Annotated in this window: 199 protein-coding genes, 6 pseudogenes, 1 riboswitch and 1 other annotated feature (1 of these 207 cut by a window edge); of the genes and pseudogenes, 92 read left to right on the top strand and 113 right to left on the bottom strand. The window is 45.1% G+C overall.

The window, feature by feature from the left end; all coding sequences use genetic code 11:
- The 10 genes from A8140_RS07115 to thrS all read right to left on the bottom strand — a co-directional run.
- On the bottom strand, positions 1–279 hold the 5' portion of the coding sequence (locus A8140_RS07115) for a helix-turn-helix domain-containing protein (RefSeq protein WP_005536649.1). Its footprint begins 531 nt before the window's first position; only the first 279 of its 810 coding nucleotides appear in the window; its start codon is at positions 277–279; its stop codon lies beyond the left edge, outside the window.
- A gap of 550 nt (positions 280–829) precedes the next feature.
- Positions 830–1,144 (bottom strand): heavy metal-binding domain-containing protein, encoded by a 315-nt coding sequence (locus A8140_RS07110; RefSeq protein WP_005443150.1) that lies wholly within the window; start codon positions 1,142–1,144, stop codon positions 830–832.
- A 1-nt stretch (position 1,145) separates the two neighbouring features.
- Entirely contained in the window at positions 1,146–1,535 is a 390-nt protein-coding gene (locus tag A8140_RS07105; protein WP_038863289.1) for a VOC family protein, read from the bottom strand.
- A 10-nt stretch (positions 1,536–1,545) separates the two neighbouring features.
- On the bottom strand, positions 1,546–1,926 hold the full coding sequence (locus A8140_RS07100; protein ID WP_005536676.1) for a RidA family protein: 381 nt from the start codon (positions 1,924–1,926) through the stop codon (positions 1,546–1,548).
- A gap of 15 nt (positions 1,927–1,941) precedes the next feature.
- Complete coding sequence (locus A8140_RS07095) at positions 1,942–2,226, bottom strand: MazG nucleotide pyrophosphohydrolase domain-containing protein (protein ID WP_005536675.1); 285 nt, start codon at positions 2,224–2,226, stop codon at positions 1,942–1,944.
- A gap of 61 nt (positions 2,227–2,287) precedes the next feature.
- Complete coding sequence (locus A8140_RS07090) at positions 2,288–2,833, bottom strand: GNAT family N-acetyltransferase (protein WP_005536673.1); 546 nt, start codon at positions 2,831–2,833, stop codon at positions 2,288–2,290.
- A 185-nt stretch (positions 2,834–3,018) separates the two neighbouring features.
- Positions 3,019–3,372 (bottom strand): 50S ribosomal protein L20, encoded by a 354-nt coding sequence (gene rplT, locus A8140_RS07085; protein WP_004727974.1) that lies wholly within the window; start codon positions 3,370–3,372, stop codon positions 3,019–3,021.
- A 40-nt stretch (positions 3,373–3,412) separates the two neighbouring features.
- Positions 3,413–3,607: a 50S ribosomal protein L35 gene (rpmI, locus tag A8140_RS07080; RefSeq protein ID WP_005428085.1), complete on the bottom strand. Its 195-nt coding sequence runs from the start codon at positions 3,605–3,607 to the stop codon at positions 3,413–3,415.
- Between the two features lie 117 nt (positions 3,608–3,724).
- Entirely contained in the window at positions 3,725–4,276 is a 552-nt protein-coding gene (gene infC, locus A8140_RS07075; protein WP_074050532.1) for a translation initiation factor IF-3, read from the bottom strand.
- Between the two features lie 3 nt (positions 4,277–4,279).
- Complete coding sequence (gene thrS, locus A8140_RS07070) at positions 4,280–6,208, bottom strand: threonine--tRNA ligase (protein ID WP_005536668.1); 1,929 nt, start codon at positions 6,206–6,208, stop codon at positions 4,280–4,282.
- Between the two features lie 295 nt (positions 6,209–6,503).
- On the opposite strand from thrS, the gene A8140_RS07065 reads away from it, so the two are divergent.
- A complete protein-coding gene (locus A8140_RS07065) occupies positions 6,504–7,493 on the top strand; it encodes a DUF3187 family protein (RefSeq protein ID WP_033000711.1) in 990 nt (329 codons plus the stop codon).
- 5 nt (positions 7,494–7,498) lie between these two features.
- Here A8140_RS07065 and A8140_RS07060 read toward each other — a convergent pair whose 3' ends face one another.
- Positions 7,499–8,242, bottom strand: a complete 744-nt coding sequence (locus tag A8140_RS07060) for a sporulation protein (RefSeq protein ID WP_038863293.1) — start codon at positions 8,240–8,242, stop codon at positions 7,499–7,501.
- Positions 8,243–8,435: 193 nt separating this feature from the next.
- On the opposite strand from A8140_RS07060, the gene hutC reads away from it, so the two are divergent.
- The 5 genes from hutC (at position 8,436) to hutH (ending at position 14,886) form a co-directional block, all read left to right on the top strand.
- Entirely contained in the window at positions 8,436–9,143 is a 708-nt protein-coding gene (gene hutC, locus A8140_RS07055; protein WP_005536165.1) for a histidine utilization repressor, read from the top strand.
- Between the two features lie 120 nt (positions 9,144–9,263).
- Positions 9,264–10,514, top strand: coding sequence for an imidazolonepropionase (hutI, locus tag A8140_RS07050; protein ID WP_005536168.1), 1,251 nt, complete (start codon positions 9,264–9,266; stop codon positions 10,512–10,514).
- A gap of 1 nt (position 10,515) precedes the next feature.
- A complete protein-coding gene (hutG, locus tag A8140_RS07045; protein ID WP_005536170.1) occupies positions 10,516–11,529 on the top strand; it encodes a formimidoylglutamase in 1,014 nt (337 codons plus the stop codon).
- A 112-nt stretch (positions 11,530–11,641) separates the two neighbouring features.
- On the top strand, positions 11,642–13,339 hold the full coding sequence (hutU, locus tag A8140_RS07040; protein WP_005536171.1) for a urocanate hydratase: 1,698 nt from the start codon (positions 11,642–11,644) through the stop codon (positions 13,337–13,339).
- Positions 13,340–13,350: 11 nt separating this feature from the next.
- Positions 13,351–14,886 (top strand): histidine ammonia-lyase, encoded by a 1,536-nt coding sequence (gene hutH / locus A8140_RS07035; RefSeq protein ID WP_005536173.1) that lies wholly within the window; start codon positions 13,351–13,353, stop codon positions 14,884–14,886.
- 98 nt (positions 14,887–14,984) lie between these two features.
- Here the strand turns inward: hutH and A8140_RS07030 are convergent, their stop codons facing one another.
- The 6 genes from A8140_RS07030 to A8140_RS07005 form a co-directional block, all read right to left on the bottom strand.
- The gene (locus A8140_RS07030) at positions 14,985–16,601 is read right to left on the bottom strand and encodes a M91 family zinc metallopeptidase (protein ID WP_005536175.1); all 1,617 of its coding nucleotides are present in this window, start codon (positions 16,599–16,601) and stop codon (positions 14,985–14,987) included.
- A gap of 5 nt (positions 16,602–16,606) precedes the next feature.
- On the bottom strand, positions 16,607–18,898 hold the full coding sequence (locus tag A8140_RS07025) for a hypothetical protein (RefSeq protein WP_005536177.1): 2,292 nt from the start codon (positions 18,896–18,898) through the stop codon (positions 16,607–16,609).
- Positions 18,899–18,948: 50 nt separating this feature from the next.
- Positions 18,949–19,689, bottom strand: coding sequence for an ADP-ribosyltransferase (locus A8140_RS07020; RefSeq protein WP_005536179.1), 741 nt, complete (start codon positions 19,687–19,689; stop codon positions 18,949–18,951).
- Between the two features lie 109 nt (positions 19,690–19,798).
- Positions 19,799–20,572 (bottom strand): ADP-ribosyltransferase, encoded by a 774-nt coding sequence (locus A8140_RS07015; RefSeq protein ID WP_038863296.1) that lies wholly within the window; start codon positions 20,570–20,572, stop codon positions 19,799–19,801.
- A gap of 13 nt (positions 20,573–20,585) precedes the next feature.
- Positions 20,586–21,335 (bottom strand): ADP-ribosyltransferase, encoded by a 750-nt coding sequence (locus A8140_RS07010; protein WP_005533482.1) that lies wholly within the window; start codon positions 21,333–21,335, stop codon positions 20,586–20,588.
- 15 nt (positions 21,336–21,350) lie between these two features.
- A complete protein-coding gene (locus A8140_RS07005; RefSeq protein ID WP_005533481.1) occupies positions 21,351–23,993 on the bottom strand; it encodes a hypothetical protein in 2,643 nt (880 codons plus the stop codon).
- A gap of 924 nt (positions 23,994–24,917) precedes the next feature.
- Between A8140_RS07005 and A8140_RS07000 the strand changes: the two genes are divergently transcribed.
- Positions 24,918–25,643, top strand: a complete 726-nt coding sequence (locus tag A8140_RS07000) for a DUF3581 domain-containing protein (protein WP_005533480.1) — start codon at positions 24,918–24,920, stop codon at positions 25,641–25,643.
- A 148-nt stretch (positions 25,644–25,791) separates the two neighbouring features.
- Here the strand turns inward: A8140_RS07000 and A8140_RS06995 are convergent, their stop codons facing one another.
- Both A8140_RS06995 and ydiJ read right to left on the bottom strand, forming a co-directional pair.
- The gene (locus A8140_RS06995; RefSeq protein WP_005533479.1) at positions 25,792–26,253 is read right to left on the bottom strand and encodes a methyltransferase family protein; all 462 of its coding nucleotides are present in this window, start codon (positions 26,251–26,253) and stop codon (positions 25,792–25,794) included.
- A 92-nt stretch (positions 26,254–26,345) separates the two neighbouring features.
- Positions 26,346–29,381: a D-2-hydroxyglutarate dehydrogenase YdiJ gene (ydiJ, locus tag A8140_RS06990; protein ID WP_005533478.1), complete on the bottom strand. Its 3,036-nt coding sequence runs from the start codon at positions 29,379–29,381 to the stop codon at positions 26,346–26,348.
- A 257-nt stretch (positions 29,382–29,638) separates the two neighbouring features.
- On the opposite strand from ydiJ, the gene A8140_RS06985 reads away from it, so the two are divergent.
- The 8 genes from A8140_RS06985 to A8140_RS06950 all read left to right on the top strand — a co-directional run bounded on the left by A8140_RS06985 (position 29,639) and on the right by A8140_RS06950 (position 36,141).
- Positions 29,639–30,322 (top strand): DUF3334 family protein, encoded by a 684-nt coding sequence (locus A8140_RS06985; RefSeq protein ID WP_005533477.1) that lies wholly within the window; start codon positions 29,639–29,641, stop codon positions 30,320–30,322.
- A gap of 154 nt (positions 30,323–30,476) precedes the next feature.
- A complete protein-coding gene (locus A8140_RS06980; protein WP_005533476.1) occupies positions 30,477–31,172 on the top strand; it encodes a DUF2786 domain-containing protein in 696 nt (231 codons plus the stop codon).
- Between the two features lie 156 nt (positions 31,173–31,328).
- Entirely contained in the window at positions 31,329–31,997 is a 669-nt protein-coding gene (locus A8140_RS06975) for a YiaD family glycine zipper/OmpA-like lipoprotein (RefSeq protein ID WP_005533475.1), read from the top strand.
- A gap of 76 nt (positions 31,998–32,073) precedes the next feature.
- A complete protein-coding gene (locus A8140_RS06970; protein WP_005533474.1) occupies positions 32,074–33,054 on the top strand; it encodes a hypothetical protein in 981 nt (326 codons plus the stop codon).
- A 178-nt stretch (positions 33,055–33,232) separates the two neighbouring features.
- Positions 33,233–33,418, top strand: coding sequence for a hypothetical protein (locus A8140_RS06965; RefSeq protein ID WP_005533473.1), 186 nt, complete (start codon positions 33,233–33,235; stop codon positions 33,416–33,418).
- Positions 33,419–33,683: 265 nt separating this feature from the next.
- A complete protein-coding gene (locus A8140_RS06960; RefSeq protein WP_005533472.1) occupies positions 33,684–33,971 on the top strand; it encodes a hypothetical protein in 288 nt (95 codons plus the stop codon).
- A 469-nt stretch (positions 33,972–34,440) separates the two neighbouring features.
- On the top strand, positions 34,441–34,833 hold the full coding sequence (locus A8140_RS06955) for a SulA-like leucine-rich domain-containing protein (protein ID WP_005533471.1): 393 nt from the start codon (positions 34,441–34,443) through the stop codon (positions 34,831–34,833).
- 204 nt (positions 34,834–35,037) lie between these two features.
- Positions 35,038–36,141 (top strand): phosphoribosylaminoimidazolesuccinocarboxamide synthase, encoded by a 1,104-nt coding sequence (locus tag A8140_RS06950; RefSeq protein WP_005533470.1) that lies wholly within the window; start codon positions 35,038–35,040, stop codon positions 36,139–36,141.
- Positions 36,142–36,235: 94 nt separating this feature from the next.
- Here A8140_RS06950 and A8140_RS06945 read toward each other — a convergent pair whose 3' ends face one another.
- From A8140_RS06945 to A8140_RS06930, 4 genes are all read right to left on the bottom strand, one after another.
- Complete coding sequence (locus A8140_RS06945; RefSeq protein ID WP_005533469.1) at positions 36,236–37,909, bottom strand: alkaline phosphatase D family protein; 1,674 nt, start codon at positions 37,907–37,909, stop codon at positions 36,236–36,238.
- Positions 37,910–38,198: 289 nt separating this feature from the next.
- Positions 38,199–38,576 carry a hypothetical protein gene (locus A8140_RS06940; protein ID WP_005533468.1) on the bottom strand — a complete coding sequence of 126 codons (378 nt, stop codon included), beginning with the start codon at positions 38,574–38,576 and terminating at the stop codon, positions 38,199–38,201.
- Positions 38,577–38,811: 235 nt separating this feature from the next.
- On the bottom strand, positions 38,812–39,570 hold the full coding sequence (locus A8140_RS06935; RefSeq protein WP_005533467.1) for a phospholipase A: 759 nt from the start codon (positions 39,568–39,570) through the stop codon (positions 38,812–38,814).
- 119 nt (positions 39,571–39,689) lie between these two features.
- The gene (locus tag A8140_RS06930; RefSeq protein WP_005533466.1) at positions 39,690–42,044 is read right to left on the bottom strand and encodes a helicase-related protein; all 2,355 of its coding nucleotides are present in this window, start codon (positions 42,042–42,044) and stop codon (positions 39,690–39,692) included.
- Between the two features lie 236 nt (positions 42,045–42,280).
- Between A8140_RS06930 and A8140_RS06925 the strand changes: the two genes are divergently transcribed.
- From A8140_RS06925 to A8140_RS06915, 3 genes are all read left to right on the top strand, one after another.
- The gene (locus A8140_RS06925; RefSeq protein WP_005533465.1) at positions 42,281–43,969 is read left to right on the top strand and encodes an NAD-dependent malic enzyme; all 1,689 of its coding nucleotides are present in this window, start codon (positions 42,281–42,283) and stop codon (positions 43,967–43,969) included.
- A gap of 164 nt (positions 43,970–44,133) precedes the next feature.
- Entirely contained in the window at positions 44,134–44,868 is a 735-nt protein-coding gene (locus tag A8140_RS06920) for a SanA/YdcF family protein (protein WP_005533464.1), read from the top strand.
- Between the two features lie 246 nt (positions 44,869–45,114).
- On the top strand, positions 45,115–46,485 hold the full coding sequence (locus A8140_RS06915) for an SLC13 family permease (protein WP_005533463.1): 1,371 nt from the start codon (positions 45,115–45,117) through the stop codon (positions 46,483–46,485).
- 177 nt (positions 46,486–46,662) lie between these two features.
- Here A8140_RS06915 and A8140_RS06910 read toward each other — a convergent pair whose 3' ends face one another.
- Positions 46,663–48,009 carry a GGDEF domain-containing protein gene (locus A8140_RS06910; protein ID WP_005533461.1) on the bottom strand — a complete coding sequence of 449 codons (1,347 nt, stop codon included), beginning with the start codon at positions 48,007–48,009 and terminating at the stop codon, positions 46,663–46,665.
- 338 nt (positions 48,010–48,347) lie between these two features.
- Here A8140_RS06910 and A8140_RS06905 point away from each other — a divergent pair, with 338 nt between their 5' ends.
- The 6 genes from A8140_RS06905 (at position 48,348) to cydC (ending at position 56,192) form a co-directional block, all read left to right on the top strand.
- Positions 48,348–49,184, top strand: coding sequence for a DUF2797 domain-containing protein (locus A8140_RS06905; protein ID WP_005533459.1), 837 nt, complete (start codon positions 48,348–48,350; stop codon positions 49,182–49,184).
- A gap of 307 nt (positions 49,185–49,491) precedes the next feature.
- Positions 49,492–50,130, top strand: a complete 639-nt coding sequence (locus A8140_RS06900; protein WP_005533457.1) for a 2OG-Fe dioxygenase family protein — start codon at positions 49,492–49,494, stop codon at positions 50,128–50,130.
- Positions 50,108–51,346: a cysteine desulfurase-like protein gene (locus A8140_RS06895; protein WP_005533456.1), complete on the top strand. Its 1,239-nt coding sequence runs from the start codon at positions 50,108–50,110 to the stop codon at positions 51,344–51,346. The genes A8140_RS06900 and A8140_RS06895 overlap by 23 nt, the downstream gene beginning before the upstream one ends.
- Before the next feature lie 281 nt (positions 51,347–51,627).
- A complete protein-coding gene (trxB, locus tag A8140_RS06890) occupies positions 51,628–52,587 on the top strand; it encodes a thioredoxin-disulfide reductase (RefSeq protein ID WP_005533453.1) in 960 nt (319 codons plus the stop codon).
- A gap of 103 nt (positions 52,588–52,690) precedes the next feature.
- Entirely contained in the window at positions 52,691–54,478 is a 1,788-nt protein-coding gene (gene cydD / locus A8140_RS06885; RefSeq protein WP_005533451.1) for a heme ABC transporter permease/ATP-binding protein CydD, read from the top strand.
- On the top strand, positions 54,471–56,192 hold the full coding sequence (gene cydC / locus A8140_RS06880) for a heme ABC transporter ATP-binding protein/permease CydC (protein ID WP_038863301.1): 1,722 nt from the start codon (positions 54,471–54,473) through the stop codon (positions 56,190–56,192). The genes cydD and cydC overlap by 8 nt, the downstream gene beginning before the upstream one ends.
- Positions 56,193–56,278: 86 nt before the next feature.
- Here the strand turns inward: cydC and A8140_RS06875 are convergent, their stop codons facing one another.
- The gene (locus tag A8140_RS06875; protein WP_005529166.1) at positions 56,279–57,610 is read right to left on the bottom strand and encodes a D-serine ammonia-lyase; all 1,332 of its coding nucleotides are present in this window, start codon (positions 57,608–57,610) and stop codon (positions 56,279–56,281) included.
- A gap of 133 nt (positions 57,611–57,743) precedes the next feature.
- Here A8140_RS06875 and A8140_RS06870 point away from each other — a divergent pair, with 133 nt between their 5' ends.
- From A8140_RS06870 to A8140_RS06860, 3 genes and pseudogenes are all read left to right on the top strand, one after another.
- Positions 57,744–57,998 (top strand): hypothetical protein, encoded by a 255-nt coding sequence (locus A8140_RS06870; protein WP_005529168.1) that lies wholly within the window; start codon positions 57,744–57,746, stop codon positions 57,996–57,998.
- A gap of 81 nt (positions 57,999–58,079) precedes the next feature.
- Positions 58,080–58,735: pseudogene (locus A8140_RS06865) on the top strand (helix-turn-helix domain-containing protein).
- A gap of 572 nt (positions 58,736–59,307) precedes the next feature.
- Positions 59,308–60,321 (top strand): helix-turn-helix domain-containing protein, encoded by a 1,014-nt coding sequence (locus tag A8140_RS06860; protein ID WP_005529172.1) that lies wholly within the window; start codon positions 59,308–59,310, stop codon positions 60,319–60,321.
- A gap of 382 nt (positions 60,322–60,703) precedes the next feature.
- Here A8140_RS06860 and A8140_RS06855 read toward each other — a convergent pair.
- The 3 genes and pseudogenes from A8140_RS06855 to A8140_RS06840 all read right to left on the bottom strand — a co-directional run.
- Positions 60,704–61,303, bottom strand: a pseudogene (locus tag A8140_RS06855) (extracellular solute-binding protein); the annotation flags it as partial.
- A gap of 237 nt (positions 61,304–61,540) precedes the next feature.
- Positions 61,541–62,635: a 3-phosphoserine/phosphohydroxythreonine transaminase gene (gene serC, locus A8140_RS06845; protein ID WP_005529176.1), complete on the bottom strand. Its 1,095-nt coding sequence runs from the start codon at positions 62,633–62,635 to the stop codon at positions 61,541–61,543.
- Between the two features lie 131 nt (positions 62,636–62,766).
- Positions 62,767–64,029: a DUF945 family protein gene (locus A8140_RS06840; RefSeq protein WP_032999924.1), complete on the bottom strand. Its 1,263-nt coding sequence runs from the start codon at positions 64,027–64,029 to the stop codon at positions 62,767–62,769.
- Positions 64,030–64,214: 185 nt separating this feature from the next.
- Between A8140_RS06840 and A8140_RS06835 the strand changes: the two genes are divergently transcribed.
- The 3 genes from A8140_RS06835 (at position 64,215) to A8140_RS06825 (ending at position 67,405) form a co-directional block, all read left to right on the top strand.
- On the top strand, positions 64,215–66,155 hold the full coding sequence (locus tag A8140_RS06835; RefSeq protein WP_005529181.1) for an ATP-binding protein: 1,941 nt from the start codon (positions 64,215–64,217) through the stop codon (positions 66,153–66,155).
- Positions 66,152–66,649, top strand: coding sequence for a response regulator (locus A8140_RS06830; RefSeq protein ID WP_005529183.1), 498 nt, complete (start codon positions 66,152–66,154; stop codon positions 66,647–66,649). Before A8140_RS06835 ends, A8140_RS06830 begins: the two co-directional genes overlap by 4 nt.
- 207 nt (positions 66,650–66,856) lie before the next feature.
- Entirely contained in the window at positions 66,857–67,405 is a 549-nt protein-coding gene (locus tag A8140_RS06825; protein ID WP_005529185.1) for a hypothetical protein, read from the top strand.
- Between the two features lie 214 nt (positions 67,406–67,619).
- Here the strand turns inward: A8140_RS06825 and A8140_RS06820 are convergent, their stop codons facing one another.
- On the bottom strand, positions 67,620–68,207 hold the full coding sequence (locus A8140_RS06820; RefSeq protein WP_005529187.1) for a TfoX/Sxy family DNA transformation protein: 588 nt from the start codon (positions 68,205–68,207) through the stop codon (positions 67,620–67,622).
- Between the two features lie 370 nt (positions 68,208–68,577).
- On the opposite strand from A8140_RS06820, the gene A8140_RS06810 reads away from it, so the two are divergent.
- From A8140_RS06810 to A8140_RS06790, 5 genes are all read left to right on the top strand, one after another.
- The gene (locus A8140_RS06810; RefSeq protein WP_005529189.1) at positions 68,578–69,498 is read left to right on the top strand and encodes an HDOD domain-containing protein; all 921 of its coding nucleotides are present in this window, start codon (positions 68,578–68,580) and stop codon (positions 69,496–69,498) included.
- A 104-nt stretch (positions 69,499–69,602) separates the two neighbouring features.
- Positions 69,603–70,508 (top strand): LysO family transporter, encoded by a 906-nt coding sequence (locus A8140_RS06805; RefSeq protein ID WP_005529191.1) that lies wholly within the window; start codon positions 69,603–69,605, stop codon positions 70,506–70,508.
- 209 nt (positions 70,509–70,717) lie between these two features.
- Positions 70,718–71,230, top strand: a complete 513-nt coding sequence (locus tag A8140_RS06800) for a hypothetical protein (protein ID WP_005529193.1) — start codon at positions 70,718–70,720, stop codon at positions 71,228–71,230.
- Positions 71,231–71,351: 121 nt separating this feature from the next.
- The gene (gene panP / locus A8140_RS06795; protein ID WP_005529195.1) at positions 71,352–72,998 is read left to right on the top strand and encodes a pyridoxal-dependent aspartate 1-decarboxylase PanP; all 1,647 of its coding nucleotides are present in this window, start codon (positions 71,352–71,354) and stop codon (positions 72,996–72,998) included.
- 311 nt (positions 72,999–73,309) lie between these two features.
- Positions 73,310–74,164, top strand: a complete 855-nt coding sequence (locus A8140_RS06790) for a MurR/RpiR family transcriptional regulator (protein WP_005444542.1) — start codon at positions 73,310–73,312, stop codon at positions 74,162–74,164.
- A 78-nt stretch (positions 74,165–74,242) separates the two neighbouring features.
- On the opposite strand, the gene A8140_RS06785 is transcribed toward A8140_RS06790, so the two are convergent.
- Entirely contained in the window at positions 74,243–75,487 is a 1,245-nt protein-coding gene (locus A8140_RS06785) for an iron-containing alcohol dehydrogenase (protein WP_005529198.1), read from the bottom strand.
- Between the two features lie 358 nt (positions 75,488–75,845).
- On the opposite strand from A8140_RS06785, the gene A8140_RS06780 reads away from it, so the two are divergent.
- Both A8140_RS06780 and A8140_RS06775 read left to right on the top strand, forming a co-directional pair.
- A complete protein-coding gene (locus A8140_RS06780) occupies positions 75,846–76,112 on the top strand; it encodes a GrxA family glutaredoxin (RefSeq protein ID WP_005428550.1) in 267 nt (88 codons plus the stop codon).
- A gap of 182 nt (positions 76,113–76,294) precedes the next feature.
- On the top strand, positions 76,295–77,977 hold the full coding sequence (locus tag A8140_RS06775; RefSeq protein ID WP_005428548.1) for an aspartate:alanine antiporter: 1,683 nt from the start codon (positions 76,295–76,297) through the stop codon (positions 77,975–77,977).
- Between the two features lie 116 nt (positions 77,978–78,093).
- On the opposite strand, the gene fabV is transcribed toward A8140_RS06775, so the two are convergent.
- From fabV to A8140_RS06735, 8 genes are all read right to left on the bottom strand, one after another.
- Complete coding sequence (fabV, locus tag A8140_RS06770) at positions 78,094–79,296, bottom strand: enoyl-ACP reductase FabV (protein ID WP_005529200.1); 1,203 nt, start codon at positions 79,294–79,296, stop codon at positions 78,094–78,096.
- Between the two features lie 179 nt (positions 79,297–79,475).
- The gene (locus A8140_RS06765; protein WP_005529201.1) at positions 79,476–81,761 is read right to left on the bottom strand and encodes an acyl-CoA dehydrogenase; all 2,286 of its coding nucleotides are present in this window, start codon (positions 81,759–81,761) and stop codon (positions 79,476–79,478) included.
- Between the two features lie 69 nt (positions 81,762–81,830).
- A complete protein-coding gene (gene psrA / locus A8140_RS06760) occupies positions 81,831–82,457 on the bottom strand; it encodes a TetR family transcriptional repressor PsrA (RefSeq protein ID WP_005529203.1) in 627 nt (208 codons plus the stop codon).
- A gap of 450 nt (positions 82,458–82,907) precedes the next feature.
- On the bottom strand, positions 82,908–84,083 hold the full coding sequence (nhaA, locus tag A8140_RS06755) for a Na+/H+ antiporter NhaA (RefSeq protein WP_005529205.1): 1,176 nt from the start codon (positions 84,081–84,083) through the stop codon (positions 82,908–82,910).
- 331 nt (positions 84,084–84,414) lie between these two features.
- A complete protein-coding gene (locus A8140_RS06750) occupies positions 84,415–85,530 on the bottom strand; it encodes a lipocalin-like domain-containing protein (RefSeq protein ID WP_086015921.1) in 1,116 nt (371 codons plus the stop codon).
- A gap of 8 nt (positions 85,531–85,538) precedes the next feature.
- On the bottom strand, positions 85,539–87,992 hold the full coding sequence (locus tag A8140_RS06745; RefSeq protein ID WP_005529210.1) for an ABC transporter permease: 2,454 nt from the start codon (positions 87,990–87,992) through the stop codon (positions 85,539–85,541).
- A complete protein-coding gene (locus tag A8140_RS06740) occupies positions 87,973–88,644 on the bottom strand; it encodes an ABC transporter ATP-binding protein (protein ID WP_005529212.1) in 672 nt (223 codons plus the stop codon). Before A8140_RS06740 ends, A8140_RS06745 begins: the two co-directional genes overlap by 20 nt.
- 128 nt (positions 88,645–88,772) lie before the next feature.
- Positions 88,773–90,149: an MATE family efflux transporter gene (locus A8140_RS06735; RefSeq protein WP_005529214.1), complete on the bottom strand. Its 1,377-nt coding sequence runs from the start codon at positions 90,147–90,149 to the stop codon at positions 88,773–88,775.
- Between the two features lie 95 nt (positions 90,150–90,244).
- Between A8140_RS06735 and A8140_RS06730 the strand changes: the two genes are divergently transcribed.
- On the top strand, positions 90,245–91,690 hold the full coding sequence (locus A8140_RS06730; RefSeq protein ID WP_005529217.1) for a DUF2867 domain-containing protein: 1,446 nt from the start codon (positions 90,245–90,247) through the stop codon (positions 91,688–91,690).
- 207 nt (positions 91,691–91,897) lie between these two features.
- Entirely contained in the window at positions 91,898–93,799 is a 1,902-nt protein-coding gene (locus tag A8140_RS06725) for an alpha/beta fold hydrolase (protein ID WP_005529219.1), read from the top strand.
- Between the two features lie 103 nt (positions 93,800–93,902).
- Here the strand turns inward: A8140_RS06725 and A8140_RS06720 are convergent, their stop codons facing one another.
- From A8140_RS06720 to rsuA, 3 genes are all read right to left on the bottom strand, one after another.
- Positions 93,903–94,565 carry a DUF2913 family protein gene (locus tag A8140_RS06720; protein ID WP_005529221.1) on the bottom strand — a complete coding sequence of 221 codons (663 nt, stop codon included), beginning with the start codon at positions 94,563–94,565 and terminating at the stop codon, positions 93,903–93,905.
- Positions 94,565–95,767, bottom strand: coding sequence for a Bcr/CflA family multidrug efflux MFS transporter (locus tag A8140_RS06715; RefSeq protein ID WP_005529223.1), 1,203 nt, complete (start codon positions 95,765–95,767; stop codon positions 94,565–94,567). Before A8140_RS06715 ends, A8140_RS06720 begins: the two co-directional genes overlap by 1 nt.
- A 467-nt stretch (positions 95,768–96,234) precedes the next feature.
- Positions 96,235–96,936: a 16S rRNA pseudouridine(516) synthase RsuA gene (gene rsuA, locus A8140_RS06710; RefSeq protein ID WP_005529225.1), complete on the bottom strand. Its 702-nt coding sequence runs from the start codon at positions 96,934–96,936 to the stop codon at positions 96,235–96,237.
- Positions 96,937–97,010: 74 nt separating this feature from the next.
- Between rsuA and A8140_RS06705 the strand changes: the two genes are divergently transcribed.
- The 4 genes from A8140_RS06705 (at position 97,011) to A8140_RS06690 (ending at position 101,299) form a co-directional block, all read left to right on the top strand.
- Positions 97,011–98,762 carry a DNA repair helicase RadD gene (locus tag A8140_RS06705; RefSeq protein WP_005529228.1) on the top strand — a complete coding sequence of 584 codons (1,752 nt, stop codon included), beginning with the start codon at positions 97,011–97,013 and terminating at the stop codon, positions 98,760–98,762.
- Between the two features lie 77 nt (positions 98,763–98,839).
- A complete protein-coding gene (locus A8140_RS06700) occupies positions 98,840–99,259 on the top strand; it encodes a PepSY domain-containing protein (protein WP_005431952.1) in 420 nt (139 codons plus the stop codon).
- Between the two features lie 41 nt (positions 99,260–99,300).
- Positions 99,301–99,960, top strand: coding sequence for a response regulator transcription factor (locus tag A8140_RS06695; RefSeq protein ID WP_005442273.1), 660 nt, complete (start codon positions 99,301–99,303; stop codon positions 99,958–99,960).
- Positions 99,950–101,299, top strand: a complete 1,350-nt coding sequence (locus A8140_RS06690; RefSeq protein ID WP_032999929.1) for an ATP-binding protein — start codon at positions 99,950–99,952, stop codon at positions 101,297–101,299. The genes A8140_RS06695 and A8140_RS06690 overlap by 11 nt, the downstream gene beginning before the upstream one ends.
- A 90-nt stretch (positions 101,300–101,389) precedes the next feature.
- Here A8140_RS06690 and A8140_RS06685 read toward each other — a convergent pair whose 3' ends face one another.
- Positions 101,390–102,685, bottom strand: a complete 1,296-nt coding sequence (locus tag A8140_RS06685) for an LssY C-terminal domain-containing protein (RefSeq protein ID WP_005529236.1) — start codon at positions 102,683–102,685, stop codon at positions 101,390–101,392.
- A 14-nt stretch (positions 102,686–102,699) separates the two neighbouring features.
- Entirely contained in the window at positions 102,700–103,434 is a 735-nt protein-coding gene (locus tag A8140_RS06680) for a glycosyltransferase family 2 protein (protein WP_005529238.1), read from the bottom strand.
- Between the two features lie 422 nt (positions 103,435–103,856).
- On the opposite strand from A8140_RS06680, the gene rplY reads away from it, so the two are divergent.
- Positions 103,857–104,135: a 50S ribosomal protein L25 gene (rplY, locus tag A8140_RS06675; protein WP_005529240.1), complete on the top strand. Its 279-nt coding sequence runs from the start codon at positions 103,857–103,859 to the stop codon at positions 104,133–104,135.
- Positions 104,136–104,367: 232 nt separating this feature from the next.
- On the opposite strand, the gene A8140_RS06670 is transcribed toward rplY, so the two are convergent.
- Together A8140_RS06670 and A8140_RS06665 are read right to left on the bottom strand one after the other, a co-directional pair.
- A complete protein-coding gene (locus tag A8140_RS06670; RefSeq protein ID WP_005529242.1) occupies positions 104,368–104,883 on the bottom strand; it encodes a GNAT family N-acetyltransferase in 516 nt (171 codons plus the stop codon).
- A gap of 15 nt (positions 104,884–104,898) precedes the next feature.
- Positions 104,899–105,603 (bottom strand): GNAT family N-acetyltransferase, encoded by a 705-nt coding sequence (locus tag A8140_RS06665; RefSeq protein WP_005529244.1) that lies wholly within the window; start codon positions 105,601–105,603, stop codon positions 104,899–104,901.
- A gap of 349 nt (positions 105,604–105,952) precedes the next feature.
- On the opposite strand from A8140_RS06665, the gene ushA reads away from it, so the two are divergent.
- The gene (gene ushA, locus A8140_RS06660) at positions 105,953–107,656 is read left to right on the top strand and encodes a bifunctional UDP-sugar hydrolase/5'-nucleotidase UshA (RefSeq protein ID WP_005529245.1); all 1,704 of its coding nucleotides are present in this window, start codon (positions 105,953–105,955) and stop codon (positions 107,654–107,656) included.
- Positions 107,657–108,101: 445 nt separating this feature from the next.
- Positions 108,102–108,323 carry a hypothetical protein gene (locus A8140_RS06650; protein WP_005529248.1) on the top strand — a complete coding sequence of 74 codons (222 nt, stop codon included), beginning with the start codon at positions 108,102–108,104 and terminating at the stop codon, positions 108,321–108,323.
- Positions 108,324–108,441: 118 nt separating this feature from the next.
- On the opposite strand, the gene A8140_RS06645 is transcribed toward A8140_RS06650, so the two are convergent.
- A complete protein-coding gene (locus tag A8140_RS06645) occupies positions 108,442–108,690 on the bottom strand; it encodes a DUF1289 domain-containing protein (RefSeq protein ID WP_005529250.1) in 249 nt (82 codons plus the stop codon).
- A 220-nt stretch (positions 108,691–108,910) separates the two neighbouring features.
- On the opposite strand from A8140_RS06645, the gene A8140_RS06640 reads away from it, so the two are divergent.
- Positions 108,911–109,354: an META domain-containing protein gene (locus A8140_RS06640; protein WP_005529252.1), complete on the top strand. Its 444-nt coding sequence runs from the start codon at positions 108,911–108,913 to the stop codon at positions 109,352–109,354.
- Positions 109,355–109,433: 79 nt separating this feature from the next.
- Here the strand turns inward: A8140_RS06640 and A8140_RS06635 are convergent, their stop codons facing one another.
- Together A8140_RS06635 and A8140_RS06630 are read right to left on the bottom strand one after the other, a co-directional pair.
- The gene (locus A8140_RS06635; protein WP_005529254.1) at positions 109,434–110,924 is read right to left on the bottom strand and encodes a SulP family inorganic anion transporter; all 1,491 of its coding nucleotides are present in this window, start codon (positions 110,922–110,924) and stop codon (positions 109,434–109,436) included.
- 356 nt (positions 110,925–111,280) lie between these two features.
- The gene (locus A8140_RS06630; RefSeq protein ID WP_005529256.1) at positions 111,281–111,949 is read right to left on the bottom strand and encodes a hypothetical protein; all 669 of its coding nucleotides are present in this window, start codon (positions 111,947–111,949) and stop codon (positions 111,281–111,283) included.
- Positions 111,950–112,187: 238 nt separating this feature from the next.
- Between A8140_RS06630 and A8140_RS06625 the strand changes: the two are divergent.
- From A8140_RS06625 to A8140_RS06575, 10 genes and pseudogenes are all read left to right on the top strand, one after another.
- Positions 112,188–112,277: pseudogene (locus A8140_RS06625) on the top strand (TVP38/TMEM64 family protein); the annotation flags it as partial.
- Positions 112,278–112,626: 349 nt separating this feature from the next.
- Complete coding sequence (locus A8140_RS06620) at positions 112,627–113,784, top strand: ABC transporter substrate-binding protein (RefSeq protein WP_005529260.1); 1,158 nt, start codon at positions 112,627–112,629, stop codon at positions 113,782–113,784.
- Between the two features lie 9 nt (positions 113,785–113,793).
- Positions 113,794–115,503: an ABC transporter permease gene (locus tag A8140_RS06615; RefSeq protein WP_005529262.1), complete on the top strand. Its 1,710-nt coding sequence runs from the start codon at positions 113,794–113,796 to the stop codon at positions 115,501–115,503.
- A complete protein-coding gene (locus tag A8140_RS06610) occupies positions 115,469–116,116 on the top strand; it encodes an ATP-binding cassette domain-containing protein (RefSeq protein ID WP_005529265.1) in 648 nt (215 codons plus the stop codon). Before A8140_RS06615 ends, A8140_RS06610 begins: the two co-directional genes overlap by 35 nt.
- Positions 116,109–116,717, top strand: coding sequence for a CDP-alcohol phosphatidyltransferase family protein (locus A8140_RS06605; RefSeq protein WP_005529267.1), 609 nt, complete (start codon positions 116,109–116,111; stop codon positions 116,715–116,717). Before A8140_RS06610 ends, A8140_RS06605 begins: the two co-directional genes overlap by 8 nt.
- A gap of 431 nt (positions 116,718–117,148) precedes the next feature.
- Positions 117,149–117,598, top strand: coding sequence for a helix-turn-helix domain-containing protein (locus tag A8140_RS06600; protein ID WP_005529269.1), 450 nt, complete (start codon positions 117,149–117,151; stop codon positions 117,596–117,598).
- 397 nt (positions 117,599–117,995) lie between these two features.
- The gene (locus A8140_RS06590) at positions 117,996–119,201 is read left to right on the top strand and encodes an MFS transporter (protein WP_005529272.1); all 1,206 of its coding nucleotides are present in this window, start codon (positions 117,996–117,998) and stop codon (positions 119,199–119,201) included.
- Between the two features lie 519 nt (positions 119,202–119,720).
- Entirely contained in the window at positions 119,721–121,250 is a 1,530-nt protein-coding gene (gene norR / locus A8140_RS06585) for a nitric oxide reductase transcriptional regulator NorR (RefSeq protein WP_005529277.1), read from the top strand.
- Between the two features lie 411 nt (positions 121,251–121,661).
- Positions 121,662–123,323: a hydroxylamine reductase gene (gene hcp / locus A8140_RS06580; protein ID WP_005529279.1), complete on the top strand. Its 1,662-nt coding sequence runs from the start codon at positions 121,662–121,664 to the stop codon at positions 123,321–123,323.
- Between the two features lie 76 nt (positions 123,324–123,399).
- Positions 123,400–124,443, top strand: coding sequence for an FAD-binding oxidoreductase (locus A8140_RS06575; protein WP_038862800.1), 1,044 nt, complete (start codon positions 123,400–123,402; stop codon positions 124,441–124,443).
- Between the two features lie 93 nt (positions 124,444–124,536).
- Here A8140_RS06575 and A8140_RS06570 read toward each other — a convergent pair whose 3' ends face one another.
- The 3 genes from A8140_RS06570 to A8140_RS06560 all read right to left on the bottom strand — a co-directional run bounded on the left by A8140_RS06570 (position 124,537) and on the right by A8140_RS06560 (position 127,859).
- Positions 124,537–125,469 (bottom strand): class I SAM-dependent methyltransferase, encoded by a 933-nt coding sequence (locus A8140_RS06570; protein ID WP_038862802.1) that lies wholly within the window; start codon positions 125,467–125,469, stop codon positions 124,537–124,539.
- Positions 125,470–125,500: 31 nt separating this feature from the next.
- Entirely contained in the window at positions 125,501–126,193 is a 693-nt protein-coding gene (locus A8140_RS06565) for a TIGR01621 family pseudouridine synthase (protein ID WP_005529283.1), read from the bottom strand.
- Positions 126,194–126,431: 238 nt separating this feature from the next.
- A complete protein-coding gene (locus A8140_RS06560; RefSeq protein ID WP_005529286.1) occupies positions 126,432–127,859 on the bottom strand; it encodes a sodium-dependent transporter in 1,428 nt (475 codons plus the stop codon).
- A 372-nt stretch (positions 127,860–128,231) separates the two neighbouring features.
- On the opposite strand from A8140_RS06560, the gene cls reads away from it, so the two are divergent.
- The 6 genes from cls (at position 128,232) to A8140_RS06530 (ending at position 135,111) form a co-directional block, all read left to right on the top strand.
- Positions 128,232–129,686, top strand: coding sequence for a cardiolipin synthase (gene cls, locus A8140_RS06555; RefSeq protein WP_005529288.1), 1,455 nt, complete (start codon positions 128,232–128,234; stop codon positions 129,684–129,686).
- A gap of 190 nt (positions 129,687–129,876) precedes the next feature.
- A complete protein-coding gene (locus A8140_RS06550) occupies positions 129,877–131,082 on the top strand; it encodes a cystathionine beta-lyase (RefSeq protein ID WP_005529290.1) in 1,206 nt (401 codons plus the stop codon).
- A gap of 256 nt (positions 131,083–131,338) precedes the next feature.
- Complete coding sequence (locus A8140_RS06545) at positions 131,339–132,265, top strand: esterase/lipase family protein (protein ID WP_005529292.1); 927 nt, start codon at positions 131,339–131,341, stop codon at positions 132,263–132,265.
- Positions 132,266–132,278: 13 nt separating this feature from the next.
- Positions 132,279–133,133: a lipase secretion chaperone gene (locus tag A8140_RS06540; protein WP_005529294.1), complete on the top strand. Its 855-nt coding sequence runs from the start codon at positions 132,279–132,281 to the stop codon at positions 133,131–133,133.
- 173 nt (positions 133,134–133,306) lie between these two features.
- Complete coding sequence (locus A8140_RS06535; RefSeq protein WP_005529295.1) at positions 133,307–133,522, top strand: cupredoxin domain-containing protein; 216 nt, start codon at positions 133,307–133,309, stop codon at positions 133,520–133,522.
- A 5-nt stretch (positions 133,523–133,527) separates the two neighbouring features.
- Complete coding sequence (locus tag A8140_RS06530; protein WP_005529298.1) at positions 133,528–135,111, top strand: SgrR family transcriptional regulator; 1,584 nt, start codon at positions 133,528–133,530, stop codon at positions 135,109–135,111.
- 105 nt (positions 135,112–135,216) lie between these two features.
- Here A8140_RS06530 and A8140_RS06525 read toward each other — a convergent pair whose 3' ends face one another.
- From A8140_RS06525 to pspA, 7 genes are all read right to left on the bottom strand, one after another.
- Complete coding sequence (locus A8140_RS06525) at positions 135,217–135,777, bottom strand: DNA-3-methyladenine glycosylase I (RefSeq protein ID WP_005529300.1); 561 nt, start codon at positions 135,775–135,777, stop codon at positions 135,217–135,219.
- 69 nt (positions 135,778–135,846) lie between these two features.
- Positions 135,847–138,957 carry an efflux RND transporter permease subunit VmeI gene (gene vmeI / locus A8140_RS06520; protein WP_005529302.1) on the bottom strand — a complete coding sequence of 1,037 codons (3,111 nt, stop codon included), beginning with the start codon at positions 138,955–138,957 and terminating at the stop codon, positions 135,847–135,849.
- Positions 138,954–140,039: an efflux RND transporter periplasmic adaptor subunit gene (locus A8140_RS06515; protein ID WP_005529305.1), complete on the bottom strand. Its 1,086-nt coding sequence runs from the start codon at positions 140,037–140,039 to the stop codon at positions 138,954–138,956. The genes vmeI and A8140_RS06515 overlap by 4 nt, the downstream gene beginning before the upstream one ends.
- 1 nt (position 140,040) lies before the next feature.
- Complete coding sequence (locus A8140_RS06510; RefSeq protein WP_005529306.1) at positions 140,041–141,072, bottom strand: efflux RND transporter periplasmic adaptor subunit; 1,032 nt, start codon at positions 141,070–141,072, stop codon at positions 140,041–140,043.
- Positions 141,073–141,228: 156 nt separating this feature from the next.
- Positions 141,229–141,618: an envelope stress response membrane protein PspC gene (gene pspC / locus A8140_RS06505; RefSeq protein WP_005425740.1), complete on the bottom strand. Its 390-nt coding sequence runs from the start codon at positions 141,616–141,618 to the stop codon at positions 141,229–141,231.
- Positions 141,611–141,844: an envelope stress response membrane protein PspB gene (gene pspB, locus A8140_RS06500; protein WP_038862805.1), complete on the bottom strand. Its 234-nt coding sequence runs from the start codon at positions 141,842–141,844 to the stop codon at positions 141,611–141,613. The genes pspC and pspB overlap by 8 nt, the downstream gene beginning before the upstream one ends.
- A gap of 14 nt (positions 141,845–141,858) precedes the next feature.
- Complete coding sequence (gene pspA, locus A8140_RS06495) at positions 141,859–142,530, bottom strand: phage shock protein PspA (RefSeq protein ID WP_005425704.1); 672 nt, start codon at positions 142,528–142,530, stop codon at positions 141,859–141,861.
- A gap of 233 nt (positions 142,531–142,763) precedes the next feature.
- Here pspA and pspF point away from each other — a divergent pair, with 233 nt between their 5' ends.
- The 6 genes from pspF (at position 142,764) to A8140_RS06465 (ending at position 149,287) form a co-directional block, all read left to right on the top strand.
- On the top strand, positions 142,764–143,774 hold the full coding sequence (pspF, locus tag A8140_RS06490; RefSeq protein ID WP_005425749.1) for a phage shock protein operon transcriptional activator: 1,011 nt from the start codon (positions 142,764–142,766) through the stop codon (positions 143,772–143,774).
- 283 nt (positions 143,775–144,057) lie between these two features.
- Positions 144,058–145,677, top strand: a complete 1,620-nt coding sequence (sapA, locus tag A8140_RS06485; protein ID WP_005529312.1) for an ABC transporter substrate-binding protein SapA — start codon at positions 144,058–144,060, stop codon at positions 145,675–145,677.
- Complete coding sequence (locus A8140_RS06480) at positions 145,677–146,639, top strand: ABC transporter permease (protein WP_005529314.1); 963 nt, start codon at positions 145,677–145,679, stop codon at positions 146,637–146,639. The genes sapA and A8140_RS06480 overlap by 1 nt, the downstream gene beginning before the upstream one ends.
- Entirely contained in the window at positions 146,626–147,513 is an 888-nt protein-coding gene (locus A8140_RS06475; RefSeq protein ID WP_005529315.1) for an ABC transporter permease subunit, read from the top strand. Before A8140_RS06480 ends, A8140_RS06475 begins: the two co-directional genes overlap by 14 nt.
- The gene (locus A8140_RS06470) at positions 147,513–148,508 is read left to right on the top strand and encodes a peptide ABC transporter ATP-binding protein (RefSeq protein ID WP_005529316.1); all 996 of its coding nucleotides are present in this window, start codon (positions 147,513–147,515) and stop codon (positions 148,506–148,508) included. Before A8140_RS06475 ends, A8140_RS06470 begins: the two co-directional genes overlap by 1 nt.
- The gene (locus A8140_RS06465) at positions 148,505–149,287 is read left to right on the top strand and encodes a peptide ABC transporter ATP-binding protein (RefSeq protein WP_005425767.1); all 783 of its coding nucleotides are present in this window, start codon (positions 148,505–148,507) and stop codon (positions 149,285–149,287) included. Before A8140_RS06470 ends, A8140_RS06465 begins: the two co-directional genes overlap by 4 nt.
- Positions 149,288–149,409: 122 nt before the next feature.
- On the opposite strand, the gene A8140_RS06460 is transcribed toward A8140_RS06465, so the two are convergent.
- The 10 genes from A8140_RS06460 to torE form a co-directional block, all read right to left on the bottom strand.
- A complete protein-coding gene (locus A8140_RS06460; RefSeq protein WP_005533702.1) occupies positions 149,410–149,799 on the bottom strand; it encodes a DUF2750 domain-containing protein in 390 nt (129 codons plus the stop codon).
- Between the two features lie 74 nt (positions 149,800–149,873).
- Positions 149,874–150,779 carry a manganese-dependent inorganic pyrophosphatase gene (locus A8140_RS06455; protein WP_005533700.1) on the bottom strand — a complete coding sequence of 302 codons (906 nt, stop codon included), beginning with the start codon at positions 150,777–150,779 and terminating at the stop codon, positions 149,874–149,876.
- Between the two features lie 262 nt (positions 150,780–151,041).
- Positions 151,042–151,896, bottom strand: coding sequence for a metal ABC transporter permease (locus A8140_RS06450; RefSeq protein ID WP_005533699.1), 855 nt, complete (start codon positions 151,894–151,896; stop codon positions 151,042–151,044).
- The gene (locus A8140_RS06445; RefSeq protein ID WP_005533697.1) at positions 151,889–152,797 is read right to left on the bottom strand and encodes a metal ABC transporter permease; all 909 of its coding nucleotides are present in this window, start codon (positions 152,795–152,797) and stop codon (positions 151,889–151,891) included. The genes A8140_RS06450 and A8140_RS06445 overlap by 8 nt, the downstream gene beginning before the upstream one ends.
- A 14-nt stretch (positions 152,798–152,811) precedes the next feature.
- The gene (locus A8140_RS06440; protein ID WP_005533696.1) at positions 152,812–153,666 is read right to left on the bottom strand and encodes a manganese/iron ABC transporter ATP-binding protein; all 855 of its coding nucleotides are present in this window, start codon (positions 153,664–153,666) and stop codon (positions 152,812–152,814) included.
- On the bottom strand, positions 153,666–154,574 hold the full coding sequence (locus tag A8140_RS06435) for a metal ABC transporter substrate-binding protein (protein ID WP_005533694.1): 909 nt from the start codon (positions 154,572–154,574) through the stop codon (positions 153,666–153,668). The genes A8140_RS06440 and A8140_RS06435 overlap by 1 nt, the downstream gene beginning before the upstream one ends.
- A gap of 148 nt (positions 154,575–154,722) precedes the next feature.
- Entirely contained in the window at positions 154,723–156,465 is a 1,743-nt protein-coding gene (locus tag A8140_RS06430; protein WP_005533693.1) for a glycoside hydrolase family 36 protein, read from the bottom strand.
- Positions 156,466–156,663: 198 nt separating this feature from the next.
- Complete coding sequence (torA, locus tag A8140_RS06425; protein WP_005533692.1) at positions 156,664–159,126, bottom strand: trimethylamine-N-oxide reductase TorA; 2,463 nt, start codon at positions 159,124–159,126, stop codon at positions 156,664–156,666.
- A 26-nt stretch (positions 159,127–159,152) separates the two neighbouring features.
- Entirely contained in the window at positions 159,153–160,337 is a 1,185-nt protein-coding gene (torC, locus tag A8140_RS06420; protein WP_005533691.1) for a pentaheme c-type cytochrome TorC, read from the bottom strand.
- A 50-nt stretch (positions 160,338–160,387) separates the two neighbouring features.
- A complete protein-coding gene (torE, locus tag A8140_RS06415; protein WP_005450728.1) occupies positions 160,388–160,567 on the bottom strand; it encodes a trimethylamine N-oxide reductase system protein TorE in 180 nt (59 codons plus the stop codon).
- A 460-nt stretch (positions 160,568–161,027) separates the two neighbouring features.
- On the opposite strand from torE, the gene A8140_RS06410 reads away from it, so the two are divergent.
- On the top strand, positions 161,028–161,828 hold the full coding sequence (locus A8140_RS06410) for an ABC transporter permease (protein ID WP_005533690.1): 801 nt from the start codon (positions 161,028–161,030) through the stop codon (positions 161,826–161,828).
- A 251-nt stretch (positions 161,829–162,079) separates the two neighbouring features.
- Positions 162,080–162,217 (top strand): hypothetical protein, encoded by a 138-nt coding sequence (locus A8140_RS25355; RefSeq protein ID WP_005430270.1) that lies wholly within the window; start codon positions 162,080–162,082, stop codon positions 162,215–162,217.
- A 61-nt stretch (positions 162,218–162,278) separates the two neighbouring features.
- Here A8140_RS25355 and focA read toward each other — a convergent pair whose 3' ends face one another.
- A complete protein-coding gene (gene focA / locus A8140_RS06400; RefSeq protein WP_005533689.1) occupies positions 162,279–163,139 on the bottom strand; it encodes a formate transporter FocA in 861 nt (286 codons plus the stop codon).
- Between the two features lie 299 nt (positions 163,140–163,438).
- On the opposite strand from focA, the gene A8140_RS06395 reads away from it, so the two are divergent.
- Positions 163,439–163,675: a TIGR02647 family protein gene (locus A8140_RS06395; protein WP_005430269.1), complete on the top strand. Its 237-nt coding sequence runs from the start codon at positions 163,439–163,441 to the stop codon at positions 163,673–163,675.
- 87 nt (positions 163,676–163,762) lie between these two features.
- Here A8140_RS06395 and A8140_RS26100 read toward each other — a convergent pair.
- Positions 163,763–163,866, bottom strand: a pseudogene (locus A8140_RS26100) (PACE efflux transporter); the annotation flags it as partial.
- 4 nt (positions 163,867–163,870) lie between these two features.
- Here A8140_RS26100 and A8140_RS25515 point away from each other — a divergent pair.
- The 3 genes and pseudogenes from A8140_RS25515 to A8140_RS06380 all read left to right on the top strand — a co-directional run.
- Positions 163,871–164,131: pseudogene (locus A8140_RS25515) on the top strand (LysR family transcriptional regulator); the annotation flags it as partial.
- A 29-nt stretch (positions 164,132–164,160) separates the two neighbouring features.
- Positions 164,161–164,988 (top strand): NAD(P)H-binding protein, encoded by an 828-nt coding sequence (locus tag A8140_RS06385; RefSeq protein ID WP_005533688.1) that lies wholly within the window; start codon positions 164,161–164,163, stop codon positions 164,986–164,988.
- On the top strand, positions 164,985–165,623 hold the full coding sequence (locus A8140_RS06380; RefSeq protein ID WP_005533687.1) for a YdcF family protein: 639 nt from the start codon (positions 164,985–164,987) through the stop codon (positions 165,621–165,623). The genes A8140_RS06385 and A8140_RS06380 overlap by 4 nt, the downstream gene beginning before the upstream one ends.
- Before the next feature lie 74 nt (positions 165,624–165,697).
- Here the strand turns inward: A8140_RS06380 and A8140_RS06375 are convergent, their stop codons facing one another.
- Positions 165,698–166,276, bottom strand: coding sequence for a thymidine kinase (locus tag A8140_RS06375; RefSeq protein ID WP_005430256.1), 579 nt, complete (start codon positions 166,274–166,276; stop codon positions 165,698–165,700).
- A gap of 84 nt (positions 166,277–166,360) precedes the next feature.
- Complete coding sequence (gene cysS, locus A8140_RS06370) at positions 166,361–167,743, bottom strand: cysteine--tRNA ligase (protein ID WP_005533686.1); 1,383 nt, start codon at positions 167,741–167,743, stop codon at positions 166,361–166,363.
- A 204-nt stretch (positions 167,744–167,947) separates the two neighbouring features.
- On the opposite strand from cysS, the gene A8140_RS06365 reads away from it, so the two are divergent.
- From A8140_RS06365 to A8140_RS06350, 4 genes are all read left to right on the top strand, one after another.
- The gene (locus A8140_RS06365; protein ID WP_005533685.1) at positions 167,948–168,442 is read left to right on the top strand and encodes a peptidylprolyl isomerase; all 495 of its coding nucleotides are present in this window, start codon (positions 167,948–167,950) and stop codon (positions 168,440–168,442) included.
- A 60-nt stretch (positions 168,443–168,502) separates the two neighbouring features.
- Positions 168,503–169,240, top strand: coding sequence for a UDP-2,3-diacylglucosamine diphosphatase (lpxH, locus tag A8140_RS06360; RefSeq protein ID WP_005533684.1), 738 nt, complete (start codon positions 168,503–168,505; stop codon positions 169,238–169,240).
- A 99-nt stretch (positions 169,241–169,339) separates the two neighbouring features.
- Positions 169,340–170,554: an EAL and HDOD domain-containing protein gene (locus tag A8140_RS06355; RefSeq protein ID WP_005533683.1), complete on the top strand. Its 1,215-nt coding sequence runs from the start codon at positions 169,340–169,342 to the stop codon at positions 170,552–170,554.
- A gap of 87 nt (positions 170,555–170,641) precedes the next feature.
- Positions 170,642–171,145: a YchJ family protein gene (locus tag A8140_RS06350; protein WP_005533682.1), complete on the top strand. Its 504-nt coding sequence runs from the start codon at positions 170,642–170,644 to the stop codon at positions 171,143–171,145.
- 278 nt (positions 171,146–171,423) lie between these two features.
- Here A8140_RS06350 and hisIE read toward each other — a convergent pair whose 3' ends face one another.
- The 9 genes from hisIE to tet(35) form a co-directional block, all read right to left on the bottom strand.
- Positions 171,424–172,059 (bottom strand): bifunctional phosphoribosyl-AMP cyclohydrolase/phosphoribosyl-ATP diphosphatase HisIE, encoded by a 636-nt coding sequence (gene hisIE / locus A8140_RS06345; protein ID WP_005533681.1) that lies wholly within the window; start codon positions 172,057–172,059, stop codon positions 171,424–171,426.
- Positions 172,056–172,829 (bottom strand): imidazole glycerol phosphate synthase subunit HisF, encoded by a 774-nt coding sequence (gene hisF / locus A8140_RS06340; protein ID WP_004749837.1) that lies wholly within the window; start codon positions 172,827–172,829, stop codon positions 172,056–172,058. The genes hisIE and hisF overlap by 4 nt, the downstream gene beginning before the upstream one ends.
- Positions 172,811–173,548: a 1-(5-phosphoribosyl)-5-[(5-phosphoribosylamino)methylideneamino]imidazole-4-carboxamide isomerase gene (hisA, locus tag A8140_RS06335; protein ID WP_005390889.1), complete on the bottom strand. Its 738-nt coding sequence runs from the start codon at positions 173,546–173,548 to the stop codon at positions 172,811–172,813. The genes hisF and hisA overlap by 19 nt, the downstream gene beginning before the upstream one ends.
- Positions 173,549–173,560: 12 nt before the next feature.
- On the bottom strand, positions 173,561–174,175 hold the full coding sequence (gene hisH, locus A8140_RS06330; RefSeq protein ID WP_005533680.1) for an imidazole glycerol phosphate synthase subunit HisH: 615 nt from the start codon (positions 174,173–174,175) through the stop codon (positions 173,561–173,563).
- Positions 174,176–174,201: 26 nt separating this feature from the next.
- Positions 174,202–175,275: a bifunctional histidinol-phosphatase/imidazoleglycerol-phosphate dehydratase HisB gene (gene hisB, locus A8140_RS06325; RefSeq protein ID WP_005533679.1), complete on the bottom strand. Its 1,074-nt coding sequence runs from the start codon at positions 175,273–175,275 to the stop codon at positions 174,202–174,204.
- Positions 175,276–175,343: 68 nt separating this feature from the next.
- Positions 175,344–176,384 carry a histidinol-phosphate transaminase gene (gene hisC / locus A8140_RS06320; RefSeq protein WP_005533677.1) on the bottom strand — a complete coding sequence of 347 codons (1,041 nt, stop codon included), beginning with the start codon at positions 176,382–176,384 and terminating at the stop codon, positions 175,344–175,346.
- 12 nt (positions 176,385–176,396) lie between these two features.
- The gene (hisD, locus tag A8140_RS06315) at positions 176,397–177,707 is read right to left on the bottom strand and encodes a histidinol dehydrogenase (RefSeq protein ID WP_005533676.1); all 1,311 of its coding nucleotides are present in this window, start codon (positions 177,705–177,707) and stop codon (positions 176,397–176,399) included.
- Positions 177,708–177,712: 5 nt separating this feature from the next.
- Positions 177,713–178,609, bottom strand: coding sequence for an ATP phosphoribosyltransferase (hisG, locus tag A8140_RS06310; RefSeq protein ID WP_005533675.1), 897 nt, complete (start codon positions 178,607–178,609; stop codon positions 177,713–177,715).
- A 53-nt stretch (positions 178,610–178,662) separates the two neighbouring features.
- Positions 178,663–178,801: a sequence feature (His leader region), on the bottom strand.
- A 180-nt stretch (positions 178,802–178,981) separates the two neighbouring features.
- Positions 178,982–180,583: a tetracycline efflux Na+/H+ antiporter family transporter Tet(35) gene (gene tet(35) / locus A8140_RS06305; RefSeq protein WP_005533674.1), complete on the bottom strand. Its 1,602-nt coding sequence runs from the start codon at positions 180,581–180,583 to the stop codon at positions 178,982–178,984.
- A gap of 109 nt (positions 180,584–180,692) precedes the next feature.
- A riboswitch (Lysine riboswitch) is annotated at positions 180,693–180,873 on the bottom strand.
- A gap of 601 nt (positions 180,874–181,474) precedes the next feature.
- Here tet(35) and A8140_RS06300 point away from each other — a divergent pair.
- The gene (locus tag A8140_RS06300; protein WP_005427520.1) at positions 181,475–181,882 is read left to right on the top strand and encodes an H-NS family histone-like protein; all 408 of its coding nucleotides are present in this window, start codon (positions 181,475–181,477) and stop codon (positions 181,880–181,882) included.
- A gap of 128 nt (positions 181,883–182,010) precedes the next feature.
- Here A8140_RS06300 and A8140_RS06295 read toward each other — a convergent pair whose 3' ends face one another.
- Positions 182,011–183,315 (bottom strand): inosine/guanosine kinase, encoded by a 1,305-nt coding sequence (locus tag A8140_RS06295; protein ID WP_005427518.1) that lies wholly within the window; start codon positions 183,313–183,315, stop codon positions 182,011–182,013.
- A gap of 116 nt (positions 183,316–183,431) precedes the next feature.
- On the bottom strand, positions 183,432–183,701 hold the full coding sequence (locus tag A8140_RS06290; protein WP_005528818.1) for a hypothetical protein: 270 nt from the start codon (positions 183,699–183,701) through the stop codon (positions 183,432–183,434).
- 190 nt (positions 183,702–183,891) lie between these two features.
- On the opposite strand from A8140_RS06290, the gene mnmA reads away from it, so the two are divergent.
- From mnmA to purB, 3 genes are all read left to right on the top strand, one after another.
- Positions 183,892–185,016: a tRNA 2-thiouridine(34) synthase MnmA gene (gene mnmA / locus A8140_RS06285; protein WP_005528820.1), complete on the top strand. Its 1,125-nt coding sequence runs from the start codon at positions 183,892–183,894 to the stop codon at positions 185,014–185,016.
- 10 nt (positions 185,017–185,026) lie between these two features.
- A complete protein-coding gene (gene hflD, locus A8140_RS06280) occupies positions 185,027–185,644 on the top strand; it encodes a high frequency lysogenization protein HflD (protein ID WP_005427511.1) in 618 nt (205 codons plus the stop codon).
- A gap of 153 nt (positions 185,645–185,797) precedes the next feature.
- Positions 185,798–187,168 (top strand): adenylosuccinate lyase, encoded by a 1,371-nt coding sequence (gene purB / locus A8140_RS06275; protein WP_005378198.1) that lies wholly within the window; start codon positions 185,798–185,800, stop codon positions 187,166–187,168.
- A 304-nt stretch (positions 187,169–187,472) separates the two neighbouring features.
- Here the strand turns inward: purB and A8140_RS06270 are convergent, their stop codons facing one another.
- From A8140_RS06270 to htpX, 9 genes are all read right to left on the bottom strand, one after another.
- The gene (locus tag A8140_RS06270; protein WP_005528823.1) at positions 187,473–187,991 is read right to left on the bottom strand and encodes a DUF3833 domain-containing protein; all 519 of its coding nucleotides are present in this window, start codon (positions 187,989–187,991) and stop codon (positions 187,473–187,475) included.
- A 17-nt stretch (positions 187,992–188,008) separates the two neighbouring features.
- Complete coding sequence (locus A8140_RS06265; protein WP_005528825.1) at positions 188,009–188,602, bottom strand: chalcone isomerase family protein; 594 nt, start codon at positions 188,600–188,602, stop codon at positions 188,009–188,011.
- Positions 188,559–189,074: a DUF2878 domain-containing protein gene (locus A8140_RS06260; RefSeq protein ID WP_005528827.1), complete on the bottom strand. Its 516-nt coding sequence runs from the start codon at positions 189,072–189,074 to the stop codon at positions 188,559–188,561. The genes A8140_RS06265 and A8140_RS06260 overlap by 44 nt, the downstream gene beginning before the upstream one ends.
- Positions 189,075–189,080: 6 nt before the next feature.
- Entirely contained in the window at positions 189,081–190,337 is a 1,257-nt protein-coding gene (locus A8140_RS06255; RefSeq protein ID WP_005528829.1) for an SAM-dependent methyltransferase, read from the bottom strand.
- Entirely contained in the window at positions 190,331–191,152 is an 822-nt protein-coding gene (locus A8140_RS06250; protein WP_005528830.1) for a DUF1365 domain-containing protein, read from the bottom strand. Before A8140_RS06250 ends, A8140_RS06255 begins: the two co-directional genes overlap by 7 nt.
- A gap of 1 nt (position 191,153) precedes the next feature.
- Positions 191,154–192,464 carry an NAD(P)/FAD-dependent oxidoreductase gene (locus A8140_RS06245; protein ID WP_005528832.1) on the bottom strand — a complete coding sequence of 437 codons (1,311 nt, stop codon included), beginning with the start codon at positions 192,462–192,464 and terminating at the stop codon, positions 191,154–191,156.
- 12 nt (positions 192,465–192,476) lie between these two features.
- A complete protein-coding gene (locus A8140_RS06240; RefSeq protein WP_005528835.1) occupies positions 192,477–193,202 on the bottom strand; it encodes an SDR family oxidoreductase in 726 nt (241 codons plus the stop codon).
- Positions 193,199–193,618, bottom strand: a complete 420-nt coding sequence (locus A8140_RS06235) for a nuclear transport factor 2 family protein (RefSeq protein ID WP_005528838.1) — start codon at positions 193,616–193,618, stop codon at positions 193,199–193,201. The genes A8140_RS06240 and A8140_RS06235 overlap by 4 nt, the downstream gene beginning before the upstream one ends.
- 231 nt (positions 193,619–193,849) lie before the next feature.
- On the bottom strand, positions 193,850–194,719 hold the full coding sequence (gene htpX / locus A8140_RS06230; protein WP_005528841.1) for a protease HtpX: 870 nt from the start codon (positions 194,717–194,719) through the stop codon (positions 193,850–193,852).
- 359 nt (positions 194,720–195,078) lie between these two features.
- Here htpX and A8140_RS06225 point away from each other — a divergent pair, with 359 nt between their 5' ends.
- The gene (locus A8140_RS06225; RefSeq protein WP_005528842.1) at positions 195,079–195,246 is read left to right on the top strand and encodes a hypothetical protein; all 168 of its coding nucleotides are present in this window, start codon (positions 195,079–195,081) and stop codon (positions 195,244–195,246) included.
- A 94-nt stretch (positions 195,247–195,340) separates the two neighbouring features.
- On the opposite strand, the gene bioD is transcribed toward A8140_RS06225, so the two are convergent.
- Genes bioD through bioB form a run of 4 tightly spaced genes read right to left on the bottom strand, consistent with a single transcriptional unit; the run spans position 195,341 to position 199,017 of the window.
- On the bottom strand, positions 195,341–196,024 hold the full coding sequence (gene bioD, locus A8140_RS06220) for a dethiobiotin synthase (protein ID WP_005528844.1): 684 nt from the start codon (positions 196,022–196,024) through the stop codon (positions 195,341–195,343).
- Entirely contained in the window at positions 196,021–196,827 is an 807-nt protein-coding gene (bioC, locus tag A8140_RS06215) for a malonyl-ACP O-methyltransferase BioC (protein WP_005528846.1), read from the bottom strand. The genes bioD and bioC overlap by 4 nt, the downstream gene beginning before the upstream one ends.
- Positions 196,827–197,978 carry an 8-amino-7-oxononanoate synthase gene (gene bioF, locus A8140_RS06210; RefSeq protein ID WP_005528848.1) on the bottom strand — a complete coding sequence of 384 codons (1,152 nt, stop codon included), beginning with the start codon at positions 197,976–197,978 and terminating at the stop codon, positions 196,827–196,829. Before bioF ends, bioC begins: the two co-directional genes overlap by 1 nt.
- Positions 197,965–199,017, bottom strand: coding sequence for a biotin synthase BioB (gene bioB, locus A8140_RS06205; RefSeq protein ID WP_005378222.1), 1,053 nt, complete (start codon positions 199,015–199,017; stop codon positions 197,965–197,967). The genes bioF and bioB overlap by 14 nt, the downstream gene beginning before the upstream one ends.
- Before the next feature lie 130 nt (positions 199,018–199,147).
- On the opposite strand from bioB, the gene bioA reads away from it, so the two are divergent.
- Complete coding sequence (bioA, locus tag A8140_RS06200) at positions 199,148–200,425, top strand: adenosylmethionine--8-amino-7-oxononanoate transaminase (protein ID WP_005528850.1); 1,278 nt, start codon at positions 199,148–199,150, stop codon at positions 200,423–200,425.
- Positions 200,426–200,564: 139 nt separating this feature from the next.
- Here bioA and A8140_RS06195 read toward each other — a convergent pair whose 3' ends face one another.
- The 6 genes from A8140_RS06195 to lrp all read right to left on the bottom strand — a co-directional run bounded on the left by A8140_RS06195 (position 200,565) and on the right by lrp (position 208,442).
- The gene (locus tag A8140_RS06195; RefSeq protein ID WP_005528852.1) at positions 200,565–200,831 is read right to left on the bottom strand and encodes a DksA/TraR family C4-type zinc finger protein; all 267 of its coding nucleotides are present in this window, start codon (positions 200,829–200,831) and stop codon (positions 200,565–200,567) included.
- A gap of 196 nt (positions 200,832–201,027) precedes the next feature.
- Positions 201,028–202,335: a serine--tRNA ligase gene (gene serS / locus A8140_RS06190; RefSeq protein WP_005528854.1), complete on the bottom strand. Its 1,308-nt coding sequence runs from the start codon at positions 202,333–202,335 to the stop codon at positions 201,028–201,030.
- 92 nt (positions 202,336–202,427) lie between these two features.
- Positions 202,428–203,783, bottom strand: coding sequence for a replication-associated recombination protein A (locus A8140_RS06185; RefSeq protein WP_032999896.1), 1,356 nt, complete (start codon positions 203,781–203,783; stop codon positions 202,428–202,430).
- Positions 203,784–204,410 carry an outer membrane lipoprotein periplasmic chaperone LolA gene (gene lolA, locus A8140_RS06180; protein ID WP_005528858.1) on the bottom strand — a complete coding sequence of 209 codons (627 nt, stop codon included), beginning with the start codon at positions 204,408–204,410 and terminating at the stop codon, positions 203,784–203,786.
- A gap of 61 nt (positions 204,411–204,471) precedes the next feature.
- Positions 204,472–207,795, bottom strand: coding sequence for a DNA translocase FtsK 4TM domain-containing protein (locus A8140_RS06175; RefSeq protein WP_005528860.1), 3,324 nt, complete (start codon positions 207,793–207,795; stop codon positions 204,472–204,474).
- A gap of 152 nt (positions 207,796–207,947) precedes the next feature.
- The gene (lrp, locus tag A8140_RS06170; protein WP_005528862.1) at positions 207,948–208,442 is read right to left on the bottom strand and encodes a leucine-responsive transcriptional regulator Lrp; all 495 of its coding nucleotides are present in this window, start codon (positions 208,440–208,442) and stop codon (positions 207,948–207,950) included.
- A 156-nt stretch (positions 208,443–208,598) separates the two neighbouring features.
- Between lrp and ald the strand changes: the two genes are divergently transcribed.
- Positions 208,599–209,723, top strand: a complete 1,125-nt coding sequence (gene ald, locus A8140_RS06165) for an alanine dehydrogenase (protein ID WP_005528864.1) — start codon at positions 208,599–208,601, stop codon at positions 209,721–209,723.
- 93 nt (positions 209,724–209,816) lie between these two features.
- Here ald and A8140_RS06160 read toward each other — a convergent pair whose 3' ends face one another.
- Together A8140_RS06160 and cysB are read right to left on the bottom strand one after the other, a co-directional pair.
- Positions 209,817–211,013: a methyltransferase gene (locus A8140_RS06160; RefSeq protein ID WP_005528865.1), complete on the bottom strand. Its 1,197-nt coding sequence runs from the start codon at positions 211,011–211,013 to the stop codon at positions 209,817–209,819.
- Between the two features lie 53 nt (positions 211,014–211,066).
- Positions 211,067–212,041 (bottom strand): HTH-type transcriptional regulator CysB, encoded by a 975-nt coding sequence (cysB, locus tag A8140_RS06155; protein WP_005425353.1) that lies wholly within the window; start codon positions 212,039–212,041, stop codon positions 211,067–211,069.
- Between the two features lie 338 nt (positions 212,042–212,379).
- Here cysB and A8140_RS06150 point away from each other — a divergent pair, with 338 nt between their 5' ends.
- A complete protein-coding gene (locus tag A8140_RS06150) occupies positions 212,380–213,144 on the top strand; it encodes a hypothetical protein (RefSeq protein WP_005528868.1) in 765 nt (254 codons plus the stop codon).
- A gap of 125 nt (positions 213,145–213,269) precedes the next feature.
- Positions 213,270–214,049 carry a tRNA isopentenyl-2-thiomethyl-A-37 hydroxylase MiaE gene (gene miaE, locus A8140_RS06145; RefSeq protein WP_005528870.1) on the top strand — a complete coding sequence of 260 codons (780 nt, stop codon included), beginning with the start codon at positions 213,270–213,272 and terminating at the stop codon, positions 214,047–214,049.
- A 237-nt stretch (positions 214,050–214,286) separates the two neighbouring features.
- On the opposite strand, the gene A8140_RS06140 is transcribed toward miaE, so the two are convergent.
- Complete coding sequence (locus A8140_RS06140) at positions 214,287–215,315, bottom strand: metal-dependent hydrolase (RefSeq protein WP_005528872.1); 1,029 nt, start codon at positions 215,313–215,315, stop codon at positions 214,287–214,289.
- Between the two features lie 157 nt (positions 215,316–215,472).
- Entirely contained in the window at positions 215,473–215,730 is a 258-nt protein-coding gene (locus tag A8140_RS06135; RefSeq protein ID WP_005528874.1) for a hypothetical protein, read from the bottom strand.
- Positions 215,731–216,124: 394 nt separating this feature from the next.
- Between A8140_RS06135 and guaD the strand changes: the two genes are divergently transcribed.
- Positions 216,125–217,543: a guanine deaminase gene (gene guaD, locus A8140_RS06130; RefSeq protein ID WP_005528877.1), complete on the top strand. Its 1,419-nt coding sequence runs from the start codon at positions 216,125–216,127 to the stop codon at positions 217,541–217,543.
- 94 nt (positions 217,544–217,637) lie between these two features.
- Here guaD and A8140_RS06125 read toward each other — a convergent pair whose 3' ends face one another.
- The 3 genes from A8140_RS06125 to A8140_RS06115 all read right to left on the bottom strand — a co-directional run bounded on the left by A8140_RS06125 (position 217,638) and on the right by A8140_RS06115 (position 222,363).
- Positions 217,638–220,076 (bottom strand): M9 family metallopeptidase, encoded by a 2,439-nt coding sequence (locus tag A8140_RS06125; protein WP_005528879.1) that lies wholly within the window; start codon positions 220,074–220,076, stop codon positions 217,638–217,640.
- A 256-nt stretch (positions 220,077–220,332) separates the two neighbouring features.
- Complete coding sequence (locus A8140_RS06120) at positions 220,333–221,181, bottom strand: Cfr10I/Bse634I family restriction endonuclease (RefSeq protein ID WP_005528882.1); 849 nt, start codon at positions 221,179–221,181, stop codon at positions 220,333–220,335.
- A gap of 54 nt (positions 221,182–221,235) precedes the next feature.
- Complete coding sequence (locus A8140_RS06115; protein WP_038862812.1) at positions 221,236–222,363, bottom strand: DNA cytosine methyltransferase; 1,128 nt, start codon at positions 222,361–222,363, stop codon at positions 221,236–221,238.
- Positions 222,364–222,757: 394 nt separating this feature from the next.
- On the opposite strand from A8140_RS06115, the gene A8140_RS06110 reads away from it, so the two are divergent.
- Together A8140_RS06110 and A8140_RS06105 are read left to right on the top strand one after the other, a co-directional pair.
- Entirely contained in the window at positions 222,758–224,086 is a 1,329-nt protein-coding gene (locus A8140_RS06110) for a sphingomyelin phosphodiesterase (RefSeq protein WP_005528886.1), read from the top strand.
- The gene (locus A8140_RS06105) at positions 224,083–225,042 is read left to right on the top strand and encodes a hypothetical protein (protein WP_005528889.1); all 960 of its coding nucleotides are present in this window, start codon (positions 224,083–224,085) and stop codon (positions 225,040–225,042) included. Before A8140_RS06110 ends, A8140_RS06105 begins: the two co-directional genes overlap by 4 nt.
- A gap of 436 nt (positions 225,043–225,478) precedes the next feature.
- Here the strand turns inward: A8140_RS06105 and A8140_RS06100 are convergent, their stop codons facing one another.
- From A8140_RS06100 to A8140_RS06090, 3 genes are all read right to left on the bottom strand, one after another.
- Positions 225,479–226,033, bottom strand: coding sequence for a hypothetical protein (locus A8140_RS06100; protein ID WP_005528891.1), 555 nt, complete (start codon positions 226,031–226,033; stop codon positions 225,479–225,481).
- 194 nt (positions 226,034–226,227) lie between these two features.
- Positions 226,228–227,250, bottom strand: coding sequence for a tryptophan--tRNA ligase (trpS, locus tag A8140_RS06095; protein ID WP_005528893.1), 1,023 nt, complete (start codon positions 227,248–227,250; stop codon positions 226,228–226,230).
- Between the two features lie 539 nt (positions 227,251–227,789).
- Positions 227,790–229,238: an MltF family protein gene (locus A8140_RS06090; RefSeq protein WP_005528895.1), complete on the bottom strand. Its 1,449-nt coding sequence runs from the start codon at positions 229,236–229,238 to the stop codon at positions 227,790–227,792.
- A gap of 252 nt (positions 229,239–229,490) precedes the next feature.
- On the opposite strand from A8140_RS06090, the gene A8140_RS06085 reads away from it, so the two are divergent.
- Positions 229,491–230,447 carry an AEC family transporter gene (locus tag A8140_RS06085; RefSeq protein ID WP_005528897.1) on the top strand — a complete coding sequence of 319 codons (957 nt, stop codon included), beginning with the start codon at positions 229,491–229,493 and terminating at the stop codon, positions 230,445–230,447.
- Positions 230,448–230,484: 37 nt separating this feature from the next.
- On the opposite strand, the pseudogene A8140_RS25510 reads toward A8140_RS06085, so the two are convergent.
- Positions 230,485–230,571 (bottom strand): annotated as a pseudogene (locus A8140_RS25510) (MarR family transcriptional regulator); the annotation flags it as partial.
- Positions 230,572–230,686: the final 115 nt, after the last annotated feature.

The following is a 230,686-nucleotide window of genomic DNA, read 5'->3' as shown; positions in this document are numbered from 1 at the left end:
AGGAAATTGGAAAAAGACTTCGTCTTGTGTGTGGCTAAAGTAATCTTGATCCTCAGCTTGAAGTTGATTTGCCAGCTTCTGCAATTCATCGAGGGTGCAGTCAATCGCGCGGCAATACTCGAGTAGCTTATCTAGAGCAAGGTTAGTACTAGTTAAATGACGTTTAAAAGTGGACAACGGCATGCCCATTTTCTCAGATAACTCTCGATATGTTAGCCCTTTAGTTTTTATCGCTTGTCGTAATGCGGCTAACAAGTACTCGGGAGTGAGTTCTCTCATCTACAATTCCTTATGGCAATGTTACAGCTGTCTAGTATTTGTAACAATTTAGAATCACTTCGCAAGGCATAAGATCATATTTTTATAAGAAAACTTTGAATTAATATACCTCAATTCACATTTGTGATGTTAATAATGGCATTTAAAGTGCATTCAGTTTCATTATGAGTTGTTATTAGAATAGATTATAAACATGTTAATCAGCATGCTATTCGTCGCATTAACTGCTAACTCGAGTGATTTTGCAGAGTATTTCCAACGTAAAGCATTACAAATAATTAGGATATTTACCCTATAAAAAATGCGAACAAAAATGAATACTTATTCAACCTAGATTTACTAATCTCTAATCTGTTATTTTTTGCGAACACTACGATCAGGATCAATAAGTTGAGTACGTAGGAGAGAGGTATTAGGCAGGCGGCAGAAATACAAACGCAGAACATTACGGTCGAGATTCTGCGTCTCACTTAAAATGGATCGTCTCGTTGGAACTTACCTAGCCGTTCTTTTAATCAAGTTTGCACCACATCGTGCTGGCCTGTCGCTCTTAAACAAGCTTTACGGCAGTGCCAAATGCAAGAATCTCTGAAGAACCATCAACGATCGAACTGGTGGTGAAACGAATACCGACAACGGCATCGGCTCCTAGGTTCGCGGCATCCTCTACCATTCGTTGAATAGCAATATTTCGGGCTTCCGTCATCATTTCGGTGTAGCCACGAATCTCACCACCAACAATGCTTTTTAAGCCAGCCATGAAATCACGACCAATGTGCTTTGACTGAACCACATTTCCCGTCACAACACCTTTTATCTCTGCAATCTCTCGTCCAGGAATCGTCTCAGTTGTTGAATAAATCATGTTATACCTCAGTAAGATAGTTAGATAACTCAATTAAGTTACCATCTGGGTCTCTAATGTAAACCGATAGGATGTTACCAATTGCACCTGTCCGTTGAACGGGGCCATCAATAACCTCGATAGAATGGGAGTCTAAATGGGAGAGCACGTTTACAATTGGCGTATCACACACAAAACACAAATCGGCACTCCCAGAGGCCACCTGACTCGCTTTAGGTTCAAATTCATTACCAAGCTGATGAAGGTTGATTTTCTGTCGCCCATATACCAAAGCAACACGCCCTTCCCCAAACGTAACACTTTCCATACCGAGAACCTGTGTATAGAAATCCAGTGTGGTTTGAATGTCTTTAACTGTCAGTACAAGGTGATCCAAGCGGTTTATTTTCATTAAAGCCTCTCTACAATGCCTCAGATGAGATGACTGCCTCAATCTCAACAGATAAGTCGGGGTGAATCAAACGGCTCACCTCGACTAAAGAACAAGCAGGTAAATACCCCTCATAGAAGTCGAATAATACCGACCGGATCTCTGGCAGCTGGTTCATGTCGGTTACAAATATCGTCAGCTTGACGAGATCGCGTTTCTCTCTTTGTTCTTCGGCGAGTATTTGTGCCAAGTAAGACAGAATCGTTTTTGTTTGCTCGATTAGGCTTTCACTTTGACTTGCTGACCCCATAGCTGTCAGCCCTGACACATACAAGGTCTCACAATGCCTTGTCGCATGAATATAAGGACCAGAAATTTGCGGCAAAAATTCGTAACTGATTCGTTGAACCATGTAGTTTCCCCTTCCCTAGCGGTTGTATTTTCGTTTGTTCAGTATCTCTTTCACTTGGTGCGTTTTTTCTAAATCTATCTCATAAACATTGGCTAAAGCACAAATATAATAGAGTGTGTCATAGAGCTCTTCAGCGATGGTTCCTTTAATTGTGTCCTCTGTCGGTTGTCCAGTGGCGTTTTTCCTAATCGATTCAGACAACTCACCCACTTCTTCAATCAGTTTGAGAAAATAATGGTGCTTTTGTTCCGGGTCATGATCAAACTCTTTTATATGCGCTTGTAGTTGTCGAATGTCCATTTCTAATCCTTTTTTGTTTGCAGCTCTAGTAAACCCTACCATCAATAGATAACAGAATGATTTAACGTGATAGTGCTTTGCTTAAGACAATGCAGTGATAGTCGCGCCCTAACTCATGCTCAGTATCATCAAACTGCTCTATCTGATTGAAGCCTTGCTTAAACCAAAAGCGAAAAGCGTCGGTATTCTCAACGTACACATTTAGCATGGCTTTATCGAAAGGAGCATACTCAAGAACGATGTCCAATACACTATCGACGATTTCCTTTCCTAAGCCTCTACTTTGGTAGTCAGGAATAAGACACAGCATAGGGATCCATAAACACCCTTTGTACGGAAAATTCAGTTCGAGTTGGATATAACCTATCGCATCCCCCTCCTGTGTCGATATTTTTCTGAGGTAAAAAGCTTCGAGGTCATCAGGATGTTTTGGTAAAGCGCTCTTTGAAATCAGCGCTTGATATTCTGCAATTGGCCAATCACGAAAAGTGTGGTCATAAGCCACTTTTTGATGATTAGAATCGAATAGAGATTTGGCTAACTCAGCCTGTGCTGCATCAAAAATAGAAAAGATTAAACGCTTTGATTCCCAATAGCTCGGTAACACAGATGCTCCTTATCCATGACGTGGCGAGTAGAAGCAAAATAACAAATGCTGCCAATAGAGCAACTGATTTAGTCAGAGTTGGGATATGAACGGGAAACGGGAAACGGGAAATTTTAAAGCAGGAAAAACATGGGCAATAAAAAAGGAGAACTAATGCTCTCCTTCTCTTAATCCTAAACTGCTAATTAAAGAGCAGCTTTCGCTTTTTCAACTAGAACAGCAAATGCTGCTTTGTCGAATACTGCGATGTCCGCTAGGATCTTACGGTCGATCTCGATAGATGCCTTCTTAAGACCGTTGATGAAACGGCTGTAAGATAGACCATTTTGACGAGATGCTGCGTTGATACGTGCAATCCATAGTTGACGGAATTGACGTTTCTTAGCGCGACGGTCACGGTAAGCGTATTGACCAGCTTTAGTAACTGCTTGGAAAGCTACGCGGTAAACACGTGAACGTGCACCGTAGTAACCTTTAGCTTGTTTTAGAACTTTCTTATGACGTGCACGAGCTTGTACACCACGTTTTACGCGAGGCATTATGCTTCTCCTAAACTAAACGATTGATAACTATAAAGAATTAAGCGTATGGCAACATACGAACAACTGCTGCAACTTCACAACGTGGAAGAAGTGCATTTGGACGTAGCTGACGCTTGTTCTTAGTAGTACGCTTAGTCAGGATGTGACGTTTTGTAGCGTGCTTGTACTTAATACCACCAGCAGTTTTCTTGAAACGCTTAGCAGCACCTTTGTTGGTTTTCATCTTAGGCATGATGAATAACTCCGCATTGAGTAGGTTTAATAAACAACGTAATTAGGGCGAACAAAACCCTGCCGTTTACCTTTAAAAGGGAAACGGCTGGGTCTTAATTACTTGATGAGCCGTTAATTACTTCTTTTTAGGGGCAAGAACCATGATCATCTGACGACCTTCGATCTTACTTGGGAAAGATTCCACTACAGCAAAATCTACAGTGTCTTCTTTCAAGCGATGAAGAACGTCAACACCGATGTCTTGGTGTGCCATTTCTCGGCCACGGAAGCGAATTGTTACCTTCACTTTGTTGCCTTCTTCAAGGAAACGCGTCAGGTTGCGTAGTTTTACCTGATAGTCTCCAATATCAGTTCCAGGACGGAATTTTACTTCCTTAATCTGAACCTGCTTTTGCTTTTTCTTCTGCTCTTTAGCAGATTTGCTCTTTTCAAAGAGGAATTTGCCGTAGTCCATAACACGACAGACTGGCGGCTCAGCGTTAGGACTGATTTCCACAAGATCCATGCCTGCTTCTTCAGCAGCTGCGATCGCTTCTTGAATAGATACAACACCAACTGATTCACCGTCAGCGCCAGTTAATCGAACTTCGCGAACGCCACGAATTTCACCGTTCATACGGTGTGGGTTTTGTTTTACCGGCTGTTGGCCGCGTCTTCCGCCTTTAATAGCTTATTCCTCCAGATTGAGCTTACGGCTAGAGATCTCGTCTTGGATGTATGCAATAAAGTCATCCACTTTAAACTTACCGAGATCTTTACCTTTACGAGTACGTACTGCAATTTCGCCAGCTTCCATCTCTTGGTCACCAACAACAAGCATATACGGTACACGCTTCAAAGTGTGTTCGCGGATTTTAAAGCCAATCTTCTCATTTCTCAAGTCCGCTTTAGCTCTAATTCCACTTTTTTGTAGTTTTTGTACTACTTCCTGAACATAATCTGACTGTTTATCAGTAATGTTCATAAGAATTGCCTGTTCTGGTGCCAACCAAGTTGGGAAGAAACCAGCATATTCTTCGATAAGGATGCCAATGAAACGCTCTAGTGAACCTAGAATCGCACGGTGAATCATTACCGGTACAAGACGTTCATTGTTTTCACCTACATAAGTTGCACCTAGGCGACCTGGTAGGTTGAAGTCTAGCTGAACAGTACCACACTGCCACGCACGGTCTAGACAGTCGTATAGCGTGAATTCAATCTTAGGACCGTAGAATGCACCCTCACCCTCTTGAATCTCGTATGGAATTTCCATTGATTCTAGAGACTGTTTCAATGCTTCTTCAGATTGATCCCAGATTTCGTCTGAACCTACACGTTTTTCTGGACGAGTAGACAGTTTCACTACGATGTTGTCGAAACCAAATGTTTGGTACGTACCGTACACCATCTTGATACAATTTGTTACTTCTTCTTGAATTTGGCTCTCAGTACAGAAAATGTGAGCGTCATCCTGAGTAAAGCCCCGTACACGCATAATGCCGTGTAATGCACCAGATGGTTCGTTACGGTGACATGAGCCGAACTCTGCCATACGTAACGGTAGATCACGGTACGATTTTAGACCTTGGTTGAAGATCTGTACGTGACCTGGACAGTTCATTGGCTTCAGTGCGTACTCACGGTTCTCAGAAGAAGTTGTGAACATCGCATCTGCGTATTTGTCCCAGTGACCAGAACGTTCCCAAAGAACGCGATCCATAATTAGTGGACCTTTTACTTCTTGGTAACCGTATTCATCTAGCTTAGAGCGTACGAATACTTCAAGGTCACGGAAGATAGACCAACCATTGTGATGCCAGAACACCATACCCGGTGCTTCTTGTTGCATGTGGAATAGGTCTAGTTGCTTACCAAGCTTACGGTGGTCACGCTTTGCCGCTTCTTCCAAGCGAGTTAGGTGCGCCTTAAGTGCTTTCTTATCGTGGAAAGCAGTACCGTAGATACGTTGAAGCATTTTATTGTCGCTGTTACCACGCCAATAAGCACCCGCAACATTCATTAGAGTGAAGTGTTGGCAGAAGCCCATGTTAGGAACGTGAGGACCGCGACACATGTCGATGTATTCTTCATGGTGGTAAAGACCTGGACGATCATCACGAGATACGTTTTCGTCTAGGATTTCCACTTTGTATGGTTCGCCACGTGATTCAAACGTATCACGTGCTTCCTGCCAGCTTACTTTTTTCTTAACAACTTCGTACTTGGTTTTCGCTAGCTCTTTCATGCGCTTTTCAATCTTTTCAAGATCGTCTTGCGTTAGAGACTCGTCTAGGTCGATGTCGTAGTAGAAGCCATTGTCGATGGTTGGACCGATCGCCATTTTAGCTTGAGGGTAAAGCTGCTTAAGAGCGTGACCAAGAAGGTGAGCACAAGAGTGACGAACGATTTCTAGACCGTCTACTTCATCTTTTACTGTGATGATCTCAAGGCTTGCGTCTTCTTCAATTAGATCGCACGCATCAACGCGGTTACCGTTTACACGACCAGCGATAGTTGCTTTTGCAAGACCAGGACCGATCGATTGCGCAACTTCCATAGTAGAAACTGGGTTGTCAAATTGACGCTGACTGCCGTCAGGAAGAGTAATAATAGGCATGCTATGTCCTTTACAGTGGTGTTGCACACCAAGCAACACATGTTATTCAAATTAGAAGATATTTCGAGAGTCGATGACGGTCGCTCAGTAACACGAATACCGGACCTTCATCGGAACAAGGATTGTACATAGCTCACATTTAGAATGCAAAGTGCGATTTCAAAATGTCATTGAAACTTCATCACAACAAATTCATCGATAAGTAAAGATTGAGGAATTAATACAATTGAACGGCATTCAAAACATGATAAGACTATAGTTAATCTATTGAGTAATCTCACTTTAGGCTCTCATCATGATGGATTTAAGATGGCAACCTACGCTCATGAGTTGCACCATACTCCTATCTGCGCCGGCAATCTGCGCTTCAGATTTGTATGGCCCACTGCGTTCCTATGCTCAATCGCCAGTGCAAGTTGTCAGCCACACGAACATACTTCGCTACGGATATGCCCTCCCCTCAGGTTATGTTGAAGCGTATGGTTCGGGCACAATTGCGAGTGTCTGGGCACATACCAGCGACTATTCACTCGACTATTACCACAACCAACTTGAGCTCGGTGGAAAATGGCAAATCAACGACCAGTGGCAATGGGAACTGAACTATCGTTGGGTCTTTGCTGCGGATAACCATTTAGATGGATTGACCGAAAGCTTTCACGACCTGTTTGGTATTGGACAAAATGGACGTGATGAAGTCGACAAGAACCGCTTTTATATGTCGATGCCTGACTACGACATCTTAATAGAGGATTTTGAAGGTGAAACGCTAGCAAACAACCTCTCAACGTATATCCAATACCAAATAGTACAAAATGAACATCATGGTTTGTCTGTTGGTGGAAGTCTCTACTATGACGATGTTGCTCATGGCTCTTTCAAAGACAACAGTTTTGAGCAAGGTGTACAAATCAACTACACCTATCGATTCAATGCAGAAAATGTATTCTATTCGATAGCGGGGATGACGTTTCGAAATATTGATCGAGCGCTTGTTGACTTCCCATACCGGCACAACACGGCAGCGCTTGCAGGCGGATATCGTTATGCGTTAAACAACAATCACCACTTTATCCTTGAATATCATTGGTATCAGGGCTCCACTGAAGGTCCAAGCGAGTTTGCCGACGCATCGAATGAGTTCGTGATCGGGTATCGTTATTTAATGGAGAACTCTGCCATAGAGGTCATGGCGATTGAGAATGCGAGGAATATGGATAACAGTACCGATATCGCCTTTACATTTGGATATCGGTACTTGTTCGCTCCAGATAATGAGAGCTAGAAATATTACAGGTTCAATGTTGGCGCAATGGCTGCCGCAACTTGTGAATCAGAAGCCCCGATCGGTAATGAGAACGAACGGTATTGGTCACCCGACATACTAAACGAGCGGTCAATCTCTGCTAAACAATGGATAGTCCCACCATCTAAGATAAAGGAAAGCTCTATCTCTTTCGTAGAAACGAAGCCGTTATTGCGGAATTCTAATTCTTGGTAAATACCCGAACGTGAAGAGAAGGTATTCCCACGCAAGAAGCCTTTTTCAACGTCGGCTTTTACCATTGTAAAACCGGCTTGCTCGATCGCTTGAATCACACGAGCAGCAACAGGCAAAGGTTTAACCTCAATGTAATCACGATCACGAGGGTCTATCGCAAAACCGATGTCCAGTGTGGTCTCTACCCAAACATGGCATTGATTTTTCTGTGCACTCACAGCTGTGATTGGTGTTTCGTCATGAAGTTTGAGCTCGAATGGCACTTGTTTTTCTTCATTCGGTTGAATGACAAACGGTTCGACCGCTTTAAGTTGGTCTATCGTGAAAGTTTGGTAACTGATACTGTCATCCACTTCCACTTTCATTTCGGTGTTGAGCTTGATGGTGATGGCATCAATTTGTTGTTCGACATCACCACCTTTGATTTGAACGTGACCACGTAAAGTTGCGCCTTGATATACGCTCATTTCATCTAAAATCGTATCCACTTTTGCTGAGCCGATACCAAGTGACGCTTTTAGTTTCTTAAACATACGATTCCTTTGTGACTGTCTGTTTTCGTTATTTTGATAAGTCTCTGTTTACACAACTGATCAGACTCCTGCAAGTAATAGACGATAATAATGCGGAGTAATTCCTTTTATCAGCGCACAAAATGACTCTATCTGTTTGCAATTTGTGCATAGATTACGCACTATTTGTATAGTCAATTAAAAGGAAGTCATTATGTCTGCGCCCCTCTACATGCAAATCAAACGGTTTATCCTCGATAAAATTGATTCGGGTGAGTGGATGGTTGGACACCGTATCGCAACTGAAATCGAATTGACGGAACAGTTTGGTGTAAGCCGAATGACCGTTAACAAAGCGATTCGAGACTTAGTTAATGAAGGCAAACTGCAACGCCGCCCTCGCCTCGGCACCTTTGTTTGTGATCCGGCTGAGAAGTCTGAATCTCCCCTATTAGACATTCGCAACATTGCCGATGAAATCAGCAATCGCGGACGAGAGCATCACAGTGAAGTACTGCAACAAATCTCCATCAAAGCGGATGACAGTATTGCGACTAAACTTGGCGTCATGCTTGGCACCACAGTGTTTTACAGTGAGATTGTCCATTTTGAAGATCACACTCCGATCCAACTAGAACTGCGTTGGGTCAACAGCCAATATGCGCCAAACTACTTGCAACAAGATTTCACTTGTATGACGCCAAACCAGTACTTGTCGGGCAACTGTCCACTCAGTGCCATCGAACATACTGTCGAAGCGATTATCCCCGACGCTCGTGTAAAACAAGACCTAAAAATGCAAGCCAACGAGCCGTGTTTGCTGCTGAATCGTCGTACATGGAGTCAAGATAAACTGGTCAGCACAGCTCTACTTTATCATCCGGGTAATAAGTACAAATTAAGCTCTAAGATCCTGCTATAAACTAGGCGTTACTTCTTCGTTTTGATCACATTTCAGCAACATTAGCCTTGCCAGTGATGCTTTTTTCTCCTATTTATTTGTATATACATTTAAAGGTACAAATCAAAAGGAAGTATCAGAATGGATTTGCTGATTGAAAATGCACGCTTCGTCACTATGCAAGAAGGAGAGCAAGGCTACCTACCCTCTCCCCTTGCTCGCGTCGGCATTCGGTCAGGAAAAATTGTCGCACTCAGTACCACAGCAAAAGGCGAGGGCAGCGCAGAAACCGAATCCATCCTGAATCCAGACCACTACGAACAGACCATTGACCTTCAAAGCAAGCTATTGCTACCAGGTTTGATTGATTGCCACACTCATCTCGTGTACGCCGGAAATCGTGCCAACGAGTTTGAAATGCGCCTTAACGGTGTACCTTATGAAGAGATCGCCAAGCAAGGCGGTGGTATTCTTTCTACCGTTCGTGCAACCCGCGAAGCAAGCGAAGAGCAACTTATTGAACTCGCTCTACCACGTTTAGATGGATTGCTTGCAAGCGGTGTTACCTCAGTCGAAGTTAAGTCTGGTTACGGACTGACACTGCAAGATGAAATCAAGATGCTGCGCGCAGCGAAAGCCTTAGAGCAAGAACGCAAAGTAAAAATCACCACAACCCTACTCGCCGCTCATGCACTTCCACCAGAATTTAAAGACCGAGCTGACGATTATATCCAGCACATTTGTGACGACATCATTCCCCTCGTGGCAGAGGAAAAGCTCGCCACCAGCGTCGATGTGTTTTGTGAATCGATAGGTTTTAACTTAGCTCAAACCGAGCGTGTCTTTGAGGCAGCAAAAAAACACGGTTTACATGTCAAAGGGCATACTGAACAGCTTTCTGATTTAGGCGGCACTACGCTAACGGCAAAATACAATGGCCTTTCTGCCGATCATATTGAATATCTCGATGAAATTGGCGTACGTGCCCTTGCCAACTCTTCTACCGTGGCAACCTTGCTCCCTGGTGCATTTTATTTCTTACGTGAAACCCAATTGCCTCCTATCGAATTACTCAGAGCACACAAGGTGCCAATGGCGATAGCAACAGACATCAACCCAGGGACATCGCCATTTGCTGATTTAACTTTGATGCTTAACATGGCTTGCACTCTTTTCCGTTTAACCCCTCAAGAAGCACTGCGTGGCGTCACTCAAAACGCAGCAAAAGCACTGGGGTATGGGGAGTCTCGTGGCGTGATTGAAGTCGGTTATGACGCAGATTTCTCAATTTGGGATATCGAACACCCAGCAGACCTCAGTTACCAAGTCGGAGCGAAACGTTTAGTAGGTCGTATAGTCAATGGTGAATATGTCTCTCACGGAGGACTGTAACATGGCTCAATCAGATCCAAATACCGCTCCATTTCACTGGCAAGGTCGCCACGATGCAGAAGATGGAGAACTGGGTAAGCGCGTTCACCACGTGATTAAAAATATTTCGGTTGAAGAGTTACCGAGCAGAAGCGAAGGCGTCTCTATCCTTGGTTTTGCGACCGATGCGGGTGTTGCTAGAAATAAAGGCCGTATTGGTGCGAAAAAGTCACCGGATTTAATCCGTCGTGCCCTAGCCAATCTCGCTTGGCACCAAGATGCACCACTTTACGATCTCGGCACCGTCGTTTGCGAAGACGACCTACTAGAGAGCAGCCAATCGCAATGCGCAGCTACAATTACTCAAGCGCTACCCCATTCACCTGTCGTGGTATTAGGAGGCGGACACGAGATCGCATGGGCGTCATTTTCAGGGTTGGCCGAATATTTCAAAACTCATCACCCAGACAAGCAGCCGAAGATTGGCATTATCAACTTCGATGCACATTTCGACCTGCGCGCTTTTGAAAGTTCGCTGGCAGATGTAAAACCGAGCTCAGGAACACCATTTAATCAGATTCATCACTTCTGCCAACGCAATGATTGGAAGTTTCATTACGCTTGCATTGGCGTCAGTCGCAGCAGCAATACCAAAGCGCTATTCCAGAAAGCGGACGAACTCAATGTTTGGTATGTGGAAGACAAACAGCTTTGCTACATGAACCACAGCTACCACTTAACGCAACTACAGCACTTTATCGATGACTGCGATTACCTGTATCTAACGATTGATTTGGACGTGTTCCCTGCGGCGACAGCTCCGGGTGTAAGCGCTCCAGCAGCAAGAGGGGTCAGCTACGACATCATTTCGCCGTTTCTCGACCGAATCCTACATGACAAAAACAAGCTCATGCTGGCAGACATTGCCGAGTATAACCCCACTTATGACGTCGATAGCCAAACCGCTCGATTGGCAGCCCGCCTATGTTGGGACATCGCCAATGCTATGGCAGAGAAAGACCATAAGCCAAAATAACCTAACCCAATAACAATCACCTCGAAAAAGACACAGCTCAAACAGCACTTTACTCGAGTAGAAATAGCCAAGCACAGACTTGGTACACACGTGAAACTAAAGGAGTCTTAAAATGACACAGCGCCAGGGACAAAATCCACGACTTGATACAAGCAGAACAATTCGTGCTCCACACGGTACACAACTGCGCGCCAAATCTTGGCTGACGGAAGCCCCGCTTCGTATGCTGATGAACAACCTTGACCCAGATGTAGCCGAGCACCCTCACTCGCTCGTTGTATACGGTGGTATTGGTCGAGCAGCACGAAATTGGGAATGCTTCGATAAGATTGTTGAAGTGTTAGAAAGGCTCGACGATGACCAAACTCTTCTCGTCCAATCAGGCAAACCAGTGGGCGTTTTCCCGACTCATAAAAACGCGCCACGCGTTCTGATTGCGAACTCAAACCTCGTACCACATTGGGCCAATTGGGAGCACTTTAATGAGCTCGATAAAGAAGGCCTAATGATGTACGGACAGATGACTGCAGGTAGCTGGATTTACATCGGCTCACAAGGCATTGTTCAAGGCACTTACGAAACCTTTGTGTCAGTAGCTAAAAAGCACTTCAACGGCGACGCAAAAGGTCGTTGGATTTTAACTGGCGGCCTTGGCGGTATGGGTGGCGCTCAACCTCTAGCTGGCACAATGGCGGGTTTCTCAATGATTGCTGTTGAATGTGACGAGTCACGTATCGATTACCGCTTACGCACAGGCTACGTCGACAAGAAAGCCACATCGTTAGATGAAGCTCTGGCGATGATCAAAGAATCCGACACTCCAATTTCTGTCGGTCTACTAGGCAACGCAGCAGACATTTTCCCTGAGCTTGTGGAGCGCAACATCACGCCAGACGTAGTAACAGACCAAACCTCCGCACACGACCCATTGAACGGCTACTTGCCTCAAGGTTGGAGTATGTCTCACGCAGCAGAAATGCGCTTACAAGACGAAGCGGACGTGGTGAAAACAGCGAAAAAATCGATGGCAGTTCAAGTAAAAGCGATGCTAGAGCTTCAAAAACGCGGTGCGGCAACACTGGATTACGGTAACAACATCCGTCAAATGGCGTTGGAGGAAGGTATCGAAAACGCGTTTGATTTCCCAGGTTTCGTACCGGCTTACATTCGTCCTTTATTCTGTGAAGGTATTGGACCATTCCGTTGGGCCGCATTGTCTGGTGACCCAGAGGACATCTACAAAACCGATCAGAAAGTAAAAGAGCTGATCCCAGATAACCCTCATCTACACAACTGGCTAGACATGGCACGTGAACGCATTCAGTTTCAAGGTCTACCTGCACGTATCTGTTGGGTAGGTCTGAAAGACCGTGAGCGACTTGGCCAAGCCTTTAATGAAATGGTGAAAAACGGTGAACTGAAAGCACCGGTTGTGATTGGCCGTGACCACTTAGACTCTGGCTCGGTAGCCAGCCCGAACCGTGAAACTGAAGGCATGATTGATGGCTCTGATGCGGTATCGGATTGGCCACTACTTAATGCCCTATTGAATACCGCAGGTGGTGCAACTTGGGTATCACTTCACCATGGTGGCGGCGTTGGTATGGGTTTCTCTCAACACTCAGGTATGGTGATTTGTTGTGACGGCAGTGATGATGCGTCTGAGCGTATTGCTCGTGTACTTCACAATGACCCAGCGACGGGTGTCATGCGTCATGCCGATGCGGGATATGACATCGCAAAACAATGTGCAGCTGAGCAAAAACTGGATTTGCCAATGCTCAATGAAGAACTGAAAAAGCTGAAGTAAGGATGAAAGACATGCTCAATTTAACGCTAAAGCCGGGCCATATTAGCTTAAACGAACTGCGTCAGGTGAGCCGCTCACCTGTCAACCTTACTCTAGACCCAGAAGCCATTCCGGCCATTGAGGAAAGTACTCAAGTTGTCGACCGCGTAATAGCAGAAGATCGCACTGTATACGGCATCAATACGGGTTTCGGTCTACTCGCAAACACACGTATTGCGCCGGAAGATCTAGAAACGCTGCAACGCAGTATTGTTCTTTCACACGCTGCGGGCATCGGTAAATTCATGTCAGACGAGACCGTGCGTTTGATGATGGTGCTGAAAATCAACAGTCTTGCGCGTGGCTTCTCAGGTTTGCGTTTAAAAGTCATCAACATGCTGATTGATTTGGTGAACGCGCAGGTGTACCCATGCGTGCCACAAAAGGGCTCAGTAGGCGCATCGGGTGATTTAGCGCCGCTGGCTCACATGAGTACGGTGCTTCTTGGTGAAGGTCAAGCGCGTCACAATGGCAAAGTCATTTCTGGCTTAGAAGCTCTGCAAATTGCTGGTCTAGAGCCAATAACACTAGCACCAAAAGAGGGCCTCGCACTGCTTAACGGTACTCAAGCGTCAACGGCGTTTGCTCTCGAAGGTTTATTCATTGCCGAAGATCTCTTCTCCTCTGCTACCGTTTGTGGTGCGATGTCGGTAGAAGCTGCACTGGGCAGCCGTCGTCCATTTGACCCACGTATCCACCGTGTTCGTGGTCACCGCAGCCAAATGGATGCGGCGTTGGCGTATCGACATCTATTAGAAGCGACCAGTGAGATTGGTGAGTCGCACACTAACTGTGAGAAAGTTCAAGACCCTTACTCACTGCGCTGTCAGCCTCAAGTCATGGGGGCTTGTTTACAGCAAATTCGCAATGCGGCAGACACTCTGAAAGTAGAGGCCAACTCGGTATCAGATAACCCGCTTGTGTTTGCTGAAGACGACGACATCATCTCTGGCGGTAACTTCCACGCTGAGCCCGTTGCTATGGCGGCGGATAATCTTGCGCTTGCGATTGCAGAGATTGGTAGCTTGTCAGAGCGTCGCATGGCACTCCTCATTGATAGCGCCTTATCTAAGCTTCCTCCATTTTTGGTCGACAATGGCGGCGTCAACTCGGGCTTTATGATTGCGCAGGTAACGTCAGCAGCGCTTGCGAGTGAAAACAAAACACTGGCTCACCCTGCTTCTGTCGATAGCTTGCCTACGTCCGCAAACCAAGAAGATCATGTATCGATGGCGACCTTCGCTGCTCGTCGCCTGAAAGAGATGGGTGAAAACACGCGTGGTATTTTGGCGGTTGAATACTTATCTGCCGCGCAAGGCTTGGATTTCCGCGCGCCAAACAAATCTTCTGAACGTATCGAGATTGCAAAACAAATGCTGCGTGAAAAAGTCTCGTTCTACGATAAAGATCGCTACTTCGCACCAGATATCGAGCAAGCCAACGCACTACTCAAGCTTGCTCTTCATAACGCATTGATGCCAGAAAACTTGCTCCCTAGCGTGCACTAATAAACTTCTGGTAAAGAAAAGCCGATTGAGCTGCTCACTCAATCGGCTTTAATTTTTGAACCTCCCGGTGTAATCCTTATTGCAAGTTCACAGGGAGATTACTGAACACTGCAAATGTTGAAACGGCTACGACTGCCAGAACCGAGCATTTTCACATTCTGTTTTTCTCGAATATTTAACCAAGCATTGCTCTCTTCTGAGCTCAAATTTGCAGGTTGATAATCTAGGTTTGAATGTCGTGACACCAGCACTTGTTTATTGAGATCGTCTGATAAGCTATCAACAATATTAGTTGTCATTTGCCCGTCCGAATAAGCCATAACAAGAACGGTATCTTGTCCTTCCAACTCTCTAGAAAGCGCGGATTCGTCACCAATGCTATACTGGACATCCTTAAATGCATCAGGGCTGGCTTGCTGTCCAGAAATTGCACGATAAAGTCTGCTTCGCTGTCTTTTTTTCAAACTAGCAAGCGGTGTATCATTTGTACTACTGTACGCATTAACCACTTTGATATTATTTTTTGCCGCATAGTTTAAAATTTCTCTCTGATTGCCCAAGCCTCTTCTGGTCAAAACAGGAGAGTTCTGCAAGCTTTGTGAAAGTTTTTGCTCGGTTGCATCGATAATTACTATCGCTGTGTCCCTTCCCTCACTCAAAGATTGATTCAATGCTCGGCGAACTTCAACGTGGGCTTGCTTCCCTTCAACCGTATCCCACTTTGGGGACATTGACCCAGTTGCAGCAGGCCTTACCTCTACAGTGTATGGGTGATATTGATATTCACCAGCAGGCCAATAAGTATTTCGTTTATGTGCACCAAGTTCATCTGCTAAATGATATTCACTGACAACCTTTTCATTCTTCAAATAAGCTTTCGGAGCTTCTTGACCAAGTTTCTTCCATTGAAAGTACATCTGTTCACGTCTCGCGATGTTATTGCTGCGAAACGTACTTATTTCAGTCTCTGCTTCTCTACCACTTTCAGCATTATTGAAATGCGTTATTCCTGTGGTTTGGTACTCTGCATTATCAATCGTATATTCAGTGACTTGCCCAGAATCTGGATGACGGTGCCTTAAAAGTACACTACCAGATGGCATTGCCCCTGAAGCATAGTCACGCGCATGAATTAGCTCATGTCCTAGGGCAACAGATTGGTCGAACTGTTTGCTTGTACCCGGAATATTGACGACCTCTTTGGTAGAAAAGAAGACGGTGTTGGATACGCCCTTACCATCAAACTGTCTCGGATAAATGAGCTCTGCTTTATTTCTATCTACAAAAGTAGAAGGCACTGTTTCAAAAAGACGGCCTGAACTTTCCGGCTCTCGGATTACAGTAACAACTTTTGCTTTGGTAACATCAACCCCCTCGATATGCTCAATGAGGGGACCAACGGAGTCTTCAGGCGCATTTACTGGGGTATAAGTGGCAATTTGGCGTAGAATTTCTCGTCCAGTCGGAGACATCCTAAGTTTGAGAATGAGTAGTTTAATGTCAGCCAAGTACGCGTCATCTTTTGTTTGCACATAGAGGTTAGTTGAGACTCGATACAGATTTCCAAGTTGCTGCGAGTTATAACCATGTATAACTCTTACCCCATCGGGAGCTGAATAAAACTGCCCCATTAAGGCACCTCCACCAGCCAAAGCAATCTCTGTTGATACCAACAAAACAGACATAATACCAAATACGTATTTGAAGAAGTTCATAATAATTATCCCTCTACTGCAATTTGTAGTTCGATGAGATCTTCTAGTTCATGTAGAAGTATTTCGTTAATAAAAGGTAGAGTGATCGCATTATTCGTTCTTATTGCGGATCCAAGTTGATCAATAGCCGAGTTAAAATCCCCCATCGAAAGAAAACGACCAACCGCGTTTAATTCCACCCTAATTTGGTGCTGAGCTAGGTCTCCAACCTGATCTAGTAGCAATTGGTAATGTGTTTCATTTAAATATTGCATGTGTACAGGTGATAAGCCTGCGTTAAATAGTTGAAGTATATTTCCATTACTTTCAACTTGAACATTTACCTCTGACTGCTGATGTTGAGCAATTTGAGCATAAACAGCCAAGTCACCAAGAAGATATTGCAGTTCATTTGCGGTATTTAGGTGCTTGATGCGACCCAAAATATTATTTACGGCTTCAACTAAATTTTCATCCAGCGTTTCATTAGTTGATTTTTCAATAGCTTGGTCAAATTCATCAGCTAAAATTGGTGAATAAAAACGAAGGTCTTTTGAGGAGTACATGTGAGGATAAGGGATTGAGTAGTACACATCACTCAAATAAGCAGCCGTTATAGCTTGCTCGAAAAGAGGCTTTATGAAGGCTCGGAAAACTTCATACTGCTTAATATTACTTATGATCCCTCCAGAAGGTTTTTCAGTTAAAATTAGTTCGTACCAACGACTGATTTGATACCAATCCTTCCTTTCTCGAATGTCTGATCCATCTAGCCCTTTACTGTTGAGGTAATCTATGAAAGATGTCTGATATGGGAGCACTTGAGTTGTCGCTAGCTGCTCAATCAGTCTCTCGAAGGTTTGGTGAGCGACTTTACCAATCGCATAGGAAGAGGCAACATTAAGCAACTTTGAACGAAGAAGTCCAGCTTTCCACCCTTGAAATACTCGCGCTGAAACATACGTTTCAACATCAAAAACAGCTTGCTCACCTATCACTTCCACGAGTTCAGGATCCTTAGAAACATGATATGTATCATAAAGAGCGCCGCTGTCTTTGCACGCATCAATAGAAGCTTGAATTCCACCCGGATATACTGAAGGTACGCCCCAACAAACCCTAGCTGGCTTTACAAGAAAGGTAGCTGTGTTTAATTGCTCTTCAGAGAGGTATTCCAGCCCCCAATTTGCCGCTGCATACTCACGTAACCCACTCATTCGTGCCCTTTCCTCGAGTAAGCGACGATTGTTTCTGGTGTTGTTATGTATCACACCTACATGAAGTTTTGCTCTCTCGACCAGATTATTTAAAATCGTATTCTTGTGGCTCTCAAGATTGGCCATCGCAGTTTGAACCAAACTCTGCTTAGCTTGATACACTTTCTTGTGCAGTTCTCCAAACTCTGCTGAAGTAAGCCTATTGGCGATGTCGTCAAAACGAGCTTGACCGGTAGTTCGGATACAACTTAGTAACTGAGAAGGATCTTGCGCTACATCTGCACAAAGGGGGTGGTTTAGATTAGACTGGTCAGATATATGGCCATACGCTTTCAAAACTTCTAGGTCAATCCTAGCCATTTGCCTGGCCAGTTGTCGGTCGTAGCCTGACGCGATGCGGCGAAACTCGGTATCTGCGACCAATAGGAGCTGATCAAGGTAAATCATGGTTGATGATTTTACATGATTATCGTACTGCCGAATCAGGCGTATCGCATCCTCTTTTTTGTGATGAAATTTTTTGAAATCAGCAAAGTGGTTATTGAATACATAGTGAGTTTGAGACTCAAACTCGCTGATTTTCTCCTTAGCCGCAAAGTACTTAATATCATTAGATAACATATTAAGTTCATCACCCACCAATGGGACAATCGAAAAAACTGCAGCTGTTTTATCTAAGCGAGTTGCAGACTCTTGAGAGAAGGTTGCTGCCATGTTTTCAACCCAAGCGCCAACTGCAATTGCATCACCCACAGGGCCAAGTACTTCGAGCGTGGAGCTACCAAAACGCCCTACGCGACTTAAGATAGCCTGACCACTTATTGCGCTATCCACCGTTGCAGGTACTGCCGCCAATGACTCCTCTGATAGAGGCCAAGCTTCAGAGAATAATTGGTTTTGAGAAGAATGCTCCAACTCACCAAATGTAGAGCTGAATTGTGGCTCTGAGTAAAATTCACTTTGAACGTATCCCTCCAATCTCTGACTATTAAGCATATCGATGTTCTGAGTATCTGGAATATCATCAATAAAACACATGGCTATCGATGTGGGGCTGAATACAACCGACGTTAATAAAGTTGGTATGATTTTATATTTCATTAAATTATTTACCTTTTTAGGTTTAAATAGATTGCTATCTGTCCATTATTTTAAAAAGCGCACACTTCGGTAGCCGTTAACTCTTCTCCGCTATGCATATCTTTTATGTTTTTTTCACCCACAGAACTAGCATCGACTTCGCGGTAAACTACATGCGTGCCCATATAGCTTGTTTTAATGGCAACCACCTCAAAGTAAGTATCTCTGTTAATTAATACCTCTAGTTCACCATCTATTACGCTTGGGATGACAATACCGCTCTTACCTTCTTGAAGTTCAAATCTTGCGAGTTGTCCTGACTGGAAGTTATAGGCAACATCTTTTGATATTGATGTTGATATGTAAGAGCTTGGGCTAACAATATCTCCGACTTGTATATCAGACATATATGCTCCAAGCTCACGCTCACCTCGATAGGTTACACCTTGGTACTTGATACTTTTTTCAAACGCAGAATCTATATGGTCAATAATATTCCTTGTTTCACTATCGTATATACCCGAGATAAAACTCTCTCGCGTTGATACATATGCAACATCTTGATACTCAGCTAGGGCAGCAGCTTCCTCCTCAGATAAAAGCCCTCTTTGAACATCAGCTTGTTCATATAATTCTGTTCTTAACCTTTCAAACTCTGCAAAATCATCAATACCTGGTTCAGATAAATTATCCATTATCTGTTCCATCTCTGAAAAGTTATAATATTCTTTGTTGTACTTTAATCCAGCGATTGAATATGAGCAAAATAAAAAATGAAGTAAAAAGCCATATATTGTTTTTTTGAATTTCATCTTAAACACCAATTGACGAAAATTTCTCGATAAAGATATTTTTATATTATAGTTTCATCCCTCTTTTAATTATTGAGGGATGGTATGTTTCATAAACTGACGGTATGTTTTATAAACAATACAATGCTGTTCGGCCTTTGATTGAAACTTCTTCTCCAGTAAAGCTATCAAAGACATGTATATCGGGTTCAGCTTTCAAGTATTTAGATGGGTTCTTTATCTCCCTTAATTTAATATAATTTTTATTTGCTGAAATTTTTTCTATAGCCTCAATACGAAAATAAGTATTAGGCTTGACCAAGATTTCAGCTTCGTATGGTTTAAATGTATAAGCGTTAATAGCCCGCCCAGATGATTTCAAATCTATTTTGAACTGAGCAGCAGATGCACCATCGTAAGCAGCAGAGACTGAAAAACTTCTCGCTACACTAGGAATGGTCGATGTCGATAAAAAGGCTTTTTCGTGTAAAATATCGCCAACATCTAGCTTTTCTAGAAGACTGTTTTTAATCGATGAGCCTCTAAAAACGGTCCCCTTATAATTAGGTAGCTTATTCATTACGCTTCGCATATGAGAGACCCTCACTTTGAGTGACTCTCCATAGCCAGGTAGTAAAAACTCCTTCGGTTCACCAGCTCGCATATACTCATTCACCACATCATGATCGACGCGGCCATAGCTTTTGATTGCTGAGTACTCCTCTGAGATCATTTTTCTTTCTGCTCTTTCATGGTTGGTTATCGCCCAGTCCATCAAGTCGTTCTCCATCTGCTCTCGCTGAGTTGAAGAGAGAGGTTGCCCTTTAAACTCAGTGAAATCTTCGGCAAAAACGTACCCATGAGTGACAACTAATAATAAAGCAATCGATATTTTTGATTTCATACTCATTCCTTACTTAAAGGCACGCCAAAGAGCGCCAATAAGATTGGTTTATCTCTTCGCCCGAATATAGGTTGTATATCATCCCTTCTACCGCATCATGTGATGACACAGTCTCTAGAGCCAACATCGCAGAGCCTCGGTTTAACTCGATCTTTGTCACTTTGTAGTAAGTGTTTGGTGGTAACAACACTTCAGCTTCTCCCCCAAATTCAGACAAACCACCGAGAGCACGGCCATTGCTTTTGATCTGAATCTCATACAAGGCACGCTGCAGTGGCTGTGGCGAATTGGGTCTTGTGATGGCAAACCGTTTAGCAACTTCAGGTATTGCGCTACTAGAAGTAAACGCAGGCTCAACAACAACATCTCCAACTTGAAGTTTGTTCAGAAGAGATTCTTTTACCCACGCCCCACGATAGGTAATACCCTTATATTCAGGGAGCTTTGACATAGCCCCCCGAACCTGTTTTATGAACTTCTTAGTTGTCTTGCCGTATTGGCCCCAAGTTGATGTATCAGTCGCTCTTAAATAGTCATTAGCAGATTGATAACCAGATACCGAAAAATCTTCTAGAGCTTCCAAATCCTTTTCCGTCATAAATCTAAATCGCCAACCGCTGGAGGCTTTAGCCCAATCAGAGAACTGAGAAGCAAGCTCTTCAACTTGAATATGACTTCGCAAAGGTGCTTTTAAGGCAACAAATACCTCTGCATTAATAGTCGCGCTAAGACAGAGCGTAAAAAGAGCAATAAACCTCAACATTGTTCGTAACTCCTATTACCAGTAGCTAGGATTGTTAGGACTCAAGTCACAGGGAATATTTAGCTCATTCTGTTTGATGACACCGAATCGAATCGCACTAAACAACTCTAGTTGCTGACGGGTCACACTGCCGAACCAACTTGAAATAGGAGATAACCAATAGGCCGATTCGTCACCAGCAACTTTAAATAGAGCATCTCTTAGTTGCGGGTACATAATCATGCATGAACGGCCTGGTAAACCCGTAAAGTTTTCATTCACCTGTACAAGTAGATCAAGCTTTCGCCCCAAATCAGAATTAGCACTGAACAAATCATCAATAGATGCATGTAGACGCACGTCATAACTCATCTCTTCGCCACTGTTCGCTGGGTAATAATATGCGGAGTCGCTATCGTCAATATTGTGATAAACGTCCAACGTCATATAACGCAGAAGATGGGCAGGTAATGGCTCAGAAAGCAGTGCTGTTGTACCAACTTCTCCAGAAGCATAATGGCCAGTAGAAATGCTCTGTGCGTGTATGATAGAAATGTATCTTTGAAAATCACCAATTTGATCAGTAAGCCATACCTCACCATTGCTGTCAGCGACACTTAACGCTTCTACTATGCGGTTCTTTACAACACTTTTCGCCAACGGTAATGCCGCAGCGAGATTACTGGTATTCAAGTTGGACGCCTTTAGCGCTGACGCAATTAAAGGTGCATGTTTGTCGAGATCAAAGCTTCCCGGATATAGGTAACTATAAAAACCGTTAACGTGTGTCGCTTGCCATTCACTCTCTAATGCCGAGCTAATAAAACCTTCCAGTTTCTCCAAGCGTTTTGAATGCACGTAATACCCTGAGTCTTTATTCCTTTCATGCCAATCAGCAATGTGGTGCAATGACGATTCGCGAGAGAGGTTTTCTTTTGCTAAGTAGCCAGGAGACCAAGCGGCACAAGCATTACCACCGCCACACTCGGCGTCCATTGCCGCACTTGAATCAAACATCCAACGCATCACTTGTGCTTTGTCAGCTTCTGCAGTTCTGATGATGCGCTGCTTATCGGAAAAACTTAAGATCTGCTGTTCAAGCCAAGCTTCTTCATGTTGAGAGCTCCAACCTTCGTTGATCAGTTCATCCATAGATTGTGCAAAAACACGCTTGATCGCATCGCGATCTGGCATAACCATCTGCGCAATTACTTCATCTTTTGCAGAGTCATAATGCTCTTTCTCTGCAGGAATCCACGTGTACTCAGTACACCCTCTGAAGTTAGGGTCACCACCAAGTATCCCAATTCGAGTACACTTCTCGTACCCTTCTTGAATGACAAAATACTTTTGACGACGTTCAGTAGCTGTGGCCGGACGCCCAAAAATACTGCGAGACATTTCATCTATCGCTAAATAATCCGCTTGGTCTTTAAAATAGCGATGGGCTTTAGCAACCGCTTCGGAATCAAACAAACGATCGATGGCATTCATGCCCTCTGCATACATTTCTTCTTTTAACTTGGCTCTAAGGACATCAAGCTGGGAGTTCGCGGTCTCGACGATTTTGATCTTCGAATTGAGAACCTGTCGGTAAAGTTGATGCAATGATCGACGCTCTAAGCCTTCCACTTCCCCATTTCTAAGTTGATCAAGCACCGCCACTGCCAAGTCTAGATGGTCTTGCTGGCAATGCTGCAAGCGCGCTAGTGCTCGATTAGCTTCTCGCTTAGATGGCACATACATTGGACGGTTGTTGTTTTCTTCCTGCTCTGGGTACAAAGCCAGCAACGCATCAATCTCAGTACGGCAAGTTGAAGCAAGATCAGAGGCAAACAGTTTGGCATTCGCACCTTCTAGCGCGAGCTTATTAAAAATGGCTTTCTGAACTTCAGTCTCGACAGAGTTAATCAACGTCTCTGCTAACACGGCTTGTGCTTTTAACGCTTCTTGATAATGCTGCTGATATTTAAGCGCTACATCAGAGGCATACCCCTTCGCCAGCGCTTCAAGCATGCGCTGTTGACCGGATGCAAGATCCGCCCAATGCTGCTTATCTTTTTTGTCTTGTTGAGTGACGATGTCGTCGTGAACGGTAAAGCTATAATGATCACCCGCAGCAACTCGATTCCAACGAGCCGTTAGGATCTTACGATCAATCTCTCGCTCAGGTAGCTTGAGAACGCCAAACCAATCAATCAGGCTCATCACCGTAGCAAAACGGTCGTATGACGTTTTTGTCTCATCTTCAAAGGCTTGAGCCACATCATTTGCCCACAAACCCACGGCAATGGTATCGCCTACTGGCCCTAACGCTTCAAGCGCGCCCTTGGCAAAACCTGCCGTCGAGTGTCCGATTGTCGCAAGCAAGCTCGCCGCTTCTTCAGATTCAAGAACGGCAATATTGGCTGGGCCGACCTCAAGTAGAGATGCAGTTTCTGGAAAAACTTCATCTGCTTCAGCAAGCGAAGGTCGAGCGTCCGCGTTGTGTTCTGGTGCAGACAAAAATAAATCTTCTGGCGTTAGGTCTTCACTGAAGTTTCGGTAATTTGACTTACGTATATCGTGGAAGCTTTCACGATCCAATACGTTGTATTCGTCACCAATATTACAAACTTCAAAGGCACTAACACAGGGGGAAACAATGGCACACGCCAAAACCAATTTTCGTAACTTCATATAATTATCCTTGGTTTGAGAAGTTATTCGCTTCTTGCAGGAAGCAGCAAGCCTCCGATTACTTATTCGCAACCGGAAATTGAACGTTTTTAATTAAGATGCTCGCGTGGGCAAACGCTGAGAACAAAGAGACTTAGAGTTAAGTCCTTGGATAATACCGAGGGATCATTGATTTCATAGACAGCCAAACTTTTGTTGTTGTGTTTTATTACCTCCTGCGTACGAAACAGTCTTCAATAAAGAAGCTATCAAGGTTGCAAAGGCGCTATTTTTTATTGTTTTTTATAAAATTTCTCGAAACATTAAACCAGCAACCCCGTTGCGACAATGCACCTTATCTCAACTTGTTGTAAGTGATTCGCCACTTAAGATAATGACAATTAAGACACTAAATTGAATTTAGATTGTGACCGGGAATGTTCCCACTAAAGATAATAATAACAATATAGATTACTGTTTCATTTCAATTATCTTCATTACGATTAATAACAGAGACCATTAAAAACAAAAGAATCAATCATGTGTATTTGAGTAAAACTGTCGAAGATTGAGCAAATCGTCGAGTCAAACGAGAAGCAAACCATTCAACAAACTCATCATTAAGATCTTGTTTTATAACACCTTAATAATTCAATCACTCATTAATTAGCAAGACAAATGGCCAATATCTCACAAAATAAAAAGACATTAACCATTGCACCGACCATTTGTAGTCTCAATTGATACACTTGAACTGCAATTTCCCTTTCAGACTGACCACTTCCATAGGCATTTACAAACCGACAATAAACGAGTTTTTTGCGGCTTTATTCGCCAATTTTATCGTTTCACTATTAAGATGCAGTGAACCTTCCACTGGATGGACCATTAATAGGGAGATCTTCGCCTATAATCCCTGACAGTTTTGGTTACTTCGTAAAAATTATGTTTCTAACACCTTATTTTTCAGACACTAATCACCAATTTCAATTTACTCGTGAACAAGCAAGTCATTTTGCAAAGCGCGTAGCTGGTGATTACAACCCTATTCATGATGAAGACAACAAACGCTTTTGTGTGCCAGGCGATCTGCTTTTCGCCGTCTTGCTAAGCAAAAAAGGCGTGAGCCACAAAATGCGCTTCGATTTCTCCGGAATGGTGAACGATGGTGTGGCACTTCACATTGAAAATAAGTGTGAAAAAGAAAGTGCTGTCGTAGACGAAGCAGGCAAAGAATACCTGCACATGTCTCGCGAGGGTGAAACCAACCACGATCCAGCCTTCATTGAACATGTAGTCACAAACTACGTTCAGTTCTCTGGCATGAACTTCCCGCACATCATGGTACCTCTAATGGAAGAGAAGCAAATGATGATCAACTGCCAACGTCCATTGGTGATTTACGAAAGCATGGAAGTGGAATTCAACCGTCTAGACCTGACTCACCCTGAAGTCGACTTCACAGGTGCAACATTCGATGTTGAAGGTAAGCGTGGTGTGGTAACGCTAAACTTTGCCTTTAAAGAAGATGGTGAGGTAGTAGGTAAAGGCATCAAACGTATGGTGGCGAGTGGCCTTAAACCTTACGACCAAGAAGCGGTAGACGATTTAGTCCAACGCTTTAACGAACGCAAGGACGCCTTCCTAGCAAAGTTCGCTAAGGCAGCCTAGTCTTCAGGAAGCAGACTTCAACATAGTAAGCTTCGCTAGATAAGGCCCTGCCGACCAATTTCAAAAATTCATAAGAAAGCCCAGTGACTTCACTGGGCTTTCTTTTTATCTATGGCTCTCTTTTTATAAGCGATTGGCTTTACGGTCATCAAATCCAGCGACGTACTTGGTTCTTATAATCCAAATAATCTTCACCAAACAGACGTTCTAATGCCCGCTCCTCTGGCTTAATTTGAAAGCGATTCATGTAAGCAACAAACAATACTCCACATAAGATAACACTGAGGTGCTGCCACCATAGTCCAATCGCAATGATGACAAGCAATAGCGCGACGTACATTGGGTTACGTGTGTAAGCGAACACGCCAGTATCCACCACCTGCGAAGCGGTTTCAGGCTTCACTGGGTTCACGGTTGTTTTCGCTTTACGAAATTCGTAAACACCAGCGATTCCGATAAAGCCAGCAATCACAATCAGCCCTGCGGTTACAAACTCAACGAACGGCACGGTAATTTTCATCTCTGGCATGGCGTCTTTTAGCCAGTACATCAGGAGTACCATCAACAGAAACAAAGCGACAGGTGCGACTTTCAGCTCAAGCTTTTTCAATCTTCATATCCTTATGAGAATAAAACGTTGTCATCGTCAATAACGGTTCTTAAATAATAAAAAGCCCAGTCAAACTGGGCTTTTATAAAATACTATATCAAGGTTAGCAAAGCTTGAACTGGGTGTTTAGGCTTTATCCCTTCAAAGCGTTTGACTTGGCTTCGGCAGGAATACCCCGTAATCAAGCAGCGTTCATTGTCGAGCTTATCCAAGTTTGGCTTCCAGCTCAGGTCATAAATGTCACGCGACATCGATAGCTTGTCTACCTCATGACCAAAGGTCCCTGCCATACCACAACAGCCAACAGGCACGGTGTTCAACACTGCACCAAAGTGAGCGAAAATAGCCCCCCACTCTTTCTCGGCATTTGGCATTTTGGTCTTCTCAGTACAATGGGCGAACAAATACCAAGGCGCTTGCTGTTTCGATTCAAGAGCATCGAACTCGTTCAGCCTTGGATACAACCACTCATGAGCGGTAAGCACATCGAACTCGCCGCGCTTGCTACCTAATACCTCAGCGTACTCATCGCGGTAACACAGCACCAATGCAGGATCGACGCCCACCATTGGAATGCCTAAATCCGCGACCATTTCCAAAAACTTCGCGGTATCTTGCGCGGTGTTCTTAAACTGACGTAAGAAACCTTTGATGTGCTGGGCTTTACCATTTGGCTTAAACGGTAGAAGAACCGGATTCATGCCGAGTTTCTGAACGAGCTTGATGAAGTCTTCCACCACCTCGGCGTCGTAATAACTGGTGAACGGGTCTTGAACAATCAGCACATGCTTTTGTTTGTCTTCAGAAGATAAACCGCTGAGTGCTTGCAAGTCATAAGCCGTGGTTAAGGTCTCTACTCGCTCTTTCAAAGTTGGTACAGACAACAACGGAGCATCAACATAACCTACTGTCGAAGCCGTTAAACTCTGCACCCAAGATTGTTTTAGCACACCATTTACCACACTTGGCGCTTTGGCCATCAGTGGCAACATGGATTCAATGTTTGACACCAAATAGTCTTTTGCCGGACGTTGGTAACGTGAGTGGTAAATATTGAGGAAGCGAGAGCGGAAGCTAGGTACATCCACTTTAATCGGACACTGGCTCGCACACGCTTTACACGCTAAACAGCCATTCATCGCTTCATACACTTCATGGGAGAAGTCATACTCGTGACGACGATTAATAGAATGACGCACACGGTCGATCATGGTTTTGATGGACGTTTTGTTTTCCAACGTCTGCTTCTCTAGGTCGAGAATATCAATACCCTGCTCAGTCAATTGACGTAGCCACTCACGAACTAAGCCCGCACGCCCTTTCGGTGAATGACGGCGGTCTGCAGTGACTTTCATTGAAGGGCACATAGGTGAGCTGGTGTCGTAGTTAAAACACAAGCCGTTGCCGTTACACTCCATCGCTTGCTTGAAGCTATCACGTACCTGAACATCAATCTGGCGATCGAAGTAGCCGCGTTTGGTGTCGGTGACTTTCACAAGCTCTGCATCGCTATTTAGCGGCGTACAGATCTTACCTGGGTTCATTTTGTTGTGTGGGTCGAAAGCAGCTTTGACGCGACGCAGTTCAGTAAAGAGTTCTTCACCAAAAAACTCCGGGCCGTATTCAGAGCGGAACCCTTTGCCGTGTTCGCCCCACATTAAACCACCGTATTTTGCCACCAGTTTAACCACTTCGTCCGAGATTTCGTGCATCAAGGCTTCTTGATGAGGATCGCACAGATCCAATGCAGGACGAACGTGGAGCACACCTGCGTCTACGTGGCCAAACATGCCGTAGTTAAGTGATTTTGCATCAAGCAACTCGCGGAACTCAACGATAAAGTCCGCCAAGTTTTCTGGTGGAACACAAGTGTCTTCGGCAAATGCAACAGGCTTAGCGCGCCCTTTCGCCGCGCCCAATAAACCCACGGCTTTTTTACGCATGTTGTAGATTCGGCCGATGCTCGCCACATCACTACATACTTGGTAGCCAATGATGCCCGCTTCTTCTGTTTCTAGCATGCTATCAAGTTTGGCCGTTAGGAACGCAACTTGAGAAGCAACTTCTTCTTCATCCTGGCCAGCGTACTCAACCATATTAATGCCAAGCATCTCTTTATCTGGTACGTCGGTAATTAAGTCACTGACGGTGTGCCAAACGATGTCTTGTTTCGCGAGGTTCAGTACTTTTGAGTCTACGGTTTCAACCGACAACGCTTTTGCTTCAACCATGAATGGTGCGTTACGCAAAGCAGAATCAAAACTGTTGTATTTAACGTTAACCAGAGTTCGCGCTTTAGGAATGCGGGTTAGGTTGAGCTTCGCTTCCGTGATAAACGCTAATGAGCCTTCCGCACCACATAAAACTCTTGTGATATCGAAGCTATCTTTCTCTTCGTCAAACGCATTTTTAAGGTCATAGCCCGTAAGAAATCGGTTTAACGGAGGAAACTTATCGTTAATTTGCTGGCGTTTGTCACGGCATACCGACTCCGTCACACGCATTGCCGTATCGGCAAATTCTCCTTCATTCGGCAAGCCATGAGAAAGGTCGGATTCCAAAATCGAACCATCAGCAAAAACCGCTTGAAGAGAGAGAACGTGATCGGAAGTTTTACCGTATTTGAGCGAGCCTTGACCGGATGCATCCGTGTTGATCATCCCGCCGATCGTGGCGCGGTTACTGGTCGATAAGTCTGGAGAGAAGAAATACCCATAAGGGCGAACGGCATCATTCAATTGGTCTTTGACCACACCCGTTTGAACACGAACCCAGCCCTCTTCCTCATTCACCTCTAACACTTTGTTCATGTGGCGAGACAAGTCGACCACAATACCCTTCGTTAAAGACTGTCCGTTGGTGCCTGTACCGCCCCCACGAGGAGAAAAAGTAATGCGTTCGTATTCTTCTCTGTTGCTGAGTTTACCGATGAGGGAAACATCTTGGGTGGTTTTGGGATGAACAACAGCCTGAGGGAGCTGTTGATAGACACTGTTGTCAGTGGCTACCGCGAGACGGCTAGAATACTGGCTTTCGATATCGCCAGTGAACCCGGAATGCTCCAGCTCTTTGAGAAAACTAAGAACAAGAGGATCGACATCCGTTTGCGAGTGTAATCTTGGTAACATTTGCTTCCTGCCCCTACTGCGCTGATCCAATCAGCTGCGGGTTATCTAATTTTTAATCATCCTTGCCTTTCGCTCCAACAGCCGTTTACGGAGGAAAGTCGTGAATGAAGTTGTTTTCTTTGAATTATGTCACTTTACAACATTTAAAAAAGCGTTCAAATCAGAATCTCAATACAATATTTAAACTTATACTTTATTTTTGAAGGCTTGATGCCTTACATTGAAAGGGAAATAGCCTTTCAATATGAGCTTTCAGGATGAAAAAAAATAAAGTTGTAACCACTGAAGATATCCTTCTAAAACTTTGCCAGTCGGTTTCTGGCGTTCTCACTTCGGCAACCTCTTCTCAAATTAATTACTCTGCAATGGTGCAAAAGATCAACAAAACCAGCCTCAAGCCGGATTTTGGTTGTTTTGTGCTGTTTGATGGCGGTTTCACTGGCCTAGTTGTGATTAACTTTACCGCGAAAGCGGCGCTTGAGATCTACACCAATTACATGCGCAATATGGGCATGCCAGAAGAAGAACTGGCGATCTCACACACCTCAGACGAAGTGGGCGATGTACTGGGTGAGCTGATGAACCAACTTGTTGGTGACTTCACCAACAAGATTCGCAAAGAGCTGCAAACCAACATCACTCAGAATCAGCCAAAAATGCTGTCACTGAACAAGCAAGTGATTTTGCAAGTCGATACCAACCTCGACCGCCCACAAGCGCGACGTGTGACTTTCTCAACAGCAAACAACAACATCTTCTATCTAGAGCTTGCCATGGACAAAACTGAGTTTATCCAATTAGAAGAGTTTGAAGTGGCGGAAGATGAAAGCCCAGACGATATTCTGGAAGCCACGCGCAAGAGCATGGAAGATAAAAAAGCGGCGGAACCTGCGAACAACAAGAGTGATGCCGATGATCTGCTTGACCAACTTGGTCTGTAATTTTTGTTGATAACCTCATCATCGCAAAGCCCCCGTTTATAAGGGGCTTTCTTTTTGCAGCACGCTTTTCCCTTGCTATCGTTATTCCGTTTTTCCCTCAAAAAAGGTAATATGTCCGACTTCTTAAATTTTCCGTTCTCGGTACTGGTTGTCGATGGATAAACAAAAAGCTCTGAAAAAAATCGCCAAGTGTTTAGAACTGGGCAATTCCGCCAACGTAAATGAGGCAGCTAACGCTATTAAGATGGCGCACCGTCTCATGCTGAAATACGGCTTGGACAAAGATGATATTGAGTTTATCAAAATGGGTAAGACTCAATCTTCACACCTCCTACCGACTAACATCAGCTCAACACTGCTGCGTGTGATTCGTGGCATTAACACCAAGTTCGGTGTTGAAGCGGTTCTACTGAACCACAAAGGGCTTAAACGTGTCGAGTTTATCGGTGAAGCAGACCGTGCAATTTTCGCGGCTTTCGCTTTCGATATTATCTATCGCGAACTAAACGAGAGTACCGGACAATTCCGTAATAGCTTTGCTGGTTCTGGCACCTCTTCAATGGAAGTCACTCGTCGCGTAAACTCATTCGTTTCTGGTTGGGTGGAAGGCGCGTTAGAGAAGCTGCCTGTGATCTCGCCAGACGAAGAGTCAGCAAACAAAATCAATAACTACATTGATAAAGAATTCAAAAACATCGATCGTGAGACGTTCAAGAAGCAGCTCAAAGAAGCGATGAAGAACATCACGGCTGACTATGAAGTAGGCTTAAAGAAAGGCCGTAAAGTCTCCGTTAATCGTGGGGTTAGCGGTGAACAAGCGAGGAAAATGTTGGGCGACCCTTCTAAATAACAATAGAACTGGTCACAACGTCGCCAACTATAAGAAAAAGCTTACAAAAGCTCTCTCTGCCTGACGTTCTCATAACAAATATCAATACTTTATACACCATAATTCACGTCCCATTATGAGGCGCGCTTGCGCCTCGGCTTATACGGAGATTTTCCCTTGAAAAAGATGTCTATTGCACTTGCGCTAGTGCTGGCTCTTACAGGCTGTCAAGCAACACAACGCCAAAACGCAACCACAGGTGAATACGAAACTAACTCAACCACGCAAGGTGCGCTTATCGGTGCGATCGCAGGTGCGGCAATTGGTCTAGCTGTGGGTGATAACGCAAAAGAACGCCGTAAAGGTGCTTTGATTGGTGCAGCTGCTGGCGGTGCAACAGGCGCTGGTGTTGGCTACTACTTCGACCAACAAGAAGCAGAACTGCGTCGTGCCCTACTAAACTCTGGCGTACAAGTTGAACGCGTTGGCGAAAACCAACTGCTTCTTCGCATGGAAAACGGCATTGGCTTCTCTTCAAGCTCTTACCAACTTGATTCAAGCATCCACAACACACTGCGTGGCGTGGCTCGAATCCTAGTTGAATACCCAGACACAAGTCTTGTGATCGATGGTTACACAGACAGCACAGGCAGCGATTCTTACAACCAAACGTTATCTGAGCGCCGTGCTGAATCTGTACGTCAGTACCTAGTGTCACAAAAAGTTGCTCCAGGTCGCGCAATTGCACGTGGCTACGGTGAGCGCAACCCAATTTGTTCAAACCAAACTTCTGAAGGTCGTGCTTGCAACCGTCGTGTTGAAATCCAGATCTTGCCACTGAAGTAATTTGGTTGCACCATATCGGTAATAATAATGATTACCGGAGCAGGTCTAGCGAAATGCGCTAGACCTGACATACCCAATGTCTTTCAGAACCATTGCCCTCACCTTTGCTTTAAGTACCTGCTTTAGCAACACAGCATTTGCTTCCCCAAACCCAACACAACCCGAAGCCCAATTCGACCTTGCTCAGCAACTGGCACTGAAACCCAATCCAGAGTCACCTACAGATGCCCGTTATTGGTTAGAGCAATCGGCACATCAAGGGTATTTGCCCGCTCAAAAGCAATTAGCACAAGATTACGCACGCGGCTTAAGCGGTAATATCGACTACACTCAGGCAGTCTATTGGTTTACCTCGGTTGCATTACATGATCCGACTGACCGCGGCTTTCTGTTAGCGGATTTTGTTCAGCATCATCAAGCTGACGTTTCAAACTCTGATCTGGTGGAAGCTTGGTATCAATTGTCTGCACTTAAAAATCCTCAAGCAGAACAGGCCTACAATCAGTTTTTAGAAGAGCGCTTCAATCAACTTAGGGCGAAACAAGTTTCTGAGATTGTCGAGCTTGATAAAAAAGCCACCGATGAAGAGACACAAGAAAAAGTAGAGATACAGCAAGAGGCGAAAGCGGACGAGTCCAACATTTGGTACGTTTCCGGTACACTGGCTGTCGCTTTGCTGCTGGGTGGAGGTGCCTTTGGGTTCCGTAGAAACAGTCATAAAGCTAAAGTGAGCGCTGCGTACGAAGCCTCTAAGGCTCAGCAACTAGAGACACAAGTTAAAGAACTGCAGTTTGCTAACAAACAGCTTAAACGCCAATTGGAAAAGGTATTTAAAGAGTTTAAGAAGATCAAAGGGCAGCCTGAAAACCAAAAGCTACTCATCGCTTGTGCCATGTTTGGCTATACTCCGCAAACCATCCCAGACAGTAAGGCAGTAAAGTTGCGCTACAGACAATTGTCAAAACTCTATCATCCTGATTCTAGGGGAAGTGAAGAAGAGATGAAGCGTTTAAATCAAGCGTTTAAAACTATTTCACAAAATGTTACAAAAGAGTAAAACACCGTCACACACCTTAAGCTTGCGAGCTTTTCACCCTCGAAAACAAAGGCTCGCAATCGATATCCCTCTCAAACAAATTAACAGACATTTAACCTGTCTATCTTTTGTATGCCATAATACTCGGCGAAAAATAACACCTAACGACTCAAAATTCATATAGGTGGGGAGAAAATCAATGTTCACTGAAGAAGGCACCTGTGACTGGTGTAAAAAACCTAGTTTTGTAACTCGTCATGATTACGTAGATGGTAAATATCACAGTTCTTGCAAAGCTTGCTACGACATCGCCAAAATCGATGTTCGCCTATTCAACCAAGGCGAATTGCAAATGCGTGAGCGCATAGCGCAAAAAACAAGTTAACAAGAACAAATCAACGGAACTGATTTTCAAGGGCGCCTTTTTACGAGGCGCTTTTTTGATCGCGCCTCAACACTTGCCTGACTGAGATTTTCTTGAGGGTATCCATATTCCCTAACTCTCCGGTGTTTCGGTGTCTATTAACAAACCTATCTAAAACAATGTCACTTATTTCATAGTGAAGACGATGGTATTCCCTGTCAGCGGGTCAAACCAATGACGGTTCTGGAGTATAGTTTTCGCTCAAATACAAAACATTGGTGACCACATGTATACAGATGAAGCAGCCGCAATCATTGCCAACCAGCCGCCTGAAGTCGTTGCGACTGGTGAGTTGATGGTTTTGAAGAACACAATCAAGCGAAAAGTATCAGGACCTAATAAAGCGCGTCTACTGAGGATCGCAGGCTCTGATTTAGGCAGTCTATGTACACGAGCAAACCCTGGCAACATAGAACAGATTCGTGCCATGTTTCAATCCATGGTACAGCTCGTTAGAGCCGGTAACATTGGCCAGTTTGAAACAGAAGTCGCACGCGCAAAAACCGAATTCTAACCATTATTAAACATCGATCCTTGTATTTTCAGGCTGCGAATTCGCAGCCTGCTTTTTATCTACTTATCGAATTAGGTCCCCTGTTAGCAGCCATCTTACTGCCCGCTTCACTTCAAACTTCCGCTGTATATTTATCTTCCTCACAACTTTAAGGACTCTTAAAACCCAGTAGAGAGTCTCAAAAAGTACTGTATAAACCTGGAAAAACCACTGTATATAGAGCTCGAAAGTACTTTGTATACAGTAGTAAACACCTGTATATACTGTACCGAAATGCAGACCATCTCACATTTCCCCACCTTTATCAAACATGTCAAAAATTAAAAATAGTCATTTAGTTTCAGTAACTTAATAAAAATAAAATGATAACTAAGAGAACGTTTTTCAACTCAATTCATAAAAATCGGTTGATCAGGCATCAAAAACAAACTACTGTATACACATACAGCATGTATAAAGGAACAGTAAGATGCAGTTACAAACTCAATCTCATACATACTCTCGTTACAACGTATTGGCACAAGCAACACAACCTATGGATGTGTCTGACCAACTGCTTTCTAAGTTGGCAGTATTGTCTCAACAGCAGCAATGGGTCCTGTTTACCGCTGAGTGCCCTCGTCCTGATTTTGAGCAACTTGCTGCTTCCAACATTCGCTGTCAAAACATCATTCAGATGAAGCCATCTCAACAGCTTTCTGAAGTGGAAATCGTGATTAAAGCTATTCAATCTGGTAACGCCAGCGCCGTCGTCGCGTCGAACAAGATTGCATTAATGAACCAATCAATGCTTCGCGACATCGCTCAACGTTATCAGTGTGAAGTCTTTTTCGTCGAAGGCAGAGTGAACAAGTACCACTAACAAGATCGACGTTATCCATCCTGCATCTCGCCTCCTTTTTAGGAGGCTTTTTTTGTGCTTTAACAAATTAAAGCAAACGTTTGCTTTTTCTATGGCGAGTTAAAATAGTTCTGGTATGATGCCTTCATCCGATTTATTCAGCACATACTTCTCGCTGGATATCTTCTCTTTATGACGTTTGATTAAGATGATAGGAATGTCGCAATGAGCCTTGCTAATCAAGTACTTGCCGTCAATGACGACCTGCCAATTCGCACCCACAAGCCTGTTCACAGCGGAAAAGTCCGCTCTGTTTACTGGTTAACTGAAGAAGACAGCGCACGACTGATCAAAGAAAAAGGATACGATGTCGCACCTGACGCGCCACTGGCTATCATGGTGATCAGTGATCGTATATCAGCCTTCGATTGTATCTGGCACGGCGAAGGTGGACTAAAAGGCGTTCCGGGGAAAGGCGCTGCATTGAACGCAATCTCTAACCACTGGTTCAAATTGTTTAAAGATAACGGCCTTGCTGATAGCCACATCTTAGATATCCCTCACCCATTCGTTTGGATCGTACAAAAAGCGAAACCAGTTAAGATTGAAGCAATCTGCCGTAAATACATCACGGGCTCTATGTGGCGTGCCTACGCAAATGGCGAACGTGAATTCTGTGGTATTGAACTTCCTGAAGGTCTTGAGAAAGATAAAGCGCTGCCTGAATTGCTCATGACGCCTTCAACCAAAGGTATTTTGAAAGGCATTCCTGGCGTTCCTGAAGCGGATGATGTCAACATTACTCGCCAGAATATCGTAGACAACTTCGAGGCCTTTAACTTTTTAAACGCAGAAGACATCGCGCAGTACGAGAAGCTATTAAAAGAAGGCTTTAACGTGATCAGCAGTGCGCTTGAAGCGATTGACCAAACGTTTGTGGATACCAAGTTTGAATTTGGCTATGTACACGATGCTGCCGGTAACGAAAAGCTAATTTACATGGATGAAGTCGGTACGCCTGATTCATCACGCATTTGGGATACGAAAGAATACCAAGCGGGCAACATCGTTGAAAACTCGAAAGAAGGTTTCCGTCAGTTCTTGCTAAACCACTTCCCAGATCCCGATATTCTATTAAACAAAGAGCGCATGCCAGAACGTGAAGCGCTTGCTCGTGATAACGAACTGCCAGTAGAGTCTTTGATGGACATCTCACGCACTTACATCGGTATTGCAGAGAAGATAACGGGCCAACCAATCAAGTTGAGCAACGATCCAAAAGCTGAAATCATCGAAATTTTGAGCAAAGAATACGGTTTGATCGACTGAAGTCACACTAAGTATTGAACGGTCAAATTGACCAAACGAAAAGTCCGCACAAGTGCGGACTTTTTATGTTCTGAACGAGGCGCCGAGTCGTCCCCTACTCTATATCAAGCGTCAAGCCATCCGATGTGGATGCCACTTTTTTGGTTACTTGATAGTTTCTATCTTTAATCGTAGACAACATATACCACGTTGACTCTGCTTTCTCTGGTGTAAAGGTGACACGCATAAAGCCACGTTGCTTGATGTCTGTCCATTGCAGTTCAGAAACTAGATTCGGCAATGTATATTCCATTTGAGCAATGGCGACGGGCTCCAGCGCTAAAAATTCTTCCAGGCCCGGAGAGCTGACCGAACTTGTAGCGAACTCGACACCAACAGGGTTGTTTGACACATCCTTCAGTTCACTGGTCCAAGCATTGTGCGTATCACCAGCTAAGCAAACAAAATTGCCTGAGCTTGCTTTAGCGATTTCATAAACACGCTCACGTTCCACATAAAAGCCATCCCAAGCGTCTAGGTTGTATGGCAACTTTACAGTGTCCGAACTTGGATCAGCAAGATAACTGGCGATCGCATTATTCACTACTAGCAGCGCGTCCATTTTCTGCTCATCCGTCGCCGTAAAGAGTTGGAACATCGCCAACATCACCGAGCTAGGTAGCTCCATTCTCGACATAAGAACCTGCTGCCCAAGCACATTCCATTTTGCTTCTTGATTAAACGCATTCATTAACCAAGCGAGTTGCTCTGTACCAAGTAGTTCTCGTTCTGTACTGCGAGACTGAGCAACTAATCCACCAATCGCTTCCATAGTAGGAGCATCGAGAGAAAAATAATCCAATGGCTGATCGCGGCCTACCAATCGAGTATCGAGCATCATCAAATTGATCAAATCACCAAAGGCAAACTGACGATAAATCAGCATACTTGAAAAGGTGTTTTCTCGCACAGGAAGCCACTCAGTCCAAGCCGCTGCCGCCGCGGCGCGTCTGTCATTAAAACTGCCTTCGCTGTTATGGTGGTTTTCCGCCCCTTCCTTCCATGCATCATTGGCTAACTCGTGGTCATCCCAGATTGCGATCATCGGTAATGCTGCATGCAGAGCTTGGAGATCTTCATCTTGGCGATATTGAGCGTAGCGCTTTCGGTAGTCATCTAACGTAATACATTCAGTGCCCTTGCTTGGCTCACGTCCCAATGCTGCCGCATCCTCACTCGCATAGCCCCCGGCACCATATTCGTAGATGTAATCGCCAAGGTGCAAAACCACATCGAACGACGCTTTTTGGTGCTGTTCCAAAATCTCTTTATAGACATTGAAGTAACCCGCCGGATAATTCGCACAAGACACAACGGCCATCGATGCTTTGTCTACACTGCCTTCTGGTAGAGTCTGCGTTATGCCTACAATACTGCTTGCCTCACCGACCATAAAACGGTAGTAATACTGTGTATTGGGGTTGAGATTTTGCACATCTACCTTCACCGTGAAATCACGACTGGTATCTGTCACAAAGGTGCCGCTTTGCTCAATACTAGAGAAATCTTCCGTTGCAGACACCTGCCAAGAGACATCGACATAACTCGCCTCCGTAGTCACACGTGTCCAGATGATTACTTGAGTTTGAGTTGGGTCCCCACTGGCGACACCATGTTCGAATGAGGCATCGGTGACTGTATTTGTATCATCACTCCCACATGCAGTTAGTGTGGTAGCAACGGCTCCTGAAGAGACGACTTTTATAAAATCTCGGCGAGACAATGACATAGTAACTTCCTTTGTTATTGTGTTCTTATCGATGCGCGTTTTCCTACGCTAAGTAACAGGCCAATTTTGGTATTGGGTTTGTTTGGCTAATTACTCTAAAAAACATTAAGTTAGAAGCTAGTTATGACAATTACATTTCTGGATGTGACATTTTTGTTAATTAAAGTGTAAATACTCTATATTCATCACATTTCCAACAAACCATGAACCTATTGATAAATATGATATTCAAAACAAAAAAAGCGACCCGTTATAGGTCGCTTTGTGTTTGAGGAAATGTTCCTTGGCGTTAGAGCTTCAAATTAAGCACATCTTGCTCTGCAGTTTCTACTTTTAGTTTACTACGAGATTCAATGTACTCTATCTGCTGAGAGTCTAACGAATAAGGCATCACTACACGTAATTCATGGATCCCTTCATGTTTTGCTAGTTTCACCAACATCACTAGATTGGATTCATCGCTCTGACGTGAAGACATCGATTTTAAGGCAGCATTCCAAAGGCGATCCTCTGGTTGGCTTAATTCCGCGATGTTCTGTTTCCACATCAGACCAAAAATGGGAGCGATGGTGGCAAAGGCCTCCAAAAAGGTCCACTTCTTACTTCCCGTTGCTCCTAGGAAGCTTGTGTAGTCGAATTCAATGCATGTCTTTCCTTGTTGCTCCATCCTATGCCTCGACACTCTGAACTGAGGTATACAAAATATCGTTCAATTACTTTGATATAGCAATAGGATATAAAACAATGGTCTTTTATGCCTTAATTTGACCTCAAAAGGAAATATTAAAACCAGCTTTGTAACAAATGATGTACAGCTTCGCCATATATACGCATCCAATTGATTAATATTTTAAACGCCAAACTAAAAGCACGCTCACACAAGGAGAACAAGCAAATCGGTACTAGAGGTTAACCAATTTGATTCCCAGTCCAATACGGGTTTGTGAATGGTCATAATCAATCAAGGTTTCACCATAGCCATGGTAGCCCTGAACATACAAACCTAAGATGTCATTAAAGTACAAGGTGTACCCCAATTCTACGCCACCTTTGTCATCGGCAAAGTTGTAGAGGCCTCGGGTATTAAACACACCAGCGCCAGTATAGAACTTCGCCCACAATTCATAGGGTGCATAGTAGTCTTCCATGTCGTCATTTTCTGTGGTAACGACCCACCAAGCATGCGCACCGTATTCAACTGGACCTGAGAAACGCTCAGCAGCGAGATAAAGACGATCCCAGCTACGAGAAAGCTTACTCGACTGGCCGTTTGATTCATGCTTGTAACCCAACTCTAAGTGGTTAAACAACAGCATGTTAGATTGGTGAGCCAAGAACAATTGTGGTTTGTAATTGGTTTCTCTGAACGGAGAGGAAATGTCAGAGTTTGCGAGCTGCCAGAGAGACTTTTGCGTGTATGCGCCCATTAACGCGGTGCCAGAGCTGAATCGGTAAAACGGGAGCGAAGCTGAGATCTGAAACTTCACTTCAAACTGTTGCAGCGAGTCCATTTCAGAACCGAGTTCGTTGTAAGCGTTTTGATTGATGTCGGTGGTGTATGTACCTAATACGTAGTTGTCTTCATAAGTTGAAATCTGTGCAATGTTTTTTCCGTAAACCAATGCGGGACACAACAAGAATGGAATTACTTTATATTTCATCGTTTTCCTTCACGCCGCTCAAGAGGAGCGGCAAATTCATTCCTTATCACCTAAAAATTAGGTCATAAACTGCAAGGGAAACGGGCTAAAGCAATTATCGTTCCGGGGTATGAATTTCCTTATTTCACATCCAGCACACGACTGGCTTTTTTGTACTGCACTTTCCAACCAGACCAACGAGGTAGCTCCCAGCGTTTAGGGTCCCCCTTTCGATTGCCATCGGAATAAATAACATGAACCAACTTGCGAGACACGAAGTACTCCACGTCGAGTTTTAATTCAGCCAACAGCAGTTTAAGCGGAAATTGCTCTGCAAAGTCCTGATACTCCCAATCAGGAATGCCTTCGAATGGGATATCGTCCGCTTCAAACAGTTCAATGTCTTCCATGCTTTCCACGCCAAGCGTTTCTAACTGTTCCACGAGCCAAGTTGAAAACGACAAACCATCAAGCGTGTCTTTATCGATAGGCTCTTGATTTAATCCAAGCGCGTTATAAATCTTCCAATGTTGTATTTGCTGTTTTCTTAACGGGGCAAAACCCGGCAGTAGCGTTTCGGCTTCCATCATCTCCACGATGGACTGAACTGCGACACCACCTTCAAGCGCTTGGAATTCCGTGCAAATGGTTCGCCCAGCATAGCTCAAATGCATGGTCGCGCGCGGCGCTTCTTCCTCATAATTGGTTTCGCCTTGCTGCCACTCGCCAAGTTCTAATTCACGCAACAACTTAAGTGAAACGGGCAGCATTACAGAGGCAAGGTTAAAAGTCTGCTTTACGCCTCGTCCGGGCACGCTGTGACTATCTAGCACCAATGCTGCTTCGCTTTTTTCAGGAAAACGGCTATTGCGCCCGACCATCATTTCCATCAAGCCATTGCCTAGCGCGTCACGACGTCGTTCTCGGCGCACAAATACAAGTTCTGGATGTAACGTGACAATGGCTTTGGTCAACTCATCACGTTTGTATCGCGATGCGACTCCAAGATCCGGCAATTCAAACACTTCTCGCATTTGTTTTGCTAAACCTTGCGATTCATCAAGCACGCTCGCATCAACATTAACGCCAGGAAGCTGCTCCCCTCGCACCAAACGAATCATCAACGAGGCATCGCAGCCAAATGGTTCTTCTTGTGCTAATGCTTCCGCCGATTCCCCACCTTGCAATTGATACAATTGAGCGGGTACAGAAAGCGCTGCTGCTAAGTCGATCATTGCTTCTTTTTCTGTTTTGGTCTGGATACGAGTCACTAAATCCGCAAACAAGGCATCAATTGGTAAAGGGTAAACTTTTTTACCGTGTTCGGTGATTTCACCTTGCTCGTCTATCGCTTCCATCCCTTGCAGGGTTTGGCGTGCTGAGTTGAGTGACTTTTCAGGTACAGAATCGAGGAAGGAAAGTTCGGAAAGTCTGTATCCACAACAAGCCGCAGCGAGCATTGGTTCTACGAGTTCTTCGCGGTGCAATTCAGGCGGAGTCACTAACTCTAATGGCGCATGCTCACCAAACAAGCGAATACACGCCCCTTCAGCAACACGACCTGCCCGCCCCATTCGCTGCGCTGCGCTGGCTTTAGAAATGTTGGTTAACGTCAGTGCTGTTCGCCCATTTCGTTGTACGGTTCTACGTTCCAAGCCACTGTCGATCACGACGCGGATGTTTGGAATGGTCAGAGAGGTTTCCGCGACGTTGGTTGCCAACACCACTTTGCGTTGCTTTTGTACTGTCAATGCACAGTGTCGTTCTTCATCACTGACTGACGCGTGTAACTTCACCACCAGCACATCATCAAGGTTTTGCAGCATCTGTGAACATTGAGTGATCTCTTTACGACCCGGTAAGAAAACGAGAATATCGCCCTCTTCGTCTTCCAAAGCTTCTTTCACCGTGCGAACAACATCGTTCTCGCAACCCTTTTTGTTCGGCAAGTAACGGCTATCCAGTGAACGATGGGTAACGGTAACAGGAAAACAACGACCTTCCGAGCGCAGCCGTTTGGCATCCAAATAGTTCGCCAGTTTTTCACCCTCTAAGGTCGCTGACGTGACAATCAAACGGTGCTGTTTTTCTTGCTTTAAAATCGCCGTAAGGAGATCAATGTCCCAGCGGCGTTCATGAAATTCGTCCACCATCACGATATCGAAGCTAGCCAGTTTGTCTTCCGCGAACCAACGTAGTGCAACACCGGGTGTCACGAACACGACATTGGTGTTTTCATCGTAGTGTGCATGAAGCTTAATCGCGTAACCAATCTGCTTACCAAGTGGTTGGCCGGATTGCTCGGCAAGAAACTCGGCTAACGATGTGCAAGCAATTCGACGTGGCTCAATCACCAATACTCGGCCGTGATTGGCCGCCCAAAGCGGCAAGCGTGTGGATTTACCAGAACCGGTTTCGGCTTCTACCACTAAATGGTGGTGATTCACGAGTTGGTCAAATTCAGCTTGTAAGCTATCGATAGGTAATTGAGACATAAAAAATAGAACGTGATAGTGGATTGCGAGGCATTATACCTGAGTGAGAAATTCCTGCTTTAGGAATCGCTTCTGACTAATTAATGACAGTATTGTCGTTTTAGTGACGATATTTTCGTCGGTAATTGGATTTTTTTGCGACATTACGTTGATGTACATCAACGAATGTTTACAACTAAATAGTGAACCCGTTAGAATTTTGCACGCATCCTTCAACCCTACATTTAAGGCACCCAATGAACAACGACAAGCGCCCACTCTATATCCCATATGCGGGTCCGGCTCTTTTAGCGACCCCTCTTTTGAACAAGGGCAGTGCGTTCTCCGGAGAAGAACGTAGTTCATTCAACTTGGAAGGTCTTCTACCAGAGACGACTGAAACCATCCAAGAACAAGTAGAGCGTGCGTACCAACAGTACAAAAGCTTTGAAAGTGACATGGACAAGCACATTTACCTACGCAACATCCAAGACACGAACGAAACGCTATACTACCGCCTAGTTCAAAACCACATTTCTGAGATGATGCCTATCATCTACACACCAACCGTTGGTGCAGCGTGTGAGAACTTCTCAAACATCTACCGTCGTGGCCGTGGTCTGTTTATCTCGTACCCGAACCGTGACCGTATCGATGACCTGCTAAACAATGCAGCAAACCACAACGTTAAAGTTATCGTGGTAACGGATGGCGAACGTATCTTGGGCTTGGGTGACCAAGGTATCGGCGGCATGGGTATTCCAATCGGTAAGCTTTCTCTTTACACAGCATGTGGCGGTATCAGCCCAGCTTACACACTACCAATCGTACTGGATGTGGGCACTAACAACCCGCAACGTCTAGCAGATCCTATGTACATGGGCTGGCGTCATCCACGTATCACTGGTCCAGATTACGATGCGTTTGTTGAAGAGTTTATCCAAGCAGTACAACGCCGTTGGCCAGATGCCCTGATCCAGTTCGAAGACTTTGCACAGAAAAACGCAATGCCACTTCTAGAGCGCTACAAAGACCGCATCTGTTGTTTCAACGATGACATTCAAGGTACAGCGGCGGTAACCGTAGGCTCTCTACTTGCAGCATGTAAAGCGGCCGGTACTAAGCTATCTGATCAACGTATTACTTTCTTGGGTGCTGGCTCAGCAGGTTGTGGTATCGCAGAAGCGATCATCGCACAAATGGTGTCGGAAGGGATTTCTGATGAGAAAGCACGTTCACAAGTTTACATGGTTGACCGTTGGGGTCTACTGCAAGAAGGCATGCCTAACCTTCTTGATTTCCAACAGCGCCTAGTTCAGAAGTTCGATAATACGAAGAAGTGGGAAAATGAAGGAAATGGCTTCTCACTTCTTGATGTGATGCACAACGCTAAGCCTACTATACTGATCGGTGTATCGGGTGCTCCAGGCCTCTTCAGCGAAGAAGTGATCAAAGAGATGCACAAACACTGCAAGCGTCCGATCGTGTTCCCATTATCGAACCCAACGAGCCGCGTAGAAGCAACACCAAACGACATCATTCGTTGGACAAACGGTGAGGCACTAGTAGCAACTGGTAGCCCATTTGAGCCAGTGGTTCATGAAGGTCGCTCTTACCCAATCGCACAATGTAACAACAGCTACATCTTCCCTGGTATCGGCCTAGGTGTACTTGCAGTGAATGCCAAGCGCGTAACGGACGAAATGTTGATGGAATCAAGCCGTGCATTGGCAACATGTTCGCCATTGGCTATCAACGGCAACGGTGCCCTACTTCCGCCACTAGAGGAAATTCATCTGGTATCGAAGAAGATTGCATTCGCTGTAGCGAAGAAAGCGATTGAACAAGGTGTTGCGCTAGAAATCACCGATGAAGCGCTAAACGATGCCATTGACCAAGCATTCTGGCAGCCGGTTTACCGTCGTTACAAACGCACAGCATTCTAAATTTTGCTACGCTTTGTATAATATTTAGCCCTCGCATCGCGGGGGCTTTTGTTTTTTATTCTTTTTTCTCATCCTAACCATATTTTGGCATAAATGGGCTTCTCTCTTTTCATTTCTATCAGATATGATGAGGGATACACATTGAAATAAGGACATCGAACGTTTTGCTGTTTTCTCGCATAAAGTCAAACTGGAAGCTCAAGTTCTCATGGAAGCGTCTGGCTTTGGTTTTGTCGATCTCTTTACTCGGTCTCTTGGTCACCGTTATCGCCATTGACCGTTGGGTCGTGCTGCAAGCGCAAGAAGAAATCTTTACCGACTACGAACAAGTACCAGAGCACGAAGTAGCAGTCGTACTTGGCACCAGTAAGTACATTGGGAAAATCCTCAATACTTATTACACCCACAGAATCAACGCCGCTATCGAGCTGTACAAACAAGGAAAAGTGAAGCAGTTTTTGTTGAGTGGAGACAACGCACATCGCTCTTACAATGAACCTTGGACGATGAAGCGCGATTTACTCAGAGCGGGTGTGCCAGAAGAAGTGATTCATCTCGACTATGCAGGATTTCGTACTTTAGATTCCATCGTGCGCGCTAAAAAGATTTTCGCCTCCGAGCGTTTCTTGATTGTCACGCAACGATTCCATTGTGAGCGCGCTCTGTTTATTGCTGATGCTTATAATATCGATGCACAGTGCTTGGCCGTAGCGGGCCCAACAGCGAGTAAGCAGAAACTCAATATGAGAACACGTGAACTGATGGCCCGCGTGAAAGCATTTTTGGACTTGTACATCATGAATACGCAACCGCGCTTCCTTGGCCCTCAAGAGCCAATCGTTGCGGTGGAAGAAAAGCAGGAAGCCATCGACAACGAACGCAATATCCCGGTTCAGTGAGTCGAGCCAAGTGTCGCTTCTTTCAACATCCTTGTTCAATACAACACCGCCATAACAATTCATTAAAAGTAAATGGGTAGATTTCTACCCATTTCCAATTCTCAACCTCACACTTTCTTATTCCGCCGCCGATTCAGACAAAACACCCTTTCGCATTCGCAGTAACATTTAAATTAATAAATAACTACAAGTCAGTTACTTTGCCATAAAAAACCAACACTAAGGCAATGCAAAAGGAGCACAACCATGACCGCACTCGCTGTGACATTGAAGAACTGGTTCTTCACACGCAACAGCATGATATTGACGTCTAATGTCCTGCTGTTCGCTATTCTGTTCAACACCTTACCCTTTGAGCCTCAAGTCGTAACCGGCTTATGTATTTTGATTTTCGTTGCCGTACTTTGGTTGACGGAAGCCATTCACGTAAGCATCACGGCCCTATTAATCCCGTTACTCGCGGTGTTCTTAGGCGTATTCAATACCCAAGCCGCATTGAACAACTTCTCCAACTCGATCATTTTCTTGTTCTTGGGTGGTTTCGCACTCGCCGCCGCGCTTCACAAGCAAAAACTCGATCAAGCGATTGCCGACAAGGTATTGCTGATTGCGCGCGGTAAAATGTCTGTCGCGGTCTTCATGTTGTTTGGTGTGAGCGCTGGCCTATCAATGTGGATCTCTAACACCGCAACAACAGCGATGATGCTGCCTTTGGTTCTTGGTGTAATGAGCAAACTAGATGCGAAGAAGAGTCACAGCACTTACCTATTCGTGCTACTTGGTATCGCTTACAGTGCATCGATTGGTGGTATCGCAACACTGGTTGGTAGCCCACCAAACGCAATCGCAGCGGCAGAAGTTGGTCTGAGCTTCACTGAATGGATGGAACTTGGCTTGCCGATTTCATTGATTCTTATGCCTATCGCAATCTTAGTGCTTTACGTGATGACCAAGCCGGATTTAAGTCATCAATTCGAACTTGACCACAAACCTGTTGAGTGGACAAACGGTAAGAAGATCACGCTGGCGATTTTCCTATTAACAGTAACATTCTGGATTTTCAGCAAACCAATTAACGCCATGCTGGGCGGCTTCGCGAAGTTCGATACTTTGGTGGCGATTGGTGCGATTCTTTTGCTTGGTGCTTCTCGCGCTGTAGAGTGGAAAGACATTGAGAAGACGACTGACTGGGGTGTTTTGATCCTATTCGGCGGCGGTATTTGTCTAAGTAACGTCCTTAAAGCAACAGGCACAAGCGTATTCTTAGCTAACGGTCTAGCTGGTTTCCTAGAGCAAGCAGGCGTATTACTGACTATCTTAGCCATTGTCGTATTCGTCGTTTTCTTAACAGAGTTTGCAAGTAACACAGCAAGTGCGGCGCTATTGGTACCAGTATTTGCCACCATTGCAGAAGCACTTGGTCTATCGCCAGTCATTCTGTCAGCACTGATTGCTGTAGCTGCATCATGTGCGTTTATGTTGCCAGTAGCAACGCCACCTAACGCGATTGTATTTGCGACGGGTCATATCAAACAGAAAGAGATGATGCGAATCGGTATGGTGCTGAACGTTGCATGTATCGGTGCACTAACGCTATTCGCTTGGTTGTTCTGGTAAACACACGGTTTTGATAAAACATTGTCCTGACCAAAATAAAGAGAGCAACGTTTGAACGCCGCTCTCTTTTCAAACCAGCACTACGACTGCTGTCCTTGGTAATCACCCGAATACCTAACTACTACCCCTAGTCATGTTCAGCAGTTCCCTTTTGGTGGTCGGTCGGCCACTTTTTTTCTATGAAGCCTCAATTGCCGCTTCAGATTGCTTTTGCATACCGTAGTTCACCTCTATTCTATTTCGGCCGTTACGTTTGGCTAAATACAAGACTTCATCGGCACGCGCCATCGTTTCAGAAACACGCTCATTCTGCATTTGAGCAACACCAATGCTGCACGTCAAAAGCTCACCATGCACCCAAAGATGCTTCTCAACATTCTCTCTGATCAATTCCGCTTTTTTAACGGCTTGTTCGATATTCGTGTTCGGGCAGAAGACCACAAACTCTTCCCCTCCCCAACGAACAAGGCGGTCTTCAGGTAGGATTGAGCTTGCAATCACCATCACGAACTCACGCAAGATATCATCGCCCATCTGATGGCCATATTTATCGTTAACACGTTTAAACTTATCCAAGTCCATGTAAAGAATGGAGAACGAGTCATGCCCCCATCGAACTTGTCGTGCTTGCTGATCTAGCCAACTTTGTACCGCGTGGCGGTTCATCGCACCAGTTAAAGCATCGCGATGAGCCAGTTCCGCAAATTCATAATTTTGTGTACGAAGCGTCGAATTCACCTTCTCTAAATGGCGGTGGCGTTTCCGTACTTTGTTGTATGCGATTTTATTTTTACGCATTTCTTGTAGTGAGAATGCTAGACCCAGCGCCATCCATGAGAACAACAAAGCGAACAACAATGTCGACTGCTCTATGTATGCCCCTTCGAACTCGATTTTGTCGATAACAATTTTGTGGTTACCAAGAGCAGCACCCGCTCCGGTTGCGATATCAATTCGGGTGATATTGGAGAACTCCGGTGCGGAATGTTCAATCGCGACATCGTTGTCATTCAACCACCATGTCATCACCTGAAGGTTTGCAATTGGGATTTCGATGATCTCACTGAAATCTGACGGAGAAAACTGCATGCCATTGTATTTAATGGTGTACTCATCGTTTGGATCAGAGTAAGCCGAGTTAAAGTTTCTCAAATACAAACGTAAGTTCTTACTAGGGTTCTCTCCCTTCCCTGCCGATTCATGGCGGACTTTAAGACGAACGGTATGGTAACTAGAAAGATCGAGCCCTTTTGTTGCTTCCTTTACATCGGTATAGACTGAGACTCCGCAGTATGGCCATGCATATTTGCTCTCTTTCAAATCACAGTTCAACACTAAGCTGTGATTCTGGTAGGTAATGTCAGACTCGCTAAGGCCACCAGCGGCTGCATCGTTTGTTGCGTGGATATTGAACAAGTCTGGTGTCACAAGCAGTTTACGAGTATCACCAAGCAAGCTGTAAAGCGCCACCAAACTGATGGTGCATATCGACAATGCAAAGATTAATTTATGTATCCACTTCATAATGATAGACCTAGTTACTAACCACTGCACTGTTTATGTGGTGCAATGTACTGAAAGTTTTTTAACAATTCAAATAAAGTTATTTATCAAGCTAAAGAGTGATTTTTGACTCACAATCTCGTTTTCAATACATCTCCCTTAAAAACTAAATGTGATTTTGGTTCAAGTCTGTAAGGATGTTCGCGTTAATTCTTATTTGCGAAGCATTTCACGCTGCTCAAAGGTAGGTGTTTAAAAAGGCAGCGAACACGCTTCAATTCCATTTCAGCGCCGCTTTCTTATGCCTCTCTTCTTTACTTCGGTATATACTGGTCAAAAACACAATAATGAGTAATGTCATGTCAATAATTGCTACAGGCACGCTAAACAAAATGCGTGCTTCTCTAGATGGTGCAGTAAGCTACCGGCTGCCAGTGGGTGAAGAAGAAGTGGATTTGAGTCCGTTTCTTGGAAAAACCCTCACTCTAACTCACACAGGAAATATCTATTGTTGTTCTTGTGGTAAGAAAACCAAGAAGAGCTATTCCCAAGGCCACTGCTTTGTTTGCATGAAGAAGTTGGCGAGTTGCGACATGTGCATCATGAAGCCAGAAACTTGCCACTACGAACAAGGCACCTGCCGTGAGCCGCAATGGGGTGAAGAGAATTGCATGGTGGACCACTTCGTTTACCTATCGAATACTTCGAGTCTAAAAGTGGGCATCACGCGCCACACGCAAATTCCAACGCGTTGGATCGATCAAGGCGCGACTCAAGGTCTGCCTATCTTCAAAGTGAAAACTCGTCATATCTCTGGCTTGATTGAAATCGAATTAGCGAAACACATTGCTGATAAGACAAACTGGCGAACGCTGCTGAAAGGCGATGGCGACCCAATTGAACTGCAAGATCGATTTGCAGAACTGCTGCCATTAGTAGAAGACAAAATCGCTGAGATTAAACAGCAGTATGGTGATGACGCAGTTGAAGTGTTAAGCGAAAGCATTACTTCTCTAAGCTATCCGGTTCAGCAGCATCCGACTAAAATCACCTCGCACAACTTCGATAAAAACCCAGTTGTTACGGGTACGCTGCAAGGCATTAAAGGCCAATACCTGATCTTTGATACTGGCGTGATCAACGTGCGTAAGTTCACCTCTTATGAGGTTGAAGTGAGCGAATACATCCATAGTTAACAGAGGTTTTATCGTCAATTATCATTTGATAAAGAAGGAGCGTGACTCACAGCTCGATCCTTCACTTTTGCCAACTATCAAAACATTTTCATCATTTTGGTCATATATACCAAACCAAGACACCAAACCAGCAATATACTTCATACAAATCCCAAAAATCAGAACAAAGCTCCAAATTATCATTTAAACAGTCAAAAAACTGAAATTTATACCCTTTTTAGCAAATTACGTTGAAACCTAGTTCATTGACGATATATCATATCGACTGTTAACAATAAATTAACACAACATATGATAAGGATATCGAATGAGGTTTGAAAACAAATTCTTGCTGGAGGCGTTTCAAGTACCCAGTGAAGTTGCCACGGGTGTCTCACCGTACTTTGACTTGCTCCCACCAGATAAGTACATAAATAGTGGTCATAGGTTCCGTACGTACGCTCGTTTTCAGTCTGAAGACAAAGAAATTATAAGGCTTCCCCACTCTAAATTCATACAGTCTGCTGATATCAACCGAGTTCTTGGTGGCGTAGAACGGGACTTTTCTGAAATGTCTCGAGAAATGATAGAGACTGAAGAATTTCAGCACCTACTTAAATCATTTATGGAAAGAACAGGTGCAATAGACGATCACTCTGTCGTAGATGTCCACCAAATTCGAGTCACTTGTGATCACGATTCAACAAGCGCTCCTGCTCCTGAAGGGATCCATCAAGATGGTTTTAACTACGTCGGAATATTCTGTGTTAGAAGAGAGAATATTTCCGGGGGATACACTCAAATCTACTCGTCACCAGTCGACCAACATCCCCATATGAATACCGTTCTTGAAGAAAACCAGTTCGTCATTCTGAACGACAAACGTTTCTTCCATCATATATCTGAAACCTTATCTAGTATTGAAGGCAAAAAAGGAGTGAGAGATGTCTTTGTTTTCACCGCTTAATTCGCAGATTGAGGCGCTTCGTAAAGAATTCCCAGCACTGAAAAGCGAGAGTTTAGATGCTTCGCCGATTTATTTCGATGGACCAGGCGGAGCACAGCAGCCTCGAAGCGTTATAGAGAGTTACGCTAACTACCTCAAGGAAGGCAATACTAATCTTGGAGGTCACTTTTCAGTAAGTAGAAAAACTGGCGAATTAGTTGACACTTGCCGTGAAAAGGCAGCAGCCTTGTTCGGCGCTGAAAAAAAAGAAGAAATAGTCTTCGGTGCAAACATGACTTCAATGACATTTCATTTTAGTCGAGCAATCAGCCAAGATTGGAAAGAAGGTGATGAAATTATTCTGAGCACCGCTGACCACGGTTCTAACCGTTCTTCTTGGGTCATGGCCGCCCAAGACAAAGGTGTAAAAATCCACTATATCCCAATATTGGACAAAACTTGTAATCTTGATCTCGAAGCATACGCGGGAATGCTTAACGAGAGAACCCGCTTAGTCGCTGTTACTGCGGCAAGTAACTTGTCTGGAACTCTTGTAGATATTGAAGAAATAACTCGCCTGGGTAAAGCAAACGGCAGTGTTGTCTTCATTGATGCAGTGCATCTTTTACCTCACAAGATTATGGACGTCACCTCACTCGGTGCCGACTTTGTGGCAGGCTCTGCCTATAAGTTCTTTGGCCCGCATCTAGGTGTATTTTATGGTCGTCAGGCTGCGCTCGAACATTACACTCCTTACAAGGTTGAGCCAGCACCATCATACTCCCCAAACTGTTGGGAGACTGGAACCCTTAATTTCGAAGCACTTTCCGCCTTCTCTTCAACGATAGATTACTTAGCATCACTCGGCACTGGTGCTAACCTTAGAGATAAATTAATTAGCGGTTATGAGAATATCGGTTCCTACGAAAATGTACTCATAAAAAAATTTCTATACCATTTGGAAGAGCTCCCACAAATTGAATTGTTTGGAGAACCAAGTGTAAATAATAGGACAGCGACATTCGCCCTTAGATTTGGTGATCGAAACCCAGTCGAAATAGCATCATTTTTAGGGGAGCATGAGATATACACTTGGAGTGGTCATCTTTACGCAGACAAGCTGACAGATGCATTAAAGATTACAGATAAAGGTGGAATTCTCAGGGTCGGGTTGATGCATTACAATACCGAGGAAGAAATTGAGCACTTATTTAATGCGCTAAAAACTATACTCTAGCCCACTCAAGGAAAGCCGACTCACTTGTCGGCTTTTTGTCATTCCGCCGATGCCATGATAGCGACTATATATAAATCCTCATCCTCTAAAAAATATACTCTTATCTTCTCTAAGAAAGTAATAGGTATCCGTGACTAAGGCATTAATGCTGCAATTTGGAGAGTTATTGATAGATAACCTTGCAATTAAAGGACAAACACTAAGCCATTGCCTTCCCCCTTTAAAAATAAATAAAATTTCCATACAATCGGGAGAAATGTTCAGCCCTCTATGGAGCCATAATGAGCGACGTAAAACACTGTAAATTATTAATTCTTGGTTCTGGCCCAGCAGGTTACACCGCAGCAGTATACGCAGCGCGTGCTAACTTAAACCCTGTGCTAGTAACGGGAATGCAGCAAGGTGGTCAGCTAACGACCACTACTGAAGTAGAAAACTGGCCTGGTGACGCAGAAGGTCTTACTGGCCCAGGTTTGATGGAACGCATGAAAGAGCACGCAGAACGATTCGAAACAGAAATCGTGTTCGATCACATCAACGAAGTGGAATTGTCTCAACGTCCATTCCGTCTAAAAGGTGACTCTGGTGAGTACACTTGTGATGCGTTGATCATCTCGACAGGTGCATCAGCGAAATACCTAGGTCTTGAATCTGAAGAAGCATTTAAAGGTCGTGGCGTTTCAGCTTGTGCAACTTGTGATGGTTTCTTCTACCGCAATCAGAAAGTTGCGGTTGTGGGCGGTGGTAACACGGCAGTTGAAGAAGCGCTTTACCTATCAAACATTGCATCAGAAGTTCATCTGATCCACCGTCGTGATTCATTCCGCGCAGAGAAGATCCTTGTACAGCGTCTGATGGATAAGGTTGAAAGCGGCAATATCGTTCTTCACACAGACCGCACACTAGATGAAGTACTAGGCGACGACATGGGCGTAACAGGTGTTCGCATCAAAGACGTGAACAGCGGTGCGACTGAGGATCTAGCAGTAATGGGCGCATTCATCGCGATCGGCCACCAGCCAAACACGCAAATCTTCGAAGGCCAAGTAGACATGAAAGATGGTTACATCATCGTTCAATCAGGCCTTGAAGGTAATGCAACACAAACTAGCATCGAAGGTGTGTTTGCTGCAGGTGACGTAATGGACCATAACTACCGCCAAGCGATTACTTCTGCTGGTACAGGTTGTATGGCAGCATTGGATGCAGAACGTTTCCTAGACGCGCTTACTGACAAATAACTTTTCACATTTGTGTCATATCCTTAAAGCCCAGCGGTATTCCCGCTGGGTTTTCTTTTGTATACTAGCGCCTCATTAAAACAATTATCATTAAGCCTTCACAATGGATAAGAAAAAGCAAAGCAGCTTGAATAAGTGGCTTAAGCAACAGAGTAAGTTGGCCAAGCGCTGGCTGATGGTTGCGATAGGCCTAGGCGTACTATCAAGCGTGTTTTTATTGGCTCAAGCAGCCCTGCTCGCCTCCATTCTTCACCAATCAATCATCGAGCATGTCGACAAGAGTGAACTTATTTGGCACTTCGTCGGATTGGGTGTCACCGTTGTCGGTCGCGCAGCCTGTACTTGGGGACGCGAAATTGCCGGTTACCGTTGCGGCGAACAGATCCGCGTTTACATTCGCCAACTGATTCTAGATAAAGTCCACCAACTTGGTCCTGCTTATATCAAAGGCAAGCCAGCAGGTAGCTGGGCAACGTTGATTTTAGAGCAAGTAGAGGATATGCAAGATTTCTTCTCTCGCTACCTCCCGCAAATGTCATTATCTGTTTTGGTGCCTTTCATCATCCTAGTGGTGGTTTTCCCAATCAACTGGGCGGCAGGCCTCATATTCCTTGTCACTGCACCTCTTGTTCCTATGTTTATGGCATTGGTCGGCATGAAAGCCGCGGATGCAAACCGTAAAAACTTTAAAGCTCTGCAACGTTTATCCGGTCACTTCTATGACCGTTTGCAAGCGATGACTACTATTCGTTTGTTTGACCGCACTAAGTCAGAAACCGAGACATTAAAAGGGGCATCTGAAGTTTTCCGTACACGTACGATGGATGTATTGAAGATTGCCTTTCTATCTTCTGCGGTACTTGAGTTCTTCACTTCGATTTCAATTGCGATTACGGCGGTTTACTTCGGTTTCAGCTACATCGGTGAACTTAACTTTGGTTACTACGGTGCTGGTGTAACCCTCTTCGCAGGTTTGTTTATTCTTATCCTTGCGCCTGAGTTCTACCAACCACTTCGCGACCTTGGCACTTTCTACCATGCGAAGCAACAAGCGGTCGGTGCAGCAGAAAGTATCGTTGAATTCCTAGAGCTAGACGTTGACCAAGTAAAAGATGGTCACAAAGCTGTTGAACAAAACGCCGCGATTTATATCGAAGCGAACGATCTTGTTATCTTCAGCCCTGAAGGTAAGCAACTTGTTGGTCCCCTATCCTTCTCCCTAGATGCCAACCAAAGCACGGCACTAGTCGGCCCAAGTGGCGCAGGTAAAACCAGCTTAGTGAATACCATCCTTGGTTTTATGCCATACAAGGGCAGCTTGAAAATTAACGGCTGTGAATTGTCTGAGTTGGATCTAACAACATGGCGTGAAGCCATCAGTTGGATTGGGCAAAACCCAATGCTTCTGCACGGCAGCATTCGTGACAATGTCACCTTAGGTAAGCAAGATATTCAGGACCAACAAGTCCATTCGGTACTCAACGACTCCCACGCCGCAGAGTTTGTTGAAATGCATGGCTTGGATTACCAAATTTCTGACCGCTCCGGTGGTTTATCTGTTGGTCAGGCACAGCGTCTTGCACTTGCGCGTGCGATGCTACAAAACGGGCGTTTTTGGTTACTCGATGAGCCAACCGCCAGCTTGGATGCTCGCAGCGAGAAACTTGTGATGGAAGGCATCGGTAAATACACCGAATCCACCACTAACTTGATGATCACTCACCAATTGGCACCACTGCAAAATGTGTCTCAGATTTTGGTGATGCAACAAGGACAAATTGTCCAACGTGGTGATTACGCAACGTTGGCATCGCAAGATGGTTTATTTAAAGAAATGTTGGCTGCCAACCTAGCTCAACGTGAATCAGACAAGGGGAACTTAGATGCGTGATTTACTCCCTTATCTAAAACTGTACAAAAAGCACTGGTTTGGCTTGTCTCTGGGGATGCTTCTAGCGTTTCTGACTCTGGCCGCTTCTGTTGGTCTATTAACGCTGTCCGGCTGGTTTATCTCTGCGGCAGCTGTAGCGGGTTTGACCATTGCTCGTGAGACCTTTAACTATATGCTGCCTGGCGCAGGTGTTCGTGGCGCTGCGATGGCGCGTACTGCTGGCCGCTGGGGCGAACGTGTTGTTAGCCACAATGCAACCTTCAAGCTACTGACGGATCTACGCATCTTCTTCTTCAAGAAGCTTGCACCGCTGATCCCTGGTCGCGTTTCTACCATGCGTGATGCGGATCTACTGAACCGCCTAGTGGCAGACGTAGATGCAATGGATCACGTGTACTTGCGTCTTATCAGCCCTGTGATTGTTGGCGTATTCGGTATCTTATCGCTAACCGCAGTGCTTGCTTTCTTTGACTGGCATCTTGCCCTATTGCTTGGCGGTATCCTGACTGTGATGCTGTTGGTATGGCCGGTATTGTTCTACAAACTTGGCAAACATAACGGCGAACATCTGACACAAAATAAAGCACAGCTACGAGTGGCGACACTGGACTGGCTTCAAGGTTACAGCGAACTGAGCTTATTTGGCGCAGAAGAGCGCTACCGTAACGTAATTCTAGAGAAGCAAAAACAACTGCTATCCAACCAGTTCGTCAACGCTAACCTAACGGGTATGGCTTCTGGTCTGCTGATGCTAGCGAATGGTTTAACGCTCGTTGCTATGCTGTGGTTTGCTGCGGATGGCGTTGGTGGTCGTGCGCCAGATCCTTGGATTGCGCTGTTCGCATTTGCCACCATGGCAAGCTTTGAAATTCTGATGCCAATCGCAGGGGCTTTCCAATACCTAGGTCAAACACTGACATCAGCGCGTCGATTGAACGAAATCACCTTAGCGGAACCAGACGTTATCTTCCCAGAACAATCTAAACGTGAAGATAAGCCGCTAGATATTGAGTTCAGCAAGGTAGATTTCACCTACCCTGATGGTCAGCAAAAAGTACTGAAAGATCTCACGCTATCACTGCCACTGGGCTCAAAAACGGCAATTGTTGGCCAAACTGGTTCAGGTAAATCAACGCTTATTCAATTGCTTTGTCGCTACTGGGATGTAAACCAAGGTCAAGTGAGCATCGGTGGTGCGCCTCTGCAAGATTGGAGTGAATCTGATCTGCGCGCTGCAATCACAGTAGTAAGCCAACGTGTTGATGTTCTTAATGGCACATTGCGTGACAACCTATTGCTTGCAGCCCCTGAAGCCACGGACGAGCAGCTCGCTGATATCCTGACCAAAGTGGACTTGGCGAATCTCTTAGAAGAGCCAGGATTAAATGCTTGGTTAGGTGATGGTGGACGTCAACTGTCTGGTGGTGAAAAGCGTCGTATTGGCATTGCACGAGCGCTATTGCGTGATGCCCCAATCCTGCTTCTTGATGAACCGACCGAAGGTCTGGACAAACGCACCGAGCAAACAGTAATGGAACTGTTCAAAGAGCACTTTGCGAACAAGACCGTAGTATTTATTACCCACCGTTTGATTGAGCTAGAAAGCATGGACAACATCTGTTTGATGGAGCAAGGCGAGATCATCGAACAAGGTAGCCACCAAGCGCTACTAACTGAGAAAGGTCGTTACCACCAGCTACTACAATCTCTGTAGTCTGGAATTAACATACACAAAGGGCTCATCCATTGATGAGCCCTTTTCTTTTACTCTCGCAGTTCCCAAAGCAAGAGCAAACTCGATTATCGACCAGATTTCGCAAGGTACGCCGAAATTTCAGCCTCCGGTACCATGCCGCCACCCGTCGCCCAAACGAGGTGAATGGCGTTCTTCATCTTATCTTCACTAAATTGCATTCGAGCTTGGTAAGCTTGGTCTTGTGAAACATGCACCGCACCAATCATGCCCGCTAACGCTGATGGTTCTAAACGAATATCTTCTAGCTCGCTTAGCTCACCTAAATGGTGATACATGCGCTCATCCGTGATGGTGTAGTAACCATCAAGCAGTCTCTCCATCGCTCGGCCAACAAAACCTGACGCACGACCTACAGCTAAACCGTCAGCTGCAGTGATGTTATCAATAGCAAGATCTTGTACTGCAATACCATCATGCAAGCTTGTGTATACACCAAGCAGCATACACGGAGAGTGTGTCGGCTCCGCGAAGATACAATGAACGTTGTCACCAAACGCCATCTTCAAGCCAAACGCCACACCGCCAGGGCCACCGCCCACCCCACAAGGTAGGTAAACGAACAGAGGGTGCTCCGCGTCAACGATGATACCCATATCATCAAACTGTTGCTTCAAGCGTTCGCCTGCAACGGAATAACCTAGGAACAAGGTCTGAGAGTTTTCATCATCAATAAAGAAGCAAGTTGGATCTTTCTCTGCTTCTTTGCGTCCCTGCTCTACAGCAACACCGTAGTCTTGCTCGTACTCCACCACGTTTACGCCGTGAGAACGCAGCTTGTTTTTCTTCCACTCTCGAGCATCCGCTGACATATGAACCGATACAGAGAAGCCGAGTTTTGCACTCATGATGCCGATAGACATGCCGAGATTCCCTGTCGAACCAACGGCAATGCTGTACTGCTGAAAGAACTGACGAAACTCTTCACTGAACAATTTGCTGTAGTCATCACTTGCATTTAGAAGCCCAGCTTCAATCGCCAACTTCTCTGCGTGTGTTAGCACTTCATAGATGCCACCACGCGCCTTTATTGAACCTGAGATAGGCAGATGACTGTCTTTTTTAAGCATCAAACGTCCAAGAATTTGAGTGCCGTATTGCGCTTCCAAGCAGGACTTCATCTTGTCGATTTCAACAACGTTCGATTCAATAATTCCGTCAGAAGCCGCCGTTTCTGGGAAGGCTTTCATTAAGTATGGAGCAAAGCGTTTTAGTCGTTCACTCGCGTCTTTGATGTTGGCAGCACCTAAGCCAACGTACGGTAGACCTTCTTCAAGTGTGGTGATATTTGGGTTGAACCAAACCACCTCTTCTAAATCGATCAGCCGTTTAACTAACGGGAACTCGGTTATGAGCGCACATATGTTATGGGTTGTCATCTTTTCCTAGCTGCAAATTACTGTCTATGAGCACTATTAAAGCAAATCTATGCTTTAACTGACAAACGATCAAAACTCACCTTATATCAAAGTACCGATAAGGAAAACCAAGCCCCATGCTGAAACGAAAAAGATGGCAATCTGCGCGTTAACCTACTTTTGCTCTGACGAGACAACCTTTTGGATTGACCATCAAACTGGATATGCCGTTGATAAGCTCACGGCCGACTATACGATTGGGATTGGGGCAGAGAAAGTCGCTTTTGATGAGCCTAGTGAGTATGGCATCGTCAAAATTGGGACAGAAAAGTACATGCGCTGCCTCCTCAAGCTTGATAGTGCAATTTGGATGACTCGCCCTGAGTTATTGCTACTATTGAAGAAATGATATTCTCAATAACCAACTAACCTAATTTAGGAGGCCAAAGTAATGCCAGCCTCCTTTCAATAATAACAATAAGGCACATGTATATTTGGAGACTATCCAAAACAATTGAGACTGCAACAAGGATCACCCCAAAGGGAGCTAGCCACAAAGCTCAACCTTTCTAACCCCGAATTCGTATCCGTTGACTCAGTGTCAGTTAGTCGCTGGGAGAGAAACACCACCACACCCAATACGATTAAAGCCATCAAAGTATTGCGTGAATTAACACTGGATCTAAAGCCCTTCTTACTGTCCATCCCCTCCCCTGAAGATGAGACATTTCTAGATGATATTCTTTATACACGCTTTCGCTCCCAGCGTTCGTTATTGATGATGTCAGACTATGAAGAGTTGAAGCCCAGCGAAGAGATTGAGATTACCGAAGAAACCTTATTTGAAGACGAGGTTGATGCTCACCTTACTCGGTTAAAAAACTTTTTCCTGAATGCAGATTCCCACTATCCTAGAATGATCGATCTAGACTTCTTAACAATGCATGAAGAAAAGAAACTGATTACTTGGTAAGCCTTAGGGCAGAAAAAATCGCTTACGATTCTCCCGATAAAATAGGGTCAGTTAAAATTATAAAAACAGCATATCGTAAATGCTTACTGAAAGTAGATACCACAGTTTTATTAGCTCAACCATCGACTGTTTCTCTTCTTCATCAACATCTAGCTAATATGATCAATGGCTAAAAACCGATATAAGTCATCCTTCTAATATAACAAGCACTATGAAATCGTATTAATTACCATTAAAAATTAGTTCTTATAATCTAATTAGTTCTAAGCGAATAGATCCTGGAATAAATATCTAATACACCCATATAAAATATGCTCTCTCTGCCGAACATTTATCACTTTTAAGATAAGTTCAAAAAATAATTTACCGTATGGGTAGACGTATATATTTCATTAACCTATGAGATTAAAATCTAATAAAGGGAGTAAGTTCAAGGCATTTTTATTGTTATTTAGGACAAATATGTCCTTAACTAGGCATCTTCTATTCTATCAATAAGTACAATGCCTTCTCAATTTAACAACAAACATAATACGATTTGCGTAATATTTACGAACAAATACGACATAAATATTAATGAATTACCAGCCTACCATACACCATATCAATTTTTAAGAGCTATGTGTAAATGGAATACTATTTCAAGTATTTGACATATTTGGTAGGAAAATATCATTAACATAAATTATACCAAATATAACAAATTTAGCTATGGACATGTTTTAAACCAAAGGGGGAAAGTAAAGTGTTCGGGAGTTATCTAAAATCAATAAGAACCACATTAGGGTTAACTCAGGAGCAAGCATCGATAAGGTTAAACCTATTAGGTGGTGATTTAGCCAACATAGATTGTGTCACTTTCAGTCGCTGGGAGAGAGGCATCACTCAACCAAGCCTTAGTCGAAGAGTAAGGGTGCTTAGGGCATTTGAAAATAACTTGCTGCCTTATTTGTGCAGTTTGGGGGTGGACTCATCGTTAAAAGATGACGTGGAGCAATTTGAATTGTCGTTAAAGCAGCGATATCAGGATGCGATATCTATTCTTTCAGGAATTGACTACAACACGCCATTTCCTATTGAGCATAGCCATATTAACGAGGAGGAGCTCAGCCAAAGTAATGATCAAGACTTCATCCATAGTCTCAACAACTTCCACAATCAGTTGAAGTGGCTTAACGTCAAACATAATCTCACTTCCATCGATCTAGTTGAATACCAGCGAGACGGGAGAGCAATCACTTACAAATACCTCTCTAACAAGGAACTAGTAGGCCATAACATTGGCATGTTCTTTACTGAATCAACATTTGAGAATGAGATTGAGAGAGTTAAAAAGAAACGCTTATCTATCGATTCAATCGACCTTAGGCTGACCAAGGGGATAAAAGGCAAAGGGGTGTATTCTTATTACGCCATCAGTAAACACTCCAAAAACGAGCATGTTTTTCGTAAGCAATGGCATACTGAGTTCACTTTTTTAGCTCAAAACGCTCAGATCCATCATTACTATGCGAGTGTGACACTCAAAAGCTCGGTAGATGTCATGCTAAAAATGGGCTTCAGCGTAGCAGCCTATGAAGGCGAAAACCCTGTAGGAGCGATTAAGGTTGGTTCTAAGCGCTATACTCGAGCCATCATGTACATAGAGACAAGTGAATTGTTTACTCAGCCAGAATTTCTCTATCTGCTTACTTGCTGTGGTGTTTATTCCCACCAAAACTGCGAAGCCTTTACAGAACGTCCCGGCTGCATCTGCTAAGTAAGCTTCACCAATTTCATCATTGAGTATCCACTGCGATTAAAGGCCAACATTGCACCTTCCTCTTTCCTATGCCTCGTTGGTCTTTTCATTATTTCGTGGATAGTCAATAGGTCTTGCATCTGCTTGACCAAAAGGCACGAAATTAATGTGTTTATATTCTAGTTTTCTCAAGTCTCATTTTGTAGGCAAATAACAGATTAGATTTCAATAATATGCTTATTGTTGACTACTTCGCCGTCACTTTAGTTCAATCTCATTCCTCAGCGTTTTCACATTGACTCTGCAAAACCAACTTAGCAAACATGCTTTTATCTATTTCTTGGGTGCTATCCCATGTTTCCATTCACTCGTTGATATCGGTAGGTAGAGTGCCTCCGATTTGAATGAACTGCGCGCGTGCTTGCTCTTGAAATACTTCATCGTGCACCCCCCCTTTTTCAGGCAACGCGCCATAGAATTTGAGTGCCGCAGCTAACGCAGAGACATCGATATCTGTAAGTGGTTCAGGTCTGTGATCAGAGAACATAGGAACGAATGACATAAGAAAGTACATGTTGGGATATTGCATTGCTAGGGCGTTTTCTCCCTGCTTCGCTTTTTCCAATAACGTTTCCCATGTCGGCTGTATGTCATCCGTCAGTTTTGTATTCACGTACAAAACAAGGTGATTTCCCAAACCGAGTGGCACACCGTAGATGGCACCATCTACCGTTACGAATTCAAGAGCTTTAGGTTCAATACTCTTTTCCTCTATCCAACTCGGTGGAATCTTGGCGAGGTCAAAGTAATCGTGTAAACCAAGAAAGTCTGAAGGCACCCAAATTACATCAGGTACTGTAATCCCGGTTTGTTTAGCGAGCAGCAACTCAGAGCGGATATTATTAACATCAAATTCTCGGATGACGAGTGTATTGCCCGTCTCTTCCTGAAATCGCTCATTGATTTCAGCAACCGTGGAGCACTCAATACCACCCCACACTTGGATCTCCTGCGCGGAAATTAAAGAAGGAAGAAACAAGAGAAGGAAACAGCTCAGATATCTCACAAGAACCCTCGAAAATGACTGACATCAAAACAAACACAGCGAACCACAAGTGCCGATTCAAACAAGCGCCATGGAAATGTGCGAATGCTTCCATTGACGATTTCACTGTGCTGCAGAAAGCAAAAAGCGCCGCTTTTGCGACGCCTTTTTGGATTATATCACAGCAAATGTTTAAGCGTACTGTTGCTCAAACTCACGCATGAAATCGACAAGCGCTTGAACCCCCTCAAGAGGCATCGCGTTGTAGATTGACGCACGCATCCCTCCTACTGCTCGGTGACCTTTTAGCGCTTTAAGGCCTTTCGCATCAGCAAGCTCTAGGAATATGGCGTCAAGCTCTGGCTTCGCAAGCTGGAATGGAACATTCATTAGAGAGCGGTTAGCTGAATAAACACCATTGCGGTAGAAATCTGACTGATCGATGTAATCGTAAAGCAGCGCCGCTTTCTCACGGTTTACTTGCTCAATCGCTTTCACACCGCCCTGTTCTTTCAGCCATTTGAATACCAGACCAGACAAGTACCAAGCAAACGTTGGCGGTGTGTTGAACATCGACTCTTTTTCTGCCAGCACTTTGTAATCCAAAATGCTCGGTAGCACTTGCTTCGCCAAACCAAGCAGATCATCACGTACGATGGCAATCGCGATGCCAGAAGGACCAATGTTCTTCTGTGCGCCAGCGTAAATCACACCGTACTTTGAAATGTCAATTTCGCGAGAAAGAATGGTTGAAGACATATCAGCAACGATTGGTTTGTCCGTTACTGGTAGGTCGTTAATCTCAACACCATCAATGGTTTCGTTAGGACAGAAGTGAACGTAAGCCGCATCAGGCGAGATCCTCCACTCTGTTGCTGGTAGCACAGCAGCCTTTCCATCGATGACTGTTTTTGCATTAAACACGTCAGGTTCACAGTACTTTTTCGCTTCTGCTACGGCACTTTCTGCCCAGTAACCACCATTAATGTAAGTCGCAGTTTCCGCATCACCTAGCAAGTTAAGTGGAACAGCGGCAAATTGAGCACGAGCACCACCTTGGCAAAACAGTACTTTGTAATTGTCTGGGATATTCAGAAGATCACGAAGGTCTTGCTCTGCTTCTTCTGCAACCTTAATGAACTCTTTACTTCGGTGACTGATCTCCATCACTGAAGTACCAAGACCTTGCCAGTTGATTAGCTCCTTTTGTGCTTGCTGCATGACTGCTTTTGGCAGACCTGCAGGTCCTGCACTGAAGTTAAATACGTTGTCCGTATTTTGTTCCATGATGCTCATTGCTCCTGCTAAGTAAGTATGACGAAATTAATATCACGTTTTTGCAGCGATAAAAACAAGAAAAGAGGTCTTACGACCTCTTTTTAAACTGAAAAAGCTAAAAACTTACTTTGTAAACTTCTCTATTGCATCAACGCTGGCATAAGCAGTGTGATTAAAGGAAACTCTTGTCCATTTTCGAACTTCAATTTCCCATCCGAAATTTGCGCTTTTAGTTCATAACCGTCGTTTTTTTTCTCGATAAGCTCCATCACCATCAACTCATCAACACTTTCTTGAATGAATGGGTAGAGATCCACCAGCTCATCCGAGAAGTAGGTGTTAAGTGAACCACTCGTTGCTGTCATCAACTTCATTGGGTCTTGAGTGATGTTGTCCGTGCCTTGAGGAACAGACAGTTGCCATTCGTTACGGAACTTACCTTCACCAAACGCCAAAGACAGTTCGTTCACAGAAAGACTAAAGCCTTTGCTGAAGAGCGCATCAATATGTGGCAACAGTTTTTGGATTTCTTGCTCATCAAGCATTGGCGAGCTTTGGTAAATCGACATGATCTCATCAAACGATTTGCTATCTACGTCGCCAATAGCAAAGTCCAGCTTGAAGTTATCAACATCTGTTCCATCCGTTAGACGCATTTGCTTTGCATCCAACACCAGTTTCGAACTCAGCTTATCACCCGCTTCGTTGAGAGAGGTATTGCCGCTGTAGCTAGCATTTTCAATCAGGAGCAAAGGCGCCAGTTGTGCATCAACTATATCCAGCTTTTGCAGTGAGAAAGCTTGCTCACCTAACCAGTAACCTTTCGCTTGTTTGCCTTTACCCTCGCCAGTCAATTCAGCAAGGTGAATTTCTTCGCCGTTTTCAAAATCAATCTGTACCGAAGGAATCGACACTTGGTAGTTCAAATCACCAAGGACTGTCACGTTACCTTTAACCTGAGCAGGACTTGATGAAAGGTGCATGCCTTGAGCGTCGTTTTGGTAGTTCCAGCTCGCTAAATCAAGCGTGAAATCGGTATTACCGTTAAGCTGAGTTTGGCTGTGCATTGTCAACGGCAAGAAATCCGCGTCTACCAATCTAGAATCTGCACTTAGGCTTGTTAAACCATGAGTTACGTCACTGGTCACATCAAATGCTGTTGGCAAACCATCACGTTCAAGCTGCGCTTTGATTTCTGGATCAACCACGGTGTAACGCGTCAAAACAACGGAAGATAAGTAACCGCGGTCATATTCAACAACCTCGCCTTTCACCATCTCATCGTTCATATTGGCAATGCCGTCTTCAATAATAGATTGACCAATCTGACCAACCGCTAGCGGCCAACATAGCGCAAGAGAAATAGCGCCACCGATGGCACCCATTTTTTTTAGATTTTCCATAACGTCACTTATTGAGTATTTGTGCTCAGTCTAACCCAAACCCAAAGCGGATAAAACATTGAGATATATCAGACTATTGATGGGTATTTTAGTTCATTAATCGAGAACAATACCCAGCTCCCAACCATTCTTGTATTTAATTGATATGTTGTTAGTGCCAAGTTTTAACCGGAGCTCAAACCACTGTGAACCGCTACGCCGTATTGTGCCTTGACAACAATCCCATTAGTGCCGAGCAGTTTCGCTTGGAGTTGTCAGCTTTCTCGAGCAAGTTTGATATTCTGTCGGTAGAATCGATAGAAGAAGCCCAGAGTGCCTTGGAATATCTCGAAGAGAGAGAGCAAAAAGTGGCGCTCGTTATTGCTAGCCATCACGCGCATTTCAACGGCGTCGATTTTCTTATCGGTTTAGATCGTAAACCCCATACCGAGCAAGCTCGAAAGATCCTTATCAGTTGTTCTTCTGATATTGAGGCAATCTTAACCGCCGTCAATGAAGGACGCCTAGATCATTGCTTAACGAAACCACTGCCAGACAAGGTGCTGCTCAATACTGCACAAAAAGAACTCACCCAATTTATTCTTCGTCACGATAGAGAGGACTTACTTAGCTACAGCCAAATTCTCGACCAACACAAGTTGCTTCGTGCTCACATCGAAAATCAAATGAGCAACTGTCAAGCTGGCTTCTTGAACGACTACCACTCCCTTTCTGACGAAGAGCTGGCGGAACAAGTGATCAGCGCACTACAACATTTCTTTGAACAAGATGACGATAATGAAGCATGTCGAACCTACTCCCCAGAACACTTACTGACGGTAGAAGGCGAACCCAACAGTTTCTTGTGGTTTATAACCAGTGGTGAAGTTGCGCTGTACAAACGCGACGAGCTAGGAATGCAGCGTGAGGTGGTTCGTCACTCTAAAGGTAATATCATTGGCGGCATGTCCTTTGTCACCGGAGAAAACTCATTTTCTACGGCACTGACCCTGACTCAAACAGAAGTCATTAAGCTAGATAGAAACGAATTCCGCAAAGTAATGCAGAGCGATTCAAACTTATTACCGCTCTTTACTAACCTGCTCCTCCGTCATTTCAACCGACGATTGCAACGCAGCATCAACACCAAGTTACAACTACAAAAAACTCTGGAGTCTCTAGAATCTGCCCACCAGCAACTTATTGAGAGAGAGAAAATGGCGATGCTTGGGCAACTTGTCGCCGGCGTTGCCCATGAGTTAAACAACCCTATCGCAGCCATTCTCCGCGTGGTGGAAAATCTGACGCAGACACTGGAGAATCTGCTCACAGAACTCCCTAGCCACGACATTCAAGAAAAGGGCGTTGATTTGTTGACTAGAGCCCAAAGGGTTAAGCCAGCCTCAACCGCGGAGTTAAGAGAGCGCGTTAAACAGCTTAGCAACTCCCTGCCAGACAGGAACCTAGCCAAAAAAGTCGTGAACCTTGGGCTCGAATCCGATAAAGCGTTGATAACAGCTCTTACTCGTCAAAAAGCGGATTCATTACAGACATTAGGAACATTAGAGCAATATCATCAAGTCGGCTCATCACTTCGCTCGATAAATGTTTGTGCTGCCCGCATTGCCGACATGGTGAAGAGCTTGAAGGGATATGCACGTTTCGATAATGAAAGTTTGCACTTTGCTGATCTGCATGAAGGCATTGAAGATACGTTAGTGATCTTTGAAAACAAGCTCAAAATGCACAAGGTCACTACTGACTTCGCTCCGCTGCCTCATACGCTCTGCCAACCCATTGCGCTGCAGCAAGTATGGACCAACCTGATTTCCAACGCGATTGATGCCTTCCCCGATAAAGGCGAGCTGACTATTCGATCGCGATCGGTCGAGAAAAATAATCAAACGTACGCTGTCATCTCATTCAAAGACAACGGATGCGGCATCCCAAAATCACAACAAAAAGCCATTTTTGAACTCAACTTTACAACCAAGAAAGAAGGCAATTTCGGCTTAGGAATCGGACTTTCTATCTGCCAACAAATTATGGCTAGCCATAAAGGCTGGATAGAGGTGGAGTCTGAACTCAACCAGTACACTTGCATGACCGTCTGGTTACCTATCACTCAAGAAGGAGATGAAGCATGACTAAATATCTGATTTTGTGCGTGGATGATGAAAGAGAAGTCTTGGATAGTGTCCTTCAGGATTTGATTCCATTTGAAGATAACTTTGTGGTCGAAGGCGCGGAGTCCGTCACGGAAGCCAAACAAGTGATTGAAGAAATGGCGGAAGATGGCATTCAGCTCGCCCTCATTCTTTGTGACCACATCATGCCAGAGCAGACTGGTATAAGCTTCTTAATCGAGCTCAGTCAAAATGGTGACACAAAATCGGCACGTAAACTCTTGCTCACCGGGCAAGCAGGCCTAGAAGACACCGTTGAAGCTGTAAATCATGGAAGTCTCGATTACTACATCGCCAAGCCATGGAAAGGTGAAGAACTGCGAGAAGCCACCACGTCTCAACTGACTGCTTTTATGATAGAAAATGATGACAATCTGTTGTCGTGGACCTCAATTCTGGATGCAGAAGCCATCCTCAATGCAATGGCTGACAGACGAGCAAGCTTCGGCGAATAATCTTTTTGCGAGAAAAAGGCACCAAGATACCTCCTACATGGCGCGTTTTTTGCTGTGAACATGGCACAATTGACTCATTTGACAAAACATCGACACTTTTTTGTTGGTCGTCGACCTTGGTTTTTATTATGATGTCGAACAAATCAGATTACGGTTCAAGTGGTTACTTGGATCCATGGAACTATAAGACAAGGTTTATCGTTAGTTATGCGTAAAACACTATTAGCCACTGCCCTTTTGCTGGCATCTAGCCAAGCTCTAGCTGCGAACGACTACAACGCTCCAGCAACAATGAGCAACTTTAACTACGACTACATGGAAGCTCGCATTGGTGCAAGCCCTGTGACATTCGGTGCTGGTTTTAGCAAATCAATCCACCCAAATGCACACGTAGTTGCGCGCATCGATTCTGAATTCGATGGCGATTTCGACTCAGCTACAGGTTTTGGTTTCCACTCTCCACTTAACAACTGGGCAGACCTAACTGGTGAAATGCTAATGCGTGTTGTGCAGCCATCAAACTCAAGCAGCACAGACGTGGGTATGGAACTTAACCTTGGTGTACGCCAGTGGCTTGGTCCTCAGCTAGAAGTGGGTGGTAAAGCAGGTTACGTATCTATCGACAACGATGACGATTGGATCGGTTCGGTTTACGCTCGATTCCACTCTACAGAGCTATTCTCTCTAGGTGCAGAAGCACGTATCAACGACTTCTACGGTGACCAAGTAATGTTCACGACTCGCTTCAAGTTCTAATCAATCATTTGATTACGCTCTAACAGAAGCAAAAAAATAAAAAAACCGAGGCATATGCCTCGGTTTTTTATGGGTAAAAACTAATTTGTTGCAATGACTAACTCAAATGAAGTGGTCAAAAACATCAACTTCCTTTTTGTCGCTTTCAACACTCACCTTTTATGACTCGCTAACTTCATCCTAAACGAGTCAATCATCGTGAAACTAAATAGATTTATTCACACATAGCCAGTAGCTGCTTCTTGCGTGGTTCTTGGATCAGTTTCCAATGGATACCATCAATCGCACCAGCAAACTTCCAAAGCAGCTTAACATCTACATCACTGCCGTATGCCACTTTTACTTTGTTGAAGACTTCTACTGGGCCAAGCTCCAAAAACGTGTCTACGTCATCAATACCCGCTTTCTTTACCATACGCTCTAGCGTTAGCTGCATATTCGGTAGATCACGCAAACGTCTACTGGCTGAAGACTTTTGGTATTTGCGTTCCTTGATAGAAAAATTAATTGATTTTTGTAACAGCTCATCCAACCCAGCAAAACCGGAATCAAACAATTCTGTTACATCGTAATAATTTACCGTTGCCGTCGTTTGTTTTTTGACGTGCTTATATTTTTCACAGTTTAGTTGAGTAAACTCTTCATCGAGGCCATTGCCACCGCGCAAGTAACAGCAGTCGTTACTTACCAGAGCAAACATTGCGTCGTTGCTGAATAAACCAATACCGCCGAACATTGAACGTTTTTGGTACTCACTAAAATTGCTTACATATTTAAAAAAAGCTTGGTCTGTCATGTCCATTGACCTCTTTAATTGGAATAAGTTACCCCGATTAGCGATGTCACCAGATAAACAGCAGCTTGTAGCGAATTATAAATTGTCGATATGTTGGCGTATTTTTTGTGAATTGCGCTCACCAACTGTCTTAATCATACTTAACGTTGAAAAATAAGTTAGGATCTATGTCACAGATGCCAAAGTGCAAATTCAACATACGTGATTAGTTTCACACTTACAACTCCTGGACCGATGTTTTTTTGACGAAATCACTGCCAAAAATCAAGCATTATGGTGATTAATCCAGCAATTGCAAAAGCGAGGCAGGTATTTAATTGATAACTAACATACTGTGAGGGTACACTGTACGAAAGCTCTCAAGCACAGCGTCGTAATGGAACATCTATCATTTTTCTGGCTACCGAATAATAAAGATAAGCTTATAAAAGCACTTGAATCTGAGTTCGCTCAGCTGGTAGAACAATCTATTTCTACTGGCAAAATTTCTCTTCCTCCGATCCCTGATGTCGTACTCAGGATTCAGCAGCTTTGCACTGAAGAACACACCACCATCGCAGACGTTGCCAATGCGCTTTTAGAAGATCCTGGCCTAGCTGCTGTTGTCGTGCGTGTCGCGAACTCCGTTATCTTTAATCGTCGCAATATCACTTGCAATGATTTAATAACGGCGGTTTCTCGACTCGGTATTCTTCGCGTAAGAGACATTGTCACTGCACAAGCGATTGAACAATTAAAGCATTCAGTAAACTTAACCAAAGAATGTAATAGTATCTTAGTGAAAAGTGCCGCAGTTTCTCGTGAGCTTGGCGCAACCATGGTGTTGGTGGTTCAGGAGTTTCGTAAGCATGAACCTGCGACTTATGGTCATCTAGAACAAGAGAAGGCATTGTTGGTTGGTTTATTGGCGGACATAGGCTTGTTCTGCTTGATAAACGAATACCATTTGTATCTTGATCGCGGTAATTACCTCGATCCAGATATCGCATTGCAGGTATTCCAGACCCGCTGTTCTGCAACAAGTAAATTAGTGCTTGAGAGATGGGGCTTTGATAATGATTTCCGCGAAGTTTCATCTAATGAGAAATACGAAGCTTCACGTCCAGAGGTCAGCTACCTCGATATTGCTCGCATTGCTAATCACCTCTTGATGTTCCGTAATCAAGATGACCGTATCGAAGATCACGAAGTAGAGTTCAATTTAACTGGCGCCGAGGTCTTGTACGATCTCAGCAATATGAGTGATACTGACTTCCAAAGTGAAATTAAAGAAGTGCTTAGCGCAAGCGGCCTTTAATCTCTAATACATCAAAATCCAGCCACGACTCCATTAAGGTAGTATTCTGATTCATTTTGGCGTGGCTGAATTTTGCTTATCTCAGAAAGGAATCATTGAGTTTTATGTTCTCGGGGATACTATTTATCTTCGCTCCATTAGTGGTGGGCTATTTAATTCCAGTTTCTCGCTCGTCAGTACTGGAGAAGATCAATAAATCGACCTCTTACCTTATTTACGTCATCCTCTCTTTGATGGGATTGAGCTTGGCTGCGCTTGATAACCTTGGTAGCAACCTGCAAACCATCCTCCTCTACGCGGGCACTTTTTTTGTTTGCTTGGGTGTATGTAACCTCATGGCTTTGCCATTGGTTGATAAACTGCTGCCTTTGCAGACGGACCAAAATCAGAAGAAACTTCCTCTCTCTTCTATGGCATTAGAATCGGTCAAATTAGTGGTCGTTGTTGGCGGTGGTTTGATTGCTGGCCTAATTCTTCCCATTGGGCTTTCTTGGGTTGATACCGCAAGCGAGTGGATTTTATTTCTATTGCTGTTCTTTATTGGCATTCAACTGCGCAACAGTGGCCTAACGCTGCGCCAGATTCTTTTGAATAAACAAGGCATGGCAATCGCTTCAGTGATCATATTGACGTGCATGATCGGTGGCGTCATTGCCGGAATGATTCTCGACCTACCACTCTATCAAGCGTTAGCAATGTCATCGGGCTTTGGCTGGTACTCTCTGGCGGGTATTTTGATGGGCGATGCATTTGGCCCAATCTTTGGCGGAGCCTCCTTCTTGATTGAGTTAATACGAGAGCTGGTTGCATTGGTCGCGATTCCACTATTTATTCGCACTTATCCTTCGACTGCTATTGGCTTCGCGGGTGCTACAGCAATGGACTTTACCCTACCGGTGATTCAAACCACTGGTGGTGTTCGATGTGTGCCTGTCGCGATTGTTAGCGGTTTTATCCTAAGCTTATTAGTGCCTGTAATGATGCTTTTCTTTGTGTCTCTTGCTAGCTAGATCTCAGGAATAGTCCTTAACATCCATTACAATACGGCAAAAATTCAAATACCCACGTAACCTCAAAATGCTCAATTCAAAGAGAATTTTCTGGTTTACCGCTTTGTTATCGAGCCCTTTGATTTTTAACTCTTGGATCGGTAATCAGTGACAGGCAAGGCATAGTGCCTATTAGGGTTACAAAGGGAATACAACCGAAAGGAATAACAATGAAACGCTTTGTCGTTGCGGCGCTCCTCGCTACAAGCTCAACTTTCACTTTTGCTGCTGATCAGCAATGTCTTGCAAACAAATACGACGGTTACATCGATGCTTCTCTGCAGTGGTACCAAGATCTCGTTGACCTAACCGTTACGCAATACCCTGATTTGAAAGAAGTAAGTCAGTGGTTCTTAGAAGGTCGTAAGCACCACTTCGGGCTTAACCGTGAAGCGGTACATTACTTCTTGAAGAACGATCCTAGCCGTGTTGCAACAGAGCAACCTGTAGAAGCATGGCTGAAGCTAGAACAGCACGATGTAAAACAACTGGCGACACGCAGCGATGAACTAGGCCAAGCGGCACAAAAGACGTTCAGCGACCGCCAATCAGCAAACCACCCAAAGAACTATGACCTACGTTCTGCTTTTGCTGACTTATTAAGCCATCCAAAACAGATCGATTCTGCACTTAATAAGTACAATCAATCAATTGCTAAGATTGAAAAGCAGAAGTGTGAATAAACCTCGCCTAAGAATTTCATTTCAGCAACGTGGGTTTCAATAATTAAAACGGGACTTTGCGCCCGTTTTGGTTTAGATTGTGGCGCTCGCATTACCAAAATAACTACAAAGATTCTTTGCTATGGTTAAGGAACAAAAAACCGCTGACGTTAGCTTTGTGAGCTTGTTAAAGATCTTCACGATTCCTGAAGGTCCAGATTCGACGTTGACCAAAATCGACGAAAGTCTCTCCCAGAACTTGAATCAATTTCTTCGTGAACACATCGTGGCAGAAGAAAAGCCTTTACACGAAATAGAGAAAGACTTTTCTTCTGCTCAGATTCCTGAGCAACCTGAGTTCGTTTCAGACCACACCGAGCACCTGCTTGATACTTTGGTATCTCACTCGGTTCACACTTCTGCACCAAGCTTTATTGGTCACATGACTTCTGCCCTACCGTATTTCTTAATGCCGTTGTCGAAGATCATGATTGCTTTAAACCAAAACTTGGTAAAGATTGAAACTTCGAAAGCATTCACACCACTTGAACGCCAAGTGCTTGGTATGCTGCACCGTCTTATCTACGGACAGGACGATAAGTTCTACGCTAAGTGGATGCACAGTGCGAAGCACTCTCTCGGTGCATTTTGTTCTGGCGGTACCATCGCCAACATTACTGCGCTTTGGGTTGCACGCAACAAGGCGTTAAAAGCGAACGGTGCGTTTAAAGGCGTGGAAAAAGAAGGTCTATTCAAAGCCATGAAGCACTATGGCTATGAAGGACTGGCAATTCTTGTTTCAGAGCGTGGCCACTATTCATTAAAGAAAGCCGCTGACGTACTTGGTCTTGGTCAAGAAGGCTTGGTTGCTGTCAAAACAGATGCAAATAACCGCATCATCGTTGATGACCTTAAAGTGAAAATCGCTGAGCTTGAAGCACAAAACATCAAGCCTATCGCTGTCGTTGGTGTTGCAGGTACAACCGAGACGGGTAGCGTTGATCCTCTGGCTCAAATCGCCGAAGTTTGTGCGGAACACAATTGCCATTTTCACGTGGATGCAGCATGGGGTGGAGCTACTCTGATGTCGAATCACCATCGTCACCTGCTTGACGGTGTTGAGCTTGCAGACTCGGTCACCATTGACGCCCACAAACAGCTCTACATCCCAATGGGCGCGGGCATGGTTCTGTTTAAAGATCCAGACGCGATGAAGTCTATCGAGCATCACGCGCAGTATATCTTGCGTAAAGGTTCAAAAGACTTAGGCAGCCATACTCTGGAAGGCTCACGTTCAGGTATGGCGATGCTGGTTTACGCAGCGATGCACATCATCAGCCGCCCTGGTTATGAACTGCTGATCGATCAGAGTATTGCCAAGGCTCGTTACTTTGCTGATCTTATCAACCAGCAGGAAGACTTTGAGTTGGTGTCTGAGCCTGAGCTTTGCCTACTGACCTATCGCTTCTTGCCAACTCATATGCGAGCAGCGCTAGAAAAAGCAAAAGGTACGCAGAAAGAGAAATTGAACGAGTTGTTAAACCAGCTGACTCAATTTATCCAAAAGCGTCAACGTGAAACGGGCAAATCATTCGTTTCTCGTACTCGACTGAACCCAGACCAATGGCAGCGTATGAACACCATCGTTTTCCGTGTTGTATTAGCCAACCCATTGACTACGAACGATATTCTAAGTACTGTTCTGGATGAGCAACGCGAAATTGCTTTGCAAGCTCCAAGTTTAATGGCGAAGATTGAAGAAACAGTCGAAGACATTCTCAATTCCTAAGCGTCAATGTGAGTTACATCAAATTGAAAATTTCTTTCGTTTTGGTGTAACTCAAACATCATTATTGTGCCACTAGAGCAACAAACCAACTATCCCACATCCAATTCTGTAGTTTTTACAACATTTTGTTTGAGGCTTGTCAAATTCTCACGAAATAGTAACCGTATTTGGTTTAGCCAGATTGAGGATCGGGTTTATACTGATTTTATGGCGCTGGTAGTTTTCGTTAACGCCCCTCTAGACCGAGAAGCCCTTGGGTTTCCACCCGTTAGCAGAGCCAGCGAGTTGTTCTCTATACCCTCGTGAACACTATGAATACATTAGAAAAAATTCAAAAAAATCTGGAGAATTTCAGTAAGTCAGAGCGCAAAGTTGCGGAAGTAATTATGGCGTCTCCACAAACTGCAATTCATTCAAGCATTGCAACGTTAGCGAAAATGGCTGATGTGAGTGAGCCTACTGTAAACCGTTTCTGTCGTCGCCTGGATACCAAAGGTTTCCCGGACTTTAAACTTCACCTTGCGCAAAGCCTTGCCAATGGTACACCTTACGTTAACCGTAACGTGGAAGAAGACGATGGGCCTGATGCCTACACGCACAAGATTTTTGAATCGACAATGGCTTGTTTGGATGTTGCGAAAAACAGCCTTGATGCGATGCAAGTTAACCGTGCGGTTGATCTGTTGACCCAAGCGAAGCGCATCTCATTCTTCGGTCTAGGCGCCTCTTCTTCTGTTGCGCGTGACGCTCAAAACAAGTTTATTCGCTTCAACATTCCAATTACTTGTTTTGAAGACATCGTAATGCAACGCATGAGCTGCATTAACTGCAGTGACAACGATGTGATCGTCCTGATTTCTCATACGGGTCGCACTAAGAGCCAAGTTGAGATTGCGAACCTTGCACGTGAAAACGGTGCAACCGTTATTGCTATCACAGCAAAAGATTCACCGCTAGAGAAAGCAAGCTCACTGGCTATTACTCTAGACGTACCAGAAGACACTGACGTTTACATGCCTATGGCAAGTCGCGTAGTACAAATGACGGTGATCGATGTGCTAGCCACTGGCTTTACTCTGCGCCGTGGCACTGGCTTCCGCGAGAACTTGAAGCGAGTAAAAGACGCGCTGAAAGACAGCCGCTACGACAAGCTAAGTCAGTACTAACGAATCGACTTAGTCAGTAATAAAAAGCAGAAAGGGGAGCTAAATAGCTTCCCTTTTCGTATCTGGTCAATCGTATTTCTATTGATTCACATCTGAGAGATCGGAACGTGACTCCAACACCTCTACTGAGCTTACATGTTGGCTACCTTCACTCTCGCACATGCAAACTTCACTGCCATCACATACTTGGCGAAGAATATACACCAAACGATCTTGCGTGAGCGGTAATGGGTTGCCTTTGATAGCAACTGACTTAAGTGCATCGTCAGCGACTTGCTCAAACGACGTCTGACACACACCAAATTTTCCAAGCTGAGGTAACTCAAGCTTATCCAGCACCATTCTCACCCAAAGTACGCCGTTATGCTCGTTGGCATTGGTTCTTTCCGTGACGAGTTGCGCCAATCGCTTGTAACGGCTTATTACGTCGCTGCGCCCTGCCCTTTTTGCAGCATTGATGTTTTCTTGCATAACATGAGGAGCCAAACGCGCGGTAATGACACTGTGAGGAGCATCAAGCTTGCCACCCAATGCAGAAGCTAAACCGTGCGCAGCGCCTAGCTTAGCGTTGGTGATGGCCATTCCACCCAAAAGTGCTGCAAAAGAAAGGTCTGCTCTGGCTTTGTGACTGTCTTGCTTACACCCTGCAATGACCGAACGGCTTAAACGACGCAACCCTTCCTCGCACACCATGTCAGTGAGCGGATTAGGATCACCACATACGTAAGCTTCCATAAGGTGAGTGAACGCATCCATCGCGCCGCGACCAGAGGTATATTGATCAGTGCCATAGGTTAACGTTGGATCGACTATCGCTAAATCAGCAAGCATTTCCGGGCTTCTTAAACTGACCTTCACTTGATCTTGCCCCGACTTAAGCACCGCATTTCTGGTCACTTCAGATCCAGTACTTGCTGTCGTAGGAATTGCAATCAAATGAATCGGTTTGGTTTTTAAAGGTACGTTTCGCCCAACCACTTCGACGTAATCATAGACATCACCTTGGTTGGGGATGATAGCGGCAAGTGCTTTGCCCATATCAATGACACTGCCCCCACCAATTGCAATGACCATGTCCGGCTGAAACTTGCGCCCAAGCACGGCAGTTTCTTCCACCATGGTGATATTAGGTTCGCCATTAATGGCGACATGCTGATAACGCATGTTCTGCGCTTTTAGATAATTAATGATAGGTGTGGCTCGTTGCGTATCTTTACCCGTGACCAGTAAAACGCTGTAGCCAAATTGATTGATTACAGACAGCGAAGATTGGAGCGCCCCCTCGCCGAAGATAATCCGTGTCGCAGTCATAAACTGAAACATACACTTCCTCCCCAAACAACAACTCACACTAGAGTGCTATGCTTTCAGCAAAAAAAAGTTGACCGAGTGCACCTTGCCGCCATTAACCCTACATTAAGTATGTTTTTATGCGTCACTTCACATACTTAACACGCCATTTAAACGATTAAGAATTGCCCTTAAAAGTGACTTTTCTTGGCTATAAGCTTAGTGCGCGTTCAGTTTTTATACGATAGATTTCACCTATCGAGACAAGAGGTAATTGCTACTTTATTTCCGTAACTGGATCGGGCATAGTTATCCCAACAAATGAAGGCGTGTACCGACATGAAGTCTAGTGTCGCTTTCTACAAGAAGAGATTTTAGGAGAAATAAGATTATGTTCGTAGTTATCTTTGGTCGCCCAGCTTGTCCATTCTGTGTTCGTGCAAAAGAGCACGCAGAAACGCTAAAAGCAAAACGTGATGACTTCAACTACCGTTACGTAGATATCCACGCTGAAGGCATTTCTAAAGCTGACCTAGAGAAAACAGTTGGTAAGCCAGTAGAAACTGTTCCTCAAATCTTCATCGACCAAACGCACATCGGTGGTTGTGATGACTTTGAAGCTTACGCAAAAGAGCACCTAGGCCTGTTCGACGAGTAATTCAAATTACTGATTTTTTAAAGCCGCTATTAGCGGCTTTTTTATTATCTTTCCAAATTAGAACTCCCCTACGTCAAGTAATAGTAAAACCTAAAAAATTTCACTTATCTTTTTTCCATATTTAGTTACAATTCGAAATTCTTAACTATTTTATTTGGCACACACCTTACCCGAGCCACGCAGTGAACATAGACGTCGTACACCTTCTCGAACAAAACCCCATTCTTCTAATCTTCGTCGTATTAGCAATTGGCCTTGCCTTTGGCAAAATTCGCTTTGGAAAGTTGCAGTTAGGCAATTCTATTGGCGTTCTCATTACTTCTCTCGTAATGGGCCATCTTGGCTTTTCTTTTAATGCAGAGGCCTTAACCATCGGCTTTATGCTGTTTATCTACTGTGTAGGTATTGAAGCTGGGCCTAACTTCTTCGGCATTTTTTTCCGAGACGGTAAGCATTACTTTATTCTAAGTATGACCGTATTAGTCTCTGCGGTAGGTCTTACCTACTTTTGCAGCCACTACATGGGCCTTGATTTTGGTTTATCTGCCGGCATGATGGCGGGCGCTCTTACCGCTACGCCTGTTCTGGTAGGTGCACAAGATGCTTTAAACTCTGGTCTTGCAACCATTCCGCGTAACATGGATTTTTCTTTGGTATTAGAAAATCTATCCGTCGGTTACGCGATGGCTTATCTGGTAGGTTTGATAAGTATGATCATGTTCGCCAAACTGCTGCCAAAACTGCAAAAGCAAAACCTATCGGATTCAGCGCAGCAGATCGCACAAGAGCGTGGACTTGGTAACTCTAGCCAACGTAAGGTGTACCTGCCGATTATCCGTGCGTACCGTGTTGGCCCTGAGCTGATTGACTGGACAGATGGGAAGAACCTTCGTGAGCTGGGCATTTACCGCCAGACAGGTTGTTACATTGAACGTATTCGTCGTAACGGGATTCTTGCCCACCCGGATGGTGACGCAATCCTGCAAGAAGGTGACGAAATCGCACTAGTCGGTTTCCCAGACAGCCACGCACGTCTTGACCCAAGTTTCCGTAACGGCAAAGAAGTATTCGACCGTAACCTACTTGACCTTCGAATTGTCGAAGAAGAGATCGTGGTTAAAAGCGATGCAATTGCTGGTAAGCGTTTATCTGATTTGAACCTATCGGAATTCGGCTGTTTCTTGAACCGCGTAGTACGTGCTCAAATTGAAATGCCGATGGATTTAGACATTGTTCTCGCTAAAGGTGATGTACTTCAAGTGAGTGGTGAAAAGAGTCGTGTTCATGGCCTTGCTGAGAAAATCGGTTTCATCTCGATCCACAGCCAGATGGCAGACTTACTCGCATTTTGTAGCTTCTTTATTCTGGGCATTATGTTTGGCTTGGTGACCATGACGTTTGGTCAAGTGTCATTCAGCTTAGGTAACGCAGTCGGCCTATTACTTTCTGGCATCACACTGGGCTTCCTACGAGCAAACCACCCCACTTTTGGTTATGTTCCACAGGGGGCACTGAACATGGTCAAAGACTTAGGACTGATGTTCTTTATGGTCGGAATTGGTTTGAGCGCTGGTGGTAAGATTTTTGAGCACCTTTCACAAGTCGGTCCGCAGATCATCGGTTTGGCGTTTATCGTCAGCGTTGTGCCTGTCGTGCTTGCTTACCTAGTTGGCGCTTACGTACTTAAGATGAACCGTGCGCTACTCTTTGGTGCCATCATCGGTGCACGTACATGTGCACCAGCAATGGACGTAGTGAACGAATACGCGAAGTCGACAATTCCTGCTCTGGGTTATGCTGGTACGTACGCGATTGCTAATATCTTGATGACGCTAGCAGGTACTATCCTGATTATTCTAAGCTAAACCCTTTGAATGAGCTTTGTTGGTTGGTTTTAGGTAGCGCTCATGATTCAACACAAGGCATTAAGACACAAAAAAGGCGCTCTATTGAGCGCCTTTTTTAATTCCGTTAGAAACGATTAGATTTGAGTGAAATCTGTTTCTACTGCTGGGTTAACGTCTGCTTCGTAATCGACACCGTCAACACCGAAGCCGAATAGCTTCAAGAACTCTTCTTTGTACTCAACGTAGTCAGTTAGCTCTTTTAGGTTTTCAGACGTGATCTGTGGCCATAGGTCACGACAGTGTTGTTGGATATCTTCGCGCAGTTCCCAATCATCCAGACGTAGACGGTTCACTTCATCTACTTCTGCAGCGCTGCCGTCTTCTTTGTAAAGACGTTGGCTGAACATACGGAAGATCTGCTCCATACAACCTTCATGTACGCCTTCTTCACGCATTTTCTTGAATACCATTGCGATGTATAGAGGCATAACAGGAATTGCAGAACTTGCTTGAGTCACAACAGACTTAAGTACCGCTACGTTTGCGCTACCGCCAGTTGCAGATAGTTTCTCGTTCAGTGCTGCTGATGCACGATCAAGGTCCATTTTCGCTTTACCTAGAGCGCCATCCCAGTAGATAGGCCAAGTTAGTTCAGTGCCGATGTAGCTGTATGCAACTGTTTTGCAACCATCTGCTAGCACGCCAGCGTCTGATAGTGCGTTAATCCATAGTTCCCAGTCTTCACCGCCCATTACGGTTACTGTGTCTTGGATTTCTTGCTCAGTTGCAGGCTCTACGCTTGCTTCGATGATGACGTCTTTGTTGGTATCAACAGCCGTTGACGTGTAAGTCTCACCGATAGGCTTAAGTGCTGAACGGATTAGTTCACCCGTCTCTGGCATTTTACGTACTGGAGAAGCCAGTGAGTAAACCACCATATCTACCTGACCAAGGTCTTCTTTAATCAGATCGATTGTTTTCTGTTTTGCTTCATTTGAGAAAGCGTCGCCGTTTAGGCTTTTCGCGTACAGACCTTCTTCACGAGCTAGCTTCTCGAAAGCAGCCGCGTTGTAAAAACCTGCTGTACCTGGCTTCTTCTCTGTGCCTTCTTTTTCGAAGAAAACACCGATAGTTGAAGCGCCGCCACCAAATGCCGCAGCGATACGAGAAGATAGGCCGTAGCCACTTGATGCACCCACAACAAGAACGCGTTTTGGTGCGTTTTTAATTGGGCCTTGTGCTTTAGTGTAAGCAATTTGTTCTTTTACGTTAGCTTCACAACCCACTGGGTGCGTAGTAGTACAGATAAATCCACGAATTCTAGGTTTGATGATCATATTCAACTTCCTTTAAAAAACGTTGCTAGGATAAAAGGTTCAGCCCTACTTCGCACCTAATTTCTGTAAAAATGCTGCGAAAATGCAAGTGGTTGGAGCACTCAACAGAAAAACCTAAAGGCTCAAACACAAAAAAGCACCTCAATTGAGGTGCTTCTCTCATTTTATACTCAAACGCTTCATGCTGCTGAGTTCAGGTGCGATTTCTTCGTCGTCACGTTGGTGCGAACTTCTGAGAAATCGTGACTAAAGTGGTCGACTTGAATCGCTTTGTAGCGCAACTTATCTGCCGCCATGATTTGGTCGATTTCTTGCTCTGTCAGTACCTCGGCTTCAAACGCTTGCTGTAGGCGGTCATGCAATAGACCTTTACGCGCTACTTTGCCATCTTTTGCAGCTTTCATCAGCTTACGCTCGAGAGGCTTCACATCGTACATCGCCAAGAATGCACGTTCCATTAGGCCAACGCTGTCGTCTTCCTCTTTGCCGATGTAGCATAGATGAGTCAGTCGGTCACGTTGAGCGCCTGGTGTCATCATCGCTTCTGCTAGGCTCACACATAGCTCGTCGCTTGGCGCATTGAAATGGTTACCCAATGGGAACAACAAGCCTTTTAGAACGCCACCTACGTATTTCACAGGGAAGTTCGAGTAAGCCTCATTCAATGACTTCGAAGCATTGTATAAGCAGTGTTGTACTGCATAATGAACAAAGTTCAAATCACCCTGCTGACGACCTTCATCTTCATACTTCTTGAGTGCAGCAGAAGCCATGTACAAGTAGCTTAAGCCATCACCAAGGCGTGCAGAAATCATTTCTTTGCGCTTCAGGTCACCACCTAGAGTCAACATTGCAAAGTCTGCACTCACTGCCAGCGCGCGGCTGAGGCGAGTAATATCCTTATAGTATTGCTGCGTCGGCCCGCTCATGTGTGCTTTCACGAGGCGAGAACCAGTCAACGCTGCACCCAATGCGCCAAAGGTGTTACCCATTGCGTGTTTGATATGTTTGAACAGCAGATCATCAAACTCTTTTGCGCCTTCTTTCGGATCTGGGTTCGCAGCGGCTTCCATCTCTTTCAGAACGTATGGGTGACAACGTGTAGCACCCTGACCAAAGATCATTAAGTTACGAGTTAAGATGTTTGCACCTTCAACCGTAATCGCGACCGGAATACCTAGATAGTGTTTTGCTAGGTAGTTCATTGGACCGTCTTGAATAGCACGACCAGCATGGATATCGAAAGAGTCATTTAGGATGGTACGAGCGATTTCCGTCATGTGGTATTTCGCAATCGCAGTTACAATGCCTGGCTTCTCCTTCATATCTAGAGAAGTGGTGGTTAGCGTTCGAGTCGCTTCTAGTAGGTAAGTTAAACCACCAATGCGCCCCATCGCCTCTGCAACACCTTCAAACTTACCAATCGACATACCAAACTGCTTACGAACATAAGCATAAGCGCCAGTTGTGCGTGTTGTTAGGTGGCCAATCGCTGTGCCTAGTGCAGGAAGGGAAATGCCTCGTCCAGCCGATAGACATTCCACCAACATACGCCAGCCTTTACCTGCGTATTCGGAGCCACCGATCAACCAATCCATTGGAATAAACACATCGTTACCGCGTGTTGGGCCGTTCATGAATGCAGAACCCAGTGGGTCGTGACGCTCACCAATTTCGACACCTTCGTGATCAGCAGGAATTAGAGCACAAGTGATACCCACGTCTTTCTTGTCACCAAGTAGACCATCAGGATCTTGAAGCTTAAACGCTAGACCAAGAACCGTTGCTACAGGTGCCAGAGTGATGTAACGCTTGTTCCAGCTAACACGGATACCTAGAACTTCTTCACCTTCATGCATGCCATAACACACAACACCTTGGTCTGGGATACCACCAGCGTCCGAGCCCGCTTCAGGACCAGTAAGGGCAAAACATGGAATATCCGTACCGTCTGCAAGACGCGGCAGCCAATAATCTTTTTGATCTTGAGTACCATAGTGAGAAAGCAGCTCACCCGGACCAAGAGAGTTTGGAACCATCACTGAAACCGCAGCACTGATACTGCGCGTTGCAATGCGAGAAACGATGGTTGAGTTAGCCAGCGCTGAAAACTCTCGCCCACCGTATTCTTTTGAAATGATCAGCGAGAAGAAACGCTCCTTGCGTAAAAACTCCCATACTTCTGGTGGAAGATCTCGATCGTCTTTCACGATCTTTTGGTCATCCAACATTTCTAGTAACGTTTCTAGCTCATTGTCCATGAAGGCTTGCTCTTCAGACGTCAGAGCAGGCTTCGGATAATGATGTAGCGTTGTAAAGTTTGGCTTGCCTGAGAATAGTTCAGCGTCCCACCATACACTGCCCGCTTCCATTGCTTCTTTTTCAGTACTCGACAATGGAGGCAGTACTTTCTTAAACATTTTAAATGCTGGGTCACTAATCCATTTTCTTCGTAGAGAGCTCATAGTTCAGATCCTTTTGTTCGCGTCACCGCTAGCGGCTTTAACTTATCTTTATTATTGATTTAATATGCTTTACTTTGCCGACATACCAGCCGACAAATATGGAATCAAAAGGTCGACGACAGACTTAACATCAACCTCTTTTTCAAACTTACTTTCTGCAATTTCTGTTAACGCTTGGCTTGATGCCATAGTGAAAACGCAAGTGCCTAATGTGAAGTGTAATCGCCAGAACAATTGTTCTTCAGTTAATTCTGGGTTCGCTTTCATGATGGAGAACATGAACAAGTTCATCACTTCTTCATATCTTGTACTGATAAACCAGCGTAAATGGCCTTGTACGTCGGTGTAACCTCTACCAATCAGTAACATAAAAAGTGCCGTACCGTTCGGTCTTACCTCATTTAGCGATCGTAGCGGTAGACGCAACGATTCAAACACTTCATCCATGTTGTAGCTATCATGTGTGTTTAGCTCGATTAACGACGTCTTAATACTCGGCATTAGCGCTTCTAGGTAACGGTCTAGCACTGCCCTTACAAGCGTTTTCTTGTCGCCAAAGTGGTAGTTGACCGAAGCCAGGTTTACGTTTGCCTTACCAGTAATGGTTCGTAGTGATGTGTCATTGAAGCCGTATTCTGCAAATAGTCCTTCTGCTACATCGAGTATTTTTTCTTTTGTTGTACTTCTCGGGGCCATTTCAATCACTCGTATTAAACAACTGTTTGAAAATATACTCCCGAAACCTGAGATTAACAAATGATTAACATCACACTTTCACGCATTGGTCTGACCAGAAAGAAAAGTAGCGCTTTAAGGGAATGAATTTAAAGCGAATATTATTTTGTGAAAAAACTTCTAAAAAAAATGGAACTGTTTGGAATTAGCCCGGTCTGAATTACTGTAACAACTAGGGCATTCAAAGTTTTTCAGGCCGTCAAACTTGTTTCTATCTAGTTGCTACATCGCTGCTTTTTCTTATTAACTCCTATGTTTGTATCCGCCCAGACATTTTTTAGTCTGGGCTTTTTTTCGCCTGTCATTTGAGCTCCCCTTTGGATGAGCTTTGTGTTGTGCAAACTTCACCAATCTACAGATACAAAAAAGCCTCCCAGTCGGGAGGCTTTCGGTAAATTATTCTCTCTTAGCTTACGCTTTTTTCTCGCTTGCGGCTTCTTCTACCGCTTTCTTAGGCAATGAGAAGTGCAGTAGTGCATAGCCAATAATCGCTGCGGTCGTTGAGCCCATCAAGATGCCCAATCGAGCGTAGGTATCAAACTCAGGGCTTACGTTAGCAAACGCTAGCGATGAGATGAAAATTGACATCGTGAAACCGATACCACAAAGAACCGACACTGCAAAGATATGGATAAAGTTAACGCCCTGAGGCAGTTTTGCGATACCCAGTTTCACAGCAGCCCAGCTGAATGTGAAGATACCCAGCGGTTTACCAACCAATAGGCCCAGAGCGATACCTAGCGGTAGCATTGAAGTCAGACCTGACATCGATACACCCTCTAGCGAGATACCCGCGTTTGTAAAAGCAAACAAAGGAAGAATACCGAACGCTACGTATGAATGAAGTGCGTGCTCCATGTGTTTCAGTGGAGAATGCTCGCCTTTCTTGCCTTTAAGTGGAATAGCAAAACCAATTACTACGCCAGCAAGTGTTGCGTGAACTCCTGATTTAAGTACAGCAAGCCATAGTATCGCACCTACGATCATATATGGCGTCAGCTTAGTGACCTCTTTGGCGTTCAGCATGAACAACACACCGGTCATGACAAAGCCAACAAGTAATGCCATCGTTGATAGATCGCCTGTGTAGAACAACGCGATGATAACCACGACACCAAGGTCATCAATAATAGCCAATGCTAGAAGGAATACTTTCAAGCTGATTGGCACACGCTTACCAAGAAGCGCCATGATACCAAGCGCAAAGGCAATGTCTGTTGCAGCTGGAATAGCCCAGCCAGAGATAGCCTCTGGGTCACCGGCGTTGAAAGCCACATAAACCAGTGCTGGTGCTAACATACCACCTACAGCTGCAATAGCAGGGAAGATCGCGGTTTCTTTAGATTTTAGTGCACCTTCAAGTAGCTCACGCTTTACTTCAAGGCCAATTAATAGGAAGAACACGGCCATCAAGCCGTCATTAATCCAGTGAGATACTGACATACCAAATACATAAGTATGCAGCATCGCTTGATAACTTTCGCCAAGCGGTGAGTTTGCAATGGTCATAGCAATTGCAGCTGCAATTACAAGAAGGATACCGCCTGCGGATTCCATTTTAAAAAAGTCACGAATGACATCGTTCATGGTTTCGCCCTTATATTTATTATCTTAATAAACGAGTAACAAAGAATGATGAGAGTTTATAGCTGAAGAAAATGTAAGAATAATCGCTTGTTTAGAGTTTAAACTTCGATTTTTCCGATATTTCGTATACGAAAAATCGTATTTTTCAACAAGAACATATTTTTTTACAAGACCTGCCTATCTCCTTATAAGCTCAATCTATTCACATAGACTACTATTAAGTTAGTATAATATCTGATGAATTTTCGTGATTAACGTGCGGTTTTACACCGAAAATTGCGGGTTTCATTACCAAAAAAACCACCCAACTGGGTGGCCTTTTCTGTTCTGTTTAATAACCGGTGAGCTGCATAAATCCCCAAGCTTCATTAGAACCGGATGCGAGTATCGGGCCTTCCCAATAAGGAATCACAAACGGCAACCACATGTCCGATTTTATGATTCTCGTCGTCAAATTTATGTTCTGCTCGGGAACGTTAATAATCCATTGGAGAGGTAATCTTCTTCCATTAGAAAGATTGGTGACGTGCAGTGGCGTCATCGTGATGTCTCTATCAGTTAGATTGATGACTTTTCCAGAGCGCGTTGACAACGTACCGAAGAGGTGAGGAACCTGACCATTGTGACGATAACGACTTACTGTAAGCGCTCGCCCATCATCAAGGTTAAACACAAACCAATCCCAGCCTTGCTGGCCTTCGCCAATCAGGCCACTTCCCCACTCTTTCTGCGTCCAGGCTGAGCCAGAAACAGGGATCTCACGACCATTAAGGGTAAGCGTCCCTTTCACATTCAAGAAAGGCGCGCTGAAGCTGAAAGAGGCTATCGATTGAAGGGCATGCTTAACCTGAAACCCTTTATCACCGTTCACCACAAATGGACCGCTGGTTGTTGTATTCAAATCGAGGGCAAAAGCGTCAGTGGCGACATCCAGATTGCCTGGGAATGGTGTTGAACCAAGAGCACGCCAATTCCAGTTATCAATCCACAAACGGAACGGACGATTGGTCATCCCAGCTTGGCCAATACCACCACGGGCGACGCGCTGCTCTTTCCATACGTGAGAGCCATTACTAATCACAATGTGGGCAATAAATAAGTGTGGGTTCTGCCAACCTCGAGTATCACGTTCGTCTGTCGCTACGCGGAAATAGCTCCATTGAATGTTGTACACTTTGCCGTGCTTGTCCTGAACCTTAGCAAAGTAGTTCCACCACTCATGCTGGTAATCTGGGTGAAAACGGAAATCATCGGGTAGCGATACATGCTCATCAGGTAGGACTGGTTCGAAAACCGTCTTACTTTCACGTTTGAGTACATCGCTGATCTCACCTTGCTCAGTTGCGGTCGCTTCCGCCCAAAGTGTCAAATACAATGCTACGCCAGTCATCGTGATTGCAACGATACACAACAATACCGAAAGAGATAATCGCTTTTTGGGTTTCATGTTTTTCACTACAGCGCATCCCTCAATGACTTCATTGGCGTGCTCTTAATCATTCTAATCACTGGTAGCGCACCAGCGATCATAATGGCCAGCATTGCCCAAGCGATAGTTTGAGCGTACTCCCAAGGAATGGTTTGCAGCTCCAGCGACCAACCGAATGATTGCTCAATAATGATATCAACGATCAGATGTGCCAGTGCTAAACCCAGTGGTACAGCAATAATGGCGGAGATCATACCGAAGGCAAACAACTGAAGGCCTCCTAACATCACCAATTCTTTACCGGAAACGCCCATACAACGTAGCAATGAGAAATGTCGTTGACGAGAAAACTCGCCCGCTAGCGTTGCGAAGAACAATCCAAATACGGCGATAATCAAAGTGATGTTACCTAGCGTTCCCGCAATAGCAAAAGTATGATCAAACACGCGCATGGCTTGGTTATAGATATTGTTGTTGTCGAACACTCGGTCCTGAGGCAAACGGAAAACGTTTCCTAGACGACGCTTCAAGCCCTCTCCGTTAACGTTGTCCTTCACCAAAACGCCAAGCCCTACATTACCTGAGCCTGCAAACGCGTACAGCCAATTACGATGCGACATCATAACTTGGTTGTACGGGTTACCGTAGTCGTAATACACACCAACGACTTGCCACCCTCCACCTAATGGAGGCTGGAGATCAATATAGTCACCCGGGCGAATATCGAGCTTCAAAGCCATGGATTCGCTCACCATTAAGCTCTTCGAATGATGCAAGTGATACCAATAGTTCGGCACACCAAGCTTCACAGTAAGAGAGTCCAGCTCTCCTTCTGAGGAACCAGTACTCACTACTTGCAATGCACCACGTTCCGTTGGGACGTCTTTTTCCCAACGCCACCAGACAGCGTCTACTTCAGGTTGTTCTTTCAACCAAGCGCTCATGCGTGCTGCTGAGTTGTTCGTCGGGTAAATATAGAGGTCGGCGGCTAGGCGTTGGCTTAACCATTTATCCGTCGTATCACGGAAGCTACCAACCATGGTTTCCACACCAATATTTGCTGCCAAGGCGAGCATAAACGCCATCGTCGCAACGCCACGGTAACTCATGCTCGCAGCCGCATCAGCGAAGAACCAGCGCACACGCACCCAGCGTAGTGAGTAAGAAAAACTTTGGAACATGTGCCACATCAAAAATGGCATAAACAAGGCCACACTGATTAGCATCAGGGCAATAATAGCAAAACCCGACTCTTGTGTTTTAGGTGCTTGGTACACGGCTACGGCGGCGACACAGAAAGCACAAGCCGCAAATGCTTGCCAAGAGAACTCACGTCCAGCAAAACGCATCAGAGATAAGCGGGAAGAAAGGCGAATCGGTTGCGATTTCAGCAGACGAATCAGCGGCCAAAGACACGAAATGAGTGCCCCCATTGCTGACATCACTAAGCTATATAAGCTCGATTCCCATGACCAGCCAATTGTTAGGCCAACATTGGCGTCGTAAAGATCGCTCAAGCTCGACGAAACAGCAGGGATCAGCTCATTCGCTAAGATAAGGCCAAAGAAGTTACCACATGCCCATGCAACCAACACAAGAATGGTCAGTTCAAGCATCAAAGCTTGGGCGAGCTGCATACCATTGACACCGGTTTGGCGAAGTATGCCGACCAAGCGCTGGCGCTGAATAAACGACAGTGACATTGCTTGGTAGAAGATGAACAAACCCACTAAGAACGACAGCATGCCCATCGCCGTCAAGTTCATGTGAAATGCTTTCGTTAAAGACTCTAGTTCAGTACGGCTGTTACGCACCAGCGTCATACCGTTAGGTAGCATGTTCTTGAGAGCCAGTATTTTCTCTTCTGGCATTTCGCCACAGGCGATGGCAGACAAACCAGAGCTGCGCTTAAGCATACGAAGCAGAGAAATATCGGTTACAAGGCGAGTGCCGGAGAGCAGGTTATCTGAGTCGACTTTTAGTGGCCCAAGTCGACTGCCATCATTGAGTTGAATAAAGTCGCCATCGCTCCATTGCATGTGCGCAGCCAAGTCTTGGCTTGCAAGGATAGGATAAGGAGGCTTCATTAAAGACAGCATCGGTAGGTCTTTGAGCGATTTACCCTGCTGTAGAGGCAATAAGGCGACGGGATCGACACCGACCAACATCAAGCTCAGGTCGGCTTCCGTATCAAGGTGGAGAATATCAAACGGCGCACATTGGTTGAAACCAGCACGACGCAATTGGATATAAAAGCCTTGGGGGATTTTATTAGCAGAATGCTTAGTACGAATACGGTAAGGCAAAGGGTTTGAAAAAAGTTTCTCACCGGTTTCGTAGCTCTGTTTCGCGTGTTGGTTAATAGAAGTAACACCAACAAGGAGTGACACTCCAAGGGTTAAACCAAGCCAAACAAGAATAATTTGAAGTGGATAGCGGCGGTAGTGACCGAGTAGTGCCTTAACTACGGGCCATAACATGCAGCTGTCCTCCTTGAAGACGGATTCGACCTTCCATGTGTTCTGCCACCTTTTCACTGTGAGTAACCAGCAACAAAGTACACTCTAACTGGCGGGCTAGGCTCGTAAGTAAGCGCATTACCGCTTCGGCATTGCGCTCATCCAAGCTACCTGTTGGTTCATCGGCAAGCAGAATTTTCGGTTCCATATACAACGCACGAGCAATCGCAGCACGTTGTTGCTGACCACCGGACACTTCTTCAGGGTAACGACCTAAAAGCGGCATAAGGTCGAGAGCAGAAAGAATTTGACGCCACAAGCCTTTGTCTTCTGGCAAGCCTTTTAATTGGCGGCAGAAACGGATGTTGTCAGCGATATTCAAGGTAGGAAGCAGGTTGAACTGCTGGAAGATATTACCAATGTTGTTGCGGCGGTAAAGTGTTCTAAGGTGCTCTGGAGCGCTGTGCATGGCGAAACTTGGGTACTGTATCTCGCCTGAATCAGCAGTATCTAGACCTGCGATCAAGTTAAGTAAGGTACTTTTACCTGATCCACTCTCCCCCATTAATGCAACTTGTTCACCTTGTTGTAATGTTAATTCCGCCCCTTGCAGTACAGGATAAAATTCTCCCCCGTCTACATAGCCTTTACATAGGTCTGACAGTTTTAACATTGATTTTGCCGCTCAAATGGTGTGTAAAATTGGAATCAGAATCTACACTAAAATGCTGTTGGTAGGAAGTATTTTGAATAGTTGATCACACTATCAGGGTACAAATGCAACTTGTCTCGAAACACCACTCAAGCCTCGATCAAATTTTTCATCCATTTCTTGCTCGCCATACGTTGAAAACACGTTCCCCACTTCACCACTTCTTCGGTCAAAAACAGGAGATAAACCCATTGCGGCTCAAAACCAAGGTAGATTGCACCAAAGGCAGCGAGAGGGATGCCGATCACCCATTGTGCGATCAGATCCTGATACAAACAGAACTTCACATCCCCACCTGCGCGTAACACACCAACAATGGCCATCATAGGCACGGAGCGCAGAATCACACCAATAGCGAGAATCACCATAAACTGCTCAGCAAGGTGCCGAGTTTCTGGTGTCAGTGCGCTGAATGCATCGAGAATAAGTTGGTTGGAGAGTAGAAGCAAAATAGCGACAACAATGGCGATGGCTACATTCAGGAAGACAGTTGCCCACGCTTGGTAGTAAACCGGACCAAACTGCTTCGCGCCTAATTGGTTGCCCACTAAAACAGCTGCCGCATTGGATGAACCTATCATCATAGCCAGAGCAATCGACTCAACCGGTGTCATCACTGATAAAGCAGCCAAGCCTTGCACTCCTGCCTGCCCCATAATGGCGTGATAGGCAAACAAACCGCCAGCCCAAGCAAGGAAGTTAAATGTAGTGGGAAGAGATAACTTTAAGAAACGTGTGATTTTATCCAACACCAAACTGGCACGAATATCATCCCATCCAAACGCGATGATGTGTTTTTTAAACCACAAGTAACTGAATAGACATGTGACCTCTATTGCGCCACTGATCACTGTCGCGATCGCAGCACCTTTAATCCCCATTGGAGGAAAGCCAAATTTACCGAAAATCAGCACCCAGTTAAGGAAGATGTTAGACGCAATACCAATGCCGCTAAAGAAAGTACTGAGCCCAGGTTGATGCATGGCACGTAAGCCTACAGCCATACTCGCGACACAAGCTACAGCGAACATACTAACCGATGAAATCACCAAATAGTCGGCTCCAAGACGAATCACTTCCTCTGAATCCGTCGTTAGGCGCATAATTGGTTCAGGGAAGAGTACGAACAACACGACAGTGAAAGCAGCGAACACCATGGAGATCATCCAAGTCAATGACGTGCTTTGGCGAACTCCGACTTTATCGCCCGCTCCCCAATATTGTGCCGTTAGCAGCGCACCACCCGTTGTCACACCCAGGAGCATAATCGTGGTTACAAAGGTCGCTCTTGCAGCAACGCCGACCGCTGCAATTTCCGCTTCACCCAACTGGCCTAGCATCAAAACGTCCACCAAGCTTCGACTAGAGAACATCATGCTCTGCAAAGTAATAGGTAATGCGATGGCAAACAGTCGACGTAAAAACGACTTATCAGCATGAGTAATCAATTGTGAAAAAAAAGTCATGCTCGCTCCGTCGACAACTTATTGATAGAAAGGGAAAAGTGTCTCATGATTATACCCAGTGGTGACTAATCCACCAGCAATAAAAAGGACTCAGAATGAAAAAGGTGTTGGTACTTGGGGCTTCCGGTTACATTGGCTCACAACTTCTTCCACAACTGCTCGACAAAGGTTACATTGTCACTGCAGCGGCGCGTCATATTGACTATCTAGGATCCCGAACTCAGCCACACCCTAACCTCACCCTTACTTATCTCGATCTAGCGGATGCGCAAGCAACGCTCGAAGTGGTGAATGACTTTGATTTGGTGTTCTTTCTTGTGCACGGTATGGCGCAAGGCCACGACTTCGTTGAATACGAATTAAACCTCGCAGAGAACTTCAAAAATGCGCTTGAGAAAAGTCGTGTAAAACACGTTATTTACTTGAGTGCGATTCAGCCTCAAACTGGCAACTCTCAACACTTAGCGGCACGCAAAGCGACGGGAAAGATCATTCGTCAAGCTAGCGTGCCTGCTACTGAACTTCGTGCAGGCGTGATTATCGGTCCCGGTTCTGCGGCATTCGAGATCATGCGCGACTTTGTCTACAATTTGCCGGTTCTTATTGCGCCTAAATGGGTAGATTCCAAAGCTAACCCGATCGCCCTCCCCAACCTGAATCATTATTTGCTTGAACTGGCAGAAACCAAACCAACAGAGAGTGAAATCTACGAGGTCGGCGGTCCGGATACATTAAGTTATCGTGAGCAATTTGAAGTCATTTGTAAGATCACCAAGAAACCTTACCGACTTTGGTCTACGCCACTGCTGACACCTAAAATGGCATCGTATTGGTTGGCCATCGTGACATCGGTTCCTGCAAATATCGGTAAAGCGTTACTTGCAGGTTTAGAACACGACTACATTGCCGATACCAAAGCCATTCATCAGCGATTCCCACAGCAGCTGATTAGCTACGAGCAGTCTGTTGAGGACACGATCGCAACGGAAGGCACTTTTGTACGCAGTAACGTCTGGGGCTTCGAACCTACCGCACTCAAACGCTGGCAGCCGGGCTATGGGTACTATCCAAAACAAGCGGGAGCGAGCATCAAGACTAAAGCTTCTGCCGAATCACTTTGGAAGGTGGCACAAAAGATCGGTAGCCCTGAAAAAGGCTATTACTTTGCTAACATCCTTTGGCGCACCCGAGAATGGCTCGATATCTTCTTTGGTGGCGGAAAACCCATTCGTGTTTCCCCTCCCGGCCCAGAGCTCAAAGTGGGTGATTTCATTGATTCTTGGAAAGTCATTCGCTGCGAAGAGAACCAGTTCCTCTCGCTATTTTTTGGCATGAAAGGGCCAGGGCTTGGTCGTTTAGAAATCACCATTAAAGACGACGGTGAGGAGCGTGAATTCGATATTACTGCATGGTGGCATCCACAAGGCTTTCCGGGCTTACTCTACTGGTTTGCGATGATGCCTGCTCACCTGTTTATCTTCAAAGGCATGGTTAAAGCCATAGCGAAAGAAGCGGAGGCGCTAGAGGAAAAACAAAACTAAATAAAGCGAACCATTGGCACGGATGCCAGCATAAAAGAGTAATAAGCTAAGGGTCGATGAGAGAGGGTTTTAGATTGATTAACACGGAGTCAATTTATTTGAATTTATCTCAGGCCAGCCCCCGTATTACTCTTAATCCATGCCTTCTTCTTACCTACTTCATCTTGTGCGAAGTGGTGACCACAACAAGCAAGTATTGGAATCACAATGGGTAATCGATACATCATTAGCAACAAACACCACGATAACTTCATGCTTCACCAGCAACACGTAGATAAGATTGCATTGGTGACTGAAGGTGGTGGTCAACGCGGCATATTCACTGCGGGCGTTCTCGATGCCTTTTTACATGCTGATTTTAATCCCTTCGACTTACTTATCGGCACTTCTGCAGGCTCCCTCAATCTCGCATCTTACATATGCGGGCATCAAGGTCACGCTTACAAAATAATTGCAGAGACAACGCGACGCCCAGAATTCTTTAAGCTGACGAAATACCTCCTCAATGGCGAAGGCTTAGATTTAGACTTTCTGGTCGACAATGCGGAAATTGATATCCCACTCAATTGGGAAAAAGGCTCGGATTTACTCAAAACCAAACAAGTCGTCGCTGTAGCAACCCATGCACGTAACCTAACCACCGAGTGTTTCGATGTCACTCTCGATAACTGGAAGGATGTACTTCGAGCGTCCTGCGCGATTCCTGCCTTGCATAAAAAGCCGGTGGTGTTCGACGGTGCACGTTGGCTTGACGGCGGTGTATCGGCTCCCATTCCTGTGGAAGAGGCTTACCGTCGAGGTTACAAACATATCGTTGTGGTCCGAACAATGCCTACCGATTTTGACGAGCACCACCCTCTCATTGAGGCCATTCTTAAGCATGCGCCAAGCAAAGCCATGAGTGAACTTTCCGCCATTTTGCTTAAACACGAAGAGACCTACCGTCAGACTCAACGCTTTTTGGCCAACCCACCGGATGACGTGAATATCTACGAGATTTCACCTGCTAGAAACCTGAAATCGTCCGTCGTAGAAAGTACGAAAAAACAGCTGGATGCCGATTACTTGCACGGGGCGCGATTAGGTCGTCTGTTTGTAGCGAGCATTGGCAGAAAGCTGAATATCCCCTACAAGCCATACAAACGTTATAAAACCATCACTTCTGAGTTTGTAAACGATGATGCCCATTATCAGAAAATCGAACAAGTATGGCTTAATAGAAAGCGCGGATACATGAAGGGCGCGATGAACAGCGACATCGCTTGGATCAACGTTAACCCTCAAAACCATTCAAGAGCACTCGTCATCGTACAAGGACGTAATGAATCGGTTTGGAAGTATAAAGAACTTATTTATGAGTTAAGTCAGTATTTTAATGTATACGCTTTTGACCACCGTGGTCAGGGAGAATCTCAACGATTAACCGAACACAGTGAACTTGGACACGTCGACCAATTTGAGCACTATGTAGAAGACTTAGCGCTATTTCTTGAACAGGTTGTCGAAAGCCAACACAAAACTGAAGTCATGATACTCGCCCACTCTATGGGCGGAGCTATCGCGACACAATACCTAGCGAAGTACGACCACAACATCAAAGCTTGTGCCCTCACAAGTCCAATGTTTGGCATCAAGCTGCCTAAAGTTGTTGGCGGCATCCAAAGTGCGACAATGAAGGTGATCAGCCAACTTCAGAAAACGCCCAACTTCGCTCCGACACAAACCGCCTTTGTTACTAAGACTTTCGAAGGAAATGATCACACGACAAGCCCAATCCGCTTTAAAGCTTACAGTGATTTACTAAGCAATAACCCAGAGCTGCGATTAGGCGGTGTCAGTCCAAAGTGGATCAGTGAAGCCATTGCAGCAGGAAAATATTGCCTATCTCAGGCTAAGCATATCACGACGCCAATACTGATCGTGCAACCAGAGGGAGACAACGTCGTCTCCTTAGCAGCCCAAGATACATTCAATGAAGCGTGCACCAGCTCAAGACTATTAACCATACCTCACGCTAAACATGATGTTTTGATTGAAGCGGATCGTTACCGCGACTGGGCGTTAAAGCACATCCTGCATTTTTACGATCACAGGCATCAATTTGTTTAGCTGTGAGACTTAACCCGCCTCTTAAAATGAGACGGCTAAATACAAAAAAGCGTACACAAAGATCATGTGTACGCTTTTTGCTTAGTGAGAAGAAGTGATTCTATTAGTCAGCTTGAAATGACAGTGGAATCTCTGCTAATTGATTACCTTCATTCGCAGGGAAGATAAGGTATTCGCCGTGGTATTTCACCATCGATTTGTAGTCGGTTACTTTGTGAACCATGTAGCCTGCTTGCGATGCTTTCTCAACAAAGTCCGCATGGTTACCACGAACAAACCAACTCATCGGTTTTACCAGTCGCTCACCATCAAAACAGCTTTCACATTGGTCTGCACACAATGCCAATGAGTTCTGCCCTTCAGTAAAGATTTGTACTTTACCGCAACCAACTAGTTGCTCAGATGTAGACACTTCCCAGCCAGCCTGTTCCATAAGATCCAAGAACGCTTCAATGTCAGAGTCTTTGATAACTTTAGGCTCTTCACCTTCAGGGAAAAACTGCGCGTAAAAGCCAGAGATACGTTTGAAGATGAATAGCAAACCTGCATCGTTACCTTTTGAACGACCAGCTTTCTGCCAACGTGTTAGGTCATCACCCACTGTGCGCCCAAAGCGTTGTGATTTCAGCGCCTTTGTGACCCAACGTACCAAGTAGTGGTTGTTAGCAACTGGCGCGTTGGCCAATTTGCCTGAGCGGTGCTCTTGGTCTAAATCTGCCAAAGCAGCGTTAACTAAGTTTTGAATTTCTTTGGTGTAATTAGACATTACGCCTTTCTTCCTAAAGTCCAATAAAACAGTGCAGACAGCACTGAACAAGCAAACATAACGATAACCATCGGCCACGCAACAGCGCCTGGCATTGCAGCAACGAGCGCACCAACCAGTGAGCCAGTGCCAAATCGCAGTGTACCTGCAAGTGAAGATGCCGTACCAGCCATGGTTGGGTATCCACTCAACAGCAGAGCCATTGAGTTACTACCAATCGTAGACAAAGTACCGATAAACAGCACAACAAAAGGCACCATGCCCCACAAGCCAAGGTCAAGCATCCAGCCGACAAACAGGCCAATACCCGCAATCAACTGCACGGTTAGTCCGAAACGTAGCATGAAGTGCGAGCCGACCTTTTTCACCATGCGACCATTTAGACTGGTCATGATAATCATCGCTACGATGTTCAAACCAAATAGGTAACCAAATTGGTCAGGTCGAACACCATATAAATCAATATAAACAAACGAACCCGCAGTCAGGAATGCAAACATACCAGAGAACGAGAACGCACCTGAAAGCATCAAACCCAATGCCTCAGGGTTAGAACACAGGCGTGCATAGTTACGAATCGTGGTTCTGAATCTTAGTGGCTGACGGTTTTCTGGCTTAAGCGTTTCTGGGATCATCCACAGAACAAGCAAAATCACTACAACAGCGAAGATAGCGAGTACCCAGAAGATCGAACGCCAGCCGAGCCAAATCGCTAGATGGCCACCAATCATCGGCGCTACCAAAGGCGCAATCGTAATCACCAAGGTCACGAACGACATAGCACGCGCGAAATCTTCACGGTCAAACATATCACGCACGACCGCTTGGATGATCACAGCAGCCGCAGCGCCAGCGAAACCTTGCGCCGTACGCACATAAGTTAGCGCATCGATACCGTTAGTGGTCGCACTGACTACCGCTGCCAAACCAAAAAAGAGCACACCTAAAATGAGTACAGGTCGGCGACCATAGCTATCCGCTAACGGACCATGAATCAACTGACCTATCGCAAAACCTGCCGTATAAGCCGTTAACGTAATCTGTACCGCACCTGGGGTTACACCAAGATCTTTCGCGATGGTTGGCATAGCAGGTAGGTACATATCGATAGCAAGTGGCGTCAGCGCACCAATTGCACCGAGTACAAGAAACAATAAAAAACTGATTTGTGACTGGGGAGCACTTTGGGCTTTTTCTGTCATTGCCTTACCTCTTGTTGTGTCCTCCCATCAACATTCCACATTGATTGAGATAGATGATTGACGCTTCTCTCACCCTGAATCCGCAACAGTCACGAATTACAGCGCATAGTCTCCTTACTATTGAGAAGATCATAAAAGACGAAAGTATACCAAGATGGTCTTGACTAACTCGACGCTAAAACCTGCATGATCAGTATGCAGAACGACAAAGTAACCGAGCTAAAACGAAGAGGCGGTGATATGAACACCGTCTGTACTTATCGTCAGTAAGGACCAACAAGAGAAAAGGATTTCTCAGACTAAATACAGTTCTGCCTGCGTTTACGAGCGGCGAATAAGCATCTTACTCAGACACTAAGACTTATTTGGTAGGAACCACCATTCTGAGTGATTTCTCATCAAAAGACTAGTTCCTATCAGGAATCAAACAATTTCCCAGAACAGTGATTATTTCCAACCAGATTGAGTTATTTTACAACTGATTCAACTTCTTCTTCTGTTAAGAAGCGGTAATCACCCGGCTCAAGTGCTTCATCCAGCACAATAGAACCAATACGTTCACGGTGAAGATGTTCAACCTTGTTACCAAGCGCAGCAAACATACGTTTCACTTGGTGGTATTTGCCTTCCACAATCGTTAGCAGCACTTCGTTTTCGGCTTCGTTCACGATCTCAAGATGTGCTGGCAGTGTTGGCTCACGCTCATTGCGTAGCTCAATACCTTCGGCAAACTTCTCAACGTAATCAGGTTGAATCGCATCCACTAGCCATACGCGGTACGTCTTCTCACATTTGTGTTTTGGTGACGTAATACGGTGCGACCATTGACCGTCGTCTGTGATCAGCACAAGACCGGTAGTGTCCACATCCAAACGACCAGCAAAGTGCAAGTTTTCTACCTTTGGCTCATCCAGTAGAACGAACGCCGTTGGGTTGTGCCCATCTTCATGCGAACACACAAAGTCCGCAGGCTTGTACAACATGATGTAACGAGGGCCAGGAGCACCAACTTCGCGTCCTTCCCATTCAACCACACCACCTTCTGGTACTTTGAATGCACCACTCTTTTGTACCTCACCATCAACCGTTATTTCGCCACTTTTGATGATCTTCGTTGCCTGCTTGCGAGTCGCACCCAGTCCATCACACAAATATTTATCTAAACGCATGAATACCTCTAATGTTTAAGGTCGGGTATTATAGCGATCCTAATTCGAATAGTTGAGCAATTTCACAGATTTTCATGTACACCCTTCGCCCCTACCAAGCCGACTCTGTAAAAGCGGTAATTCACTATTTTCGTAAACACACCACACCAGCGGTCATTGTGCTACCTACTGGTGCGGGTAAAAGTTTGGTCATTGCAGAGTTAGCAAGGCTTGCCAAAGGTCGAGTACTAGTACTTGCTCACGTAAAAGAGCTGGTAGAACAGAATCACGCCAAGTACGAAGGTTACGGACTAAAAGGCTCAATATTCTCGGCAGGTCTCGGACGTAAAGAGACCGATCAGCAAGTGGTGTTTGCCTCGGTTCAATCCGTGGTGCGCAATCTGGATTCTTTCAAGAATCAATTTTCCTTGTTGGTGATTGACGAGTGCCATCGCGTGCCAGACGAGAAAACCAGTAGCTATCAAAAAGTGATCACTCATCTAAGAGAGCTCAATCCCGGCATCAAAGTATTGGGCTTAACCGCCACACCTTATCGCTTGGGTATGGGATGGATTTATCAGTACCACACCCGTGGACAGGTTCGAACGGAAGAATCACGCTTTTTCCGCGACTGTATCTTCGAGCTCCCTATTCGTTACTTATTGGATGAAAACTTCTTAACGCCTGCTCGCATGATGGACGCCCCCGTCTTATCTTATGACTTCTCGCAGCTAAAGCCTGCCAATACGGGTCGGTACAAAGAAGCGGAAATGGACATGGTGATCGACAAAGCCAAACGTGCGACGCCACAAATCGTTGAGCAAATCATTCAATACGCCAAAGAACGCAAAGGCGTAATGGTGTTTGCAGCCACGGTTCGCCACGCGCAAGAAATCCACGGCCTGTTGCCAGAAGGTGAAACCGCCATCGTCATTGGTGATACGCCAACACCCGAACGTGATGCCATCATTCAATCGTTCAAGAATCGTGAGATAAAGTACTTGGTCAACGTGTCCGTTCTGACCACGGGCTTCGATGCACCACATGTAGATTTAATCGCGATTCTTCGCCCTACCGAATCCGTCAGCTTGTATCAACAAATTGTTGGCCGTGGTTTGCGTCTTTCGGAAGGCAAATCAGAATGTCTCGTGCTGGATTACGCTGGCAACAGCTATGACCTGTACCAACCTGAAGTCGGTGACCCGAAGCCAGACTCCACCAGCGAAATTATCACCATTCCTTGTCCGGCTTGCGGATTCAATAATAACTTCTGGGGCAAATTAGACAGTAATGGCTTTTTGCTTGAGCACTTTGGCCGTCGCTGCCAAGGATATTTTGAGGACGATGAGACAGGAGAGCGTGAACACTGTGGTTATCGCTTCAGAGCGAAATATTGCGGTGAATGTGGCGCTGATAACGATATTGCAGCGCGTATTTGCCATGAATGCGATGCCACACTCGTCGATCCAGATAAAAAGCTTAAAGAAGCATTGAACCTCAAAGATGCGCTTATCTTTGAGTGCACAGAAATGGAGTTGTCAGTGTTCAAATCCAATGATGGTAAGTCACAATTGAAAGTGACCTACTCGGGTGAAACATATCAAGGAGAAGGAAATGCACTGGTTCACGAGTTCTGGTCACTGAATACCAAGAAACAGAAGCAAAGCTTCAAAGACCAGTTTGTTCGTCCCCACCTTGCAGATAAACATCGTCCGTTTGAAGAAGCGTCGCCAACTAAAGTAGTAGCCAACCAGCATCGTTTCCGTCTGCCGCAATTTGTTATTGCCCGTAAGTCAGGCCGCTTCTGGAAGCTGCGCGATAAGATCTTTGACGACGAACTAAGATAAGCGAATGCTCACTAATTCACTTTCTGTTCATGTACAGCACGATATAATCGTCGTAACTCATTGAAAAAGGCTTTGCTATGTCTATCTCCTTCACTCCGCGCAAACTTTCCGTGCTGCTAGGGTTAGTACCGCTTTTATTGTCTGCACCAAGCTTTGCGTCTCACCATGATCATCATGATGACAAAGACGGCCATGCCATTGTTCGTGACGTCGAAAAGCCAGGGACACGAATCGAGTTCGATGAAGATCAGGATGAAGTCTATCGCGCGGTTCAGAAAGGCTACATTCGCCCTTTTTCTGATATGTATGAAGCAGTGGAGAATGATCTGTATGGGCGTATTATTAAGGTAGAGCTTGAGGAAGACGATGATGAATGGGTTTACGAGCTGAAAATCTTGTTCAATGACAGTGTGATAAAAGTGGAATACGACGCCGCCACGCTAGAAATGCTCGAGATAAAAGGACGTAACTTCAACAAAGCCCTCAAGCCACAATAACTAAGTGTAAATAATTACTAAGCATAATAAGAAGAAAGAATATGAAAATACTTGTTGTCGAAGATGAACCTCGCCTAGGCGAACAAATTTTAGAAACGTTGGAAAACAATGGCTGGGTGCCAGAACTTTCCCAAGATGGCATCGATGCGCTTTACCGTGCTACCTCAGAAGAATGGGACGCTATTGTGCTAGACCTAGGCTTGCCGAAGCTAGATGGTTTAACGGTTCTAAAAGGCATTCGAGATGAAAACATTAATACACCAGTTGTGATTTTAAGTGCCCGTGACACATTATCTCAACGTGTTGAAGGTTTGAATGCTGGCGCCGATGACTACCTGACTAAGCCATTTGAAATGGTTGAGTTAACAGCTCGACTTCGAGCCCAATTGCGCCGCGCTTCGGGTAACGCCTCACCTGTCATGCAGATTGGTGACTTGAGTTTAGATACACGCTCCTCAAAAGTACTGTGGCAAGGACAAGCGGTCAGCTTAACCGCGCTGGAATATAAAGTAGTTGCGTACTTCATGCACAACCCAGAAAAAGTCATTTCTCGTACCGAATTAGTAGAGCACATCTATAAGCAAGACTTCGACCGTGACTCAAACACCATTGAAGTTTTCATTGGTCGTATTCGTAAGAAAATCGCGCCAAAGATCATCAAAACCGTCCGCGGACTGGGGTACCAACTGAATGCCGAGTAAACACAGGCTACCTATGCACATTCTTAAGCGGCTGAGTATAAAAAGCCGCTTAGTACTGGCGGCGGTTGTCTGGCTAACGGCTATGATCCTCGCTGCGGGAGTAACGATCCCCACCCAAGTGTATAGCTATATGGTGGATGATACTCGCTCCCAATTGAATGTCTACATGGACGAGATTGCCGCCCAGCTCGAAGTCGACAGCCAAGGCCAACTCACTCTCTCTACCCAACTTTCCGACCCTAGATTCAGTCGCCCATACAGTGGCCTTTATTGGAGTGCTTCCACCAAAACAAGCTTAGAACGTTCGCGATCGTTGTGGGATAAGAGAATTGAGTACAAAGGATTGGATAAAGACGCCTTTGGCGCTCGTGATGAAAAGCTTATCACGTTGAAAAAGACACTTTACCTGCCAGATTACGACGGTCCCATTGATGTCATCATCGGCATTGACGAAGATCCAATTGAAGGCACAATCCAGTCTTTAACGGGGCAGCTTTGGATCATTCTAGGATTGCTCTTTGCTGGTGTTCTTGCGGTTATCTTGCTGCAAATCGCGTGGTCTTTAAGCCCGCTAACCAAGCTGCAAAGAGAGTTAGCCGAGCTTAAATCAGGCAATAAAAAAGGCTTGGAAGAAGAGTACCCGAAAGAAATTTCCCCTTTGATTTCTGACCTTAATGCCCTGCTCTTTCACTATCAAGAGCTGCTTGAACGTGCCCGTAATCATGCAGGAAACTTATCTCACGCGCTGAAAACACCGCTTTCCGTTTTAAAAAACGAGGTGCAAAACTTCACGCCTGAAGAACAAGAACGCTTGAACGCGCCAATCACACAAATCCAACAACACATCGATTACCACTTAGGTCGCGCTCGTATGGCTGGCTCTATGAATATTCTTTCGGTGAAATCGAACCCTTCAGAGCGCGTTGATGCCATATCCATGGCGTTTGACAAGGTATACGTACACCGTGACGTCACACTGATTAACGAGCTTGATTCTGAATTGAACGTCGCCGTAGAGAAAACCGACCTAGATGAGATGGTGGGTAACTTGCTTGAGAACGGCTACAAGTGGGCCAACAGCATCATTCGTGTTCATTCAACGCTAGATAAGGACAATATTCATATTATCGTTGAAGACGACGGCCCGGGAATTCCTGCCGAGCAACTATGCCAAGTCATAAAGCGTGGCTACCGACTGGATGAAACCACACCAGGTTCTGGTTTGGGCTTAAACATTGTCAGTGAAATGGCACACAGTTACCGCGGCCAGCTTGAACTATCAGAGAGCAAAATGGGCGGTTTAAAAGCCACATTGATTCTGCAAAAGAGCCGCGCTTAAGCAACTCATATCTATCACCTACACCTGTTATTTACTGCAAGGGTTTAAAATGGCACTTATCGAATTATTCGCTAGGTGCCATTTTTATATCTAGATAACTTTTTGGTTGGATAAGTTTATGGCTAATGATGGCTCGCTAATCAACAACACGTTTCCATCAGAGTAATAGTCATGCTTACTGTCCATTGCAACAGGCTGTGCCAAAGAATGTAACTCTCCCACTAGCCTTAAATGACTGGCTTCAATTTGATTCGCTAGACGATCCCTTTCGCTGTCCACATTAGGATCTATTCGATGCAAAACCGTCACAATGCCCGAATAATGCGCCAACTTTAGACCGTCATCGTAACTAATCGCACCCACCCAAATCGGTTGACCTGACTTTGATTCTAACCCCGCTGGCCACCAGCGTACATGAGAGCGTTTTAGCAAACTTCCTGGCTCTTGAAATGCCATCGCTTGTGGTTTGCCATTCCAAAACAAATCCGACACAGGTGGCAGCTTTTGCTTTAATAAGCTCGCATAATCTGCCAACTCAATGTCGTTTCTTGAAAAGGTTTGATTTTCTAGCCAACCGAGTTCTTGCATTAAGGTTCTCGGTGATTCACCGACGTAGACCAAATTTACGGCCTGAGCGTCAAACACATTCGAGCGCCCCGGATAAACCTTAAAGCCGATATCATTAAGGACTATCGATTGATTTCCAGTGACATCGGTTTGTTCAATATTGTCGTCTGCTAGATAGAAAAAGTGTCCATAATTCGCAGCAACTAAACAGAACACTAAAGCCGTTAGGGATTTGGTCCATTTACGTGACCAGTTTTTCTTCCAAGCCACAAGAGCGAATACAGAAGCGATGAGTACTGAGGCAATAAGAAGCTTATGCTCAACAAGGATGAACTTTATGGAATCAAGTGGAATCCATGTGTTAAGACCCGCAGCAAGCAAATACCCAGCAACGACAAATTGCCCAACACCAAGTATCAATCCAATTGATGAACAGACAGTAAAACGCTTCCAACTCACATTCGCAGTACCCGCCATAAATGGCACGACCCAAGCACCAGGTCCGAGTAAACGAGCAAAGATCAAAATAGCATTACCGCGTTTTTTCATTAACAAACGACAGCGCGCAATTGGACGCCTTGTTTTGGCTTGCCAACGAATCAGCTTCTTCTGTGTTTTAGAGCCAGCACGTTTTCCAATAAAGTAACTGAGTTGATCGCCAATCCAACCGCCCAACAAAACGGCGACGACGCCCCAAATCACGCCTTCATGTAGTTGATAGCCCGCAGCGAGCAAAAACGGCTCGCCCGGGACAAAGAGATTAGGTCCAATCGTCGAATCAAGGAGTGCTCCGAAGAACAGACTGATAGTCTCCAGCATGCAGCCTCCGACGATTATGAATGCTGGTCTTTGTAGTGACCGAATTTGTATTCCATTTCGTTGTTACGCATCTCACCAAAGAAGAATCGTCGTACATTGGCTTTGAAATAGGTCATACCCATTTTAAAGAAACCATCTTGATCCAAACGACGCGGGTCAAATGCAAACGTCATCGGTAAAAAACGGAAACGCCAAGTTTTTGAAGCACGCTTCACGTAATCGCAATCTTCACAAAGCGTAATGGATTCATCAAAACCATTAATCTCGTTATGCACACGTTTGGTAGAGAAAATACAAGCACCTACCGCCGTTGGGAAAGTGTACTGAGTAATAAACAAACCCGCGTTAAACACCCAGTAACCCAACTTATGCGCCATTGGCAGATTTTTTGAGCCCATGTACACACCAGCAACTTCTAGCTTCGCGTCCTCAAGTTTACTCATAGCGCGGCTCAAAAAATCACTCGGTAAGCGTACGTCCGCATCCAAAAACAGAATACGTTCATATTTCGCCAGTTCTGCACCTGTGTTACGACCTAGACTGACACCACGCGTATCCATATGATGCACCGTCAGTTCTGACAATGCGCTTTCGTAAGCTTGTGCAACTTCACGAGTCGAATCTTCGCTGTTCGAATCCACCACGATCACTTCAAAGTTCTGGTGAGTTTGTTTGGTTAAATCTTCAAGTAGTCGACCAATACGTTTTTCTTCATTAAGGGTAATAATCACGATACTGATAGGATTCATAATGTGCTCCATTGAGGTTGTCCGTTTATGTACGATGGAGAATAGAACCGACTGACTTAACAGTTACTGAGGTCAACATTCATTTTGCGTTCATTTTGTGAATAACAGATGTCGTTAATGAATGAATTAACTTGGAAAGAGGATTGAGTCCTAGGCAAATCAAAACGTGCTGACAAAAAGCCAAATAGGTTAAAATCAGCGCAATGCGGACAAAGTTTTGCCGACACCGCAAAACAGACACTCTTCTTAAAGAAGAATTACTGGCTTTTTGGTGATTTAGGTACAATTTTGGTTGCTGAATGTAGATCAGGATGATAGTATCCGCGCTCGCTTGAACAGTTCCTGTTTCAAGCTTTACTACGAACACAAGGTCGCATTGTGTTTGTAAAGTTTTATTTTTTACTAATTTGAGAGTAAATACTATGAAATTCGAAGCAGTAGTACGTACTGAACTAGGTAAAGGTGCGAGCCGCCGCCTACGTCACGCTGGCAAATTCCCTGCAGTTGTATACGGCGGTGAAGAAGCAGCAGTTGCTATCGTTCTTAACCACGACGACATCGTTAACCAAATGGACAAGCCTGAGTTCTACGAAGGTATCGTTCTAGTGATCGACGGCGCTGAAGTTAAAGTTAAGCCGCAAGACGTTCAACGTCACGCTTTCAAGCCAAAAGTTGAGCACATGGACTTCATCCGTATCTAATTCCCTACCAAGGAATTAACGGATAAAATCCAAACCTTTTGCATAAAGATTATCGGACTTACCAACCGAGACATCTAAAAAATTTCAAAACCCCGGAGACTTACCACCTCCGGGGTTTTACTATTTAGGGCAGAAGAAAATGTCCCCTACTCTTCGAATCTGATAAACAACTCTCGAATCGACCAAGTTTTGCATTGAGTATTTCAGTGAAAACGAATTTCAGCTGAGACAATTAGGTACGCGCTATGTACTTCACCAGCGTCACATCGTTCAACGTCATGTCATCAATCACTTCCGACTCTTCCTCACCAGAGCGCACAAAACCACACTTCTTGTAGAAATTGAGTCCCTGCTTATTGGTATCTAGTGCCTTAAGGCTAATTTGCATCACAGGCGTTGAGAGTAATCGTGTTTCCAATTCATCAAACAACGCACTGCCTGCTCCTTGCCCAAAATACAATGGCGACACATAGCAACAGGTCACAATCGCAGTTTTGTCTTCGCTGGAGTGATTAGGCAGTTCATAACTTAGAAAGCCGACGATCTCTTTCTGCTTCTCTACAACAATGAGGTTTGCCAGTTGCTCTGTCATTACTCGCGTCCACATTCGCTCTCGACGCTCTCGAGTAAACTGATCAATATAGCTCTGTGGCATCAGTCCTCTGTAGGCAACCTGCCATGAATCAACGTGTATTTTGGCGATCTGGTTCGCCTCACCTCTCACTGCATTTCTAACTGTATATCCCATTGCCTGCCTTGCTTATCACTCCGGAGTAAATACTCTTTGACGACTGTACGCTTCAAAACCCAAAGATTGACACAACTTTATTGAAGGCGTGTTTTCAATATTCACTCGATATCTAACTTTACGCTGCCTAAACTTCACCTCACTAACTAAATGAGCAAGCAGCCGTTTTCCATATCCTTTACCTCTTGCTTCAGGAGCAACCAATATGGATAAAGACTCAAACGGTTCTTTCCCTTTAAAACAATAAGAAGCAAGCACAGCGACCAACGCTTTGTTATCGAAAATACCATAAAAGAAATGGCTATCGAGGTCGAAATCCGCTTTGAGGATATCTTCTTCACTCATTCGACTTACAAACGATTCAAGTAACTCGAGATCAGACTCGATAGAGAGAAAATGTATCCCATCGTCTTGATTGATTTTGCCGTCATTAAATAAATAATAGTCGACATCGTCATATTCACAGAACAATTGCTTATTATTTAATCTTTTCTCGAGTTCACTTGGCTGAACATGTTTAATTTTGTCCCATAGATTTTCGGGGCAAGATATAAACGTGCAGCCGTCAGATTGGTATAAAAATACAGCACAAAGATCGGAGAACTTTTGCCAATAGTGAGGGTCATATGAATAGCCATTGTACAAATTACAGCTCACTTTGAACTGCTTTTGCCAAGAGCAATCGATTTCCGCGGAAAGCGTGGTTGTTTTTTTGAGCATCCCTTTCTCTCAATACAGTGTACAGCAAATTATAACTATTTATTTCTCAAGCAGTAATGAGACATAATTTTGCTAAAATAATCATCAAAATTCGCTTTATATCTCACCAAAACCTGTATTGATTCACAAAAACAAAACACTTTCAGTTAAACTGCTCACGTATTTAGACACAAAAGCAATAACCACCTTCCAAAATACAATTTCTGTTTATTTGGCGACATGCCTTGCAGGCCTGTTAATTCCTGTATCCGATAGAACTGTAAATAAGATATAGATCACTAAAGTTTCACACTAATTCCGTATATTTCACGGCCGTAACAATAACAAAATCACAAAGAAAGGATCCCTTATGAAGTTTTCCAAATCCCTTTTGGTACTTTCGGTCGGCGCTGCGCTAGCAGGATGTGGCTCAGACAGCGACAACTCTCCAGTGACCTGTGACACAGCAGACTCTTGTACTAAGTTCACGGTTCTACACACTAACGATAACCACGGTCGTTTCTGGCACAACAGTGATGGCGAGTACGGCATGGCTGCTCGTAAAACGCTTATCGAGTCAATTCGTGCAGAAGTTGCTGCAAACGGCGGTGAGAGTATTCTTCTATCTGGTGGTGACATCAACACAGGTGTACCAGAGTCAGATATGCAAGATGCAGTACCAGACTTCGTAGGTATGAACCTGATTGGTTACGATGCAATGGCAGTGGGTAACCACGAATTCGATAACTCTCTAGATGTTCTAGACATGCAAGCTGAGCTAGCAGACTTCCCTATGCTAGCAGCGAACATCTACAAGAAAGATGCAGACGGTAAAGTAACTGACGAGCGTTACTTCGACCCTTACAAAGTATTCACGATTAACGGCCTTAAAGTAGCGGTAATCGGTCTTACAACAAAAGACACAGCGAAACTGGTAAACCCAGACAACGTTGCTGATATCTACTTCGAAGATCCACAAGTTGAAATCCAAAAAGTACTTGCAGAAATCGAAGCAAACGAAAAAGTTGACCTAGTATTTGCTACAACTCATATGGGTCACTACCAAGATGGTCAACACGGCAGCGAAGCACCTGGTGATGTTCTACTTGCACGTTCTCTTGAAGAAGGTGAACTAGACGCAATCATCGGTGGCCACTCTCAAAACCCTGTATGTATGGAGCCAGGTACCAATAACTACGCTGACTTCAAACCAGGTGATGACTGTACGCCAGATCAACAAAACGGCACTTACATCATGCAAGCGCATGAGTGGGGCAAATACGTAGGTCGTGCAGACTTCGAATACTACGATGGCAAACTTCACCTAGCGAACTATGCTCTGATCCCTGTGAACCTTCTTGATGATAACGATGAAGTTATCGGTGAATACATCAAGCACGATGCGACAGTGAAATCGATCCTTCTACCTTACCAACAACAAGGTCAAGACTTGTTGGATGTTAAAGTTTCAGAAACTGACGGCAAACTTGAAGGCGACCGTGGCGTAGTTCGTTCACAACAAACAAACCTTGGTCACCTATTGGGTGAAGCGTACCGTACATACAACCTAGTTAACGCTGACTTCGGTGTAATGAACTCAGGTGGTGTGCGTGATTCAATCCAAACTGGCGACATCACGTACCGCGACGTACTAACGGTACAACCTTTTGGTAACTTCGTAACTAAAGCAACCATGACGGGTGCAGAAGTGAAAGAGTACCTAGACGTAGTAGCAACTAAGTCAGCAGGTTCTGGTGCTTACGCTCAGCTGGATAACATCAAACTGACTGTTAACTGTGACGAAAGCGACGTAACGATTACAGACATCAACAATAAAGGTTTCGATCCAGCAGCGACGTACACCTTCTCTGTAATCAGCTTCAGCGCTGCGGGTGGTGATGATTACCCAATTATTGATGTTGAGTCTACGCAAATGACAGATGCATCTGTACTACGTGAATTCTTCGTTAAGAACCCTCAGATTTCTGCAGAAGATTACAACAAGAATCTAGGCAACATCGAATACTTTAGCAACGGTGAAGCGGTGAAAGGCTGTCCTGCGACAGGTAGCTAATCTGCACTATTCTTGTCTACACTTAGATGTTGACAGCCATTCGGTTGCATAACAATCGAACCAAAGGCGTGTCAGACTCACTCTAAGACCAACCGGAGCCCAAGCGGCTCCGGTTTTTTTATTGGAGCTAAATCTCTGATAAAACGCCACCTTCACAAATCGTTCAAAAATTGTTCATTTGTGTTATTGACGCCCCTGTTCGAGACTTCTATGTTTGATAAGGTCTTTCAAATAAGCAGATTCATTAACTGAGTTTTAGGAGTCTTTTTGATTCACACAGAAAATGATTCTGCGAAAGATGTGAATGGCGTTACAAACACTGCTCTCAAACAATTTGTCTCTCGGACTTCAAACGAAAGCGATGAGCTTCTACGCTCCCGCTAATGAGCAGCGATCTGAACGCCAATGTGTTCAAACTGCTGCCATCGAGTTCTGGAGGTCAAAAATGAAACGAGCCAGCAACAGCTATAGACTGCAATTAATTAAAGAAGTGGTTACTCGTAGAGAGCGTGAAGCGTGTACTGACCCAATGGCAAAATACATTCACCAATTGATGGATGAATTGCCCACAAGTAAATTAGAGGTAGAACAAAATCACCGCTTTGCTGGGAGTCACTTCGACGAACAAGCAGGAGGCTGGGTAAGCGACCAATGGTCATTAAAATAACGCCAATCGCTCATATTGTCGGGCGAGAAAATGGATAGGAATTTCCCGGCTCTCTTTTGGATAATCATTTCAAACTGGGCCGGGAATCGTTATGAAACGAGAACGATAGGATGAATAACTAGAACAGATCTTGTTGCGGTGAGGCATCATCATGAGGCAACTCTGTTTTCCCCTTCCCTGCTAATACCTTTCTTCTGTATCGCTGACGACACAGCTTAATGACGTGCAACTGCTGCGCAGGAGTAAAACTCAGCCAATTAAACCGCTCTTCTCTTTTACGCATGCATCCCTTGCAATAACCTTTTTCGTCAGACGTACAAACTCCAACACAAGGACTTGGGACGGTAAAAAACTCCAATTGCTCCATGCTCAACCCGTTCTTTGGTTATCTCATCAAGACCCGATTCGCTTATAGTCGAATAACCATAAGAAATTTCGAAGTTTTCGGTGAATTTCAATACCGAGAATGGGATCTCTGTTATAAAATACGCCGTGTTTAAAAACATACGAAACCATAACCGTATGCTGACAAAAACAGTGTTTTATTACCTATACTTACCACGTTTTCTAAAAACGGAGTCAATAAAATGAAGCTTAGCCTAAAAACGTTAGTAGCAGCAATCTCACTTCCAGTTCTAATGACTGCATGCGCTAGCAAAGGTGACAATGTGAAAGAAATTACGGCTCAAGATCTACAACACCACAACTGGCAGTTGGTTCAAATCGATGGCAAAAACATCGCTGCAGAAGAGCGTCAAGCTCCTCGCCTAGAGATTGGTGAAAACCTAACTGCAAACGGCAACGCTGGTTGTAACAACTTCTTCGGTCAAGCAGAACTGAAAGACAACCAACTACGCATCGAGAAAATGGGCATGACCATGAAGATGTGTATGGAAGACCAAATGAAGATTGAAAAAGTAATGTCTGAAACGCTTTCTGATTGGAGCGACATTACTCTGACTAACGAAGGTCTAGTATTGAAAAACGCAGACCACGAACTAACTTTCGAATTGCGTGACTGGGTAAACTAATCCCGTATTCGTTTTGAGGCAATCGGTCTCTGACAGAATAAGTATCTAAAAAAGCAGCCAATGGCTGCTTTTTTTGCTTCTAATGTCCCATACCTTGTTTAGCAAGCTTTTCTGGATCGTCATAAACCGCGTAACGATCAATCATATCCAGCGTCGCTTCGTTCATGCCGGTCACGGCGACTATCGAGCCCCCTTTTCGAAACTTAAGAATAGCTTTATCCAGTGCCGATATCGCGGTGATATCCCAAAAATGCGCATCGGATAAATCTATCGTGATATATTTCGTCGCAGTATCAAAGTCGAACATATCGGTAAAGCTGTAAGCGGAAGCAAAAAAGATTTGCCCATGAACTTTGTGAATCGTATGGTCGTTATCGACAATAACTTCATCCAACACCTTCATCAAGGTACGGCTTTGGTTCACATAGAAAACACACGCTAATAAAACGCCCACCAGAACACCGATTGCGAGATTGTGGGTAGCCACAACAGCAATTACCGTAGAAACCATAATCACGTTCGTCGGCAAGCTGTGCTTGCGCATATCCGCAAGAGAGCGCCATGAGAAAGTGCTAATTGCTACCATGATCATCACTGACACAAGTGCCGCCATCGGGATTTGCTTTAGGTAATCCCCCAAGAACACCACCATGACCAGCAAAAACACACCGGAGCAAAGCGTTGATAAACGTGTTCTACCGCCAGACTGAATATTGATCATTGACTGACCAATCATCGCACAACCAGCCATCCCACCAAACAGAGACGCGACCATATTCGCAATGCCCTGTCCTTTGCACTCATCATTCTTTTCACTTTGGGTATCCGTAAGCTCATCCACAATGGATGCTGTCATTAATGATTCAAGTACACCAACAATGGCTAATGCTAACGAATAAGGGAAAATGATTTGTAGAGTTTCGAGGTTGAAAGGAATATCGGGAATCATGAACACAGGGAGCGCGCTGGGAAGTTCACCCATGTCGCCAACGGTGCGAATATCGATATCAAACATCAACGCAATCACCGTCACCGAGATAATGCACACTAATGGAGAAGGCAGCATTTTTCCGATTTTGGGTAAGTATGGAAACAGATAAATAATGGCTAACCCTAATGCTGTCAAAGCATAAACTGGCCAAGAAACGTCAGTCAGTTCAGGCAGTTGAGCCATGAAAATCAGAATTGCCAAAGCGTTAACGAACCCTGTCATAATAGACTTGGATACAAAACGCATTAAATCCCCTAGCCTCAAATAGCCGATTAACAGTTGCAGCACACCAGCGAAAAACGATGCGGCAAGCAAGTATTGCAAACCATGATCTTTAACTAAGGTGGTCATCAATAACGCCATCGCTCCTGTTGCCGCGGAAATCATTCCGGACCTTGAGCCTGTAAACGCAATCACGACGCAGATGGAAAACGAGGCATACAAACCCACTTTAGGGTCGAGTCCCGCAATAATAGAGAATGCGATAGCTTCTGGAATGAGTGCCAGTGCTACAACAACTCCTGATAAACAATCTCCTTTAACATTGTTGAACCAAATATCTTTTGTAAATTTAAACATAAATCTCTCATAAACGTATTGCCTTAATTGGTGCATTGCGCACGGTGAAGGGAGTGATGCAAACGCATCTGAGAGATCGTTCTAGGGCGGACTAATGAGCAAAAAGCACCTTCCTTAATCGTCAATTAAAAAGTCATGGTTTCCTCGAAATGAGTTTCCTCGATATGGACAGTCAAAAAAACAAGACCGGCCTCATCAGAGGTGTGCTTTATATCACTTCAAAAATGTAATTTGTAATAAATTCTTACAAAAGTAGGTAAATACACCTACAAGTAACAATAAAAAAGCGCCTCTTAAAGGAAGCGCTCCAGCATGAGTAACACTGTGTTATATCAAAGTTTATTTTAATTTTAGCATCAGAATGACTGCTGAGAATAAGACTCCCCGTCAAAGCCACTCAGTTGCTCATACGCCTTAGACAGAATTGCAATCCCGATAATGGTGACTACAAAGCTTAGTAGGCTCATTAAGAAAGGCAGTTGCAAAAACGCCAATGGCGACATAGCCAACCCGAACAGAAGCGACACTAAAATAACCACGCTCATCATGTACCAAGTATGGCCTTTGGTCAGATTCCATGCGTAAGGGAAAGAGACACCTTTACCAATAGCAATCGCTGGAAACACCAGTACCAGTCGACAACAAATAACACCTAACACTAGCAACGCGATAGCGGCAAGTGCCACATTAATCATTGCGAAAAGCGCCGCAACCGCGACAACAGCGATTGTCATTGCCAAGTAGTGGCCAATAAACCACATTTCGATCTTTCCAAAGGTGAAACGCCCCCACTGAGGTACCGATTGAGGGCCTTTCAAAATGATGCTGTGTACGTTGATAGCCACAATGGCAGACAGTAATGCCATCAAAATTTGTACTAAGACAGTAGCACCGTCACCTTCTGATTTGCTCAAGAGAAGATCCAGAATAATTGAAAGGAGGATGGGTAACGCAGTTGCTTTTGAGATCGCTTGTTTATGAGTACTCAGAGAAGAAAAAGCGCTTTTAACGGTATCGACAAACATAGTTAAGTTCTAGCCAAGATTAAGGTTTATTCTGGTTGCTGATGTTATCTTCCCGATATCAATTGAGCAAACCTTTCCCTAAATATCATTTGGTTGCAATGAACATTTCGACCTAAATACTTTCATTTATCGATACCAAAACAAACTCAAACTGACTCGAGTATGTGGGGTCACGCCGTATTGATAGTAACATTCGTATTTACGTTTATTTTCTTTACAGGGCAGCGCGTTTAACAATATGGCAGGCCTTGTGTTGTTTGACATGTCTCTCATTCCAAAATATATCGCGAAGAAAAAAGGCATCAACATGGAAGAATTAGCGAAGTAATCCGGTCTATCCATTATTGACGCCAAAAGAGTGCGACTTATCGGGAGTTGCACTCTTTTCATTGCTACTAATTTGCTCACACTTTGCCCTTCAATTGGTGACTTTTAAGGCCAAAAACTGACGTGGATTGGTATGACCTCACAAGGCGAGTAATTCTCTGAATCTATTATCAAATTCGCGTTGATAATAAAGCGAGATAGATTACTATCCACCTTGAGGGAAAGGAGCTTGCAGCGTGGTTTATACCCATAGTTTTAGTGCTGAAAAAAACGATTTTCATCGCATTTTTCATCACATGGGTATACAGAGCTCCAAAATGAAAACAAAGATAAATAAACACGGATTACGTATGAAAAAGCTACTTAGCACCATTGGCATTTTAGCCACCACTTTTGCCACCTCCTCTTTCGCCGCTTCTCACTCAGAAGAATGGCAAAAAATCGAACAACAAGCTGACGGTCAAACCGTTTATTTTCATGCTTGGGGTGGCAGCCAAGAGATCAACCGCTATCTCCATTGGGCACGCAAAGAGCTTAAATCTCGCTACAACGTGACGCTTAATCACGTCAAAGTCACTGATATTTCTGAAACCACTACTCGTCTTATTGCTGAAAAAGCCGCAGGAAAAAACAGCGGCGGCAGTGTTGATATGGTTTGGATTAATGGTGAAAACTTCAAGTCAATGAAAGACAACCAACTGCTGTTTGGTCCTTTCGTAGAAGGCTTACCAAATTGGCAATATGTAGATAAAACTCTACCTGTTGACGTCGACTTCTCAGAGCCAACCGATGGCCTAGAAGCACCTTGGGGTGTCGGCCAACTCGTATTTATTCACGATGAAGGAACTCTGAATAACCCGCCTCGCTCTTATGCAGAAATGCTGAGTTACGCTAAAGCGTTTCCGAACCGTCTGACTTACCCTCGCCCACCAGAGTTCCATGGCACTAGCTTCATTAAATCTCTGCTCATTGAGTTGAGTCACAACAATCCAGTGCTGAAAAAACCAGTAACGGAAGAATCATTTAAAGCCGTCACACAACCACTATGGGCATACCTAGATGAATTCCATAAAGTGGCATGGCGCGGTGGTAAGCAATTTCCTGGCGGTACTGCCGAGTCCATTCAACTGTTGGATGACGGTCAAATCGACCTAGCGGTGACCTTCAACCCGAACGCGGTTTTCTCTGCGCAATCGAGCGGCAACCTTGCAGAAAGTACGAAAGCGTATGCGATGTATGCAGGGGCACTGTCGAACATCCACTTCTTGGCGATTCCTTGGAACGCAAATGCCAATGCAGGTGCACAAGTTGTTATAAACTTTTTATTAAGCCCTGAAGCGCAATCTCGCAAAGGTGACATTAATACTTGGGGTGATCCTTCAGTGCTAAGCAGCCAATTCCTAACGGGGACGGCTAAGAATACCCAGCAATTCAAATCTATCGAGGAGCCACATCCTAGCTGGCAAACCGCGCTAGAAAAAGAATGGCTGAAACGTTACGGGAATTAATACACACCCATGTTAAGAGCGCTGTATCTAGTTATTATCGCAGTTTGTATATTACCAACCATTCCGGGGCTGCTCGGAGTGGTGGTCTCTGCGCTCGGCTATGTCCCTCCGATTGGTCTTCACCACTTCTCGCTGGATGGCTTTAGTGCCGTCTTCGATTGGGAAGGCGTATGGACTTCCATTGGCCTGACTTTCTATTCCGCCATTTTCAGCAGTTACCTTGCTTGCTTAATTACGTTTGCGATTCTGCAAGCTTCTTGGGGGAGTAAATTCTGGCGTAAGATCGAAGTCAGTCTTTCCCCACTTCTCGCTATGCCACATGTGGCGTTTGCGATTGGTTTTGCTTTCCTATTTGCACCAACAGGTATGGGCGTTCGCGTACTCAACCAAATATTTGGTTACGATCCAAATGCCCAAACAGTGAATGACTTAGCACTGCTGATCAAAGACCCATACGCACTGGGTTTGATCATCATGCTTGCCATTAAAGAAGTGCCGTTTTTATTGTTGATGAGCATCCCTATTCTTCAGCAATTAAAAGTCGAGAAGATTGAAAAAGTCAGCCATTCGATGGGTTATAGCTCCGCGCAAGCGTGGTGGAAATGCGTTTTCCCACAATGGTTAGCGAAGCTGCGTTTCCCCATGTTGGCCGTTCTAGCTTACAGCTTATCGGTTGTTGATGTGGCGCTCATTATCGGCCCAACCAACCCTCCTACGTTTGCAGTGTTGGTATGGCAATGGTTTAACGATCCTGACTTATCCCTGCTACCAAGAGCGGCGGCAGGTGCAGTGATGTTGTTTGCCATTGCGAGCATCTTGATTGGTTTTGCTCGCCTAGTGGAATGGACCATCACTAAGGGCTTTAAACGCTGGCAATACTCGGGCCGTAGCGGCTTCCACTTACCGGGCAAAACCTTGTTCTCTATGATTGCCTTGCTCGCACTGTTAATGGTGCCACTTTTGGTGGCGTGGAGCTTCGCTCAACGTTGGCGATTCCCTGACTTATTGCCGAGCCGTTATAGCTTACGTTTTTGGGAATACGAGTGGAAAAGTATTCTTGGCACGCTCGAGCAAAGCATGTTGATTGCGGTGATCAGTGCGTCTATTGCCCTTGTACTGGCGCTGATTGCTCATGAATACCGATTACGTTACCGCTGGCAGGTGCCGGGCTACATCATTGCCGTGCCAATGTTGATTCCTCAGCTATCTGTGTTGTTTGGTATGCAAGTCGTCACGCTATATCTCGACAGCAACGCTTACTTCTTCTGGGTATGCTGGGCTCACGTGTTCTTTGCGTTCCCGTTTGTTTATCTGTCCTTGGATGGTCCTTGGCGCAGCTTCGACAATGGGTTAACTCGTGTCGCTCTCAGCCTTGGTAAATCACCAATGCAGGCTTGGCTAAAAGTCAAACTGCCGATTCTTCTGCCAGCAATTGCTTTTGCTTGGGCGGTGGGCATTAGTGTTAGCTTGGCGCAATACCTACCAACACTCGTGCTGGGTGCAGGCCGTATCAGCACAATAACAACAGAAGCGGTAGCCCTCTCAAGTGGCTTCGACCGTCGTGTCACCGCGATTTACGCAATTTGGCAAGCGCTCTTGCCGTTAATGTTCTTCTCTTTTGCGATTCTACTTAGTCGTTTACACGTTAAGTATCGCCGGTTGTCTATTAAAGGTTTACTAACGAATGAGTCTTTGTCTCGAAAACCTCGCCATCCGTAAAACAAATGGCGACACACTTTTCTCTGCGTTCAACATGACGGTAGAGAAAGGTGAAATTGTTACCCTGATGGGCCCAAGTGGCTGTGGCAAATCCACCTTGTTGGATGCCATTGCTGGTCACCTGTCTTCCGAGTTCGACTATTCAGGCTCAATCACGCTCGATAATGAAAAGCTGGATACTTTACCTGCGCACAAACGTCAGGTCGGTATCCTATTCCAAGATGACTTGCTCTTCCCGCACCTTACCGTTTGGGAAAACCTTGCTTTCGCACTACCCAATTCAATCAAAGGGGCTGAGCGCAAAGAACACGCGATGCAGGCTTTGAAGCACATCTCGCTAACTAAACTTGCAGAGTCTTTCCCTAATCAAATCTCAGGCGGCCAGCGCGCACGCATTGCCCTCACTCGCATGTTGTTAGCGAAACCGAAAGTTGCACTACTCGATGAGCCATACAGCAAGCTGGATAAAGATCTTCGCGTACAGTTTCGTAACTGGGTCGTGGAGCAGCTTCAACAAGCTAATATTCCTGCTTTAATGGTGACTCACGATGAGGATGATATTCCTGAAGGCAGTCGTTGCCTGAACTGGCCTTGGGAGATGAGTCATGCTTGATAACCTGAGTATCAAAATCATTAAGTGGCCATTGGCACAGAGTGCGAAACTGATTGATAAATGTGGCGTGACGGCCAACCAAACCACGCTGTTTGGTTTCGCCCTTGGTTGTTTTGCCTTACCTGCATTAGTGGCAGAGCAATACACGCTTGCATTAGCGTTTATCCTGCTAAACCGAATTTGTGATGGATTAGATGGTGCGTTGGCAAGAATCCAAGGCATCACCGATGCAGGTGGCTTCCTTGATATTAGCTTAGACTTCTTGTTCTATTCTCTAATTCCATTTGGCTTTGTACTAGCAAACCCAGAACAGAACGCCGTTGCGGGCGCGTTCTTGATCTTCTCGTTTATTGGTACAGGAAGCAGTTTCTTAGCATTTGCGATCATGGCGGGTAAACGTAGTATCGAGAACCCAGTCTACAAGCACAAATCTCTGTACTACATGAGCGGTCTGACAGAAGGCACAGAGACCATCGGTTGCTTCGTACTGTTCTGTTTGTTCCCTCAACACTTTGCCGTGATTGCGTACATCTTTGGTGTGGCGTGTTGGTTTACTACCTTTACTCGCATTTACTCTGGATTTCAAACATTAAAGTCGTAACCTTCCCCACGTTACGAAGCATGTTGGCGCGAAAACAAAAACGATTGGCGCCAGTAAAAAAATATTAAGTCAAACTCGTGTAAACTGTAGACTCTTAGTCCAATTTTTTATTCGTTGAACTATGAGCCTCGAATTAGATAAAAAATGACATTAAAAAGAAGGTGAATTTGGAAGATAAAAGACTGATTCTCAAACAATATGAGTCATATAGGCCGCCAGGAGATTTTCACACCCATAGTTATTCACATCTCGCCTACGTGCACCAAGGGTGTCAAATTCTATCAACGGACAAGCATAGTCTTTTATCCATGCCGGGCTCATTAGTCTATATTCCAGCCTATACACCGCACCGAGCAGAGTTTCTAAAGCGCTCGCAGGTTTCTCTTCTTAAGCTGCCCTCCAACTCAACCCTAAATATAGAAGCAGTCTGTATGCTGGATGTTCCACCAATCATCACACAGTTGTTCAGTGTTTGGAAAAACGAGACTCAAGATCCCAAGTTAGCCGACCAATACATAGATGTTCTTATCGACCAGTGCTCTCGTTGCGCACCGACGACTCACCCTTTCGTCGCACAGGGTAGCATGGACCGACGCCTATTAATCATAATTGAAGCGCTCTCTGATAAACCAACCATTAAAATGTCTATCTCGCAGTTATCGCAAAAGACTGGTGCGTCAGTGCGCACATTAAACCGATTGTTCCTTTCGCACTTTAAAGCTTCTTTCAAAGAGATCCGAAATAAAGTAGTCATGGAGCGAGCGGAGCAAATGATGAAAAAAGGCATAAGCGCAACGGTTGTTGCGTTTGAGCTTGAGTATTCAAGTCTCTCTTCTTTTTCGACTGCTTATAACAAGCATCAAAAGCAAAATATGGATTAACGGCAAAATATGTATATACCCAAGTGACTTCAAGATGCAGGATTCAGAGCGTTGTCATTGATTCGAGAGTAAGGAAAACAACGCAGTGTAATAGCTAGCTCTTTCCAAGTTGTTTGACGCAGCAATCGAGTCAATGACACGCTCCCAAAGGGCGAGCTTCCTTGGCTTGTATACTTTGTTGCCGATTCTTGATTTAGAATGACTAGATCTTTAAATCGCCGCCGCGTCTACAAACCAAGTCATTCTCGCTGAACCTAGCATCTCGAGGTTACTTGGGTATAGTGACCAGACGACATGGCGCGTTTTGTAAACAAACTGTCAGCTACCCAAAAGCTTTAAACGACGCACTTCTCTACCATGTTTAACTACTCCTTTAACAAGGCATGAGGTTAAACGAATGTCCAAACTCCAGATCATATTTATCAGCCTAATCATGGCGTCCAGCTATTTTTTTGCCTCGAGCATGTATGTGCCAAGCCTCCCCGAGATACAGAATGCTCTGCACACCTCAGAGGCACTTGTGCAACAATCTTTGAGCGTATTTTTTATTGCACTAGCATGCAGTCAACTACTCGCTGGACCTTTTTCCGAAAGATATGGAAGGAAGCCCGTCGCCTTACTCTCAGCCGTCATTTTTGTGGCAGGCTCAGCGCTGTGCGCCCTATCACAAAACATCGAGTCTCTTCTGATTGGTAGAGTTGTACAAGGTTTTGGCGTCGGAGGACTCTACTTGCTTTGTAGAACAATACTACAAGACGCTTTCGAAAAATCGGAACTTATGGGGATCCTTGCCTGGTATGGGATAATCTTTATGAGCTTACCAGGCTTAACTCCAATTCTAGGTGGATACCTCACAACACATTTTAGCTGGGAAGCAAACTTTATCTTTTTGCTCGGCCTAGCGGTTGTGACGTTGCTTGTCATCGCAGTGATTAAACGCGAGACAATCAGTCAACATAACCCAGACGCAATCAAACCAAAGCAAATGCTAAAAGACTATGCGTTTATCACTTCAAACCTAACATTTTTGTGTTATCTCGCAATGATGATCAGCGGCACGAGCTGTCTTTTACTTTTCCAAGTGATGGGATCCTTCGTTGCTCAAAACCAATTTGACATCTCGGTAGCAGATTTTGGATTGGGTGCAATGACGTTAATGATCAGTAGCGTGGTATCACGATTATTTTGGAATCAGTTCTTAAAGAACCGCCTGAGTGAGAATCTTACGCTTTTCTTCGGCTGCGTAATCCAAGTTTTAGGCTGCACCCTGACTACATTCAGCCTTATGGTAAAAAGCTATTCATTCATGTTGTTGGGTTTCTGCGTGATGTCATTTGGAGTTGCGTTCTTACTTGCTATCGCGGGCGTTTCAGCCTTGTATATGTTTCCGAAACACAAAGGGCAAGTTGGCGCGATTTATGGAGCATTACAGATGATAGGAGCATTTGGTTTCACCTACGGTTTATCGATGTTGCCTGCGACTCAAAGCATGATGGTACTCACTAGTTGGATACTCGCTTTGACAAGCGCTATCGCATTTTTCATCATCTTCATTAAGCAACGTAGAGCAATAGGCCAAGCATACATGCTCTCTGAAAATTAGTTCTTCAAAATACCACTGCTCGCTATTTGTTCCCCTGGTATTTCATAGGGGTTTGGCCTCAAAGTTTTCATTCTGTTGAGGCCAAATTTTTCCTATCAGAATAACCAGCCGAAAATAAGCTGTGAGAGTACAATTCCCAACATAAAACTCGGTAAGTGCCAAGTCTGCTGCTTAGCTCGGTAATACTCTTTTTGTATATCTTCTTGGTAGCTCTTTATGGCTAATTCTTTAATGTAATAATTATGCATAACCTATCCTCATGACGTTTTGGTGTGCGGAGGATAAAAGCTCAAGTTAACTTTAGGTCAACAGTAAAATATCAATTTCGGATAAAATTATTTCCGTAGGCAAAATTCCTTACGCTTAGCCGTTAAACTCAACCAGTTGCATTTGTTTATGTCGCAGTAATGCAGCTTCACTTGATCGTCGTCAATGGAACATAAATCTCTCACACCTTTCGATGTTCAAATGACATCAACTTGCTAGCATGAGCCCATTCAAGCTAACTCCGGGCCTGTTATGACTCCTACCATCGATCACGTGCTTCTCAATATCGCACTCAACCTGAGCTCAAATCGCTCTCATGAGCAGCAATACCAAAACCTGATTGATGGAGTGGCCCAGGTGTTCCCTTGTGATGCGAGTTGTCTGTTTATCTTTGATGAAGACGGTTTTCTCACGCCAGTCGCAGTGAAAGGTTTGTCCAGCTCAGTACTAGGTCGCCGTTACTTTCCTAAAGCTCACCCGCGTTTAGATGCCATCATTCATAGCCGTGAGCCGGTTCGCTTCGACGCTGATTGTGCCCTACCCGATCCATTTGATGGAACACTTTTAACGGAAGAGCAGTGCATTGATGTTCATGACTGCATGGGCTTTAGCTTATACGTCGAAGGACAACTTGTTGGCGCGTTAACCATGGATGCGCTTGCTGTTGGCGCGTTTGATCATATCGACCCAGTAGCTATCGAAACCTTCGCGGCACTAACGGCGGCAACACTACGTAACATTGCGCAATTAAAAGCCCTTAAAGCGCAGAACCAGAAGCAAAAGAGCTTCACGCAAACCCTGATCCAACAAGCGCGCTCACAACACGGTGACATGATTGGCTTAAGCCCACAAATCAATCAATTACGAAACAACATTGCGACCGTTGCTCAGTCGGATTATGCAGTATTGGTAACGGGAGAAACAGGGACGGGTAAAGAGCTTGTTGCTCACTCTGTCCATGCTCAATCTCATCGCAATGATAAACCGATGATCTACGTAAATTGCGCCGCCCTACCCGAAGGTCTGGCGGAGAGCGAACTGTTTGGCCACGTAAAGGGCGCTTTTACCGGTGCCAATAGTCATCGTGCAGGTAAGTTCGAATTGGCTGATGGCGGTACAATCTTCTTAGATGAAGTGGGTGAACTGCCATTGATTTTACAAGCAAAACTGCTGCGAGTTATCCAGCAAGGTGAGTTGCAACGTGTGGGTAGCGATCAGCATTTGATGGTTAACGTGCGAATCATCGCAGCCACCAACCGACAGTTAGAAAAAGAAGTGGAAAGTGGTACATTCCGTGCGGATCTGTTCCATCGCTTAAATGTATTCCCAATTAAAGTGCCACCACTGCGTGCACGTAATGGCGACATTCCAGTTCTTGCTGGATATTTGTTGGAAAAAGTACGTCAGCAATTTAACTCACCAAACCTTCACGTTCACCCTAAAGTACTGACTCAACTAGAATCTCTGCCTTGGTATGGTAACGTTCGAGAACTTGAACACACCTTAACGCGAGCTGCGTTACATGCCATTCAACAAGGCGCGAGCACCATCATGCTCAATCACTTTGATACTTCATTGGCATTGGATGATGTAAAAAACACATCGCATTACTTGCCGAAAGAGAGTCAGCCAATGCGCGAGTTAGTCGAGAGTTATCAACGTGACTTGATTGAACACGCTTTAAGCCAAACCGGTGGGGTTTGGGCAAAAGCAGCAGAGTTTTTACAGATGGATCGAGGCAACTTGTATCGCATGGGTAAAAAGCTCGGCATTAACAAATAGAAGCCGCTACTTCGCTCTCTTCTCTTGAAGGAACAGAAACTTACTTCTTAAATAGAGATATTCCGGATTACTCGCTTAGGCTCGTCCGGAGTGACTACTAGCCCGAAGCAGAGCGAGCCGACGAAGGAGCGCAATCGGGAATCTCTAGCCTCCACAAAATCGCATTACCTTTTCTCCTGTTTAACAAGTACTTCCACTATCGCCCGTTAAAACGTTTCTCACGCGTTGCTTTTCTCACCACATCTGTATTTTCGTTGTCATTTGCACATCATTCGTGTTGTCACAATCACATCAAAAACGCACTTAAAAAGCAATAAAATCATTTAAAATCAAGAAGATAATTGTTGGCACGCATTCTGCCCGAGAAGGAAAAACAAAACGACTATTACTACAATCACTGGAGAACCCAATATGTTCTGTATTCAATGTGAACAGACAATCCAAACCCCAGCTGTAAAAGGCTGTTCTTTCGCACAAGGTATGTGCGGCAAAACTTCAGAAGTATCCGATCTACAAGACGTGTTGGTTTACACTCTGCAAGGGGTTTCTTTTTGGGCAGCACGCGCGCTTGAATTCAACATCATCAATAATGAAATCAATCAATGGGCTCCAAGAGCATTCTTCTCTACGTTGACTAACGTAAACTTCGATCCTGAGCGTATCCTTGAGCTAACTTCTCAAGCAGCAACATACAAAGCACTGCTAAAAGACCAAGTCATGTCTGCCGCAACACTTGCTGACGAAGTCGTATTGAACGTACCTAACGTTGCGAACTTCGAGCTGTCAAACAGTGCAGAAGAAATCCTAGCATTTGCTTCTCAAGTAGCGGTAAACCGTGGTAAAGACCAAGTACACGAAGACGTTATCGGCCTGCGCCTACTTTGCCTGTACGGTCTAAAAGGTGCAGCGGCGTACATGGAACACGCACGAGTATTAGAGCAAACCAACAATGATATCTTCGCGGAATACCACGAAATCATGGCTTGGTTAGGTACTGACCCTGAAGATCTAGGCGAGCTATTAGACTGCTCAATGCGCATCGGTCTTATGAACTACAAAGTGATGGAAATGCTGGATCATGGTGAAACAGCAACGTTCGGTCACCCAGAGCCAACCACTGTTAACGTTAAGCCTGTGAAAGGCAAATGTATTCTTGTTTCTGGTCATGACCTTCACGACCTAGAAAAAATCCTGCAACAGACTGAAAGCAAAGGCATTAACGTTTACACCAATGGTGAAATGCTGCCTGCACACGGCTACCCAGAGCTGAAAAAATACCCTCACCTAGTGGGTAACTACGGTAGCGCTTGGCAGAACCAACAAAAAGAGTTCGCTAACTTCCCTGGCGCAATTGTGATGACATCAAACTGCCTATTGAACCCGAACGTTGGCCAATACGCAGACCGCCTATTCACTCGTAGCATTGTTGGTTGGCCGGGTGTCGCTCACCTAGAAGGTGATGATTTTAGCCAAGTGGTTGAATGTGCATTAGCGCAAGAAGGCTTCCAGCATGACGAAATCGAACACAACATCACGGTTGGCTTCGGTCGTAACGCACTAATGAACGCAGCACCTGCCGTTATCGAGCAAGTGAAGCAAGGCAACATCAAACATTTCTTCCTAGTAGGTGGTTGTGATGGCGACAAAGCAGAGCGTAGCTACTACACCGACTTCACTGCAGAAGCGCCAGAAGATACGCTAATCCTAACGCTCGCTTGCGGTAAATACCGCTTCAACAAGAACACATTTGGTGACATCAATGGCATCCCTCGCCTGTTAGATGTAGGTCAATGTAACGATGCGTACTCAGCAATCCAGCTTGCACTAGCACTTGCAAAAGAGTTCGATTGCGACATCAACGAGCTTCCTCTAACGCTTGTTCTGTCTTGGTTCGAGCAAAAAGCGATTGTGATCCTGCTTACGCTATTCGCTCTTGGTGTGAAAGGCATCTACACAGGTCCAACAGCGCCTGCATTCCTAACGCCAAACTTGATTGCGATTATCCAAGAGAAGTACGACATGCGCAGTATTGGCAATGTTCAGGACGACCTTAAAACCATCCTAGCAGCGTAATCGCCTCGCTTATCATGCGCCTCCTTAGTTGGGGGCGCTTCTATCTATTGAGAACTCGATAACCAAAGAGATTGTTATGTTTTTTGAATGGCAAGGCAGTCAACCTGTCACGCTACGCTGTGTAGACAAATACTATGAAACTGCCGATGCAGTGAGCCTCAAGTTGGCAGACCTGTCAGAATCGCTCTTGTTTGAGTTTAAAGCGGGTCAGTTCATCAACCTTGGTGTTGAAATCGATGGCAAGATGGAGTTTCGTGCTTACTCACTCAGCTCTCTTTCCGGTGACGACTGCTTGCAACTGACGATCAAGCGCGTCGAAGGCGGTAAGGTATCCAACTACATCATCGATAAGCTTCTTATTGGCGATACGGTTCAAGCTCTTCCACCTACTGGTGATTTCAACTGCATTGATCACCCACCAATCGCGGTCAATGGCAGAAAGAAAGCACTGCTCATTAGTGCGGGCTGTGGCATTACGCCTGTATTCGCGATGGCAAAAGAATGGTTAGACAACGATGCTGGAGTTGATATTGAGTTCCTGCACATTGCTCGCTCTCAACTTGAAACCATCTACTTTGATTTATTAGAGACCTACCATTCAGTTTATTCAGATTTTAAACTGAAATTGCTACTGAAAAACCGCGGTGAAACGCTTTACCCAGAAGGTCGTTTGAATGCCGAGTGGTTAAAAGAACTGGTGCCAGACTTTAAGCAGCGCACGGTTTATCTATGCGGTCCAAATCAGTTTATGCTTGATGTCCAAAGCTACCTAAGTGAACTTGGCTTTGATATGGCAAACTTCTTCCAAGAAAGCTTTACGCCAGCCGCCAGTGAAGAAGCTGAAGTGTCGGATGAAACGGCCAGCGTGTCAGTGCCAGACTTTGCCCAGACGATCGATGCGCAAAAAGGCCAAGTCCTTGCTGATGCGTTGGAAGGCGCAGGATTACCACTGATCATAGCTTGCCGAAGCGGTATTTGTGGCTCTTGTAAGTGTAAGGTTCGCAAGGGTAGCGTGTCTTCAACCAGCCAAGAGACATTGACCCCTGAAGAAATTGAGCAAGGCTATGTACTCGCCTGCTCTTCGACGATTGAATCCGATCTTGAAGTTCAGATTGGTTAAGGCCGTTGATACGAACACTAAAAAAAGCGCCGTACTAGGCGCTTTTTGTTTGTGAAAAAATGCTATTAAACTCAGAAGTTTCTTTATCTAAACTCAGCTAAACAGTAAAACCTTGAGTGCGGCTGCGCTATCTACATCCATAAACTCTGGTGGATTATCCAAACGCTCGCGGAATGTCAGCTCTGGCGCTTCTTCCTTCATGCTTTCAATCAAGAAATCACTGGTCACTGATGGTGAGTTAACACACGCTAACACCTGACCACCTTCTGCCAACAAATCTGGCAAACGACGTAGAATCTTTTTGTAATCTTTGGTTAGTGCAAAGCTGCCTTTCTGAAATGACGGCGGATCAATGATGATCATATCGTACTGACCCGACTTCTTAATCTTGCCCCACGATTTAAAAATATCGTGCCCCATAAAGCTCACTTGGTTGATGTTATGACCATTCAGTTTATGGTTCTCACGACCTTTAGACAGCGACGCTTTTGCCATATCCACGTTAACCACTTTATCTGCGCCACCTGCAATAGCCGCCACAGAGAAGCCACAAGTGTAAGCAAACAAGTTAAGCACGTTTTTGTACTTGGCATTTTCACGAACCCAATCACGACCGTAGCGCATATCAAGGAACAGACCGAAGTTCTGGTTACGACCGATGTCTAGCTGGTACTTCAAGCCACTTTCTTCAACCACAGGTCGAGCATCTAGCTCACCCAACAGAACTTCAGAAGGCGCGCCGTCAGCGTAACGGTGCTGAATCACGATCGTGCAGCCCTGTTTCTCTGCCCACAGAGCAGAATCAGAAAGCGTGTTCAATCCTGCTTTTAACTCGCTAAGAAACGTCTCATCCACTTCTTTAAATAGGTTGATGATCAACTGACCTTGTAACCAATCACATGTGATTTGCTCTAAACCTTCGAAGCGGCGACCACGACCGTGAAACAGTCGGCGGATTTCATTGGGAGCTTGTTTTAGCTCGGCTTCTAAATGCTGAAAAAACAGCGGAAGTTGTGATGCTTGCATCGAATTCTCTTATTCGTTTTCTTTGTGATGGTTATTTAATCGTAGGCCAGTTCAGTTCCCACGGAGAGAGCCAAGTGTCGATACCTTGGGATACCGTTTCATTGTGCCATTTGCTGCCAAGCGCTTTGTGTTCACGTGGGTCGCAAACAAAGCAATGCGTTTCATCTTGATACGGGAAACACAGCGAAAATGCATGCAAGTAGCCACGGTCTGCTTCATTGTCTGCATTATAGATAGGATCGCCAACAATACCCGAACCAACGGATTTTAATGCCACGCGAATTTGGTGTGTTTTGCCAGTATGCGGCTTGCATAAAAACAGGCGCTCTCCCGGCTCTGCTGCGAGGGAAAAGAATTGAGTAATCGCAGGATTCGTTTTACTGTTGACCAGCTTCCATGAAGAACGACGAGAGCGTTCCATGTCACCCACTACCAACCCTTGTTTCTTCTTGGGCTTTTTCGAACCAATCGCAAGATAGAACTTCTCGACTTCACGATCTGCAAATGCTTGCGACAACGCACTTGCTGCTTTTGCGTTGCGACCCAAAAGCAAAATTCCAGACGTCATTTTGTCGAGGCGGTGGATAAGATACAACTGCTCATCACCACTTTGATTTGCTACTTCTTGCAGCAACATGGTATCTCCATCGTCCTTATGTACTGAGACGTTGGGATGTTTATTGATGATCAGAAAATCTGGATGGGTGTGTAGAATGTCGAACATAAAAAACTGGCTCCACGTTTGGAGCCAGAAGTATACCGATTCTAAGCAATTAGGCGAGCTTAAACTTGCCCACCAGCGCTTCCAGTTCTTACACCCTGAGGTTCAAACCATCTATCTCACACTGAATACCCATTATCGATATTAATTCCATCAATCCTATAAATAATGAATATAAAAAAGCGGGAGTCTATGAAGACTCCCGCTTATTAATTTTCGAATTTGGCTGATTGCTGTTCGCTTATAGCTTCTTAGAGAAGATACCCGCTAGAGCAATGATGCCGATACCTAGTAGCATGATTTCGCCCTTACCGCTGTCGAAACCAGACTTGATACCCATGAAGGCTACGATAGCGATAGCAACTGGGATTACGTATTTCACTAGGTTGTACCAAAGACCAAATAGTGGGAAAGATACTTTACCGTCGTTAGTGATCTCTTTCTCAAGGTCAGCACGGTTTAGACGCCAGCCTGCGAAGATACATACCAACATACCGCCAACCGCTAGGAAGATCTTATCTGTTAGTAGGTCGAAGATGTCGAATGCACCTGTACCGAATAGTGTTGGACCAACACCGCCAAGCGATAGTGATGCAAACACACATAGTGATGCCATTACGACACTTGCAGAAAGTACTGCTGTTGAACGCTTCAGGCCTTTCTCATCGATTAGGTAAGAAACCACAACTTCCAATAGAGATACTGAAGACGTCAGTGCCGCTACTGTTAGACCGATGAAGAACATCAAAGCAAATAGAAGGCCAATTACGCCGCCCATTTCAGCAAAAAGCTGAGGTACAACAACGAATACTAGACCTGGACCTGCTGCTGGTTCCATACCGAATGCGAACATCGCTGGGAACATTGCAACACCAGCAAGGATAGCAACACCAGTGTCCATCGCAGTAACCATACCTGTAGTCTGAACTAGGTTCTCTTTCTTCTTAAGGTAAGAACCGTACGTCATCATACAACCCATACCAAGAGATAGTGAGAAGAATGCTTGGCCTAGCGCCGCTAGAACAACATTGCTGTCCACTTTCGAGAAGTCTGGCATGAATAGGAATTCAAGACCCGCCATTGCACCCGGTAGCATCAGACCTTTCACCGATACAACGATCAGGATAAGGAATAGAAGAGGCATCAGGATTTTACCCGCTTTTTCGATACCGCCGGAAATACCCTTCATTACGATAACGATGTTAAGGAATAGGTAAACACCCATCCACAGTAGCGGTTGAACTGGATCAGAAATGAAGCCGCCGAAGCTGTCACCAATTGCTTCAGGAGTACTTAGCAGACCACCACCTACTTTGAAGATGTACGCTAGCGCCCAGCCACCTACTACAGGGTAGAAACCCATGATCAATAGACCACTCAGTACGCCGATAACACCGGTAAATGTCCAACGGCGATCATTCGATTTGAAAGCACCTACCGCTGAAAGACCTGTCTTACGACCAATAGCGAACTCAGTAAGCATGACGCTAAAGCCGATAAAAATAACAAACAAAAGGTAAATTGCAACGAACGCACCGCCGCCGCTCTCACCAGCTGTGTAAGGGAATTTCCATATATTGCCTAAACCGACAGCGGAACCCGCTGCTGCCATTACGAAGCCTAGTTTAGACCCCCACGTATCACGTGGTGCTGCTGTATTTGTAGCCACGCTTTTTCTCCAAAATGTTTTGTTGTGTTTGCATAGAGATAGGCGTCTAGAATATGTTCGTGTAAATATTAATGTACACTTTATAAGATGTTTGTATGACGCTCTATGTATGGTCAGTAAAGCAGTTTCAATTTAAAATTGAAACCCCGATCAGCACATTTATCGAACAAATGTATTATTGTTCACGCTAAATGCTGCTTTTTTGTGCAAAAGATAATGTTTCGTCCGACTTTTCACACATCAGTAACACAAACCCCCGTTATAAAATTCATTTCACATTACAAAGTCGTTCTGCCTTAGGGTTATGAAAATAGTTTCCCGTTCCGGCATTTACGCTTAATATCCATGTTGGGCTTATTACTTTTGGCGTATATGGACAAGGTCTATCACTTTATCACCCTCGCTGGCATCGGGCTCTACTGGTTTCTCGTTGCTGGTGTTACTATTCGCGTCGTTTTAAAGCGTCGTGCTGTTAGCGTCTCCCTCGCATGGCTGATGATCATCTACATCCTGCCAGTGCTAGGTGTTGCCTGTTATTTCTTATTTGGTGAGCTTAACCTTGGCCGAAAACGTGCAGAACGGGCCAAAGTGATGTTCACACCGTTCCAACAATGGTTCACTCAGTTAAATGATTGTAACGCACATGTTCCAGAAGCAATGGGGCGTCATATCTACCGCATTGATGAATTGTGTAACAACCGTTTGGGCCTTCCAGCTCTGAGTGGCAACACGCTTTCGCTTCAACAGTCACCGGATGAAATCCTTCACTCCATTATTAAAGACATTGAAAATGCACAACACAGCATCCGCATGGTGTTCTACATTTGGCATCCGGGCGGCTTAGCCGACTCTGTTGCTTCTGCATTGATTCAAGCGGCGAAGCGTGGCGTGGATGTTAAGCTGCTGCTCGACTCAGCCGGTAGCCCGCGCTTCTTCCGCAGTCCTTGGTACAAGATGATGAAAGATGCGGGCATCGATGTGGTGCAAGCATTAGAAGTAAAAATGTGGCGTATCTTTCTACGCCGTCTTGATTTGCGTCAGCACCGCAAGATCATCGTGATTGATGACGAGATCGCCTACACAGGTTCAATGAACTTGGTCGATCCTGCTTTCTTTAAACAAAGCAGCGGTGTCGGTCAGTGGATTGACATCATGGTGCGCATTACTGGCCCGACGGTGAACGTATTGAGTGCTATCCACTGTTGGGATTGGGAAGTAGAAACTGGCGAGCGTCAGCTACCGACTCACCCTGAATGCCGAGTAGATAATGATGAATTTCAACACCCGATTCAAGTCGTACCATCAGGTCCGGGTATGCCGGAGTACTTGATTTACCAAGTGTTAACCTTGGCAATCAACCAAGCGAATCGTTCTGTGAGGATCACGACACCTTACTTTGTTCCAAGTTCTGACCTACTTGAAACATTGAAGATGACCGCACAACGAGGCATTGATGTAGAGCTTATCATTCCTCATAAAAACGACTCCATGATGGTGCAATGGGCATCACGTGCCTTCTACAGTGAGCTAATGGCAGCGGGTGTGAAAATCTACGAGTTCTATGGTGGCTTGCTGCACACTAAGTCCGTCGTCATTGATGAGCAATTCTGTTTGGTTGGCACAGTAAACATGGATATGCGTAGTTTATGGCTGAACTTTGAAGTGACGCTTGCGGTAGATGATGAAGAGTTCACCAAACAAATGTCATCACTACAAGACGCTTACGTCCAACAGTCACATACGGTCGACAAAAATGAGTGGGCAAAGCGCAGTATCTTTTCCCGCTTTTTAGAGCGCGTTTTCTATCTATTTAACCCATTACTGTAATAAATAAGATAAAGCCGCAAAATCTCAATAAAACCGACAGATTCATGCTGTCGGTTTTATTTTTTACGCCCCATACCACTGTTTTTCGAGTGATGCTCGGACAAGTCGTTTCATTTCTATTTTTCCCTTGCAAACCACCCTTGCTCCATGTTTTAAATATTGAAAATCGTAATTTAGACAGGGAATTTTTATGTCAGAAGGCAAGAAGACCAAACTCGTCACCGCTGGTCGTGACAAGAAGTGGACTAACGGTGTGGTTAACCCACCAGTTCAGCGAGCTTCCACCATCGTGTTTGATACCGTTGCAGAAAAAAACCAAGCGATGATCAATCGCACCAACAAAACTCTGTTCTACGGGCGTCGCGGCACGAACACACACTTTGCCTTTCAAGATGCCATGGTTGAAGTGGAAGGCGGTGCGGGCTGTGCCCTTTACCCATGTGGTACCGCTGCGATTTCTAATGCGGTCCTGTCTTTTGTTGAGACGGGCGATCACATCCTAATGGTCGATACCTGTTACGAACCGACCCGCGATTTCTGCGACACCATCATGAAGAAGATGGGCGTCGAAACGACTTACTTTGATCCTATGATTGGTGAAGGTATTCGTGACCTTATTCAACCGAATACCAAAATCCTTTTCTTAGAGTCTCCTGGCTCAATCACAATGGAAGTGATGGACGTTCCGACGATGGCAAGCATCGCCCATGAGCGTGAAATCATCGTGATGCTGGATAATACTTGGGGCGCAGGCGTGAACTTCTCCCCATTTGACCACGGCGTCGATATCTCTATTCAGGCAGCAACCAAGTACATTGTTGGTCACTCTGATGTAATGTTGGGAACAGCGGTTGCTTCTGAGAAATACTGGGACCAATTACGTGAGCAAAGCTACCTGATGGGTCAATGTGTTTCTCCTGACGATGCATACCTTGGCCTGCGCGGTATTCGTACTTTGGATGTTCGCTTACGTCAGCATGCAGAAAACAGCCTAAAAGTCGCACAGTGGTTGGCAAGCCGCCCTGAAGTCGATCACATTCGTCACCCTGCCCTAGAAAGCTGCCCTGGTCATGAGTTCTTTAAGCGCGACTTTACCGGTGGTAACGGCCTGTTCTCGTTCGTATTGAAAAGCTCGTACCCGAAAGCAACCACAGCATTGTTGGATGGCATGAAACACTTCAGCATGGGTTATTCATGGGGTGGCTATGAGAGTTTGATTTTAGCCAACGAGCCGAAAAGCTTTAGCAGCTTACGTACCGTTGCAAATCCAAACTTCGAGGGCACACTAGTACGTCTTCACATCGGACTCGAGGATGTCGAAGACTTAATTGCAGACCTAGAAGCCGGCTTCGCACGATACAATGCGCTAGTGCTAGAAAAAGAAGCGTCTTTATAAGCATTCAGAATATCTATCAAATAGCCTCGCACTTCGAGGCTATTTTTCTTCCCTCGGCCATCACTCAACCAAGCCATTGTCTCAATTAGAATTAACTAACATTCTAATATTCATGAGTTTAATGTTCATTGAATCTGTTGATTTTCTTTTGAGTAATCACAGAACAAGAAAATGCGCTACAAATGAACTTCTCACCCTCAAAACTTATCTTCTAATTTATAAAATTGACAAGAGATCATACTACAAGGAGATAGTTTTGAAACTCAAATTCATAACAACAATGCTTTTCGTTTTAAGCACCTTACCCTTTGCATCTGCCAACGCCAGTGGTTACACAGAAACCAAATACCCCATTGTCCTCGTTCATGGACTGTTCGGCTTTGATACCCTTGCCGGAGTGGATTACTTTTATGGCATCCCACACTCTCTAACCAAAGATGGCGCAACGGTTTATGTCGCGCAAGTGTCTGCGACCAACAGCAGCGAGGCACGTGGAGAACAGCTTCTTGCTCAAGTTGAAACGCTACTTGCCGCAACAGGTGCGGAAAAAGTTAACTTGATTGGGCATAGCCATGGCGGCCCGACAACACGCTATGTTGCTTCAATACGTCCCGATTTAGTAGCATCCGTTACTAGCATTGGTGGTGTAAATAAAGGCTCCAAAGTGGCGGACATCGTAAGAAATACCGTTCCAGAAGGCTCCATCAGTGAAGGCGTGGCAGTAAAGTTGGCAGAAGGAATCGTAACCTTGATCAACCTACTGTCTGGCGGTTCCGATCTTGACCAAGATCCGCTCGCTTCTTTAGCCGCACTCACTACTGAGGGTTCACTTGAGTTCAACCAATATTATCCTGAAGGTATTCCAACCAGTGCATGTGGAGACGGCGACTTATTGGCATCGAATGGCGTGTATTACTATTCATGGACAGGCTCTTCGAACTTTACCAACCTATTTGACCCAACTGACGGTGCAATGGTGGTTTTAGGCTTGGCATTTGATGGCCCCAACGACGGTCTTGTCGATGCATGTAGCACTCACCTCGGCAAAGTTATTCGTGATGATTACAAGATGAATCATCTGGATGAAATAAACGGACTGCTTGGTATCCACCACCTGTTCGAGACTGACCCAGTGACGTTATATCGCCAGCATGCTAATCGCCTGAAACTACAGGGTTTATAATGAGGAAGCCATCATGAAAAAAGTCGCTCTTATCACATTGTCCATTGTATCACTGGTTAGTGTGGGAGCGGCTTTCCTGTACCAACCTCAATCATCAAACCTAATAAAGGTGAAATCACAACAAGACACCACTGTTGACCTATCCTCTCAGAAAGATTTCTTCGAGTACTCTTTAAGCAGTTTGGGAGAGCAAGACCTTGAAGCGATAAAAGCGACTGTGAATGCTGATGAGTCGCAGAAAAACGCCCTCGGCATCAGTTATGAGTTGTTCGACACTTATCTCGCTTACAAAGAAGCGCTCTCTAAGCTGGAACCTTTTGAAGGGGGGTCATTATCGTTACAAGAATTAAAGCGGCTCGATGATGCGATCCGAGCGATGCAAAGAACGTTTTTTACTGACGAGCAAATTGCCCAACTGTTCGATGAGGAAAACAGGCTACGTCAACTAGCCATTGATAAGCTTGTTATTCAAGCAGCCAAGTTAGATGCGAATACTCATCAGCAAATGCTAGAAGAAACCCTCGCTGCACAACCTGAGTACATTCAACAAAGTGAGCGTAATAACGCACTGGTCTTGCAGCTTAATCAAGCCTCAGGAATGGACGCACAAGAGAAGTATTTGACTCGTGTTGATTTAGTCGGTGAAGAAGGTGCTCAGCGCCTCCAAGCGCTGGATGACAAACGAGCAGCTTTCAATTCCTCACTCGACGACTATTTGAAGAAGCGAGCTGAGATCTTGAACAACGATTTTCTCGGCGAGGAAGAAAAGAACTTAGAAATTGCCGGACTCAGAGAACAGAGTTTTGAAGAAAAACAGTGGCGTCGCATCGAAGCATTAGAAAGAATTCATGATAGCAAGCAAAGATAAGACAAGGAGTCAGGTGCGATTTATTAGTGAGAGTCACTCGCTCGACTCCCTTCGCATACAGACAATTTGAGTGATCCATCCGATAAAACCGGAACAGACTAAAAATCTGTTCCGGTTTTATTTTTGTCTCGTCACTTAACCTGTTTGTTCCCAAAGCAAAGAGGTAATAAACAATGAGCGCATTCCGTTATATCGTAAACTTTATTCAAACCAGCCATAATTACGAGATGAAGCGTGGGCTCTTGGCTAAGATGTTCTATTTAACGCCTGCCGAGAGAATCCAACGTTTAGACGAGGTCTTTGACACAACCCAATTTAGCGAAGAAGCCCTCTCCCTCGTATCAGACAATGGCAGTGCACATCCGGAAGCTAAAAAAGAACAACGATAAAAATAATGAATAAACGTAAGCTGGAATTGTATGAGGATCTATTCAAGAAAGTAGGTCCCGGAAAAACCCATATTCACATTGGCGAGATTGCGGATGCTTTCCATTGCAGTGATCGTCACGCTCGCACGCTATTGAAACAAATGGGCGAGTATCTATGGCTGACATGGACTCCCATGAAAGGACGCGGTCAGAAAGGTGAATTAGTTTGCTTACAAGAACCGGTCACCGCTTGCTATCAGGCCGTTGACCATGCCATTGGCCAAGAGCGATATGATCTCGCCCACCAGCTTGTTGGTTTCCATGACCGAAGTGTCGCCTCCAACTTAAAACGATACTTGGCTCATACCGCCCACAACAGCGAAAACACCATCTATGCACCCTTTCATCGTAAACTGGATTGGCTTCATCCCCACTTTGCGATGGGACGTACTGAACGCCACTTAATCCACGAGGTATTTCAGACCTTAGTAAGCCACGATGGAAGCGCCATTCACCCCAATCTCGCACACCATTGGTCTAGTTCGCACTCCCACACTTGCTGGCGCTTTCATTTAAGCAGCAGTGCGATGTTTCATGACAAGACGAATGTGACCGCTGAAGACGTGGCAACTAGCTTAAATGCACTGGTGAACTCCCATTATTGGCGTGGTTTGTATGACCACATTGATACCATCTCTGCTGTGACACCTTATTGCATTGAAATCAACCTTAGTGAACCCGATCCATTACTTCCGTCATTATTGAGTCGGGCCGAAACGTCCATTCTTCCTAGTCGTTTTGTTCACAGTGAAAAGTTTGCGTTCCACCCCATTGGTTCTGGCCCATTTTCTGTCGGTATCAATTCAGATAAGGTTTTGAGACTCAACCGAAATGAACACTACTGTGGACAAACTGCATTAACAAAACACATTGAAATTTGGATCCATGAAGAGTGGAAGCAGGATAAGAAATGCGCAGAAAACTTCTTTTTTCTTGAATCAGGAGAGGAGAATTACCAAGTCAGCACGCAAAACATCGGTCACTTCTATGTGCTTATTAATCATAAAGAGCTGCAAACTCACTCAATCAAACAAGGCTTCTCTACCCTAATGAGCCGTGATGAAAAATGCAGTTTAGCTTTACCATTCCCGATCAGTTTTAGTTACGAAGACAATAATGAAAGCCGGCAGTTTTCTGCGAAGCTTCAAACAGCATTGCCTTCATCTTCTGACCAAAATAAGTCACTTCAAGTTGAGTATGGGCGCGCTATCTCGAATCAAGATATCACCCTAGGTGGGATTCGATTGGAGGGGGATCAGAGCACCAGCTTGTTCGCTTTTTTCAAACTCTACCCTTATTGGCAACAATGTATGACTTGGCGCCAGCACAGCCGTTTGAAAGAAGTACTCAACCTAGCTCGATACGCTTCTTGCTCTGAGGAAAGAAAAGCCTTACTCAATACTTTGCTTCATGAACTAGCAGAACAAAACATTTTATCGATTTTAGCGACGGAAGATTTAACCTTAACGATCCCTTCCAGAGTGGCAGGAGTTGAAATCAATACCATTGGTTGGTGTAACTTTTCCAAGCTTTGGATACAGCCCAATTAATATTTAAAGGGTAACTGGCTTTACTTGGTGCTAAGTCTCTCTAGACAACACACTTTCGCTAATGCCAGTCTCCTTCAACATTCGCTATTCAATAAGCAAAACCGATCAGTTGGATTTTTTCGGGCAACTTACCATATGGTCATCGACCATGCCGACCGCTTGCATGAAGGCATAGCAGATAGTCTCACCCACAAACTTAAAGCCTTTCTTTTTAAGGAACTTACTCATCGCTTTGGACTGTTCCGTAGAGACTGGCACTTGGCTCATGTCTGTCCAATGATTCACTATAGGTTTGCCATCAACAAACTGCCATAGAGCATTAGATAGGCTGCCGTATTCTTCGATTAATTGCTTTGCCGCTTTAGCGTTGCTAAATACTGAGTTAATTTTGCCACGGTGCTTAACCACGTCGAAATTTTCAACGATAAACTCAGTACGTACTTCATCACGTTGAATGAGCTTATCTAAGTCATAGTTTTCGAATGCTTGGCGATAGCCTTCTCGCTTTTTCAAAATCGTAATCCAACTTAAACCGGCTTGCGCGCCTTCTAACGTGATGAACTCAAACAACACGTTATCGTCATAAACGGGTACACCCCACTCTGCATCATGATATTCACGCTCAAGTGGATGGTTCATCGCCCATGCACACGTATTTTGTTCCATATTCAATCCTTATAAAAACGCCCCTGACGTTAGCCAGAGGCGCTTTAGAACGTTACTTAAACTCAGCCGTTATTTTGGCACTGCCACCCTATGGAATAGACGATACAACACTGGAACGACAATTAGTGTCAGTACGGTCGCAAAACCCAAACCAAACATGATGGTTACGGCCATCGGTTTAAAGAAGATATCCGGTAGTAGCGGAATCATACCTAGAATCGTCGTGATTGCTGCCATACATACAGGTCGAACACGACTGACTGCTGCATCCACAACGGCGTCATACGCTTCTTTACCCGACTGCATTTCAATCTCAATCTGATCAAGCAGTACGATACCATTTTTCAGCACCATACCTGATAAGCTCAAGAAGCCCAGTAATGCCATAAAGCCAAAGGGCGTATTCAGGGCGAGTAGACCGGTTGTTACACCAATCAATGCCAGAGGCACCGTTAACCAAACAATCAGTGGCTCTTTGATTGAGTTAAACAAGAAGATAGTAATCAAGAACATGAACAGGTAGCCCATCGGCATCGTCGAAAACAATGATGCCTTCGCTTTGCCTGATGATTCATATTCTCCACCCCACTCTAGCGAGTAACCCGGTGGCATTTCGATGGCTTCAATCGCTGGCTGCAGACGTTTTTGCAGTGTTGCTGCCGTTTCTTCACCTAAGATATCCGGATCCGCCATCACCGTTAGCATGCGCTTACGGTTCTTACGAACAATAATTGGGTCTTCCCAACGCATGTCGTAGCCCATAGTCACTTGTTGTAGAGGAATAAATTCACTCTGCGCAGGGCTCCAAATCTTCATACCTTCGATGTTACGAATGTCGATACGCTCATCTTCAGGTAGTCGCGCAACGATTGGCATTAGTGTGGTGCCGTCGCGGTATAGACCGATCGTCATGCCCGAGAACGACATAGATAGGAAATCATCAACGTCAGACTTGGTGATACCGTAACGACGAGCTTGGCTCTCGTTAAATTGAGGCTCTAACACTTGTGTACGTTCACGCCAGTCATGACGGATGTTAGTCGCACCAGGATCGGCGTACATCACGTCCATCACTTGCGCCGCGATAGTGCGAAGCACAGTAGGGTCAGAACCAATGATACGCGCTTCGATCTTCGCACCGCCAGCAGGACCCAATTCAATTTGTTTTAACTTGTAGTTAATTTCTGGGTAGTTGGTTTTGATGTGTTCTCTAAAGCGATCCATTAATGGCGCTAAGGCTTCATAGTTCTCAACACGCGTGGTGACTTCACCGTAAGCCGCATAGCTTTTCTCTGGCGCATAAGTCAGCATGAAACGCTGCAAGCCTTTACCAGCCGTTGTTGTAATGTGATCAACGTGATCTTGCTCAGCGAGCCAACCTTCTAGCTCTTTCAGCGTGTCATTCGTCGCTCGAATATCTGTCCCTTCAGGCAGCCACACATCCAGTTGAAAAATAGGCGTGGTTGAAGATGGGAAGAAGGCTTGTTTAACGTAGGTAAACCCATAGACACTTGCCGCCAGTCCTGCAACCAACACAACAACAGTGAACCATGCACGGCGCATACAGAAGCTCAAGAACTTCTTGTACATGACAAACACAATACCATTGTATGGGTCATTGTCTTCGCCCTCGCCACTCTTAATTTTCTGGCCTTTGAAGAAGATATCAGCAAAGAATGGCGTTAGCGAGATTGCAGTGAACCAACTCAGCATTAGCGAGATAAGCAGTACCGTAAACAAGGTACCACAGTACTCACCCGTCGAGTCTTCAGACAATCCGATCGGTGCAAATGCTGTTACCGCGATAACCGTCGCACCCAATAGTGGCCACTTGGTTTGCGTGACGATGTCTGTTGCAGCTTGCAGTCTCGTTCGCCCTTTTTGGGTACCTATCAGTATCCCTTCCACGACCACGATGGCGTTATCCACCAGCATACCTAGGGCAATGACCAAGGCACCAAGTGAAATACGCTGCAAGTCGATGGCTAAGTACTTCATAAAAATGAAGGTACCTAATACGGTCAACAACAAGATCAAACCAATCAGCAAACCAGAGCGCAAGCCCATAAAGAAGAGAAGTACAACGATAACGATACCAACTGCTTGCGCCAAGCTGATAACGAAACCACTGACCGATTTGTTCACTTCTTTCGGTTGGTTGTAGATCTCTGAAATCTCAACGCCAACCGGTTGTTGATACTTCAGCTCCGCAACACGACGGTCAAATGCTTTACCCACTTCAACAACGTTCACCCCCTGAGCAAAGGAAACACCCAAGTTCAGCGCCAATTGACCATTATAGTTGATGATGTTGGTTGGGACATCGACGTAGCCACGTTTAATTTCGGCAACGTCTTTCAAAAAGATAAGCCCTTGTGCTCCCGACTCGGTCAACAATAGATCACCAAGCTCATCGACACTTTGGAACTCACCAGTTGGTTGAATGCGGATGTACTCATCACCAATTCTTATCGCACCGGCGTCAGAAACGACGTTTTGGGTCGACAGTAAGTTAAAGACGGTATTTGGAGAAAGACCAAGACTGCTTAGCTTCTTCATCGAAATTTCAATGAAGACTTGCTCTTGTTGTTGGCCTGAAACCGAGACCTTGCTCACCCCATCAACCAGTTCAAGCTCACGCCTCAAATAGTCGACATAGTCGAGCAGTTCTTTATAACTGTAGCCATCACCAGTGACCGCAAGCAAGATCCCATACACATCACCAAAGTCATCAATGACCGACGGTTCGTTCACGCCTGGTGGCAATGAGCCTTTTAGGTCGTTGACCTTACGGCGTAACTCATCCCATATTTGCGGCAAGTCATCTGGACCATAGTTGTTTTTCATGGTCACGGTGATTTGTGATAAACCACGGCTAGAAATCGAGTTAACTTCATCCACATAAGTGAGCTGCTGGATGGCTTTTTCCAGTGGATAAGTCACCTCTTCCTCAACCTGTTGCGGGGTTGCGCCAGGGTAAGAAGTCACTACCATTGCATCTTTAATCGTAAAGGCCGGATCTTCTAGACGACCTAAACCAAAGAATGCGGAGACACCACCAATCAAGAAGATCAGCGATACCATCCAACTGATTACACGGTTACGAATGAAATACGCCGCGATGCCCGTTACGTTTCCATCATCATCTTTTTGAGGCGCAACATTGTTTTGTTCACTCATTGAGTTGCCTCCTGCTTAACCACTTCCACTTTCATGCCATCTCTTAATCGGGAAACACCGGCGACAACCACTTTGTCGTCAAGCTCTAGGCCATCGAGAATCTGTATCGAGGTCTGCGACACTTTGCCTGCGCGGACTTGCTTACGAGTCACCGTATTGTCGTCATTCAAGACCCAAACAAACTTGTTTTCACGACTGAGATCATCGCCATCAGCATTGAAGATCGCCTCAATTGGTGCGCTAATGCTGATATTGAGGCCGAGGCCTGTTTTCTTATCTTTTGATGTTACATCAACCGCCATACCGTCAAAGATGTATTCACTTTTAGGCATTGGCAGCGACAGCGTCGCGGTAAACGTGCCTGTGTTTGGGTCAGGCTGTGTTGTAAACTCTGTGACACGCGCTCTATATTCATTACCACTCGGTACGCGAACCACAGCGTTGATGCTCGATAAAAGCTCTTCTTTCGGAGACTGGTTCACATGCAAACGATCTGGGAGCTGAATCAGAACCTCAACGCGGTCCACACTGTGAATGTTGACAATGTATTGACCAACTTGAATGTTCTCAAACTGATCGACGTTTACGCGAGAGATAATGCCGTCAACTGGCGCTTTCAGCTCCGTAAATGACAAGCGTAGTTTTGCAAGCTCCAGCTCTGCTAGTGCAATTTGGCGTTGTGCTGCAATTTCATCAAATTGAGATTTTGCCAATAAGCCTTTTTTCACTAGAGGCGCTGAACGGCGATATTGACTGTCTACAACAGAAAAACGTGCCGATGCGTTATCGACATCCAGTTGGTAGTCGGTTGGGTCTAGCGTTGCAATCACGTCACCTTTAATGACCTTGTCGCCCTCTTTGACTAATACCCGGCTAACCTCTCCCGCCACACGGAAACTCAGATGTGAACGATCAGCAGCATTCGCTACAGCGGGGAAATACAAGTTGTCATCAACCTTTTTTCCTTCCAAGGAAGCAACGCGAACACGAGGGGTTTCTAATTCTCTTTCCGGCCCTTTATCACCACAGCCAGCAAGTAACATCGCCGAACATAGAGTGGTTAAAGCTAAGACTCCTTTCATATTACAATCCTCGCTCCTTCACCCACTCACGAACCTTAATACCCGGCTCAATGACATTCACGCCAGATACGATGATTTGGTCACCATCATCCAAGCCCGCCTCAATTTGTTGTTTCTCATTTAGAGTGACAGACGCTTTTTCGACAATGCCTTGGTCAGTGACTCGCCAAACGCACGTCTTACCATCTTCAGTGAAGATCGCTGAACTCGGGATTCTTGTTGCGCCCGCATTTTCAGACACTAAATGTACGTTTCCAGACATACCAGGCAAGATACCTACCCCTTCGGGACGTGCCATTACCATGGTGACTTTATAACTGCCGGTTTTTGGGTCTGCTTCAGTATCAATTTCTTGGAAAGTCAGCTCAAACGACTGCTCAGGAAATGCATCAAACGTCATCGTCGCGTACGCATTGACTCCTTGAGTAAATTTACTCAGCAAGTGGTCTGGAAGCTGGAACAGCACTTTCATCAATTGATTGGTTTGAATGTTCATGACGCCTTCTTTGGCCGCCACGTATTCATGATTTTCAGCAGGAAGATAAGAAATTGTGCCGTCATAAGGGGCCACAAGTTTAGTGTATCTCAGGTTCGCTTTAGCCTGATTCCACTGTGCTTTTGCCGAGTTGTGATTGGCTTTTGCTGCGTCGAAATCTTGCTCGGACACCACTTGCTCTTTACGAAGCTTTTTCGAACGTTCGTATTGAACATCCGCTAAGGTGTAATTCGCGCGAGCTTGTTTTTCTAGGAGTGAGTACTCGTCAGGGTTAAGTACTGCAAGTACATCGCCTTTTTTAACCATTTGTCCCGCATTCACTTCTATTGATTGAAGTAAACCTGGCACTCGAAATGCGAGTACTGCTCGGTCGCCGGCTTCTGTGGTGGCAGGAAAATGTCTTTCAAACTGAGCATTGCCTACAGATACCGTGAAGAGTTTGGCGGGCCGGGATTCGGGTTCAGGGACTGGTGGTAGCTCTTTTCCACATCCTGAGAGAACCGTCATGACAGCGATTGGAATGAGCGCTTTTCTCATGTTAATTCATCCATTTAAGATCCGTTCCTTTTAAAGTAGATGAATTTGGGGCGTTCTTCTAGAGCATCAGAGCAAAAAAATTCTTTAAAAATAGCAATTTGAGACAAAAATAAAGCAGGCCGTAGCCTGCTTTATCAATAATTCAGTAACGAATCATTAGAGATTATTAAACTCTCTGTTTACGCGATAAGTATCAGAAGTGACATACGCTTCCATATTCCGAATTTTGCCATCAAGACGATTAAAGTCGCTCTCTAATACACTTAACAGCTGATCTGGGCTTTGTCCTTTCTGCCAAGGCTTACTTTTCAGCGTGTGCTCTTGACGAGACTTAATGTTTTCAGTGTAGGTCACCGGCTGCTTTTCTAGCATGAAGGTCATCGCAATATAGGCCAACAACACTAGGAAAGTACCGCCCAACAAAGCAGCGGAAATCACAACGATACGAATCAACCAAACTTCCGCGCCAAAGTAGTTTGCGACTCCGGCACACACGCCGGAGATCTTGCCATTTACTGGGTCACGATACAGTTCTCGTTTAATCATACTTACGTCTCCACGTTGGGGCTTCTGAGTCTAGGATACGCTCCAATGTTTCAACTCGAGACTGCATCGATTCCGCTTTTTCAGACAGTACCTGAAGGCGCTCAAGATCTTGGCTCGACAGTGCACTATCTGCTTTGCGTTTGCTGCGATAGTGTAAGAAGAGCCATAGTGGAGCGACAAAGATTAAAAAGACAATCAATGGTCCAGTAATAAAAAATGTCGACATAAATGGCTCCTTTCTTATTTATCGTTCGATGACATCTGTTCTTTCAGTTTTGCCAACTCTTTTTCAATTTCGTCTTGTGCTTGTAGTTCTGCAAACTCTTGGTCTAGTGACTTTGCATTGCCTGTTTTCGCGTATAGGTCTGCTTCTGCTTCCATCTCGTCAATCTTACGAGAGTATTGCTCAAACTTTGCCATCGCTTCATTTGTGCGACCTGCATGTAGCTGCTTTTGTACATCACGACGGTTAGATGCCGTTTGGTTACGAATTGCTAGTGCTTGTTGCTTCGCACGAGTTTCCGTGATTTTTGCTTCTAACTTACCGATTTCGCCTGTTAGCTTCTCGATCGTTTCTTCTACAAGTGTTTGTTCAGTGTGAAGACCTTTAATCACTTGCTCTAGCTTTTGCTTTTCAATCAGAGCAGCACGCGCCAAATCTTCACGCTCTTTCACGAGTGCTAGGCTTGCTTTTTGACCCCACTCAGTGATTTGCTCTTCTAGTGCTTCGACTTTGCGAGCCAACTCTTTTTTGTCTGCAATCGCTTTCGCCGAGTTAGTACGCACTTCTACAAGTGTGTCTTCCATTTCTTGGATGATAAGACGGATCATTTTTTCAGGATCTTCCGCCTTGTCTAGCAATGCACTGATGTTTGAGTTAACGATATCTGCAAAACGAGAAAAAATACCCATAACGGAACTCCTCTTTTTTCCTATTAAAACTCGACAAGGTGGCGATTCACCTTGTGTCTCCCTTTACTTATAACAAGTAGCGTGCCAACTTTTATTATCTATATTAAACAATAGCTTACGCATTTTGTTGTTGTTGCATACCGTTATGCTATGATGGTTTTTACCAACTGTTGGTAAATTTCACCAACTTCAATACTGTAAATCTTGGCCAGACAGAAAATAAGAAGGATTTTATGAAGCAGAACCTCATTGGTGAATCGCCCGCCTTTCTCGCCGTATTAGATAAAGTATCACAACTTGCGCCAATTGAGCGGCCCGTTCTTATTATTGGGGAACGAGGCACAGGTAAAGAGCTCATCGCGCAACGTTTACACTATTTATCAAAGCGTTGGGATAAGCCACTCCTTTCTCTAAACTGTGCGACATTAAGCGAGGGTTTGATTGACTCCGAGCTGTTTGGTCATGAATCGGGGTCATTTACAGGGTCGAAAGGTAAGCATAAAGGCCGCTTTGAACGCGCCGAAGGTGGCACCTTGTTTCTTGATGAATTGGCGACCGCGCCACTCCTCGTTCAAGAAAAACTCCTACGTGTGATTGAATATGGCGAATACGAGCGCGTTGGTGGACACACTGCATTAACTGCAGACGTTCGCTTGGTCTGTGCAACCAATGCTGATTTACCAAAACTGGCAGAGCAAGGGGATTTCCGTGCGGATTTGCTCGACCGTTTGGCTTTTGATGTCATCATGCTTCCGCCACTGAGGGAGCGAAAAGAAGACATCCTTTCCCTTGCCGAGCATTACGCGATCAAGATGTGTCGTGAATTGCAGTTGGAATACTTTGTTGGCTTTACGGAAGAGGCACAACAGTCACTGCTCGATTACGAATGGCCGGGCAACGTTCGTGAATTAAAGAATGTGATTGAACGAGCAATCTATCGTCACGGTCTCAATTCAGATCCTATCGAACACCTTATCTTCAACCCATTTCAAACTGGTTGGGATAACTCACTCGGCCACACTGCCGCTCAGGAAGAAACCGAGACAACAGAGGCCACTCCGCACTCCGCAATCCACTTCCCTCTGGACTACAAGCAGTGGCAAGAAGATCAAGATATTGAGTTGCTAAACCGAGCACTAGAAGAAGCGAAGTTTAACCAACGCCAAGCCGCAGAATTATTGGGGTTAAGCTACCACCAGCTTAGAGGTATGGTCAGAAAATATGGCTTAGTCGGTCAAGGATAATTGCCACATGCCCTCTCACTCGAGTAATCGCTCACTATACTGAAGGAAAACAAGCGGTTTTAGTAAACGCGTGTGTTTTACACAAATTAGTGAGCAATTTGAGAGGCAAATAAGGTCAACAACCAGACAATGATACGGTAATTTGATCTAACACCCCGCGACTCAACGATTTTATGTTTGGAGCGAGTTGGCAAAGGTGATAAATTAGCGAGATCATTTTCGCTTGTCATCCTTGAAGCAAAAAGCTGAGGGAGCAAGCAAAGTCCAATGACCATTTCATATTATGAAAGCTTTTATAAGACTATCGCTGAGCCTGATTGGTATTAGCTTACTCACCGCTTGTGGTGATGAAATCGATCACAATGATATTCGAGAGAATGGCTTTGTGTTTTGTGGGCAAGGTAAGCCAACCACGTTTAACCCTCAGCTCATTGACAGCGGTATCACTGCCGAAGCACTTAGCCCTCAGCTATACGATACGCTGCTCACACTTGATCCCAAAACCCATCAACCCGTTGCAAATCTTGCAGAAAATTGGTCCGTTAATGAAGAAGGCACCGAATACACGTTTAATCTTAAACAGGGTGTTCAGTTTCAAAAGACAGCATGGTTTACACCTACCCGACCTTTTAATGCACAAGATGTGGTATTCAGCTTCAAGCGAATCATTGATGTAGACCATCCGTTTCACGATGTCGGTGGTGGTTTTTATCCATGGTTTGCAGGTTTAGATTTCCAAAACTTGGTGAAAGATGTTGTTGCTGTGGATAACGACACAGTGAAGTTTGTGCTCTCTCAACCTAATTTTGCCTTTCTAGCCAATATTGCGACCAGTCATGCCGTGCTACTTTCTGCCGAATATGGCCAGCAACTCGCAGTAAAAGATGAGAAAGAACAGATCGATATGTTACCTATCGGTACTGGTCCCTACCAACTTAAAGAGTACCAAGTGAACGACTTGATTCGTCTTGAGCGCCATCCTAAATATTGGAAGTCACCAGCCAAGATGGAACAGGTGGTGTTCGACATTTCTCACCGCGGTACTGGCACGCTCGCTAAGCTGCTGAGAAACGAGTGTGATGTGCTTGCATCACCAATTTCGAGTCAGATTCCAATCATTCAAGAAACGGAAGAGCTAGAGTTAACCGCAACGCCTGCTAATAACGTCTCATTTATTGCGATTAACACTGAACACCCAGCTCTGCGCGATGCTCGTGTTCGCCAAGCATTGAACCTAGCGATCAACCGCCAGAACATTCTTGATTCAGTTTATTACGGCACTGGTACTCAAGCTTACACCCTACTTCCACCCAACTCTTGGGCTTACCAAAAAGACAGCGTGAAAATACGTTATGACCGTAATTATGCTCTAGCCCTTCTTCGAGAGGCGGGTTACGAGAAAGGTCTGCAATTGACGATGTGGGTGCCATTGGAACCACGCGCCTTTAACCCAAGTCCGCGTAAGACCGCAGAGCTGATTCAAGCAAACTTCGCAGACATTGGCGTCGAGTTACGACTGCTGACTGATGACCGCTTTGAACGTACCCAACTGGAAAACATCAATGATGTAGACTTGCTGCTCACTGGTTGGATTGGGGATACGGGCGATCCAGATAACTTCTTCCGCCCTCTGCTGTCGTGTGAATCAGAACGCGTTGGTTTGAACGTTTCGATGTGGTGTAACGATGATTTCGACTTCTTGTTGGATCTTGCACTAGAAACTCAACAGCAACGTTACCGCTTGAACCTATATCGCCAAGCGCAGAATATTCTCAATGAAGAATTTCCAGTTATTCCATTGGCTCACGGCGTTCAATTCCGTGTCCACGACAAATCGCTGAAAGGTTTTAAATCGAGCCCTTTCAATGCACAACCTTTTGATAGAGTTGAGAGAATCCATTAATGTTTTGGTACGCCGTAAGACGTCTTAATCTATTTGTCATCACTTTGATGATTCTCACGTTAGTGGGCTTTTCGCTATTGCGTTTGGATCCGAGTTCTCATTGGGCAAACGTTGAATTTTGGTCAGGTTGGCAAAGCTACCTTGTTGAGCTTTCACAGCTCAATTTTGGTATCAGCAAAAACGGAAATCCAATTTACGATGAGTTAGCCATTGTCTTCCCTGCAACACTCGAGTTGTGTTTCTTTGCCTTTGTCGTTTCATTGCTTATCGGCATCCCGCTGGGCACGATTGCAGGCATGAAACAGGGTAAATGGTTAGATACCAGCATCTCATTTATCTCTATGTCTGGTTACTCGGCGCCTATCTTCTGGGTTGCGCTGATGTTGATCATGATGTTCTCGTTGCAGTATCACGTGTTCCCCGTTGCTGGCCGCTATGACTTACTGTACGAGATTGACCACGTAACGGGTTTCGCCATCATTGATGCATTCATGGCAAAGGGTGAATACCGAGCACACGCGCTGCAAAGTGTTATCGAACACATGATCTTACCATGTTTGGTATTAGCGCTTGCTCCTACTACCCAAGTTATCGGCTTAATGCGCGCATCAGTGGCAGAAGTGATGAGCCAAAACTACATCCGTGCTGCACGAATCAAAGGTTTATCCAACCGCGAGATCGTGACACAACACGTGCTACGTAACGCCATTCCGCCTATTGTGCCAAAAGTTGGTGTTCAGCTTTCTAGCATGATCACGCTAGCGATCATTACTGAATCTATCTTCAACTGGCCGGGTATTGGTCGTTGGTTGTTGGATGCACTTTCAAACCAAGATTACGCTTCTATTCAAGCAGGCGTAATGGTGCTAGCAACCCTTGTTTTAACTGCCAACATCCTCTCGGATTTGATTGGTGCCATGATTAACCCTCTGGTGAGAAAGGAATGGTATGCTAACAAATAACGTTTATCAGGAAGAACGCATTCCAACTCAGTTCGAACGATTCTGGCGTAGCTACCGTGCCAACAGCTTGGCAATGTTTGGCTTGTGGTGCCTGATTTTCATCATCCTGATCACTATCTTTGCACCATTACTTGCGCCTTATGATCCACAAGCTCAATCGGGCGAACTACTTGTGCCTCCATCATGGGCACCAGCAGGCGCTGTGGACTACTTCCTTGGCACAGACGACTTGGGTCGTGACATCCTTTCGCGTCTGATTATGGGTTCTCAGCTGACATTCGGTGCAGCCGTCGCTATAACGGTCATTGCTGGTTTGATTGGCTGTTTTATCGGTGTTTTGGCAGGCATGACTAAAGGTCTGTTATCGAGTACTTTGAACCACTTACTCGATACCGTAATGTCGATCCCATCGCTACTACTGGCGATCATCTTCGTGGCTTTCCTTGGCTTTGGTGAGTTCAACATCCTTCTGGCTATCTGCTTGGCTTTGATTCCACGCTTTATTCGCTCGGTGTACATCGCGGTCCATACGGAAGTAGAAAAAGACTACATCATGGCTGCTCGCCTAGATGGTGCCAATGACTTCTACCTACTGTGGAACTCGATTCTGCCAAACGTACTCACTGTCATCGCGGCAGAAATCACACTGGCACTATCTGTAGCAATTTTAGATATCACAGCACTAGGCTTCCTTGGTTTGGGTGCTCAAGCACCAAGTACTGAGTGGGGCGCAATCCTTGGCGACTCCGTTGAGCTGATTTACATCGCACCATGGACTGTGACGCTGCCGGGTCTCACCATTATGTTTACCGTGGTTGTTCTAAACTTAGTGGGTGAAGGTGTACGCCAAGCACTCAATGCGGGGATCGAATAATGCCGTTACTAGATATTCGACATTTAACCATTGAAATTGAAACGCCATCAGGTTTGGTGAAAGCCGTCGACCGCATGAGCATTACCCTAAATGAAGGGGAAATCCGTGGTCTAGTGGGCGAATCAGGTTCAGGTAAGAGTCTGGTTGCCAAAGCAATTGTTGGCGTTTGTAAGGACAACTGGAAAGTCACCGCGGATCGAATGCGCCTTGGTAACATTGACTTACTTCAATTGACACCGAAAGAGCGCCGGCGAGTGATAGCTCGCGATATCGCGATGATCTTCCAAGAGCCTTCGACCTGTTTAGATCCTTCTGAAGAAGTAGGACGTCAATTGATCGAATCGATCCCTTCTCGCTCTTTCGAAGGAAAGTGGTGGGAACGATTCAAATGGCGTAAAAAACAGGCGATTGCCCTACTCCACAAAGTGGGCATCAAAGATCACAAACGCTTAATGGGCAGTTACCCGTACGAGCTAACCGATGGTGAATGTCAAAAAGTTATGATCGCAATGGCTATTGCGACTAAGCCAAAAATCTTGATTGCCGACGAACCTACCAACGACCTTGACCCAATTACGCAGTCACAAATCCTGCGTTTGTTGAGCCGGATGAATCAGCTCAACAACACAACTATAGTGTTGATTGGTCATGACTTGACCACAATTACTCAGTGGGCGAACCATATTACGGTAATGTACTGCGGCCAATCGGTAGAATCAGCTGATACCGAAAAGTTGGTTGAGGCCCCGAAGCACCCATATACTGCGGCACTGCTCAAAGCCATGCCCGACTTTAACGATTGGATTCCTCATAAGCAGAAACTGCAATCGCTACCGGGGTCAATCCCCCCTTTACAGCACTTGCCAATCGGCTGCCGATTGGGGCCTCGTTGCCCTTATGCTCAAAGACAGTGTGTCGAGATACCCCACACTAGATGTATAAAGAGTCATAAATTTAGCTGTCACTTCCCATTGAACACGGAGAAACATTCATGAGTGCGTTGCTCGAGGTCGATAACCTATCGAAACAGTTTGTCACGCGTTCAGGTCTGTTTAAACGCACAGTCAAAGAAGCGGTTAAACCGGTTAGTTTTACCCTAGAGCCGGGTCAAACCATTGGTTTTATTGGCCAAAACGGCTCAGGCAAATCAACCCTAGCACGTATGTTAGCAGGTGTGGTTGAGCCAAGTTCCGGTGAGATTCGTGTAAACGGTGAGCGCCTTGAACACGAAGATTACTCGACACGTTGTAAGCTAATTCGCATGATTTTCCAAGATCCAAACACCTCTTTGAACCCGCGCATTCAAATTGGCCGCATTTTGGAAGGTCCATTAAAACGAAACACCAACATGCCTCCGGATGCACGTATGAAGCGTGTAAAAGATACTCTGTTGCGCGTAGGTTTGCTTCCAGAGCATGCTTATTTCTATCCGCAAATGCTTGCAGCAGGTCAGAAGCAGCGTGTTTGTCTTGCTCGTGCTCTTATCCTGCAACCTTCCATCATCGTTGCTGACGAGGCACTAAACGGTCTAGACATGGCGATGCGCTCTCAGATCATCAACCTATTCTTAGAGTTGCAAGAAGAGATGGGCTTGTCATTTGTTTACGTTTCTCAGCATATTGGCATCGTGAAACACATTACCGACAAAGTAATGGTGATGCATGAAGGCGAAGTGGTGGAGTTTGGTGAGACAAACCAAGTGCTAACCAATCCAGAGCATGCGATTACTCAGCGATTGGTAGAGAGCCACTTCTACAAAGCGCCAAACCACTAAAGATTGAGCGAGCAGTAAGTTTCTAGTATTCGCTTCCTCAAAAAAACTTTCTCTAAAAATAACAAAGCCTGCATCAACGCAGGCTTTTTAGTCTCTGAATTTCAGAACACAATTGGTAATGCTTAACGACGGCTCGCTTGTTTGCGCAGTTCGAAATCAAACTCATCTGGAAACAGCACCACGCCTTCTTCATTCTGGTTTGGGAAAACCACAACAGACAGCTCATCATCTTCTAGACCCGACGTCCAACGACTGTGCCATTTGTTCAAAGAGATAGCTTCTGGCTCACACTCTTCCCAGTCGCCTGTCGCCCATTGCTGTGCAAACTCTTCGTTTGGCCACACTGGTACACAATCGTCGTCTTCTGTGTTTAACATCACGCAGCCGTGTTCGTCTTTCAGGATCCACACCTTGCGGTTTGCAACGATTTCCTTCAAACAGTATTTCAATCGCTGCTCTTCGTTGTAGCGATTGATGGTGTCCATTTGCTCTTGGGTTAATGCTTCAGACATGTTAGTCTCCTATTCCCATAGAAAAATGCCCACCTAATGGCGGGCATTTACAGTATACGTTGGTAATAATGAAATTACACAAGCTCAGTTTGAAGCCAAGGCCAGCCTTGCTTCTTACGGCTTAGTGTGTTTTCCATCACTAGCATGCCGTCTTTCTCGTGCTTAACAAGCTTCTCAGCCCACTCACCTTTGTAAAGAAGACGAGTTTGAGCTGTAGTGATGTCTGTTAGCATAACAGCAGCGAATGCTAGGCTGTCGTTTGCACAACGCGCCTCTAGATCCGCTTCTAGAGCTTCGATCATGCCGTCAACTTGCTCTAGAGTCGCAAGTTCAACCTGACCTACTACTACATCACGACCGTTGAATGGGTAACCTTTAAGGTCTTTTTCAACAAGTTCAGCAGCAGATAGGCCTTCGATGTTTGTTTTAGCAATTAGAAGATCTTTAGTGAATGCGTCTACGTCTTGTACGTCTGCGATAGCCGCTAGCTCAGCAACAGCATCTTTGTCTTTTTGAGTACAAGTTGGAGAAGCGAAACCTACTGTGTCAGATAGGATAGCTGACATCATTAGCTTAGCGATTTGAGGCTTGATCTCGTGACCTTCAATCTTGAACATGTTGAATAGTACTGTGTTAGTACAACCAACAGGCCAGATCCATGCTTCCATTGGGTTCACTGTCATCACGTCACCTAGACGGTGGTGGTCAACGATACCCGCGATTTCAGCTTCAGCGATGTCGTCTGGTGCTTGCGCTAGATCTGAGTAGTCTACTAGCCAAACAGTTTCGCCAGCTACTGAAGTGCGCAGCTCAGGAACTTCTGCGCCAGCTACTTCTAGGATGTGCTGAGTTTCACGGTTAATTTCGCCCTGACGAATTGGCATTGCTTCAACACCACGCGCCTTTAGAAGTTCAGTTGCAACTAGTGCACTACAAATACTGTCACTGTCTGGGTTCTTATGACCTACAACTAGAATCATGTTTCTTCCTATTCAAGTCAATTTGATGGCTTCCTAACAGGGTGAATTGCATAACGAATTACACCAAGGAAGCGGGTTTGCTCACAAAGGCGGATACTTTACCTGAAATTTTGCTTTTGTCCTAATTTCAAAACGTAAAAAAGACTCAACAAGTTCGTCTAACAAGCACAACACACAGGGTTAACTCAACATAGGTCCCTCAATAGATACAACGAAAAAAGCCCAAGCAATTCAATACTTGGGCTTTGATGAAAAGTCTGGTTTAAAACTGTTCTATCGTGTCGCCAGATTTAAACTCCACTTTCCTGTTTTTATAACTGGTGTAACAGAAGACAGCAATAAACTTGAGCGTCATGATGAGGATAATGGTTGGCGCTGGTGCACTGTCAATGAAAAAGCTCAAGTACACACCAAGGAAAGCACTCAGCAGTGACATACACAAGGCAAGCAATACCATGCTGTGGAAACGGCGCGTTAGTAAGAATGCGGTAGCACCCGGAGCAATCAGCATCGCGATAACCAAGATCATCCCGACAGCCTTGAGCGCAGCGACAATCGCCAACGAAAGTAACGAAAGCAAACCATAGTGGAGAAACTTCACAGGAAGACCGATTGCTTGCGCATGCTGATAATCAAATACGAAAACTAACAAGTCTTTTCCTTTGAACACCGCGAACAGTACAACAAGCAAAGCGACGATTGCGGCTTCAATGATATCCGCCCAGCTAACGCCTAATGCATCACCAAACAAGATATGATCTAGATGAACGCCCACTTCGATTTTTGTCATCAATACCAGACCAAGCGCGAACATAGCAGAAAAGACAACGCCCATAATGGTGTCTTCTTTGATGCGGCTATTTTCTTTTAAGTAACCTGTCGAAAGTGCACAAAATATACCCGCGGCAAAAGCGCCAAGGGTGTAAGGAATAGCAAGAATATAGGCAATCACCACGCCTGGAAGAATCGAGTGCGCAATAGCGTCCCCCATCAGAGACCAGCCCTTCAATACAAGGAAGCAAGACAACAAAGCCGTTGGAATTGCAACGAGCAAAACAATCAAAAACGCTTGCTGCATAAAGGTGAAGGTAAGAGGCATAAGGAGTGTATCAAGCATTTTTGTGCTCCTTACTCATCATAGGCATTGAAAAGGCAGATTCACGATTCTTTTTTGCTAATTGTTGTTTGCTTTTGCGTCCAATGGCAATTTGACCATGCTTAGGAGCAAAAACAAATGCCATCAAGAAACATGCTGTTTGCAGTAAAACTATGATCCCACCAGTCGCGCCATCGATGTAGTAACTCACGTAAGCGCCAATGAATGAACTTAAAGAACCAATTGCAACAGCGTAGACAATAACGCGTGAAAATCGGTCAGTCATTAAATACGCCGTAGCCCCCGGAATAACGACCATCGCAATAACCAAAAAAGCACCAACGGTTTGCAATGCAGCGACGGTACATGCGCTTAGCAACGTAAAAAACAGCACTTTCAATCGCGTCGGGTTCAGACCAACACTCTTGGCATGGTTCTCATCGAAAAAGACCACCATTAGGTCTTTCCACTTAACGAGCATAACAGCAAGCGAGATACCACCGATAACAACTAATTGGAACGTATCGGTTGGCGTGATGGCGAGTACATTACCTAATACGATAGTTTGAATATTCACTGCAGCCGGGAAAAGAGAAACTAAAAATAGCCCCAGACCAAAGAAAGACGTAAATATCAAACCAATGATGGCATCTTCTTTCAATTTGCTTCTTTGGCTCAAGAACAACATTCCAGCTGCTGCAAGACCACCAGACAAAAACGCGCCAAAGGCAAAAGGCAAGCCGAGCATGTATGCACCAGCGACCCCAGGAACGATCGAGTGAGAAAGTGCATCACCAATGAGTGACCAGCCTTTCAACATTAGGTAAGTCGACAGAAAGCCGCAGACACCACCAATCAATGCACTCACCCACATGGCATTCACCATGTAGCCATAGTGAAAAGGTTCGAGTAAATAATCCATAAAAAATGAACTCCTTACTTGTCTGGACGAGAAACCGGAACAGCTTGCTGCTCGCCGTACATAACGACCGGACGCTCATGATCTGATAGGACTGTCAGCTTACGTTCATCATCATCTTCATGAAGATCTTTACCACCAAGAATGAAATGACGAAGTACTCCACCAAAAGCAAGCTCGAGGTTTTCTGGAGTGAAAACATCACGAGTCATACCGGATGCCAATACCGTTCGATTGATCAATACGGTACGGTCACAAAAGTCCGGAACACTGCCGAGGTTGTGGGTAGAAACCAACATCACTTTTCCTTCATCACGTAGATCACGAAGCAATGCCATGATTTGGTCTTCCGTTTGAACATCGACACCAGTAAAAGGTTCATCTAACAAAATAACTTCACTTTCTTGTGCCAATGCTCGCGCAAGAAAAACACGTTTCTTTTGCCCACCAGAAAGCTCACCTATTTGGCGCTTTCTAAACGCGGTCATGTTCACACGATCAAGGGCAGCCGTTACCATGTCATGATCTGTTTGCTTTGGAATACGGAGTAATCCCATATGACCATAACGCCCCATCATGACAACGTCTTCGACTAATACGGGAAAATTCCAGTCGATTTCTTCGCTTTGTGGGACATAAGCCACCACATTTTGCTTGAGCGCTTTTTTAGCAGGAAGACCAAGGATCTCGACCGATCCTTGGCTCACTGGGACAAAACCCATAATAGACTTAAATAAAGTAGATTTGCCGCTGCCGTTAACGCCAACAAGGGCCGTAATCGACCCTTTTGGAAGTGTAAAACTTGCATCGTAAAGTGCGGTGTGACCGTTGCGATAAGTGACGCTAATGTCTGATACTTTAATTCCCGCCATTACTGCTCTAGACCCTCTGCAATTGTATTTGATGTCACTTTCAATAGATCCAAGAATGTTGGAACAGGACCATCTTTGCTACTTAGTGAATCCACATATAGCACCCCGGCATATTTCGCACCTGTTTCACGCGCAACCTGCTGTGCTGGCTTAGCTGATACCGTGCTTTCACTAAATACGGCTGAAATTTGATTCGCACGAACTTCATCAATTACACGTTTAACTTGCTGTGGCGTACCTTGAGAATCGGCATTGATTGGCCATAGATACAGCTCTTTAAGACCAAAATCTCGAGCCAAGTAGCTAAATGCACCTTCACTCGTTACCAACCAGCGTTTGTCTTCTGGGATTTGAGCCACTTTTTCACGTATAGGTTGAACCATATCCATGATCTGCTTCTTGTAAGCTTCGGCATTTTTTTGGTAAGTGTCTGCATTAGCGCTGTCGTATTTGACTAGTGCATCGCGAATGTTATCGACGTATAGGAGAGCATCGCTAGGAGACATCCAAGCGTGCGGGTTTGGTTTGCCACTATAAGGGCCTTGAGCGATGCTCATTGGCTTTACACCCTCAGTAACAATCACACTTGGAACGTCATGAAGGTTTTTGAAGAATTTTTTGAACCACAATTCTAGGTTCAAACCGTTGTAGAGAATAAGATCCGCACCTTGAGCACGTCGAATATCACCAGGGGTCGCTTGGTAGTTATGAATCTCAGCATCAGGCTTAGTAATAGACTCAACAATAGCCGCATCACCAGCTACATTCTGAGCCATATCTGCAATAATGGTGAACGTTGTCACTACTTTAAATTTCTCGGCAGCGTTGGCGGCCGTACTTAATCCAAGTGACATCAATGACAAAAGTACAACTGCAGGTTTGGCAATAGCGCCAAGTTTCAATCTCATCCTTGTTTTCTCCAGAAGGCAAAAGTTACTTTGAAAAGATAAAAAGATTCTACCTTTGATTCTTATAACTGTAAATGATAATAGTTATCATTTACAGTTATTTTAACCTTTATTTTCTAAAAAGGATGAGATTAATTGCGTTTTTCTATCACATCGCTGTAACAACAGCCTTAGCTTTCAACCCTTTATCCAAGCTAACCAACAACAACTGACATGGCTCTTGGTTGAGCTTCTCCCCTGTCCAGTAGTCGTACCAATCGGTAGGCTGGTCTGCGGTAAGCGTAAACTCTGTCGCTTCATCATTGGTGTAATTAAACAAGCAATGCAGATCGTTTTTAGATGTTAGCGGCAGGAAAGCATGGTTTAAACCTAGCGCGGTAAACTTGGCCGACTCCTGATTACGACGCTGACGCAACATCAATTTCGCTAGCGTCTTACTCGCAAATGGGGTGATTTCTGGTAGAGGATCACCGGAAAGCAGTAGGCCGCCACACGCTAGCAGCACGTTACGATGGAATTGATAATCTTCACGCGAGGCTGCTTGGTTTGGTAATGAAGTGAACGTCGCGCAATCTGGATCGATTTGCCACAGCTTACGATGCTGCCAACTGCGGAAGAAGGTCTCTTTCGCGATTTGTTCAAAGCGATGACTATGGCGCTCTACATCGTCAGACACACGCATGGCATCAACTAAGCCCAAAGAAGGCCACATTGGCGCGTTACAACCTAATAGCCATGCATCTTCAGCCCCTTTCGCGATCGCTTCCATACCCATACGGTAGGCTTCTACACCAGTGACACCCGATTGACTGCGCTTACCTTTTAAAGTGCCCCAGTAGTTTGCGTCTAATTTGAATAACTCAACGCCCCACTCTTCTCTCATGACAGATACGACGTGAGTTAAGTGATCTTGGACTTCAGGGTTTGAAGTATCGAGAATGTACCATGGTGTACAACGCCAACCACCATAAGTGACATCTTCAGCTTTCAGGAGGTCTCCGTCCTCGTGACGCACAAACCAATCAGGATGCTTTTTGAAGATTTCTGATTCTGGTTGGGCAATGAATGGTGCCATCCAAATCGCTGGCCTCTTGCCTTTCGCGCGAATGTTGTGAATCAGCTCTTTAACACCACCAGAGAACTTATCCGAAGGCGTTAGCCAATCTCCCATAAATGCTTGGTAGCCATCATCTAGCAGCACCCATTCGAGCTCGGCTAGGTTGTCCTGCATGCATTCCACGTTTTCTAAAACGTTGCCCTCAGTAACGTCTGCGTAATAAGCATACCAAGAGCACCAACCAATTGGCGCATCCTGAGTGACACCATTGCGCACTGGGTGATGCTCAGCAAGCATCTCACTGTATTGTTGGTAAAGCTCAGATAAAGATTGACCGCGTAATATAGCCACAGATTCCAGCGTGTTATGTTCCCAATCCGCTACTTGGGTATGTTCACCATCAATAGAAGCAAAAAGAACCCAATGCTCACCGAGCGTCTGCACCTCAAAATAGCCTGCAAAGCGATGACAAGACGTAAAGCCAAACAAGGTGTAACCTACGGCATCTTCAACAGCTAAGTAGTTGTAGTAACGCTTTGGTGCGCTCTCAGGGTAAATACGGTAGGAATTATTGTTATCTGGGCAGCGACCAATATCGATAGGTTGAGAAATGGTACCGCTGGTCTGCGCCAACATTTGGAAACCGTCGCCAAGCACCGTTGCACCTTGCTCATAGAGGAAAGGCATTTGAAACAAGACTTCACGATCGGTGAAGGTTTTATTGTGTATCCCGGCAAAAGAAAAATGGATCTGGTTGCCTACAACTTCAAATTGAAGATCGTTATCACTCACTGAAATCTCAGTGTGATTGGCCAATTGAATGCTCTGAGCCATAGAGAATCTACTCACTTAATTATTATTGTTTCATTAAGCGCATTATCCTCCCCTTCTCTCACCCAATTCGTTATCAACGTCACGAATCCGTTGCATCTCAATTTATTCAAACTGGTTATTGAGAGAACGCTCACTGAATTTTGGTCAAAAAAATACCAGCCCGAGGGCTGATATTTCATTCATAGCTTAGTGCTCTGATTAAGCAACTTCGATCGGACCACCGAATGAAGTCACTGGTGGAACTTTACCAGTGAACTTCTCGAAGTCTACGATACATGTATTCGCAGAAGTCGCTTGTGCTAGCTCAGAAGAACCGATGTCTTGAGTTAGTGTGTTAGGGTCGCCGTAAGTACAAATTGCACCTACTTTCTCGTTTAGAGGACCGTACCACGCACCTTCTTCGATACGGATAACACCACGTGGGTAGCTATCAGTAAGTACAGCACCAGCAAGAAGTTGACCACGGTCGTTAAATACACGTACCAAGTCACCGTCTTTAATGCCTTTCGCTTTTGCATCAACTGGGTTGATGTATACAGGCTCACGACCTTGAACAGCGTAAGTAGCACGGAAATCTTCAGATTCACACATCTGAGAGTGCAGACGCTTGTCCGGGTGGCAAGATTGTAGCCAGTACGGGTGTTTGTCAGAGCCAGGACCACCGTGTGAGCGTTCTGATTTCTCGAACCACATTGGGTGTTCTTGACAGTGTTCGTAACCGTAACGACCGATCTTACGAGAAGTGATCTCGATGAAGCCAGAAGGTGTGCCCAGTGGGTTGATTTCTGGATCTTGACGGAAGTCAGCGTGACGAACCCAAGGCTTACCTTGACCGAAGTCTAGTACGCTCTTCTCCCAGAACTCATCAAATTCTGGCATTTCGAAATTACCGTCGTTCGCTTTCTTACAATCGTTGTACAGGCTGCGGATCCATTCCATCTCGCTCATGCCACGAGTGTAATCTTCGCGACGACCAAAGCGTTGAGTCAGTTCACTCATGATTTGGAAGTCTGGCTTAGAGTGGAACAATGGGTCAACTAGGCGATGCATAGCAATCAGACCTTTGTTGGAGTATGAACCGTATACGTCAATGTCGTTACGTTCCCACTGCGTACATGCAGGTAGAACGATATCTGAGAAACGACAAGTCGCTGTCCAAGCAAACTCGATCGTTACTACTGTTTGAAGCTTCTGGAACGCTTGCTTCATGCGGTTACGATCTTGGTGGTGGTGCCATGGGTTACAACCCGAGATCACCATCATCTTGAAGTCTGGAAGCTTAACTTTACCGCCGTTGTAGTTGATCTGTTTACCTGGTTCTAGCAGACAGTCGATCCAACGAGCAACAGGGATAGTACGGCTGTAGCCGTTAAAGTCATTGTTGTCCCACTTCGGCTTCATACCTGTATCTAGGTTACGAGGGAAACCACCAGGGCCCGAGAAACCAGTTGAAGGAACACCGATACTTGAGTAGTGGTGACCGTAAGAGATACCACCGCCAGGTAGACCGATTTGGCCAACCATTGCTGCAACTACTGCTGCTGCCCAATATGGCTGCTCACCGTGCTCTTGACGTTGGATACACCAACCCATAAGGATCTGTGTACGACCGTTCACTAGCATGCGTGCGAATTCACGAATCTTGTCCGCTTTAACGCCACAGATAGGTGCAGCCCACTCAGGGGTCTTAACAACTTTATCTTTCGTTTCACCTTGAACGTACTTGATGAAATCTTCGAAACCTAGACAGTAAGTTTCAATGAACTTCTTGTCGTACAGGTCTTCGTTGTACAGTACGTGCGCAACAGCAAGCATGAATGCTACGTCTGTTAGCGGGTTAATGTATAGGTGATCGTTCTCTAGGTAACGTTGAGTCTTGTTCTTAACTGGGTCTACAGATAGAACGTTGATCTCACCTTTCGCTACTTTTTCCTTCAACTGCGCTAGGTAGTTGAAAGATTCGTGCGTTTCACAGTTCCAACCTACTTGTAGGTTTTTCACTGGGTCGTTTGCCCAAAGAATGATGTTGTCTGAATTCTCTAGGATTTCAGACCAAGACGTACCTTGTGCGTAAACTTCTGTTGAACCAAGTACGTAAGGCATGATGGTTTGACCTGCACCAGTAGAGTAGTCGCCTACTTTAGTGATGAAGTTACCGTGCATACCTACAGCACGTTGCATGTGTGCCGTACAGTTGTTGAACGCACCAGTTTGGTTCCAACCAGTTTGACCTGCGTGTAGAGCCCATGGACCGTATTCTTTCTGAACACGTTCTAGCTCACGGTAGAACAGGTCTAGAGCTTCATCCCAAGTTACACGGATGAAACGGTTGTTACCGCGCGTCTCAGCGCTGTATTTGTGCTTCTTCAGCCAATCTAGACGAACCATTGGGTAACGAACACGTGATGGGCTGTAGATAATGCCCTTGATGCCGTTCAACATTTCTGTTGGGTTCTGGTCTAGTTCTAGCGGTTTGATCTCTTGAACTTTACCCGCGTAGATGTGGGCGCGGAACGCGCCCCAGTGTGAACCTGTTACTTTCCAAGTACCAGTAGACTCAGCTGCGTTTGCAGATGCTGAAGCCAATAAGCTTGGACCGATAACTGACGCTGCGCTTGTGGTTGCTACACCTTTAAGAAAACTTCTTCGTGTAATAGCCATTTATTTTTACTCCAATCCGACGCTTATTAGTGGTGACCTTCAGCATAATCTGAAGAGTGCTTCTGTAGGTACTTCAAGATCAGTGCTTCGCTGTCTGTATCTAGGTTAACGAACGCTAGCATACCGTCGAACATACCTGGCCATGTGTTCGCATCGAAGTGCGCTTCAGCTGGTTGTGTGTGACATACAGAACAGTTAGTTCTATAAGCTTCTTTCGATTTTTCCCATACAGGGTTGATGTCGTTCAGCATAGATTCTTTCTTGATCCATACTTTCGCTGCTACTTTCTCCCAAGGAAGACCAGTTAGCTCATCAACTTTCTTCTCACCAGCCGTAACAATGTTCGCGTCTGTTGATGCTTCTTTCAGTAGAGATGCTACTGCGATGTTTTTACCGAAGTCTTCTTGAATTACACGACCGAAGCCTTTCGCTTTACGCCAGCCGTCGATTTCAATTTCAACGTAGTCGCCTTTGTCTTCAAGAACTTTTACAGTCGATGCTGGGTTTAGAAGACCTGCTTCTTCAGCACCTTTGTAATCGAAGTAGATTGGTAAGTGACGAACACTAACTAGTTGCTGACCTACACCGTAATCCGTGTTAGAGGTCATGCCTTCTAGGTCACCAACGATACCACCGATGCTATCCATGCCCGCAGGTAAATGGTGGGCGATACCTTTATGACAATCAACACAACTCTGATCTTTCTCTGCAGCTTGTTTCATCTGAATTCGAGCCGTTGGGGACATCTGGTTAAAATCCATCGAGTCATAGTTGTGACAGTTTTTACACTCTAGAGATTTGTTTGCAGAGAAGCGATCCCATTCGTGTTTAGCAAGTTCGATACGACGCTCTTCGAAAACACCCGGTTCGTCGTAGTTGCCAAATACTTGTGCGAATACTTCTTTAGACGCTTGCATCTTACGAGCGATCTTATCTGTCCAGTTGTGTGGAACGTGACAGTCAGGACAAGTGGCACGAACACCAGAGTGGTTTTTCCAGTGAACCGTGTCTTGTAGTTCAACGTATACATTGTCACGCATTGTGTGACAACTAATACAGAATTTTTCTGTGTTTGTTGCTTCTAGGGCAGTGTTAAAGCCACCCCAGAAAATAACACCAGCGATGAAACCGCCCATAGTCAGCACGCCTAGGCTGATATGGACTGCCGGGCGCGTCATCGTACGCCACAGTTTAATGATTAATGATTTCATTATTTGCTCTCTTAAAATCTTTTCTAAAGTGTGGTTATGAGCTCAACGGCTTACATACCGTGCGCGCCTGGAGGACCAAAGAAGAACACTTGAAGTGCCCAAACAATAAATCCGTAGCCGCCTACGAAAGCCACACTCAGAATTGGGAAGAGAACAACTGCAATGAAGAGGAACGACTTCCACTCCAGTGAGCGTTTTTCACCACTCTCAATTTTGTTAACATCACTCATACATTTGCCTATTTTGTATCTAGTGTTATTGGAAAGCCCGCGTCACCAAGCTTAAGACTTACAATCTCTATGGGAAAATTTTAGACCATACTAATAGTAAGGTTCAATCAAATCTGATGCTCCCCCCCTTGTTATCCAACACTTTTTTGAGCTCATCCAGAGATGTGTTTGATTGATGTTATTTGTGAATAAATATTAATAGATGTGAAAAAATAAGCATTTTGCAGACATGTTAAGAACACAACACAAGATTAACTTTGTTTACAATTTTCTGGATTTTTTTCGTGCTACTAAATCGCTCTTTTTCCGAATAAAGACAAGCAGTTGTGATCGTCTTGTTAAAAAAATTCACTAAATCATCGTGCTTTTTCAAACGTAAGATTGCAAAAAACAGACCTCGCTAATTCATAAACCAACCGCACTTCGTTAGAATCAAAACGTTTGTTTCCGGAGAAAGTTTATGAATCAAGTTGTGGATATTAATTGGTTTGAACTCGCCCTTTTTAGCTTGATTCTGCTCATTCCACTCACCATCAATAAACGATACAAACTTGGCCTTGCCAAAGACACTGTCATTAGCGTTGTGCGTATGACCGTTCAATTGGTTCTTGTCGGTGTGTATTTGGAATACCTTTTTAAGCTGAATAGCTTGGCAGTAAATTTGTTGTGGCTAGCGATTATGATTGTGGTTGGGGCGAGCTCGATTGTGAGTAAAACCAATCTACCAAAAAAAACTCTCATGTGGCCTTTAATCGCAGGATTGTCTTGCAGCTTATTCCCTTTGCTTGCGGTGATTGCTTTTGGCCTCGTCAAGCCAGAGCCCTTTTACAACGCGCAGTATATGATCCCTTTAACAGGCATGCTTCTGGGCAACAGCTTGAGCAGCAACATCGTTGCCCTGCAGAACTTATTCACTGCTTTCGAGCAAAGAAAATCTGAATATGAAGCCGCTATATCTTTGGGTGCATCACCCAAATACGCCTCCTTCCCTTTCCTTCAAGAAGCGCTTCGTAAATCTCTGGCGCCTATTCTCGCCTCCATGGCAACGACTGGCTTGGTGACGCTTCCCGGCATGATGACAGGCCAAATCTTAGGTGGCGCTAGCCCGATGGTGGCCATCAAGTACCAATTAATCATCATGCTAGCGATTTTTGTCATGCTCAGTGTGTCTGTGACGATTACCTTAGAGATGACGCTAAGCTGTGTACAAACCAAAGAAGGCCGCATAAAAGTGAAGTTTATCAACAAGGATAACGCTTAAAGCTGGCCACTTCGCCATCACATAAGCGTCTCATTTTATGAATTTTTCTCGATCAAAAAAGATACTCACGATCTTTGAGACAGGTTATCCACAGAAAATGTGGATAAACCCCAAAAACCCATAAGCAACCAGAAACATAAGAGCAACTTTGAGACTTACCTCTCCTCATCAATCAAGCGATCACAGATTGGTCATAGAAGCGTCATCGACGGCCTCTAGAGTGCAGTAAACCGACGAAAGGAGAGTTCATCATGGATAGGTTAATCACACGAGAAAAACTCGACGATTTAGTGTCAGAAGTACCTGTAGACTGGCTAACACAAGAGCCTGTAGAAATGACATCTCACTGGATCCCAAATGAATTTGGTATCAACGAAGAGCTCGTCTAGCGCACCAGATAAAACATTCAGATAAAAGAAAGGCAAGCCACGTAGCTTGCCTTTTTGAACATTATTTCAGATGCTTATCTTCATCACGCAGGTAAATCATCCAGTACCACATGCCGACGAAGACACCACCGCCGATAATATTACCGATCGTCACAGGGATCAGGTTGTTGGTCAAGAAACCGATAATGTTCAGATCTGCGTAGTCTGCAATGTTGGCACCTGTCATTTGCCAGAATGACTCTGGAGCAAAGTATTTAATACCAATCGCCATTGGTACTTGGAACATGTTCGCAATGCAGTGCTCAAAACCTGCAGAAACGAACATAGCTACCGGCAAGATCATTACTGCGATTTTATCTGTCAGAGTGCGACCGCTAAACGTCATCCAAACTGCGATACATACTAAAACGTTACACATGATGCCCAGCGCGACGGCTTGGAAGAAACCGTGATGCAGCTTATGTTGCGAAATTGCCATCGCATTCAAGCCCACTTGTCCACCGTCGAACATGTATTGCTTAGTAATAAGCATACAAACAACAAGTAGAACCGCACCAACCAAGTTACCGAAGTATACAACCAGCCAGTTCTTCATTAAGGCTTTCCATGAAATCTTGCCACTTGCACGTGCCACCAGCGTAAGAACCGAGCTGGTAAACAGCTCACCGCCAGTAACAACCACCAAGATCAAGCCAAGGCTGAATGCCAAACCACCAATAAGGCGTGTAATACCCCAAGGGAGATCACCAGCACCAGTGGTTACGGTTGTGTAGAAAATAAAAGCAATACCTATATGAATACCTGCAGAAATCGCCAGCAGGAAAGATTTCATCGGAGCTTTAGTTGCTTTGCCAACACCTACTTCGGCGGCACGTTCAGCAGCCTGAGGTGGTAATAGTGAGTCAAACTGATTGAAGTTCATGGAAGCGTAACATTTAGAAACAATTAACGAGGCGCGGATAATCGCCCCATTTCCAGACTTTTTCAAGGGTTATTTTTCATGTTTACCAAATTTGTTGTTGCAGAGAGAGTAATCGATAAAATTCAACAATGAGTTATTGTCCTAACCATTATTAATATTTGGTTCAAATGCTTACTGTAGAATAAAATTTCCGCGTTATATCAGCCCTATAGCGCCACACTTAACATTTCTAAGGCTTTTCTATTGCTCAACCTTAGTTTTCAGACTAGCTTGGTTAAAAAAGTACGAAGGAATTACCTATGAAATATTCAGCTGACCATATCGCCGAACTGAACCTACTTCTTCAATTCGATTTAAGCAGCGCAGCTACTGGCATCAAAGTCCACAAAGAAGCTTCTGAAGAAATGCAGGCCGCCGTTGCGCGTCTGTACGAAAAACAACTATGCACGCAACCAGATGGCGGTTACCTAACTGACGAAGGGATCGAAGTTGCAGAACACGCGGATAAGATCCTTCGAGTGCTTTCTGCTGAATAATGATATTTAGACAAACCAATATCTGAATTTAATGAGCCACTGCAATGGTGGCTTTTTTGATAATTAAATTTATCTAGATTCACCATATTAAGCGATCAGTTTTCTCACTTTTCCAAATGGCTGAATTTTATCATATTAAAGCCCGCCGCGTAGAATAAGAAGAAAATTAAAAAGCTAGCCTCTAATGCCAACGGTGGTCTTAATCAGGCGTTCAGCCCAGATATCTGGTACGCTGATGATTACTACATATTATTAGAACTGGCGAACAAGGGATTTGGCTGGTGCTTTCTTCCTGAGCATTTGGTGTCTTACGCGCCAAACACGTTAGTGAAACTTGGCGAAGAATTCACAAAACTGGCATGGCAAGTCAACATTGATTTGATACAACATCAGAAATGGCATTCCGATCCCCTACACCAACAAGCCAGATTAGAATTACAAACCCTGTTTGAATGAACTCAGGGCTGACAGTAGGAACATTACCGATGGCAAATATATTGATCATAGGTGCAGGCTGGCTAGGTACCCCACTTGCACAAACGCTCATTGACCAAGGGCATCAAGTTATCGTCACGCGACGTAGTCAAACTCGATTGGATGAGTTTCCAATACCTTCCGTTAAAACTGCCCTACTCGACCTCAATGAATCGAACTCTGAGCAGCGACTCATTAATATTATCAAACAGCACCATATCGAACGTATTGTCGGCGCTTTCCCTCCTGGCTTTCGTAAAGGGAATGGACAAGAGTACGTACAGCAATGGCAGCGCTTAACTGAAGCGGCAAAAGCGAGTAACGTTGAAAAGATTTTGATGGTCAGCTCAACAACGGTATACCCAAACCTAGCCGTCGATATGAAAGAAGAAGACGCCACACTCGCATTAGCCCAAACGAAGGAACACTTCTCAGACAACGCTCGCATCATGCTACAAGCCGAGCAATACGTCATTGATTCCGGCATCGACTACGCCATCGTCCGTTGCAGTGGTTTGATTGGCTCTGACCGCCACCCTTCTCGCTTTGCACTGCGATTGAAACAAGTGAGCCGTAAAGCCCCAGCGAATATGGTGCATCAAAACGATGCTGTGGCAGCAACGGCTTTCGCTCTCAATCAAATCAGCAATGAAGTGGTGAACGCCACCACGCCGAACACCGTCAGCAAAGCCGAGTTTTACCAAGCGGCCATTACGAGAAGTGATTTAGATATTGCCCTTCCGCCAGTCACTGAAACTGCCGATAAACGAATCCTTGCAGACAAGCTTATTACGCTTGGCTACCAGTTCCAATTCAACTCAACGCTGGATGCACTATGAAGCTTTATCAACACATTGAAACCTTGTGGGATTACATGCAACTCAAGCAGGAACTCACACCTGCTGACTGCTTATTTATTATGTGTAGCAATGATTTACGTGTTGCCGAATACGCCGCAAAGCTTTACCAACAAAAGCTTGCACCTCTGATTGTATTTTCTGGCGGTGAAGGCCGTTTTACGGATGGCTTGTTTGACAAAAGCGAAGCCGAAACCTTTGCAGAAATTGCAAAACTTGCTGGCGTACCAAACGAAGCAATCTTAATCGAAACACAGTCAAGCAACAGCGGTGAGAACGTTCGATTCACGGAACAATTGTTGATAGAAAAAGGGGTTAACTGCGAGTCTCTCATCTTGGTTCAAAAACCATTTATGGAACGACGCGCCATCGCGACCTTCGAAAAGCAATGGCAATCACCTTATTCACGTCTGCAAGTGACCTCTACTGCGCATCCTTTCTTTGAATACATTAACGAAGAGATGCCTCTGATGATGGTACTGGAAGCATTGATGGAAGATTTTTCTCGCGTAAAGACTTATCCAGAGAAAGGCTTTCAAACGAAGCAAGAGATTCCTGCACACGTTGAATCCTCCTATCAAGCCCTACGAGAAAAGTTCGAGTTTGGTCTCGCGTAATCCCTCGCTCAGTGACCAACAACCAGACAATAAAAAGCCACCGAATTCGGTGGCTTTCTCTTATCTAGATTGGCTTACTTACCAAGTGCTTCTTTGTAGTGTTGACGACAAACCGATACGTAACGATCGTTACCACCGATTGCAACCTGATCACCTTCTTTGATTGCAACGCCATGCTCATCAGTACGAATAACCATGTTTGCTTTGCGACCGCAGTGACAAATCGTTTTTAGCTCAACCAGCTTGTCTGCCCAAGATAGCAGGTACTTGCTGCCTTCAAAAAGTTCGCCTTGAAAATCGGTGCGAAGGCCATAACAAAGAACCGGAATATGCAGCTTGTCCACCACCTCTGTGAGTTGGTAAACCTGCTCTTTAGATAAGAACTGACACTCATCAATCAGAATACAGTGACGTTTTTCAACCTCATGCAGTGCTGCAATCTCTTGGTAAAGGTTGCTATCTGGACGGAACAATTGCGCGTCTGATTGCAAGCCAATACGAGAGCTCACTTTACCCACACCGTAACGATCATCTAACGCAGCTGTGAAAATCACAGGCGTCATGCCACGTTCTTGATAGTTAAATGAAGATTGAAGAAGAGTTGTCGATTTACCCGCATTCATTGCTGAGTAATAGAAATACATCTGAGCCACAGAGCACTACCTTCGTTAAAGTTTAGAATTTATAAAAGCTTGTAAAGAAAAGGGCTGAATCATCAGCCCTTTTAAAAGATTCAATTACTTACGACGCCACGTTGTGCCTTCTGGACCATCTTCCAGAACAATGCCCATCTCCGTCAGCTTATCACGAGCCATATCTGCGTTAGCCCAGTCTTTCGCTGCACGAGAGTCGTTACGTAGCTTGATTAGTGCTTCGATTTCAGCCACTTCATCATCGTTACCAGCGTCACCTTTTAGGAACGCTTCTGGATCTTGGTGAAGAATACCGATCACGTCAGCCAGTTCACGCATTAGCGCACCTAGCTCGCTCGCTTTCTCTAGGTTTTCTGTCTTAAGACGGTTTACTTCACGCGCCATGTCGAACAGTACTGAGTAAGCTTCTGGCGTGTTGAAGTCGTCGTTCATCGCTGCAGTATAGCGAGATACGTACTCTTCACCACCTGCTGGCACTGCGTTTAGATCGAGACCACGTAGAGACGTGTATAGACGCTCAAGAGAAGCTCGTGCTTGGTTTAGGTTATCTTCGCTGTAGTTTAGCTGGCTGCGGTAGTGACCAGACATTAGGAAGTAACGAACCGTCTCAGCATCGTAGTGACCAAGAACATCACGGATAGTAAAGAAGTTACCCAAAGACTTAGACATCTTCTCACGGTCTACCATTACCATGCCGCTGTGCATCCATGTGTTCACGTATTGAGTGTCGTGTGCACAGCAAGATTGCGCGATTTCGTTCTCGTGGTGTGGGAACTGAAGATCAGAACCGCCACCGTGAATGTCGAAGTGGTTACCTAGGATTGAAGAGTTCATTGCAGAACATTCGATGTGCCAACCTGGACGACCTGGACCCCATGGTGATTCCCATGTTGGTTCACCCGGTTTAGACATCTTCCAAAGTACGAAGTCCAGCGGGCTGCGTTTTGCAGTTTCGATATCAACACGCGCACCAGCTTGCAGCTGTTCAAGGTCTTGCTTAGAAAGTTTTCCGTATTCGTTGAACTTGCCTACTTCAAACATTACGTCGCCGTTATCTGCAACGTATGCGAAACCGCGCTCGATTAGTTTTGCAACCAATTCGATAATTTCAGCGATGAACTGAGTTGCACGAGGCTCAACGTCAGGACGTTTCATGTTCAGTGCATCGAAGTCAGCGTGCATTTCGCCAATCAGGCGCTCTGTCAATGAATCACAAGATTCACCGTTTTCTGCTGCACGTTTGATGATTTTGTCATCGATATCAGTGATGTTACGTACAAACGTTAGGTCATAACCAAGGTAACGCAAGTAACGAGAAACCACATCGAAAGAAACGAAAGTACGACCGTGACCGATATGACAGAGATCGTAGATGGTAACTCCACAGACATACATGCCAACTTTGCCGGCTGTAATTGGTTTGAATTCCTCTTTCTGTCTTGTGAGTGTGTTATATATCTTTAACATGATCTCTATCTATGATTGTGAATGGATAACAAGAAGGCTGAGTATAACAACTCAGACCTTATTAGGTAATAGCAATTCACGGATAAAACGATAATCGGCTAAACTTCAAGCACAAAACTATTAATTTGTTCTTCCTGAGTTTTTAAAGCGTAATAACTTAGGCTAGAATCGCAGTTTCAATACAACACAGTAAAGGAAAGTAGCATGATCACCCTTCACACTAATTTTGGTGACATCAAGATTCAACTAAACGAAGAGAAAGCGCCAGAGACTAGCGCAAACTTCCTTCAGTACTGCCGCGACGGTTTCTACGACAACACTCTTTTCCACCGTGTTATTGACGGCTTCATGATCCAAGGTGGTGGTATGGAGTCTGGTCTACGTGAAAAAGCATCACGTGCACCAATCAAGAACGAAGCAAACAACGGTCTTAGCAACAAAGTGGGTACACTTGCTATGGCTCGTACTATGGAGCCGCATTCAGCAAGCTCTCAGTTCTTCATCAACGTAAACAACAACACGTTCCTAGACTTCCGTAGCGAAAGCCTAGATGGTTGGGGCTACTGTGTATTCGGTGAAGTAATCGAAGGCATGGACATCGTAAACAAGATCAAAGGTGTGAGCACTGGTTCTTACGGCATGCACCAAGACGTACCTCTAGAAGACGTAGTGATCACTGGTACAACAATCGAAGAGTAATTCTTTAGAATTGCTGCCAAGAGATAAGTTTGTGGGGAGGCGTCGCTTCCCCTTATTTCTATGACAACATTATTTATATCTGATCTTCATCTTGCCCCATCACGTCCTGATATCACGGAGTGCTTTGTTACGTTCATGCGTTCAGAAGCAATCCATGCCGACGCACTGTACGTGCTTGGTGATTTGTTCGAATTCTGGATTGGTGACGATGACAACACCCCTTTTGCAAGTAAAATCCGTAGCGAATTTAAAGCACTGACGGATTCTGGTGTGCCAACCTTCTTTATCCAAGGCAATCGAGATTTCTTACTGGGTAAACGCTTTTGCAAAGAAACCGGTATGACATTGCTTGATGATGTCTGCACAATTGATCTTTATGGTCAAAAAGCCGTGATTCTGCATGGCGATACACTTTGCATTGATGATGTGAAATACCAAGAGTTTCGAAAAACCGTCCATAAGCCATGGCTTCAATGGTTGTTTAATCGTATTCCCTGGTTCGTTAAGAAAAGAATTGTCGCTAAAGTTCAGTCAGACATTCGAGACGACAAACAAACCAAGTCTCTCGACATCATGGACGTTAACCAAGGCGAAGTAGAGCGCGTTATGTCTCAAAACTGCGTCAACCTGATGATTCACGGTCACACGCACCGCCCAAATACACATATTTTTGAATTAAATGGTGTTAAAACAACACGTATTGTCTTAGGTGATTGGTATAGCCAAGGCTCGGTTTTAAAAGTAGATTCTGACAATTTTGACTTGCAAACACGACCGTTTGACACAGAATTGAAGTAAAGCATGTCGAGCGTGTAGAAGATTGACGCGCAAAGCATAGAAATTTTACAGAAAATCGCTATCATCGTATTACTCAGTTAAACAGAACAAAGTACCGCATTGAAGTATTCATACGTAGCTCGCCAACCGATACTGGATAGAGAAAAGCGTACCATCGGGTATGAGCTTCTCTTCCGTGACGGTCCGAAAAATACCTTTCCAGAAGTAGAACCTGAGCTGGCTACTAGTCGACTTCTATCTGACCATTTCCTCACCACGCACTACAGTACTCTGGGTGATAAGCTCGGCTTTGTTAATTTTCCATACCAAAGCTTGGTCAATCTCGTCCCTACTCTGTTTCCCAATGAATCGCTCGTGGTTGAAGTATTGGAAGATTGTGAGCCAACAGACGAGTTACTTCATGCAATCAAACATCTACATGCATCTGGCTATCGCGTTGCGTTAGATGACTTTGTTCCGACTAAAGCTTGGAAGCGTTTTTTACCTTATGTTGCGATCATCAAGTTCGACATTCGCTTAGTCCCTATCGAAAAGGCCGCGATTTACATTCAATCACTTGGCCACTTTGGTATCGACTTTTTAGCCGAGAAGGTCGAAACCTATGAAGAGTTTGAACAGGCAATGGATGCTGGTTTTAACTACTTCCAAGGCTACTTCTTCAGTAAACCTGAGATGATTCAGAAAAAACGCCTTAACCCGGCGTTTTTGACGGTGATTCAACTGTGTAAAGAGATCGCAGACAAACCCATCAATTTCAATGAAGTCGAACGCCTGTTTTCAATCGATGTGACCCTGTCTTATAAGCTAATGACTTATGTAAACTCGGGTTACACGCTCACCACTAAGATTAAGTCTTTCCGACAGGCGCTGGTTTATCTTGGTGAAGAACGCTTAAGACGCTTTATTTCTCTTGTTGCCATTGCTTCAGTGCACGAAGATAAACCTGACTCTTTGTACTCTTTAGCGATTCAGCGCGCGCGTATGTGTGAAATTTTGCTCAGCCAGATGAACACTAAATACGATCCCGGCCAAGCGTTTTTAACAGGAATGTTCTCACTATTAGGTTCACTATTAGACCAACCGCTTTGCGACGTGATCAGTGACATTCCAGTTGATGAGGAAATCAAGCAAGCGCTCACAAGTCGCAAAGGCGTATTAGGCTATCTTCTTTCGATGATCATCGCTTACGAAAAAGCCGATTGGGAAACAACGGAAAAGTACGGTAGCGCACTTAAACTGACTGAGCCACAATTAGCCAAAGCGTTCAGCCAATCCACAGCTTGGGCTCAAGAACTGCTGTCTCAAACGCCCTAAATTGCTATAATGCCCCAAAGAATACCTCCAGCCTCACTTATGTGAGGTTGTTTGTTTTTACCGCTTAATTAATCGAGATTTCATTTTATGGCTTCTTCTTGTCCTTGCGGCTCTAACCGCACCTACCAACAGTGTTGTGAACTTGCCCACAATAACCATGCTGACGTCACCACTCCGGAGCAGCTAATGCGCTCTCGTTACAGTGCGCATGTGTTAGGTCTAGTGGATTACGTGGTGAACACATACCACCCAAGCTGTAATGCAGAAGAACAACGCGAAGGCATTGCCCAATCCATCGACAGCGATTGGTGCAAGCTTGAGGTAGTAAAAGCCGAAGCGAGTAGCAACGAGAATGAAGGTTTTGTTGAATTCAACGCTTACTTTGATGAAGACGGCAAACGCTACTGCATGACAGAACGTTCTCGTTTCGTGAAAGAAGTTGGGCTTTGGTACTACATTGACGGCACGTTTCCTGAAGAAGAGTCGGAACAAGATCCTCGCTTAAGCCAACCAGTAAGCAGTCTAAAGGTCGGTCGTAACGATCCGTGTATCTGTGGAAGCGGTAAGAAGTTTAAGAAGTGTTGTGGCTAAGAGTATCGACGCTTAGTTTGTTGAGCGCGCTTCAATTTGATTCCTGATCTCGCCTAGGCTCGTCGTAATGACGTAAATTTGTATAACTGTCCTAAGTAGATAACTCTATTGCAAGCACCAATAGAAAATATACCGTCATTCTGAACATCGAGGAACGAGATGATTCAGAATCTAATCACCTCGAGCTCTGCTGTCAGGCTTCCCCACCGAATCAACAAGATTACATTAAGGAAGCCCCCAGACTCTCGGGTCATGGAGCTTCATTTAACTATCGCAGCTTATTTATGACGCTCTTTCAGCTTGTTCACTACGTCATTCATCGATAAGCCTTGGTCTTGAAGCAATACCATTAAGTGGTAAATCAAATCTGCTGATTCACACACTAACTCCGCCTTATCGCCCGACGTCGCCGCAAGCGCGACTTCAACGCCTTCTTCGCCCACTTTTTGCGAAATACGCTTGGTGCCACGGGCATAAAGACTGGCAGTATAAGAGGAATCTGGGTCGGCACTCTTGCGAGCAGCCAGTAGCTGCTCAAGTTGATGAAGCCACACCATTTGCGACTCCTCTTGAGGGTCCACATCCCAGCAAGTTGTGTTACCCAAGTGACACGTAGGACCAATGGGATTCACCTTCACCAGTAACGTATCGTTGTCGCAATCGAGTTGCATGTTCACCAATTGCAATACGTTGCCGGAGGTCTCACCTTTCGTCCAAAGACGCTGTTTAGTTCGAGAGAAAAACGTCACTTGACCCGTTTCGCCCGTTTTTGCCAACGCATCTTGGTTCATGTAACCCATCATCAGCACTTGGCTTGATTGGAAATCTTGTACGATGGCAGGTACCAGACCATCCACCTTTTCCCAGTTGATTCGCTCAGCTAGCGAACTTACTTCGGCGGCTTTTACACTCATAGTCGTACCTCAATGCCTTGTTGTTTCAAATACTGCTTTAGTTCACCAATATTGATGACTTGTTTGTGGAATACCGATGCAGCAAGCGCGCCATCCACATTGGCTTTTTGGTAAGCTTCTGCGAAGTGCTCCATGGCACCTGCACCACCCGATGCAATCAATGGTACGTTACATACTTCGCGCACCATATTCAGTTGTTCGATGTCGTAGCCGTTACGCACACCATCTTGGTTCATCATGTTCAGTACGATTTCACCAGCGCCACGTTTTTGTACTTCTTGTACCCAATCACGCGTTTCCCATTGGGTCGCTTTGGTGCGTTCTTCATCACCAGTAAACTGGTAAACCTGATACTTGCCGGTCTCTTTGTCGTAGTATGAATCGATACCAACAACAATACATTGCACACCAAACTTATCAGCAAGGTCAGTAATCAGTTGCGGGTTCGCCAATGCAGGTGAGTTGATAGACACCTTGTCTGCGCCAAATTCAAGAATGCGCGCTGCGTCTTCTGCTGATTTAATACCACCAGCGACACAGAAAGGAATATCAATCACTTCTGCAACACGAGCGACCCAACTTTTATCGACGACACGGCCATCACTTGAAGCGGTAATATCGTAGAACACAAGCTCGTCAGCGCCCTCTTCTGCATAACGCTGCGCCAGAGGAACGATGTCGCCAATGATTTCGTGGTTGCGGAACTGAACGCCCTTCACTACTTGTCCATCACGAACATCAAGACATGGAATTATTCGCTTTGCCAACATGCAAATGCCTCCTCTGCTGTGAACTTACCATCTAACAGCGCACGACCAACAATTACACCAGCCACACCGCTGCCTTTTAGCGCTTCGATATCTGCTAATGAGCCAATGCCACCTGAAGATTGAAACTGCACTTGTGGATACTGTTTGCATAGGTCAACGTAAAGCTCAACGTTTGAGCCCTCTAGCGTACCGTCACGAGAAATGTCCGTACAAAGCACGTGTTGTAGACCGACCGTCAGGTAATCGTTGATTAGAGCTTCGATGGTCACGCCTGAATCTTCTTGCCAGCCAGAAATAGCAACTTTACGTGTGCCGTCTTGGTCGATGTTGATGTCTAACGCGAGAACGATTTTCTCTGCGCCGTATTTTTCCATCCAACCTTTCACAAGCTCTGGCTGTTTTACTGCTGTAGAACCGACTACAACACGCTGCGCACCGGCTTCTAACAGATCAATCACGTCTTGCTCTGTACGCACACCACCACCGATTTGGATGTTCGCTGGCGTACTTGCCAATAGCTTTGCAATCAAATCTAGCTGACGTGCTGTCGTGTCTTTCGCGCCAGTTAAATCCACTAGGTGCAGCCAGTTAGCACCCGCTTGATGGTACAAGTTGAACTGCTCTGCTGGGTCGACTTTGTACTCAGTTACTTGGCCGTAATCACCTTGATAAAGGCGAACCACCTGTCCTTCAATTAAATCAAGAGCTGGAATAATCACACTAAATCCCTTTTATAATTCTAAGAAGTTTTGAATAAGCTTCGCGCCCGCTTTTGAAGAACGCTCAGGGTGGAACTGCACACCGTAGTAGTTGCCACTTTGTACTGCGGCTGTGAACGGGTTACCGTATTCACATTCCGCAATTGTGTAGTCCCCAACTGGCATTGCAAAGCTGTGTACGAAGTAGAAGTACTCACCTTCTTCAATACCTTTGAACAGTGGGTTACCTGCTTTTGCAGACACCGTGTTCCAGCCCATATGCGGCAGCGGTAAATCGCCGGTTTGTAGCAACTTCACTTCGCCATCACAAAGTCCAAGACACTCAACTAACTCGTCTGCTTCCTGGCCTTTCTCTTGAGACACTTTGCCCAACAATTGCATGCCTAAACAGATACCTAGTAGCGGCTTCTGTACCTGTTTTACCAAGCTGATTAGGTCACGCTCTTCTAGGTTTTTCATCGCTTCACTGGCGGTTCCCACGCCCGGTAGGAATAGCTTGTCAGCCGCCAATACAACTTGTGGATCTTTTGAAATCGTTACGTCATAACCTAGGCGTTCAATAGCAAACTTCACCGAAGAGACGTTGGCACAGCCAGTATCGATAATGACAACTTTCTGTTCTGTCACTGTTTTTCTCCTTGCTAACGTTAGCCTTAAAGTACGCCTTTACTACTCGGTAGCTCGGTGCCTTCTACTTTGATTGCTTGGCGCAGAGTACGACCAAACGCTTTAAATAGGCTCTCAATGATGTGGTGATCATTGTTACCCGCAGAAGAAAGGTGCAGCGTACACGCTAGGGTGTCAGTCAGAGAGCGGAAGAAGTGAACCACCATCTCTGTTGAAAGGTCACCCACTTGCTCACGGCTAAACTGCGCGTCGAACTTAAGGTAAGGACGACCAGATAGGTCCAGTGCACATTGTGCCAAGCACTCATCCATTGGCAGGCTGAAACCAAAGCGACCAATGCCACGTTTGTCACCCAGTGCTTCTTTCAACGCCTGACCCAAAGCAAGAGCGGTATCTTCTACCGTGTGGTGATCATCAATGTGCAGGTCACCTTCTACTTTGCATACCATCTGGAATCCGCCGTGCGTCGCGATTTGATCCAGCATGTGGTCAAAGAAGCCAAGACCAGTAGAGATGTCATTGCCGCCTTGTTCATCAAGGTTAACTACAACTTTGATGTCTGTTTCTTTCGTGGTGCGAATGACTTCAGCAACACGTGCCTTCACCGTTAGATCTTTTAGGACCTGTTTCCAACCCATGGTTTCTGGATTGTATTGAATGCCACGAATTGCCATGTTTTCTGCAAGTTGAAGATCGGTTTGACGATCGCCAATCACAACAGAGTTTTGGAAATCAACTTTGCCACCTTGAAGGTACTCTTTTACCAAGCCCAATTTAGGCTTACGGCAAGAGCAGTTATCTTCATCGAAGTGAGGACAAATCAGCACATCATCGAACTTCACACCCTGAGATTCAAAGATCTCCATCATCATGTTGTGTGGAGCATCAAAGTCTGCTTGTGGGTAGCTGTCGGTACCCAAACCATCTTGGTTAGTTACCATCACTAAGCGGTATCCTGCATCCTGCAACGACAACAGGCTTGGGATAACAAATGGCTCTAGTTTTAGCTTATCTAAACGGTCTACTTGAAAATCAACCGGCGGCTCAACAATTAAGGTGCCATCACGGTCTATAAAAAGGATTTTTTGTTGTTTGCTCACTCGAACTTCCTTATTGCTATTCTTTTGGCGCTCTCGCTATTGAGCGAGATCGATAAATTTTTCTCTACTTATGCGTAGTAGTTTCTAATAAATCCAAGTGTTTTTTCGCACTCGTCACGGTTTCCTACACTGATACGTACACAGTTTTCGATTGGCGAGTTACGCAAAATAATCCCCGTCTCCCAAGCGGCTATGAAAAGCCCATCGCCATCTGGGAATTGCACCAATAGGTAGTTCCCCCACCCTTCAAAAACCTCCAGACCCGGAATCATTGAAAGACCAACTTGCAAGTAGGCACGGTTTGCATTCAGATCGAGAACTTGGAACTTCGCTCGTGCTAAACCAGCTTCCGAAAGCGCCTGAGCCGCAATTTCTGCCACAGGAACCGGAACTGGATATGGTGCGATAACTTTAAGAAGTACATTAATCAGATCTTCGTTCGCAAGCGTAAATCCACAACGCAGACCAGCAAGCGCGAAAGCTTTCGACAGAGTACGCAAAATCGCAAGATTCGGGTATTGCGCCAGTAAGTCTACCGTTGATGCTTCTGGACAAAAATCGATGTACGCTTCATCCATCACCACGATTGCACGGTCTTTTGTCATCTCAAGCAGAGACACAATGTCCTCACGCTTAACCAGGTTACCTGTTGGGTTGTTTGGCGAACATACAAAAACCAGTTTCACGTTATCCAGATTAGCTTCGATGCCTGCAAGGTCTAGTTGCCAATCTGACGTTAGCGGCACGGTTTTGCGCTCTACACCGATGGTTTCTGCACTGATGGCGTACATACCGTAAGTTGGTGGACAATAAAGAATCGCATCTTCACCCGGCTCACAGAATGCACGAATCAGTAGTTCAATACCTTCATCTGCACCGCGAGAAGTCAGCGTTTGTTCTGGCTTTACACCCGCATAGGCTGCATAAGCGGAAATCAATTCTTTCGGCTGACATTCGCTGTAACGATTGAGACGAGCGAAGTCCGTTTTGTATTCATTATTGAATGGCGATTCGTTGGCATTTAGCCATACGTCACCGGTACCACCAATTCGGCGAGCCGATAAATAAGGGGTAAGTTGTTGGACTTGTTTACGCGCTAGCTTTTCCATCTCATTGTCCTCTTATTTAGCTGCTAGTTTTTCTACGCGGGTTAATTTTTCAGTACGAATGGTCACTGCACGTTTGTGTGCATCCAAACCTTCCGCTTCCGCCATGGTGACCACTGTAGGGGCAAGGTTCTTTAGACCATCAGCAGATAACTCTTGAATCGTCATACGCTTAGAGAAGTCCGCCAAACCTAAGCTTGAATACGTGCGTGTGTAACCGTAAGTAGGAAGAACGTGGTTAGTACCCGATGCGTAGTCACCTGCTGATTCAGGCGACCAATCACCAAGGAAAATAGAACCTGCGTTGTCTAATAGAGGCAGAAGCTCGCGTGGGTTCTTAGTCTGAACAATTAAGTGCTCAGGACCGTAATAATTTGAGATTGAAACCGATTGAGTCAGAGACTCAGCAATAATAATCAAGCTTGAAGCCAATGCTTGCTCGGCGATGTCCGCACGAGATAGCTCATTAAGCTGACGTTGAACCGCATCCGTCACTTGATCAGCAATAACAGGAGAAGGAGTCACAAGTACTACTTGAGAATCAGGACCGTGCTCTGCTTGGCTCAAAAGATCCGCAGCAATAAAGTCTGCATCTGCGGTTTCATCGGCAATCACAAGCACTTCTGATGGACCTGCTGGCATATCAATCGCAGCACCACGGAAATCATTACTCACCTGACGCTTGGCTTCCGTTACATAAGCATTCCCTGGGCCAAAGATCTTATCAACTTTAGATACACTCTCTGTGCCGTAAGCCATTGCAGCGACCGCTTGACCACCGCCAACGTTGTACACTTCATCAATGCCACACAGTTTTGCTACATAAAGGATCTCGTCAGCAATTGGTGGTGGAGAACAAAGCACCACTTTACGACAGCCTGCAATTTTTGCAGGAACCCCAAGCATCAAAACAGTCGATGGCAATGGCGCACTGCCACCGGGAATGTACAAACCCACTTTTTGAATTGGGCGCGTTACCTGCTCACAAAGTACACCCGGTTGAGTTTCTACTTTGATTGGCTGTGGCTTTTGTGCTTTGTGAAACTTAGTGATGTTTTCATACGCTTGCTCTAATGCGCTTTTCATCTTTTCAGAGAGACGCTCTGATGCCTCATCGATTTCTTGTGCTGATACACGAATGGATTCTGGCTTCACACGGTCAAACTTCTCAGTCAGCTCCAATAATGCAGCATCACCTTCTTTGCGAACTTTTGCGATTACTTCTGAAACCGCGGCAGTTATATTCGCACCTTCTGTAATTGCAGGACGTTCTAGGATTGAGTCTTGCTGCGTTTCACTTAGCGATTGCCATACGACGGTTCTCATTGCGATTACTCCATCATTTTTTCAATTGGTAGTACTAGAATTGAGCTCGCACCCAGTTCTTTTAGCTGTTCCATAGTTTCCCAGAACAGGTTTTCAGTACTTACCAAATGAACCGCAACTTTTTGCTTGTCAGCAGACAGAGGTAATACTGTTGGGTCTTCTGCGCCAGGAAGCAATGCTTTGATTTGGTCTAGCTTCTCAGCTGGTGCGTGTAACATGATGTACTTAGACTCTTTCGCTTGCTGTACGCCTTGCATACGAGTTAACAGCTTTTCGATTAGCGCCACTTTGTCTGCGTCGAACTCACCGGTGCGTTGAATCAGCGTCGCTTTTGATTTGAAGATAATTTCAGCTTCTTTAAGGCCGTTCGCTTCCAGCGTTGCGCCAGTAGAGACCAAGTCAGCGATGGCATCAGCAAGACCCGCGCGAGGGGCAACTTCTACAGAGCCTGTCAGCATACATGTTGAGAATGGAACGCCCACTTCATCCATGTAAGCTTTTAGCAGTTGTGGGTATGTCGTAGCGATACGTTTGCCAGCTAGGTCTTGAGGGCAGTTGTACTCTTCGTCTTTGTCGATTGCGATAGATAAACGGCAACCACCGAAATCAAGACGACGAAGTTGAACAAATTCATACGGTTCACTCAAAGCTTTACGATCTAGACGAACTTCTTCCAGTTCATTTTCACCGATAAAGCCAAGGTCTACAACGCCATCCATAATTAGACCAGGAATATCGTCGTCACGAACCAAAAGTAAATCAATTGGCATATTTTCAGAATGAACAACTAAGCGCTCACCCATCACGTTGAATTTCACGCCGCATTTTTTAAGTAGAGCTTGGCTCTCTTTGCTAAGACGACCTTTTTTCTGAATTGCAATTCTTAAGCGTTGTGTTTGCATTGCTTTATCCCTGTGCCAGATTCGGTAATTTAAATATTTTATAAACCAGTAAAACTAAAAAACCCTCGAGAGATTTTGGTCTCCCGAGGGTTTGAAATCTGTTTTCACTTTGATTTTCACCTCCGGGAGTATCCTATCTCCCGGGTATGCGTACATCTCCCGAAAGACTATATTGGGTGATGATGGTGATGAATGTTCATTACAAAATTACGCATACTTATTTCAAGGCTCTTCTCATTTGCTTTGTTAGTAACCACACTAACCAAGCTGATTACTTTTTTCAACCCTTAATTTTAAAAAAAATCGAATTGTACAATACAAATAAAAAAGGAGGCCGAAGCCTCCTATAAATTTACTTTTTAATTCAGTGAATTACGTACTCTGACAAGATGCCATTTTTGACTTTGAAAGCCATGACAAAATAGCGCAAACGATAACGAATGTAATCGACGCTGCGATGAAAGAGAACGCAATTGAAGCTGTCATACCAAGAGCAATAAAGCCCACACATGAAACAAGCGCGACTGATAATGCATAAGGTAACTGTGTTGATACGTGATCGATGTGGTTACAGCGTGCACCTGTTGACGACAGAATCGTTGTATCTGAAATTGGTGAACAGTGGTCACCAAATACTGCACCAGCTAGAACCGCACTTAGCATTGGTAGCATTAGTGCCACGTCTGTTGCGCCAGCCATGTCTCCCGCGATTGGAAGCATGATACCGAACGTACCCCATGACGTACCCGTAGAGAACGCCATTAGGCCAGACAGCAAGAACAGGATAACTGGTAGCCAGTGTGGGTTGATGTTGCCTTGCGCCATTGTAGATAGGTAAGAACCCGTCTTCATGTCACCGATAACTGAACCAATAGTCCAAGCGAAAACAAGGATAAGGATTGCACCAAACATTGACTTAGCACCAATCCAAAGCGTGCGTGCAATCTCAACCATTGGTAGACCTTGCTTAATAACAGTGAACAACGCAACTGCTAGACCAAGTAAACTACCGTAGATTAGAGAAGTACCAACATCCGTGTTTTCAAATGCACCCAACAGCGCAAATTCTTTACCATCTGCTGCTAGCGCTTGACCACCGGTGTAAAGCATTGAAGCAATAGTCGCCACAATAAGCGTTACGATAGGAAGAATTAGGTCAGAAACCTTACCCTTCTCGCTTTCACGAATATCTAGCTCTTCGTTTAAGTCGTGTGCTTCTTGTGAGTCGTTCTCTTTATCTTTATCAAAACCACGGCCTTGAGACGCTGCGATTTCATGTTCACGCATCTTACCGATATCCAGACCAAACCACGCCACTGCAAATACCATTAGTAGAGCAAATACTGCGTAGAAGTTCATAGGAATAAGACGAACGTAAGCACCAAGCGCCGAGTATTCAGTGATGCCGTGTGACACCAAGATACCACCGATGATGGTAATGATGTACGCACCCCAACTAGAAGCTGGCATAATCACACACATTGGTGCAGCGGTTGAGTCAAGGATGTACGCAAGCTTGGCGCGAGAGACGTAGAAACGGTCAGTCACTGGGCGAGAGATCGCACCAACGGCAAGACTATTAAAGTAATCGTCGACAAAAATGAATACGCCAAGGAAGGCTGCAAGAAGTTTAGAGCCGCGTTTACTTTTTACTCGTGTTTGCGCCCATTCGGCGAAAGCGCGAGTACCACCAGAAAGTGTTAACAGTGCTGTTGTCATACCCAAAAGGATTAGGAAGCCAACAATGCTCATGTTCCAAGTATTAATACCACCGTCTTCAATAAAGACAGAAGAAACTTGAGAGCTAACATAACCTACCGTGTTACCGATAGACCAATCGTTAAGTAGCACCGCACCCAGTACGATACCAACACCAAGAGAAACTAAAACACGTCGAGTTAGAATCGCCAGCGTCAGTGCGACAATAGGCGGTAATAACGAAACAGGAGAATGTGCAAAATCTATTAAATTCATGATCTTCAAAAACCAAAGTTTGGCTAGAGATCTACTGCAGACAAGTCACGTAGCATACGGTACGTGCTCATGTTGAACTTAGCGACAGGGAAGCGAACACTCCACCCAACCCTACAGTAGCGCTCCATAGTTTAATGTAAATATACTATGGCAGTGTTGTTCCTTTCAGAGACAACCCCAGCAAGTGGCTTCGATAGGCCACCTACTTCGGCAATCATCGCCTTCCACTATTATTCATTGGCATCACCCCAATAATAGCTACTCTTCGAGACTGCACCTCTACGGCAATAACAAACATTTAACTGTTAATCGTACAAATTAACAACAATTTGTCTGCAATATTGCATCAGGTGACAGCCATTGTACTCATGAGGCCTACCAATGCAACACATCAAACTAAATTAAATGAATAAATAATCGCACTTTCGATTTATAAATGGAATGTGATCAACTCATACATTACGCAACTGCAATCACTTCTATGTTGTCGTTTATGAAACTTTATTACTACTATTAAATTCGTCATAGTTTTACGTGTAACAATAAATGAAAGAAATATGACGACAACAACATTCACAATCTCACCCTTCTCTGTCAGAAAAAGAGAAATTAAATTCAAGCGATAAATAAACATGAAGGTAATCGAGAAAAAGATGGTATCTATAAAGAGAAAAGTGTTGGAAATGACTAATTAGATTTCAAATTGATTAATTAATATTGTTTCCTCCCCAAAAAACTAAAGAAATTTAATCTAAATCATGAATTAGCATTTGCACATATGAGAAAGATAAAGTTAAATATAAGGACACTAATTTTTAAATCTAGATTCGCATTTTATTTATCGTCTCGATAAGCAATGTAGAAACTTTTAACCTATTAATAGGAATCGTTATGTCTGAGCTGACTAAAACACTTCTAAATATCCGTAGCCTCCGTGCATTTTCTCGTGAGCTAACTCTAGAGCAATTGGAAGAAGCTCTAGATAAACTAACTATCGTTGTTGAAGAGCGTAAAGAAGCAGAAGAAGCAGACCGCGCAGCACAAGCTGAGCAAGAAGCGAAACTAGCAGCTATCGCAGAGAAAATCGCTCAAGACGGTATCGACGTTGAAGCGCTAATTAGTGCACTTGCTGGTGAAACAAAAACTAAAGCAAAATCTAAGCGTGCTCCTCGCCCTGCTAAGTACAAATATACTGATACTAACGGCGAAGAAAAAACTTGGACTGGCCAAGGTCGTACACCTTCTGCAATCCAAGAGCAACTTGATGCAGGCAAATCTCTAGACGATTTTCTAATCTAATAATAGATTTATGAAATTTAAAAAGGTTCCCTAGTGGAGCCTTTTTATTTATAAATAGTTACAAAAATGGCGCATTCAAAATGCGCCATTTTTCGTATGTAATAGGTTGGCTAATTCAACATAATAAATTAACGTTCCCAGTATGCTTCTTCCAAGCTATCTTCACGCTCAGGAAGGCCACGAGATAAACGTGGAGAATGCTGTACTAGCACCTCATAACTCGCACGGTTTGCATATTTACAAACTTGAGAGAATGAAGAGTAAGTTAAATACTCATTATTGTGCTTGCTTGAGTTAGGCACATTTTCTTTGTGGTATTTATTTGCAGCCATATCGTGAAGAACCGCAGACAATGCTGCATCACCAGCACCATTGGTGTTCTTAATCTTTTCAGGGCCACCCATGTAAGGCGAGATGTGTGAATATATTTTAATTGCGTTTTCACATGAGTCTTTCTTCGCTGGTCGGCTAAATTCGTAACGGTTGAATTCCGCAATAGAGCCAGGAAGCAAAGGTAATGACGTTTCACGCTTAGCGCTGTCTTCAGTGTAACCTGCCATAAATAGACCAACAGGGCCTGCTGTACAAAGCACTAGGTCAGCCCATTCAAGCGTTTTATCTGAGGCAGCTAATGGGTCAGATTCACCCGTTAACGCTTCTGCTTCATCTTCGTTCATTGCTACAACAGATACGTTGTCGCGAATAAACTCTTGCCAGAATGTTGGATCATCTTGAATAACGAATTTAGTACCTAGTGTTAATACCACTGGTACATCGTGTTTCTTCGCGTATTCAATCGCGCGCATAGTTGCTTCAGGCATTGGATCGCCTTCTTTACAACGAACTAGGTACGCAGTAAGAACCAGAGCAGATGCACTCTTGAAGATTTTCTCAGGGATATTGTCTGGGTGAAGTTGGTTCATTTGGCCTTCGCTGATTGCGAAAGTACGTTCACCATCTTCAGTAATAAGAGCGAAACAACGACCAATTGCACCATCAACGCCTTGTAGGTAGTTCAGGTCCATACGGCTAGATGTGTTACATAGGTAACGGTAACCGTAGCTGCCGATTTTGATATCTTGGCTCATTACACCTAAAAGCGTCGAACGGTCATCCGCCAATACTGAGTAGTTATGTAGCGTATTACCGATCGTACCACCTGCATACTCGTTAGTAATTAGGCAGTCTTCTTTTAATTGTTGGTAAAGTGCTTCAGCTGTCGCATCATCGATTACCAATGAGTGTCCTTTACTCAAACCGTACTTTTCAATCACTTCCGTTGTCACTTTCGCTTCAATATCAACCAGCGTTTGATCAATGCCGATGATATGAGTGCGCGTCATCTTCTTGCTTTCTTGTGCTTGGCTCACTAATGGGTCGCGAGCATGAACAGGAAAATAGTGCTTGGATTTGCGTTGTCCAGGAAATTTCATATTGTTAGTCTGAGTAAGGGATTAAAAGGAGAGCGGATTCTATACCGCTGACAATAAAGCAGCAATAAAAGCGAGTATAGCAAACGTTTGCACCCTGCTTTTTATTTTCTAACGCTCTATTCGCCTTCCATGAAACCTAAATCTGGCAGCTGTTCGAGGTGTTCGGTATAGCGTTTTAGATTGAACTCACCACCATTTTTCATTACGTCAAAAATCTCAATCGACATTGCACAAGCCATCATTGCAACGGCATCTTCACGTGGCGTACCTGTCATCATTAGTCGCATTAAGGTTTCTTTTACTTTTATTGGGTTGCCATCTTCGAGCTGGTTTTCAACAATTTCAATCAACTCAGCTTCTTGCATAAATTGGTTTTCTTCGGTCATTTGATATTTCCTCTTGGATTTTTGCCAACTATGCCATATATAACCCTTCTATACTTATCGAATTCTCACACACGGTTTGTTTTCGGTGAAATTTACATCAAAATCGAAGTGTGATTTCGATCTCGGATCTGTCCCCGGTCAGTGGATTCTGGTAGAATCTGCGTCCCGTTAATTTTAGTGGTGTTTAGTAATGTCTGATAACAGCCAAAAGAAAGTCATCGTCGGTATGTCCGGCGGCGTTGATTCATCTGTTTCTGCGTATCTTCTAAAGCAACAAGGCTACCAAGTAGAAGGCCTGTTCATGAAGAACTGGGAAGAAGATGACAACGAAGAATATTGTACAGCAGCAGAAGATCTTGCTGATGCTCAGGCAGTATGTGACAAGCTAGGCATTCACCTACACACCATCAACTTTGCTGCTGAATACTGGGATAACGTATTTGAGTACTTCCTTGCTGAATACAAAGCAGGCCGTACACCAAACCCAGACATTCTTTGTAACAAAGAAATCAAGTTCAAAGCATTCCTAGAATTCGCTGATGAAGTGCTTGACGCTGATTACATTGCAATGGGTCACTACGTGCGTCGCTCTTTCCCAGAGAACGGTGAAAAACCAGAGATGCTACGCGGTCTAGACAGCAACAAAGACCAGAGCTACTTTCTATATACATTAAGCAACGAGCAGATTGCACGTAGCCTATTCCCTGTTGGTGATTTAGAGAAGCCAGAAGTACGCCGTATCGCAGAAGAGCAAGATCTGATCACCGCGAAGAAGAAAGACTCAACGGGTATTTGTTTGATCGGTGAGCGTAAGTTTACGGAATTCCTAGGTCGTTACCTGCCAGCTCAACCAGGCAACATCGAAACGCCTGAAGGTGAAGTGATTGGTCAACACCAAGGCTTGATGTATCACACATTAGGTCAGCGTAAAGGTCTGCACATCGGCGGACGCAAAGGTGGCGGTGGCAACGAAGACCCATGGTTCGTTGGTGAAAAAGACCTAGAACGTAACGTTTTGATTGCCGTTCAAGGTAAAGACCACCCAATGCTGAAATCAGAAGGTCTACTTGCATCACAACTTCACTGGGTAGATCGTGAGCCAATTCGCGATGTTATGAAGTGCACAGTGAAAACTCGTTACCGTCAGGAAGATATTCCTTGTACAATCATCCCTATCGATGATGAAAACATTAAAGTGATCTTTGACGAGCCACAAATTGCTGTAACACCAGGTCAATCAGCTGTGTTCTACAAAGATGACGTGTGCCTAGGTGGCGGCATCATCGAGCAACGCATTAAATATTCTCAAGCTTAGGAGTCGTTACGTGGCGAATACACTTTATGACCGTACTATCGCTTTTGCAGGTATCTGCCAAGCTGTTGCTCTAGTTCAACAGGTAGCGAGAGACGGACATTGTGATCAAGATGCCTTTGAAACGTCAATTAACGCCATTTTGAATACTAGCCCAGCGAACACCATTGGTGTTTTCGGCCGCGAAGCCGACCTTAAGCTGGGTCTTGAATGCTTGGTGAAAGGGATTGATAGCACCCCATCGGGAAGTGAAGTCACTCGCTACATCATCAGCCTAATGGCATTAGAGCGCAAGCTATCGGGTCGTAACGATGCAATGTCACAACTTGGTGATCGCATCCAAATGGCTCAGCGTCAAACGGAACATTTTGAATTGCTAGATGATCAAATGATCAGCAACCTAGCAAGCATTTACTTGGATGTAGTCAGCCCTATTGGTCCTCGTATTCAAGTAACTGGTACTCCATCGGTACTGCAACAAACCTCTAACCAGCACAAAGTTCGTGCGCTGTTATTATCGGGTATTCGTAGCGCAGTACTCTGGCGTCAAGTTGGCGGTAAACGTCGCCACCTGATCTTCGGACGCAAAAAGATGGTAGAGCAAGCGCAAATCCTTCTTGCTCGAATGTAATAAGGTATCTAGTAAGCAGCTCGCGTTTATCGCGAGCTCATTTTTTTCGACCAAAACAAATCTCGCGCAAACGTTTGCGCAATATTCGTGACAATTGCCACAGTTATTGGTATAAAGCTCACGAAATTTAGAAACCCAATTCAGGAGAACATCATGGAACTGTCAGCATTGACTGCTGTTTCACCAGTAGACGGCCGTTACGGAAGCAAGACAATTGCGTTACGCGAAATTTTCAGTGAATACGGTCTACTAAAGTACCGTACTATCGTTGAAATCCGCTGGCTACAAAAGCTTGCTGCTACTGCTGAAATTGCAGAAGTGCCAGCGTTTAGCGCAGAAGCAAACCAATTCCTAGACGACCTTGCTGCAAACTTCTCTGAAGAAGATGCACGCCGTATCAAAGAGATCGAGCGTACAACTAACCACGACGTTAAAGCGGTTGAGTACTTCCTAAAAGAGAAAGTAGCAGACGTTCCTGAACTGCACGCAGTAAACGAGTTCTTCCACTTTGCATGTACTTCTGAAGACATCAACAACACATCACACGCTCTAATGCTTAAAGAAGCGCGTGAGAACGTGATTCTTCCAGAAATCCGTAACCTAATCGACGCTATCAAAGCGCTAGCAGTGGAATACCGCGATATTCCTCTACTATCTCGTACACACGGTCAGCCTGCTTCTCCATCTACTATGGGTAAAGAAATGGCAAACGTGGCGTACCGTATGGAGCGTCAATTCAAGCAAATCGAAAACGTTGAGATTCTAGCGAAAATCAACGGTGCAGTAGGTAACTACAACGCACACCTTTCTGCTTACCCAGAGCTAGATTGGCACAAGTTCTCTGAAGAGTTCATCACTGAGTCTCTAGGCGTTACTTGGAACCCTTACACAACTCAAATCGAACCACACGATTACATCGCTGAGCTGTTCGACGCTATCGCTCGTTTCAACACTATCCTGATTGACTTCGACCGTGACGTTTGGGGTTACATTGCACTAGGCCACTTCAAGCAAAAAACCATTGCTGGTGAGATTGGTTCTTCAACAATGCCTCACAAAGTTAACCCAATCGACTTTGAAAACTCAGAAGGTAACCTAGGTCTTGCGAACGCTGTATTCGGTCACCTAGCACAGAAACTGCCTATCTCTCGTTGGCAACGTGACCTAACTGACTCAACGGTTCTACGTAACCTTGGGGTTGGTGTTGGCTACGCAATCATCGCTTACACTTCTACGCTTAAAGGCATCAGCAAGCTAGAAGTAAACCGCGAAGCACTTCTTGCTGAACTAGATAAGAACTGGGAAGTACTAGCTGAGCCAGTACAAACAGTAATGCGTCGTTACGGCATCGAGAAGCCATACGAGAAGCTAAAAGAGCTAACTCGTGGTAAGCGTGTAGACGGCGAAGCAATGCGTAACTTCATCGACGGTCTTGAGCTTCCTGAGCACGAGAAAGCACGTCTGAAAGAGATGACGCCAGCAAACTACATCGGTCAAGCAATCGAGCTGACAGATAAGCTGTAAGAGAATCGAGAATCGAGAATCGAGAATCGAGAATCGAGAATCGAGAATCGGATAATTTTGAGGGTTGACGTGAGAGCGTCAACCCTTTCTTCGTTTAGGGGGAAGGGGATTCTCCCTATGGAACGCTAAGCTTCAGGATAAGGGATAAGGGATAAGGGATAAGGGATAAGGGATAAGGCTCGGTTATAGCCATTCTAGATGCAACTGCTATCCACACACCAAATTCATCTTATTTTCGCTAAACTTACCGCGCCTCAATCTCGACTCCTAAAGCGAAGCGCTCACGCATCTCGTTTCTTTATTTCTATTGCCTCTGGAAGAAAAGAGTAATCGTCCCTACCTCAACCCCAAACTTCTTAATCTTGGTAAGGTTAAACACGTGCATATCATCCTGGCGGAACAACCAATCATCGAACGACACCGTGATGGTTGAATCATCCATTTTCAGCTCGAAGTCGTATTGCCATTGCAGCGCATTACCCATCTCTTTACCGGTAGCAATACCAATAATGTCATCCGCTTTGCCTTTATAGGTGCCGTCTTCGAGTTTAGTAATGACCCATATACGCTGGTCGAGCTCGCCATCATCAAAGACAAAGTCTTCCACCAGCGTTAGTTCATTACCTTCAACCGTCCCGACAATGTTGACTTCAAATCGGCGAGTTTGTTTCTCAGTGTAGTCCTGCACCATTCCCCAAGCCTTGACGTCACCTTCGAAGTAGCCAAACAGGTCAAAGGCTGGTGATGCCGCTTGATAGTTATCAATATCAGCAGAGCATGCGCTAAGAAGTGTTACCGCAGCAATCACTGGTGCTTTGAGCATTCGTTTTAATAATTTCACTACCTTACCTGCCCTATCAGTTGTTTACGAAGTTTAGGAAACTCTGTTTTCGGTGATAACCAAATCGAAAGAAATGCATCATTAAGCCGCTCATCTTTCACAAATCCGACGGTTTGATACGGTTCACTCCCGGCTTTGCGATAAATAAGCTGACCATTTGTACCATCAGTGAGGTAAGTCAACTCATCGCCTTTCTTGATATCAGGGAACATAGTGTTCAGTTCAGAAATCCACTGCTGACGATAAGCTTGTGTAAATCCTAGTTTCTGCCACTGTTCATCCGTCACATCGAGCAGCTGCTCTTTGCTAATATCACGCTGATAGTTAATCTCTAAAGCAAAAGGGTGGGGAGAAACGTCATTAGACACCAAATACTGTCCATCGGGCGCTTTAAGGCGGGACTTGTAGATATCAAAAACAAACCAAGTGAGTTGAGCTTCGCCGACCGTTTGCCACTGTTGCCAATTGCTAGTGGTTATTGTCTCACTTGAACCCACCACATTTTGAGCTTGCAAAGGCACCGCACAGAACAAGGATGCAGCCATTACACTACCGGTCAGCTTCCGTTTCCAATTTCTCTTCAAGCTTTTCATTTCCGTACACCTTGAGTATCAAAAGCTTCATTGCGCACCATTCGACGAACAAGATCGTAAGTGTGACGCCAACGCTAAATCCAAATTCAACGGCTTGGAGTTTGTAGCCAGCAAAGTAGCTCGCTGTCCCTCCGATACCGCCTACTATTGATACGTAGGTTTTTGGGAAACGGTACAAAATTGACTTGAGTTGGTAGGCATACCAAGAGAACAAAACCCACAAGCAAACAAGCCAGATCGGCAACCAAGAGGTTGGAAATATAAAGACGGAAAATTGCTTGTTGAGAGTGTCTAGCACCAAACCAATGGATACAATCGTGGTGATATTCTTAAGAGCAGAAGGCTCTACTCTCCAGCAGTATACAAGAGTAAGCAACGTGAGCACGAAAGTCAGCCACTGCCATTGATAGGTCCCAAGCACTGCGGCAAACCAGCAGAGTTGGAACCATGTCGATGCAACAAACACTCTCATAAAGAACTACGGACGCTGAAACGTCATGTGAACGGCACTGATCGTGCGAGCTAAGAAGCCACCCTCACAATAGCTCAAGTAATAACGCCACATGCGCACGAAGCGATCGTCGTAACCAAACGAGCGGACTTCACTCTCGGCTTGATTAAAGCGATGATGCCACTCATTAAGCGTTTTGGCGTAATCAAGCCCGATATCGAACAGATCTCGCGTAACCAAGTCACTGTATTTGGTCGTTGCTTGAGTGAGGGATGTGACTGAAGGCAAAAAGCCTCCTGGGAAAATGTACTTCTGAATAAAATCGACATTGTTGCTGTAGTAATCATAGCGCTGGTCGGCAATCGTAATCGCTTGAATCGCCATCAGGCCTCCCGACTTCAACAAGGATTCGCACTTCTTGATGTAAGAAGGCAGAAACTGCTTACCCACCGCTTCAATCATCTCTATAGAAACCAGCTTGTCGAAGGTTCCCTTTAGATTGCGATAATCCTCTTTAAGCAAAGTGACTTTACCTTCTAAGCCACGCTCTTTGATCTTCTGTTCGGCGTAAGCGTGCTGCTCTTCAGAAATGGTTGTCGTCGTCACTTGACAACCATATTGCTCAGCCATGTAAATCGCCATTGCACCCCAGCCGGTGCCAATTTCGATGACATGATCACTAGCTTTCAGCTCAAGTTGCTGACACAGGCGATACATTTTGTTGATTTGTGCCTGTTCTAATGAATCATCCGCTTCGTTGTACAACGCTGACGAATACAGCATGTTGGTATCAAGGAAAGCTTCATACAGGTTGTTACCCAAGTCGTAGTGAGCATGGATATTCTTACGGGAGTTTTCTTGGGAGTTACGGTTGCTCCAATGGCTAAACTTATAAAGCAGTTTTGTTAGCCAGCTGCCCTGCTCTTCGAGTTTATCCAGTGCACGCATGTTGAGGGCCATCAGCTTCATCAATGCCGTCAAATCCGGGCTATCCCACCAGCCGTCCATGTAAGCTTCACCTGCTGCAATACTGCCGCCTTGTAAAATCCGAGAGTAGAAGCCCGGATGCTTAACCTCAATCGTCGCCGCAACTGGTTCACCATTATATTCTCCATTTGGTGTAGAGAATCTCTCACTGCGCTCTGTCGTTTCTGTCTTGAAGCTCTCAATAACCGTTAAGCAGCCGATTTCCATCTTTTGAAGACACTGAAATAGAACTCCACGAGCCGCTTTTTGCGTCGTCGTCAATTCACGTGGCATTGCCATAGAAGTTGTATTTAACATGCAGAGTTCTCCTTGTGCTTATTATTCTTTTCGTCTTTACTCACCGGCTCGGTTCCCGTCTTTTTTGGTTGAGCATATTTAGGGTGTGAGTAAAAAGGCGCGCCTTTAATCCAAAGTTTTAGAGCGTGCCAGTAAATACCAACCATGACTTTTACCGTTTGAATCGGCGTAACGATCAAGCACTTCAATAAGGTTTTACTTGAAAGTGGCTGCGCTTTCATCGCCATGGTGGCATCAAAATGTTTTTCACCTTTGTGGCATTCAAGATGGATATTCAACTTGTCTGTCAAAGGTTTGATTTTCCAATGGTAGCGTTGGTCGATTGGATTAAACGGCGAGACATGAAACGCTTTGTCTTGCTCCCAACCAAAATTTTCATCCTGTTCGTCTGCCGCTATCGCGTAATAATGACGTTCATTCCAAGGGGTGTTGCTGACCTCTGCCAGCAGGTACTTCCACTCACCCTCCTTGTTATAAACGTAGTAGAAATTAACCGGACTGAAATAGAGCCCTAAGTAACGTAGGTGACAAACGGCAACCACTTTTCCCGTCAAACGAACACCTGTTAGCGCTTCCAGTTTGTCTTGAACGGCTGACTTAATGCATCCTTTACCACCAATGTAATCACTGCGCTTAAAACGTGCCCAATGCCAACAGCGTGACCCAAAGCCCCAAACATTTTTCTCCAGCGCCTCGAGTTCATCTACGTCGATGGCTGGCATGAATAAGGAGTAATTCAACTCATGACTCACAGGCGTGAATCGACGGTGGCGAACATTGCCTATAAACAATCGGCTGTTCATCTGGCTACTCATATCACGCCGCGCCTTTTTCAAAAGGCACCACTTTTTGCTCGCGGTATTTTTCTTCTAGCCCTTGAACGACATCAAGCGCGCTACGAACACCATCTTCATGGAAGCCGTTGTACCAATAGGCGCCACAGAACCAAGTACTCTGTTTGCCTTGGACTTCATCTTTTCGTTGCTGTGCGGCAATAGACTCCGTGGTAAATACAGGATGATGGTAAGTGAATGAGCGTAGAATCTTGTTTGGATTGATTTTTTTCGTACTGTTCAACGTGACACAGAAAGTATGCTCAGACTGGATGTGTTGCAGTATGTTCATGTTATAAGTCAGAGAAGGCAGACGCTCTTGCTCTTCTTGACTGCCATCGAGTAGGTAATTCCATGCAGCCCAAGCCGCCTTGCGTTTTGGCAACAGGCCAATATCCGTATGCAACACGACTTCGTTTGCTTGGTATGCCATATCGCCTAGGATTTCTTGCTCGGTAGAGCTTATGTCGCCCAGCATTCGCATTGCTTGATCACTGTGGCAAGCGAAGATAACGTCATCAAACCAGTGCGTCTCACCATGAACTTCAATACCAACACCGTTATCAGTACGGATGACTTTTTCGACTGGGCTGTTAAGACGAATATTATCGGCAAAACCTTTGGTCAACGGTCCAATGTAAGAGCGTGAGCCGCCTTTTATCACATACCATTGTGGGCGGTTTGTGATATCTAACAACCCGTGGTTGAGGAAGAATCGCAAGAAGAACATTAACGGGAATGCGCGCATGTCTGCCAAGGTCGATGACCAGATTGCAGCACCCATTGGTAATATGTAGTTATCAGTAAAAAATGGACTGAAGTCGTGTTCGTCAAGAAACTCACCCAGCGTCTGAGAATCTGTCGATTTCTCGTTAGCAAAGCTTTTCGCCAGTTTGTTAAAACGAAGGATCTCTGAGATAAAGCGGTAGAATTTTGGGTTTGCCCAGTTTCGTTTTTGAGCAAACAATGTCGACACGGTGTGACCGTTGTACTCCAAACCATTACCGTCGTTTCTGACGCTGAAGCTCATTTGGGTCGGCAAACCTTCGACACCGATTTCGTTCATCATTTTGATGAAGTTTGGGTAAGTCCGGTCATTGTATACAATAAAGCCGGTATCGATCGCGTACTCTTTTCCGTCAACGCTCACGTCAACAGTCGCCGTATGCCCACCTATGTAGTCGTTCGCCTCGAACAACGTTACGTCATGTTCTTTATGCAAGTAATAGCCACAAGTGAGCCCAGAAATCCCGGTACCAACAATGGCGATTTTCTTTCTTCCTGCAACGTTCATGCTTCTTCCTTCTTATGATACGAGTTTTGCGGTTAGCCGTGCTTGCCAGCTGTAGGGAAGCAGCGAGATAAAGCGCAAAATGCCAGTGAATCTCGCTGGGAAATAGATATGGCTTTTGTTTGCATCCAACTGCTTGCGGATGGCATCAGAAGCCTGCTTTACCGATACAATCATCGGCATATCAAAAGTGTTTTTGTCAGTGAGAGGCGTTTCAACAAAACCAGGGAAAACTGTGACGACTTTGATCCCTTTCTTCTTCAAGTCGACTGCAAGCGTGCGCGCGAAATAACTCACCGCAGCTTTGGAGGCGCCGTAAGCCTCTGCACGAGGCAGTGCGACTTCCGATGCAATGGACCCAACAATCACGACGCGATGACCACGTTCAAAGCGAGGCTGACAAGCTTCAACACAATTAGCTACGCCAACCACATTCACGTTCATAACGCGCGCCATGAGTTTCGCGTCAACAACGCCGTCATCCATGTATTCGCAGTCACCAGCGTTGAAAATCCAGTTTTCAGGAATAAAAGGCAATTCAGACAGTGTTTGGATCGTTTCCTCATACTGCGTCACATCAAAACGTAAGGTTGAGATGTTCCTCGACGCGTCCACAAGCTCTGCCAACACGGCCTCATTGCGTCCACAGGCAATCACCTTCCAACCTGCATTTGCGTAGTCCAATGCAAGTTGTCGACCGATCCCCGAGGTCGCACCTGTAATCAGTACCGAACCGCTCATTGCCCTAGCCTCTGTTTAATGGTTCTAACCACAGAGCCAAGCAGCGGCAGATTTTCGTAGAGCATTTCGCCCAAATCGAAATAGTCTCGGTGATAAATAACCTGCCCATCGCGGAACTTGAGATGTGAGACGCCATTTACCGAGATAGGCGCGCCTTTTTGAAGTTTCGGGTGTTGTAGATCCATCGTCCACGTGAGGAAGCCAGTTTCCCCGGCTTGTTGATGGTCATGAATAACGAAGTCACAGCGAATGACATTGGTGTAAAGTGATTGAAAGTAATCGGATAACGCAGGCCATCCTTCTAAACGATGAGCAGCATCTTCAAACACCACGTCTTGGTGATAAACCCCTTCGAGCAAATGCAAATTCGCCTTACTCAACTTTTGATAAATGTTGCCAACTGACTGAATGTCCATTTTTTCACTCCCATACCGCTTCAACAGTTGTACAAAAATATTATATGTACAAGATAGACTAATCGAGAAAAGTTGTACAAAAATATTTTTGTATAACTTTGTTTCTGTAAAGTGATACGTGACGAGATCCACTAGCGATCAATGGGCACAAAAAAAGGCTTGGTCAAAAAACCAAGCCTTTTCAGGATATTAAATTTAGTTACTGAACAATTAGTCCAGCCTATTTGACGACTAGTATTGTTGGCTACGTAGTGCCGAAATACGCTTGTCTAGCGGTGGGTGGCTCATTAGAAGCTCAGTCATCGAACGCTTACCGTTGATACCAAATGCCATCATTGTGCCATCCAGTTGCGATTCGTGACTCATTTTCAAACGCTCTAGCGCAGCAATCATCTTCTCTTTACCCACTAGCTGGGCTGCACCAGCATCTGCATGGAATTCACGGTGACGGCTGTACCACATAGTTAGGAAGCTTGCTAGGAAGCCAAATACCAACTCAAGCACCATAGACACACCAAAGTAAACCATCATGTTGGTACCTTGGCCTTCCTCATCGTCGTTAGAAGCAACGATGTTGGCAATGAAACGTGATAGGAAGATAACGAAGGTGTTCACCACACCTTGCATTAGCGTCATGGTAACCATGTCACCATTCGCAATGTGACTCACTTCGTGCGCTAGTACCGCTTCTGCTTCATCGCGAGTCATGTTGTGTAGAAGGCCTGTAGAAACAGCAACCAATGAATCGTCACGCTTTGCGCCTGTTGCGAATGCGTTGATGTCTGCCGCTTCGTAAATCGCGACCGTTGGCATACCAATACCCGCTTGCTGAGCTTGGCGACCAACTGTTTCAAGAAGCCAGTGCTCTGTCTCGTTACGAGGACTTTCGATGACCATGCCACCCACAGAGCGCAGTGCCATGCCTTTCGACATCATTAGTGAGATAAACGCGCCACCAAAACCAAAAACGGCGGCCATGACAAGTAGACCAGACAGACTGCCTGGCTGCATTCCAGTTACAGCGTAAACAATATTCAGAACAACACTAAGCACTAGCACGACTGCTAGGTTAGTTGCTAGGAATAACATAATTCGCTTCATTACTTTTCTCCGGGGAAGCTTATCGTTTTTTCAAAACGGATTATTATATGGAACAGGTTTTTTATAAGTAACAGAACGCTTAGAAAGCTTGTCCCGCTTAGTTTCGTGCTCCGTTGCGTTATAGATATAGTCTATCCGCGATAAAAACAAGGTTAAGCAATAAATTGCAACATTTGTTTTCGAGACTGAAATAATACAAACATTTTACCCGCTTAAAAACAGCATCTTAGCGCCAGTATAGACTTTGGTCTTATTGTGCGACTATCTGTACGTGCTAGATTCAGCTTAGATGAACGAAACGGGGCGAGCTTTAAGGACAATAAAGCAGTTCCAAACTTCCATGTCTTGAGGGAAAAATCATGGTAGAAACTAACAACTATCAAATGGCTATCGATCTACTTTGTTGTCATCTAGGTATCTCAGAGGATGAGGCAAAACAACAACTTGGTATTTCCACTGACGCTCACATGTCAAAGCGCGTTGCTGAAACACAGCAAGCTTTGATGGGGCTTAGCCAAGAGAAATAACTGAGCGTCGGATCTTACGATTAGACACAAAAGTTTACATGAGAAAAGGGCTGCATTGCGCAGCCCTTTTTGTGTTTATCGAATCGCGAAGCCTTTACGCGTTTAGCAACGGCTCAACGTTAATGAATTTGCCTAGATCTTTACGCTTCGCACTTGGAATGTATGGGATCTCACCAAGTTTTGGAGCATCTAAACGATCTTCCAGCATATCGATGATCTCTGCATAGTGCTCTGTGCCTGGGTTAACACGGTTCGCTACCCAGCCAACGAGATTCAAACCATCTGCTTTGATGATCTCTGCCGTTAACAGTGCGTGGCTCAAACACCCCAGCTTGATACCGACAACCAGAACTACCGGAAGCTGTTCTTGCTGTACCCATGTCGACAGGCTGTCTGTATCAGATACAGGCACACGCCAACCACCAGCACCTTCCACAAGAACAATGTCAGATTGCTCTTTATGGTGAGCCAATTTTTCGCTCAGTACTTCGTATTTAATTTCTACATGTTCGTGCTTAGCGGCGATGTGAGGAGAGGCGGGTAATTCCAAAGCGTATGGGTTTACATCGTCGTACGCGATATCTAGTGTTGCCGCTTTCTGAAGGTGCAATGCATCCGAGTTACGCCAACCTTCCGCCGTCTTGTCGCTTCCCGCAGCCACTGGCTTGTAACCAATGGTGTTAAGCCCTTTCGCGCCAAGTGCTTGTAAAATAGCTTTAGACGCTACCGTTTTTCCTACATCAGTATCCGTACCAGCAATAAAAAATGCATCAATCATTTAACTATGACTCCAAAACAAACCTGATAACTTGCAGGTAGAAGACCTTGATCGTTTCCAAATGCTTGGTACTCGCGCTCAACTTGCAACAAGGTGCGACGACTCGTCAGACCATGTGAGCGCCCGCTTACGTGATTTGCACCAATGCCTTTAAGATCACGCATGACAGAAAACGCTGAATCGTACCAAACTGTGATGGGGGTCAAGTCTAGATGATGGTTGTGGCACCGAGATTGCGCTAACGCAATTTTTACCTGATTGTGGGTAATAAAGTTATTCACGTGTTGATATGTATCAATTTTTGACCACGCCTCTCGCAACTCATAAAGTGAGCCATCGGTTAATGTTGAGAAACACCCCGTCCCTCCTACCTTTAAGACGCGACGAATCTCTCTTAACGGGTAACTTAAATCTGCACACCATTGCAAAGCCAAACTTGAAAAAACGTAATCGAAGCTCTCATCATCAAATGGCAAGTTTTCGGCATCAGCTATTTGGTACTGCATTTGCCGTATACCACAACGCTGCTGCGCTTTATCTAACATAGCTTGAGAGATATCGCCGCAAATCACTTCTGCGCCACGTTGTTGGAACAGTTGAGAGAAGTAGCCTGTACCACACCCCAAATCTAAGACGCGTTTTCCCGTTAAGTTTTCAGGAAATTTATCAAGCATGCGATGTCCAACATCACACTGAAACGCCGCGTGTTTGTCGTACGTTTCTGCTGCTTTTCCAAACGAAGAGGCAATCGCTTCTTTGTCTTGGTAAAAGCTTTCCAATGTCATATTTTCTGCATTATCCATTACAGCGCTCCTAATGCTTGCTTCAATGCCATTGAAAGCGTTTTAACTTGCTCATTGGTGTGATTGGCTGTGAGCGTAATTCGAAGACGAGATGTTCCTTTAGGTACCGTCGGTGGACGAATAGCAGTCACCCAAATGCCGTTCTGTCGACAAGCACTTGCAACCTGCAAAGCCAGTTCAGATTCACCAATCATAAAGGGCTTAATCGAGGTTTGGGTTTCGACAAAACCGTCGAGATCTTGAAGACCATCTCGATATACTTCATTTAATTCCGTAAGCTTTTCGCGTCGCCAAGACTGCTCTTGAATCATCGAGACTGCATGAGTCAACGCATACGCTTGTGCTGGCGGTATCGCTGTGGAATACACATGGTGACGAGCAAACTGAGTTAAAAAGTCCCCCGTTGCGTGGCCACATAAGATAGCCGCGCCGGACATACCGAAAGCTTTGCCAAAAGTAACGATCAACAATTCAGGCTTAACTGTAGCCAGCTCGCAAGAACCACCACCGAATTCACCAAGAACGCCAATACCGTGTGCATCATCGACGGCGAACCAAGCATCGTAGCTTCTTGTAACTTCTGCGATATCAGCAAGTGGTGCACAATCCCCGTCCATACTGAATACCCCTTCAGTTACGACCAGATGATTGTCTTCGCTATTCAGCAGCGATTTTAGATGCGCGATGTCACTGTGCTTGAAGCGCTTCATTTTAGCTGGCGACAACATCCCTGCCTCCATCAAAGAAGCATGATTCAAACGGTCTTGAATGAGTACGTCTGATTTTTCTAGCAAGGTGAATAACAACGCTTGATTGGCACTGAACCCAGAACCAAACAGGATTGCCCGTTCGTAACCCAGCCACTCGGTCAATGCAGCTTCTAAATTACTGTGCGCCGCACTAAAGCCAGTCACCATTGGAGAGGCACCACTACCGCTGCCGTATACACTCAAGCCTTGTTGCCAAGCACGAACAAGCGCTTGATCATTGGCTAAGCCTAAGTAGTCGTTACTTGAGAAGTTGATGTAGCGTCTGCCTTCGTATTCCAAAATCGATTGGTTGCCGGAAAACACCACATTCATCGAACGATTCAGCCCCTGCGCTTTACGGGCGGCAAGGGCGGACTCGATACGAGATTTAAACGCTGGCATCGTAGAAAAGGTCGTCTTTTGTTGGACGAGCAGCAACACGCTCTACCACGCGATCCAGCAACTCGTTTTCTTCTATTTCATCAGGTTTTTGAGACACTTCTTGGCTGTTAATGCCGAGCTTATTGAACAGCATCATGTCCTTATCTTCAGAAGGGTTTGGAGTCGTCAGAAGTTTGCAGCCATAGAAGACTGAGTTTGCACCCGCCATAAAACACAGCGCTTGCATTTGTTCGTTCATGTTTTCACGGCCAGCCGATAGACGAACCGCTGATTGAGGCATCATGATGCGCGCAATCGCAATCAAGCGAATAAAATCGAATGGCTCAACATCGTCCACCTCTTCCAGTGGTGTGCCTTTCACCTTAACCAGCATGTTGATTGGCACGCTTTCAGGGTGCACTGGCAAGTTAGCTAATTCAACCAACAAGCCCGCTCGGTCATTGGCACTCTCACCCATACCGATGATGCCACCAGAACAAATCTTCATGCCAGCATCACGCACGTGAGAAAGCGTATCTAAACGGTCTTGATAAGTACGTGTGGTAATGATGTTGCCATAGAACTCAGGTGACGTATCTAGATTGTGGTTGTAGTAATCCAGACCTGCAGTTGCCAGTTGCTTTGCTTGGTCTGGCGTCAACATGCCTAATGTCATACACGTTTCTAAACCCATGCCTTTCACGCCTTTGATCATGTCGGTCAAGTGCGGCATATCACGCTCTTTCGGGTTCTTCCACGCTGCGCCCATACAGAATCGAGTAGAACCCGCGTTTTTCGCTTTTTGCGCAGCATCGAGTACGCGTTCTACTTCCATCAAACGCTCTTTTTCGATATCTGTGGTGTAACGAGCACTCTGAGGACAGTACTTACAATCTTCCGGACAAGCACCTGTCTTAATCGAAAGAAGCGTGCTTACTTGAACATGGTTGGTTTGTTGGTATTGACGATGAACAAGCTGTGCTTCGAATAGCAGATCCATGAACGGTTTTTCCATGAGATCGCGCACTTCAGCATGCGTCCAGTTATGACGAACTTCCACGTGTATTCCTTTAGTCACTTTTTTTGTTGTGTTGACAGTCTACTGAGTCTCGATAAACTGTCAACAAAACACTAAACCACAAAGTTTACACCTGTATATTTTTTAAACTTAATTACTATTGGAATAGCACATGGATCTCGCCTTCGACCGCCAGCACATCTGGCATCCCTACACTTCGACGTTGACACCTCTGACCTGCTATCCAGTGGCATCGGCAAGTGGTGTCCACATTAAATTGGAAGACGGGACAGAGCTTGTCGATGGTATGTCTTCTTGGTGGTCAACGATCCACGGCTACAACCACCCGCACTTAAATCAAGCGGCTCACCAGCAAATCGACCAAGTCTCTCACGTGATGTTTGGCGGAATTACCCACCAGCCAGCAATCAGTTTATGTAAGAAGCTGCTATCCCTAGCCCCAAGTAATCTTGAACATGTATTCCTTGCCGATTCAGGTTCCGTTGCCGTAGAAGTCAGCTTAAAAATGGCACTGCAATATTGGCATGCAAAAGGCGAACGCCGACCACAGTTTCTTACTTTGCGACACGGTTATCACGGCGATACGTTTGCGGCGATGTCGGTCACCGATCCTGATAATTCCATGCACTCTCTCTACAAAGGTTTTTTGCCTGAGCATATCTTTGCCCAGTCACCTACTTGTGGCTATTGGGATGAATGGAAGCCGGAAGATCTTGCAGACTTTGAGCGCAAGATTGAAACGCATCACCAAGAACTCGCTGCGGTGATCCTAGAGCCTATCGTTCAGGGTGCGGGCGGTATGCGTATCTACCATCCAGAATTTCTCAAAGGTGTGCGTAGGCTTTGCGACAAATACGGTTTGTTATTGATTGCAGATGAAATCGCGACCGGATTTGGGCGTACCGGTAAACTGTTTGCTTGCGAACACGCAGATATCCAGCCAGACATTTTGTGCGTCGGCAAAGCACTTACTGGCGGCTACATGACCCTCTCTGCGACCCTAGCGAGCAAACACGTCGCGGATACTGTTTGTGGTGGTGATGCTGGTTGTTTCATGCATGGCCCAACCTTTATGGGTAACCCGCTCGCCTGTGCCGTGGCCACCGCAAGTTTAGAATTGATAGAACAAGGCAACTGGCAGCTACAAACCCAGCATATTGAAACGTTGTTTTCTGAACTACTGCCAAAACTGGAAAAATACGACTTGGTTAAAAACACCCGTTGGTTGGGTGCCATTGGCGTTGTAGAAACACACCGCCCAGTGAATATGGAAACCATCCAAGCACTGTTTGTTGAGCACGGTGTTTGGATTCGTCCATTTGGCAAACTGATTTATATGATGCCGCCATTTATTAGCAAGCCGGAAGATATTGAGAAGCTAGTTAACGCAATTGATGCTGCGCTTCAACGTCAAGATTGCTTCGCTTAATGCGTTCTCATTAAATTTAAAGAATATTTAAAAAATAAAAACAAGAACGGTTTGAGTATACCACTCAAAGCGTTTTTACTATTTAGAGCAATATTATTAAGCGTCGTACTGATAATCTAAATACCACTACGAAACATGATTAGCGTAATTGGCTATCTTTACTTGCTCGTCGATTAAATAACACTTGGCGTTGAGACACCAATTCGATTGTTGACTGACATTCGATACATAAACGAACGCCTTTCATGGCTATTCGACGCGCTTCAGGAATTTCATCACCACACTCATCGCAGTAATGGGCGCTCTCACCCTTTGTGATATTGCCACGAACACGGGAAATTTCGTCGTCTATTGTGTTTTGAATTTGTTGGCTGACGCTATCGTCGTTTGCCCACCCTACGGCCATAAGCCCTCCTCGTTACTTGAATGAGAAAATCTACTTACCGTGGTAAGGTGGATGATTATATCGATTACAAATAACAAGATAATTAGGGTAAATTCGAAAACACTATTACGATTCGGTAATAATTAATTTTCACTCGACGCAGACAACAAAAAACCCAGCACTGAGGCTGGGTTTTGGTGTTCTAGTGGTTAATGAATTAACCGATGTGCGTTGCGCCCGCCATGTACTTCTGAAGTACTGTAGGGATTGTAATGCGGCCATCTGCTTCTTGGTTGTTTTCTAGGATAGCAACCATTGTACGACCTACAGCAAGACCAGAACCGTTTAGCGTGTGTACAAGCTCAGGTTTCTTCTCGCCTTTACGACGAAAACGCGCTTGCATACGACGAGCTTGGAAGTCCCACATGTTAGAACATGAAGAGATTTCACGGTAAGTTTCTTGAGCAGGAACCCAAACTTCTAGGTCGTAAGTTTTACGAGCGCCGAAGCCCATGTCACCTGTACATAGAACCACTTTACGGTAAGGAAGCTCTAGAAGTTGTAGAACTTTCTCAGCGTGACCTGTTAGCTCTTCTAGTGCGTTCATTGAATCTTCTGGCTTAGTGATTTGTACTAGCTCAACTTTGTCGAACTGGTGCATACGAATCAGACCACGAGTATCACGACCGTAAGAACCTGCTTCTGAACGGAAACATGGCGTGTGAGCTGTCATCTTAATTGGTAGATCTGCTTCGTCAGAAATCGTGTCACGAACTAGGTTCGTTACTGGCACTTCTGCAGTAGGGATTAGAGACAGTTTACGTGGCTCTTCGTCGTTTACTTTTTCTACTAGCGGCTCAGTGTGGAAAAGGTCTTTACCAAACTTAGGAAGCTGACCAGTACCGAATAGGCTGTCAGAGTTTACTAGGTAAGGTACGTACATTTCTGTGTAGCCGTGCTCTTCAGTGTGAAGATCCAGCATGAACTGAGCGATTGCACGGTGTAGACGAGCAAATTGGCCTTTCATCACGATGAAACGTGCGCCAGTGATTTTAACTGCACTTGCGAAGTCTAGACCGCCACCCATTTCGCCTAGGTCAACGTGGTCTTTTAGTTCGAAGTCGTAAGTCTTAGGCTCACCCCAACGAGAGATTTCAACGTTGTCGTTTTCATCTTTACCATCTGGCACTTCATCATCAGGGATGTTTGGTACAGAAAGTGTGAATTCGTCTAGTTGAGCCATTACTTGCTCAAGTTCAACTTTCTTCGCATCAAGATCGCTACCTAGAGTACCGATTTGTTTCTTGATCTCTTCTGCGCCTTCTTTGTCGCCAGCCGCCATTTTTTGGCCGATTTGCTTGGAGATGGAGTTACGCGTGGATTGTAAATTTTCTACTTCTACTTGAATGGACTTACGTTGTTCTTCAAGTTTACGAATAGTCTCTACGTCTAGCTTAAAGCCACGACGCGCCAGTTTAGCAGCTGTTTCATCCAGCTCTGTACGAAGTAATTTAGAATCCAGCATTGTTAATCCTATGCTTTTTGTTGTGAAATCACGCGCACTTTCCAAGGCGTGCGCGTTAAAAAAATTTACTGAACAAATGTATCCAAAAACGCCTACTTTTCATAGCGCTTTTGTGGGCTATTTGCGTCTAAAGTAGCCAAGTAATCTAACTTTTCGCCGATTTTGGTCTCTAGACCACGATTTGTCGGCTGATAGTATCTACGATCACCCATTTCAGGCGGCAAATATTGCTCACCTGCGGCGTAAGCGCCAGGCTCATCGTGCGCGTAACGATACTCTGCCCCATAACCCATGTCTTTCATCAAACTGGTCGGTGCATTTCGAAGGTGATGCAGCACTTCATATTCAGGCAAGTTATGAGCATCTGTGAGCGCTTGTTTCCACGCCACGTATACCGCATTACTTTTTGGCGCACATGCTAGGTACACGATCGCTTGTGCAATCGCACGCTCACCTTCTGCCGGACCAACACGAGTAAAACAATCCCAAGCAGATAAGGCCACTTGCATTGCGCGAGGGTCAGCATTGCCCACATCTTCAGAAGCAATCGCCAGTAGGCGGCGAGCAATGTACAAAGGGTCGCAACCTGCTGCAATCATACGTGCAGCCCAGTAAAGCGCGGCATCAGGGTTAGAGCCACGAATCGACTTGTGTACAGCAGAGATTAAGTCGTACCAAATATCGCCTTTGTTATCGAAGCGAGAGACCTTCTCCCCTGCGACTTCCGCAAGCAACTTAAGCGTGATTTCTTTTTCGCCCTTCGCATTGTCCTCTGCCATATCATAGAGCAGCTCAAGGTAGTTGAGAGACATGCGAGCATCGCCGTTTACCAGCTCTGCTAGGCGGTCTAATACGTTATCAACGAAGTGTGCAGGCGTATTACCCAGCCCACGCTCTTTGTCACTGATCGCTTGATTCAGCGCCAGTGAGATTTCATCTTTATCGAGAGACGTTAACTTGTACACACGCGCACGTGACAGCAATGCGTTGTTTAACTCAAACGATGGATTTTCTGTCGTCGCACCAATAAAGGTAACGGTGCCATCTTCGATATGCGGTAAAAACGCGTCTTGCTGAGATTTGTTGAAGCGATGCACCTCATCCACAAATAAGATGGTGCGGCGACCCGCCATTTTATTATCACGCGCTTTCTCGATTGCAGCACGAATTTCTTTCACGCCAGACGTCACCGCAGACACACGCTCAACTTCTGCATTGGCATAGTTTGCCGCCACTTCTGCCAACGTCGTCTTACCTGTGCCTGGCGGTCCCCAAAGGATCATAGAGTGAATATGACCAGCCTCTAACGCACGGCGTAGTGGCTTACCAGGACCTAAAATATGCTGCTGACCGATGTACTGTTCAATCGTTTCCGGTCTCATACGAGCAGCAAGGGGACGAAAATCTTCGTCCCCCGAGAAATCTAATGTGTAATTGCTCACTACCAATTAATTCCTTTGGTCATCCACTTCCACGCCATTAGGAATAGTGAATGTGAATCTGTCTGCTTTTGGTTTTCCAAGCTTCACGTTATTAAAGGTAAACAAGCCTTTCTGACCGTCTTGTTCAACCACGTTGAAGCCTTTCACCACACCTTTGGCATCAATATTAATCTGAAATTGGCCCTGTGTGGAGTCTACCGCGGTAGGAATAAGCGTGAACTGGTCACCCTTTTGGGAGATCTTGTAATTATCCCAATCACTTGCGCGGTTACGTGTTAACAAAACAAATGGCGTTTGCTCTGTTGCTTGTTCTTGCCAGTAGATACTCACTTGCTCGATGAACGGGCTGTAGTACCACAATGTTTTACCGTCAGAAACCAATAGGTTTTCATCAGGGGATGTTGTGCTCCAACGGAACAGGCTTGGGCGAGCGATTTCAACCGTGCCTTCCCCTTCCATCACTGTTTCGCCTTCAGGGCTGATAACTTGCTGAGAGAAATCCGCACTGAAGCCACCGTTCATCGATAGGCGTTTGTTTAATTCATCTTTAGGAGACGCGGCGTGTGCAGTAGAGAAGAGAGAAAAGCTTAAAACAAGCGCAGAGAAAAATTTCGCTGAAAATAGTTTTTTCATTCAGATACCTATTGTTAGAACCACTCACCTCAGTTGGACTGAGGTGAGTAACACAAGTTCATTAATCTTTTGGTGGCGCAGGAGCCAGTACTTCACGGTTACCATTATGGCCCGGAGCACTTACGATGCCTTGCGCTTCAAGCTGCTCAACAATTCGAGCCGCTCGGTTGTAACCGATCTTGAATCGACGTTGTACACCAGAAACCGAACCACGACGCGATTGCACTACGTGCTCTACGACTTGATCGAACAATGGATCCACTTCTTCATCCGATTCCATCTGCTCACCCGGAAGCAGACTTTCTGGACCTTGGTCACCACTGATGATCTCATCAATGTAGTTTGGTTTACCACGAGCTTTCCAGTTGTTTACAACCGCGTGAACATCATCATCCGACGCAAACGCACCGTGAACACGGGTCGTATGGCTTGATCCTGGTGGTAAGTAAAGCATATCACCCATACCCAATAGCGATTCTGCACCGCCTTGGTCAAGGATAGTACGTGAGTCCGTCTTCGTAGATACAGTAAACGCCACACGCGTTGGGATGTTCGCCTTAATCAGACCGGTAATAACGTCAACCGATGGACGCTGCGTCGCAAGGATCAAGTGAATACCTGCCGCACGCGCTTTTTGCGCCAAGCGTGCAATCAGTTCTTCAACCTTCTTACCAACCACCATCATTAGGTCGGCAAATTCATCGACAACCACAACAATGTAAGGCAGTTTCTCAAGCAACGGCGGCTCAGTGTCCATGCTGTCGCCTTCTTGCCAGAATGGGTCGTGAATTGGGTGACCTGCGTCTGCGGCCATCTTAAGCTTCTCGTTGAAGCCTTTCACGTTACGTACGCCCAATGCCGACATCAGTTTATAACGACGTTCCATCTCGCCCACACACCAACGTAGTGCGTTAGACGCGTCCTTCATGTCCGTTACTACTTCAGAAAGTAGATGAGGAATACCTTCGTAGATTGAAAGCTCCAACATTTTCGGGTCGATCATGATGAAACGCAGATCTTCTGGCGATGCTTTGTAAAGCATACTCAAGATCATCACGTTTACACCTACTGACTTACCAGAACCCGTTGTACCCGCTACCAGTACGTGAGGCATTTTCGCGATATCTGCAATCACCGCTTCACCGGCGATATCTTGACCAAGAACGACCGTTGTTGGTGACGTTGCTTGTTCAAACTGAGGGCTACTGATTACATCAGACAAGAATACCGTCTGACGGCTCATGTTAGGCAACTCTAGACCGATATAAGGTTTGCCCGGAATCACTTCTACTACACGTACCGCCATTGCAGACAGCGCACGAGCCAAGTCCATAGACAGGCCGGAAATGCGGCTTACTTTCACGCCCGGCGCCAAATCAAGCTCGAATCGAGTGATAACAGGGCCAGGATAAATACCGACAACGTCCGCTTTGATCTTGTAATCCGCAAGCTTGGTTTCAACCAAACGCGCCACCTCTTCCAGAGCATCACGATCGATAAAGTTATCGCGCTTCTCCGGGTGGTAAAGCAATTCTAGCGTTGGTAGTGGTTCTGCTGGTACTGGCAAGTTTTGTTCTTGCTGCACTAAGAATGGGTTCTGCTGAGCAGCCACTTTCGCTTGAGCGTTCGATACCAAGTTTTGGAATGCTGCGACATCTTGATCGCCGTCTTGAACCTCTTCTACCTCGACTGCTTGAGGTGCAGGTTCAAACGTAGCAGAAGGCACCGGCGCTACCGATTGTGGTTGCGGTGCGACTTGCTGCTGCATAGGTTGTTCTTGTACAGACTGTTGTAGAGGCTGAGATTGTGGCTCTACATAAGTAGGCTGAGCTTGTTGAACAGGCTGCTGCGCTTGGTAGTCATCTTCTTCATCTACAACATCGAAGTTCGAAATAGTTGGCTCGATGTGCTGGCTTGGCTCAGTTTGCTCAACAATGTTATCCAGTGCTGCAGCGTTAATCACAGGCTCTTCGTTTTGAGGCTGTTCTGCGTGTTCCATCGGCGCTTGAACTGGCGCTTGCTCTTGAGCAACTTGCGCCTGTTGAGCCTGCTCTGCTTCGAACTGAGCATACTCATCGTAGCTTGGCTCATTATCGTGCGATTCCACAACGCTTGATTCAGACTGCACAAACGGTTCTTGCGGCGCTGCCGGTTGATGAGCAGTTTGCTGGCCAACCTCTTGTTGAGCAACAGCAGGCTGGGGAACCACTTCTTGAGAAACAGGCTGCGTTGCTTCAGGCTGAGCCGCAATAGGAGCAACAGCAGGCTCTTGCGCTTCTTGAACTTGCGGCGCTTCATCAGCCCAATCATCGGCTTGTTGCGCTGCGGCTTCTAATTCTTCAATGGTGACGTTCAGCTGCTTAGTGCGCTCAACCGTTGGGTCAACATTGTCTGTGTTTACGGTACGAACAGGCTCAACAGTTTGAGCTTGCTCTTGGACCTGAGACTGAACTGGAGCCTGAATCGGCGCTACGTTCACAGCTGCCGCTTGTTGCGTTGGCTGTACAATAGGTTGCGCTGCTGGCTGCTGTTTCGATTTGTCTACGTTAGATTGCTCTACCGCCGATTGTGGCATGTAGATCGGATATTCATGTGCAGGCGCTTCTTCTTTCGGCTCTTCTACTTCGTAAGCAGTAAGGTGCGGCAGAGGCTCATCTTCCAACTCCTCTTTACCACGCTTGCTCATCACTCGGTCTTCTGCAAACTCATCCAACTGAGGCTCAAGCGTTTCTTGTTCAGTGCCACGAGCTTTGTTTGTAACAGCGGCAACAGCACCAAGTGCACGATCACCCAGCCACTCAACAATCTTCAACCAAGAAATACCCGTAAATAGAGTAAAACCTGCTCCCCATAGGAAAAGAAGTACAAGCGTTGTACCCAGCACATTCAGTGTAGGTAGAGACAGACTACTTAGAACGTCACCAACAACGCCACCAGACGAGAAGTACCAAATGTCGTCAAAGTTGATATCAGCAAGACCACAACTGGTAAGAACAAGGATAACTAAACCTAATAGACGAGTCCCCCACAACATAAGGTCGATAGGATCGTCTGCGGAGCGCTTACGGCAAATCACCCATGCACCTGCCGTCAGCAGGAATGGCAATGGGTACGCGAGGGAACCGAAGGTAAAAAATAGCGTGTCGGCTAACCAAGCGCCGAACAAGCCACCAGCGTTATTGATCTCTCCGCCCCAAGCCGTTTGGGACCAAGACGGATCGGCTGGGCTAAAGGTAAATAGTGCAACGGCCAACAATACCGAGCTAAGAACGCCAACGATAAAGCAGCACTCTTTTAAGCGTTGGAAGCCATTTAGACGTGAAGACTGAGGCTCTTCACTGGTTTTGATAATGGTTTCGACTTTCTTTGCGTTCTCTTTGAACATAAATCAACTTGAATATGGAAATGAATTAGGAATAAGCAAAACATTCCGAGCGGCACAAAGCCGCTCGGTAAATTGATTTAACCATATCAAAGAGAAAAACCCAATTACTCTATGGAGAAAGCGGAAGCATTTACCGCTTTCTTTGCAAGAATTTAACGAGTTTTAATCACAAGCTGGTTAGTTTGCTTCACTTCTTCCATAACGACGTAGGTGCGAGTGTCGTTTACGCCTGGAAGACGCAGTAACGTATCGCCCAGTAGTCGACGGTAAGCACCCATATCAGATACACGTGTCTTTAGAAGATAGTCGAAATCACCTGACACTAGATGACATTCTTGGATGTCGTCTAGTTTTTGAACAGCTGCGTTAAACTGCTCGAACACATCTGGCGCACCACGGTTCAACGTAATTTCTACGAATACCAATAGTGATGCATCTAGGAACTGCGGGTTTAATAGCGCAGTGTACCCTGTGATGTAACCTTGACGCTCTAAGCGACGCACACGCTCCAAACACGGCGTTGGAGATAGTCCTACACGTTTTGAAAGTTCAACGTTCGAAATACGACCGTCTTTCTGCAGTTCATTAAGAATGTTGCGGTCGATACGGTCTAGTTCCTTGGACGGCTTCTTATAGTTCTCTGCCATTTTTTATTCCACCTTATTACTTCCTTGCAAAAAAATATACTACAACTTTTTAATATTTGGTGCCAAATATTACAAATCAACATCTATACTAGATATTAATTCGACAATAACACCCTACAAACAGTTAATACAACCATTTTAGAAAGAGGACACAGGATGATCATTGGCGTACCTAAGGAAATCAAGAACCACGAATACCGTGTGGGTATGATCCCAGCTAGCGTGAGAGAACTTATCTCACATGGTCACCAAGTTTTAGTTGAGACCAATGCGGGTGCTGGCATTGGTTTTTCAGACGATGATTACATCGCTGTAGGCGCATCCATTCTTCCTACTGCTACAGACGTGTTTGCGAAAGCAGATATGATTGTAAAAGTAAAAGAACCCCAAGCTGTCGAGCGAGCAATGCTCCGCGAAGGGCAGATTTTATTTACCTATTTGCATCTTGCACCAGATTTTCCACAAACTGATGAGCTAATCAAGAGCAAAGCTGTCTGTATAGCGTATGAGACTGTAACAGATAATATGGGTCGTTTGCCACTGTTAGCACCAATGTCAGAAGTGGCAGGTCGGATGTCTATTCAAGCAGGTGCGCAAACGTTGGAAAAATCGCACGGCGGTCGTGGTTTACTACTAGGTGGCGTACCTGGTGTTGAGCCTGCGAAAGTTGTTGTAGTTGGCGGTGGCGTAGTTGGCGCGAACGCAGCTCGTATGGCTGTAGGTCTTCGTGCAGACGTGACTATCCTAGACCGTAACGTAGATACACTACGTAAACTAGACGAAGAATTCCAAGGTCGCGCTAAAGTGGTTTATTCTACTGAAGACGCTATCGAGAAGCATGTTCTAGAAGCAGACCTAGTGATCGGCGCAGTTCTAATCCCGGGTGCAGCAGCACCTAAACTGGTAACAAAAGAGCATATCGCTAAGATGAAGCCAGGCGCGGCGGTCGTTGACGTAGCGATTGACCAAGGTGGTTGTTTCGAAACTTCTCACGCGACAACGCACGCAGAACCAACTTACATCGTTGACGAAGTGGTTCACTACTGTGTAGCAAACATGCCAGGTGCAGTTGCTCGTACTTCAACATTTGCACTGAACAACGCAACGCTTCCTTACATTGTGAAGCTAGCAAACAAAGGCTACCGTGAAGCACTTCTAGAAGACAAAGGTTTCCTTGAAGGCCTAAACGTTATCCACGGTAAAGTGACTTGCAAAGAAGTTGCTGAGAGCTTTGACCTAGAATACGTTGAACCAGCGCAAGCTATCGCAATGTTCAACTAATGACAAAATAACGCATAAATTGTCACGTTTTTTTTACAAAAGCCCACTGGAAAGTGGGCTTTTTTGCATAGAGCATTTAGCTATAAAAAAGATCTAAATCTTATAAGCGCAAATTAAAATGTTTCGAGGTGTGACAGATTTAGCGCAAAACTCTGCCAATCTAACACGATAACCACGTTCTTCAAGATAAAGTGCTTTGTCTAAAGCGAGCCAAATCTCCAACGGACGTTGAAATACCAACTGGACCAGACTCAAACGCTCCATTTGCCAAAAGCGCTGTTCGCTTAACTTTTCAAAATGATCGAAGTCGATTTCTTGCGCAAGATCGATGCCCTTCTGTTCCGCTGCCCAGCGACATAACGATTCAAAGCCATCACTTAATTGCGACTTACGAATGCTTGGCACTGGCTGATATCCTTCCATGCCCAAAGCTTGGCGCGTGATCAAATCAAACCCTAAACGAAACACCATTTCTTGCTGACGATGACGGCGTACACGTTCACCACCCGTCACAGTTTGCTGCAGCGGAATACGCAGCTCTTGCTTAGACAGCGAGAGAGAAGACGCTCTGCCCTGCTCCGACATCGGCTGATACTGCTCAGACTGAATCAAATGGTAACAACAAGGCGAGATTGTCATCGCAGCAATGCCGTTTTCGCTGCCGTACTGCATCAAACGAACATGAAGATCACCACACGCATGCAATGCTACTGCGTGTTGAGTTGGCTTAAACACCGCTTTGGCTTGGCTATTGAACGCATCACCTTGAATAAAAGTCATTTTCCAATGATGCTCATTCGCCGCTTGTTGCCCCGAGTCGCACAGCGCTTGTTGGTATTCAAAACTGGTAACAGGCTGATCGGTTTGCGTTGTCAGGATGCGTCCCAAGTACCCTTTACCTGAACACCACTCTAGCCATTCTTCACCTTGATGATGTTGAATCGCCGCTTCGCCCATAGAACTAATTTGCTCTAACTTACGGCCAGGAATGCCACTGTCTAATCCGCGAGCAAGCTCTAAGCCGTTTAACGCTAGAGGTTCTAAATGCGTCAGTTCAGCGAGCGTTTCAAGTTCTGGCAAAAAAGGACTAAGCGCCCATAAAGCGAGCCCAGGTTCTGCTTTGTATTCTTCGATTTGAGAAGGAGTAAGAGACGCTAACCACTGGCACAACTGAGGATGTTGCGCTTGCCAAGGTAACGATGCGTGAAGGCTGCTTTGAAATGGATCGAATCGCCACAACGATTGATTTTCGATTAAGCAGTCATTAATAAATTGAAATTGCGTTCTCATAGCTCCCCCTACAACGAGCGCATTGTAGAGGGAATCGAAACAGCAATGAAGTGTTATCTAACCGGAAGTTCGATGTCTTTAAACATCTCTTCAATTTCTGAATTCGACTTCAGTGAAATCGCTTGTTCAACCACAGGACGGGTTAAGTGTGGAGCAAAGCGCTCCATGAAATCGAACATGTAAGAACGCAGGAAGGTACCACGGCGGAAGCCAATGCTTGTGGTACTTGCGCCAAACAAGTGGCTTGCATCAATGGCAACCAAATCGCCGTCTTGGTCTTCATCTACCGCCATGCTCGCAATCACACCAACACCTATGCCCATACGAACGTAGGTTTTGATTACGTCGGCATCCGTTGCGGTAAACACCACGCGTGGCGTCAAACCTTCACGGTTAAATGCGGTATCCAGCTCAGAACGACCAGTAAAGCCAAACACGTAAGTCACCAGCGGATAAGCCGCCAAGTCATGAATCGTGACAACGTCTTTCTTTGCCAATGGGTGATCTTTTGGTACCACGATAGAACGATTCCAGTGGTAACAAGGCAACATGATGGCATCTTGGTAAAGATGAAGCGCTTCAGTTGCAATCGCAAAGTTCGCCGTGCCCTTGGCAATCGCTTCAGACATTTGTGAAGGCGTACCTTGGTGCATGTGCAGCGATACTTTCGGGTAACGAGCCGTAAAGCCTTTGATTACGTCAGGAAGTGCGTAACGAGCTTGGGTGTGCGTGGTAGAAATGTTCAGCGTGCCCATTTCTGGGTGAGTGTGCTCACCTGCCACGGCTTTAATGCTTTCCACACGCGCCAGAATCTCTTGAGAAATTCGCACTATCTCTTCACCGGCCGGTGTCACCTGCGTTAAGTGTTTACCACTTCGTTCGAAGATCTGAATGCCCAGTTCATCTTCCAACAAACGGACTTGTTTACTGATGCCCGGCTGAGAAGTGTAAAGACTCTCTGCTGTCGCAGACACATTCAGATTATGGTTCACAACCTCAACAATATACTTCAGTTGTTGCAGTTTCATCGTAATCCCTTACTCATTGATTGAGATAATAACGTCATACTTATCTTGCCTACTCGCCAGAGTAAATATAATGATTAGTTATAACGTGTTAGCAACTAAATGAACAGTAATTTCTAACTTATAGCTCAAGCTCATAGCTAATCATTTATCTCGCCTTCATATGCACAAAGTTGAACCTTTAAAATCCGCTTTTTTATACAGCTCACCGTATTCTCTGCTTAAATCCGACGGAAAACGTGTTTGGGGCAAAATAATCAAATAAATAGGGTGCCGGGAGAGAGAAGATTCATGTATTCTCTATCGCTAGTCATACAAAAGTAAGAAGCAGACGCAAAGATATGAATACTGGTTTAATAGTCATTTTGGTAGCCGTTCTACTGGTCTTGATCCTTGGGTACAACATCATGTTGCAGTACAAGGTGAAAGTAGAGACCGCGAAAAGACAGGAGTCTGCTCGTTACGTGACACTGATTGACGGTACCGAAGAGCTTATTGGTCACGCTCACCATATTCCTTTCAGCAAGGACCTACTGCTGTGCCTAAACAATCGCATTCTTGATGCTCTTGAGAACATGCGCGAGCTGGATCCAAAAAACAAACAGCTTGTCCAACGCATCGAGAACATGAAGCAGCAAATTACTCAACTTAAAGAAAGTAATCAAAGCGGCGAAAGTACGACGTTCAAAATGCCAAGCAGCGACAAGCAAGCAATCCTAATGCTAAAACTGGTTAAACGTCTGCGTGATACGGTTCGTAACGAACACAACAAAGGCCGTTTGGATACACAAACTTACGTAACGGAAAATGCGCGTCTGGAAACGATGCAAATCCGCATCAACATCGAGAATGTGATCAAACGTGCGAACGATTCCATTGCCCGCGGCCAGCCTGGCACTGCCCTACAGCTGCTTCGTAAAGGCATCGATGCGCTCAGCACCAAAAACGACGCATACTCGATTCAAGCGAAACAAAAACTTGAAGACATGCTTGGTGACCTAGATAAGAAACGCCAAGACAAAAACGATGCTGAAATGCAGCAACTTGCCGATAAAGAACGTGACAGTGATATGGATGCGCTCTTCGGCGAGAAGAAAAAGTGGTAAACTCTCCACAAGCTTTCCGCCCTATCCGATTAAAGGCTGCGTTTGCAGCCTTTTTTGTGTCTTATCCCTTTGAAAAGACGCTGGCTGGATAAACCGAAATTTGAATGTAAAGTATTAAAAATTAAATGATTAATCTCGACGCCTATCAGGACCTTCTTGCTCCAATTAACCAATTCTTGCAATGCAGCACCCCAGATGAATGGGTTGAGGAAGCAAAGAAGCCTGAAAACCTTCAAACCATTTTATTAGACCATCTACTGTGTGAACTGAAAGCCGGCCAATCCGCGATGTTCCTTATCCGTAAATACGCCGTAGACAAAGCCAGCTCACACGCTCTACTCGATTGGTTCAAACCTTATGAAGACTTCGCGTACCGTAAGACAGGTTCCCTTGAGACTCTGAAAGGTAAGAGCAATATTTCTAAAGCGATCATCGCTAAATCAGACTCGCCTTACAGCCAAGATCTGATCGACAAGATGGTTCTACTGATCAAAGAAGAGTTACACCACTTCTATCAAGTACTAGAAATCATGGAAAGCCGTGGCGTGGAATACAAGAACATTCCAGCAAGCCGCTATGCGAAAACGCTGATTTCTGAGATGAAGACGCATGAGCCTGAAACCTTGATTGATAAGCTCATTATCGGTGCCTACATCGAAGCTCGCTCGTGTGAACGTTTTGCAAAACTGGCTCCGCATATGGACGACGACATCGCGAAGTTCTACGTTTCTCTGCTGCGTTCAGAAGCACGCCATTACCAAGATTACTTAATTTTGGCAGAGCAAATCGCAGGCAAAGACATTAGCGAGCGCGTCGCGGAGTTTGGCCGCCTTGAAGCTGAGCTAATTTCAACACCGGATGAAGATTTCAAATTCCACAGTGGCGTTCCAGTGTTAGCGGCATAGGCTGCAGCCCAACGTTAAATATCAAAAAACCGGACATCGCGTCCGGCTTTTTTCTGGAGCTAATCCAGTACTCACTGTAATTCTGTGTTGGCAAGAGATTCCCGCCTGCGCTCCTTCGTCGCTTTCGGGAATGACACGCTTGAGACATCTCACAGCATCAACATCGTCACTCCCATCTCTAGTATCGTCATCCTCAAGAGCGAGACACGAGCGAGTTGGGGATCTCATACACATAAACTAAGAACGTGCACTCAACTCCATACGCTGCAGATTCGCATCAATACTCTGGTCACCCTTCAGTCTTTCCCAAAGCTGACCGAGCAAATCTAAACTGCGCTCACTCGGATAACGTTGGGTCGATTCTAATAGCTGCCACTGCCCATCTTCACCTTTCTCAGCAAAGATAAACTCGAACGACAGATTATTAGACATACCCAAACGCAAGTCCGTCACAATCAGAGCATCATCTTCCACGCGATAGTTGAGGTAATCGTGAGAAAAAGCCTTTAATCCTTTCAGCGTCTCCGGCTTATCTGCCATCGGCCAACTGCCAAGAGGATGCGTGACAAAATCAATGCGCTGATCACTGTCTAATACCGACGCTAAACCTTCGTAATATTGGCCATCGTCCATCACCACCACGCGCCATAAAAACGTGTTAAACGGTGTTGGTGTAATCAGCACTTGCTGATTCGGTAAGTTCTGCGCAGCCAAGTTTTGCTCAACACGAGACGCAACCATTTGTTGAGAGGCGTATCCCCAACCGAGATAAAGTGTGGAGATAAGCACCACGCTTTGACACCAGCATCCACCGCGAGATTTAGAAAACAGTGCCACACCGATCGCCAGCAACAGCGGCAAGGTGTAAAGCGGATCGATAATGAACACGTTTCGTAGCTCAAAATAGCCCTCAAATGGCCAAATAAGCTGAGTGCCATACGTCGTCATTGCATCCAGTAAAGTATGCGTCACGAATACACTGACGGTGAGGAAAAACACTCGTGATAACGTCCAGAAAGAATCAGGTCGCCAGCGGCAATAAAGCCAAGAAATAAGCAACGCAAAAGGAGGCAATACCAGTAAAGAGTGCGTAAAGCCACGATGCTTAATCGTGTTCTGAACTGCATCACCGTAGTCCAGAATCACATCCAGATCTGGCAAGGTACCGAGAGCCGCGCCCATCAGCAGTACCTTGGCATTGCAATGCTTACCTGCGATCGCGCCAGCAACAGTCGCTCCTAATGCTGCTTGTGTGATTGAATCCATATCCCGTTATCTACACTCATTCATCACAAAGATTGATTGGCTTGAAAACTAAAACGAATTTCAATAAGAGTCAAATCACTCACCCACTTTGTGTCTCTTATTTACTTACTTTTACACACTAGGGGGAGATCAAATGCCTTGGCACGTTTAAAGCCATTTACTGGCTAGCCGCAGCCTCTGGGCGGGAGATTTTCTTGATCAATGCTTCACGTCGGAGATCTAAGATCTCATCAATCAATTTCTCTTTGGCGTTGATACCAAAGTGCTGATCGTAGTTTTTTACTTTTTCAATTTCATGCGGGTGCAAGCGGTACACCTCATCTTTTAAACGAGCCTCAGCTTCGCTTTTGATCAAGCCTTGGTTTTGTAGCAGCTTGATGATCACTTCATCAGCTGGGTTTACTGCTCTTGACATGGTTCTCTAATCTACAAGTTAAGTTGTTCGCCAAATCGCTGATCAATTCAGCTTATTCATTTGGCATCGCCAATTTACGTCGCACAACTTATAGCTCAAACATGACAAATTTATTGCAGCCCAAGGCTATTTATTAGCAAAGCATCGCATGCACCACTTCGGTTCAAACCTTTGTTTTTCTCACCATCATGGATCGTGAGTACCCACTTTCAACTTACGCCTCTTTCCGCCGAGCCCCACTCCGTCTGCCCTGAGAGCTTAAACGGACATCTGGCACACATCTCGCTGTAGTCTCTTCGCTTTTAATGGTTTTCGGTTGTTACACTCTATTGACAAGGACTTCTTCTGATAAGTCAAAAACCATGGATTTTTAAACGATTCAATGGAGTGACTTATGAACAAAAACGCGATCCTTCTATCTTTACTCGGTACGGCTTCCTTCTCTTCTCAAGCGGCGGCGGACATCACCGCAATCCGCTCTAGCCTATTACATTTCATCAACGATCCAGCCAAAGTTGAACACCTTCCCGATGCCTATCAGTATTTTGAAGACGGTTTATTAGTGATTGAAGATGGTCATATCAAAGCCATCAAAGCGTTCAGTGAAAGCGATTCGACACAGTACCAAGATATTGTCGATCACAGCGGAAAACTCATCGTGCCGGGCTTTATCGACACACACATCCACTACCCACAAACCCAGATGATTGCGGCGTATGGCGAGCAACTGCTGGAATGGTTAGAAACCTACACCTTCCCAACGGAAAAACAGTTTGAGGACAAGGCCCACGCCCAAGCTATCTCTCAGTTCTTTATTAATGAACTGCTGAAAAATGGCACCACCAGCGCATTAGTGTTTGGCACTGTTCATCCACAATCGGTGGAAGCGCTTTTTGAAGAAGCGTTAGATAAGAACATGCGTATCATTGCGGGGAAGGTCATGATGGATCGCAACGCGCCAGACTACCTACTCGACACACCGGAAACGGGCTATAAAGAAAGCAAAAGCCTGATCAACAAATGGCACAACCAAGGACGATTGCAATACGCCATTACTCCACGCTTTGCCCCTACCTCGACGCCCAAACAATTAGCGGCTGCTGGGAAACTCAAAGCCGAGTATCCAGATGTGTATGTGCATACGCACTTGTCAGAAAACAAAAATGAAATCGAATGGGTGAAGTCGCTCTTCCCCGACCGTGAAGGCTACTTCGATGTTTACGAACATTACGGCTTAGCTGGCAAGCGTTCTATCTTCGCCCATGCCGTTCACCTGACCGACAAAGAATGGAGTGCATTTCAGCGTACCGATTCCGTCATTTCCTTTTGCCCAACCTCCAACCTATTCCTCGGTAGTGGCCTATTTGATTTAGAAAAAGCGGAACAGAAAGGTGTACGCGTTGGCTTGGGCACCGATGTAGGCGCAGGCACCAGTTTTTCTCAGTTAGAATCCTTAAATGAGGCTTATAAAATCATGCAGTTACAAGGTAAGAAACTGTCCGCATTTAAGGGCTTGTACTTAGCGACATTGGGCGGGGCGACATCACTCAGCCTCGACGACAAGATAGGCAATTTTGAAGCAGGAAAAGAAGCCGACTTCGTTGTCCTCAACTGGGCAGCAACGGATTTGCAGAAGTTGCGTTACCAACATTCCAAAAGCTTGGAAGATAAGCTCTTTGCATTAATGATGTTAGGCGATGAGAGAAACATCGAAGCAACCTACATAGCTGGCAAACTGGCCTATTCTGCCGATGGCGAAGTCACTAAAAAGGCGAAAGTCACAAAAAAGACAAAAATCGAGAGCTCCATCTAAACAGACCAAAGTCTTGAGCATAGAGACATCTGCACTCGAAAGCCGGACGCAGTGTCCGGCTTTGTTTTACATCGATACTTGTTCAGAGTAACGGTTAGTGAAAGTAAACCATCATCTCCACTTCATCCCCTTGCTGCGGTGCATCCAACGTGAAGTGCAAATAGCCCGCCTCAGTGACTGGAATTTGCAGGAATTCATTACTGCCTCTGTCGTCAGATGCGTATTCGTACTGCATAGCACTTGGCCAGTAAGCTCGGCTCGCGTACAAGTCCACATCGCCATTGTCAGAGTAGCCGTTTGTATCCGTTAGCCACACTCGTACTTCTTGAACGCCTTGCGGTACATAAACCGCCGCATAGCGTCGTTCGAGTACCTTGAGCGTCTGCGGTTTACCCGATTCCAATACTACAGGCGTTAAATCATCTCGCTCCGGCGTTGTTGGTGTTGGCGCCTCAATTTCTAATGAGGCCTTTAGCGTCACTGCATTAAATTCAGAGCGACCTGTGATACTCAGGTAATAACGGCCCGGCTTAATGTAACCCGATGGTTCTGGCTCAAACGTCACGATCTCATTGCTGCCCACGCCATATTGGCTGAATTCGAAATCGTAGTAATGCGCTTCTTGCTCAAAGCTCATGTACAAATCTGCGTCACCTTGAGCGTCGCCTTGGATCTCGACTTCAAAGTGAGTCGCGTATTCAGGCACATCAACGTAGAACAACTGCTCACTGTAAGCCGCACCGCTCAGCACCACACTCTGGTTCGCGGTAAGCTTAATAACTTGGTCAGAAGGTTCCGTCGGCTCGCCCGGATTTGGATCTGGGTTTGGCTTAGGTGGCTCAGGCTCATTAGAAACGGAACCTAACCAGCGTTCAAATTCACCATCGTATTGCTCACCCAACAATCGGACCTGCCTCGCCCACTCTGAAAACTGACCAGAACGAGAGAGCGTAAGCAAACTCTCCACCTCTTGCGGATGTTCTTCCAACATAAAGCGCACCGCGAGATAGCCCCAGCGATATACGCGATTAGTATCGTGAGAGTAAGTGGTCGCAAACACCTTAGACAGGCTCATCTTGCCCTCTGCAATCAAGCCAATCGCCGCATCGTAGCCTTGCTTGTAATACATGTATTCAGCAAAACCTTCTAGCCACCATACAATGTAACCGTGCTCCAAGTTATCGCCGAACGAGCCATATTGGTTGAATCGCGCATCGAGGTAGTGGGTGTACTCATGCTCTAAGTTAAGAATAGAAAGCTCGTCACCATTGTTGTAACGGTAAGCCACAAAGCGCGCCACGTTGCCTGTTTCTGCCGGGTTACCTTCCAGATACTGACCGCCGTTGTCGGTGGTATTGCCAAACAAGAACGATGAGTAGTCCGCGTAACTCGCCTTGCTAGCAAACACCGCCACTTCTACTCGTTCATTGTTGTCGTCTGCTACCGGTTGATGACCTGTATTTGCCACTTTATGGAAGTCCGCCTCTTTCGCTGCTAAAACCTCACACGCTTCCACGGCCTGAGCTTGGGTCAAATCTTGCGAACGAATGATTGCCCGGCCGTCACACTCATACCGATTCGGCAGAACACGTGCAGCCAGATCGCGTTTGGCTTGGTCTAAGTCGAGACCGTTTAAACCTTCTGGTGCGTAGTACCCCATCATCTCAACCGCGGCTAGCCATAGCTTGTCATGCTTGCTAGCCAGCGGATATTGCTCCATCACTCGTTGCATCTCTCTCAATGCCGCGGTACGAGTTGAAGAATAAGGGCTGGCAAGCAGACGACCCACTTCACGCACCGCGTTATACACCAGAAAACTCGCGTCGGTATCCAGTGCCCACTCGTTTTGCTGAGCAAATTTAATCAGTACTTCTATATGCTGATTATGGTCTGCCATGTAACGATAAAAATCGTCTCGCACAGCATGGCCAGACATAGCACGAAAGAGGTTATTCAACCCATCGACCCACTGCGTATCTTGCGCAGTTTGTGGGTTAAAGTGGCGAAGTGCTGCAAGTTGAGATTCCATCGTGAGCGGCAATTGCTTCACGTTGTCGACCATCAAAGTCAGGCTCTTCATTGCACCTACTTGTTCACGCCCTTGGTCTAAAGCATGACGGTTCGCAAGGAACGCATTCGTCGATTGGGCAAAACCTTGGCTCAGCCCTTGTGAATAATCTGGCTGTTGCGCGTTGTAGCGAACGTAATAAGCCGCGCGTACGAACTCACCTAGGTTTTCCAATTGGCGTGCTTGTTCTGCCTCACCTTGATAACTTGCAATGGCTCGATTCAGAGCGGTCTGAATGCGAATTAAGCTCGCTTCACTGTAGATATCATTTAAAGAATCAGCAGGGGCAGAAAACCAAGATTCATAACAATGATAAGTGGCAGCAGAGACCGCAGATGCAAGATCCGGAGCTTGCTGAAGCGCAGGGACTTCACACTGCTCTTCAGCAAATGAGAAACTGGAAACACTGGCGAGCATACAAGCTAGCGCCAAGCGATGACGTGGGAATAGACGGATATGAGACATAACGACACTCATTGATTGATTTAATAATTGAGGCCGCTGTTATATTCCTTACAATCAGAATGATGAATTCAGTTGCATAAAATTTATGAAGTCAGTTCAGGAAATAGATTTTACGCTCTAATTTATAAACTAATTACTAAATATGCCGATTATCTCTCTACGAAAACGTTACGCAACTAACTGAAATATCAAAGATAAAATCTAATTATGAAAAAGCCAGACGGTGTGTCTGGCTTTTTGGCGGAACTATGATTCTTCAATCAAGCCCTATAACAGAGATCATTTTGTTTAGGGCCTGACCTAATTGTGCTCGGTTTTTTATTGTAAATAGCTCATCAACCGCTCGTTCAGGTTTTGACATTACAGTTGTTATAGAATGTGTCGCTACAGTTTTTAACGCTTTAACATCAGCTTCAGACAAAGCTAGAGCTCCACCGAAGTATCTAATCCCTCTTGGCTCCATTAACCAACTCCGTGTCTGAAGGTGCACATAAATAGCTTTGGTTAAACTCCCTTCATGAGCAATCTGAAGGCGACGATCGGGCCTTAAGGACGTCTTTAATGAAAAGTACCCTACAATATCATCCAGTTCACACTTGCCGATTATTCTGGTATACAAACTGTCGATATGGTCTAGAGCCTCTTTCGTTATTTCAACGAAAGGTTTACGCTCAAACTCCAAGCCTAAACGCTCAGTATCAATTATCACGTAATCTGGATTGGATGTGATCATCTGTATATCCAAACTTTCCTCAAGTTTATGCCTCAAATCTGTAACAAATTCATATATTTCTGTTTTATATAGAGAAGCTGAATCAAACCTTCTGATGTTTGGTAGATTTAATAGCAACAATCTATGGTCGTTATTGGCCCAATGGTTATAACTGTCTATTGACACCATCCATTCGAACCAGGTGCCTCGAACGTTTGAAAAAGCACCACTTTGAACGCGACTTTCTTCGCTCAATACAACACTCTGGATTTCATCTAAACAGGTAGCATAATCCCAATCATTTTCTGGAACAGAGTCGACTACACACTTGAAACTTTCCGCAACTTTGATAACGGGTTTGTTATTCGCATCATAGCTGATAATTTTAGTCACAATACAAACTCAATTGAAACAGGAGCTTGCATTCTAACTCAGCTTAACTAGAGTTTATTTAATCTTGTGCATAAAATCATTAATTGTTTTAGCTATTCCCTTTGCTGCAAGGTATGGCACACCGTTCCCTATGGTTTTAAACTTATCGCTTAATGTCATTCCATATGGTAGCTCAAAATTCTTTGGTAACGACTGAATAGCTAAAGCCTCCGCAGCACTTATTCTACGGGCTTTATAGGGATGTAAATGAACCTCATTATTCCCATAAGCAGCAGTTGGCGAGTAACGCCAGCGATGTAATCGTTTAAAAGATTTTTTGCTTGTGTCACCTTCTTCTACTAGCCTAAATTTATCTGACTTTGGTGTGAAAAACGCAGACGCGTTGGGATGATTAATTACATCATTTTTCTCGAACCAATACTCAACTGTAAGAGAAGGAATTATGCCACCCGGCATAGTGTTCTCTTTAGAATCAGAAAAAGGTTCTGTAGATGGCCAAAAAGGAGACTTCAAAGCTTCATCTCTAGCAAAGGTCGTATGAGATTCCCAATCAAAAAACTCAGCTGGGATGCTCATATCATTAATCGATTTTTCATCTAGAACATTAACTACATGATGCTTTTTAATGCCAAACATGAAGATACGATCGCGATCTTGAGGAGCTCCAAATTGGATGCAATTTACTAAATGATCTGTAATCACATAACCTGCATTACGTAAGTCTGCTTTTAATTGTTCGTAGAACTCTCGATGACGTTTAGTTCTCCAAAGTCCCTTAACATTTTCAAATAGAAAGAAGTCTGGTTTATGTTGAATAATCGCATCAGTATATGTTCTGGATAGTCGACCATTTTCCCCTTCATGACCTTTGTTTTTTCCTCCAACAGAAAAATCAGGGCACGGCGGTCCACCAATGAAACCAACTAACTCATCAGCCTGCTGCAGAGTAGAAACTTGATCTCCAAGTATATCTACATACTTACCATCTGAAACAAACTCTTCAACACTACAATGGTAATAACCAAATTTTGGTTCAGTCAAAGACATTATCTTTCTTGAATGTTTGTAGGCATTGAGGAAGGGTTCATGGAATTCATTGACCGCAGCCGTATGAAATCCAGAAGTTTCGAACCCCAAATCTAGAAAACCCGACCCAGTAAAAAAAGAAAAAATACTTGCCATATGAAACCTTAGAAAGAAGTGATGTCGACAGTAAAAATGAAGAACGGCGATTCTACACTGTATGTACATACAACACAAAGTGCTACTTGGTTGTGATTAGCCCAATTTCAATACCAACATCATTTTTTAATTCCGAATCAACAATCGTTACAGTGCGTTTTTGTGGAGTCATTTGATAACACTCATTAGTAGACTGCTCTAACTTTTTTCTTTAACTAAAATGTTATTTTGAGTGGAAACTTTACAACCTCTTGCCGCTTGAGCAATTCAACCCGAACAAAGATCACAACTTATCAACAAAGTCCGACGTGCGGTTTGCTGTCATCCATATTTAACGTGCTAGTCATAATTATCAATAAGAATAATAACTCTAATTCGACATATGGACAGACAGATGAAACTAACACAATGGATTATTTGGCTAAGTGGCTTACTCGCACTGCCAAGCTTCGCAGATACCGATGTATACCTAACGAATAACTCGGACCAACCTTTAACGATTCAAGTCACTCACGAAGGCAGTGACTTATTGGAGTACGGCGATGAGTGGCAACAACATGTGCAAGTGCTTGGCCCGTGGGAAACGAAATCAATTTTAAGTTTTAACCGCTGGGAAGGCGTTCGAACCGGTCAGCAGTATCGCTTCGAGACTGTAATTTCTAACCCCTTGGGTGAAAGTATTGCTTTAAAGCAAGTGATGGACGGCCATTGGTATAACTCCACCATAAAATATGGTGTCTCCGCTGCCGATGTGGTTCTGGCATTAAAAGAGGATCGCAATATCCACCGCTCTGCGACCGATGCATTTGGTACTCGTACAACCGAGCTGGCTTTTAAATCCGACAAAACCGCTCGCTACGATGACTTGTATTACACCATCACGCCGAACAAGGTCGATGAGATTGCCGATGACAACGAACAACACCTTAAGTTGGTGACTTACAACATTTGGGCACTGCCAGCGGTTGCTTCTCACATTAGTGATCGCTACGAGCTGATTCCTGAATACGTGAAAGGTTACGACGTGGTCGCGCTGCAAGAGGTGTTTGCGGATGGTCGAGAGGCGTTTTTGCGTGAGCTTGCTAAAGAATACCCATATCAAACCAAAATGCTGGATAAAGATGGCTTCAACATTCATGACGGCGGCGTGACGATTGTGAGCCGCTACCCTATCGTGAATCAGGCACAGTTCGTCTTTCCCGATTGTTCCAGTACTGACTGCTTCGCCGACAAGGGCATAAATTATGCGGAGATCATTAAAGGTGGTCAGGCTTACCATGTCTTTGCCACTCATGCCGCCTCTTCTGATACGGACATCGCGCGTGAGCATCGTCAGCGTCAGTTCAAGCAGATGCGTGCGATGGCTAAATCCTTAAATATCCCAGCCGATGAAACCGTGGTTTACAGCGGCGACTTTAATGTGAATAAGTTGAAGTTTCCTGGTGATTACCAACAGATGATCGCGAACCTCAGCGCGGTTGAACCTGAGTATTCCGGTTATACCGCGTCAACCTTTGACCCGCGCATTAACAACTTTGCAGGCAAAGCGTTATCTGGTGGCGACAATGTGGAGTACCTCGACTACGTGATGGTGAGTAGTGAATATGGCGCGAAGTCGTTTAACGATAACCGCGTAGATGTTCCACGTTCAACGGCAGCAAGTTTATGGAAACATTACAATCTGTCGGATCATTTCCCAGTTAGTACAGTGCTCAAGCCATGAAGCCTATCGCGTTAATTACTGTGTCCGCTGTGGTGGCGGGCACAATTTGGTTTTCAGCCAATGGAGGCAAGAGTGAGAGCTTGTTGCCGTTATCTTCTGCATTGGAAAAGGTTTCTGAACCACAAGCAAACGAAGGTGCCTCTTTAGCGGTGAGTCAATCGACTGGTAAGGTCATCGTGCCGAAAGCCAAAGAGACGCCCTCTCCTACTGAGGCCATATCTAAGCGCTTGAGTGAGCTCAAAGGACGAGCATTCAAAGCAGAGATAGAGATGTTTTGGCATACGTGTATGTCTGATCACAACTGCGAATCTCACTTGGCTGAGCTTGAAGCGCATTTGTCTGCGGAGCGTTTTGCCCTGCTAGCGAACTACCACCAGCTCAATAGCCTTTGGCAGCAAAGCTTAGGAAATTTGTTGTTTGATGAGCAACAGCCGCTGGCGTCTCGTATCGCACTTCTCAAATCAGAAGCAAAAAAGATTTGGGGTGAACTGGCAGAAGTGATTTTTGCTGATGAATTCGCGCTGTACGATTTTAGTTTGCAAGCCGAGCAATTGGCTTCAACACCCGCTCAAGACTATGTGCAAGCTTACGAGGATTTGCTCCAAACGTGGCAAGGCAGTGAGGCCGCGTTGGGGTTAGAGAGCCAGCAAGCCAAGTATGAGCGTGCGGTCGCATTGATTCCTGATGGCGTAACTGAATCAGAGCGTGAGGTGTTGATTCAGACACTTCAACAGAGCTACCTTTCTGAGCAAGAGAGTGAGGAGATAGTCGCCCGAGCGCAGCAAGTTGCGGAGCAAGAGCAGCAAGTACGCGATTACCAAAGTGAGTTTCAGCAACTGGAATCAAGACTGGCATCGCAAAGAGCCACCAGCCACGCGAGTTGGTCAGATTCCGAGTGGCAACGTTATTACCAACAAGCGGTTGCGGAATTTCGTCGCGCGTTTTTTGCAGGTTAAAGGCTGGTTTTTCTGAGCAAATATAACGATGAGATTCCCTACTCGCTCAAAACTTAAACTAGGTCATTCCAGCAAGCCTAAGCGCGACTAGGAATCTGGGTATAGCGAGCAGGAACTTTGAGAGAACATCCGAATTCAACAGCACTTGGTGGGTAGATTCTGAATTACTCTCGTTCCTCGTTTTTCAGAATGACGACATTTAGTTCATGAGTGTGAAATGAGATTCCCTACTCGCTCATTCTTCGCTCTAGGGAATGACACTATTAGGAGTCTCAGTGTGAGTTGAGTCCCTATAAACCAACTCCAAAACCTCAACCGGGTCATTCCAGCAAGCCTAAGCGCGACTAGGAATCTAGTTTCCGCGAATACTTGATACAAGAAGGTCGCTTACTTAAAGCGACCTTTTGTAACTCATTCTGTTGGTACAACTCAAGAGTTACAGCACGCGCAAGCACTCTTCTGGAGGCAAACTTAGAAGCGTGTTCGCAAAATTAATCTTCTCATCGCGCCATTTTAGTGCCGCTTCTCGGCTATCTTGCGAGTGACGATCTGCTTCAAAATAGCTTTTCCTTGGTAAACCATTTGCTGGTGTCATCACCATAGACTGTTCATTCAAACGAATCGTAAACAAGAACTGACCACGTTGCCCTGTCTGCGCTGCTGGGTGATGCAACGTCGTATCACAGCAGTAACGCTTATCACGTAACGCACGACACGTGTACTCAAATGCATCTTGTGCACCACGCCCCGGAAAAGCGGTATACACACTGATGCCATCACGTTGCAAAGACTGATCACCCGCCGCTAATTGCACTGAATACTGGATCATTCTAAAGCCCAGTACCACACCACCAATGCTATTTAATCCACTAAATTGAATCGCCCCCTCTAAACTCAGACGAAGTTTATCTTCACCTTCATAGAGAAAGAGATCAGGCGCCGCCCAATCACTTTTTGGAATAAGCAGTTGAGTAATATCCGTGTGTTCCATGTCGGTCTCCGCAATAATATGTGTATTTGAGACCATTAAAATAATGGAATGAGAATTATTATCAATGGAATTCAACAAAAAATGAGATAAGAAAAAGGCACAACGCCATGAAAAACGTTGTGCCTATAACGCAATAATCTGTCACCGTAGCCCAAATTGAATTCGTTTAGCGAGGGAGGTATTCGATGATCGTCTCAGAACAGGTTCAAACCTAATACGCCTTTCACATCAAACAGGACTTGTTCGGTTTTCTCACGTGAGCGTTGGCTGCCTTGTTTAAGTATGTCGATCAGCTGCGCTTTGTCGTCTAAGAACATCGCACGTTTTTCTCGGATTGGTCGCAGCATTTCTTGTAAACACTCTTCTAATACTTTCTTGGTTGTGCCGTCTCCTAATCCGCCACGTCGGTAGTGCGCTTTCAACTCTTCCACATACGCTTTATCGGTATGGAACGCATCAAGATAAGTGAACACGATGTTGCCTTCTACTTGGCCTGGGTCTTCGATGCGTAAGTGGTTTGGATCAGTGTACATGGACTTCACGGCGGCTGAGATTTCTTTCTCTGTCGCGCCTAGGTTAATGGCGTTGCCCATGCTTTTCGACATCTTGTTTTTACCATCAGTACTTGGCAAACGTGGCGCGTCACTCAACAGCGGACGACACTCTTTCAGAATCTCTTTTCCGCCAAGATGGTTTATCTTTCTTACGATTTCATTGGTTTGTTCTAGCATCGGCAGTTGATCATCACCAACAGGGACTAAGGTTGCATGAAAGCCGGTGATATCGGCCGCTTGCGATATTGGGTAAGTCAGGAAGCCAGTCGGAATCGAACGTTCGAAGCCCTTGTTTTGAATTTCATTTTTTACGGTTGGGTTACGCTCTAATCGCGCGATCGAAACTAAGTTGCTGTAGTACATGGTCAGTTCTGCAAGCGCTGGCACTTGAGATTGCAAACAGATGGTGGTCTGAGCCGGGTCGATGCCCACAGCGAGATAATCGGCCACCACGTTTAAGATATTGGAAGAAACCTTAGAAGGGTTATGCGCGTTATCGGTTAAGCCCTGCATGTCGGCAACCAGAATGGTTTGGTCATGTTGAGATTGCAGCGCAACGCGTTGTTGCAGAGAACCAACGTAATGGCCTAAATGCAATGGGCCTGTCGCTCGGTCGCCAGTAAGAATGATTTCGCGTTGTTGGGTATTTTGTGTGGTGTTCATAACTTATCTCCGAATAAATTTAGATCGCTACTGGAGATAAAAAAGACAAGACACGCTTAGCTACCGTCCAGCAGCGTAAGAATGTCAGGATTCAGCGCCGCTCTAATTAGAGCGCCACCAGAAGAAATTTGATGAAGGAGTAAATGTCGTTTTCATATTTTTTAACCTAACAAGGAGCTGAGCTGAAAACAACCCTACTCCTTGTACAATTTGATTTTTCAGTTTTGACACGTTCGCCAACACTGCGTCAAATTTGAATATGCATAGCCAATACTAGGGCAGCTCCAAACAGGCTACCTGATACAAATGCGCACAATACCGCTTTGTTCTGTTTACTTTTCATCCATGAATACCTTGGTTAGAGCCTACTGATAGCTCCTAAAAAACTCGCCTAATCCGTTAAGGCTAATTCCAAATGGAATACTTGTTAATGTGTTTGAGACACTCAGTTAAACAGCATATGCAACGAACAACCAGCAAAGTATGCTCAAACTGAGATATTGAGCAAATCAATCGGTAGGATACATGGTTGCATAGAACTAATAATAGAGCTTAATTGCGGAGCGTTTGTAAGGTGGATGAAGGTAAGGCTCAAGCTCACTGCGGCGTTTGTTTAATCGCTCTAAAAGCTTGTACGCAATGAAGTACCGGTTAATGTTGGTCACATAGCGTATTGGCTCCATCCCTATGTATTGTCTCGTCACTACTTCCACGTTACCGAACCATACATTTGGGTCGTACCCTTTTTCTTTCGCGATTCTTCTCATCTTTCTTATGTTGCCAGGCCCTGCATTGTAGGCCGCCAAACAGAAGTAAATGATGTCGTTCTCGCTTATCGCCTCATCGTTAAAAAAGTACTTCTTTAGGTAGTGCATGTATTTCAAGCCCGCGTGAATATTGGGCTCTTTTTCGTAGATATTAGAGATGTTTATCGCTCTGTCTCGTGCAGTGGTCGGTAATATTTGCATAATGCCAACGGCACCTTTGTGTGAGATAACATTCTGATTCAAACCTGATTCTTGAAAGCCTTGCGCCATCATCAATAAGTGGTTGAACTGATACTCTTGAGCATAGAGATAGAAGATATCCCAAAGCTCTTTAGCGCGCGTGACATTCTCTCGATTGAGGAACTTCTTTAACCATTTGTCATTTTCTAAATACCTTTCATTGACCACATTACCGAATAGAGTGCCGATCCTGACTTTCTTGATGAACTTATTTATCGCTCGCTCAAGTTGTGGGGAGTCTTTTCTCATCCCCCAAGCGATTTGAGCATTGTTTCTTACCGTCAATTGATCATGGAAAATAACATCAGGGAAGATATTGCCCCACATACCTGTTTTATGCTGATCAAGCACTGTGACATCGATAACGCCAGCGCTGATCATCTCAAGGATCTCGTAGTCTTGGATTATCTCATCCAGAAGCATGATATTTATGATTGGCTTCTTTTTGATGCTTAAGTAGTTGTTCGCCTTCTTTAGGCTCTTGTGATAGCTGGAGCTCTCTCTTACCCAGATGTCTAACCCACTCAGCTCATCAATGGTTTTTATGTCTGAGTGCTTACCGTTAGTTACGATGATTTCCGAAACGTTTTCCCGTACTGGCGCGCTGAATGCGATCAGCTCTTTACGCTCATTGGTGACGGTTAAGTTCGCCACGATGATGTCGCCATATCCTGAGATCAGTTTGGGGATGAGCTCATTTCTCGCTACAGGAATTACCTGAATGTTTATCGCCTTGTTGTTCTTGTGTAAGTGGCGTTCAAGTTCATGAATGAGTTCAGAGATGATGCCTTTCGGCTTGCCGTTTTGGATGTAGTAAAAACCGAGATCAGCAGAGACGAGAATGCGAACGGCTTTTTTCTCCTTCAACACTTCCAAATCCCCGACATAAGGCTCGGCCCTTAGCGGCGACAATTCCAAAGCAGGAGTGGAAAATGAAAAAGACAAAAGAAACAAAGCGATACAAAGTACTTTACCCATCATGAGGTTATCCGTTCGCAAATCACTAGTGGTAATTTTAGCAATAAAAGACTCTGTACACGTATGTGAGGAGCAAAACGATTTACACAATGAACGCACCATTTAGAGCAAAATTGTCGAACCTGTTCCCTCTAATCTTTGCCAGAACCCCGCAATTACTGAAGAAAATATCATCATCCTACTGTTTCCCATCGTTAAGTTATGGTTCCATTGGGGAATAACTAGAAAGAATACTTTTTTGCTGCGGATACACTCATGGATGCTGTTTTACATCAGTTGCAATTCTCGTTGTCGATCACTGGCCCCATCTGCTTAATGCTGGTGTTGGGCGTTATCTTCAAACGCATTGGTCTTATCAACTACAACTTTATCGAAGTCGGTTCTAAACTGGTGTTTCAGGTCACGCTGCCTGCGATGTTGTTTTTGAGTATCGTCGTCTCCGAGCACGACTTCTCCGCAGCCAGTGGCTTTGTTAATTACGGCATTGTTGCCAGCATTTCGTTTTTCATCTTCACCTATATTTCTGTCAAACTGTTCTTCAAATCTTCACCAGACCAAGGTGTTTTGATTCAAGGTGGCTTTCGCGCCAATACGGGCATCATTGGTATTGCGTATGTGGCGAATGCTTACGGTTCACAAGGTGTGGCTCTGGCTGCGCTTTATGTCGCAGTAACGACCTTTATCTATAACGTGCAAGCGGTGATTTGTTTGTCTCCCAAAGGAGCTACGTCTGGCTCTCAAGCCGCCAAACTGATGATGAGAACCTTAACCCGCAATCCGCTGATCATCTCGATTGTTTCTGGCATGGTGTTCTATCTTCTGTCTATCCCAGTCCCTGATGTCGCGATTGATGCGGGCAATTATCTGTCGAAGATGACGCTTCCCCTCGCCCTGTTGTGTACTGGCGGTTCACTCGATTTAAGTTTAATGAAGAAAGAGAAAGGACCGTCTTGGTTTGCCAGCAGTTACAAATTACTAGTTGCTCCTATAGCGATTACCACAGGCGCGTATTTTGTCGGCTTTAGAGGGATTGAGCTTGGCATTCTTTTCTTTATGAACGCCTCTCCCGTTGCGGCAGCGAGCTACGTTATGGCACGTTCAATGGGAGGTAATTCTGTCTTGGCGGCGAACATCATCGCTCTAACCACCGTGCTTTCGACCGTGACTTGTACCTTGGGAATTGTGATTTTAAAAGCGTATGGATTAATTTAACAATAAAGCCTCGCGAACACACAACCTCTGTAGATATCTAGGGGTGATTGGCTAAGGTCATTTTACGCACCAAACGGAAGAATTCGTCGGATTCCTCTTCCGTCAAACAAGAGAAGAAATCTTCTGATCTTTCATACTTGCCTATTCTACTTTCGGCTTTGTTTTCATTTGGATAGTACTGTGTTTACAAGAGGCTCGCGACTGCGATCCTTCGTCGCTTTCGGGAATGACGAGAAACA

Source organism: Vibrio campbellii CAIM 519 = NBRC 15631 = ATCC 25920 (genome assembly GCF_002163755.1).
Taxonomy (GTDB): domain Bacteria; phylum Pseudomonadota; class Gammaproteobacteria; order Enterobacterales; family Vibrionaceae; genus Vibrio; species Vibrio campbellii.
This window is presented reverse-complemented; position numbering and strand designations above follow the sequence as displayed.

Bases quoted from the DNA above. Each gene is read 5' to 3' on its own strand.
- A8140_RS06290 (WP_005528818.1), bottom strand. From the start codon at position 183,701: ATGACCGAAGAAAACCAATTTATGCAAGAAGCTGAGTTGATTGAAATT.
- A8140_RS07030 (WP_005536175.1), bottom strand. From the start codon at position 16,601: ATGAACTTCTTCAAATACGTATTTGGTATTATGTCTGTTTTGTTGGTA.
- A8140_RS06700 (WP_005431952.1), top strand. From the start codon at position 98,840: ATGTCTATCTCCTTCACTCCGCGCAAACTTTCCGTGCTGCTAGGGTTA.
- cls (WP_005529288.1), top strand. From the start codon at position 128,232: ATGGACAAGGTCTATCACTTTATCACCCTCGCTGGCATCGGGCTCTAC.
- vmeI (WP_005529302.1), bottom strand. From the start codon at position 138,957: ATGAGTGAACAAAACAATGTTGCGCCTCAAAAAGATGATGATGGAAAC.
- A8140_RS06635 (WP_005529254.1), bottom strand. From the start codon at position 110,924: ATGTTTAAATTTACAAAAGATATTTGGTTCAACAATGTTAAAGGAGAT.
- A8140_RS06825 (WP_005529185.1), top strand. From the start codon at position 66,857: ATGCGTAAAACACTATTAGCCACTGCCCTTTTGCTGGCATCTAGCCAA.
- A8140_RS06575 (WP_038862800.1), top strand. From the start codon at position 123,400: ATGTTTTTTGAATGGCAAGGCAGTCAACCTGTCACGCTACGCTGTGTA.
- A8140_RS06515 (WP_005529305.1), bottom strand. From the start codon at position 140,039: ATGAAAGGAGTCTTAGCTTTAACCACTCTATGTTCGGCGATGTTACTT.
- A8140_RS06525 (WP_005529300.1), bottom strand. From the start codon at position 135,777: ATGGAACAAAATACGTGTGCATGGGCGATGAACCATCCACTTGAGCGT.
- htpX (WP_005528841.1), bottom strand. From the start codon at position 194,719: ATGAAGCGAATTATGTTATTCCTAGCAACTAACCTAGCAGTCGTGCTA.
- torC (WP_005533691.1), bottom strand. From the start codon at position 160,337: ATGAAATCATTAATCATTAAACTGTGGCGTACGATGACGCGCCCGGCA.
- A8140_RS06640 (WP_005529252.1), top strand. From the start codon at position 108,911: ATGAAGCTTAGCCTAAAAACGTTAGTAGCAGCAATCTCACTTCCAGTT.
- pspF (WP_005425749.1), top strand. From the start codon at position 142,764: ATGAAGCAGAACCTCATTGGTGAATCGCCCGCCTTTCTCGCCGTATTA.
- A8140_RS06235 (WP_005528838.1), bottom strand. From the start codon at position 193,618: ATGGACATTCAGTCAGTTGGCAACATTTATCAAAAGTTGAGTAAGGCG.
- A8140_RS06735 (WP_005529214.1), bottom strand. From the start codon at position 90,149: ATGACTTTTTTTTCACAATTGATTACTCATGCTGATAAGTCGTTTTTA.
- hisG (WP_005533675.1), bottom strand. From the start codon at position 178,609: ATGCAAACACAACGCTTAAGAATTGCAATTCAGAAAAAAGGTCGTCTT.
- A8140_RS07095 (WP_005536675.1), bottom strand. From the start codon at position 2,226: ATGGACATTCGACAACTACAAGCGCATATAAAAGAGTTTGATCATGAC.
- A8140_RS06810 (WP_005529189.1), top strand. From the start codon at position 68,578: ATGGAACATCTATCATTTTTCTGGCTACCGAATAATAAAGATAAGCTT.
- A8140_RS06665 (WP_005529244.1), bottom strand. From the start codon at position 105,603: ATGCTCAAAAAAACAACCACGCTTTCCGCGGAAATCGATTGCTCTTGG.
- bioF (WP_005528848.1), bottom strand. From the start codon at position 197,978: ATGCCAGCGTTTAAATCTCGTATCGAGTCCGCCCTTGCCGCCCGTAAA.
- A8140_RS06765 (WP_005529201.1), bottom strand. From the start codon at position 81,761: ATGAGCTCTCTACGAAGAAAATGGATTAGTGACCCAGCATTTAAAATG.
- A8140_RS06565 (WP_005529283.1), bottom strand. From the start codon at position 126,193: ATGTTCGACATTCTACACACCCATCCAGATTTTCTGATCATCAATAAA.
- A8140_RS06940 (WP_005533468.1), bottom strand. From the start codon at position 38,576: ATGGAGCAACAAGGAAAGACATGCATTGAATTCGACTACACAAGCTTC.
- A8140_RS07065 (WP_033000711.1), top strand. From the start codon at position 6,504: ATGATGGATTTAAGATGGCAACCTACGCTCATGAGTTGCACCATACTC.
- A8140_RS06875 (WP_005529166.1), bottom strand. From the start codon at position 57,610: ATGACAACCCATAACATATGTGCGCTCATAACCGAGTTCCCGTTAGTT.
- A8140_RS06480 (WP_005529314.1), top strand. From the start codon at position 145,677: ATGTTTTGGTACGCCGTAAGACGTCTTAATCTATTTGTCATCACTTTG.
- A8140_RS06365 (WP_005533685.1), top strand. From the start codon at position 167,948: ATGATCACCCTTCACACTAATTTTGGTGACATCAAGATTCAACTAAAC.
- A8140_RS06535 (WP_005529295.1), top strand. From the start codon at position 133,307: ATGAGCGCATTCCGTTATATCGTAAACTTTATTCAAACCAGCCATAAT.
- trpS (WP_005528893.1), bottom strand. From the start codon at position 227,250: ATGAACACCACACAAAATACCCAACAACGCGAAATCATTCTTACTGGC.
- A8140_RS06925 (WP_005533465.1), top strand. From the start codon at position 42,281: ATGAACAACGACAAGCGCCCACTCTATATCCCATATGCGGGTCCGGCT.
- A8140_RS06645 (WP_005529250.1), bottom strand. From the start codon at position 108,690: ATGGAGCAATTGGAGTTTTTTACCGTCCCAAGTCCTTGTGTTGGAGTT.
- mnmA (WP_005528820.1), top strand. From the start codon at position 183,892: ATGTCTGATAACAGCCAAAAGAAAGTCATCGTCGGTATGTCCGGCGGC.
- rplY (WP_005529240.1), top strand. From the start codon at position 103,857: ATGAAATTCGAAGCAGTAGTACGTACTGAACTAGGTAAAGGTGCGAGC.
- A8140_RS06090 (WP_005528895.1), bottom strand. From the start codon at position 229,238: ATGATGGGTAAAGTACTTTGTATCGCTTTGTTTCTTTTGTCTTTTTCA.
- A8140_RS25355 (WP_005430270.1), top strand. From the start codon at position 162,080: ATGGATAGGTTAATCACACGAGAAAAACTCGACGATTTAGTGTCAGAA.
- A8140_RS06445 (WP_005533697.1), bottom strand. From the start codon at position 152,797: ATGGATTATTTACTCGAACCTTTTCACTATGGCTACATGGTGAATGCC.
- A8140_RS06150 (WP_005528868.1), top strand. From the start codon at position 212,380: ATGAATACTGGTTTAATAGTCATTTTGGTAGCCGTTCTACTGGTCTTG.
- A8140_RS07105 (WP_038863289.1), bottom strand. From the start codon at position 1,535: ATGAAAATAAACCGCTTGGATCACCTTGTACTGACAGTTAAAGACATT.
- A8140_RS06830 (WP_005529183.1), top strand. From the start codon at position 66,152: ATGACTAAATATCTGATTTTGTGCGTGGATGATGAAAGAGAAGTCTTG.
- A8140_RS06195 (WP_005528852.1), bottom strand. From the start codon at position 200,831: ATGGCCGTAGGGTGGGCAAACGACGATAGCGTCAGCCAACAAATTCAA.
- A8140_RS06270 (WP_005528823.1), bottom strand. From the start codon at position 187,991: ATGCTCAAAGCACCAGTGATTGCTGCGGTAACACTTCTTAGCGCATGC.
- A8140_RS06745 (WP_005529210.1), bottom strand. From the start codon at position 87,992: ATGTTATGGCCCGTAGTTAAGGCACTACTCGGTCACTACCGCCGCTAT.
- A8140_RS06475 (WP_005529315.1), top strand. From the start codon at position 146,626: ATGCTAACAAATAACGTTTATCAGGAAGAACGCATTCCAACTCAGTTC.
- A8140_RS06615 (WP_005529262.1), top strand. From the start codon at position 113,794: ATGTTAAGAGCGCTGTATCTAGTTATTATCGCAGTTTGTATATTACCA.
- A8140_RS06350 (WP_005533682.1), top strand. From the start codon at position 170,642: ATGGCTTCTTCTTGTCCTTGCGGCTCTAACCGCACCTACCAACAGTGT.
- thrS (WP_005536668.1), bottom strand. From the start codon at position 6,208: ATGCCTATTATTACTCTTCCTGACGGCAGTCAGCGTCAATTTGACAAC.
- A8140_RS06570 (WP_038862802.1), bottom strand. From the start codon at position 125,469: ATGCAAGCATCACAACTTCCGCTGTTTTTTCAGCATTTAGAAGCCGAG.
- A8140_RS06410 (WP_005533690.1), top strand. From the start codon at position 161,028: ATGAATCAAGTTGTGGATATTAATTGGTTTGAACTCGCCCTTTTTAGC.
- ydiJ (WP_005533478.1), bottom strand. From the start codon at position 29,381: ATGTTACCAAGATTACACTCGCAAACGGATGTCGATCCTCTTGTTCTT.
- miaE (WP_005528870.1), top strand. From the start codon at position 213,270: ATGATTAATCTCGACGCCTATCAGGACCTTCTTGCTCCAATTAACCAA.
- rsuA (WP_005529225.1), bottom strand. From the start codon at position 96,936: ATGCGTTTAGATAAATATTTGTGTGATGGACTGGGTGCGACTCGCAAG.
- lolA (WP_005528858.1), bottom strand. From the start codon at position 204,410: ATGAAAAAACTATTTTCAGCGAAATTTTTCTCTGCGCTTGTTTTAAGC.
- A8140_RS06730 (WP_005529217.1), top strand. From the start codon at position 90,245: ATGAAAAAGGTGTTGGTACTTGGGGCTTCCGGTTACATTGGCTCACAA.
- serS (WP_005528854.1), bottom strand. From the start codon at position 202,335: ATGCTGGATTCTAAATTACTTCGTACAGAGCTGGATGAAACAGCTGCT.
- A8140_RS06650 (WP_005529248.1), top strand. From the start codon at position 108,102: ATGAAACGAGCCAGCAACAGCTATAGACTGCAATTAATTAAAGAAGTG.
- A8140_RS07015 (WP_038863296.1), bottom strand. From the start codon at position 20,572: ATGAAATCAAAAATATCGATTGCTTTATTATTAGTTGTCACTCATGGG.
- focA (WP_005533689.1), bottom strand. From the start codon at position 163,139: ATGAACTTCAATCAGTTTGACTCACTATTACCACCTCAGGCTGCTGAA.
- guaD (WP_005528877.1), top strand. From the start codon at position 216,125: ATGAACAAAAACGCGATCCTTCTATCTTTACTCGGTACGGCTTCCTTC.
- A8140_RS06965 (WP_005533473.1), top strand. From the start codon at position 33,233: ATGTTCACTGAAGAAGGCACCTGTGACTGGTGTAAAAAACCTAGTTTT.
- A8140_RS06955 (WP_005533471.1), top strand. From the start codon at position 34,441: ATGCAGTTACAAACTCAATCTCATACATACTCTCGTTACAACGTATTG.
- hutH (WP_005536173.1), top strand. From the start codon at position 13,351: ATGCTCAATTTAACGCTAAAGCCGGGCCATATTAGCTTAAACGAACTG.
- A8140_RS06100 (WP_005528891.1), bottom strand. From the start codon at position 226,033: ATGGAACACACGGATATTACTCAACTGCTTATTCCAAAAAGTGATTGG.
- A8140_RS06160 (WP_005528865.1), bottom strand. From the start codon at position 211,013: ATGAGAACGCAATTTCAATTTATTAATGACTGCTTAATCGAAAATCAA.
- A8140_RS06465 (WP_005425767.1), top strand. From the start codon at position 148,505: ATGAGTGCGTTGCTCGAGGTCGATAACCTATCGAAACAGTTTGTCACG.
- A8140_RS06105 (WP_005528889.1), top strand. From the start codon at position 224,083: ATGAAGCCTATCGCGTTAATTACTGTGTCCGCTGTGGTGGCGGGCACA.
- A8140_RS06610 (WP_005529265.1), top strand. From the start codon at position 115,469: ATGAGTCTTTGTCTCGAAAACCTCGCCATCCGTAAAACAAATGGCGAC.
- bioD (WP_005528844.1), bottom strand. From the start codon at position 196,024: ATGATTGATGCATTTTTTATTGCTGGTACGGATACTGATGTAGGAAAA.
- pspC (WP_005425740.1), bottom strand. From the start codon at position 141,618: ATGATTAAACGAGAACTGTATCGTGACCCAGTAAATGGCAAGATCTCC.
- A8140_RS06435 (WP_005533694.1), bottom strand. From the start codon at position 154,574: ATGAGATTGAAACTTGGCGCTATTGCCAAACCTGCAGTTGTACTTTTG.
- cydC (WP_038863301.1), top strand. From the start codon at position 54,471: ATGCGTGATTTACTCCCTTATCTAAAACTGTACAAAAAGCACTGGTTT.
- sapA (WP_005529312.1), top strand. From the start codon at position 144,058: ATGAAAGCTTTTATAAGACTATCGCTGAGCCTGATTGGTATTAGCTTA.
- A8140_RS06630 (WP_005529256.1), bottom strand. From the start codon at position 111,949: ATGTTTGTCGATACCGTTAAAAGCGCTTTTTCTTCTCTGAGTACTCAT.
- hutU (WP_005536171.1), top strand. From the start codon at position 11,642: ATGACACAGCGCCAGGGACAAAATCCACGACTTGATACAAGCAGAACA.
- A8140_RS06695 (WP_005442273.1), top strand. From the start codon at position 99,301: ATGAAAATACTTGTTGTCGAAGATGAACCTCGCCTAGGCGAACAAATT.
- A8140_RS06620 (WP_005529260.1), top strand. From the start codon at position 112,627: ATGAAAAAGCTACTTAGCACCATTGGCATTTTAGCCACCACTTTTGCC.
- lpxH (WP_005533684.1), top strand. From the start codon at position 168,503: ATGACAACATTATTTATATCTGATCTTCATCTTGCCCCATCACGTCCT.
- purB (WP_005378198.1), top strand. From the start codon at position 185,798: ATGGAACTGTCAGCATTGACTGCTGTTTCACCAGTAGACGGCCGTTAC.
- panP (WP_005529195.1), top strand. From the start codon at position 71,352: ATGGTTAAGGAACAAAAAACCGCTGACGTTAGCTTTGTGAGCTTGTTA.
- hisF (WP_004749837.1), bottom strand. From the start codon at position 172,829: ATGTTGGCAAAGCGAATAATTCCATGTCTTGATGTTCGTGATGGACAA.
- hutG (WP_005536170.1), top strand. From the start codon at position 10,516: ATGGCTCAATCAGATCCAAATACCGCTCCATTTCACTGGCAAGGTCGC.
- pspB (WP_038862805.1), bottom strand. From the start codon at position 141,844: ATGTCGACATTTTTTATTACTGGACCATTGATTGTCTTTTTAATCTTT.
- A8140_RS07005 (WP_005533481.1), bottom strand. From the start codon at position 23,993: ATGAAGTTACGAAAATTGGTTTTGGCGTGTGCCATTGTTTCCCCCTGT.
- A8140_RS06225 (WP_005528842.1), top strand. From the start codon at position 195,079: ATGGTAGAAACTAACAACTATCAAATGGCTATCGATCTACTTTGTTGT.
- fabV (WP_005529200.1), bottom strand. From the start codon at position 79,296: ATGATCATCAAACCTAGAATTCGTGGATTTATCTGTACTACTACGCAC.
- A8140_RS06900 (WP_005533457.1), top strand. From the start codon at position 49,492: ATGAGGTTTGAAAACAAATTCTTGCTGGAGGCGTTTCAAGTACCCAGT.
- A8140_RS06980 (WP_005533476.1), top strand. From the start codon at position 30,477: ATGGATAAACAAAAAGCTCTGAAAAAAATCGCCAAGTGTTTAGAACTG.
- torE (WP_005450728.1), bottom strand. From the start codon at position 160,567: ATGAGTGATGTTAACAAAATTGAGAGTGGTGAAAAACGCTCACTGGAG.
- A8140_RS06780 (WP_005428550.1), top strand. From the start codon at position 75,846: ATGTTCGTAGTTATCTTTGGTCGCCCAGCTTGTCCATTCTGTGTTCGT.
- A8140_RS06670 (WP_005529242.1), bottom strand. From the start codon at position 104,883: ATGGGATATACAGTTAGAAATGCAGTGAGAGGTGAGGCGAACCAGATC.
- A8140_RS06110 (WP_005528886.1), top strand. From the start codon at position 222,758: ATGAAACTAACACAATGGATTATTTGGCTAAGTGGCTTACTCGCACTG.
- A8140_RS07060 (WP_038863293.1), bottom strand. From the start codon at position 8,242: ATGTTTAAGAAACTAAAAGCGTCACTTGGTATCGGCTCAGCAAAAGTG.
- torA (WP_005533692.1), bottom strand. From the start codon at position 159,126: ATGGCTATTACACGAAGAAGTTTTCTTAAAGGTGTAGCAACCACAAGC.
- A8140_RS07000 (WP_005533480.1), top strand. From the start codon at position 24,918: ATGTTTCTAACACCTTATTTTTCAGACACTAATCACCAATTTCAATTT.
- A8140_RS06510 (WP_005529306.1), bottom strand. From the start codon at position 141,072: ATGAGAAAAGCGCTCATTCCAATCGCTGTCATGACGGTTCTCTCAGGA.
- A8140_RS06685 (WP_005529236.1), bottom strand. From the start codon at position 102,685: ATGCTGGAGACTATCAGTCTGTTCTTCGGAGCACTCCTTGATTCGACG.
- A8140_RS06260 (WP_005528827.1), bottom strand. From the start codon at position 189,074: ATGAGAGTGTTTGTTGCATCGACATGGTTCCAACTCTGCTGGTTTGCC.
- A8140_RS06385 (WP_005533688.1), top strand. From the start codon at position 164,161: ATGGCAAATATATTGATCATAGGTGCAGGCTGGCTAGGTACCCCACTT.
- A8140_RS06740 (WP_005529212.1), bottom strand. From the start codon at position 88,644: ATGTTAAAACTGTCAGACCTATGTAAAGGCTATGTAGACGGGGGAGAA.
- A8140_RS06115 (WP_038862812.1), bottom strand. From the start codon at position 222,363: ATGGCAAGTATTTTTTCTTTTTTTACTGGGTCGGGTTTTCTAGATTTG.
- A8140_RS06895 (WP_005533456.1), top strand. From the start codon at position 50,108: ATGTCTTTGTTTTCACCGCTTAATTCGCAGATTGAGGCGCTTCGTAAA.
- A8140_RS06720 (WP_005529221.1), bottom strand. From the start codon at position 94,565: ATGTCTAATTACACCAAAGAAATTCAAAACTTAGTTAACGCTGCTTTG.
- nhaA (WP_005529205.1), bottom strand. From the start codon at position 84,083: ATGAACGATGTCATTCGTGACTTTTTTAAAATGGAATCCGCAGGCGGT.
- A8140_RS06715 (WP_005529223.1), bottom strand. From the start codon at position 95,767: ATGACAGAAAAAGCCCAAAGTGCTCCCCAGTCACAAATCAGTTTTTTA.
- A8140_RS06985 (WP_005533477.1), top strand. From the start codon at position 29,639: ATGAAAAAAAATAAAGTTGTAACCACTGAAGATATCCTTCTAAAACTT.
- A8140_RS06540 (WP_005529294.1), top strand. From the start codon at position 132,279: ATGAAAAAAGTCGCTCTTATCACATTGTCCATTGTATCACTGGTTAGT.
- A8140_RS06605 (WP_005529267.1), top strand. From the start codon at position 116,109: ATGCTTGATAACCTGAGTATCAAAATCATTAAGTGGCCATTGGCACAG.
- A8140_RS06970 (WP_005533474.1), top strand. From the start codon at position 32,074: ATGTCTTTCAGAACCATTGCCCTCACCTTTGCTTTAAGTACCTGCTTT.
- A8140_RS06725 (WP_005529219.1), top strand. From the start codon at position 91,898: ATGGGTAATCGATACATCATTAGCAACAAACACCACGATAACTTCATG.
- A8140_RS06680 (WP_005529238.1), bottom strand. From the start codon at position 103,434: ATGAATCCTATCAGTATCGTGATTATTACCCTTAATGAAGAAAAACGT.
- hutC (WP_005536165.1), top strand. From the start codon at position 8,436: ATGTCTGCGCCCCTCTACATGCAAATCAAACGGTTTATCCTCGATAAA.
- ushA (WP_005529245.1), top strand. From the start codon at position 105,953: ATGAAGTTTTCCAAATCCCTTTTGGTACTTTCGGTCGGCGCTGCGCTA.
- A8140_RS06705 (WP_005529228.1), top strand. From the start codon at position 97,011: ATGTACACCCTTCGCCCCTACCAAGCCGACTCTGTAAAAGCGGTAATT.
- A8140_RS06300 (WP_005427520.1), top strand. From the start codon at position 181,475: ATGTCTGAGCTGACTAAAACACTTCTAAATATCCGTAGCCTCCGTGCA.
- A8140_RS07020 (WP_005536179.1), bottom strand. From the start codon at position 19,689: ATGAAATTCAAAAAAACAATATATGGCTTTTTACTTCATTTTTTATTT.
- A8140_RS06870 (WP_005529168.1), top strand. From the start codon at position 57,744: ATGGCAATCTGCGCGTTAACCTACTTTTGCTCTGACGAGACAACCTTT.
- A8140_RS06800 (WP_005529193.1), top strand. From the start codon at position 70,718: ATGAAACGCTTTGTCGTTGCGGCGCTCCTCGCTACAAGCTCAACTTTC.
- A8140_RS06135 (WP_005528874.1), bottom strand. From the start codon at position 215,730: ATGTCAAGAGCAGTAAACCCAGCTGATGAAGTGATCATCAAGCTGCTA.
- hisC (WP_005533677.1), bottom strand. From the start codon at position 176,384: ATGGAAAAGCTAGCGCGTAAACAAGTCCAACAACTTACCCCTTATTTA.
- hisD (WP_005533676.1), bottom strand. From the start codon at position 177,707: ATGAGAACCGTCGTATGGCAATCGCTAAGTGAAACGCAGCAAGACTCA.
- hutI (WP_005536168.1), top strand. From the start codon at position 9,264: ATGGATTTGCTGATTGAAAATGCACGCTTCGTCACTATGCAAGAAGGA.
- rplT (WP_004727974.1), bottom strand. From the start codon at position 3,372: ATGCCTCGCGTAAAACGTGGTGTACAAGCTCGTGCACGTCATAAGAAA.
- A8140_RS06450 (WP_005533699.1), bottom strand. From the start codon at position 151,896: ATGCTTGATACACTCCTTATGCCTCTTACCTTCACCTTTATGCAGCAA.
- A8140_RS06395 (WP_005430269.1), top strand. From the start codon at position 163,439: ATGAAATATTCAGCTGACCATATCGCCGAACTGAACCTACTTCTTCAA.
- A8140_RS06175 (WP_005528860.1), bottom strand. From the start codon at position 207,795: ATGTTCAAAGAGAACGCAAAGAAAGTCGAAACCATTATCAAAACCAGT.
- A8140_RS06820 (WP_005529187.1), bottom strand. From the start codon at position 68,207: ATGGACATGACAGACCAAGCTTTTTTTAAATATGTAAGCAATTTTAGT.
- A8140_RS06690 (WP_032999929.1), top strand. From the start codon at position 99,950: ATGCCGAGTAAACACAGGCTACCTATGCACATTCTTAAGCGGCTGAGT.
- A8140_RS06945 (WP_005533469.1), bottom strand. From the start codon at position 37,909: ATGTCATTGTCTCGCCGAGATTTTATAAAAGTCGTCTCTTCAGGAGCC.
- A8140_RS06245 (WP_005528832.1), bottom strand. From the start codon at position 192,464: ATGAACGTTGCAGGAAGAAAGAAAATCGCCATTGTTGGTACCGGGATT.
- A8140_RS06455 (WP_005533700.1), bottom strand. From the start codon at position 150,779: ATGATTCTAGTTGTAGGTCATAAGAACCCAGACAGTGACAGTATTTGT.
- A8140_RS07010 (WP_005533482.1), bottom strand. From the start codon at position 21,335: ATGTTGAGGTTTATTGCTCTTTTTACGCTCTGTCTTAGCGCGACTATT.
- A8140_RS06430 (WP_005533693.1), bottom strand. From the start codon at position 156,465: ATGGCTCAGAGCATTCAATTGGCCAATCACACTGAGATTTCAGTGAGT.
- trxB (WP_005533453.1), top strand. From the start codon at position 51,628: ATGAGCGACGTAAAACACTGTAAATTATTAATTCTTGGTTCTGGCCCA.
- A8140_RS06805 (WP_005529191.1), top strand. From the start codon at position 69,603: ATGTTCTCGGGGATACTATTTATCTTCGCTCCATTAGTGGTGGGCTAT.
- cydD (WP_005533451.1), top strand. From the start codon at position 52,691: ATGGATAAGAAAAAGCAAAGCAGCTTGAATAAGTGGCTTAAGCAACAG.
- cysB (WP_005425353.1), bottom strand. From the start codon at position 212,041: ATGAAACTGCAACAACTGAAGTATATTGTTGAGGTTGTGAACCATAAT.
- A8140_RS06440 (WP_005533696.1), bottom strand. From the start codon at position 153,666: ATGGCGGGAATTAAAGTATCAGACATTAGCGTCACTTATCGCAACGGT.
- A8140_RS06240 (WP_005528835.1), bottom strand. From the start codon at position 193,202: ATGAGCGGTTCGGTACTGATTACAGGTGCGACCTCGGGGATCGGTCGA.
- A8140_RS06905 (WP_005533459.1), top strand. From the start codon at position 48,348: ATGTCAATAATTGCTACAGGCACGCTAAACAAAATGCGTGCTTCTCTA.
- A8140_RS06915 (WP_005533463.1), top strand. From the start codon at position 45,115: ATGACCGCACTCGCTGTGACATTGAAGAACTGGTTCTTCACACGCAAC.
- A8140_RS06785 (WP_005529198.1), bottom strand. From the start codon at position 75,487: ATGTTTCAGTTTATGACTGCGACACGGATTATCTTCGGCGAGGGGGCG.
- A8140_RS06250 (WP_005528830.1), bottom strand. From the start codon at position 191,152: ATGAGTAGCCAGATGAACAGCCGATTGTTTATAGGCAATGTTCGCCAC.
- A8140_RS06085 (WP_005528897.1), top strand. From the start codon at position 229,491: ATGGATGCTGTTTTACATCAGTTGCAATTCTCGTTGTCGATCACTGGC.
- A8140_RS06935 (WP_005533467.1), bottom strand. From the start codon at position 39,570: ATGAAATATAAAGTAATTCCATTCTTGTTGTGTCCCGCATTGGTTTAC.
- A8140_RS07100 (WP_005536676.1), bottom strand. From the start codon at position 1,926: ATGGTTCAACGAATCAGTTACGAATTTTTGCCGCAAATTTCTGGTCCT.
- A8140_RS06380 (WP_005533687.1), top strand. From the start codon at position 164,985: ATGAAGCTTTATCAACACATTGAAACCTTGTGGGATTACATGCAACTC.
- norR (WP_005529277.1), top strand. From the start codon at position 119,721: ATGACTCCTACCATCGATCACGTGCTTCTCAATATCGCACTCAACCTG.
- A8140_RS07025 (WP_005536177.1), bottom strand. From the start codon at position 18,898: ATGAAATATAAAATCATACCAACTTTATTAACGTCGGTTGTATTCAGC.
- A8140_RS06840 (WP_032999924.1), bottom strand. From the start codon at position 64,029: ATGGAAAATCTAAAAAAAATGGGTGCCATCGGTGGCGCTATTTCTCTT.
- A8140_RS06600 (WP_005529269.1), top strand. From the start codon at position 117,149: ATGCTGGATGTTCCACCAATCATCACACAGTTGTTCAGTGTTTGGAAA.
- A8140_RS06125 (WP_005528879.1), bottom strand. From the start codon at position 220,076: ATGTCTCATATCCGTCTATTCCCACGTCATCGCTTGGCGCTAGCTTGT.
- A8140_RS06910 (WP_005533461.1), bottom strand. From the start codon at position 48,009: ATGAAGTGGATACATAAATTAATCTTTGCATTGTCGATATGCACCATC.
- A8140_RS06960 (WP_005533472.1), top strand. From the start codon at position 33,684: ATGTATACAGATGAAGCAGCCGCAATCATTGCCAACCAGCCGCCTGAA.
- A8140_RS06930 (WP_005533466.1), bottom strand. From the start codon at position 42,044: ATGTCTCAATTACCTATCGATAGCTTACAAGCTGAATTTGACCAACTC.
- lrp (WP_005528862.1), bottom strand. From the start codon at position 208,442: ATGGCAGAGAACTATAAGAAGCCGTCCAAGGAACTAGACCGTATCGAC.
- ald (WP_005528864.1), top strand. From the start codon at position 208,599: ATGATCATTGGCGTACCTAAGGAAATCAAGAACCACGAATACCGTGTG.
- A8140_RS06470 (WP_005529316.1), top strand. From the start codon at position 147,513: ATGCCGTTACTAGATATTCGACATTTAACCATTGAAATTGAAACGCCA.
- pspA (WP_005425704.1), bottom strand. From the start codon at position 142,530: ATGGGTATTTTTTCTCGTTTTGCAGATATCGTTAACTCAAACATCAGT.
- A8140_RS06255 (WP_005528829.1), bottom strand. From the start codon at position 190,337: ATGTTAAATACAACTTCTATGGCAATGCCACGTGAATTGACGACGACG.
- cysS (WP_005533686.1), bottom strand. From the start codon at position 167,743: ATGTTAAAGATATATAACACACTCACAAGACAGAAAGAGGAATTCAAA.
- A8140_RS06140 (WP_005528872.1), bottom strand. From the start codon at position 215,315: ATGGATTCAATCACACAAGCAGCATTAGGAGCGACTGTTGCTGGCGCG.
- hisIE (WP_005533681.1), bottom strand. From the start codon at position 172,059: ATGAGTGTAAAAGCCGCCGAAGTAAGTTCGCTAGCTGAGCGAATCAAC.
- hcp (WP_005529279.1), top strand. From the start codon at position 121,662: ATGTTCTGTATTCAATGTGAACAGACAATCCAAACCCCAGCTGTAAAA.
- bioA (WP_005528850.1), top strand. From the start codon at position 199,148: ATGGATCTCGCCTTCGACCGCCAGCACATCTGGCATCCCTACACTTCG.
- psrA (WP_005529203.1), bottom strand. From the start codon at position 82,457: ATGGCCCCGAGAAGTACAACAAAAGAAAAAATACTCGATGTAGCAGAA.
- rpmI (WP_005428085.1), bottom strand. From the start codon at position 3,607: ATGCCTAAGATGAAAACCAACAAAGGTGCTGCTAAGCGTTTCAAGAAA.
- bioC (WP_005528846.1), bottom strand. From the start codon at position 196,827: ATGGATAATGCAGAAAATATGACATTGGAAAGCTTTTACCAAGACAAA.
- A8140_RS06950 (WP_005533470.1), top strand. From the start codon at position 35,038: ATGAGCCTTGCTAATCAAGTACTTGCCGTCAATGACGACCTGCCAATT.
- A8140_RS06590 (WP_005529272.1), top strand. From the start codon at position 117,996: ATGTCCAAACTCCAGATCATATTTATCAGCCTAATCATGGCGTCCAGC.
- A8140_RS06530 (WP_005529298.1), top strand. From the start codon at position 133,528: ATGAATAAACGTAAGCTGGAATTGTATGAGGATCTATTCAAGAAAGTA.
- A8140_RS06295 (WP_005427518.1), bottom strand. From the start codon at position 183,315: ATGAAATTTCCTGGACAACGCAAATCCAAGCACTATTTTCCTGTTCAT.
- A8140_RS06460 (WP_005533702.1), bottom strand. From the start codon at position 149,799: ATGTCTGAAGCATTAACCCAAGAGCAAATGGACACCATCAATCGCTAC.
- A8140_RS06265 (WP_005528825.1), bottom strand. From the start codon at position 188,602: ATGAAAAGCTTGAAGAGAAATTGGAAACGGAAGCTGACCGGTAGTGTA.
- A8140_RS07110 (WP_005443150.1), bottom strand. From the start codon at position 1,144: ATGATTTATTCAACAACTGAGACGATTCCTGGACGAGAGATTGCAGAG.
- serC (WP_005529176.1), bottom strand. From the start codon at position 62,635: ATGGAACAAAATACGGACAACGTATTTAACTTCAGTGCAGGACCTGCA.
- A8140_RS06750 (WP_086015921.1), bottom strand. From the start codon at position 85,530: ATGAAACCCAAAAAGCGATTATCTCTTTCGGTATTGTTGTGTATCGTT.
- A8140_RS06790 (WP_005444542.1), top strand. From the start codon at position 73,310: ATGAATACATTAGAAAAAATTCAAAAAAATCTGGAGAATTTCAGTAAG.
- A8140_RS06550 (WP_005529290.1), top strand. From the start codon at position 129,877: ATGTCAGAAGGCAAGAAGACCAAACTCGTCACCGCTGGTCGTGACAAG.